Source organism: Marinimicrobium sp. ARAG 43.8 (assembly GCF_050113635.1).
In the GTDB taxonomy this organism is placed as follows: domain Bacteria; phylum Pseudomonadota; class Gammaproteobacteria; order Pseudomonadales; family Cellvibrionaceae; genus Marinimicrobium.
The window spans coordinates 655,842-886,527 of sequence record NZ_JBNJLT010000001.1 but is presented as its reverse complement, the minus strand read 5'-3'; the positions used below and the strand labels follow the sequence as shown (position 1 = coordinate 886,527).

Annotated in this window: 181 protein-coding genes, 1 tRNA gene, 1 other RNA gene and 4 pseudogenes (2 of these 187 only partly in view); 115 read left to right on the top strand and 72 right to left on the bottom strand. The window is 56.1% G+C overall.

Translation table 11 applies throughout. The annotated features are described in order from the left end of the window. The 8 genes from tssH to tssA form a co-directional block, all read right to left on the bottom strand. Window positions 1-501 carry the beginning of a type VI secretion system ATPase TssH gene (gene tssH / locus ACQCLF_RS03735; RefSeq protein ID WP_426984941.1) on the bottom strand. It extends 2,169 nt beyond the left edge of the window, so the window shows 501 of its 2,670 coding nt (coding positions 1-501); it begins with the start codon at window positions 499-501; the stop codon falls past the left edge of the window. A gap of 14 nt (window positions 502-515) precedes the next feature. Further along, a complete protein-coding gene (gene tssG, locus ACQCLF_RS03730; protein ID WP_426984940.1) occupies window positions 516-1,646 on the bottom strand; it encodes a type VI secretion system baseplate subunit TssG in 1,131 nt (376 codons plus the stop codon). Beyond that, complete coding sequence (tssF, locus tag ACQCLF_RS03725; protein WP_426984939.1) at window positions 1,637-3,463, bottom strand: type VI secretion system baseplate subunit TssF; 1,827 nt, start codon at window positions 3,461-3,463, stop codon at window positions 1,637-1,639. Before tssF ends, tssG begins: the two co-directional genes overlap by 10 nt. Beyond that, window positions 3,456-3,953: a type VI secretion system baseplate subunit TssE gene (gene tssE / locus ACQCLF_RS03720; RefSeq protein ID WP_426984938.1), complete on the bottom strand. Its 498-nt coding sequence runs from the start codon at window positions 3,951-3,953 to the stop codon at window positions 3,456-3,458. Before tssE ends, tssF begins: the two co-directional genes overlap by 8 nt. A gap of 7 nt (window positions 3,954-3,960) precedes the next feature. Further along, entirely contained in the window at window positions 3,961-5,475 is a 1,515-nt protein-coding gene (gene tssC, locus ACQCLF_RS03715) for a type VI secretion system contractile sheath large subunit (protein ID WP_426984937.1), read from the bottom strand. A 77-nt stretch (window positions 5,476-5,552) separates the two neighbouring features. Continuing rightward, window positions 5,553-7,043 carry a type VI secretion system contractile sheath large subunit gene (gene tssC / locus ACQCLF_RS03710; protein WP_426984936.1) on the bottom strand — a complete coding sequence of 497 codons (1,491 nt, stop codon included), beginning with the start codon at window positions 7,041-7,043 and terminating at the stop codon, window positions 5,553-5,555. After that, on the bottom strand, window positions 7,033-7,563 hold the full coding sequence (tssB, locus tag ACQCLF_RS03705) for a type VI secretion system contractile sheath small subunit (protein WP_426984935.1): 531 nt from the start codon (window positions 7,561-7,563) through the stop codon (window positions 7,033-7,035). The genes tssC (ACQCLF_RS03710) and tssB overlap by 11 nt, the downstream gene beginning before the upstream one ends. Before the next feature lie 66 nt (window positions 7,564-7,629). Then, window positions 7,630-8,736 carry a type VI secretion system protein TssA gene (gene tssA / locus ACQCLF_RS03700; protein ID WP_426984934.1) on the bottom strand — a complete coding sequence of 369 codons (1,107 nt, stop codon included), beginning with the start codon at window positions 8,734-8,736 and terminating at the stop codon, window positions 7,630-7,632. A gap of 462 nt (window positions 8,737-9,198) precedes the next feature. Here tssA and tagH point away from each other — a divergent pair, with 462 nt between their 5' ends. The 24 genes and pseudogenes from tagH to ACQCLF_RS03580 all read left to right on the top strand — a co-directional run bounded on the left by tagH (window position 9,199) and on the right by ACQCLF_RS03580 (window position 36,363). Next, complete coding sequence (gene tagH / locus ACQCLF_RS03695) at window positions 9,199-10,671, top strand: type VI secretion system-associated FHA domain protein TagH (protein ID WP_426984933.1); 1,473 nt, start codon at window positions 9,199-9,201, stop codon at window positions 10,669-10,671. Window positions 10,672-10,704: 33 nt separating this feature from the next. Next, the gene (gene tssJ, locus ACQCLF_RS03690) at window positions 10,705-11,202 is read left to right on the top strand and encodes a type VI secretion system lipoprotein TssJ (RefSeq protein WP_426984932.1); all 498 of its coding nucleotides are present in this window, start codon (window positions 10,705-10,707) and stop codon (window positions 11,200-11,202) included. A 32-nt stretch (window positions 11,203-11,234) separates the two neighbouring features. Beyond that, window positions 11,235-12,569, top strand: coding sequence for a type VI secretion system baseplate subunit TssK (gene tssK, locus ACQCLF_RS03685; RefSeq protein WP_426984931.1), 1,335 nt, complete (start codon window positions 11,235-11,237; stop codon window positions 12,567-12,569). A gap of 213 nt (window positions 12,570-12,782) precedes the next feature. Next, on the top strand, window positions 12,783-13,484 hold the full coding sequence (gene icmH / locus ACQCLF_RS03680; protein ID WP_426984930.1) for a type IVB secretion system protein IcmH/DotU: 702 nt from the start codon (window positions 12,783-12,785) through the stop codon (window positions 13,482-13,484). 27 nt (window positions 13,485-13,511) lie between these two features. Beyond that, window positions 13,512-17,048 carry a type VI secretion system membrane subunit TssM gene (tssM, locus tag ACQCLF_RS03675; RefSeq protein WP_426984929.1) on the top strand — a complete coding sequence of 1,179 codons (3,537 nt, stop codon included), beginning with the start codon at window positions 13,512-13,514 and terminating at the stop codon, window positions 17,046-17,048. Then, window positions 17,048-17,782, top strand: coding sequence for a type VI secretion system-associated protein TagF (tagF, locus tag ACQCLF_RS03670; RefSeq protein WP_426985230.1), 735 nt, complete (start codon window positions 17,048-17,050; stop codon window positions 17,780-17,782). The genes tssM and tagF overlap by 1 nt, the downstream gene beginning before the upstream one ends. After that, entirely contained in the window at window positions 17,779-18,618 is an 840-nt protein-coding gene (locus ACQCLF_RS03665) for a PP2C family protein-serine/threonine phosphatase (RefSeq protein WP_426984928.1), read from the top strand. The genes tagF and ACQCLF_RS03665 overlap by 4 nt, the downstream gene beginning before the upstream one ends. A 107-nt stretch (window positions 18,619-18,725) precedes the next feature. Further along, a complete protein-coding gene (locus ACQCLF_RS03660; RefSeq protein WP_426984927.1) occupies window positions 18,726-21,155 on the top strand; it encodes a protein kinase domain-containing protein in 2,430 nt (809 codons plus the stop codon). An 11-nt stretch (window positions 21,156-21,166) separates the two neighbouring features. Continuing rightward, on the top strand, window positions 21,167-21,355 hold the full coding sequence (locus tag ACQCLF_RS03655; RefSeq protein ID WP_426984926.1) for a hypothetical protein: 189 nt from the start codon (window positions 21,167-21,169) through the stop codon (window positions 21,353-21,355). 11 nt (window positions 21,356-21,366) lie between these two features. Continuing rightward, a pseudogene (locus ACQCLF_RS03650) lies at window positions 21,367-21,984 on the top strand (MotA/TolQ/ExbB proton channel family protein). A gap of 2 nt (window positions 21,985-21,986) precedes the next feature. Next, the gene (locus tag ACQCLF_RS03645) at window positions 21,987-22,379 is read left to right on the top strand and encodes an ExbD/TolR family protein (RefSeq protein ID WP_426984925.1); all 393 of its coding nucleotides are present in this window, start codon (window positions 21,987-21,989) and stop codon (window positions 22,377-22,379) included. 194 nt (window positions 22,380-22,573) lie between these two features. Then, the gene (locus tag ACQCLF_RS03640) at window positions 22,574-22,990 is read left to right on the top strand and encodes an ExbD/TolR family protein (RefSeq protein WP_426984924.1); all 417 of its coding nucleotides are present in this window, start codon (window positions 22,574-22,576) and stop codon (window positions 22,988-22,990) included. A 2-nt stretch (window positions 22,991-22,992) separates the two neighbouring features. Then, window positions 22,993-23,559, top strand: a complete 567-nt coding sequence (locus ACQCLF_RS03635; protein WP_426985229.1) for an AgmX/PglI C-terminal domain-containing protein — start codon at window positions 22,993-22,995, stop codon at window positions 23,557-23,559. Between the two features lie 362 nt (window positions 23,560-23,921). Next, window positions 23,922-24,404 carry an Hcp family type VI secretion system effector gene (locus ACQCLF_RS03630; RefSeq protein WP_426984923.1) on the top strand — a complete coding sequence of 161 codons (483 nt, stop codon included), beginning with the start codon at window positions 23,922-23,924 and terminating at the stop codon, window positions 24,402-24,404. Window positions 24,405-24,518: 114 nt separating this feature from the next. Further along, window positions 24,519-26,501 carry a type VI secretion system Vgr family protein gene (locus tag ACQCLF_RS03625; protein WP_426984922.1) on the top strand — a complete coding sequence of 661 codons (1,983 nt, stop codon included), beginning with the start codon at window positions 24,519-24,521 and terminating at the stop codon, window positions 26,499-26,501. An 18-nt stretch (window positions 26,502-26,519) separates the two neighbouring features. Next, complete coding sequence (locus ACQCLF_RS03620) at window positions 26,520-27,026, top strand: DUF6484 domain-containing protein (protein ID WP_426984921.1); 507 nt, start codon at window positions 26,520-26,522, stop codon at window positions 27,024-27,026. 64 nt (window positions 27,027-27,090) lie between these two features. Next, window positions 27,091-28,041: a DUF2169 family type VI secretion system accessory protein gene (locus ACQCLF_RS03615; protein WP_426984920.1), complete on the top strand. Its 951-nt coding sequence runs from the start codon at window positions 27,091-27,093 to the stop codon at window positions 28,039-28,041. A gap of 32 nt (window positions 28,042-28,073) precedes the next feature. After that, the gene (locus tag ACQCLF_RS03610; protein ID WP_426984919.1) at window positions 28,074-28,454 is read left to right on the top strand and encodes a DUF4150 domain-containing protein; all 381 of its coding nucleotides are present in this window, start codon (window positions 28,074-28,076) and stop codon (window positions 28,452-28,454) included. Between the two features lie 7 nt (window positions 28,455-28,461). Continuing rightward, on the top strand, window positions 28,462-29,790 hold the full coding sequence (locus ACQCLF_RS03605; protein ID WP_426984918.1) for a TIGR02270 family protein: 1,329 nt from the start codon (window positions 28,462-28,464) through the stop codon (window positions 29,788-29,790). 391 nt (window positions 29,791-30,181) lie between these two features. Continuing rightward, window positions 30,182-32,572, top strand: coding sequence for a DUF1592 domain-containing protein (locus ACQCLF_RS03600; protein WP_426985228.1), 2,391 nt, complete (start codon window positions 30,182-30,184; stop codon window positions 32,570-32,572). Continuing rightward, a complete protein-coding gene (locus ACQCLF_RS03595) occupies window positions 32,544-33,881 on the top strand; it encodes a DUF1552 domain-containing protein (protein ID WP_426984917.1) in 1,338 nt (445 codons plus the stop codon). Before ACQCLF_RS03600 ends, ACQCLF_RS03595 begins: the two co-directional genes overlap by 29 nt. Window positions 33,882-33,902: 21 nt before the next feature. Further along, a complete protein-coding gene (locus tag ACQCLF_RS03590) occupies window positions 33,903-35,261 on the top strand; it encodes an ankyrin repeat domain-containing protein (protein WP_426984916.1) in 1,359 nt (452 codons plus the stop codon). After that, the gene (locus ACQCLF_RS03585) at window positions 35,258-35,704 is read left to right on the top strand and encodes a c-type cytochrome (protein ID WP_426984915.1); all 447 of its coding nucleotides are present in this window, start codon (window positions 35,258-35,260) and stop codon (window positions 35,702-35,704) included. The genes ACQCLF_RS03590 and ACQCLF_RS03585 overlap by 4 nt, the downstream gene beginning before the upstream one ends. A gap of 2 nt (window positions 35,705-35,706) precedes the next feature. Continuing rightward, window positions 35,707-36,363: a cytochrome b/b6 domain-containing protein gene (locus ACQCLF_RS03580; RefSeq protein ID WP_426984914.1), complete on the top strand. Its 657-nt coding sequence runs from the start codon at window positions 35,707-35,709 to the stop codon at window positions 36,361-36,363. A 3-nt stretch (window positions 36,364-36,366) separates the two neighbouring features. Here ACQCLF_RS03580 and ACQCLF_RS03575 read toward each other — a convergent pair whose 3' ends face one another. After that, window positions 36,367-37,506: a DUF3300 domain-containing protein gene (locus tag ACQCLF_RS03575; RefSeq protein ID WP_426984913.1), complete on the bottom strand. Its 1,140-nt coding sequence runs from the start codon at window positions 37,504-37,506 to the stop codon at window positions 36,367-36,369. Between the two features lie 282 nt (window positions 37,507-37,788). Between ACQCLF_RS03575 and glyA the strand changes: the two genes are divergently transcribed. The 11 genes from glyA to ACQCLF_RS03520 all read left to right on the top strand — a co-directional run bounded on the left by glyA (window position 37,789) and on the right by ACQCLF_RS03520 (window position 48,114). Beyond that, on the top strand, window positions 37,789-39,054 hold the full coding sequence (gene glyA / locus ACQCLF_RS03570; protein WP_426984912.1) for a serine hydroxymethyltransferase: 1,266 nt from the start codon (window positions 37,789-37,791) through the stop codon (window positions 39,052-39,054). A gap of 226 nt (window positions 39,055-39,280) precedes the next feature. Then, the gene (gene rpsF / locus ACQCLF_RS03565; RefSeq protein WP_426984911.1) at window positions 39,281-39,727 is read left to right on the top strand and encodes a 30S ribosomal protein S6; all 447 of its coding nucleotides are present in this window, start codon (window positions 39,281-39,283) and stop codon (window positions 39,725-39,727) included. Window positions 39,728-39,730: 3 nt separating this feature from the next. Then, the gene (rpsR, locus tag ACQCLF_RS03560) at window positions 39,731-39,958 is read left to right on the top strand and encodes a 30S ribosomal protein S18 (protein WP_024462248.1); all 228 of its coding nucleotides are present in this window, start codon (window positions 39,731-39,733) and stop codon (window positions 39,956-39,958) included. Between the two features lie 38 nt (window positions 39,959-39,996). Beyond that, on the top strand, window positions 39,997-40,842 hold the full coding sequence (locus tag ACQCLF_RS03555) for a hypothetical protein (protein ID WP_426984910.1): 846 nt from the start codon (window positions 39,997-39,999) through the stop codon (window positions 40,840-40,842). A gap of 46 nt (window positions 40,843-40,888) precedes the next feature. Continuing rightward, window positions 40,889-41,335: a 50S ribosomal protein L9 gene (gene rplI / locus ACQCLF_RS03550; RefSeq protein WP_426984909.1), complete on the top strand. Its 447-nt coding sequence runs from the start codon at window positions 40,889-40,891 to the stop codon at window positions 41,333-41,335. A gap of 126 nt (window positions 41,336-41,461) precedes the next feature. Continuing rightward, window positions 41,462-42,856 (top strand): replicative DNA helicase, encoded by a 1,395-nt coding sequence (dnaB, locus tag ACQCLF_RS03545; RefSeq protein ID WP_426984908.1) that lies wholly within the window; start codon window positions 41,462-41,464, stop codon window positions 42,854-42,856. Window positions 42,857-42,989: 133 nt separating this feature from the next. Then, entirely contained in the window at window positions 42,990-43,844 is an 855-nt protein-coding gene (gene panC, locus ACQCLF_RS03540) for a pantoate--beta-alanine ligase (protein ID WP_426984907.1), read from the top strand. A 27-nt stretch (window positions 43,845-43,871) separates the two neighbouring features. Then, window positions 43,872-44,252, top strand: coding sequence for an aspartate 1-decarboxylase (panD, locus tag ACQCLF_RS03535; RefSeq protein ID WP_426984906.1), 381 nt, complete (start codon window positions 43,872-43,874; stop codon window positions 44,250-44,252). 192 nt (window positions 44,253-44,444) lie between these two features. Continuing rightward, window positions 44,445-46,382, top strand: a complete 1,938-nt coding sequence (gene acs / locus ACQCLF_RS03530) for an acetate--CoA ligase (RefSeq protein WP_426984905.1) — start codon at window positions 44,445-44,447, stop codon at window positions 46,380-46,382. A 93-nt stretch (window positions 46,383-46,475) separates the two neighbouring features. Continuing rightward, window positions 46,476-47,324, top strand: a complete 849-nt coding sequence (locus tag ACQCLF_RS03525) for an SMP-30/gluconolactonase/LRE family protein (protein ID WP_426984904.1) — start codon at window positions 46,476-46,478, stop codon at window positions 47,322-47,324. After that, complete coding sequence (locus ACQCLF_RS03520) at window positions 47,263-48,114, top strand: TatD family hydrolase (RefSeq protein ID WP_426984903.1); 852 nt, start codon at window positions 47,263-47,265, stop codon at window positions 48,112-48,114. The genes ACQCLF_RS03525 and ACQCLF_RS03520 overlap by 62 nt, the downstream gene beginning before the upstream one ends. A 2-nt stretch (window positions 48,115-48,116) precedes the next feature. Here the strand turns inward: ACQCLF_RS03520 and ACQCLF_RS03515 are convergent, their stop codons facing one another. Continuing rightward, complete coding sequence (locus ACQCLF_RS03515) at window positions 48,117-48,953, bottom strand: tRNA threonylcarbamoyladenosine dehydratase (protein WP_426984902.1); 837 nt, start codon at window positions 48,951-48,953, stop codon at window positions 48,117-48,119. 124 nt (window positions 48,954-49,077) lie between these two features. On the opposite strand from ACQCLF_RS03515, the gene ACQCLF_RS03510 reads away from it, so the two are divergent. After that, entirely contained in the window at window positions 49,078-50,061 is a 984-nt protein-coding gene (locus ACQCLF_RS03510) for an amidoligase family protein (RefSeq protein ID WP_426984901.1), read from the top strand. After that, entirely contained in the window at window positions 50,046-50,708 is a 663-nt protein-coding gene (locus ACQCLF_RS03505) for a gamma-glutamyl-gamma-aminobutyrate hydrolase family protein (protein ID WP_426984900.1), read from the top strand. Before ACQCLF_RS03510 ends, ACQCLF_RS03505 begins: the two co-directional genes overlap by 16 nt. Window positions 50,709-50,780: 72 nt before the next feature. On the opposite strand, the gene ACQCLF_RS03500 is transcribed toward ACQCLF_RS03505, so the two are convergent. Both ACQCLF_RS03500 and ACQCLF_RS03495 read right to left on the bottom strand, forming a co-directional pair. Further along, complete coding sequence (locus ACQCLF_RS03500; RefSeq protein WP_426984899.1) at window positions 50,781-51,338, bottom strand: porin family protein; 558 nt, start codon at window positions 51,336-51,338, stop codon at window positions 50,781-50,783. Window positions 51,339-51,603: 265 nt separating this feature from the next. After that, the gene (locus ACQCLF_RS03495) at window positions 51,604-51,867 is read right to left on the bottom strand and encodes an EF-hand domain-containing protein (protein ID WP_426984898.1); all 264 of its coding nucleotides are present in this window, start codon (window positions 51,865-51,867) and stop codon (window positions 51,604-51,606) included. 299 nt (window positions 51,868-52,166) lie between these two features. Between ACQCLF_RS03495 and ACQCLF_RS03490 the strand changes: the two genes are divergently transcribed. The 3 genes from ACQCLF_RS03490 to ACQCLF_RS03480 all read left to right on the top strand — a co-directional run bounded on the left by ACQCLF_RS03490 (window position 52,167) and on the right by ACQCLF_RS03480 (window position 55,583). After that, complete coding sequence (locus tag ACQCLF_RS03490; protein ID WP_426984897.1) at window positions 52,167-53,660, top strand: ATP-binding protein; 1,494 nt, start codon at window positions 52,167-52,169, stop codon at window positions 53,658-53,660. Between the two features lie 245 nt (window positions 53,661-53,905). Beyond that, the gene (locus ACQCLF_RS03485) at window positions 53,906-54,226 is read left to right on the top strand and encodes a hypothetical protein (RefSeq protein ID WP_426984896.1); all 321 of its coding nucleotides are present in this window, start codon (window positions 53,906-53,908) and stop codon (window positions 54,224-54,226) included. Beyond that, a complete protein-coding gene (locus tag ACQCLF_RS03480; protein ID WP_426984895.1) occupies window positions 54,219-55,583 on the top strand; it encodes a sigma 54-interacting transcriptional regulator in 1,365 nt (454 codons plus the stop codon). Before ACQCLF_RS03485 ends, ACQCLF_RS03480 begins: the two co-directional genes overlap by 8 nt. Window positions 55,584-55,709: 126 nt before the next feature. On the opposite strand, the gene ACQCLF_RS03475 is transcribed toward ACQCLF_RS03480, so the two are convergent. Continuing rightward, a complete protein-coding gene (locus tag ACQCLF_RS03475; RefSeq protein WP_426984894.1) occupies window positions 55,710-56,462 on the bottom strand; it encodes a PEP-CTERM sorting domain-containing protein in 753 nt (250 codons plus the stop codon). Window positions 56,463-56,633: 171 nt separating this feature from the next. Next, window positions 56,634-57,035, bottom strand: a complete 402-nt coding sequence (locus ACQCLF_RS03470) for an alpha/beta hydrolase family protein (RefSeq protein WP_426984893.1) — start codon at window positions 57,033-57,035, stop codon at window positions 56,634-56,636. A 47-nt stretch (window positions 57,036-57,082) separates the two neighbouring features. Between ACQCLF_RS03470 and pbpG the strand changes: the two genes are divergently transcribed. Beyond that, on the top strand, window positions 57,083-58,072 hold the full coding sequence (pbpG, locus tag ACQCLF_RS03465; RefSeq protein WP_426984892.1) for a D-alanyl-D-alanine endopeptidase: 990 nt from the start codon (window positions 57,083-57,085) through the stop codon (window positions 58,070-58,072). 7 nt (window positions 58,073-58,079) lie between these two features. Here pbpG and ACQCLF_RS03460 read toward each other — a convergent pair whose 3' ends face one another. From ACQCLF_RS03460 to ACQCLF_RS03450, 3 genes are all read right to left on the bottom strand, one after another. Then, complete coding sequence (locus ACQCLF_RS03460) at window positions 58,080-61,055, bottom strand: TonB-dependent receptor domain-containing protein (RefSeq protein ID WP_426984891.1); 2,976 nt, start codon at window positions 61,053-61,055, stop codon at window positions 58,080-58,082. Window positions 61,056-61,291: 236 nt separating this feature from the next. Next, window positions 61,292-61,450: a YqaE/Pmp3 family membrane protein gene (locus ACQCLF_RS03455; protein WP_426984890.1), complete on the bottom strand. Its 159-nt coding sequence runs from the start codon at window positions 61,448-61,450 to the stop codon at window positions 61,292-61,294. Window positions 61,451-61,516: 66 nt separating this feature from the next. After that, the gene (locus ACQCLF_RS03450; RefSeq protein WP_426984889.1) at window positions 61,517-61,996 is read right to left on the bottom strand and encodes a DUF4112 domain-containing protein; all 480 of its coding nucleotides are present in this window, start codon (window positions 61,994-61,996) and stop codon (window positions 61,517-61,519) included. 349 nt (window positions 61,997-62,345) lie between these two features. Here ACQCLF_RS03450 and ACQCLF_RS03445 point away from each other — a divergent pair, with 349 nt between their 5' ends. The 11 genes from ACQCLF_RS03445 to ACQCLF_RS03395 all read left to right on the top strand — a co-directional run bounded on the left by ACQCLF_RS03445 (window position 62,346) and on the right by ACQCLF_RS03395 (window position 83,009). Beyond that, window positions 62,346-63,116, top strand: coding sequence for an IclR family transcriptional regulator (locus ACQCLF_RS03445; protein WP_426984888.1), 771 nt, complete (start codon window positions 62,346-62,348; stop codon window positions 63,114-63,116). 404 nt (window positions 63,117-63,520) lie between these two features. Further along, entirely contained in the window at window positions 63,521-66,235 is a 2,715-nt protein-coding gene (locus ACQCLF_RS03440; protein WP_426984887.1) for a TonB-dependent receptor, read from the top strand. Between the two features lie 151 nt (window positions 66,236-66,386). After that, on the top strand, window positions 66,387-69,245 hold the full coding sequence (locus ACQCLF_RS03435) for a hypothetical protein (protein ID WP_426984886.1): 2,859 nt from the start codon (window positions 66,387-66,389) through the stop codon (window positions 69,243-69,245). A gap of 191 nt (window positions 69,246-69,436) precedes the next feature. Next, window positions 69,437-71,110: a sodium:solute symporter family protein gene (locus tag ACQCLF_RS03430; RefSeq protein ID WP_426984885.1), complete on the top strand. Its 1,674-nt coding sequence runs from the start codon at window positions 69,437-69,439 to the stop codon at window positions 71,108-71,110. Window positions 71,111-71,195: 85 nt separating this feature from the next. Next, window positions 71,196-73,475: an FAD-dependent oxidoreductase gene (locus ACQCLF_RS03425; RefSeq protein WP_426984884.1), complete on the top strand. Its 2,280-nt coding sequence runs from the start codon at window positions 71,196-71,198 to the stop codon at window positions 73,473-73,475. A gap of 11 nt (window positions 73,476-73,486) precedes the next feature. Beyond that, the gene (gene galE / locus ACQCLF_RS03420) at window positions 73,487-74,518 is read left to right on the top strand and encodes a UDP-glucose 4-epimerase GalE (RefSeq protein ID WP_426984883.1); all 1,032 of its coding nucleotides are present in this window, start codon (window positions 73,487-73,489) and stop codon (window positions 74,516-74,518) included. Next, the gene (locus ACQCLF_RS03415; RefSeq protein WP_426984882.1) at window positions 74,515-75,555 is read left to right on the top strand and encodes a UDP-glucose--hexose-1-phosphate uridylyltransferase; all 1,041 of its coding nucleotides are present in this window, start codon (window positions 74,515-74,517) and stop codon (window positions 75,553-75,555) included. The genes galE and ACQCLF_RS03415 overlap by 4 nt, the downstream gene beginning before the upstream one ends. A gap of 4 nt (window positions 75,556-75,559) precedes the next feature. Then, window positions 75,560-76,747, top strand: a complete 1,188-nt coding sequence (galK, locus tag ACQCLF_RS03410; protein WP_426984881.1) for a galactokinase — start codon at window positions 75,560-75,562, stop codon at window positions 76,745-76,747. A 185-nt stretch (window positions 76,748-76,932) separates the two neighbouring features. Then, window positions 76,933-78,297, top strand: coding sequence for a sialate O-acetylesterase (locus ACQCLF_RS03405; protein WP_426984880.1), 1,365 nt, complete (start codon window positions 76,933-76,935; stop codon window positions 78,295-78,297). A gap of 58 nt (window positions 78,298-78,355) precedes the next feature. Continuing rightward, complete coding sequence (locus tag ACQCLF_RS03400; protein WP_426984879.1) at window positions 78,356-81,046, top strand: beta-L-arabinofuranosidase domain-containing protein; 2,691 nt, start codon at window positions 78,356-78,358, stop codon at window positions 81,044-81,046. Between the two features lie 16 nt (window positions 81,047-81,062). After that, on the top strand, window positions 81,063-83,009 hold the full coding sequence (locus ACQCLF_RS03395) for a glycoside hydrolase family 97 catalytic domain-containing protein (RefSeq protein WP_426985227.1): 1,947 nt from the start codon (window positions 81,063-81,065) through the stop codon (window positions 83,007-83,009). Between the two features lie 73 nt (window positions 83,010-83,082). Here the strand turns inward: ACQCLF_RS03395 and ACQCLF_RS03390 are convergent, their stop codons facing one another. Together ACQCLF_RS03390 and ACQCLF_RS03385 are read right to left on the bottom strand one after the other, a co-directional pair. Continuing rightward, window positions 83,083-86,160, bottom strand: coding sequence for a LamG-like jellyroll fold domain-containing protein (locus tag ACQCLF_RS03390; RefSeq protein ID WP_426984878.1), 3,078 nt, complete (start codon window positions 86,158-86,160; stop codon window positions 83,083-83,085). A 913-nt stretch (window positions 86,161-87,073) separates the two neighbouring features. Beyond that, complete coding sequence (locus ACQCLF_RS03385) at window positions 87,074-87,796, bottom strand: hypothetical protein (protein WP_426984877.1); 723 nt, start codon at window positions 87,794-87,796, stop codon at window positions 87,074-87,076. Between the two features lie 157 nt (window positions 87,797-87,953). Between ACQCLF_RS03385 and ACQCLF_RS03380 the strand changes: the two genes are divergently transcribed. The 7 genes from ACQCLF_RS03380 to ACQCLF_RS03350 all read left to right on the top strand — a co-directional run bounded on the left by ACQCLF_RS03380 (window position 87,954) and on the right by ACQCLF_RS03350 (window position 92,825). Beyond that, the gene (locus ACQCLF_RS03380; protein WP_426984876.1) at window positions 87,954-89,141 is read left to right on the top strand and encodes a hypothetical protein; all 1,188 of its coding nucleotides are present in this window, start codon (window positions 87,954-87,956) and stop codon (window positions 89,139-89,141) included. 49 nt (window positions 89,142-89,190) lie between these two features. After that, window positions 89,191-89,406 carry a helix-turn-helix transcriptional regulator gene (locus ACQCLF_RS03375; RefSeq protein ID WP_027329965.1) on the top strand — a complete coding sequence of 72 codons (216 nt, stop codon included), beginning with the start codon at window positions 89,191-89,193 and terminating at the stop codon, window positions 89,404-89,406. Window positions 89,407-89,585: 179 nt separating this feature from the next. Then, window positions 89,586-90,164 (top strand): AHH domain-containing protein, encoded by a 579-nt coding sequence (locus ACQCLF_RS03370; protein ID WP_426984875.1) that lies wholly within the window; start codon window positions 89,586-89,588, stop codon window positions 90,162-90,164. Then, on the top strand, window positions 90,161-90,742 hold the full coding sequence (locus ACQCLF_RS03365; RefSeq protein WP_426984874.1) for a hypothetical protein: 582 nt from the start codon (window positions 90,161-90,163) through the stop codon (window positions 90,740-90,742). The genes ACQCLF_RS03370 and ACQCLF_RS03365 overlap by 4 nt, the downstream gene beginning before the upstream one ends. 343 nt (window positions 90,743-91,085) lie before the next feature. Then, window positions 91,086-91,784, top strand: a complete 699-nt coding sequence (locus ACQCLF_RS03360; protein WP_426984873.1) for a YagK/YfjJ domain-containing protein — start codon at window positions 91,086-91,088, stop codon at window positions 91,782-91,784. A 101-nt stretch (window positions 91,785-91,885) separates the two neighbouring features. Continuing rightward, on the top strand, window positions 91,886-92,407 hold the full coding sequence (locus tag ACQCLF_RS03355; RefSeq protein ID WP_426984872.1) for a hypothetical protein: 522 nt from the start codon (window positions 91,886-91,888) through the stop codon (window positions 92,405-92,407). A 205-nt stretch (window positions 92,408-92,612) separates the two neighbouring features. Continuing rightward, window positions 92,613-92,825: a hypothetical protein gene (locus tag ACQCLF_RS03350; protein WP_426984871.1), complete on the top strand. Its 213-nt coding sequence runs from the start codon at window positions 92,613-92,615 to the stop codon at window positions 92,823-92,825. Between the two features lie 6 nt (window positions 92,826-92,831). Here ACQCLF_RS03350 and ACQCLF_RS03345 read toward each other — a convergent pair whose 3' ends face one another. Next, the gene (locus ACQCLF_RS03345) at window positions 92,832-94,226 is read right to left on the bottom strand and encodes a heavy metal sensor histidine kinase (protein WP_426984870.1); all 1,395 of its coding nucleotides are present in this window, start codon (window positions 94,224-94,226) and stop codon (window positions 92,832-92,834) included. Then, window positions 94,213-94,905: a heavy metal response regulator transcription factor gene (locus ACQCLF_RS03340; RefSeq protein ID WP_265367044.1), complete on the bottom strand. Its 693-nt coding sequence runs from the start codon at window positions 94,903-94,905 to the stop codon at window positions 94,213-94,215. Before ACQCLF_RS03340 ends, ACQCLF_RS03345 begins: the two co-directional genes overlap by 14 nt. Before the next feature lie 185 nt (window positions 94,906-95,090). Here ACQCLF_RS03340 and ACQCLF_RS03335 point away from each other — a divergent pair, with 185 nt between their 5' ends. The 5 genes from ACQCLF_RS03335 (at window position 95,091) to ACQCLF_RS03315 (ending at window position 99,963) form a co-directional block, all read left to right on the top strand. Then, complete coding sequence (locus ACQCLF_RS03335; protein ID WP_265367045.1) at window positions 95,091-95,381, top strand: hypothetical protein; 291 nt, start codon at window positions 95,091-95,093, stop codon at window positions 95,379-95,381. A gap of 17 nt (window positions 95,382-95,398) precedes the next feature. Further along, entirely contained in the window at window positions 95,399-95,959 is a 561-nt protein-coding gene (locus ACQCLF_RS03330; protein WP_277673025.1) for a c-type cytochrome, read from the top strand. 71 nt (window positions 95,960-96,030) lie between these two features. After that, a complete protein-coding gene (locus ACQCLF_RS03325; protein ID WP_426984869.1) occupies window positions 96,031-97,809 on the top strand; it encodes a copper resistance system multicopper oxidase in 1,779 nt (592 codons plus the stop codon). Window positions 97,810-97,818: 9 nt separating this feature from the next. Beyond that, entirely contained in the window at window positions 97,819-98,568 is a 750-nt protein-coding gene (locus ACQCLF_RS03320) for a copper resistance protein B (RefSeq protein WP_426984868.1), read from the top strand. A gap of 42 nt (window positions 98,569-98,610) precedes the next feature. Next, window positions 98,611-99,963 (top strand): APC family permease, encoded by a 1,353-nt coding sequence (locus ACQCLF_RS03315; protein WP_426984867.1) that lies wholly within the window; start codon window positions 98,611-98,613, stop codon window positions 99,961-99,963. Window positions 99,964-100,226: 263 nt separating this feature from the next. On the opposite strand, the gene ACQCLF_RS03310 is transcribed toward ACQCLF_RS03315, so the two are convergent. From ACQCLF_RS03310 to ACQCLF_RS03300, 3 genes are read right to left on the bottom strand one after another with little or no spacing between them, the layout of a single operon-like run. Continuing rightward, on the bottom strand, window positions 100,227-101,516 hold the full coding sequence (locus tag ACQCLF_RS03310) for an ISL3-like element ISPpu12 family transposase (protein WP_004574636.1): 1,290 nt from the start codon (window positions 101,514-101,516) through the stop codon (window positions 100,227-100,229). A gap of 21 nt (window positions 101,517-101,537) precedes the next feature. After that, on the bottom strand, window positions 101,538-102,050 hold the full coding sequence (gene lspA, locus ACQCLF_RS03305) for a signal peptidase II (protein ID WP_008740521.1): 513 nt from the start codon (window positions 102,048-102,050) through the stop codon (window positions 101,538-101,540). Between the two features lie 3 nt (window positions 102,051-102,053). After that, window positions 102,054-102,950, bottom strand: coding sequence for a cation transporter (locus ACQCLF_RS03300; RefSeq protein ID WP_004574643.1), 897 nt, complete (start codon window positions 102,948-102,950; stop codon window positions 102,054-102,056). Between the two features lie 95 nt (window positions 102,951-103,045). Here ACQCLF_RS03300 and cadR point away from each other — a divergent pair, with 95 nt between their 5' ends. The 11 genes from cadR to ACQCLF_RS03245 all read left to right on the top strand — a co-directional run bounded on the left by cadR (window position 103,046) and on the right by ACQCLF_RS03245 (window position 113,784). Further along, window positions 103,046-103,453, top strand: coding sequence for a Cd(II)/Pb(II)-responsive transcriptional regulator (gene cadR, locus ACQCLF_RS03295; protein ID WP_004364961.1), 408 nt, complete (start codon window positions 103,046-103,048; stop codon window positions 103,451-103,453). A 269-nt stretch (window positions 103,454-103,722) separates the two neighbouring features. Continuing rightward, window positions 103,723-104,043: a P-II family nitrogen regulator gene (locus ACQCLF_RS03290; protein WP_062816624.1), complete on the top strand. Its 321-nt coding sequence runs from the start codon at window positions 103,723-103,725 to the stop codon at window positions 104,041-104,043. Between the two features lie 203 nt (window positions 104,044-104,246). Further along, window positions 104,247-104,609 carry an NADH-quinone oxidoreductase subunit A gene (locus ACQCLF_RS03285; RefSeq protein ID WP_062816625.1) on the top strand — a complete coding sequence of 121 codons (363 nt, stop codon included), beginning with the start codon at window positions 104,247-104,249 and terminating at the stop codon, window positions 104,607-104,609. Continuing rightward, a complete protein-coding gene (locus ACQCLF_RS03280) occupies window positions 104,579-106,732 on the top strand; it encodes a heavy metal-binding domain-containing protein (protein ID WP_426984866.1) in 2,154 nt (717 codons plus the stop codon). The genes ACQCLF_RS03285 and ACQCLF_RS03280 overlap by 31 nt, the downstream gene beginning before the upstream one ends. Further along, window positions 106,729-107,625: a complex I subunit 1/NuoH family protein gene (locus ACQCLF_RS03275; RefSeq protein WP_008930117.1), complete on the top strand. Its 897-nt coding sequence runs from the start codon at window positions 106,729-106,731 to the stop codon at window positions 107,623-107,625. The genes ACQCLF_RS03280 and ACQCLF_RS03275 overlap by 4 nt, the downstream gene beginning before the upstream one ends. Then, a complete protein-coding gene (locus ACQCLF_RS03270) occupies window positions 107,625-108,191 on the top strand; it encodes an NADH-quinone oxidoreductase subunit J family protein (protein WP_008930118.1) in 567 nt (188 codons plus the stop codon). Before ACQCLF_RS03275 ends, ACQCLF_RS03270 begins: the two co-directional genes overlap by 1 nt. Continuing rightward, a complete protein-coding gene (nuoK, locus tag ACQCLF_RS03265) occupies window positions 108,188-108,499 on the top strand; it encodes an NADH-quinone oxidoreductase subunit NuoK (protein WP_008930119.1) in 312 nt (103 codons plus the stop codon). The genes ACQCLF_RS03270 and nuoK overlap by 4 nt, the downstream gene beginning before the upstream one ends. Beyond that, the gene (locus ACQCLF_RS03260; protein ID WP_426984865.1) at window positions 108,496-110,406 is read left to right on the top strand and encodes an NADH-quinone oxidoreductase subunit L; all 1,911 of its coding nucleotides are present in this window, start codon (window positions 108,496-108,498) and stop codon (window positions 110,404-110,406) included. The genes nuoK and ACQCLF_RS03260 overlap by 4 nt, the downstream gene beginning before the upstream one ends. 15 nt (window positions 110,407-110,421) lie before the next feature. After that, window positions 110,422-111,891: a complex I subunit 4 family protein gene (locus ACQCLF_RS03255; RefSeq protein ID WP_062816629.1), complete on the top strand. Its 1,470-nt coding sequence runs from the start codon at window positions 110,422-110,424 to the stop codon at window positions 111,889-111,891. Further along, a complete protein-coding gene (locus ACQCLF_RS03250; RefSeq protein WP_089034387.1) occupies window positions 111,891-113,255 on the top strand; it encodes an NADH-quinone oxidoreductase subunit N in 1,365 nt (454 codons plus the stop codon). Before ACQCLF_RS03255 ends, ACQCLF_RS03250 begins: the two co-directional genes overlap by 1 nt. 70 nt (window positions 113,256-113,325) lie before the next feature. Continuing rightward, entirely contained in the window at window positions 113,326-113,784 is a 459-nt protein-coding gene (locus ACQCLF_RS03245) for an ATPase (RefSeq protein WP_089034386.1), read from the top strand. Between the two features lie 88 nt (window positions 113,785-113,872). On the opposite strand, the gene ACQCLF_RS03240 is transcribed toward ACQCLF_RS03245, so the two are convergent. The 9 genes from ACQCLF_RS03240 to ACQCLF_RS03200 all read right to left on the bottom strand — a co-directional run bounded on the left by ACQCLF_RS03240 (window position 113,873) and on the right by ACQCLF_RS03200 (window position 123,488). Further along, window positions 113,873-115,150, bottom strand: a complete 1,278-nt coding sequence (locus tag ACQCLF_RS03240) for a hypothetical protein (RefSeq protein WP_426984864.1) — start codon at window positions 115,148-115,150, stop codon at window positions 113,873-113,875. A 215-nt stretch (window positions 115,151-115,365) separates the two neighbouring features. After that, on the bottom strand, window positions 115,366-117,048 hold the full coding sequence (locus ACQCLF_RS03235; protein ID WP_008930125.1) for a BCCT family transporter: 1,683 nt from the start codon (window positions 117,046-117,048) through the stop codon (window positions 115,366-115,368). Between the two features lie 63 nt (window positions 117,049-117,111). Then, a complete protein-coding gene (locus ACQCLF_RS03230; protein WP_008930126.1) occupies window positions 117,112-117,393 on the bottom strand; it encodes a DUF5676 family membrane protein in 282 nt (93 codons plus the stop codon). A gap of 702 nt (window positions 117,394-118,095) precedes the next feature. Then, on the bottom strand, window positions 118,096-119,013 hold the full coding sequence (locus tag ACQCLF_RS03225) for a DMT family transporter (RefSeq protein WP_426984863.1): 918 nt from the start codon (window positions 119,011-119,013) through the stop codon (window positions 118,096-118,098). Window positions 119,014-119,442: 429 nt separating this feature from the next. Beyond that, window positions 119,443-119,718 (bottom strand): DUF2933 domain-containing protein, encoded by a 276-nt coding sequence (locus ACQCLF_RS03220; protein ID WP_426984862.1) that lies wholly within the window; start codon window positions 119,716-119,718, stop codon window positions 119,443-119,445. A gap of 49 nt (window positions 119,719-119,767) precedes the next feature. Then, entirely contained in the window at window positions 119,768-122,272 is a 2,505-nt protein-coding gene (locus tag ACQCLF_RS03215; protein WP_426984861.1) for a heavy metal translocating P-type ATPase, read from the bottom strand. Beyond that, window positions 122,262-122,387 carry a hypothetical protein gene (locus tag ACQCLF_RS03210; RefSeq protein ID WP_265367059.1) on the bottom strand — a complete coding sequence of 42 codons (126 nt, stop codon included), beginning with the start codon at window positions 122,385-122,387 and terminating at the stop codon, window positions 122,262-122,264. Before ACQCLF_RS03210 ends, ACQCLF_RS03215 begins: the two co-directional genes overlap by 11 nt. Beyond that, window positions 122,388-122,951 (bottom strand): methyltransferase family protein, encoded by a 564-nt coding sequence (locus ACQCLF_RS03205; RefSeq protein ID WP_426984860.1) that lies wholly within the window; start codon window positions 122,949-122,951, stop codon window positions 122,388-122,390. A 108-nt stretch (window positions 122,952-123,059) separates the two neighbouring features. Then, window positions 123,060-123,488 carry a MerR family transcriptional regulator gene (locus ACQCLF_RS03200; protein ID WP_265367061.1) on the bottom strand — a complete coding sequence of 143 codons (429 nt, stop codon included), beginning with the start codon at window positions 123,486-123,488 and terminating at the stop codon, window positions 123,060-123,062. Between the two features lie 933 nt (window positions 123,489-124,421). On the opposite strand from ACQCLF_RS03200, the gene ACQCLF_RS03195 reads away from it, so the two are divergent. From ACQCLF_RS03195 to ACQCLF_RS03180, 4 genes are read left to right on the top strand one after another with little or no spacing between them, the layout of a single operon-like run. Further along, window positions 124,422-124,964, top strand: coding sequence for a DUF411 domain-containing protein (locus ACQCLF_RS03195; protein ID WP_265367062.1), 543 nt, complete (start codon window positions 124,422-124,424; stop codon window positions 124,962-124,964). 26 nt (window positions 124,965-124,990) lie between these two features. Continuing rightward, window positions 124,991-126,316, top strand: coding sequence for a TolC family protein (locus tag ACQCLF_RS03190; RefSeq protein ID WP_426984859.1), 1,326 nt, complete (start codon window positions 124,991-124,993; stop codon window positions 126,314-126,316). Then, window positions 126,300-127,967, top strand: a complete 1,668-nt coding sequence (locus tag ACQCLF_RS03185) for an efflux RND transporter periplasmic adaptor subunit (RefSeq protein WP_426984858.1) — start codon at window positions 126,300-126,302, stop codon at window positions 127,965-127,967. Before ACQCLF_RS03190 ends, ACQCLF_RS03185 begins: the two co-directional genes overlap by 17 nt. Then, the gene (locus tag ACQCLF_RS03180) at window positions 127,960-131,082 is read left to right on the top strand and encodes an efflux RND transporter permease subunit (RefSeq protein ID WP_426984857.1); all 3,123 of its coding nucleotides are present in this window, start codon (window positions 127,960-127,962) and stop codon (window positions 131,080-131,082) included. Before ACQCLF_RS03185 ends, ACQCLF_RS03180 begins: the two co-directional genes overlap by 8 nt. A gap of 127 nt (window positions 131,083-131,209) precedes the next feature. On the opposite strand, the gene radC is transcribed toward ACQCLF_RS03180, so the two are convergent. The 5 genes from radC to ACQCLF_RS03155 all read right to left on the bottom strand — a co-directional run bounded on the left by radC (window position 131,210) and on the right by ACQCLF_RS03155 (window position 135,242). After that, window positions 131,210-131,719, bottom strand: coding sequence for a RadC family protein (radC, locus tag ACQCLF_RS03175; RefSeq protein ID WP_426984856.1), 510 nt, complete (start codon window positions 131,717-131,719; stop codon window positions 131,210-131,212). 84 nt (window positions 131,720-131,803) lie between these two features. Next, window positions 131,804-132,682 carry a hypothetical protein gene (locus ACQCLF_RS03170; RefSeq protein ID WP_426984855.1) on the bottom strand — a complete coding sequence of 293 codons (879 nt, stop codon included), beginning with the start codon at window positions 132,680-132,682 and terminating at the stop codon, window positions 131,804-131,806. Window positions 132,683-132,793: 111 nt separating this feature from the next. Continuing rightward, window positions 132,794-133,801, bottom strand: a complete 1,008-nt coding sequence (locus tag ACQCLF_RS03165; protein WP_426984854.1) for a YqaJ viral recombinase family protein — start codon at window positions 133,799-133,801, stop codon at window positions 132,794-132,796. A gap of 103 nt (window positions 133,802-133,904) precedes the next feature. Next, window positions 133,905-134,864 (bottom strand): DUF932 domain-containing protein, encoded by a 960-nt coding sequence (locus ACQCLF_RS03160; RefSeq protein WP_426984853.1) that lies wholly within the window; start codon window positions 134,862-134,864, stop codon window positions 133,905-133,907. Window positions 134,865-134,936: 72 nt separating this feature from the next. Further along, window positions 134,937-135,242: a hypothetical protein gene (locus ACQCLF_RS03155; RefSeq protein WP_265367086.1), complete on the bottom strand. Its 306-nt coding sequence runs from the start codon at window positions 135,240-135,242 to the stop codon at window positions 134,937-134,939. A 279-nt stretch (window positions 135,243-135,521) separates the two neighbouring features. Between ACQCLF_RS03155 and ACQCLF_RS03150 the strand changes: the two genes are divergently transcribed. From ACQCLF_RS03150 to ACQCLF_RS03140, 3 genes are all read left to right on the top strand, one after another. Then, a complete protein-coding gene (locus tag ACQCLF_RS03150; protein WP_265367087.1) occupies window positions 135,522-136,427 on the top strand; it encodes a helix-turn-helix transcriptional regulator in 906 nt (301 codons plus the stop codon). Between the two features lies 1 nt (window position 136,428). Beyond that, window positions 136,429-138,507 carry a RecQ family ATP-dependent DNA helicase gene (locus tag ACQCLF_RS03145; RefSeq protein WP_265367088.1) on the top strand — a complete coding sequence of 693 codons (2,079 nt, stop codon included), beginning with the start codon at window positions 136,429-136,431 and terminating at the stop codon, window positions 138,505-138,507. Between the two features lie 122 nt (window positions 138,508-138,629). Next, window positions 138,630-139,847, top strand: a complete 1,218-nt coding sequence (locus ACQCLF_RS03140; protein WP_265367089.1) for a DNA-processing protein DprA — start codon at window positions 138,630-138,632, stop codon at window positions 139,845-139,847. A gap of 316 nt (window positions 139,848-140,163) precedes the next feature. Here ACQCLF_RS03140 and ACQCLF_RS03135 read toward each other — a convergent pair whose 3' ends face one another. The 7 genes from ACQCLF_RS03135 to ACQCLF_RS03105 form a co-directional block, all read right to left on the bottom strand. Next, window positions 140,164-141,906 (bottom strand): hypothetical protein, encoded by a 1,743-nt coding sequence (locus ACQCLF_RS03135; protein WP_265367090.1) that lies wholly within the window; start codon window positions 141,904-141,906, stop codon window positions 140,164-140,166. 226 nt (window positions 141,907-142,132) lie between these two features. Continuing rightward, window positions 142,133-143,374: an integrase domain-containing protein gene (locus ACQCLF_RS03130; RefSeq protein ID WP_426984852.1), complete on the bottom strand. Its 1,242-nt coding sequence runs from the start codon at window positions 143,372-143,374 to the stop codon at window positions 142,133-142,135. A 185-nt stretch (window positions 143,375-143,559) separates the two neighbouring features. Then, window positions 143,560-143,916: a transfer-messenger RNA gene (ssrA, locus tag ACQCLF_RS03125) on the bottom strand. 97 nt (window positions 143,917-144,013) lie between these two features. Next, window positions 144,014-145,168 carry an OmpA family protein gene (locus ACQCLF_RS03120; RefSeq protein ID WP_426984851.1) on the bottom strand — a complete coding sequence of 385 codons (1,155 nt, stop codon included), beginning with the start codon at window positions 145,166-145,168 and terminating at the stop codon, window positions 144,014-144,016. 477 nt (window positions 145,169-145,645) lie between these two features. Further along, window positions 145,646-148,174 (bottom strand): carbohydrate-binding protein, encoded by a 2,529-nt coding sequence (locus ACQCLF_RS03115; protein WP_426984850.1) that lies wholly within the window; start codon window positions 148,172-148,174, stop codon window positions 145,646-145,648. Between the two features lie 131 nt (window positions 148,175-148,305). Beyond that, window positions 148,306-151,041 (bottom strand): TonB-dependent receptor, encoded by a 2,736-nt coding sequence (locus ACQCLF_RS03110; RefSeq protein ID WP_426984849.1) that lies wholly within the window; start codon window positions 151,039-151,041, stop codon window positions 148,306-148,308. Between the two features lie 315 nt (window positions 151,042-151,356). Continuing rightward, window positions 151,357-153,093, bottom strand: coding sequence for a cellulase family glycosylhydrolase (locus ACQCLF_RS03105; RefSeq protein WP_426984848.1), 1,737 nt, complete (start codon window positions 153,091-153,093; stop codon window positions 151,357-151,359). A gap of 312 nt (window positions 153,094-153,405) precedes the next feature. On the opposite strand from ACQCLF_RS03105, the gene ACQCLF_RS03100 reads away from it, so the two are divergent. Then, window positions 153,406-154,578, top strand: coding sequence for a helix-turn-helix domain-containing protein (locus tag ACQCLF_RS03100; RefSeq protein WP_426985226.1), 1,173 nt, complete (start codon window positions 153,406-153,408; stop codon window positions 154,576-154,578). Window positions 154,579-154,596: 18 nt separating this feature from the next. Here ACQCLF_RS03100 and ACQCLF_RS03095 read toward each other — a convergent pair whose 3' ends face one another. Beyond that, entirely contained in the window at window positions 154,597-155,568 is a 972-nt protein-coding gene (locus ACQCLF_RS03095) for an AraC family transcriptional regulator (protein WP_426984847.1), read from the bottom strand. A 472-nt stretch (window positions 155,569-156,040) separates the two neighbouring features. Between ACQCLF_RS03095 and ACQCLF_RS03090 the strand changes: the two genes are divergently transcribed. The 3 genes from ACQCLF_RS03090 (at window position 156,041) to ACQCLF_RS03080 (ending at window position 162,040) form a co-directional block, all read left to right on the top strand. Then, complete coding sequence (locus ACQCLF_RS03090; protein WP_426984846.1) at window positions 156,041-157,225, top strand: efflux RND transporter periplasmic adaptor subunit; 1,185 nt, start codon at window positions 156,041-156,043, stop codon at window positions 157,223-157,225. Between the two features lie 125 nt (window positions 157,226-157,350). After that, window positions 157,351-160,599, top strand: coding sequence for an efflux RND transporter permease subunit (locus ACQCLF_RS03085; protein ID WP_426984845.1), 3,249 nt, complete (start codon window positions 157,351-157,353; stop codon window positions 160,597-160,599). Then, complete coding sequence (locus ACQCLF_RS03080; RefSeq protein ID WP_426984844.1) at window positions 160,592-162,040, top strand: efflux transporter outer membrane subunit; 1,449 nt, start codon at window positions 160,592-160,594, stop codon at window positions 162,038-162,040. The genes ACQCLF_RS03085 and ACQCLF_RS03080 overlap by 8 nt, the downstream gene beginning before the upstream one ends. Window positions 162,041-162,108: 68 nt before the next feature. Here ACQCLF_RS03080 and urtE read toward each other — a convergent pair whose 3' ends face one another. The 9 genes from urtE to ACQCLF_RS03035 form a co-directional block, all read right to left on the bottom strand. Next, complete coding sequence (gene urtE, locus ACQCLF_RS03075; RefSeq protein ID WP_426984843.1) at window positions 162,109-162,804, bottom strand: urea ABC transporter ATP-binding subunit UrtE; 696 nt, start codon at window positions 162,802-162,804, stop codon at window positions 162,109-162,111. A gap of 69 nt (window positions 162,805-162,873) precedes the next feature. Next, window positions 162,874-163,656 (bottom strand): urea ABC transporter ATP-binding protein UrtD, encoded by a 783-nt coding sequence (gene urtD / locus ACQCLF_RS03070; protein ID WP_426985225.1) that lies wholly within the window; start codon window positions 163,654-163,656, stop codon window positions 162,874-162,876. A gap of 38 nt (window positions 163,657-163,694) precedes the next feature. Further along, window positions 163,695-164,840 (bottom strand): urea ABC transporter permease subunit UrtC, encoded by a 1,146-nt coding sequence (gene urtC, locus ACQCLF_RS03065; protein WP_426984842.1) that lies wholly within the window; start codon window positions 164,838-164,840, stop codon window positions 163,695-163,697. 33 nt (window positions 164,841-164,873) lie between these two features. Then, a complete protein-coding gene (gene urtB, locus ACQCLF_RS03060) occupies window positions 164,874-166,520 on the bottom strand; it encodes an urea ABC transporter permease subunit UrtB (RefSeq protein WP_426984841.1) in 1,647 nt (548 codons plus the stop codon). A 93-nt stretch (window positions 166,521-166,613) separates the two neighbouring features. Further along, window positions 166,614-167,924, bottom strand: a complete 1,311-nt coding sequence (urtA, locus tag ACQCLF_RS03055; protein ID WP_426984840.1) for an urea ABC transporter substrate-binding protein — start codon at window positions 167,922-167,924, stop codon at window positions 166,614-166,616. Window positions 167,925-168,041: 117 nt separating this feature from the next. Next, window positions 168,042-168,737 (bottom strand): GntR family transcriptional regulator, encoded by a 696-nt coding sequence (locus ACQCLF_RS03050; RefSeq protein ID WP_426984839.1) that lies wholly within the window; start codon window positions 168,735-168,737, stop codon window positions 168,042-168,044. 277 nt (window positions 168,738-169,014) lie between these two features. Continuing rightward, the gene (gene uca / locus ACQCLF_RS03045) at window positions 169,015-172,653 is read right to left on the bottom strand and encodes an urea carboxylase (RefSeq protein ID WP_426984838.1); all 3,639 of its coding nucleotides are present in this window, start codon (window positions 172,651-172,653) and stop codon (window positions 169,015-169,017) included. A gap of 69 nt (window positions 172,654-172,722) precedes the next feature. Continuing rightward, window positions 172,723-174,507: an allophanate hydrolase gene (gene atzF, locus ACQCLF_RS03040; protein WP_426984837.1), complete on the bottom strand. Its 1,785-nt coding sequence runs from the start codon at window positions 174,505-174,507 to the stop codon at window positions 172,723-172,725. 240 nt (window positions 174,508-174,747) lie between these two features. Beyond that, window positions 174,748-176,601, bottom strand: coding sequence for a bifunctional metallophosphatase/5'-nucleotidase (locus ACQCLF_RS03035; RefSeq protein WP_426984836.1), 1,854 nt, complete (start codon window positions 176,599-176,601; stop codon window positions 174,748-174,750). Between the two features lie 212 nt (window positions 176,602-176,813). On the opposite strand from ACQCLF_RS03035, the gene ACQCLF_RS03030 reads away from it, so the two are divergent. The 5 genes from ACQCLF_RS03030 to glpK are packed head-to-tail and all read left to right on the top strand — an operon-like array spanning window position 176,814 to window position 183,364. Continuing rightward, on the top strand, window positions 176,814-178,178 hold the full coding sequence (locus ACQCLF_RS03030; RefSeq protein ID WP_426984835.1) for a deoxyguanosinetriphosphate triphosphohydrolase: 1,365 nt from the start codon (window positions 176,814-176,816) through the stop codon (window positions 178,176-178,178). Then, window positions 178,179-179,168, top strand: coding sequence for a hypothetical protein (locus tag ACQCLF_RS03025; RefSeq protein ID WP_426984834.1), 990 nt, complete (start codon window positions 178,179-178,181; stop codon window positions 179,166-179,168). Window positions 179,169-179,178: 10 nt separating this feature from the next. Continuing rightward, window positions 179,179-181,032: an SLC13 family permease gene (locus tag ACQCLF_RS03020; RefSeq protein ID WP_426984833.1), complete on the top strand. Its 1,854-nt coding sequence runs from the start codon at window positions 179,179-179,181 to the stop codon at window positions 181,030-181,032. Window positions 181,033-181,065: 33 nt separating this feature from the next. Further along, window positions 181,066-181,893 carry a CLCA_X family protein gene (locus ACQCLF_RS03015; protein ID WP_426984832.1) on the top strand — a complete coding sequence of 276 codons (828 nt, stop codon included), beginning with the start codon at window positions 181,066-181,068 and terminating at the stop codon, window positions 181,891-181,893. Next, complete coding sequence (gene glpK, locus ACQCLF_RS03010) at window positions 181,886-183,364, top strand: glycerol kinase GlpK (RefSeq protein WP_426984831.1); 1,479 nt, start codon at window positions 181,886-181,888, stop codon at window positions 183,362-183,364. The genes ACQCLF_RS03015 and glpK overlap by 8 nt, the downstream gene beginning before the upstream one ends. A 337-nt stretch (window positions 183,365-183,701) precedes the next feature. Here glpK and ACQCLF_RS03005 read toward each other — a convergent pair whose 3' ends face one another. Genes ACQCLF_RS03005 through ACQCLF_RS02995 form a run of 3 tightly spaced genes read right to left on the bottom strand, consistent with a single transcriptional unit; the run spans window position 183,702 to window position 185,211 of the window. Further along, a complete protein-coding gene (locus ACQCLF_RS03005; protein WP_426984830.1) occupies window positions 183,702-183,878 on the bottom strand; it encodes a YrhK family protein in 177 nt (58 codons plus the stop codon). Window positions 183,879-183,891: 13 nt separating this feature from the next. Then, on the bottom strand, window positions 183,892-184,347 hold the full coding sequence (locus ACQCLF_RS03000; RefSeq protein ID WP_426984829.1) for a carboxymuconolactone decarboxylase family protein: 456 nt from the start codon (window positions 184,345-184,347) through the stop codon (window positions 183,892-183,894). Between the two features lie 51 nt (window positions 184,348-184,398). After that, on the bottom strand, window positions 184,399-185,211 hold the full coding sequence (locus ACQCLF_RS02995) for a helix-turn-helix domain-containing protein (protein ID WP_426984828.1): 813 nt from the start codon (window positions 185,209-185,211) through the stop codon (window positions 184,399-184,401). Window positions 185,212-185,460: 249 nt separating this feature from the next. On the opposite strand from ACQCLF_RS02995, the gene ACQCLF_RS02990 reads away from it, so the two are divergent. The 3 genes from ACQCLF_RS02990 (at window position 185,461) to ACQCLF_RS02980 (ending at window position 187,072) form a co-directional block, all read left to right on the top strand. Next, window positions 185,461-185,718 (top strand): winged helix-turn-helix transcriptional regulator, encoded by a 258-nt coding sequence (locus tag ACQCLF_RS02990; protein ID WP_426985224.1) that lies wholly within the window; start codon window positions 185,461-185,463, stop codon window positions 185,716-185,718. A gap of 128 nt (window positions 185,719-185,846) precedes the next feature. Further along, window positions 185,847-186,281, top strand: coding sequence for an FMN-dependent NADH-azoreductase (locus ACQCLF_RS02985; protein ID WP_426984827.1), 435 nt, complete (start codon window positions 185,847-185,849; stop codon window positions 186,279-186,281). A gap of 323 nt (window positions 186,282-186,604) precedes the next feature. Next, window positions 186,605-187,072 carry a hypothetical protein gene (locus tag ACQCLF_RS02980; RefSeq protein WP_426984826.1) on the top strand — a complete coding sequence of 156 codons (468 nt, stop codon included), beginning with the start codon at window positions 186,605-186,607 and terminating at the stop codon, window positions 187,070-187,072. A 49-nt stretch (window positions 187,073-187,121) separates the two neighbouring features. On the opposite strand, the pseudogene ACQCLF_RS02975 reads toward ACQCLF_RS02980, so the two are convergent. Next, a pseudogene (locus ACQCLF_RS02975) lies at window positions 187,122-187,244 on the bottom strand (flagellar protein FlhE); the annotation flags it as partial. Between the two features lie 526 nt (window positions 187,245-187,770). Beyond that, the gene (locus ACQCLF_RS02970) at window positions 187,771-188,394 is read right to left on the bottom strand and encodes a TetR/AcrR family transcriptional regulator (RefSeq protein WP_426984825.1); all 624 of its coding nucleotides are present in this window, start codon (window positions 188,392-188,394) and stop codon (window positions 187,771-187,773) included. A 135-nt stretch (window positions 188,395-188,529) separates the two neighbouring features. On the opposite strand from ACQCLF_RS02970, the gene fabF reads away from it, so the two are divergent. Then, a complete protein-coding gene (fabF, locus tag ACQCLF_RS02965) occupies window positions 188,530-189,798 on the top strand; it encodes a beta-ketoacyl-ACP synthase II (RefSeq protein ID WP_426984824.1) in 1,269 nt (422 codons plus the stop codon). Window positions 189,799-189,809: 11 nt separating this feature from the next. After that, complete coding sequence (locus ACQCLF_RS02960; RefSeq protein WP_426984823.1) at window positions 189,810-190,874, top strand: alkene reductase; 1,065 nt, start codon at window positions 189,810-189,812, stop codon at window positions 190,872-190,874. On the opposite strand, the gene ACQCLF_RS02955 is transcribed toward ACQCLF_RS02960, so the two are convergent. Together ACQCLF_RS02955 and ACQCLF_RS02950 are read right to left on the bottom strand one after the other, a co-directional pair. After that, entirely contained in the window at window positions 190,844-191,362 is a 519-nt protein-coding gene (locus tag ACQCLF_RS02955; protein ID WP_426984822.1) for a DinB family protein, read from the bottom strand. The two genes, ACQCLF_RS02960 and ACQCLF_RS02955, sit on opposite strands and share 31 nt — an antisense overlap. Before the next feature lie 20 nt (window positions 191,363-191,382). Further along, entirely contained in the window at window positions 191,383-191,979 is a 597-nt protein-coding gene (locus ACQCLF_RS02950) for a LysE family translocator (protein WP_426984821.1), read from the bottom strand. A gap of 112 nt (window positions 191,980-192,091) precedes the next feature. On the opposite strand from ACQCLF_RS02950, the gene ACQCLF_RS02945 reads away from it, so the two are divergent. The 7 genes and pseudogenes from ACQCLF_RS02945 to ACQCLF_RS02915 all read left to right on the top strand — a co-directional run bounded on the left by ACQCLF_RS02945 (window position 192,092) and on the right by ACQCLF_RS02915 (window position 197,428). Further along, entirely contained in the window at window positions 192,092-193,492 is a 1,401-nt protein-coding gene (locus ACQCLF_RS02945; protein WP_426984820.1) for a PLP-dependent aminotransferase family protein, read from the top strand. Window positions 193,493-193,978: 486 nt separating this feature from the next. After that, on the top strand, window positions 193,979-194,608 hold the full coding sequence (locus ACQCLF_RS02940) for a hypothetical protein (protein ID WP_426984819.1): 630 nt from the start codon (window positions 193,979-193,981) through the stop codon (window positions 194,606-194,608). After that, window positions 194,520-194,909 (top strand): annotated as a pseudogene (locus ACQCLF_RS02935) (hypothetical protein); the annotation flags it as partial. The gene ACQCLF_RS02940 and the pseudogene ACQCLF_RS02935, both read left to right, overlap by 89 nt. A gap of 89 nt (window positions 194,910-194,998) precedes the next feature. Then, on the top strand, window positions 194,999-195,478 hold the full coding sequence (locus tag ACQCLF_RS02930; protein ID WP_426984818.1) for a LodA/GoxA family CTQ-dependent oxidase: 480 nt from the start codon (window positions 194,999-195,001) through the stop codon (window positions 195,476-195,478). Then, window positions 195,372-196,165: pseudogene (locus tag ACQCLF_RS02925) on the top strand (LodA/GoxA family CTQ-dependent oxidase); the annotation flags it as partial. The gene ACQCLF_RS02930 and the pseudogene ACQCLF_RS02925, both read left to right, overlap by 107 nt. 403 nt (window positions 196,166-196,568) lie before the next feature. Then, complete coding sequence (locus tag ACQCLF_RS02920) at window positions 196,569-197,237, top strand: NAD(P)/FAD-dependent oxidoreductase (RefSeq protein ID WP_426984817.1); 669 nt, start codon at window positions 196,569-196,571, stop codon at window positions 197,235-197,237. Between the two features lie 29 nt (window positions 197,238-197,266). Further along, window positions 197,267-197,428, top strand: coding sequence for a hypothetical protein (locus tag ACQCLF_RS02915; protein ID WP_426984816.1), 162 nt, complete (start codon window positions 197,267-197,269; stop codon window positions 197,426-197,428). A gap of 24 nt (window positions 197,429-197,452) precedes the next feature. Here ACQCLF_RS02915 and map read toward each other — a convergent pair whose 3' ends face one another. Genes map through ACQCLF_RS02900 form a run of 3 tightly spaced genes read right to left on the bottom strand, consistent with a single transcriptional unit; the run spans window position 197,453 to window position 199,820 of the window. Further along, a complete protein-coding gene (gene map, locus ACQCLF_RS02910; protein ID WP_426984815.1) occupies window positions 197,453-198,247 on the bottom strand; it encodes a type I methionyl aminopeptidase in 795 nt (264 codons plus the stop codon). Continuing rightward, window positions 198,244-198,474 carry a DUF3820 family protein gene (locus tag ACQCLF_RS02905; RefSeq protein ID WP_426984814.1) on the bottom strand — a complete coding sequence of 77 codons (231 nt, stop codon included), beginning with the start codon at window positions 198,472-198,474 and terminating at the stop codon, window positions 198,244-198,246. The genes map and ACQCLF_RS02905 overlap by 4 nt, the downstream gene beginning before the upstream one ends. Further along, window positions 198,471-199,820: a sodium-dependent transporter gene (locus ACQCLF_RS02900; protein WP_426984813.1), complete on the bottom strand. Its 1,350-nt coding sequence runs from the start codon at window positions 199,818-199,820 to the stop codon at window positions 198,471-198,473. Before ACQCLF_RS02900 ends, ACQCLF_RS02905 begins: the two co-directional genes overlap by 4 nt. 160 nt (window positions 199,821-199,980) lie before the next feature. Here ACQCLF_RS02900 and lpdA point away from each other — a divergent pair, with 160 nt between their 5' ends. Next, a complete protein-coding gene (gene lpdA, locus ACQCLF_RS02895) occupies window positions 199,981-201,417 on the top strand; it encodes a dihydrolipoyl dehydrogenase (RefSeq protein WP_426984812.1) in 1,437 nt (478 codons plus the stop codon). 57 nt (window positions 201,418-201,474) lie between these two features. Here the strand turns inward: lpdA and ACQCLF_RS02890 are convergent, their stop codons facing one another. The 4 genes from ACQCLF_RS02890 to ACQCLF_RS02875 form a co-directional block, all read right to left on the bottom strand. Beyond that, window positions 201,475-202,413, bottom strand: coding sequence for a glycoside hydrolase family 43 protein (locus ACQCLF_RS02890; protein ID WP_426984811.1), 939 nt, complete (start codon window positions 202,411-202,413; stop codon window positions 201,475-201,477). 111 nt (window positions 202,414-202,524) lie between these two features. Then, on the bottom strand, window positions 202,525-203,733 hold the full coding sequence (manD, locus tag ACQCLF_RS02885) for a D-mannonate dehydratase ManD (RefSeq protein WP_426984810.1): 1,209 nt from the start codon (window positions 203,731-203,733) through the stop codon (window positions 202,525-202,527). Window positions 203,734-203,783: 50 nt separating this feature from the next. Continuing rightward, the gene (locus tag ACQCLF_RS02880; protein ID WP_426984809.1) at window positions 203,784-206,654 is read right to left on the bottom strand and encodes a glycosyl hydrolase 115 family protein; all 2,871 of its coding nucleotides are present in this window, start codon (window positions 206,652-206,654) and stop codon (window positions 203,784-203,786) included. A 460-nt stretch (window positions 206,655-207,114) separates the two neighbouring features. After that, the gene (locus ACQCLF_RS02875; protein ID WP_426984808.1) at window positions 207,115-207,300 is read right to left on the bottom strand and encodes a hypothetical protein; all 186 of its coding nucleotides are present in this window, start codon (window positions 207,298-207,300) and stop codon (window positions 207,115-207,117) included. 1 nt (window position 207,301) lies between these two features. On the opposite strand from ACQCLF_RS02875, the gene ACQCLF_RS02870 reads away from it, so the two are divergent. The 3 genes from ACQCLF_RS02870 (at window position 207,302) to ACQCLF_RS02860 (ending at window position 213,208) form a co-directional block, all read left to right on the top strand. Then, window positions 207,302-210,337: a TonB-dependent receptor gene (locus ACQCLF_RS02870; RefSeq protein ID WP_426984807.1), complete on the top strand. Its 3,036-nt coding sequence runs from the start codon at window positions 207,302-207,304 to the stop codon at window positions 210,335-210,337. A gap of 82 nt (window positions 210,338-210,419) precedes the next feature. After that, window positions 210,420-211,973, top strand: a complete 1,554-nt coding sequence (locus ACQCLF_RS02865; protein WP_426984806.1) for a tryptophan halogenase family protein — start codon at window positions 210,420-210,422, stop codon at window positions 211,971-211,973. Then, window positions 211,973-213,208 (top strand): SGNH/GDSL hydrolase family protein, encoded by a 1,236-nt coding sequence (locus tag ACQCLF_RS02860; RefSeq protein WP_426984805.1) that lies wholly within the window; start codon window positions 211,973-211,975, stop codon window positions 213,206-213,208. Before ACQCLF_RS02865 ends, ACQCLF_RS02860 begins: the two co-directional genes overlap by 1 nt. A 31-nt stretch (window positions 213,209-213,239) precedes the next feature. Here the strand turns inward: ACQCLF_RS02860 and ACQCLF_RS02855 are convergent, their stop codons facing one another. Then, complete coding sequence (locus tag ACQCLF_RS02855) at window positions 213,240-213,977, bottom strand: NUDIX hydrolase (protein WP_426984804.1); 738 nt, start codon at window positions 213,975-213,977, stop codon at window positions 213,240-213,242. Between the two features lie 503 nt (window positions 213,978-214,480). On the opposite strand from ACQCLF_RS02855, the gene ACQCLF_RS02850 reads away from it, so the two are divergent. Both ACQCLF_RS02850 and ACQCLF_RS02845 read left to right on the top strand, forming a co-directional pair. Then, window positions 214,481-217,876 carry a TonB-dependent receptor gene (locus ACQCLF_RS02850; protein WP_426984803.1) on the top strand — a complete coding sequence of 1,132 codons (3,396 nt, stop codon included), beginning with the start codon at window positions 214,481-214,483 and terminating at the stop codon, window positions 217,874-217,876. 150 nt (window positions 217,877-218,026) lie between these two features. After that, the gene (locus ACQCLF_RS02845; RefSeq protein ID WP_426984802.1) at window positions 218,027-219,544 is read left to right on the top strand and encodes a tryptophan halogenase family protein; all 1,518 of its coding nucleotides are present in this window, start codon (window positions 218,027-218,029) and stop codon (window positions 219,542-219,544) included. A 24-nt stretch (window positions 219,545-219,568) separates the two neighbouring features. Here ACQCLF_RS02845 and ACQCLF_RS02840 read toward each other — a convergent pair whose 3' ends face one another. Both ACQCLF_RS02840 and ACQCLF_RS02835 read right to left on the bottom strand, forming a co-directional pair. After that, window positions 219,569-220,570: a cytochrome-c peroxidase gene (locus tag ACQCLF_RS02840; RefSeq protein ID WP_426984801.1), complete on the bottom strand. Its 1,002-nt coding sequence runs from the start codon at window positions 220,568-220,570 to the stop codon at window positions 219,569-219,571. Between the two features lie 152 nt (window positions 220,571-220,722). After that, a tRNA-Leu gene (locus tag ACQCLF_RS02835) sits at window positions 220,723-220,809 on the bottom strand. A gap of 458 nt (window positions 220,810-221,267) precedes the next feature. Here ACQCLF_RS02835 and rnr point away from each other — a divergent pair. The 6 genes from rnr to ACQCLF_RS02805 form a co-directional block, all read left to right on the top strand. Continuing rightward, complete coding sequence (gene rnr / locus ACQCLF_RS02830) at window positions 221,268-223,820, top strand: ribonuclease R (protein WP_426984800.1); 2,553 nt, start codon at window positions 221,268-221,270, stop codon at window positions 223,818-223,820. Between the two features lie 70 nt (window positions 223,821-223,890). Beyond that, window positions 223,891-224,637, top strand: coding sequence for a 23S rRNA (guanosine(2251)-2'-O)-methyltransferase RlmB (gene rlmB, locus ACQCLF_RS02825; RefSeq protein ID WP_426984799.1), 747 nt, complete (start codon window positions 223,891-223,893; stop codon window positions 224,635-224,637). Between the two features lie 222 nt (window positions 224,638-224,859). Beyond that, the gene (locus ACQCLF_RS02820) at window positions 224,860-226,530 is read left to right on the top strand and encodes a ribulokinase (RefSeq protein WP_426984798.1); all 1,671 of its coding nucleotides are present in this window, start codon (window positions 224,860-224,862) and stop codon (window positions 226,528-226,530) included. Further along, the gene (locus ACQCLF_RS02815) at window positions 226,527-227,219 is read left to right on the top strand and encodes an L-ribulose-5-phosphate 4-epimerase (protein ID WP_426984797.1); all 693 of its coding nucleotides are present in this window, start codon (window positions 226,527-226,529) and stop codon (window positions 227,217-227,219) included. The genes ACQCLF_RS02820 and ACQCLF_RS02815 overlap by 4 nt, the downstream gene beginning before the upstream one ends. Window positions 227,220-227,262: 43 nt before the next feature. Next, entirely contained in the window at window positions 227,263-228,765 is a 1,503-nt protein-coding gene (araA, locus tag ACQCLF_RS02810) for an L-arabinose isomerase (RefSeq protein ID WP_426984796.1), read from the top strand. Between the two features lie 14 nt (window positions 228,766-228,779). After that, on the top strand, window positions 228,780-230,686 hold the 5' portion of the coding sequence (locus ACQCLF_RS02805) for a beta-L-arabinofuranosidase domain-containing protein (protein WP_426984795.1). It continues 478 nt past the right edge of the window; only the first 1,907 of its 2,385 coding nucleotides appear in the window; its start codon is at window positions 228,780-228,782; its stop codon lies off the right edge, out of view.

Below are 230,686 nucleotides of genomic sequence, written 5' to 3'. Positions count from 1 at the left end.
TTCGGTGGTGTTCGGCGCTTGTGATTCTGCTGTGCTGCCGACCACGGAGCTGACTAGCTCCCGTACTGACTCGGGCGCGATATTTTCCAGAGTTTGGCAAGATGCGACGGCCGAACGACGTAAATTATCGTCTAGGAGTAAGGCCGCCAACAAATGGGCGCTGGTCACTCTCGTGTGTCCATATTCCACGGAAGCGAGTATCCAGGCGTGTTTGGCCAGCTCCAGAACGTTGGGAGCCAAAGCCGGTGGACGGGTGCTTCCGGTTTTAAAGCGCTCGACCTCTCGGTTGAAAGCGTTAATGAGTACATCCGGTGATAACTCGAAACGCTCCAGTAGTGCTCGGGCATCCGTTTGATCCACTTCCAGAAGTTTTACCCACCAGTGCTCGACTTCCACATTGTAATGTCCGCGAGTCAGGCACAAGCCGGCGGCACTTTCCAGTGCATTGCGGGTGGTATCGTTCAGTTTTCTGACCAATGCTTTCAGGTCCAGCGTTATCATGTAGTGCTCCTTGATCAAGCCGCAGGGCGACTGGGTCCGTGGTTGTGGGAAGAAGGGCTCCGTTCGTCTTGCCGTATGGTTGATACGGGCACCATCAGGGTGGTATTGGCGTCTGCCGGTCGATAGATACTGGCGGGTAAGCGGCTGTTCCACCCCAGCTGAGCCGGCTGCGTGCTACCGAGGCAAAGTTGCTTTGGCATGGCGTCGGTGTCTACATGCAATTTGATGTCGAACTGATGTTCAGGGCCGAGGTACAAGCGGTTGAGTTCGTCAAGTGCTTGCAACGTAGACGTGCCAGGCGAAAAGCGTTGGTACTGTTCACGGTTAAGCGGCCCAATATGAAGGCTGACTTTATTCTGGGCCAGCCAGGACTTTTGGCCGAGTAGCGTGGACACGCCTAACTGGTTGTTTCTGCCGTCTGGTTGGGTTATCGATGGCAATTGGCAAAGCATAGCCGGCAGGACATCACACCAGGTTCCAGAAAATTCCTCGACCTGTGTAGGAACTTTAAAATAGCTGCGTATCAATTGTTTCAGGTTCGCGGCGGTTTTAACCTGCTGACTAATAAGGCCTCCGTAGTAAAGCAGTGCTTCGTTGGGCACAGAGCCTGCATCCTTGACTAGACGTGGTGACAGGCCGATGAGCGACAGTAACCACTCGGTTGGCCGATCCATTGTGTGTGCGTCCCCCCAATGGCGGCGTGCGCGTTCGTACTCCAAAGGCAGGCGGTACTTGTTGGCGGCGCGCCACAGCAAGCTGTTACTGCGGTGGTGGAACAAGTCCAGGAACTGTTGCAGCGCCGGGTCGCGCGATTTTTGCCGGTCAATGAGCTGCTCTGTGTAGTGAAAGGGCAGAGGACCGAGTGCGCCCGTCAACCCAAACATACCGCTTTGCACCTCCCAGCGTTGGTTGCCGGTTTTCAGGTGTGAGATCTCACTGTGGGGAAAGGCCAGCGTGTGCTGTCCTTTCAAGCGTACCGCTTCTTGCTGTGGTGGACGAAAATCCGCGCCGGGTGCCCACTGGCGGCCCGGTGACCGTATCGATGACGGGAGGTCTGTTTCGCTGTGCCGGAACTCGAGTAATCTCAGTGTTTGCAACCAAGTGAAAGATTCCGGTTTCTTTTGCAGGTGATGAATTACAGGCACGCGCGCCCTCCCGCTCGTATCGGGCCGCTGCGATAAATGCCGTCGTGCCCTTTGCGAGTCACGATGACTTGGCTGAATGCGTTGATAGAGCAATACAGCGCAAAAAAATGTTCGAGAACCTGTGAGAACAGGCAAAGGCTTATACCGGATAGCAGCCGGTCATCTACTTCTATACGCACTTCGATACCGCGACACAAGGTCAGCCGTCCGCCGATTTGCAGGGGAGCGTTAACCGGGCGAACGTGAACCTGGGTTATGGCCTCTATCAATGAGCGATGCGCCGATGTTTGTCGGAAGTCGTACAGGCGGAGCATCTCTTGCAGAGAGTCGCGAGCATTGATGTCGGTCAATCCCCTCTGGTTCAGGTACAGGTGGGAAAGCAGCCGCCAACGAGCCGCATTGCCCATGGGTGGGCGTAAAACGTCGGTCGGCTGGGTCAGGCAGCGAATTTGCCTACTGGGAGGGCTGCTGTCGACGCACTGCAGTTGTGGTTCCTGACTGGTGAATGGCAGGCGTGCGGGTTGATCCCGATTGCTGCATGTAGTGTGTATCATCAAGGTTTTTTCAGTTGCCTTACTGGGAGAAAAATCCAGATCAACCAGGCTAAGAAAAACGTCCGTTGCGGCATCGCGTTGGGTGGGTTTTAGTTTGGCATGACGTCGCTGGGAAAACCAGAAAGTTTGATCCTGATGATAGTTCCGATCATGATTGAGTCCGTAGAAGGGCCGGTACTCAGCGGCTTTCCCGTAGGCGTCAACAGCAGTCACTTGATCGATGGAGTATACCTCGTAGCCCTCGGGACGGCGGACATCGGGCAACACCTGGTATTCATACTGGCGATGATCAAGGTCGATTGGGTCCGTTTGCTGCGGGAACAAATTAACTACAGGTGTACACCCCAGAGCAAAATGCTCAGTGTTAATGTGGTGCTCGAGTTCGACATCGGCGTCGCGCAGATAAATGTATAGTTCCAATGATTGAACTGGTACCTTTAGACGACTGGTGGGCAGAGGGCCAATATCGATAAAAAGAAATTTTTCGGGGAAGGCGAAATACTCGGTCAGCAGTCGATACCCCAGAAATGCGTTATCCGGGTAGGGGAGCAATCCTTCGTGCTCTTTGAAGCCCACGGCCTCAATGGCGTCTGAGCCGAGGAACAGGGGGGAACTATGTCCGTCGCTGACGATAACATTCTCGCAATGATTAACCAATAGTTCGTACAAAGGGTGAATGTGCTGGCTTTGCCCTTTCAGATAAAAGCGCAGTTTTTCTGGTAGGCCCGCGGACAGATCGCCGTTTTCGAAGAAGGGTTCCAGTCGCAGGCGTATAACGCTGGCGGCGCCCTGCAACTGATCAGATCCCGGTGTTGCGAAAGGGCGACCCATAAACTGCGCATCCGTCAGTTTTGCAGGTACCATATCGACGTCATAGCAAGTAGTGAAACGGCAACGGGTTCCTTTGAATGTACGTGTGTCGAGTAATGTTGCAGCCGGGATGTGATGGCTGGCATCGACCTGTTCGGGATCGGGATCAAACTGAACGATTGACATTGAAGGCAGAGGCCGCTGGTAGTGAGGAAACAGCGTGCTAAGCATGGCGTCACTGAACTCGGGAAAATCATCATCGAGTCGATGTTGAATGCGCGCGTTCAGATAAGCGACACTTTCCACCAAACGGGAAACATGAGGGTCTTCGATAGTTTCCGAGGAGATTCCCAGCCGGCTGGCGATTTTGGGGTTTTCGCTGGCAAATTCCGCGCCCATCTGACGCAGGTAAGCCAGTTCCTTTTCGTAGTAAGGTAGTAACTCATCAGCCATGGGGTGACTCCTTTACGTTCACGCTGCGGGATACCGGTTCCAGAATCGAGTCGAACACCACAGTTTGTGGTGCCGGGTCTGCCCATAAAACTGCATCGATGCGAAACCGAAGGGTTCTGTCTGTCGCGTCACGGTTGTCAAGATGGGTCACTTTGACACTTTTAAAACGGGGTTCGTAGTCGCGTAATAGGCGTTCCAGATGGCGCACAAACCGCTGTTTTTTAGCCGGGTCCGAAATGTTGACCGTTGCCAGGTCAGGCAGTCCGTAGTTGAGCAGGGAATGCTGAAGCTCAGTGGCTTCATCCGGGGGTGATATCACCCGATACCGGTTATTCAAAAGGCTTTCAAGATCGCGTCGAACACTTTGGCGCAACCCGGCCAAATACTGGTGGCGAGAAGGTTCTGCTTCATGTGTCTGGTCCGGTTCGTGATCAATCAGTCGATCCAGGATTGAGGGACGGAGCTGTTTGGTTTTATGGATGTGGTTCATAGTATGACTAACCGGTTTGCACAAGCTCTGTGACCAGTTCCAGCTCGGATACCATTTGATTTACCTGATAATGAGGAACAAGGTGAATAACGCAGACGTACTGCCCGGGGCGCTCAGGGTGTTCATTAACCGTAACGGCCGCTTTCCTGAGCGGATAGCGAGCCTGCTCTTCCCATTCGAGATCTTCGCGGCCAGTGGTGTACCGGAACAGCCACTGGCGCAAGTAGCTCTCGCACTCCTCGGCGCTGATGAAAGCGCCGATTTTGTCCCGAATCATGACTTTGATGTAGTGAGCGACGCGAGAGGCGCACAAGACATTCTGAAGCATGGCAGAGAGGCGGGCATTCACTTCACCGTTTGTATTGTTTTTGGGGCGCTGGATGGACGCGTTGCTATAGAACGCGGCAAAAGGTGTTTGGTAGCACTGGCACAGCGGAATAAATCCCAGGTCGCTTAGTTCGCGCTCCCGTCGATCGGTAACTATGACATCGGCGATGGGTTTTGGCGCAAGATTGTGACGATCGTCCGAAAAATGATCGACTGGAAGTGTGGTGACTAAACCACCGCCGATCTGATCACGGGGAACGCCGCGGATATGGCCAAACCAGCCGACGTTGGTAAACTCCCGAATGAGTACACCACCAAATGCGTAGGCGGCATTGCCCCAGAGGTATCCGCGGCCGTGTTTGTCTTCCGTTTGTTCGCGAAAAGGAACTCCCTTGTAGCTTCCCATGCTGGTGCGATAAGGGCGGCGCATGAGTATGGCGGGCAGGGTTAATCCAATAAACCGTGAATCGGAACGCTCGCGCAGGTTGCGCCACCGGAGGTATTCTTTCTGCGCAAAAATACGTTCTAGCTGTAAAGGTTGTCCCAACTGCGCGTAGTGATTCACACCAAACATTTCCGGTGCAGCACCGGCTATAAAAGGAGCGAAGGCGGCGGAAGCAATTTGTGCAAGCCCCTCCAACGTCGCAATATCATCATGTGGATAGGACTTTGAAGAGCGATGTCGAATGCGGTAGTCACCGATCAGGACACCGAATGGTTCGCCTCCGGGATGGCCATACTCATTGCTATAAATTTTTTGAAACAGCTGGCTTTGATCAAAATCCATGGCTTTATCGATATCGCGGCCTATTTCCGGCCAGGCGATATCCAGAATTTTAATCTTGATGTTTCGTGCGCCTTCCGCATGCGTTACCAGGTACCTTAGCCCTCGCCAGGCTGATTCCAGAGCCTGAAAACGAGATTGATGAATAATGGCGTTTATCTGTTGGCTAATCAGCCGGTCAATACGTGCAATGGTAAGATGAACCGCTGCTTTTACGTCGTGCTCGGTATTTCTATGGCCCTTGGGTGCAAACGTAGCCAGAAAGTAACTCAATGCCCGACATGGGTTTTCCTCGCACAGAAAATCATCCAGGCTATTCAGGGGCGGACAGTGGGGGCTAAGTGCCTCCGGGCTGATGAGCTCCGCAATGGGCTGGTCGTCCATGCGAGCTTCGATGATTTTACTTGACATATTGACTCAGAGCAGAAAAGTTGCCGACTTCTCCCGTCAATACCAATAGGTGGCCGACGGGAGAATCGGAATGGCAGCTAGCCAGCTTTGGGGATGTTGGCCACTAAGCGCAGGGAGGCCGTCAGCTCTTCCATCTGCAACCAGGGTCGCATCCAAGCGACAGCATTGAATACACCGGGTTGACCGGGGACTTCTTTCACTTCAACATGCGCTTCCGCCAGCGGATAACGAGCTTTCATCTCAGCACTGGCGCCAGGACTACCATTGACGTAGTTGCCAATCCAGCGGTTCAGCCACTCTTCGGCTTCGGAGGCTTCCATGAAGGAGCCTACCTTGTCGCGCGCCATTACTTTCAGGAAATGTGCGATACGAGATGTGGCCATGATATAAGGGAGGCGCGCGGAGATCGCTGCGTTGGCTGTCGCTTCCGGGTCGTCAAACTTTTGTGGTTTCTGTGCAGTTTGCGCTCCGAAGAAGACGGCGTAATCGGTATTCTTATAGTGACACAAGGGCAGAAAGCCCAGCTTGCTCAGTTCCGCCTCCCGTCGGTCAGTAATGCCGATTTCAGTTGGGCATTTCTGATCCATATCACCATCGTCGCTGACAAACGCGTGGCTGGGTAGACCATCTACACGGCCTCCACCTTCTGCCCCGCGAATACTGGTACACCAGCCGTACTCTGCAAATGACTGAGTCAGTACTGTACCCAAGGCATAGGCCGCGTTCATCCAGCAGTAATCATTGTGCTCGGTGGCCAGATGCTTGCCGTCTTGGTCGAGGCTTACTTCTTCGAAGTTGAAAGCTTCAACCGGTTTGGTGGCACCGCCGTAGGGCAGTCGGGCCAGTACACGTGGCATGGTTAGTGTAACAAATCGGGAGTCGTCGCTTTCACGGAAACTCCGCCACTGAGTGTACTCGGCAGAGTCAAAGATTTTCTCCAAGTCACGTGGCTTGGATAGTTCGGTAAAATCGCCAAAACCAAACATTTCCGGTGATGCAGCGGACAGAAAGGGGCAGAAGCCAGCAGCCGCGACATTAGACATCTGACTCAACAGTGAGATATCGTCCGGGTGAGACGAAAATTCGTAGTCACCGACCAAAGCAGTATAAGGTTGTCCGCCAGCTGTGCCGAACTCGCTTTCATAGATTTTCTTGAAGATCTGACTTTGATCGAACTCTACTGCTTTCTCCAAGTCCTTGGTCAGCTCCTTCTTGCTAAGGTTGAGCATGCGAATTTTGAGCTGAGAGCCGGTTTCAGAATTCATCACCAGGTGATTCAGGCCACGCCATGAACCTTCCAGCTTCTGAAACTTTTCGTTATGCATAATTTCGGAAAGCTGAAGGGACATTAACTGGTCAACAGCGGTGATAGCTCTATTGATGGTTACAGTCAGGTTCTTGTCCCATTTGACTGTACCACTCATGGCTTCTTTTGTCAGTGTCTTCAGTAAGTCCTGAGTTTCGTCAGCAGGGGTCTGCTGGGTGGCCGATATGGCTTGCTCAAGAAAACTGATTTCCTGGGCTTCCGCTTCCACCTGATCAAGTACTTGTTCTTCGTTAGTCGCCATCTTTGTCGCCCTCCTTTTGCTCTTCACTAAGACCTAGCTCGCCGGAAAGTGCTGCCAGCGCTTCGGTGTCACTTAGTACGTTTTCCAGAATGTTTTCCAGGTCCTCGGAACGATCAGCTTTGGTGAGTAAGTCGCGCAGCTTGTTGCGAGTGTCCATCAGCTTTCGTAGCGGCTCAACTTGTTGAACGATACGATGTGGTTCGAAATCCTCCATTCGGTTAAAATCGAGGTCCACTTTCATTTCACTGCCATCGGCTCCCAGCGTGTTGGCGACCGGAAAGTTAAGCTTCGGATTGATCTTTCCCATCAGATCATTGAAGTTGTCTCTGTCGATTTGGGAAAACTTTCGATCTTTCAACGATTTTTTTCCTTGGGTGTTGTCGCCGGAATAGTCGCCCATCACACCCATGACAAAGGGCAGCTCCTTCTCGGCAATAGCGCCATTGGTTTCAACGTCGTAAGTGATGTGAACGCGTGGCTTGCGCACGCGCTTGAGTTTATCGTGGATACTTTCGGACATAATCCCTAATCCTCTGTCTGGTGATTACTATCGTTGGCGCGCCCATATGGCGCTTCCGTGCGGAAATCAATCTTCCGCGATTTCCACTCCCGTCAGCTCGCTGTAGTGTGCGCGAGAAGAAGAGTCCGGAATAAGCTCCTGCATCAGTTCGTCGAGTCGCATATTTCCCCACTTGACGGATTTTTCAAGCAGATACGAAACCGGAGAGTGCGGTTCAGTGTTTCGGAAAAATTCCGAAATTTCTCTTAGCTGCCGAAACGCTTCATTTCGGTCAAGCGAGCATTTGGGGTGTGGGGATAAAGTTTCACCTGTGGTGCTTTCGCTATCGAGTTCCGGCTCGCCCACATTCTGGGTGTCACCTGTAGCCGCCAATTTGTCGCGCCCTAGGTGATTTATAGCTCCACGGCATTCCTCGAGAATTTCGATGATGTTGCGTGTCGGTGGCGAATGCTCTAATCCACAATGATTATCCAGGAGTTGACCAAATGCCCGCAGATGAGTCAGCGCCTGGTCGAGGTCGTCGCGTTGATTGACGAAAAAGGCGTCCTCGGATTCGCGTACAGCCTTCTCGATGTCGTTCAGACCATAGCCGAGTTTGTCTTCTTTGGCCTGGCGCGCTTCTTCATCGGCGAGTTTCTGGATATCCAGGGCTTGTTGGTACTGCCAATAGCTAAAAGGGGCGGGATGTTGTCCTTCTGTAAGTGGGACCTTACGAATTGGGGCAATCAGTACGCCCTCTGCGCCTTCGCCGTTCAATCCCGATATTGGAGAGACTCGTGTCTCCAGCCCGTCTTCGTCGGGCATAGGGTAGAGGTTCTCCCAGTACTGATCGATTAACCCGAGGGTTAGAGAGAATGCATCGCGCAATCCTCCGAAACCGTGTTTTCGCACCAGTGCTTCGGTGTACCAACTGGCGACCTCAAGATCTTTAGCTTCTTCCTTTAGTAGGCGAGGCGCCAGTTCAAGTACTTCGCGCCAGTGGTTGTTGGCGTCGTGTGAGTCGTTATCGTGTACGCTCTTTCGCTCTGCCGCACGGGCACTGGAACGTTCGCGTTTGAGGGTCTGATAAATGGATTGCACGGACGTATTGGCGCGAGGGTCGTCACCGCTCGGACGTTCGTCCGATATGGGCAAAAGTAACGATTCTATATCGATAATGGAGGGTGAAGCCATACTCTTTCTTCCTTGATTTATGCCTTGCTTTCTCTGGCATCCAGCCTGGGCGGTGCTATGGCTCTAGCAACAATTGTGGCTCTTGAAAAAATTCCGACGTGCGAAGCTGCGATGAATATAATGGCGATTCCCCTCGCGTTATCAAACATGAAGTTTCCCTTTCAGTGCCGTTTATTGACTTGAAACTTATCACAAGGCATGGACAAAACTAAACGTTTCTTTGAAAAAATCCAAACAGTTTTTTAATTCATAGATAAGAAGTGTGAACCGGCGCAGCTTTTTGCTCTCTATTTTTTCAATAGACTGATGTACAATTTCGCCGCTGCTTAAAGTATGGCACACTAGTAAATAAGCGCACAGCATGGGCCGCATGTTTTCTGTATAGGGTGCGGTTGCTCGATAAAACGGACGTTGTTGAAACGGACATATTTAGATAGGATCAGGATGACTCTGCACCTCAGGATGACCAAAGCCCCGGATGGCACCCATTCCCCGAAAACCTTGCAAACTCTGAGCGAACAGGGCGGCACCCTGGGTCGTGCATCCGACAATACCCTGGTGTTACCAGACTCGGAGAGAATTCTGTCCGGACGACATTGTGAGTTTGTCTTCCGGGCGGGGCAGTACCAATTGGTTGATCTCAGTACTAACGGTACATTTGTCAATCACTCTGCTGAGCCTATCGGTAAGGGGATTGGTGTTCCCGTTAAGCCAGGCGATGTCATTGAAGTGGGTGACTATTGTTTTGTGGTCGAGATGCCGGACAGTTCAGGAATGGAGTCCCCCTTCTCTGATGTGGAAGGGCTCTCAGGTGACAAGCCTGAACCAGGCCTGTCATCTCCCGATCGGGATGAAATGGCTCAGCCATTTGGCGTTGATGTTTATCCCCCTGAGCCGGTGGCCTCCGATGTGCCCCTCGATCCTTTACGCGCTCTAGGCGGTGCCGCCCCCTCGGAGCCTCCGACAACTGGAGCTCTCGATGACCGAGAGCTGTTCGACGATCTGATGCCCTACGGTGATCCAGCTGTATGCAGCGCACCGTCGTTGGTGCCCTCGGCCGGTGAGGAGTTGGAGAATCCAGCTCAGGCGGCTATACAGTGGCCTGAGTCCGTTCCAGAGAGCTTGATTCCGGACGATTGGTTGGACGAACCTTTCGTCTCTGATGTGGAGACGTTATCCGAGAAAAGACAGCAGGCTTCTGTGGGTGAACTGTCCGCGGCGGACAGCCCATCTGAACCCATATCGTCCGGAGCGGCGGCCGTGCCGAAACCTGGTGAGCCGGTTGTTCGAGATAGTGACATGGCCAAATCCAGACCGGCCTCAGAAAAGCAGAATACCCCGGACAGATCCTGCAACGCGTTGTACGACGCTCTCGGCGTGGATGCGGATAGCTTGGATGCAGAAACCCGGCAGGGGTTAGAGCCATTGTTGGGCGCCATGCTTCGGGAAGTGGTTGATGGACTGATGAAAGTACTGCGCTCCCGCGCCAGCATAAAAAACGAATTTCGTATGAACGTCACCACGATGCAGCCAGTGGAGAACAACCCATTGAAGTTTTCGGCGGACGTGGATGAGGCCTTAGAGAACATATTATTGCGTCGTAGCCAGGCATATAAAGAGCCTTTGGCCGCCGTGCGGGAAGGTTTCCAGGAGGTTGCGGAGCACCAGTTGGCGATGATTGCCGGAATGCGCAGCGCGTTCGAGCATATGCTGCGCGACTTCGATCCGAAGCGATTACAGTCTCTGTTTGAGCAACAGCGGAAGCCCAGCACGATAGGGCCTATACAGCGAGCGCGACTATGGCAGCAATACTGTGATTACTATCAGGGGCTTACGGATAATATGGAGCGCTCTTTCCAGCAGGTATTCGGTGATGAATTTGTTCAGGCGTATCAAGATCAGCTGCGCCGATTATCGGCGTTGCGACCCTCTTGACCGAAACAATACCGATGCCAAGGATATAACTCTATGTATGGATTTTTGTGGTTGGCGCGCTTGCTCGTACTGTCTCTGATTATGCTGTGGCTTTCTGGATGTGCCACGGAAGAAAGCCGTGTCGGTGGCGTACTTAAGCTGAAAACCAACGTGACGCTCACCATCCGGGCGGATGAAACCATCAACCCGGATCATCAAGGTGTGGCGTCCCCGGTGTTTCTCCGTCTCTACGAACTCAGTGTGGACCAGGCGTTTGAGCAGGCGGACTTCATTGATTTATATAACCGCGAGAGCACTGCTCTGGGAAATACTTTAGTGCAGAGACGCCAATTGCCACGTGTTTTACCTGGGGACGTTCAGCGCCATCAACTGGTGCTTGATAGTAACACCCGCTACCTAGGGCTGGTGGCTGAGTTCTACCAGTACGAGCGTGCTGTCTACAAAGTGGTGGTGCCGATTACCGCACGTAATGTCTTTCGGGACCGTATTGAGTTGCAAATATCCGAGAGCCAGATTTCAGTAATCAATTAATCGTGAATTAAATAAACAGGGATGACTGATCCATGTCGTTGAGCAGCAAGGTTATCTGGTCTGAGGGAATGTTCTTAAACCCCCAGCACTTCCAGCAGTACGATCGCTACGTCGAGCGCTACATCGACGCCAAATGCAGTGCCCTCGGCCCTCACGCCTGGGGGTTGCAAGCGCTCGAGTTGGATCAACAGCTGTTAAGTCTTGGTAAGTTATCTTTGCTGCAAGGGCAGGGTGTATTTCCGGATGGCACCCCTTTCAATTTTCCTGATGTAGATGATGCGCCGCCGATTTTGGAGTTGCCGGAGGGGGTCCACAACACCGTTGCCTATCTGGCGGTTCCAGTGCGCCGACCTGGCGCCGTGGATGTCTCTCATGGGAATGAAACGCAGGCGCTCGCCAGATACTACTTAACGGAAGTAAGTGCGCGAGATGTTACCGCGGAAGGAGGTGACACTCGACCGGTCGACATCGGGAAATTACGATTGCGAGTGATGCTGGAAACCGATGATCTGAGTGGTTACGCCTGCATTGGGGTTATACGGATTGCGGAGACACGTGACGATCATAACGTTCTATTGGATGATCAGTTTCTACCGACGTGCCTGAGCTGTACCGCAGCACCAAAGTTGGCAGGGTTTCTTCCGGAGCTGTCGGGTCTGCTGCATCATCGCGGTGAGGCGATCGCGGGAAGGCTGGCCGATGCGCGTCGGGGTGGTACAGCGGAAATCGCCGATTATATGATGTTGCAGATGATTAACCGGTTTGAGCCATTGGTCCATCATCTCTCCGAGCTTCGTCATTTGCACCCGCTATCACTGTATCAATGCCTGCTGATGATGGCAGGTGAATTGTCAACGTTTGTTTCCAAAGGTAAGCGACCACCGGTATTCCCCGAGTATCGGCACGACCAGATGTTGAGTACCTTTTCTTCACTAATCAGCACTCTGCGTACTTATCTTTCAATGGTTTACGAACAAACGGCAATAGGTTTAGTGCTGGAAGAGAAAAAATACGGCATCCGTGTTGCCAAAGTTGTCGATCGCTCTTTGTTTGCAACGGCCTCGTTTGTGTTAGCTGTGCGAGCCGATATTGCTGAGGAAACATTGCGGTCACGATTGCCAGCTCAGATAAAAATCGGCCCCGTGGAACGAATTCGTCAGTTGGTCAACGCCGCAATGCCGGGTATCGAGATCAAGGCATTACCTGTGGCGCCTCGTCAGATCCCTTACCGCTCGGGTTATGTGTACTTTGAACTTGAGCAGCGCAATGAGTACTGGAAAGAAATGTCGGCTTCCGGCGGGTTTGCACTGCACGTTGGTGGGGATTTCCCAGGGCTGGAAATGGAGTTCTGGGCCATTCGTCAGTAAGCCCGGACAACCTGATGGACAGGAGATGCATCGATGGATACGCCGGATAAAACTGTATTTCGTCAACCTCGGCCGGGTGGTGATCGCACGCGCGCAAAAGAGCCCGTACCAGAACCTGTGCGAGCGGGGTCAGTTCAACGGCGTACGCCTCTGGAGTCGGAACGACCGCGCCGATGTCCAACGATGCCGGTGGCGTTGGTAGCTGGACGGGGCTTGAACCCGTTGACCAGCGCTGCGGAGACATTGCTGGCCGTATGCACCAGTGTCCGTCATTCCACCCGACACTCGGATGTCGCGGGTTTGTACCGTCAAATTACTCAGGAAATTCGAGCGTTTGAGAGCGCAGCGCGAGAGCGGGGGATGACGCCGGAAATTGTATTGGCGGCACGCTATGTGCTGTGCTCGGTACTGGATGAGGCCGTTCTCAACACGCCCTGGGGCAGCGAGAGCCCTTGGGCTCAGCGTACGCTTCTGAGTGCTTTTCATAATGAGACCTCTGGTGGAGAGAAATTCTTTCAGATTCTCGATCGAATGAATCAGGAGCCCTCCCGCCACCTGGATATGTTGGAACTCATGTATCTGTGCGTGAGCCTGGGGTTCGAAGGGCGATACCGGTTGGCAGATAGAGGGCGTGACCGTCTGGAACAGATACGGGATGATCTATACCGCACTATTCGTCGCTACCGCGGCGAGCACGAGCGCTCCCTTTCTCCAGCCTGGGAGGGGCTGGGGCACACCGGGGCAACTCTGAATCAAGCGATTCCGCTTTGGATGTGGGCGGCAGCGGCAGCATTGTTGATGGTGATTACTTTCTCGGGCTTTCGCTACTGGTTATACACCAGTTCCAGTCACGTACTTGAGCAGCTCGATAGCGTCAATCATTCCATTCTGGAAGCGTCACGGGATACGCAGTAATACACTAATAGGGATATAAATCGGACCATGAGAAAACTGAAAGCCTTCTTTACGCACCCGGTGACGATCTCCCTGCTGGGGCTGATTATTCTCTCCCTCCTTATCTGGTTCAGTGGGCCTTACATAAAATTTGGACGTGGCAATGTGGCGCCGCTTGGTAGCACGACCGCCCGGTTTCTGGCGATCGGTTTGCTGTTGGTACTATGGGGATTGAATAACTTGCGCCTGCAATGGCGAGACCGTCAGCAGAACCAATCTTTGGTCAATGATATCCAGGAGAGTCATCCCTCGTCCGAGAGTTACACCAGTACGCAAGCCAGTGAAGAAGTAGCGCATATTCAGCAGCGGTTCGCAGAGGCTCTTAATACCTTGCGTCAACGTCGTTTCCGCGGTCGAGCGAATAAAAATCGAGCGTTGTACGAGCTGCCCTGGTATATCATAGTGGGGCCGCCCGGCGCGGGGAAAACAACCGCACTGATCAACTCGGGCCTGGAATTTCCGTTGGCCGAGACCTTTGGCAAAGGGGCACTACAGGGTGTTGGCGGCACACGGCATTGTGATTGGTGGTTTACTAATGATGCCGTTCTGGTGGATACCGCCGGTCGGTATACCACTCACGACAGTCATCGGGTGGTGGACAGTTCGGCGTGGGAAGGCTTTCTAAACCTGCTAAAAAAACATAGGCGACGTCGACCTATCAATGGCGTTATTGTTTCCGTTAGTGTTCAAGACCTATTGACTCAAAGCGAAGAGGAACGGGCTGTACAGGCTCGTACTATCCGAAGCCGTATTGACGAACTGATGACGCGACTGGAAGTGCGCTTTCCGGTTTACCTTTTGTTGACCAAGGCGGATCTGATTGCAGGATTCGACGGTTTCTTTGAAGATTTAGGTAAAGAAGAGCGCGATCAGGTATGGGGCGTATCGCTCCCTGCCCCTACAGGGGAAGACGTTGCTCCAGATATTGAGCGGATTGCCGAGGAACTGAAACGTCTGGATGAGCGGCTCTACGATCGTGTTCTTTGGCGAATGCACCAGGAGAGAGATGTGTCCCGTCGCTCTGCGATCGAACAGTTTCCGCAACAGATGGAGCAAGTTAATGCTCTCGTGCTGTCGTTTGTTCAACAGGCGTTCGCCCCTAACCGTTATCGACAGCAGCCGTATTTACGGGGTGCTTACTACTCCAGTGGTACGCAGGATGGCACACCAATTGACCGGCTCATGACCGCCGTCTCCTTGCAGTTTGGTTTCAGTGGTGATGCGGCAGGCCCAGGGTACGGGCGGGGCAAGAGCTTCTTCCTTGGACGGCTATTCAGGGATGTGATCTTCCCTGAATCTGAATTGGTTGGAGTTAATCCGAAATTTGAGTGTTGGCGTCGCTGGGGCCGCCGTTGTGCTTATGGAGCAATGACTGTGGTAGCTCTGGGCTTGGTAACAGTCTGGACGGGAAGCGTTGGTCGTCATGCGTCACAATTGCAGAATGTGGACGCGAAACTGGATCAGTTCGAACAGCTCGATATGGCGGAGGCGCCGGTCAGCGCTGAGGCGACCTTGCCGTTGTTGACGACGCTTGCCCATGCCGGTGCAACTTATGATCATGATAAACATCCCCTGTTGCGCAGTGTGGGATTGTACGATGGACGCATCAATCGTCGTGCCGGCCGAGCTTATCAAAATTACTTGAAAGGGCCATTCAGTCGGGCGTTGATTGAGGAGCTTGAGTCGATGTTGCGGAATACGAATAGTGACCTGCCTCTGTATACGCAATTCCGAGTCTATCAAATGTTCTCGGACGTCGACCGTATGGATTCCGGGCAAGTGTTGAGCTGGTTTCGCGAGTACTGGAGTAACAGTTCATTGAGCGGGGAACAGCGGACGCAGCTGTACAGCCATCTTTCGAACTTGTTGAGGCTGGACGGTCTGGAGGCGCAGCCACTGGATGAGTCTCTGGCTCGCCAGGTGGCCCAGCGACTGGTGCAAGTTCCTGTTGCTAGGCGGGTGTATAGTCGTATTCAGGCTGAACCGAACTATCGTCGGTTGGTGGATTTGCGTTCGCAATACGGAGACCGTCTCAGTACGGTGTTTGATCTGGGCGATGATGCGCGCGCTGCCAGCCAAATACCATGGATGTTTACTCGTGAAGGTTACGATGCGATTAATCTGTCGCCGCGCTCTCCTGTGCTCCGTGAGTTGGTTAATGACCGTTGGATTTTTGCGCGTTTGAATCGTTCGGCGGCATCGGCGACCGATGAGGATCTCAATGATTTAAGCGATCAGGTGAAGGCGCTGTACATGAGCGACTATATCCGAGCCTGGAGCCGTGCAATTGATGCGCTTACGGTCATATCGTTCAGTAGCCTGGGGCAGGGTAGTGCTGTGCTCGCCCAGGCGTCAGACCCACTGTATTCACCGTTATACAGCGTGCTGGAAGTGGCGGCGCGGCAAACACGTCTGACTGACTCAAAGGTGAAAGAAGCCGTTGCAAACGCTGGGCGCAGCCGGCGCACGGACGTTGCCACCGATTTGATTGCGTCGCAAATAGATAGCACGGTGGTTGATAAGCACTTCCAAGAGCTGCACAGGCTGATGGGTGACAGTGGTGGCCCGGCTCCGATTCACACTGTGCTAGATGAAGTGCGCGAGCTCAATGACTTCGTGCAGGAAATTCAAATGGCCCCCGACCCGAATCGTCGGTCTTTCGAAATCGCCAGAGAGCGTTTTTCCTCGGGGGCGGGTAGCCCTATTACCAACGTGCTTAGCTATGGCCGCCGTCTCCCCCAACCGCTGGAACAATGGCTGACCGGTCTTTCCCGCGAAACCTGGAAGGGGGTTTTGTTGGCAGCACGGGTTCATGTCGTGCAGGAGTGGCGAGCTCAGGTTTACCAGCCATACCAGCGTATGGCTTCGGGTCGCTACCCGCTGGTCTCCGGGGTGGATGCGGAAATGTCGGTGTATGATTTCAGTGAATTTTTTAAACCTGACGGAATGCATCAGCAGTTTTTCCAGGAGTATATCGAGCCGTTCGTTCACACAAGGGGGCAATGGTCAAACCGGACGGTTGATGGCTACGGGCTGGGTTTGTCCGGTTCGGCACTTAACCATATTCGCCAAGGACTGGAGGTTACACGCGTGATGTTTCCCGAAGGGACTTCGTCGCCGCACTTGAAGCTGGAGTTCAGGCCGCAGGCGTTGAGCAAGGACAACGCCCGATTTTCGCTGAACCTTGATGGTGAGGAGCTCAGCTATAATCACGGCCCCAAATTCTGGCGATCTGTGGAATGGTCTGGTGACCAAGCGGAGAGTCGTCTTCGAATGATTTTTGAGGGCGTCAATGGTGGAGTGCGTGACCAGGTCTATCAGGGACCCTGGGCGTGGTTGCGAGCACTGGATGAAGCCCGTGTTGAGAGAACACCACAGGCTGATGTATTCCAGGTGACGTTCTCCGCGGGCGACGGTGTCGCTGGCGACCAAGACACAATGGTATACGAAGTGCGTGCGCGCAGTGTCGACAACCTGTTAACGCATAATCCTCTGCGTCAATATAGCTGTCCGGAGGTGCTGTGATGCCATTGCTTTTCAGAACTGGAATTTTTGGAAAGTTACCGGCGCACGGCGACTTTATTCACCGGGACTTGTCCACCCAGTGTATCAATGTCTGGGATGGTTGGTTGCAGGGAGTGATGGGGACTATGCGGGAACAGCTGGGGGATCATTGGCTGGATGTTTATCTAACTAGCCCGGTGTGGCGCTTTGCCTTGTCCCCCGGGGTGATTGATAGCCATTTATGGTTCGGGATATCACTGCCCAGTGTGGATAGAGTGGGACGTTATTTTCCTTTTACGGTGTTGTGTGCAGCTCAGTCGCGCCTGCCAGCGACGGCAGCGTTGGCGAACAATAATGCTTGGTTTGAATCGGTGGAGTCGCTGGCACTGTCCGCGCTGGAGGGCCAGCTCAGGCTGGACGCAATGGCCGGACAAATGTCTGAAATAAGTCCCAATGTGTCTTCCGCCTATCAGCCGGGCAATGAGTCGAGCGCTACCCAACAAATACTGCCCTTGATCGATGAAAAGTCTCCAGTGGCTTCGGTATACCCCTATATGCTGGATGAAGCGTTGCGCTTAACAGCACCGAGCTACAGCTTATGGACAACTCGAGGATCGGACCGGGTAGAGTCCTGCGTCTTGACGTCGAGTGGATTGCCCTCCGTGGCGAGTGTGGTGTCGATGTATACCGGGCAGTGGCGGGCTGGAGAGTGGCATCGTCCCTGCCGAACGCTGACGATGGAGCCGTCACAATGATGCCCACAGAAGAGGCGGTCTCAGTGGACGCTACCTGCAGGCGACCTATTCACTGGCGTTGTGCAGCGATGACTCACACCGGGTGCGTGCGCAAAGTTAATGAGGACGCGCTGTTGTCAACAGCCGATCATTGGGCGGTGGCCGATGGTATGGGTGGCCATCAGGTAGGCGATGTGGCCAGTGGAAAAATTATCGAGGCGTTGAAATCGCTTACAGTTCCCGAAAGTCTGGCAGAGGCGGTGGACTGCGTGGACGATTGTTTACAGGCCATTAACGCTGAACTGCAACATTATGCTCGTGAAGTGCTAGGTGGCGCTACTATGGGCAGTACGTTGGTAGATTTGATCATTCGAGGGCGACTGGGGGTCGGGTTATGGGCGGGAGACTCCCGCCTTTACCGCTATCGCCAACAGCGGCTGGAACTGCTGACAACAGACCACAGCCAGGTGGAAGACATGGTTCGCCAGGGGTTGATTCATCGGGGTCAGGCTCGGAGCCATGAGTGCAGCAATGTTATTACGCGGGCTGTGGGTGTCGAGGCCTCCATAAAACTGGATCTGCGTGTATTTGATGTACAAGTTGGAGACCTGTTTTTACTGTGTAGTGACGGTCTCCACGGTGTAATTTCTGATTCGCAGATAGAACAAACTCTGAGACATAGGGATCCCGAGCGTTGTTCTCAGGTGCTGTTGAACGCGGTTCTCGATGAGGGCGCACCAGACAACGTATCAATGATTATTGTCAGAGGTGAGCTGGGGCCGGTGGCTATGGATGTGCCTTCGACACGGACGAGACTGAGCCGGTGGAAGGCACTAACGGATGATGGACCATCATGATAGATCATAATGACTCAAAAACCCGGGTTATCACCAGCCGGAAGAGCAGTATTGAGGAGAACTCCGAAAGTGCCACAGCCTTTTGCCCAAAGGCACCGAGACCCGCTGTGGATGACGTCACTCGTTTCGAGCCCTCAAGGCGCACCACCCAACGTAACCCAAATGATGAAACTCTCCTTAGCGGGCCACCTAAGGATTTCGGTGTGGGGACTAGATCTGGAGGAAGTGGGCCGTCAACCGATTCGGCGGCGGAAAATTGGCTGAAAAATCGCTTCCTTCTGGAAGATGTGCTCGGTGCTGGCGGTATGGGTGTCGTATACAAAGCGCGAGATCGCCTGAAAGTTGAAGCTCAGGACCGAGATCCCTATGTGGCGATTAAAGTACTCAGTGAAGAGTTTAAATCGCACCCCGAAGCTTTTATTGCTCTACAGAGAGAGTCGAGGAAAACCCAGCGTATAGCGCATCCAAATATTGTAAATGTACACGATTTTGATCGCGACGGAGACAAGGTCTTTATGACCATGGAGTTTCTCGACGGGAAGCCATTGGATAAATTGCTTGCGCAGTACCGTTCCACAGGTTTACCTCGTGAGGAATGCTTTCAAATCCTGGATGGCATATGTTCAGCGCTGGAGTACGCGCATACCGAAAGTATTATTCACTCGGATCTCAAACCCGGGAATATCTTTATTAATAACCGTGGCATACCAAAAGTGTTTGATTTCGGTATTGCTCGAGCGGTCGCCAAGGCTGATCGCCACGATGGGAGTCCGGATGATAAAACCGTGTTCGATGCTGGCAACCTGGGCGCACTGACACCGGCTTACGCCAGCAAGGAAATGCTGGAGGGCCTTCCCCCGGATACGAGAGACGATGTTTATGCGTTAGGGTGTATTGCTTATGAGATTTTCTCCGGTGAACACCCGTTCAACCGTCGGCATGCTGATGAGGCTTGTAGCGAGCATCTTAAGCCCAAGAGAATCCCAGGTTTAAATCGTTACCAATGGCAGGCTATAGAGCGCTGCCTCGCGTTCTCGCGAAATGATCGAACGCCGTCCGTGACAGAATTTCGAAGGTCATTTCGCCAAAAGAAAGTCGCCATTACCAAATACCTTGTCGGTACTGCGATTTTGTTGGCATCAATGGCCGTCACTGCCTACCAGTATCGATCCGAATGGGTTCCCGCGCTGTCTGACCTGGACGAGCGTGCTGAAATGGAAAAGCAGGCCCGTCTGGAAATACGGCGTAATGAATTAATCAGGTTAGTTGAAGATGCACGTTTTACCGATAGCTGGCAGGCGGATCTGTGGGACAGTTATCGAGAGCTGAGAATTTTACTGCTTGGCGGAGATGCCTGGCTCGAGCAGCAGCGAGAGGTTATTTACCGCGCATATCTCAATCGTATCGATCGGCATTTGAAAAACCGAGAGTTTCAGGAAACACAACCGCTGCTGGAAAATGCCAGACGTTATGCGACCCAGGAAGATTCTCTGCAGGCATTGGTCGAAAGCGTTGACAGCCAGTGGGCAGAGGTACGAGCAGAGGACAAAGATCGAGAAGCTTCCCGAAGGGAGCGGCAGGCACTGGCGCTCAAGGAAGCGCAGCGGCGCGAGAAGCAGGAAAAGGTTGCGAGAGAGTTCTCAGTAGCGCTGAACACTGTCAACCGGCAGCTGAACTGTCGCCAGCAGCTCAATATGGACGACTTGGAAGTCGCCATACAAAAGCTTCGAGAGCTTGATACTGAGCGCTTCAGTCAGGAGCGGCCTCGAATTGTTGACGAGCTATCCCAATGTATCGAATCGATCGGTCGTGCCTTCCCGGATCGTGCTCTGGTCTTTAAGCAACGGGCTATGCAAATGTTACCGCGCAGCGCTCGCGTCGCGGGCATAGCCATCGCCCCCAAAGACCCATGCGCGGCAGACCTCGCTGGAGCTGGAGCGAGAGGGCCGCGTGCTGGCTGTCGGGATACGTTGGAAGGAGTTGGTGCGGGTCCGTCGTTGGTCGTTGTGCCTGGCCTGCGTGGACGGGCTCCGTATGCTATCGGCCGGGAAGAAGTTCGGATATCGGATTACAACCGCTTCTGCCGGGTGACTGGTTGCGAACAGTTGACTTTAAACCACGATGAACTACCCGCGACAAACATTACCATTGAACAAGCCCGATCTTACGCTCACTGGTTGAGTGAGCTGAGCGGCTACCGGTACCGCCTGCCGACTATAGAGGAGTGGCTTCATGCAGCCGAAGCGGTAGATGCTCAGGTAGACCCAAACCGTAATTGCCGCTTTGCCTCGCGTGGAATCGAGAGGGGTGGAAGCTTGGGTCGTGCTGGCGTCGGGCGGAAAAATCGTGTGGGGTTGGTCAATTGCTTGGGCAACGCTCAAGAATGGGCGCTTAAAGGAAACAAAATCGTCGCGCTGGGTGGCAGTTATGACACGCCGACGGCTGAATGCTCGTTGGCATATCAGCAAGCTCATGATGGTACAGCTGATGTACAAACGGGGTTTCGGCTGATCCGGGAATTGGCGGATCAGAACTAAAGGATAACAATATGAGCACAGAGACGGCGCTTCGCCAGCTTCACCAGGTGGTATCAGATTATCAGAATCATCGAGTATCCCGGACGACCTATCGCTTTCATCGGCGTCAGTTACTGGATCAGTTGGACGCTTGGGTCAATGGGCGCTCAAGCAGCGCAGAAGAAATTACCAAATCAATTACTGTACGCAAACGTCACTAGTCGAGGAAACTATGGAACTTATTCGCTTTTTTCAGGATGGTGGTCTGTTTATGTGGATCATATTTTTGGTCATGGCGGTCGGGCTTGCCATTGCTGCGGATCGGATGTTCTACCTTAGCCGAACTCAAAAATCGGTTCAGTGTTTGTGGATGAAGCTGGCTCCGATGTTGAAGGCACGGGATTACGACGGGGCATCACAGTCAGTAATAGACCTCAATGATCCGCTGGGTCGGGTTCTAAACTACGGCTTCTCCCGACTCAAGGGAGTGCCTATTCGAGAACAAATGGAGGCCGCTATGGAGGAGGGCGTGATGGAAGTAATGCCCGAAGTTGAACAGCGTACCCACTACCTTGCGACGCTGGCAAATGTGGCTACCTTGTTGGGACTGCTGGGCACGATTCTGGGTCTGATCAGTGCGTTTACAGCTGTTGCAAACGCAAATCCTTAGGAAAAAGCCGATATGCTCTCTGCGAGCATTTCTGTGGCAATGAACACAACTGCGCTGGGGCTGTGCGCTGCGATCCCCCTCCTGCTTTTACATTCGTACCTCGCTAACAAAACCTCTCGAGTGGTCGATAGTATCGAAACTTCGGCAATGAAGTGTCTGAACTTGATGACCAGGGATTGATCATGCGTTATCGACGCAAGCATCAGTCTTTAGAGGCGGCAGAGCTGAATATCACGGCGTTTATGAACCTGATGGTGATTCTGATTCCCTTTTTACTGATTACCGCGATTCTTTCGCGAATGACAGTGCTCGAGCTGAACTTGCCGGGAGCCGACGCTGAGGGAAGTTCTGACGAGGTGGCTGAAGGTTTGCAATTACAGGTGGTGGTGACTCGAAAGGCGATTGTAATCAGGGAGACTCGGCTGGGGCTTATTCGAAAACTTGACAGAAACGACAGTGAAGAGCCCTGGGATGGATTGCGGGGTACCTTACTGGAAATAAAGTCGAAGTTTCCGAGAGAGACGAGTGTAGCTCTGCTACTAGAGCCTGACGCATCGTACGATTTGATGATGTAGATAATGGATCGGATCACCAGTACTCAACAAGTACGCATGGGTGCAGTGGAGCGGGTGGAGTTATTTCCGGATATCTCTTTAGGAAAGGCTCCGGCTGTAGAGGACGCAGCATGAAACCACAAAACCGAAGAATGCGCCGTACTCAACGTCAGCAGAAAATGCGCTAGGTTCCGGGGCTGAATCTGATATCGCTTATGGACATATTTACTATTCTGGTATTTTTCCTGTTGATCAACGCATCGAACGATCCGGATATTCCCGGACAGAAGATGCTGACGCTCCCAGAGCTAAATGGTGGTAATGATCCTGGTAACCATCTTCAGGTCATGATTACTGAGGAGGATATTGTAGTCCAAGGGAGGCGTGTTATGAGTGTGCGGGATACAAAAAGAACGGTCGATGGCATCCTGAACCCATTGCGAGAGGAGTTGCTGTACCGGCAATCGCTGGCAGCTGAACGTAGCGAAGATGTATTGATGGTAGTTGCAGACCAGGCCGTGGCTTACGATACGATACAAAAAGTGGTGGAAACCAGCCGCTCTCTAGCATTCAGAAAAGTGAATTTCGCAGCCAGAGATGCTGGCGAAGTAACCCAAGGAGCGCGTCCTTGACTGTGTCTCCGCCGCTACCCGCTACAGATTACCGGACGCTGGTGACGCAGTGGCAGCCAACGTCATCGAGAGATCGTAGCTTTAAAATCTTTTTGGTCATCTTTCTGATTATTGTGGTGACGGTGATAAATGTCCTATCTTCGGTAGATGTGCCTGAACCGGCCCGTGTGACAAGAGCGGATACTCCCGAGCGGGTAGTGCGTTTTATTGTCGATCAAACCAAACCGCCCCCGACCCGAGAACCTGAGGCAGAGCCTTTACCCAAGCCTGCGCCGATAGTCGTACCACAACCGGTAGTTGAGCGGAAGGAGCGTGAACGCCCCGCGGAGCCTTTGACTGATGCGGAAAAGAGGGCCCGACGCCAAACACCCGGACTTCAAGGGAGATTGGTCGTGGAAATTACCATAGCGTCGACAGGACAGGTGACGGAAGTCGATATGGTATCCAGTGATCTTAATAACCCTATTTTTGAGCAACGTATTGTGTCGAGAATATTGCTGTTTGAATTTGACGCTACAGCTTCAGAAAGTATAACGGTAATTTACCCTATTGAGTTTCTTCCAACATGAGTACCAGTCGCTGGCCTTCATTAGGCTTTCTTTAGAAAAATCTGAAAAAAAACGAATGCGCCAGTATGGATATGATTTGAATGATTTTTGTACGGCTATAAGTTTGAACTAGTTCTCATGGAATTCCTAAGTTTTCTAGAATTAAGTGAACACAGTCTCGATACTGTTAAAAAGTTAAGGATTTTTCCTAACGCGGTTGTTGTCAGTTATTAAATTGACTATCATCCGCGCCAGGTACCAGGGTTGCAAAGTTGTCCTCCGTGTACTTCTCGTTGCGAAAAAAAGGTGACAGGGAATGTTGCTCGGTTCTGGAATTCTTTCAGTTCTGATATCTATAAACAGAAAACGCAAGGAGTCGAAAAATGGCAATTTATCTTGAGTACGAAGGCATCAAAGGAAACGTAACAGCGGATGGTTATAAGGACCACATTGCTGTTCAGTCCCTGAATTTTGGTGTCGGCCGTGGCATTACGATGGAGCCCGGAAACCTTTCCAATCGCGAAGCAACTCGCCCTACCGTCAGTGAAATTACTCTGACAAAAATGGCCGACAACTCGGCGACAGCACTGTTTAAAGAGGCTGTGACCGGTTCTGCGGGTAAAAAAGTTACTGTGAAGTTTGTTCAAACCGGTGCCGATAAGGTCATCGAGTATATGGACTATGTTCTGGAAGACTGTCTGGTCAGCGGATACAGTATTTCCGGTTCCGGTGACGGTGACCCAATGGAAACGATCACGTTGAGTTTTGCGAAAATTATGGTGAACTACAACGATTTCGATAAATCCAACAAATCTTCCAGCCCGCAACGGGTTGGGTACGATTTGACAACAGCCAAACCACTGTAAGGCTGTAAGCCCCGGAGATTGTATCTTCGGGGCGGTGCTCCCGGGAGATTCCCGGCTAAAAGGCAAGGAACGATACCGCCCCGTTTTGTGTGCGGCTTTCAGGTTGCGACGTTTATGCAGCAGCTTACTCAGGAAAATAGACTGGTCACGATCAGCGACTTCTCCCTTGGGGAGGACACCTTTCTTGTCACAAAATTCTCTGGATCAGAGTACGTATCCGGGCTCTATCGTTTTGATGTGACGTTAATCTCCGAAAGCCCGTCAATCAGGCCCTCCGATATTATGGGAAAGGCTGGAAGCGTTACGCTTCAGGACGAACATGGCCGCGTATTCTCCGGGCATGTGTCTTGTTTTCAAGTGGGGGAAGTGGATCGCGATAATGCGCGTACCTATACGATGATCCTGGAGCCATGGCTGGCGTTTTTCCGCTATAACATCAATCACCGAATATTTCAGGATAAGACCACTAAAGATATTGTTTCGGAAGTATTCTCGAATAATGGTCTAAAGGATTTTGAGTTCCGTGCGGCCCCTGGAGCCCGCCGAGAATACTGCGTGCAGCATGGTGAAAGCGATCTCCATTTTATTTTACGAATATTGGAAGAAGATGGAATCTCGTTCTACTTCGAGCATACGGATGGAAAGCACAAGTTGATTTTATTGGATCAGTCCAACGGATACGCTTCTCTGCAGAAAGATGCTTTAGAATACTCTGGGGGTAGCTCCCCGACCGCCAAAATTAGCCAGTGGCAACACTCCTACCGATACCAAACCGGCCAGGTAACGGTAACAGATTTTGATTTTAAGGAGCCCGGAAAATCATTGATGTTGAGCGCGCGAAGCAGTAGTGACTTCGCGCATAGCAACCAGTTCGAGATTTATCAGTACCCGGGTTACTACCATCCCCAAGACCACGACCGCGACCCCCGCATGCGAATGCAGGCACAAGAGCTGGAGTTGAACACGGTAAGTGGAAGTTCCAACTATAGCCAGATGGTCGCCGGGGGAAAGTTTACCCTCGCCAAGCACGAGTCCTCGGAGGAAAAAGGGGACTATGTTCTTCTTGAGGTGCACCATGAAATCGTCGATGAAACGCAGAAAACTGGAGGCGAGCGGGCCCAGAGCTACAACAACCGGTTCTTGTGCGTCCGCTCTGATACAACGATCCGCCCAATGAGAATGCATGGAAGGCCTACAATGAGCGGTCCTCAGACTGCATCAGTAGTTGGTCCCGCAGGGGAGGAGGTTTACATCGACGAGCTTGGCCGGATCAAGGTGCAATTTCACTGGGATCGTGAGGGCGAGCGTAACGAGAGCAGTTCTTGTTTCCTGCGAGTCACCCAATCCTGGGCGGGAAATCAATGGGGAGCTTTTTTTATTCCCCGGATAGGTCAGGAGGTTGTTGTCGATTTCTTAAGTGGAGACCCTGATAGACCACTTGTGACCGGCGCCGTTTATAACGGAAAGAATCGACCTGTGTACAGTTCTAAAACCCAGAGCGGTATTAAAACCCGATCAACAAAAGGGGGTGGCCCGGATAACTATAATGAGTTTCGGTTTGAGGACAAGAAAGGCAGTGAGCAGATCCTTCTGCACGCCGAGAAGAACTATGATGTAGAGGTTGAAAACAATCAGTCGTTGACTATTGAAAATAATCGTCAAAAAACCATTCGCAACGACGAAAGTTCTATTATCGAGAATGATCGAAAGAAGACAGTCAATAACAATCAGAGTGAGAATGTTGGTAAGGACAAAACTATAGAGGTAGGCGAGAACCACAGGGAAGTTATTGGAAAAAGCAAGAATCTTGAGGTGAAGGAAGATCACACTGAAACCATTGGAAACAACATGGTCATTTCGGTGAATAAGGACTTGTCAGAACGTGTGGGTGGCAGTTATCGAGAGAATGTTAAAGAACGTTATGAGCTAAATGCTAAAAGCATTCAGCTGCAAGCCGATGATGAGATCACGTTAAAAACTGGGTCCGCGATGATTCATATGAAAAGCAACGGCGACATTACCATAAAGGGAGAGAGTGTCAATGTTAAAGGCTCTGGTACTGTTGCAATCAAGGGCAACAAAGTAACAAGTAATTGATCGTGTGGAGTAGGGTTTATGGATTATATGACTGATCAGTTTCAGCCAACTGACGTACTTGAAGAAGCTGTTCAGGCGCTAGGTCCCGGAGAGGTTCTTCTGGGGACGATGGTGGATATCACCGACAAGGGCGCTGCCAGTGTCAGAGTAATTTTGGGGAATCAAAGTCTCACTCTGGAGGTGACATCTGTAATACCTTTGTGTCGTGCCTACATTGGTCGACAGGCGGTTATCATGCTGGCAGGTGGAGGTCTCAGAACGCCGGTTTTAATGGGTCTGGTCCATTCGCCACTCGATATGGTACTTGAGAAACCTTTGCCGGAGGTGGAGAAAAAATATCCGCCTGCCGTCGAGGTAGACGGTCAGACCACATTGGTCGAAGGGGATAGGAAAGTAGTATTGCGTTGTGGAGCAGCGAGCATCACTCTAACAGCTGAGGGAAAGATTCTTCTTAGGGGACAGCATTTAGTCAGCCGATCTGATGGTGTGAACCGAGTGCTGGGTGCCGCGGTTCAACTGAACTGATTGGCTTCCCGAGTGATTTCTAATGTTACAGCTCAATAATCGCACACCCTTTCAAGCGGAACTTATGTCTCTGAACGACGATAGTGGGGACGAGGCTCTGTATGTAGTAGTGAAAGCATCGTTTCGGGAGTCTCCTAGTTGGACGCTTGCGGACAACCCGTTGCCAATCTGGAAGGCAGATCAGTATTTCACTGAGCCCGCTACTTCCAGCCTTCGCTACCCTAGTGAACTTCACCTCGGAAAATCCACTACAGATATTATTGTCGAGGGCGACGCCTGTGCTCCCGACGGACGTCGGGTTCTCTGGCATGAGGTAGGTATCCATATTGGCTCTCTTCGGCATCAGTTGAAGGTATGCGGGGATCGGGTTTGGGAGCGAGGGAAGCCCAGTGATCCTGAACCATTTGAGCGCATTCCTTTGCGTTATGAGCGAGCATACGGTGGTGCAGTGGCCGAACAATCGCGCTGGTTGGTGTATGACGACCGGAACCCGGTAGGACGTTTTGCTATAGGGCGTTGTCAGGATGTGTCGGTTGAGGGGCAACTTTTACCCAATATAGAGCACCCTCTGGGAGGAGTTCGGAGTCGCGATGATTACCCGGAGCCGGTCGGTGTTGGTCCGGTGGCACCTCACTGGCACTCACGTGCGCAGTACGCAGGCACTTACGATCAAAACTGGCAGCGTACACGCGCGCCATTTGTGCCGGAGGACTTTTCCAGACGATTTTTTAATGTTGCCTCCCCAGGGCTTGTCTATCCGGGTTGGCTTTCTGGTGAAGAGCCAATGACGTTCTCAGGGTTTTCTCCTGCCGGTGAATGGCGCAGTCGGCTACCGAAAGTGATTCTTTCAGTGAGTGCCAAGTGCAAACGAGGCTCTGAGTCAATGCAGCCTCAACTGGAAACCGTCTTTGTTAGACCTGAAGAGAAGGCGTTGAGTATGACTTGGCGTGCGAGTTTGAGTCGCTCGCATCGCCTGCTGAGCGTCGAAAGCGTGACGGTAGCGCTGTCGCGCTGACATTGCGAGAACACAACGAAGGGGGAAATGCTATGGCGCAAACGACTTTTGCAAATGGAAGAGGCATAGCCCATAAAGGCAGTGGTGGAACGAGTACGGTGTTCCCTGACGTATGCAAAACTCCAGTGGGTTCCGCCGTTGTTCCAATTCCATATCCGAATATTGGGCAATCTGCCGATGCGGCCAAAGGCCCGAAAACGGTCCAGCTTGATGGACAGATGCCTATGGTTAAGGGGGCAGTTTACTCCAAAAGCGCGGGTGATGAGGCGGGTGTTAATAAAGGTGTGATCAGTGGCCAACAGGGGGAGGAGTGTGAGTATATGATGTACTCTTTCGATGTAAAGATCGAAGGTAAAAGTGTTTGCCGAATGGGTGATCCTCTCTACCATAACAAGAAAAATATTATGGGGTAATTCCTAGATGACCGCTGCCGTTACCGCCGTTCCCTCGCCAGTGTCAGGTTATGAGGGTCAGTTTGACGATTATGTGGAAATGGCTTCCTTTTTGTGGTTTTTGCACGAACGGGCACAGTCGCAACCTCATTACTATGCCCGCGACCTGGTAGAGCTGGAAAATCGTTTGGATGGTCAGTTCCGCGCAATGGCGCAGGCACCGGATGAGGCCTGGCGAGCCTGCTCTGAAGCATTAAATTCAAATGACCCCGGGTCGGTTTTCGTGGCGGCGGTTATAGCCTTTCGAAGTCGCTGCGCTTCGCGTATACAGAACGTTGTGGATATCGGAGTAAGCACGTCGACTGGTGTCGATGCGCTGGTCTCCGCATTGGGATGGTTGCCTGATCGTTATGTTCACGATTGGTTGCGACGTTTTCTGAGCAGCAAAGATTTTTTGCATAAGCGATTGGCGCTCGCGGCTTGCCGGACCCGAGCTGAAGATCCTTGCAATTTCCTGACCCGTATCCTGCGCCGTGATGACTGTCGAGCGAATAGCCGGCTGCACGCGGAGGCGCTTAAGTGTGTGGGTGTCTTTAAACGCCATGATCTTTCCCTATTTTTGTTGGAGGCTCACGAGAGCAATAATCACCGTTGCCGGTTCGAAAGTATCCGAGCCACAATATTGTTGGGCGAAAATGTTGCAGCCAAGCGGCTGGCTTCTTTAGCGCTGAATGTTGGCGCTGGCCAAAGACCGGCACTGATGTTAGCGGTTCGGTCGCTATCGCGACTGGATGCCAGACGTTGGATATCTCATGTTGCCCAACAGTCCCACGAGGGGGCAAGGTTAGCGATTCAGGCTGCGGGTGCGTATGGGGACCCGGAAATCATTCCCTGGCTGCTCAGCTGCATGAAGCATCTCAGTTTGGCTCGAGTGGCAGGGGAGGCATTTGCCCAAATTACCGGATTCGATCTCGAAGAACACGAATTGAATCATCGGTTGCCGAGTACAAGTGCCTCGGCAGCCGATGACGACCCGGACTCGGCGATTCCACCACTGGATCATGACGAATACCTGCCTTGGCCTCATACAGAAAAGCTGTCAGCGTTTTGGGAGACGATTAAGCACCGTTTCCCTTCGGGTCAGCGCCATCTGCGGGGTGCCCCATTGAGCATCGAATGTTGCCAGCAGGTGCTGGAGACTGGACCACAACGCGCACGCCTGTCGGCATCGCTGGAATGGGCACTTCAGGACCGTCCACAGTTCTGGGTACCCAAGAGGTGGCAGCGGAGGAGTTCATTGCAATCACACCCTGGAGAGCCGGGAGCATGGCCGACATCACCGAACCGGACTTATTAAGTTAAGCCGTAATCACTCGATTCTGCTCTTATCTGGATCAATTGCCTAATCCAATGGCCATTTTGCGCCCCAGCGCGGCGCACTTTTCGATTAATCATCACTTTTCCTATTGAGGTCTTGTTTAGTTGGGTAGTAAATTTATCCATATAAACTATTGATTATAAATAATTTTATTACATAAATTATAAAAGCTGACTAAATGGTCACAAAATTGGACCACATTTTGCTCTCTCGAAAGCTAAAGGTACTTTTAGCCTGTATTTAGCAGCCCGCCTGAGCGGGCCGAGATAGCCGTGGTTTTAATTTTATGATGCGATTGCCTTTAGCCGTTAAGCCTTATCTCCGGGCGGTATACCAGCGGCCCACTCGACTGTTGATCTGCACCACCGTGATGGTGTGTTGCATTGCAAGTACAAGTAATGGGGCGTTGGCTTCGTCGGTTGGACATCTGGAGGATGCCGAAGCCTTCCTCGACGAACACTGTTCACGCTGCCATAACGATGAGCGAATGTCGGGTAACTGGACATTGTCTGACGTGAGCATGGACGATGTTACTCACGGGATGAACCTCGATGCCTGGGAAGCCGTGCTGCGGGTTACGCAGCGCGGTGAAATGCCACCGCCCAGCCGCCCGCGCCCCGAAGAGCGCGACTTGCAGGGGTTTGTTGGTTGGCTGCAAGGGTCTTTGGATCAGTATGCGCTCAATCACCCCAATCCTGGCCGCGCAACGCTGCGAAGGTTAAATCGCAGTGAGTACAGCAACGCCGTGCGGGATTTGTTGCATCTGGAAATAGAACTGACAGATCAGTTACCACCCGATGACTCGGGTTATGGCTTCGACAATATCGCCGATGTGCTGTCGGTGTCTCCGGCCTTGATGGATCGCTATATGAATGTGGCTGGCAAAGTGAGCCGCCTGGCGGTCGGTTTGGGTTCCAGTCAACCCTATACAACGACGTATCAACTGCCCAAAGACGGTTCTATTTTGAATCAGGGGGTGCCTTCATACGATGAACGCATGAGTGAGTACCTGCCGCTGGATTCCCGTGGCGGTGGCGTTTTCAACTATTTTGCGCCTCTGGACGGTGAGTATGAAATCAGCGGTTACCTGAACGCTAACACCAACAACGAAGTGGATCGCCTGGAAGAAAACCGGGTAAGCCTGAAGGTGCCTCTTACCGCTGGTCCGCATAAGATTGGCATGACGTTCCGCAAAACGCTGGCGCTGGACGAACGCGTGCAGGTATGGCGCAACACGACGGAAGAGGTGCCGCTGCCCACGGAGCCGCCCGAAGCGTTGACACTGGATTTTGTGGTCGACGGGCGCCGCGTCGGCAGCACGGAAGTGCCTTCCTATTATATGTCGCCTCGCTATGCACAGAAGAACTTCCCTCGTGATGTATTGGAAATTAATGTGGCGGGTCCGTACGAAGTTACTGGCCCGGGTGACACCCCAAGCCGGGAGAAGATATTTTCCTGCACACCGCGATTCTGGCCATTTAACGAAACCTATTGTGCCGAGAAAATTATTGCTCGGTTGGCCCGTCAGGCGTTTCGCCGCCCTGTTACAGACACTGATGTTGATCGGCTGATGGCTGTCTACCGACAGGTGGAGGACCGCTCTGGCTATGAGGAAGGCATCGCGGCGGCGGTTCAGGCGATTTTGGTCTCCCCCAGTTTCCTGTTTTTGTTTGAAAGCGATCCAGCGGATGCGGCGCCAGGGTATGTGCATCGCATCAGTGATCTGGAGTATGCCTCGCGGTTGGCGCTGTTCCTGTGGAGCAGCCTGCCGGATGAAGAACTATTGACGCTGGCGGAAAAGGGAAGGCTGCGTGAGCCAAGCATACTGCGCGAACAGGTGGCGCGTATGTTAAAAGATGAACGCTCACTGGCGCTCGAAGAGAATTTTGCCGGCCAGTGGCTGTACTTGCGTAATCTGGAATTTCACCGTCCGGATGTGAAAGCGTTCCCCGAATTTGATGTGCCGCTGCGCCAGGCGATGAAACGCGAAAGTGAAATGTTTTTCACTTCAATTCTGCGCGAAAATGCCAGCATCCTGGATTTTATCAAAAGCGATTACACCTTCGTGAACGAGCGTCTGGCAGAACACTACGGTATCGACGGTGTGCAAGGTCCGGAACTCAGGCGTGTAGCACTGACTGACAACGCAATGCGTGGCGGCCTGCTGGGGCAGGCCAGTATTCTTACCGTTACCTCCTATGCCAACCATACCTCCGTGGTGCGCCGCGGCCACTGGGTGCTGGCCAATATACTGGCGGCCCCACCGCCGGCGGCTCCGCCGGATATTCCCGCGCTTCAGCCCACCTCCTCCACCGGTAAAGCGCTGACCGCGCGCGAACAGATGGCGATGCACAGTGAAGACCCGGCGTGTCATTCCTGCCATTCGCGGATGGACCCGATTGGTCTCTCGTTGGAAAAGTACGATGCCATTGGTCGGCTGCGGGAGCTGGATGCCGGGCACCCCATCGATGTGAGTACGGCGATGCCGGATGGGCGGGAATTTGCTGGGTTACACGGATTGCAGGATGTGCTGATGGATGACCGTCGACAGTTTGCCGGTGCGTTTATCGAACGGCTGATGACCTACGCGCTGGGTCGTGGCCTTGAAGCCAGCGACCAGCCGCATATTCGCCGCGTGCTTCGTCAGGCTGAACGAAACGATTACGCCGTACACGACATTATCCTCGGCATTCTTGCCAGCGAACCTTTTAACTACAGAATGGTGCCAGAACATGAAAGACACACTGCGTCTGTCCCGTAGGACATTATTGCGCGGCCTGGGGGCCGCTATTTCCATCCCGGTGATGGAGTCTCTGGTGCCGTCGGCGCTGGCCAATACCGCGATGGAAAACCGCCCGAAAAAGCTGAGCGTTTTCTATATGCCGAACGGCTTGCGGATGCCCAGCTTTACGCCCGCGACGACGGGTGAACATTATGAGATAACGCCCATTCTTGAGCCGATTGCACGGCACCGGGATACGTTTTCCGTGATCACTGGTCTGGCGCACTACAATGCCAATGCGTTGGGCGATGGACCCGGAAGTCATGGCCGCAGTTGCGGTGCTTACCTCACCGGGGCGCACCCCAAGCGCACCGAAGGTGCTGATATTTACTGCGGTATTTCCATGGATCAGGTTATTGCCAATCATGTGGGAAAGCACACGCAGCTAGCGTCATTGGAATTGGGTATTGAGCCGCAAACTCTGCTCGGCAGTTGTGATGTGGGTTACAGCTGTACGTACACCAATACGCTTTCATGGCGCAGCCCAACTTCGCCCATGCCGGTGGCGGTTAAACCTTCCGATGTGTTCGAGCGACTCTTTGGCGATACGTTAGCGTTGGATGAAGACGCCCGTCAGGCCCGGTTGGCAACCAACGCCAGCATTCTCGACTATGTACTGGACGATGCTCGCCGCTTGTCTCCCCGCTTGGGTATGAACGATCGGCGCAAGCTGGAAGAATATCTGGAATCTATTCGCGCGGTGGAACGTCGTATCGAAAAAGCAGCGGCGCAAACCAACGATGTGGATACCAGCCAGATTGCGTTGCCCGCCGGTATCCCCCAGTCGTTCGAAGAGCACGTCAAGATCATGGTCGACCTTCAGGTCCTGGCCTTACAGAGTGATATGACCCGCGTCAGTACGTTTATGTTGGGCCGTGAACTCAGCAACCGTGCCTACACGGAGATTGGTGTGCCGGACGCGCATCACAGTCTCAGTCATCATGGCGGCAACGAAGAAAAGATCAAGAAACTCATCAAAATCAATCGGCTGCACATGACGCAGTTTGGCTATCTTCTGGATCGCTTGAGCAACACGGCGGACGGTGAGCAGACCTTGCTGGACAGTACGCTGGTATTGGGCGGCGCCAGTCTCGGTGAACCGAATGTTCACGACAATATGGACCTGCCCGCACTGGTCGCCGGTGGTGGCTTGCGCGGTGGCCGCCATATCAAGGAGCCGAAGGATACGCCTATGTGCAACTTGATGTTGTCGTTAATGCATGAAATGGGTGTCCCGGCAGAAAGCTTCGGTGATAGCACCCGTTCGCTCGATGCGCTTTATTCCTGACAGACAGTTGAGGACAAGTTTGTGAAATTAAAATGTCTCGCGGCCTCGGCGTTGTCCATCGCGTCCGCGATGCTGTTCGCGCCGACCGCCTTTTCTGGAGCCATCGCCGAGACGGCGGAGGAAGCGCTGAAACGTGCGATCCCTCAAGGCAACCCGGCACAAGTGGCTGAAGCCTTGGAGACCGGGGTGGAGCTTAATCAGCCGCTGCCCGACGGCTCGTTGATGCTGGCCTGGGCGGTGGAAACACAAAACCCTGATCTGGTGCGTCAGTTGCTGGCGGAAGGCGCTAAACCGGATGTGGGCGATAGTCATTTGAGCAGTTTCAGTCCGTTGATTGTCGCGTGCCAACGGGGAGAGCCATCCATCGTAATGGCTTTGCTCGATGCCGGGGCGAAAGTGGAGAGATCCACGGCCGATGGTGTTTCGCCTCTGGCCCTGTGCGCGGGACATTCCGATGTACAAACGGTTGAACGGCTGCTCGCTAAAGGGGCTTCCGCTGACGCGGTCGACGACACCGGGCAAACACCGTTGATGTGGGCCGCTGCAAACGCTCGGCTTGACAATGCGAAGCATCTGATCCGGGAAGGTGCCGATATTAACCGGGTTACCCATAAGGGCTTTTCGCCGTTGTTTTTTGCCTTGCGCAGTGGCAATCCGGAAATGGCAGAACTGATCCTGGATGCGGGTGGCGATGCCGAGCACAGAGGTCCTGGCGATACCACGGCCATTCAAATGGCGATGTATCAGAAGCAGTTTCGTGTGGCCGATCGCCTGTTGAGTGATGAGACGGATCTTGCGGCCTATGATCGTAATGGCGATCAACTACTGCATGCGGCCATAAAAAATGACCAGCTCTCTTTGGTTGCACATCTATTGGCCAAAGGCGCCAACCCCAATGCTCTGACGGGCGAATCGAAAGTGGTGTGGCGTTACGAAGTTAACTTTACCAGTCGGCCTTACGTTAGTTACGCGCGGTCCCCATTGTTGCTCGCGGCGGAGCATAGTTCGGCGGCGATGATGCGCGCCTTGATTGAGGCGGGCGCCGATGTGGACTTTGTCGCTGAGGACGGCACCAATGTGGTGTTGGCCGCTGCGCAGAACAATCCGGAGGCGCTGGGCTTTGCCTTGACGTTGGTGCCCGACCCGAACGTGACCAATCAGTATGGGCAAACGCCTCTGCACCTGTTGATGGGGTATTCAAATACCTTGACCAATAAACAGACCGGCGAATTGTTCAAACAGTTGGCCAGCCGGGGCGCACGCACGGATATTGAAGACCGTTGGGGACAAACCCCCGCAAACATGGCCAACGACGAACAGTTTCGAGCTCGCGCTGAGTTCGCCGAAATATTTCAGACTCCGAAGAAGGTGGAATTATGATGACGATGTTTTTCAGAGCCGTAGCGTTAGTCGTGTTGTCGAGCGCAGTGACCGCGCAGGCCCAGCAAGCATTGGTTGATGAACGCCAGGACGGTTTCAACGAGATGGGTGCCGCCCTGAAAACCTTGCGGGATGAATACAAAAGCGGCAGTCCCAAGCCGGATGAAATAAAAACGGCATTGGCTACTATCTCGACCTTGTCGGAAAACATCGCCGGCTGGTTCCCGGAGGGAAGCGGCCCCGATGCCGGGCTGAAAACCGATGCACGAGAATACATTTGGAAGAATCGGGAAAAGTTCGACCGAATTACCCAGGAGCTGATTGAAGACAGTAAAGCGTTGGCGGCGCAGGCGGATTCGGGGGATATCGCCGGTGTGGGTAAGCAGCTTCGGGCCCTTCGCAATCATTGCTCCTCGTGCCACGACAGTTATCGGGTGGACTAAGAATGACAGTGGCAGGTTCTGCGGCAAAAAAACAACCGTTGTGGGATGGCGCGATTCGAGCGACGCACTGGTTGATCGTGCTGTTGGTGGCGGCGTGCTGGTGGACGGCAGAAAACGGCGAAATTGTTTACCACACCTATTGCGCCTACGGATTGCTGGGCGTGGTTCTGTTTCGGTTTTATTGGGGCTTTTTTGGTAGCAGCACAGCCCGGTTCAGTCACTTTCTTAAAAAGCCATCAACGGTTTGGCAATATCTGAAAGCATTGCCGCAGCGCGGGACCCCGGCATCGGCGGGTCACAACCCGTTGGGTGGGTATAGCGCCCTGGCGTTACTGCTACTGTTACTGGTGCAGATCGTGCTCGGTTTGTTCGCCATTGATGTAGACGGGTTTGATGGCGGCCCTTTTGCCGACTACCTATCCTTTAGAGCCAGCCGAATGCTCACCGGTTGGCATGAGTTCACCTTCAATTTGTTATTGGTTTTTATCGCGCTGCATATTGTCGCGATTGCTTACTACCTGTTGTGGCGCAAGCAGAACCTGACCGCCGCCATGTTTCATGGACGTGCGAATGTTTCCCCGGCCATGACGCCAGTGGGGTTTGGCCGACTGGCGTTTGGCGTTTTACTCGCGGCTGCGGTCGTGTGGTTAATTGTGTAAACGCTACCGCCGTTGCCTGGCTCGGTCCGTAATGCTGGGCCGGTTGCGGGCCGCTTCCACTCGGTCTCGGGTGCTGCGTTGAAAACTTTGTTGGTTTGACGGTGCGTCTGGCGGGTGCACTTGATGCCGGTGCGCGGGATGCTCGTTGGCTTGGCGAGTGCTGGGAGCGTGTTTAATCGTGGGAGGCGAAGAGGGCGTCACATAGTGGCGGTTACCGTGCCTTTGGCGGTTGTGCGTGGGGTGGTTCGGGCGCTGGCGATAGATCACGGATTGCCGGTGCTTTCCTTGCCGATGCGTCCTTTGTTGGTACCGTGGATTGTGTTTCCAGTGTTGGGCCTCGCGATAGCTCACGACACTGCGGCCCGAGTGGAAAGCCGGGTGACGGTGGCCGAGGTTGACGACCAGTGTGGCGCGGTCATGCCAGCGAAAGCCGCTGAAGTAAAATTGGCGCTGATCGATGTGGGTCCCGAAACTCCAGAAAACACCAGAGTGCCAGTAACCGCGACGGGGGTGGTGCCAGGCTTTGGGCGGGTGTCTCTGCCAGCGCCAGGCGCCGTAGGCGGTTCGAGTGTCGTAGTAGGGAAGGTACACCACCGTTGAAACCCGGGGTTCCACAATAATGGTATTGCTCTCCACAATCACACTTTGATGATCGGTGCTTTGCAAATGGCCTTCATGATAGGCGCGTTGGCGCAAGTCCTGCACCGCGGCCAGTACGGCGGCTTCGTCATCCAGAAACGCCTCCCCCAATTGCTCCAGCCAGTCGAGATCGTCACTCATTCGGGCCAGCAGGTCCGGAAAGGCCACCAGCGCCTTGACGCTGGGGTCCCAGTCTTCGTTATCCACCGCCGCCACGGCCTCTGCGCCCTCCCGTTGCGGGTGGCGCTCGCTCCAGCGATGCGCCTGGACGACCTCAAGCGGATAGGTGCTGGCGATCAGGACATGGGAGAGCACGGAATCCGGATACAGGGCAATGGGCGCGAGCCACTGTTCCAGCTCGGGCGTTTGGTAGATTCGGTCTTCGGCGCGAGTGTCTGTAATCCACAGCAGCGCGAGTGCCGCCAGCACCAGCAAGAATGTGTTTCGGGTGGACGAAGAGTGCGGTTCGCGGAGCCCGCCTTGCCGTTCGCTGTAGACGTTCATATGGCGCCTCGCGGTAGAACTGTGGTGAGCCGTGGTTAAAATTCCGTGTTAGATAACAGGCTATTGATAGAATAAACCGGATGGCCCGCTTTGTTCAAAGTTTGACCGCTCCGAGACATCCCGGTTCAATCCCCCAGAAGGGGGCGCCTCACTATGAATGGACTGCGGGGACGGAATGAGCATTTTTCTTGGAAGCGTGCTGGTTGATTGGTGTACAATTCGCGTCCATTTTTAACCCCCGGCGGGCTGTGCCAGGCCTGTCGCTCATTTCAGGATGCGTCCATGTTCGACAAAACTCAGACGATTGCCGATTTTGACCCCGAGATCTGGGCTTCCATTCAGAGTGAAAGCCGTCGCCAGGAAGAGCATATCGAGCTGATTGCCTCGGAAAACTACACTAGCCCGCTGGTGATGGCCGCTCAGGGCACCAAGCTGACCAACAAATACGCGGAAGGTTATCCCGGCAAGCGCTACTACGGCGGTTGTGAGTACGTGGATGAAAGTGAGTCGCTGGCCATTGAGCGTGCCAAAGAGCTGTTTGGTGCCGATTATGCCAACGTCCAGCCACACTCCGGCTCCCAGGCGAACAACGCGGTGTACGCGGCGCTGTGCAAGCCGGGCGATACCGTGCTGGGGATGAGTCTGGCGCACGGTGGCCATCTGACTCATGGCGCCAAAGTCAACTTTTCCGGTAAGGTGTACAACGCGGTTCAGTACGGTCTGAACCCGGAAACCGGCGAGGTGGATTACGAGGAAGTGGCGCGTCTGGCTCGTGAGCACAAGCCCCGTATGATCGTGGCCGGTTTCTCGGCCTACTCTCAGGTTCTGGACTGGCAAAAATTCCGCGACATCGCGGATGAAGTGGGTGCTTACCTGCTGGTGGATATGGCGCACGTCGCGGGTCTGGTGGCGGCGGGTGTCTATCCGAGTCCGGTCCAGATCGCCGATGTCACCACCTCCACGACCCACAAAACCCTGCGTGGTCCGCGCGGCGGCCTGATCCTGGCCAAGGCCAACGAAGACATCGAAAAGAAACTGAACTCCGCCGTTTTTCCCGGCGGTCAGGGCGGCCCGCTGATGCACGTCATCGCGGCCAAGGCGATCAGTTTCAAAGAGGCGATGACGCCGGAATACAAGACCTATCAGCAACAGGTTGTGAAAAATGCCAAGGCGATGGCGGCCACGTTCATTGAGCGGGGCATCAAGATCGTTTCGGGTGGCACTGAGAACCACCTGATGCTGGTGGACCTGATCGGCAAGGAATACACCGGTAAAGACGCTGATGAGGCGCTGGGTCGGGCCAATATCACCGTGAATAAGAATGCCGTACCGAACGACCCGCGCTCGCCCTTTATTACCTCAGGGCTGCGGGTGGGTACGCCCGCCATCACCACGCGTGGATTTGGTGAGGAGGAGAGCAAGCAACTGGCCAACTGGATGTGCGATATTCTCGATGCGCTGGAAGCTGGCAACGCCGATACCGTTATCGAAGCGGTGAAGGGTAAGGTGCTGAATATCTGTGCCAAATTCCCCGTCTACGGCAACTAAACCCGCAGACCACAGCGGCGGCGGCCATAGCTCGTCGCCGTTGTGAGAGCGCCACCGTTGGCTCTGTGTAAAAAACAGCCAGTTTTTCTTGCAACCCCCCTGCAAACTCCCTAGAATACCCGGCCCTAAACCGGCCCGGGCACTGTTTTGCTGTGCTCAGGTCACTCCTTGCTTCACTTTGGCCGTTTCGACAGCCGGAGGAGGCTGCAACCCGTAAGGAGCAACAATGCGTCATTACGAAATCGTGTTTATGGTCCACCCGGACCAGAGCGAGCAAGTGCCCGGTATGATCGAGCGCTACACCGCTTCCGTTAAAGCCAGCGGTGGCCAGGTTCACCGTCTGGAAGACTGGGGTCGCCGTCAACTGGCTTACTCCATCAACAAAATCCACAAGGCTCACTATGTACTCATGAATGTTGAGTGCACCGATGAAGCCCTGGAAGAGCTGACCACCAACTTCCGTTACAACGATGCCGTTCTGCGGAACATGGTGATTCGTGAAGACGAAGCCATCACCGAAGAGTCTCCCATCCTGAAAGCGGACAAAGACGCCCGCGAGCGGACCACCAAGCAGAACCGTCCCGCCCGCCGTGAAGAGGGTGACAACGAGTCTTCCGAGGACGATCAGTCCGAAGAGAAGGCCGAAGCCGCAACTGAGAAGGAAGGGGAGTAATCCATGGCTCGTTTTTTTCGTCGTCGCAAGTTTTGCCGTTTCACCGCTGAAGGCGTGAAACGCATTGATTACAAAGATCTTGAAACTTTGAAAGCGTACATCACCGAAACCGGAAAGATTGTACCCAGCCGTATTACGGGCACCAAAGCCAAGTACCAGCGCCAACTGTCCTCTGCGATCAAGCGCGCTCGTTACCTGGCATTGATTCCCTACACCGACAGCCACGAGTAAGTCTGGCGACAGTCGGTTGTTGTTGAAGGAGTGCGAACGTGCGGGCGATTGCTGAATTTATATTGCGCGGTCGCTTGCAGGCAACAGTCGTTGCCTTGATTGGTAACTGGGTGCCTTTATTGACTCCAGCCACCGTAGCGTTGGTAACGCTGCGCGCGGGGAGCGGTAATGGCCTGCTGATTCTGTTGTGGGGCGTGTTGCCAGCCCTGCTGTTGCTCGGGATCAGTCAGATAGGCCCGGCCGTGGCCATCGCCGTCGTGGGCGGTATCGTCCTGACCTTTCTGGCGGCCTTGCTGCTTCGAAAGGGGGCTGGATGGGCCGCCAGCTTAATGGCCCTGGTCGGCAGTGCCGCGTTGGTGGCGTTATTGCAAATAGCCGTGGCGCCGGACAGTGTACAGGCGGTGCTGGGATGGCTGACGCAATTCATGGATGAGTTAAGCGACGCTGACAGCCCGGTGCCAGCGCTCAGCCCCACCTTTGTGGTGGGGTTGATGGCCTACAGCATGGCTTATCCCGCCGCCTTTGGCCTGGTGCTGGGGCGGTGGTGGCAGGCGCTGGCGGTGAATCCTGGTGGCTTTGGTGCCGAATTTCAGGCGCTGAAATTGCACCCGGTACAGGCCGTTACCTGCATGGCGGCATCGGTCTACTGCCTGTTACAGGGCGTGGATTACTCCCTGTGGGCGGGCCTGTTTATGTTGCCGCTGGTGTTTCAGGGCGTGGCGATTGTGCACCGTCTGGTGGCCATCAAAAAAGCGGGTGTTCAGTGGCTGGTGATGTTCTACGTCGCACTGGTGCTGCTTGAGCCCGCCACGCAGCTGCTGGCTGTTATCGCATTTCTGGATACATGGCTGAAATTTCGCGAGCGCGCGACACCCAAGGGCTGATGCCCTGCCGCGCTCGCCGGATCAAACAACTTAGAGGGTAAACGAGATGGACGTTATTCTGCTGGAAAAAGTGGGCAAGCTCGGTGGCATTGGCGACCAGGTTGCCGTCAAGGCCGGTTTCGGTCGCAACTTCCTGCTGCCGCAGGGCAAAGCCATTCCGGCCACGCCGGACAATGTGGCCGAGTTCGAAGCGCGTCGTTCTGAACTGGAAGCGGCCGCTGCCGAGAAATTGAGTGGCGCTGAAGGGCGTGCGGCCAAGCTCGCTGAACTGAGCGTGACTATCGCCGCGAATGCGGGTGACGAAGGCAAGCTGTTCGGTTCTGTGGGCACGCGTGATATCGCTGAAGCTATCACCGCAGCGGGTGTTGACGTGGCCAAGTCCGAGGTGAAGCTGCCGGAAGGTGCGCTGCGCGAAGTGGGCGAGTACGAAATTGATGTACAGGTTCACGCCGAAGTCATTCAGTCTGTCAAAGTGAGCGTGGTCGCCGAGTAATTGCGCCGCGTGGTCGGCACCCTGGGTGCTGGCCCATGACAAGACTGTCGAAATCGGGCACTATCGACCCTTCTGGGACACTCGGTAGTGCCCGTTTTTGTTTGCCAACCTACAGCAATGAACCCCATGTCTGATTTGCCATTGGAGACCCCCTCGGAAGATGCCCCGGCTCCGGGGAAAGCGCCACCGCCGCATTCGGTCGAAGCCGAACAGGCCGTGCTGGGTGGCCTGATGCTGGATAACCTGCGGCTCGAAGCGGTCCGCGAGGTCTTGTCCGAGCGGGACTTCTTCCGCGACGATCACCGCCTGATCTTCCGCATGATGTGTGATCTGTCGGAAGACGATAAGCCGCTGGACGTCATTACCCTGTCGGAAGAGCTGCATCGGCACGATGAGCTGGAGCGGGTCGGTGGCTTCGGCTACCTCACCGAGCTGGCGGCCAATACGCCCGGCTCCGCTAACATTCTCGCCTACGCCAATATCGTGCGTGAGCGGTCGACTTTGCGGCAGTTGATTCATGTGGCGCAAGAGATCAGCCGTTCCGGCTACAATCCGCTCGGACTGGATGCGGATGATTTGCTGCAGCTGGCGGAAAAGCGGGTAGCCGAAATCGCGGAAGACCGCCCCAAAGAAGGCGGGCTCACGGCGTTAAATGAGCTACTGAAAAGCACCGTTCAGCGCATTGATGAGCTGTTTCGTTCCGGCAGTGACCTTACCGGCGTCGGCAGCGGCCTGGAGGATCTGGACAAACGCACCTCCGGTTGGCAGCCCGGTGAGCTGATTATTCTGGCGGCGCGTCCCTCCATGGGCAAAACGGCGTTGGCGCTGAACTTTGTGGAAACGTCCCTGTTTACTCAAACGCGGCCCACCCTGGTGTTCAGCATGGAGATGCCCTCCGCCGCTCTGGTGATGCGGATGATGTCTTCCATCGGACGTATCGATCAGGGCAAGATCCGCAACGGCAAGCTCACTGAAGAAGATTGGCCCAAGCTTTCCGCCGCCGTCAGTAAGCTCAAAGACAAGCCCCTGTTCATTGACGATACGCCGGGGCTGTCGCCCACGGAAATGCGGGCGCGAGTGCGCCGTATCGCCCGCGAGCACGGCAATCCCGCCATGATTATGGTGGATTACCTGCAATTGATGCAGTTGTCCGGCCCCAGTGAGGGCCGTACCCAGGAAGTCTCCGAAATTTCCCGGTCGCTTAAAGCCATGGCCAAGGAGTTTGATTGCCCGGTGATCGCCCTGTCCCAGCTCAACCGGGGCGTGGAGCAGCGTCCCAATAAACGGCCAATGAACTCGGACTTGAGGGAATCAGGGTCTATTGAGCAGGATGCGGATGTGATTTTGTTCATCTATCGGGATGAATACTACAATGAGGACAGTCCGGATAAAGGCATCGCGGAGCTGATTGTGGGCAAGCAGCGTAACGGTGAGATTGGCACCTGCCGGGCGGCCTTTATTGGCAAGTACACACGCTTCGAAAACCTGGCGCCAGAGTACATGCAGTCGGACGATTATTGACGTCCAATGCCTTCTTTAAACGCTGGGTGAAGGCGCGTTGAGCAAAGATTGTACATTGTGGGGTGAGCGTGTATTATCCGGCCCCCAACTCCGGGTAAACGAGTAAGAGCGGTGGGCCGCTCGCGGGCCAGTCATGCAGGTTTTTCATCAGATTCAGTCGTTGCGCCGGGCGCTGGAAGACGAACGTCGTAAGGGTAAGCGCATCGGTCTTGTGCCCACCATGGGCAATTTGCACGACGCTCACCTGGCACTCGTGAAGCAGGCGCAGGCCACGTGCGACTGTGTGGTCACCAGCATTTTCGTGAACCCGCTGCAATTTGGATTGAACGAAGACTGGGACAAATACCCTCGCACCCTGGAGGCGGACACCGTCAAGCTTGAAGGCGTGGACTGTGACTACCTGTTTTGCCCTGACGAGACCGAGATTTACCCCAACGGCATGGCCGAACAAACGCGCGTGGTGGTGCCCAGCATGACCGACGTGCTGTGCGGTGCAAGCCGTCCCGGTCACTTTGAAGGGGTGACCACGGTGGTGAGCAAGCTGTTCAACATCGTGCAGCCTGATGAGGCGGTATTCGGCGCCAAAGATTTTCAGCAATTGGCGGTGATTCGCCGCATGGTGGAAGATCTTTGCATGCCGGTCGTGATCCGGGCAGGTGAGGTCGTCCGCGAAGCGGATGGCCTGGCGCTGAGTTCACGCAATAGCTTCATCGGTGACGATGAGCGCCCCGGGGTGTCTCAGTTGTACCGGAGCCTGTGTTGGGTCCGGGACCAGATTTTGGATGGTCGGCGCGATTTTGTGACGCTGGCCGATGCCGCGAAGGAACAGATTCGCGCGGCGGGCTTCAAGCCCGACTATGTCAGTGTGTGCAACAGTCACACGCTCGACCTGGCGGCGCACGATGACGCCGAATTGACCGTGCTCGGCGCCATGTACACGCGTGGTGCCCGCCTGATTGACAATGTATCCCTTGTGCTGGGCGCTTGAGCCAGCACCGAATACCGGGAGAAGCCTATGCTCTCAACTCTGCTCAAAGGCAAACTGCACATGGCTGCCGTAACCCAGGCCGAGCTCTGGTACGACGGCTCCTGTGCCATTGACCGGGATCTGGTGGAACTGGCGGGTCTGCGCGAGTTTGAACAGATCGATATCTACAACGTGAACAACGGTGAGCGTTTTACTACCTACGTGATTCTGGCAGAAGCCGGCTCCGGCACTATCTCCATGAACGGCGCGGCGGCACGTAAGGTACAGGTCGGAGATCGGGTGATTATCGCCAGCTACGGCCAGTACAACGAAAACGAAATGCTCAATCACAAGCCTCGCCTGGTTTATCTCGATGGCAACAATCAGGTAGAGCGCACCGCTAACACCATTCCCACCCAGGTGGCCTGACCGGCCACCTTCCCCTTTTGTGAATACCTGTTTCGCGCCGGGCAGAACCTCGCCGGGCGAGGCTATTTCGCCGCTAATGGACAACGTTGTCTGTGGTCAATGGACGAAACTGCTGGTAAGCTTAGGCCTCAAAGCTATGCGACATCGTCAACAATTAACCGGATAACAGACATCCGCAAGCGAGGCCCTTTCATGTCCGAACAGCATACCTACCCGGTTCCCGCGTCGTTTAAAGCCAATGCCGCTATCGACGCGGAGCGTTACCGCGAAATGTACCAGCACTCTGTTAATGACCCCGACGGATTCTGGGGCGAGCAGGCCGAGGCCTTCCTGACCTGGGACAAAAAGTGGGACACGGTTTGTGAGAGCGATTTGCGCCAGGGTCAGGTCGCCTGGTTCAAAGGTGGTCGGTTGAATGTGAGCGTCAACTGCGTTGATCGACACCTGGATAAACGGGCCGATCAAGTGGCGATTATCTGGGAGGGCGATGACCCCTCTGAAGACCAGCAAATCACCTACCGGGAGCTGCACACCGAAGTCAGCCGCCTCGGCAATCTGTTGCGTGAGCGCGGCGTCAAAAAAGGCGATCGCGTGTGTATCTACATGCCCATGATCCCGGAAGCCGCCTATGCCATGCTGGCGTGCGCCCGTATCGGTGCCATCCACTCTGTGGTGTTTGGCGGTTTCTCGCCGGACGCGCTCAAGGATCGCATTCTCAATGCGAACTGCCGTTTCGTCATCACCGCCGATGAAGGGGTGCGCGGCGGCAAACATATCCCGCTGAAAAAGAACGCCGACAAGGCGCTGGCCAGCTGTCCTGATGTGCATACCTGCCTGGTGGTCAAGCGTACCGGCGGCGATATTGATTGGACCGAAGGCCGTGATATCTGGTACGAGGAGGCGGTGGAAAAACAGGCCGACGATTGCGAACCGGAAATGATGGACGCGGAAGACCCCCTGTTTATTCTGTATACCTCCGGCTCCACCGGCAAACCCAAAGGGGTGCTGCACACCACGGGCGGTTACCTGCTGCAATCGGCCATGACACACAAGTATGTGTTTGATTACCAGGACGGGGACATCTACTGGTGTACCGCTGATGTCGGGTGGGTGACCGGGCACAGCTATATTGTGTACGGCCCACTGGCCAATGGTGCGACCACCTTGATGTTCGAGGGCGTGCCGACCTATCCCGATGCCTCGCGTCACTGGCAGGTCGTGGATAAACACGGTGTGAACAGCTACTACACCGCACCCACCGCCATACGCGCGCTGATGGGGGCCGGTGACAAGTGGGTCGAACAAACCTCCCGCAAGTCTCTCAAGCTGCTCGGCACCGTGGGTGAGCCGATCAACCCCGAAGCCTGGGAGTGGTATTACCGAAAGGTGGGAGGCAGCCGCTGCCCGATTATGGATACCTGGTGGCAAACCGAAACTGGCGCGCACATGCTGACGCCTCTGCCCGGCGCCATGGCATTGAAGCCGGGGTCGGCCACCTTGCCCTTCTTTGGCGTGCAGCCCGTGCTGCTGGATAACGACGGCCATGAAATCGACGGCGCCGGTTCCGGTAACCTGGCCATCAAGGCGTCCTGGCCGAGCCAGATTCGCACCGTATATGGCGACCACCAACGCTGTATCGACACCTACTACAGCACCTATCCGGGTTATTACTTCACGGGGGATGGCGCTCGCCGCGACGAGGACGGTTACTACTGGATTACCGGTCGAGTGGACGATGTGTTGAACGTCTCCGGCCACCGCATGGGGACGGCGGAAGTGGAAAGTGCGCTGGTGCTTCACGCGAAAGTGTCTGAAGCTGCTGTGGTGGGCTATCCCCATGATATCAAGGGGCAGGGGATTTACGCCTATGTCACGTTAATGGAGGGAGAGGAACCCAGTGAGGATCTGCGCAAGGAACTGATTGCGCTGTGCGTTCAGGAAATTGGTGCCATCGCCAAGCCCGACATCATTCAGTGGGCTCCGGGTCTGCCCAAAACCCGTTCCGGTAAAATCATGCGCCGTATTTTGCGTAAAGTCGCCGCCAACGAACTGGACAGCCTGGGCGATACCTCCACGCTGGCAGACCCGTCGGTGGTCGATGAACTGGTAGAGCAGCGCGCCAACCGGTAAATGCGTTCCGGACCTGTGATAGCGGGTCCGGCAATCACGCAACAAAAGATCGCTCGATAAAAGATCGTTCTATAAAAGAGAGGAGAGAGAGTTATGTTAGCAATCCGTTATGTGGTTGGAGCCGTGCTGGCGGTCAGTAGTCTGACGCTGACGTCCGCTCAGGTGTTGGCCGATTCCCCCGAGTTGAAACCGCATTGGCAAACCGATGGGTTGCGCACTCCGGAATCCGTTCTGTATGTGCCCGATGAAAATGGTCCTTATCTGCTGGTGTCCGAAATTGAAGGAGAGGGCAATCAGGCCGACGGGAAAGGCGGTATTGCCAAGCTCTCGCTGGAGGGCGAGATCCTGGATCAGGACTGGTCTCGCGGTATGAACGCACCGAAAGGCATGGGCCTCCGGGGCGATACGCTGTACGTGGCGGACTTGACGGAGGTGTTGATGGTTGATTTGGAGAGCGGGCGTGTTCAGGCACGAATCCCCGTGGACGACTCCGTATTTCTGAACGACATTGCCGTTGCGGATGACGGTACGGTGTATGTGTCCGATACCCGGACCGGTAAAGTGCACCGTATTCACAATAAGGACGCCGAACTCTTTCTCGAGGATCTCAAAGACCCGAACGGCCTCTATACCGAAGGCAATGATCTCTACATCGGAGCGGGCGATACGTTGTTGAAAGCGTCTCCCGAGGGAGAGCTGGAAACGGTGGCCACCGGGTTTGAATCCGGTATCGACGGTGTAGAAAAAATCGCGGACGGTGAATTCCTGGTGACCTGCTGGGTGGGCCTGGTATACCACGTGGATAACGGCGAGGTGACTCGCCTGATGGATACCCGGGAGCCTCGCATGAATACGGCGGATCTGGGGTGGAATCCAGAAGATGGCATCGCCTATATCCCGACGTTCTTTAACGATTCGGTGCGGGCCTATCGCTGGCAGTGAGTTCGATGAGCGTCGCTTTGATGGAAAAGCCGCCTTGATAGACAGCCATTGCCATCTGGATTTCGACGCGTTCCAGCATGATCGTTCCCCAGTGTGGTCCCGCTGTCTTGAGCGGGGCCTGACTCACCTCCTGATTCCCGGCACCGACCCCGAGCAGTGGCTGCGTGCCGCTGCCTTGTGTGAGCAGAATGACGGCTGGGTCTTTGCGGCGGGTGTGCATCCCTGGTGGCAAAGCCAGCAAGACGACAAATGGCTGGCCGCCTGCCGTCACATGCTGCAACACCCGCTGTGTGTCGCCGTGGGAGAATGTGGTCTGGATAAGCGGATTGATACGCCGATGGATCAGCAGCTTGCCTGGCTGGACACTCACCTGGCGTTGGCGCAGGAAGCCCGCAAACCGGTCATTCTGCATTGCGTGAAAGCCCACAACGAATTAATCCGCTGTCTGAAACGCTATCGATTGCCAGAGGGTGGCGTGGTGCACGCGTTTAGCGGCAGTGCCGACCAGGCGCGCACGTACTGGCAAATGGGATTGCGCCTGGGGGTGGGCGGTGTGATTACTTACGAGCGTGCACGCAAAACCCGTGACGCGGTCGCCGTCGTACCGGTGGAGGCTCTGCTGCTTGAAACCGATGCGCCGGACATGCCGCTCGCTGGACGGCAGGGTGAGCGCAATAGTCCAGAATACTTACCGGAAATCGTCGTTACACTGGCGCAGTTGCGCGGCGCACCGGTGGAGGATATTGCCCGGCAGACGAGCGACAATGCCCGGGCACTGTTCAGGCTGTGAGGTTAGCGTTTTGAGGTCGAGGTCGACGCACAATCTTGAAACGCACAGTCCTGAAGGTAGCGTTCCACCGCCTGGCTGGCGGCAGCAAAGCCGAAGCTGCCGGTAACCATCAAGACAGAACCCAGGCCCCCGCCACAATCAAGTTTGACGCCGCTGTCCGGATCGCGGTTACCTTTATCCCCAACGCAAACGCCACCACCGAGCTGCGGAAAATGCATGGGTTCGCGTGAGAAAATGGCATCGACGCGAAATCGCCGGTGACGATCTTTGCGGAAACCGTGATGACGGTAAAGCAGGTTTCGCACTTTGCGCAGCATTGGGTCCTGAATCGTTTGTCCCAAATCAGCGCAGGTAATCTGCGCGGGATCGCGCTTACCGCCTGAGGAGCCCACGGTCACCAGTCGCATTTTTTGACGGCTGCAATAACTCACCATCCGGGCCTTGATGTGCGCGGCGTCAATGGCATCAATCACGACGTGGTGCTGGGACCTGATCAGCTGGTCGATATTATCCTGCGTTAAAAACGTTTCCTGGCTGTGCAGCACCAGTTCCGGGTTAATCGCTTTTAATCGCTCGCTCACGACCTGATTTTTCGAGGCACCGATAAAGCCCTCCAGCGCATGTAGCTGGCGGTTGGTGTTGGTCACGCAAACGCCATCGAGCTCAATCAGTGTGAGCGTGCCGATGCCAGTCCGGGCCAATGCCTCTGCCGTCCAGCTGCCGACGCCGCCCAGGCCGACCACGGCGAAGTGCGCGTTGGCCAGCCATTCTAAAGCCGACTCCCCATACAGGCGACCCAGCGCGCCAAACCGTTGCCGATATCCCGGCGTTACTGCCATTGCGGGTGTACCTCTGTAAAATGCCAAATGGAATCCGTATTGTAAAAGATTCCTGAGCCTGTGCATGCAATGGAATGCCGGCTGTGTCATGCTGGCTAAAAGAGGTTGGTCTTAGGGAGTTGTAATGAATTTGAGATTGCCGACACGCCTGCACACCGCTCAGGGGCCACCACGCCGCGTTGGCGTTGAGCTGGAAATGAATGGGCTGACCATCGACGAGCTGAGTCGTATTGTGGCCGACTCCCTGACGCTGACCGTGACGCCGGAAGGCCGGTACGAACGCAAGCTTTTGGGCGACGCCGCAGGCGAGTGGGGCGTGGAGCTGGATTTTCATCTGCTCAAAAAGCTGGGGCGTGAGAAGCGGGACAAGAACACACTGTCTGGAGAGCTGGGCGACTCGGTGGAAGAGGTGCTTAAGTGGCTGGCAGAGACGCTAGTACCATTGGAGCTGGTGAGTCCGCCGTTGCCGATGGCGCGTCTCACTGAGGTGGAAACGCTGATCCATCATTTGCGCGCGGCGGGTGCGAAAGGCACCTCGGACCGTCTGGTTAATGCCTTTGGAATGCAGTTCAATCCGGAGGTGCCGGACGAATCCACTGACACGATCATCGCCTACTTGAAAGCTTTCGTATGCCTTTATGAATGGCTTTACGTCCGCGCCGATATCAACCTTTCCCGCCAAGTGACCAATTACATCGATCCCTACCCCAAAGCGTATGTTCGTACGCTGCTGCGCGCCGATTACTGGCCCGAGCAGAACCGATTGATCGACGATTACCTCACGCATAATCCCTCTCGCAATCGGGCGCTGGATATGCTGCCGCTCTTTGCGCATCTTGATGAAGCGCGTGTACGACGTACCGTGGACGATCCTTTGATCAAGGCGCGGCCAACACTGCATTATCGTCTTCCGGATTGCGAAATCCACCGCTCGGACTGGAGTCTGTCTCAGGCGTGGAACGACTGGGTGGCCGTGGAGGAACTGGCGGCGGACACACAGCGGCTCAGAGAGTGCTGCAAAGCCTACTATGACTTTCTGGCCGATCCGCTAGACCGTTGGTTTGGCGATTGGAGTAAACAACTGGAGGCGCGATGGCTGGCCCGGTAGTGGCGGTTACCGGCCCTGAGCGCGGCGCGGTGGGGCCACGAACTCTGGTGGCCCTGATATTGAAGTGGTACGGCGCGGAGCCCGTTCAGGTTCGTCCCCGTCATCGGGATTCATTGCCTGAATTCGATGCGGTGGTCGTGACCGGCGGGCACGATGTGCAGCCGGTACTCTACGGGGCCGAGCCGGAAGTAAAGCCAAAATACGACCCTGATCGGGATGAGCTGGAAAAGCGCGTTATTCACAAAGCCCTCGCCGAAGGTCGCCCATTGTTGGGCATTTGCCGGGGCGCACAACTGCTGAACGTCTGTCTCGGCGGTACGCTGGTGCAGGATCTTCGATTGCATCGGCGACACACCTCACACCGGCGAACGTTGTTGCCGTTAAAGGCGTTGCAGGTTGAACAGCGCACCCGTCTGCTGTCCATCATGGGCGAGGAGCATCCGTCGATTAACAGTTTGCACAATCAGGCGATTGACAGGCTCGGACGAGATTTGCGGGTGTCGGGGCGGGACCGGGATGGCATTGTGCAGGCGGTTGAAAAGTTTGGCTCCCCGTTTTTAGTGGGGGTGCAGTGGCATCCGGAGTTTCTGTTGTACAGCGCACCGCATCGGCGTCTGTTCAAGGCGTTGGTGGAGAGTGTGTCCTAGCGCCATAAAAAAGCCGGCCCCCTTGGGGTGGGGCCGGCAACCATGCAAACGCACGTGGAGTGGCGGGGAAAATTAGAAGCGCAGGCGCAGACCGACTTTTACAGTGTCGAGGTCGGTGTCGTCCACACCTGGCCAGTCTTCCACAGCAGTATCGATTTTGTAGCGATCATATTCGATAATCATGCTGAGGTTGGTGGCCAAACGGATGTCGGTACCCACGCCGAAGAACGGGTCGTCGCCGTCAGTGCTTGCACTGCCAAGGTCGCTGTCGACGTCCACGTCCCAGAAGAATTGACCAGCTTTGGCGTAGATGCCCCAGCTGTCAGTCAGGGGAAGGCGACCGATAAGCGCTACGCCGTAACCCTCTGCGTCGGCTTCAACTAAGTCGCCACCGTACTCTCCGAAGAAAGTAGCGCTGGCTTCCAGACCGAGGTAGGGGTTAAAGAAGCCACCGAAGCTGAATTCGTAAAAATCCTGATCGTCGTCGAAATCACCACCGCGAGCTTTAAAGCCGCCGTAGGCGCCTCCGATATACACATGGGAGTCGTCTGAATAGCGGTCCTGAGCCATCGCTACGCCAGAACTCATTGCCATCAAACCAGCGATACCATAAGCAATTGACTGTTTCATAATAGCGTTCCTCTTTGATTGTGTTTCGACAAGCATGTCTCTTTAGAAACCGTCCGGTGAGTCCTTTCGAATTCGTTCCTCCGAAAACACCACGCGGAGGCTGTGAATGAAAACTTTACGGGTTGTTTACCGCTCTGGATCACAGCAAGTCCTTTTGCCTTTGATCAATGTCCAGTTCCTTCCAGATAATCGCAGTCCTTCGCCAGAGGCGGCAAGCGCCATCCTGGGAGCTTGCCAGCCATTTCCCTATCGGAAATTTTCAGCGTTACTGCTGATACTCCGATTGCGACACTTTTCCGTCTCCGTTACGATCCATGGACTTAAAGCGGCTGTCGCTGATTCCGCTGTTTTTGGCTTCTTCCTTGCTGATGCTTCCGTTACCGTCCTGATCGATAACGGAGAAGGCGGAGCCTGTACCTGTACCTTGAGGCTGTGCTCCTTGATTCTCACGAGTGGTGTCCTGAGCGACCACTGAGAGGCTTCCCAGCGAAAGTAACGCACTTGCAGCAATGACAGACAGCGTTTTCATAAATCACCTCATCGTTCCTGGTTGTTGGTGGTTGCCAGCGATTGTCGTGTTGGCGAATGGGATATAGCGAACACTGTGCCAGCTCTTTTAAATTTCTTTAAAATCAGTGAGTTATGGGATTTATGGCCGATTTGGAAGCGGCTTGTTGTTAGCGGAGTGTTGCAAAAGTGCGACAGCGTACTGGTACAAATGTCGCTAACCCGTTTAATATCAGGGGTCTGCAGGCTGTTGCTAAAAAGCAACAACCCGCTTAACTATTGAGAGAAAGTCTCTTTCAGAGGGTGCAAAGGAGTCATTCTGTGGCCAAACCTCGCCGGTTATCGCTATACCAGCAATGGTTATTGATTGCGTTGATCACACTGGTGCCGATTCTTTCCCTGATCGCCTACGCGTCGTGGGCGTTCTACCAGCAAATGCATGTGCAGCGTATGCTTGGGCAGCGGGCCGAGGAGCTCAACAGCCTGCAGACCGAGCTGGATAGCCAGATTCGGGACCTGGAGCGTTTCGCCCGGCAGTATCGTTTGCTGCGTGATGTGTCGTTTTTGGAGCCGTATCGCGAACAGTATCGAGCGGTGCAAGAGGGGCATGTTGCCATTCGGCGTTTTTTGCACCGGGAGTCGTCGCAAAATATCCCGCTTGTTGCCAATCCGCAACAGCGGTTACTTCGTGATCAAATTAATCAACTGCAAACCGTGCTTGGCGCACTGACAGAAACCGAACTGATCGCTGTGGAAGATACCGTGTTCTCTACACACATGGTGTCGCTGAGCCGTGCCCGCAGCGCATTAACGGAAGCCATTGCGAATTATACAAACGCGTTGAGTGCCCGGGGCGAAATTGCGCTGCAAAGTATTTTATGGCGATTGTCGCTGCTCGGCATTATCAGCATCCCCGTGACGTTGACGTTGCTGGGGCTTGGGTTTTGGCAAATGATCAAGCCGATCCGACGTTTGTCGATGGCCATTCGCAATCTGGGACACGGTGATTGGGATACGCCGATTCGTGTGTCCGGCCCGAAAGATTTCCAGGTGCTGGGCGAGCGGCTCGAGTGGATGCGCGGGCAGTTGCTCGCGGCCGACCAACAAAAACAGGTATTCTTGCGACACGTTTCTCACGAGTTAAAAACACCGCTTTCCGCCATTGTTGAGGCCGGCTCCCTGTTACAGGATGAAGTGCCCGGCCCAATTAACCCGCGCCAGCGCTCTGTGTTGCGGATTTTGATGGAAAACTCACAGAGTCTGCAGGAGTTGATCCAACAGCTGTTGAACTACAATGTCATCACACACAATGTGGCCGGATCGCCCCAGTTGGTGAATATGACCGCACTGTGTGAGCGAATCATTGCACGGCTCTCTCAGCCGAATCTGAGACACCAGGTAACGTGGGAATACAGTGGTGAGGTGGACCAGTTACAGGGTGACCCGCAACTGCTGGAAATGGTGGTTTCCAATCTGATGTCCAATGCCTATCACTACTCTCCCGGAGGAGGTGTGGTGCGTATTGCCTGGGGAATGGAGGGCGGTTTCGCCTGGCTATCGGTGACCGATGAGGGGCCGGGGATTGCCGAGGACGACCGTGAGACGATTTTTCTGCCGTTCGCCCAGGGAGCGGTGCGACGCAGCGGTGCTGTGCACGGTAGTGGCGTCGGACTGGCGATCGTCAAAGAATCGGTGGACCGGCTGGGGGGAGAATTGCAATTAACGTCTGAAGTGGGCGTCGGCAGTTGTTTTCTGTTGCGTTACCCGGTGGGTGGTAACAACTACCCGGATGATTCCAACGTGGAGAATGTTTGATGAAACGCATAGCCTTGTGGCTCTCAGCCTCTGTTTTGATCAGCGGCTGCAATTTGTATCAGTCTCAGGGAACAACGCCAGCAACGGCGTCAGGGAATACAACGGGGAATACAGCGGAAAGTGCCTGTGGGCCAACAGCTGGTTCCGGGCAGCCAGAAGGCCGCGGTGGGAGCGGCAGCTTTCCCGACCTGGAGTCTTTACTCGCATTCCGGGAGCAAGTATGTCAGCTGTCCGAACAAGAGCGAATGGCCCTGCGCGATCAGTATCGGCGGGCGGAAACGGATGAGAATGTAATGAGTCAATTGATGCTGGCGACTTGTCGGCCGGATCAGACCCCAGGCTTGCTGGCCAACTCTTTGGTGCTGGCGCGGAACATTGAGGAAACCCCGAGGGGATTCGATGCTCTTCTGCAGTTACTGTCTGCGGAGTCACGTTCTTACGCTTTACTCGAACAGCGCCTGCGCGATACGGAACAGCGCCTGGAAAATACCATCGAGGGTATTCGAGCCATCGAAGCGGAAATGGGCAAAGGCGTGGACACATCAAGGGAGGCGCCCGATGAGTGAGCCAGCAAAAGAGCCGGCGGCGGAGCCACTGATTCTGCTCGTGGATGATGACCCCAGCATTTTGCAATTGTTAAGCATGCGGCTGGGGGCTTCCGGGTATCGGGTATTGACGGCGGAGGACGGTGAACAAGCGTTGAGCCTGCTGGAGCACGAACCGGTCTCGGTGGTGGTGACCGACTTGCGCATGGAGCCTATGAACGGCATGACGCTGTTTGCGCACATTCAGCAGCAGTGGCCGAACCTGCCGGTCATTATGCTCACCGCCCACGGCTCCATACGCGAGGCGGTGGATGCCACTCAACAGGGCTTATTTTCTTTTTTAACCAAACCGGTGGATAACCGCGAGCTTCGGCAGGTGCTGGAGCAGGCCGTGGAGTTAGGGGTGAACGCACCGACGCCCGAGTCAGGCTGGTCCGATGCGATTATCACCCGCAGTGACTTGATGTACCGTCGTTTGGAGCAGGCTCGCCGACTGGCCCGAAGTGACATCAACGTGTTGATCGGTGGTGAGAGCGGTTCGGGCAAGGAGCTGCTGGCGCAGGCGCTGCATAAGGCCAGCGCGCGTGCTGAAGAACCGTTTATCGCGGTGAACTGCGGGGCCATTCCTGCGGATTTGCTGGAGTCCGAACTGTTCGGGCATGTAAAGGGGGCGTTCACTGGTGCGACAAAGGATCGCGAAGGGTTGTTTGTCACCGCCAATGGCGGCACCTTGTTTCTCGATGAGATCGGCGATATGCCGATCAATCTGCAAGTGAAACTCCTGCGAGTGCTTCAGGAACGCAAGGTGCGCCCTCTGGGCTCCAGTTCGGATCGAGATATTGATGTACGCGTAATCTCCGCAACCCACCGCGATTTGGAGCAAGCCATCGCTGAGCAGCAGTTTCGTGAGGATCTCTACTATCGACTGAATGTCTCGCAGCTGGCTTTGCCGTCGCTGCGTGAGCGTAAAGAGGACATTCCGCTGCTGGTCCGGCATTTTCTCAACGAAATTGCCGATCGCACGGGCGACGCTGTTCGTCAGCTTTCTCAGGGGGGGCAACGCTTGCTGTTGCAATATGAATGGCCCGGCAATATACGACAACTGCGCAATGTTGTGGAGCAACTGGTGGCGCTGTCCCCCACACCTGTGCTGGCTGAGGCGCTGGTGGCCGAAGTGATGCCCGAGCAGGAAGCACCCGCTCTGGTGCCGTTAAAGGAAGCGAAAAAACAGTTTGAACGGGATTATGTCGTGCGGTTGCTGCGAATGACGGGAGGCAATATTACCGAGGCGGCCCGGCTTTCTGGGCGAAACCGGTCGGATTTCCATAAAATTATGAAGCGCCACCAGTTGGAGAGCGAGCCTTTTCGTTCAGAGTAGGGTGGGTCGTTCAGAGTAGATAGAGCGGGTCGTTCAGAGTAAGACGGGTTGTAAAAATAATCGACGCTGTGTTTCAGCCACCCTTAATCGCCTTCCCTGGCATCAGGTCGTAAGGTAAAGCCGGTATCAGCGCACGCGTTGACGAGCGCGCATCAGCGCCAGCAGACCCATGGCAAGCAGCAGTAAAGAGCCAGGTTCCGGGACGCTGGCCTTGGTCACGGCAAGCAGGTCCTGTGATTTGTGCGACTTCAGCGTGTAAAAGTCGTAAACACCGCTTTGAACGTTCTGCCCGTCAAGAGCGCCAAGCCATTGTTGTGCCACTGTTTTGGCACCGGAAAAACTGTCGGCATGGAAATCATGACCCCAGAAACCACTGGACCAGCTGAAACCGGTTTGTTTATCCAGATTGAAGTCTTCGGCTCCCTCATTGATGATTTCCCACAAAGCCAGTTGAAAGGCGGCGCTGTTGACGCTGCTGCTTTGGGAATCTTCATAAAAGGTGGAGAACAGGCGGTCAATATAAGTGCCTTTGCTGTTACCCTCGAAACTGCCGAGCCCGCCAAACACTTCATAGCTGGTGCTTTGATGGCGCAAGGTGGTGTCAATTTCGATACAGAAAGCGCTCAAGCCGTCGTCCCATGCGGCAATACCACTGGAGTTATGGCTGGTGGTGAAATCAAACTCACCGGCCTGGACGTTCTGGCTGTTATAGCTGGGCATACCGAAAAAGCTACCCGCTTTGTCGTAGATCTTGCCGCTCGGCGCACCGACCAGATTGTTCTGGTAAGTCAGTTTAATGCTCGCGGCATGCGTTGCGGCCGACAGTACAACAGCGGCGCTGGCGGTCAGGGCCAGTAGTAGAGTGCGGAAGGTGTTCATAGCGGTTCCTTTGCATCCATAAAGGGGGTTAAAGGGGTGAGCCGGGACCGTCGCATCAGCGGCCGGGATCCAGTGCTTGAACCGACCTAAGCAAAAAGCACTCCAATTATAAAATATTCTTTATAAATCAGTGAGATATCGATGTTTTAGGTGTTTTTGGCGTTTAAATCATCAGAAAATGTCAACTTCTTCGACGCTTCCATCACAATGTGGCCAGTGAGGAGGACTTTCCCCGGAGCCACTGCAGGACGGTTGCGAGGCTCGGCGCGAGGCCTGAGATTCCTGCGCGAGAAACTCTGCAGCGGATTCCAGGTCCGACACATTGCTGCTGAACGTGGTGTGGGAGAAGTCGCCATCACTGCCGCCGAGGCCGGTAAAGTCAAAACGCAGAACGGCGATGCCCTGTTCGGCGAGGGAGTGGGCGATTCGGGAGGCGGCCACGACATCCTTGCCGCACGTGAAACAGTGTGCGAATAACGCAAAAGCCTTCGGCTCTGCGCCGTCGGGCAGCTCTAAAGCACCGCTCAATGTGTGGCCCTGGGCGTTGGTAAAGTCGACTTTCCGGCGTGGCATAATAGCGCTCCATGTATCGTTCAATAACCAGAGAGGAAAATCGGTTTATGCGCAATTCGTTGGCGGCGGGAGCACGGTATATTGCCCGATATCCGGCTCGGTATAGCGCCGTGGTATTGCTGGGACTTAGCCTGGCGGCTGGGGTCCAGGGTGAGGCTAACCCGGAGGTTGAGATTAATCCGGACCCGCTGCGATTGCATTTGGCCTCTGTCAGCGCGGCAGTGGCGCCCATCGGAGCGAGCGCGCCGCTGTACCATAAGCGCGGGGATTGGGTAATGCCGATTGCCTCGGTCACCAAATTGATGACGGGCCTGGTGGTGCTGGATTCCGGCGCCGATCTGGATGAATGGCTGATGGTGGAAGAGCGGCACTTTCCCGCCGCGGCCAATGCGTTTTCCCGGCTGCGTCCAGGCTCGGAGGCGCCGCGCAGGGAGTTGTTGCGCATCGCCTTGATGTCGTCCGAGAACTACGCGGCCTACTTATTGGCGAGGCATCACCCGGAGGGCTATGACGCCTTTATCCAGGCGATGAACGACAAAGCGCAGGCACTGGGGATGACGCGTACCCATTTTGTGGATTCTTCCGGTCTCTCGGATGAGAATGTCTCCACGGCCGATGACCTTTTACGGCTGGTGAACGCCGCCTATGCCAGCCCCGCGCTGCAGGAGTTGTCCACCGGCGGACGGCACAGTGTGCGCTTTCGAAAGCCCGGTTATACCTTGCATTATGGCAACACCAACCCGTTGGTTCACAGTAGCCGCTGGGACGTGGCCTTGACCAAAACCGGTTATCTGAACGCTGCGGGGCGCTGTCTGGTCATGGTGACCGAGATGGAAGGTGAGCCCATGGCCGTGGTGCTGCTTAATTCGTTCGGTACCCGTACCCCTCTGGGAGATGCCGGGCGTGTCCGGCGTTGGCTGGAAACCGGGGACAGCGGCCAGGTGGCGGCCGCCGCTCGGCGTTATGAGCAGGAAACGGTTAGCCAGCGTGAAGCCAGTGGAACCCCGCCCTCCACCATGATGGCGGGGGACGGTTAGCGGCGGGTTACCAACTCCAGCCCACGGACAGCTTGGCGGTTCGTGGCGGGCTGGCCAGGTCCCGTTGGGGTACTCCAAAATCGGGGTTGGGATCACCAGGGCTGCCGCTGTATAGATCGAACGACCGCCAGTTGTGGGTATCGAACAGGTTCAGAATATCGAATCGAACGCGAAATTCGGAACCAGAGACCACTCCGTCGGTAGAGAAGTGCTTGCTGAGCGCCAGATCGAACTGGCTGAAATCCCCGTCGTCCGGTTCGATGCGATCCAGAAAACAATCGTCATTCCCGGCCAGGCAGTTGGTGTATTGCTGCGGACTGCTGGAGGCCCAGGTCAGTTTGCCGGACAATAAAATATCCCAGGGTAAGTCCAGCGTACCGGTGGCGACCACGCGGTGGTCCGGGACGCCGACGGCATCCTGCCAGCCGTAATAGGACACATCCGGGTAATCCAGCGCGTAATTCGAGGTGTAGGCCACATTTTCTTGCGCATCGCTGTAGGTATAAGCCACGCTGACTCCCCAGTTGTTGTAGTGGGGGTGCTCGATTTTCAGGTAAACCGAGTTGGTTTTGGTCTCCAGATCATTATTGGCCAGAATGATGTCGCCGTAGCCTTCGGGATTGAAACCCCAGGGCGCTCCCCAGGTGGTACCGGGCGCAAAGAAGGCGCCGCCTTCGCGGCGGTTGCCCAGCAGCCAGTTGAAACCGTCCTTGCCTTCAATGCGCGACAGGGTTAGCTCGGTGGCCCAGTCGCCCCAGGTGCTGCGAATCCCCAGGCTGAACTGATCGGAGTACGGCGTTTTCAGGTCGTTGTGCAACAGGTTTACTTCCCGGCCGGCGCCGGAGACGCTGGTTTGCAGTTCGGCGAGGCCGTCGGGCGTTAAATAAGCCGGGTCCCATGCCACGCAGTTGCTGCCCTCGCACGGGTTGTCCGGATCGCCTTCAAAGTTGATAGTCGTGCTCGCGAAAGTGCCTTTGGTCTGCTCGATTTGGATGTAATCAAACTGGTTGCGATCATAAGACCGTCCGTAACCGCCAAACAATACGTGAGTGCCATCGGTGTCCAGATCATAGGAAAAGCCCAGCCGTGGTGCCCAGGCGTCTTTGAAATAATCCCGGTTATGGCCGTTGCTGATCCACTGGTTAATGTCGTAACCGGCGTTTTGAATGTTGTCCCAGTCGCGCAGCGCGGTCACCAGGTCGTCGGGAGTCACAAAGTTTTTATACGCCGGGGTCTCTTCATAATCCCAGCGTACCCCAAGGTTTAGTGTCAGGCGGTCAGTGATGTACCAGTCATCCTGTATGTAAATACCAACTTGCCGGTTGTCGGATTCGATGCTGCCGAGATTGTCGGTGCCCTCAATGCCCAGACCCCACTCAACCCGGTAAGGCTGCACCAGGTCGAAACGGCCCTCACCGTCGAACTCCACGTTGTAGTAGAACTGTGGGTAATAGGGAATTTGCTGGCTGGATCTGAGCGTGACCTCCTTGTACTTGATGCCGGTTTTGATGACGTGATCGCCAAACCAGCTAATATCACTGAACGTGATATCGTTCTGCAGCGACCATCCTTCCTGGCCTTTGTTCTGGAAGTTGGGGCCTGCACCAAAGGCCAGAATACGATCGCCGCCACCGTTTTCCAGAATGGTTCCATAGCCTGTAGAGAGTGGGCGCGGACGCCAGAAGCTGTCTTCATAGGTAAAGCGCAGCTCGTTTTCCAGACCATCGCCGGTATAGGTGTGCTTAATGTTCACCCGGGTGTCTTCCAGATCCTTGCTTGAACCGTAGGACACCGCTTCCGTCCCGCCAAATCCGGTGGTTTCGGCTTCCTCTCGATATTTGATCGACGCTTCAATCGCGTGGGAGCTGTTGATCATCCAGTCGATTTTTCCGAAAAAGAGGTCTTCCTGGAATTGGGACACTTTGCGGCCCGTCAGGTCGCGGTATTGCGCCGGCAATTGCCCCGAAAGGCTGCCCGCGATGATATCGCGCGGATCTTCGTTGTTCTTGCGTTCGTAGGCGAGGAAGTAATGCAGCTTGTCGCGAATGATGGGCCCGGATAAGGTAAGGCCATACTGCTCCTGGGATGAAGCCACTTTTTCTCCCGCATCATTTTCCAGCGGTGTGGCCGAACGTAAACTCTCATCGGTGAAGTCGTAGAAAATATCGCCCTTGAATTCATTGGTACCGGATTGTGTGATGGCAGTGATGGCTGTACTGCCCACATGCTCGTATTCGGCCTTGTAATTCTGGGTGATGACTTTGTATTCCGCCACGGCCGATTGTGGAAACGGGTTGCCCCGGCTGGAATCCTGACCGGTTACGCCGCCTTTTAGCACGTAATCCTTCTGGCTGACACCATCGAGAAAAACATTGACGCCTCGTTGGTGCTGGGCTCCGCCGCGAATACTGGTGCTGCCGTCGGCGCCCTGGTTTAATTGGACCCCCGGTGCCAACTCGGCAAACGACAGGAAATTGCGGTTGATTTGCGGCAGGCGGTTCATCAGTTCGGGGGTGATGTCGGTGCTGACGCCGCCGCCCTGAAAGCTGTCCACCTGCTCGGAGGTCACCAGGATTTCTTCCGTCGGTTGCACATCCTGCTGCGTCACCGTCATTTCGTTACCGCTGGTGTCATTCGTTGCGGTGTCTTCCGCGTTGACGTTCAGACGAGCATTTTGCCCGACGCGCAATGTCACCTCTTGCCCGCCTGCCTCCTGTCCTGAAAGATGTATGCGGTAGGTGCCGGGGCGCAGACCGACAAACGTGTAGCTGTTATTGGCGCGAATGCGTGTCGTGTAGGTGTAACCCCGTGCGACATCCACGGCCACGACTTCGCTGCCTTCTTCGACGGCTTCTTCATTGAGAATTTTACCGCGCAGGCTGGCGCTTTCAATTTGGGCATTGGCGGGCAGGGTGTGCAAACCGGCCGTAGCGATGAGTACCGAGAGGGTGCTTTTCCTTAACCAGTGGCAATAGCGGTTCATAGCGAATCTCCTAAATAAAGCTATTTAGTGGGTCGCTCGCACGCTGTTTGCAAAGGGGTCGATCTTGTATCGCACACCGGTCATGGGGCTCAAAGGCACTCAAGCCGGTGTGTCGTGTATCCCAACGACTCCATGGTGGCGCGTCGATTGGGGGTGAATCAAGGACTATTGTGCGTTGGCGGGCTTTTTACGCCGAAATTGTGAGACAGTGGGCACTTCCCGCCAACGCTCGGGCTTCATCGCCGCGCAATAATCCACACGGCATGGACAATGCCGGGTATATAGCCAAGTAAGGTCAACAGAATATTGAGCCAGAAGGCGCCTTTGAGACCGACTTGTAAAAACACGCCCAACGGCGGCAGCAAAATAGCCAGAATAATACGGATTAGATCCATAACAACACTCCTTCGATATCGTGGTGGGTTTTAAAAAGCCCGGTTTAACCATTGGCGTTTGACACGTTACATCGTGGTTATCGCCTGCCAGATCGCCCCGATCAGCGTCACCATTAGCCAACCGATGGCAATTACGATGGCGAGTACCGTCACAATCAACACCGTAGCCAGGGCCCGGCTTTGCCAAACGGTGCGTGTCGGTTGGTCCTGATAGCGGCGTAAGAGTTCCACATTGCGCCGATTCGCCCGCCACGCGACGTCAAACAGGTCGCCCAGCAATGGAATGGCACCCACCATGGCATCAATCAAAATATTAAAAACCATGCGAACCAACACCGACAGTGGTGCGCCCATTCTGGAGGCCTGATTAAGAATATAGCACGAAAGCAGCGCACCAACGGTGTCGCCAACCACTGGTACCAACCCGATCAGCGGGTCAACGCCCAGTCGTAAGCGAGTGCCGGGTATCGGGACAGCACTGTCCAGATACCATGCCACCCGATCCAGTTTTTTCAGGGAGGTGGTCTCCGTTTTGCTGTTGTTCATAGGTTCCTTCTCATGTTGAGAGTCGTGTTGTGGCTCGTGTTGGGGCTCACCTTAGTGCAGGGCATCCGTCGCCTGCGCTTAAACGTATAGCATAGGCTGATGCGTTTGACGATGCGAATGATTGCAAATGCCTGACAGTGGTTTGAGACTGCCCCCCAGGGGAGGTAGTTCCCTACCGCAATGGCTGCCGACGGCCCGCAAACTTCCAGGATCAGGTGCTGCACCGTCTGGAAGAGGAGGAAAGAGAGGTTTTCAACTGGCGGGGAAAGTGCTGGGTGAGAGTGCCCGGCGTCTTGACTCTCTTATTATAACTCTCGACAATAAGTGAACTATTGAATGTGGATGTTGCATGGTCGAGCAGAGTTATCTAGAGCGCAAGCTGAAATCCTATGGCACACAGCTCAATATGAGTGTGCTCGATGGTATTGAAACCCTGCAGGCGATCACTTCATTTGATCGCCCGGTTGGGGGGCGTGAACTGGCGCGTTTTCTGGAGCTGGACACCACCCGGGTCAATCGCTTGTTGCGCACCCTCGCGTTCGCGGGCTTCGTGCGCAAAACCGCCGACCGCAAATACACCATTGGCCCCGCCATGCATGTGCTGGCGGCCCAGAGTTTATTTGCCTCACGCATGGTGTCCCATGCGGTTAAGCCCCTGGAGGAGTTGCGGGCCTACGGAATGGTGGTCGCCATGGGGGTGTTGTGGAAAGACAAGGTGACCTACCTCTATCACGCCCTGCCGGAGTTGAGTTCCATTGAGGCGCTGGGGCGGTTGGGGTACTTTCCGGCGACGGCCTCCGGGGTCGGCCTGTCGCTGTTGTCGCAAGTGGATGATGACGAAGTGGTTCACTTGTACGAGAACAAAACCATTCCGGGGTTCCCCGAAGGCATTGCAGCGCTGCAAGACAAGTTGATTGAAATTCGCGAACAGGGCTTTGTGCGCGTACGCACCAGCTACCGTACTCACTTGCCCGAAGGGGCGGTTACCCTGGCCGTCAATATTGGTAACCCGGCGCACAGTGCCATTGCACTGTCCGGTGACATACCGGAAGAGCGCACCGAAGAGCTGGTGGCCGTTCTGCGGGAGAAAGCGCTGGATATCGAAAACCACATTCGCTAAGCGCTAGCCCCCGGCTTCGCCGTCAGCGCCCTGGGGTTCCCGACATTTTCTCTACACTTTCCTAATATCCCCTCTTTACCCCCTACCTCCCCATCCCTTTCTTCCCATCCCGTCGGGTCATAGCTCCCGGCTGATAAGGCGGGATAAATCGGGCCGGGATCCTGTGGGCATCGGCGGTCTCGGCGCCGATTTCCACTTAATAACCAACTGGAATAAAAGCGCTTCTTCTGAGTTTTGTATCTCATAAAGATACTTTTTTCTTGATTTGTATCTATTTTAGCCACAAAATGGGCTCAGGCTGCCGAATCGCTGTGGCTGTTCGGAGTCCAAACGCTTACTATTGAGGGTAAGTGCCATGGACGCCGTTATATCAATAATTACATTCTGTGCAGGAGAGTCTGCTTATGACCAGACAACCATTTCATAAAACCGTCCTGGCCCAACTTATCAGCGCCACACTGCTGGCCGGAGCGTCCGGTGCATCCCTCGCGCAACAAACGGGTCAACCCGATGATGCCAGTGCCGCCGCTCTGGAAGAAGTCGTGGTCCGTGGTATTCGCGGAAGTATGGTAGAAAGCCTGGATCGCAAACGCGAAGCCGACACCTTTGTCGAAGTCGTTGTGGCCGAGGATATTGGCAAACTGCCGGACGATAACCTGGCGGAAACCTTGCAGCGGGTTCCGGGTATTCAGGTAGAGCGCGAAGATGGGGAAGGCGTCAACATCACTATTCGCGGTATCCGCAACAACCGTGTGGAAGTGAACGGGCGGACATTGCTGAGTCCCTACGGTCGCGGCACTAACGCCGGAATTATGAATTACTTCCCCTCCGAAATCGTCGGCTCAGTCAGAACCACCAAGGTATTAACCGCCGATATGACAGACGGTGCGCTTGGGGGAACTGTCGATATCAAAACCCGCAAGCCGCTGGACCGAAAAGGCTTCTGGGGCGGTGCCTCGGCTGAAGGCACCCTCGCGGAGATGAATGACGACCAGGGGGTCAAGCTTTCCGCACAGGTAAGTAATACTTTCGCCGATGACACCATGGGTGTCATGTTTGGTGTGGTGCACGAGGATCGACCCATTACCGAAGACCGCTTCTACAGTAATGGCGACTGGCGCCAGGGCGCGCCTTACTCCAACCCGGAGAACAATGTTCAGGGTATCGTCGATCCGTATTACTATCAGTACGACCTGCGCTACCAGCGCAAAGAGGAAGAGCGGGAAAAATCCGCCGTAAATGGAGCCTTCCAGTGGCAGCCCTCCGATAATCTCGACATCAATGCCGACCTGTTGTACGCCGAGTATGACTATGCCCGCTCGCGTTCATGGGCCGGTATTATTCTCGACAAAACGCTGGAGAACTACGACCCCGACACCATCGTGGTGGACGAGCATGACGCCCGTGTGGCCGGTACGCTCGATACCAAAGTGGAAAGTAACCACGAGCGGTACCAGGGGGCTGACAGCTTCCTCACCGGTGGGCTGAACATGACCTGGGTGGGTGACAGTGGCCTGGAAGTGTTTGCGGAATACGCGTTCGGCAAATCCGAAACCACGCGGGATCAGCAGTTCATCCAGCTTTATACCTACGGTGAGGATGGCGCCGGTGTTCCGGTCAGTTATGACATTCGCGGCACCGACATCGCGTCGGTGGATATTCCGGACTTATCGAATCCGAATGATTTTACCGCGGCCACCTTTTATGACACTCGTGACATCAACGAAGCCGAAGAAGATTCCTTCCGGTTGGATGTGACCTATCCGATGGATGGGGTGATTACCTCGGTCAAAGCCGGTTTGCGATACTCCTCAATTAACGCCACGACCGCACAGTTCGGAAAATACGGCGCACCGCCATACGACAACCTGGAAGTGACCAGTTTGACCCGTGCGGGCCTCGGTAATACGCCGGTGTCGGATGCCGAATGGTTGCAAAATGCGGCGGTGGTGGTGGACACCTCTGATGTGCTTTCGGGCTCCGGGGCTAATGTGCCCAACCAGATTGTGGTGGTGGATACCGACCGTATCAATGGCGGTGGCTTCGGTTTCTCCGATGCGTTTTACGAGGCGCCGATTTCACGCTTCCCGGATATGGATTCAGAGGTAGAGGACACCATTATGTCCTACTACGTGCGTGCCGATTTCGATGCACTGGGCTGGACCGGGAACCTGGGCGTTCGTTACTCGGACACCTCTACCACGGTGGACAACTTCGCTTTGGTCAGCGGCGAGTATGAACCCTATGAAAAAGAGGGCGGTTATCAGGATGTACTGCCAAGCCTGATTATCAAAAGAGACCTGACGGAAGACCTGGTACTGCGACTGGGCGTCAGTAAATCCATCAGCCGACCGAGCACGCGTGTGCTGGGAGCAACCGGCACGGTGAACTTGATTGAGGATGATCCAGAAACGCCGCAGGATGAATCCGAAGGCTCTTCGGCTTCACTGCCCAATCCGGATCTGAAACCGCAGCGCGGCACCAAGTACGACGTGTCGCTGGAGTGGTACTTCGCACGCAACTCGGCCTTGGCCGCCGCCGTGTTCTACAACTCTCTGGATCGTCAGATTCTGGATGTGACCGAGCCCGGTACCATTCCCGGGTACGGCGACCAGGAGTTCAATATTCGCACTCAGGTAAACGGTGCCGGTGGTGAAATCAAAGGGGTAGAGCTGGCGTTCCAGCACGACTTCCGGGACCTGCCCGGCCTTCTGGGCAACACCGGGACCTCCATCAATTACACCTATCTGGAAAATACCACGGATGAAATCGATCCGCGCACTGGTGACCCGATTGGCCTGCAGGGCGTGTCCGAAAACAGCCTGAATATTCAGGTTTACTACGAAGACGACAAGCTCAGCTCACGGCTGCTGTATAACTGGCGCGATGATTATTTTGATCGCCTCGGTTACGAAGGCGCCACGGCGATTCTCAACAAGGGTGAGCCGTCCCTGGATGCGTCCATCAAATACTATCTGACGGATGCCATGTCCATCGAGTTCCAGGCGGTCAACCTGCTGGACTCACCCAAGTCAGAGTATGCGGGCTGGGAGCAATACGTTGCGACCTACGCGGAAACCGGACGCCGTTACTCACTGGGGGTCAGCGTTAAATTTTAAGTCGCCAGAGGGGTTTCGGTGCCGGTTGTGGCCGAAGCCCCGCGACGCGAATTATCGCGCAGTACTCGCAACGCCGTATTTCTATCCCGGCGCCTGGTGCCACTGTCTGATTTCAATGCTGCACCGACGTAAGCCACTATTTTGAGGGTTCATGATGCCTTTACGACATTTGTTACTGAGTGCTCTGGGGGCACTCTCACTCTGCGGATGCCAACTCGGCTCCGGGGCTAGTCCGGAGGGCGCGGACGCGACCGCTCGTGCCACCATCAATCGTGACTCGGTCACGTTATACGCCGACGATGGTCAGGCGCATCAATATTCGCTCGACTTCTATGTACTGTACCGGGAAGACGATCCGGAAATGCAACTGCGTCCGGCCAACCTGGATCATACGCCCTACAATGTGCCCACCTGGCTGGCCGTGGATCGTTCCAAAGCCGACCTGGAAACCGTAGAGCGTGATGCCGCGACTGCCGGTGACGGCTTTGATGCGTCGATTCTGGAAGGTTCTGCTGAGGCACGGACCGCGAACTATTTCGCCAGTGGTCGAGTGATCGCGGTCAAGCCGGATTCCGTGGAGCGCGTGGGCAACACCGTGCACCTGAGCTTTGCGGACCGCGACGAATTCTCCTTGAAAGCAAAGTTGACGCTAGATAGTGCTTATCCCTCATTGTCCTTCACGCTGCAACCGAAAGAAGGCGGCTTTTTCTCCGTCGGTTTTATGGGGGCACCCGCCTTTCCCGCCGAGCGTACTGAAGAAATCTGGCAACCCTTGATCTGGCAGGAGAAGTCCTTCCCGGATCGCTCCTATCTGACGCTCGCTTACCGGGCGCCTCTGCCCACTACACTGGTGCGTGCAAAGGGCGTGAACTATGGTGTCGTGGCCGATCCCAAAGAATTTCCATTCGACCCTTTGCCGGTGGCCGATAACAGCCGATTTGGCGTCGCCTTGCGCAACCCCAACGGCGACGCTCAGCCGATGTTGTTTTCACCGGTATTGGGTGGCTTTGAGTCAGAAATGCAACCGGGTGAGCGCTACTCCTTTACCTCGCACCTGGTCGCGGAAAAGGCGGATTCCATTACGGGCACTTACGAATCGATTGCTCGTCAACTGTACGACTTCCGCGATCATCGGAAAAATGGCATTGCCTCGTTGAACACCACGTTCCAGAACATCGTGGATTATTCTCTGACTGACTATGCGTGGTTTGAAAAGGAACTGAAGGGCTCGGCGTACTCCACGGACGTTCCCGGTGCCGTTAAAAACGTCACCAGCCTGAACGCGCTGGGGCTGGCGCTGGTTACTGATAACCGGGAGATGTTTGAAGACCGTGCCTACCCGACGCTGGAATATATGCTCTCGCGGGAAAAATTCCTCTTTAGTCTGGACCCGGAACAGAAAATCCAGAACCCGTCGCGCAACATGTTCGGCCCGATTGCGCCGATTTCCGAGTTGAGCGCGTTGCACAATATTCTGGGCGGCGCCAATGATTTCTTTATAAAGCTGGCCGAGGATGAATACAACAGTACGCGCATTCGCAACCTGGACGTTAAAGAGAATGGCGATACCTGGTGGAATTCGCTGTGGCTGTATAAAGCCAGCGGGGATGAAACGTATCTGAATCGTGCGGTGGAAGGTGCTGATGCCTATCTGGCCTCGCGCGTTGAAAAGGGGGCCAGCGAACCGGCCGGCTTCTTCTGGACCCAGTTCACTCCGCGCTTTATCGAGCTTTCAGAGTTGTACGAAATTACCGGTGAACAGCGTTACCTGGAGGCGGCGCGCGAAGTCGCCCGGCACTACACCATGTTCACCTGGATGGCACCGAAAATCCCGGATCAGAAAGTTCTCGTGAATAAAGATGGCAAGGCACCGATTTACTGGTATCTGAAGTCCAAGGGCCACGAGCAAATGTACATCGATGAAGAAGCCGTAGACGCCTGGCTGTTGTCGGAAATCGGTCTGACGGCGGAGTCGTCCGGCACCTCATCGGGGCATCGTGCGATCTTTATGGCCAACTACGCCCCCTGGCTATTGCGTATTGGCTATTACGCGGACGACACCTTTTTGCAGGAAGTGGCCAAGGCTGCCATCATCGGGCGCTATGAAAACTTTCCGGGTTATCACATCAACACCGACCGGACCAGCATCTATATGAAAGAGTCATACCCGATGCATCCGTTCAAGGAGTTGAGTGTCAACTCGTTTCACTTCAACCATATTCTTCCGATGGCCTCCATGTTACTGGATTACCTGGTCACGGATGTGTTTGTGCGCACCGACGGTCAAGTGAACTTTCCCTCCGAGTACATCGAGGGTTATGCCTATCTGCAAAACAAGTTCTACGGTCACGCGCCGGGCTCATTCTATGGTGAAGAGGGCGTGAACCTCTGGATGCCGAAAGGGCTGCTGGCTATCGATGATATTGAACTCAATTACATCAGCGGCTTTAAAGACAACGCGCTGTATCTCGCCTTTACCAACCAGTCCGATCAAACCGTCTCGGCGCGGGTGCAACTGAACGAAGCACTGGTGGACACAGCCGATTCGCTCTCGGTGACCCGCTGGCGCGAGAACCGCCTGGTCGGGACCGATTCAGTCAGTGGTGATGCGCTGAAGGTGCAGGTAGCGCCCAACGGCGTCACGGTGGTGAAAGTGGACGGGGCTACAGCGAAAACCGCCTTCCGTCAGAACTTCACTGGCCAGCCCGAGATCGCGCAGAACGACTATCAGGAGCTTGACGTAGGTAACGCTCGAGCCATGTTGATTCACCTGGGAGGTTACGGCGAGCGGGCTTATATCTACTTGAGAGATGACGACAACAAGGTCGCGTCCGCCACCTTGCGTTATACCGACACGCAGGGCCGTGAGCGCTCCGTGACGGATGATGAATTCCCCTATGAGTTCACGGTGGAGCTGCCGTCCGAAGCGTCCGGCTTAACGTTCGAGCTGGAGACGCGCGGTGTGGACGGTCGCGTGCGCCAAAGCGACCCGGTCACGCTGGGGCATTGAGAGCAGGAGCCTTTACGGGGAGCTTCGAGCTCCCCTTTTTTTGCCTCTGTTGAGCCCCTGACAGGGTAATAAAGGACAATATCCGGCTTTACAAATATCTTTAATAGATACATAATTGTTGGGTGGATGCGATGCTTTCCAAGTGCCATTCACTGGTAATTTCACAATAACGAGTGGCGGGAGACGCGAGAGTGAACAGCTTTGATTACGGTGTAGCGCTTTTATTTTCGCTTTTGGTGCTGGCCCTCGGGATGATGTTTTCCAGAAGCGGCAAGAACATGAAGTCCTTTTTCGCAGCGGGGGGTGCCGTACCCTGGTGGGTCAGCGGACTCTCCCTGTTTATGAGTTTCTTTTCGGTGGGCACCTTCGTGGTGTGGGGTTCCATCGCTTACGCCGACGGTTTTGTGTCGGTCATGATTCAGGCCACGATGGCGATATCCGGCCTGGTCATCGCTCTGGTCATTGCGCCCGCCTGGAATAAAACCCGCTCCCTGACGGCGGCGGAATTTATTTCTCGCCGATTGGGCGACAGTGTGCAGCGAAAATTTTCGGCCTTGTTTTTACTGATCAACCTGTTCACTGCGGGCGCGTTTCTGTACCCGGTGGGGAAAATTATTGAAGTGACCACAGGGCTGCCGTTGGAAGTCGCCATTCTGGCGCTGGGCGTTTTCATCATCGCCTACACCGCCGTAGGCGGGCTCTGGGCGGTACTGGTGACGGATGTCCTTCAGTTCACGGTGCTCAGCGCCGCCGTGGTGATCGTCGTGCCGTTGTCCCTCGGGGCGGTCGGTGGCGTTTCCGGGTTTCTGGACAAGGTGCCCGACGGCTTTATGGCGCTGCACAACGACGAATACAACTTGATTTTTCTCGCGGCTTTTACGGTATACAACATCGTGTTTATCGGTGGCAACTGGGCTTACGTGCAACGCTACACCAGCGTATCCAGCCCGCGTGATGCGCGCAAGGTGGGCTGGCTTTTCGGCGGGCTCTATTTATTGGCGCCCGTGGTCTGGATGATCCCGCCGATGGTCTATCGCGTTCTGGACCCCTCTCTTGCGGGCACCCAAGCGGAGGATGCGTATTTATTGATGAGCCAGAAAGTGGTGCCGGCGGGCTTGCTGGGCCTGATTCTCGGCGCCATGATTTTCGCGACCGCCAGCTCGGTGAACACCACCATCAACATTGCGGCGGGCGTTTGGACGCACGATATCTATCGCCATTTCAAGAAGCAGACCAGTGAGCGGGAAGTCATGCTGATGGCCCGCCTCTCCACGCTGGTGTTTGGTTGTATGGCCATTACCGTCGCACTGCTGGTGCAGACCATGGGCGGCATAGTGTCGGTTGTTCTGAGCGTCGCGGCTCTAACCGGGGCGGCGATTTATTTACCGCCGATCTGGGCGATTTTTTCCCGGCGTCAAACGGGGTTCAGCATTTTGACAACGACCATAGGCAGCCTGGCCACCAATCTCTTTCTTAAGTTCGGCTGGCCGTGGCTCGGTGGCGACGCGTTGGCCCGGTCAGCCGAAATGCTGGTGGGCGTATCGGTGCCGGTCGCGTTTCTTCTGGGTTTTGAGGGGTGGTATGCCTGGCGTAAAACCCCGAATCCGACCTGTGAGGCCTACCTGAAATATCGCGCGTCGCAAAGCGAGACGGCCGAAGGCGATGCGACCTCGGCAGACGCCAACCGTTACGCCGTTCGCATACTGCTGGCGGGCGTGGCCATGATTGGTTTGTTGATTGCAGCGCTCGGGATACTGGCGGAATCCGCCAGGCTGGCCACCGTACTGGTTGGCGTAGTGATTTTTATACCAGCGTTGTGGAGCCTTAAGCCGCTGCAGTGGCTCTCCAATAAAAGCAGCGAGTAAAAACGGGCTGTCGCTTGCCCGTCAACGAGCTGGGCAATGCGGCGACGCATTATGGGTTTGATCTGATTTTTTTAGGAATACGATTATGTTGTTACACGATGCTTCGCCCGAAGGGCGCCAAAATACCATCAAGCGCATTGACGCAGACTTGGTGGTGATCGGTGGAGGACTGTCTGGCTGCTGCGCGGCCATCTCGGCGGCGCGGGCGGGAAAAACGGTGTGCCTGATCCAGGATCGGCCCGTGTTGGGGGGCAATGCCTCCAGCGAAGTTCGCCTCTGGAGTCTGGGTGCCACTTCACACATGGGCAATAACAACCGCTGGTCCCGTGAAGGAGGCATCATCGATGAGTTGTTGCTGGAAAACCTGTATCGAAACCCGGAGGGCAATACTGTGATTTTCGATACCGTGTTGCTCGACAAGGTGCGAGCGGAAAGCAATATTACACTGTTGCTGAACACCGCCGTGTACAACACGGTAAAAGACGGCGCGCGCCATATTGCCGCCGTGCAGGCGTTTTGCTCGCAGAACTCAACGACTTACGATGTCCAGGGGCAGTATTTCTGCGATGCATCTGGAGATGGTCTTGTGGCGTTTCAGGCCGGGGCTGCGTTCCGGATCGGTGCCGAGTCCTGCGAGGAGTTCGGTGAAAAACTCGCACCAGAAAAAGCAGACACGGAACTGCTGGGCCATTCCATTTATTTTTACAGTAAAGACGTTGGCCGCCCGGTAAATTTTGAGCCGCCGTCGTTTGCCAGTATTGACAAAGTGACGCTGGATCGCATCAAACGCATTCGTCGGGACGATATCGGGCCGCGCCTCTGGTGGCTGGAATACGGTGGCAACTGCAACACGATTGAAGACACCGAGGAAATCAAGTGGGAACTCTGGAAAGTGGTCTACGGCGTGTGGGACTACATCAAGAACAGCGGCAACTTTGAGGGCGTGGAAAACCTGACGCTGGAGTGGGTCGGCACGATACCGGGCAAGCGCGAGAGCCGCCGCTTCGAAGGTCTCTACATGATGACTCAGCAGGATGTGGTGGAGCAACGGTCCTTTCCCGATGCGATCTCTTATGGCGGCTGGTCGATTGACCACCATCCCGGCGACGGCGTTTACAGCGATAAAGCGCCGTGCCGCCAGTTTCATTCCAAAGGCGTCTACCAGATTCCGTTGCGAAGCATGATCAGCAAGGACATCGATAACCTGTTTTTTGCCGGACGGATTATCAGTGCGAGTCATATCGCGTTCGGTTCCACTCGCGTCATGTGTACCTGTGCTCACGGTGGACAGGCGGTCGGGCAGGCGGTGGCGCTGTGTCTGGAAAACGGATGGCAACCTACGGAACTGCTCGAAACAGAACCTCTGGCGATGCTGCATGGCAGGCTCAATGCCATGGGACATTTTATTCCCCAAGTGCCTTCGGTATCGACCGATAATCTGCTCAGCCGCGCGACGCTGGAAGCGTCCAGTGAGCTGGCGCTGGAACAACTGCCGGTCGACGGTCCGTGGAGATCGCTGGCGGTGTCCGCGGCGCAATGGTTGCCGATGAAACAGGGCGTGAGCTATACAGTGCGCAGCCGCATCCGATCGGCGGCGGCAAATCGCTTAACGGTGCAACTGAGAGCCAGTTCCAAACCGGAGAACTTCACCCCGGATTGTGTCCTGGAAGAAATTGACGTGGCGGTCTCGCCGGGCGAGCAGGATGTGACGGTGACGTTCTCGAAAACGCTGCCCGCCGATCAATACGGCTTCATTGGCTTTATCGGGGATGAAAGCCTGGAGATTGCCTGCTCCGAATCGCGGATAACCGGGTTGGTCTCCGTCTTCAACGGTAAGAATGAGGCGGTGTCGAATAACGGTCGACAAGTGGCAGAGCCGGATAGCGGTATCGACGAATTTGAATTCTGGACGCCCGAGCGTCGTCCCGGTGGCCACAATCTTGCCTTATCGGTATCGCCGCCCATCAGTGATTTTTCCGTACAGAACTTGACAAGCGAGTACACCCGTCCCTATCAGCGCTCCCATGCCTGGGTGGCGGCGCCGGATGACGCCCAGCCAGAAGTCATCGCTCGCTGGGCCGAGGCGCAGACATTGACCCGCGTGACGCTTTACTTCGATACGGACTTTGATCACGCACTGGAATCGTCACTCTACGATCACCCCGAACGAACCATGCCGTTCTGTGTGAGTGATTACGAGGTCTATGCCGACGGCGATCGCTTGCTGAAAGCCGTGAGCAATAACTACCAGAGTCGCAATGAACTGGTGTTGGACGAGCCGGTGACGACGAAGACATTGCGTTTACGATTGAAGCGAAAAAGTGCGCAAGTGCCGGTCTCTCTCTTCGGGCTGAGCGCGAACTGAACAGAGGGCGCATGATGGAAAACACGATTCTGGTGACGGGCGGGGCGGGGTTTATCGGTAGTCACACCTGTATCGCTCTACATGAAGCCGGATTTCGGCCCGTGGTCCTGGACAACTTTTCTAATGCCAGTGTTAGAGTGCTGGATCAATTGGAGCGCATAACCGGACAGCGTTTTCCGCTGGTGCGCGGCGACATCCGGGATGCCGATCTGTTGCGCGACACCTTTCAGCGCTATCGCATTGATGCGGTGTTTCACTTTGCGGCGCTCAAGGCGGTTGGCGAATCTGTGCGGCAACCGCTTGCTTACTATGAAAACAATGTGAGTGGCTCTTTAGCACTGTTGCAGGTTATGCAACAGTGCGGCGTTCGGCGCATGGTCTTCAGCTCGTCTGCCACGGTTTATGGTGAGCCGCAATATGTTCCCATCGATGAGGCGCATCCCATCGGCTCCACCAATCCTTATGGCTGGAGCAAAGTCATGGTGGAGCAGTTACTGCGTGATGTTGCCTCGGCCGATTCGGATTTTCTCGCACTGGCACTGCGGTATTTCAACCCGGTAGGCGCCCATGAAAGTGGCTTGCTGGGGGAAGACCCCCTGGGCACGCCCAATAACCTGGTGCCGTTTATTGCTCAAACGGCCATCGGCCGCCGCGAACACGTACAGGTGTTTGGGTCGGATTACCAGACGACCGATGGCACTGGCGTGCGTGATTATATTCACGTCATGGATCTGGCCGAGGGGCATGTCGCCGCGTTTCGAACTCACTGCGGGGATTTCGGATTCAAGCCCTATAACCTGGGTACCGGGCGCGGCAGTTCCGTGCTCGAAGTCATCACCGCTTTCGAAAAGAGTTGCGGCGCACACATTCCCTGGGAAGCGGCACCCCGCCGACCGGGAGACGTCGCCGTGAACTGGGCCGATCCGGCCCTGGCCGTCAAACGACTTAACTGGCGAGCCCGGCGGGACCTGCAAACCATGACAGACGATGTCTGGCGCTGGCAGTCCGCTTACCCCAACGGCCTGCAGGAGCACACATCATGAGTACGCATCCTGCTGGCGTGCATCGCCGTAAAAATTTACTGACCGGTGACTGGGTACTGGTATCGCCGCATCGCAATAATCGCCCTTGGAAGGGTGCAACTGAGGCGACTCAAACCAAGGAAGTGTCCGCTTACCAGACTGATTGTGCGCTCTGCCCGGGAAATACGCGAGCCAATGGCGAGCATAACCCGCCGTACCGTGAGACCTTTGTCTTTACGAACGATTTTTCAGCACTTTCGGGACCGGACGCGACGCCCGCGTGCGACGGCGACGACGCGCTGTGGGTGAGCGAGGAAGTGTCTGGCGAGTGCCGCGTTGTTATTTTTTCTCCCGACCACAGCCAGTCGTTGCCGCGGATGACCGAAGCGGAGATCGCCAGAGTGGTCAACACCTGGGTATCGGAATTCAAGCGTTTGAAAACGACGTATCGCTGGGTGCAGGTGTTCGAAAACAAAGGTGAAGTGATGGGGTGTTCGCAGCCGCACCCGCACGGTCAGATCTGGGCCCACGATTTTGTTCCCTCGCTGGTAACCCGGGAGGATGAGTGCCAGGTGAATTACCACCAGCGCCATCACTCACCGTTGTTGCTGGACTACGCCATGCGCGAATCGCGCAGTGGGGCGCGTACCGTGGTGGAAAACGATGACTGGATTGCAGTGGTTCCTTACTGGGCGGCCTGGCCGTTCGAAACCCTGTTGCTGCCCAAACACCTGATCGCCCGGCTCGACGATATGCCCGAGCCGTTGCAGCATTCGCTGGCCAGCGCACTCAAGGAATTGACCGTTCGCTACGACAATTTATTCCAGTGCAGCTTTCCCTATTCCATGGGATGGCACGGTGCCCCGAACCATTTGAGCGAAACGGCGCACTGGCAATTGCACGCGCACTTTTTCCCGCCGTTGTTGCGTTCCGCCACCATCAAAAAACACATGGTGGGCTACGAAATGCTGGCAGAGGCGCAGCGCGACCTGACGCCCGAAGCTGCCGCCAGCGCATTGCGCGATGTCGGTGCTGTCCATTACTCAGAAAGGGGGTGAAGCTGTGCAATTGTCCGATGTAATGGGTGCTGCCGACAGGTTTGAGCTGGACGATGCCTTCGATATGCGAGGCGCGTTCCAGCAAGTGTATGGCGTCGCCGCTACCGGTGTGGTTTCCGCACCGGGCCGGGTGAACCTGATCGGTGAACATACCGATTACAACCAGGGTTTTGTCCTGCCCTGCGCACTGGAGTTTCATACCCGTGTCGCCTTTCGTCCCCGCGCGGACAGCCGGGTTCAAGTCACCTCGTTGAACTACGGGCTCGAAACTGTCCGGTTTGATCTCGCGCAGGGGCTGCATCGCGGACCCTGCGACTGGGCCAATTACATTGTCGGTGTTTACGATGTGTTGCTAAAGCGTGGTCATCGTCTAAGTGGGGCCGATCTTCTGATTATGGGTAATGTGCCGCAAGGTGCGGGCCTGTCGTCATCGGCGGCGTTGGAAGTGGCCGTGGGCGGTGCGTTGAACGTCATGAACGAATGCGGACTTTCACCGCAGGAGGTTGCCCGGATCGGACAGCAGACCGAAAACGACTTTCTCGATTGCCAAACCGGCATTATGGACCAGATGGTATCGGCCTGCGCGCGTCAGGGACACGCCCTTTTGTTGGATTGTGAAGACCTGTCGACGCAACAGATTCCCATGGTGGCCGGTTACGAACTGTTGATAATCAACTCCAACGTTAAACGTTCGCTGGTGGGCAGCGAGTACAATCAGCGTCGTCTGGATTGCGAGGCTGCCGCGAAAACGCTGGGTATTACCAGTCTGCGCCACGCATCGGTTGAGCGGTTGCAAGAGGCGCGAGCCGATATGAGCGAGAACGCCTATCGTCGCGCCCTGCATGTCATTACCGAAAACGAACGCACCTGTCAGGCGGCGGAGGCATTGGCCCGGAACGATTTTTCCACGCTTCGGGAACTGATGTACGCCTCCCACGATTCGCTGAGAAATTCTTTCGAAGTCACCGTTCCCGAGACCGATTTCCTGGTGGATTTGATTCGATCCCAATCAGGCGACGCGGGTGCGGCCCGCATGACCGGCGGCGGATTCGGTGGCGCGGTGGTGGCGCTGGTGGAACCCGCTCTGGTGGAAACCGTCAGCCAGGCGCTGCGCGAAGCGTACCCGCGAACGTTCGGATTGCAACCGGATATCTATCGCTGTCGCACCGGGAATGGTATGCGACTGGAATAAATCAGAACCATAAAGTGGCAGGGCTCCTTTCGATGACTTTCATATCGATGACGTTCATAACAATAATTTCCACCGTCTTAAAGCCGTCGTTGCGCTGGGTTGCGATACTGTTACCGTTTCTGATGTACGCTGCCCCGGTGCTCGTTGTAGCCCAACCTGTGACCAAAGCAGGTACGGAGACAGCATTGAGCCTGCCGCCGGTATTTACAGACCATATGGTCTTGCAGCGCGATCAGGACATACCCGTCTGGGGGAAAGGTCAGCCCGGCAGGGACGTTTCGGTCAGTCTGAATAATGAGTCGGCGGTGGACACCACGGTACTGGCGAATGGCCGTTGGCAGGTGATGTTGCCGACGAAAAACGCCGGTGGACCTTATGTACTGACGGTACAAAGCGAGGCTGAGCGAATCGAGTTCAAGGATGTTTTTCTTGGTGATGTCTGGCTGATGGCCGGTCAGTCCAACATGGCATTTCGGTTCCGTCACTCCGCGTTGGCCGAGCAGCAGGTGGCGCTTGCCGCCCTGCCCAATCTTCGGATTCGTTTGCTTGAAGTGCCGAAGGTGGTGTCTGGTGGTAAACGACAGGAGCGCCCGCCTAAACCCTGGCAGGTTGCCAGTGCATCTGCTGTCAGTAACTGGTCGGCGGTCGCCCTGCATTTTGCGCTGGGGTTGCAACCGACACTCAAGGATGAGAGTTCCTCTCCGGTGGCGGTTGGCATGATCAATAGCAGCCAGGGTGCATCCCTGGTGGAAGCCTGGATGACCCCGGAGTCGTTGGAGTTGGCCGGCGGTGAGACACCGCAGGTGTTCACGGATATCCGGCGTTATTATCGCAACCCGTCGGTGCTGCAAAAAACCATGCTGGCGAGCGTTCAGCCCTACGCGGTGAAAGGCGTGGTGTGGTACCAGGGCGAATCGAATGCAGCGCGAGCCGGTGATTATGAAAAGCGGTTGTCAGCCATGATCACAGGTTGGCGGTCACTGTGGCAGACACCCGATCTACCTTTTCTGGTAGTACAGCTACCGATATATCAGCCTCCCAATGACAGCAGCAATACTAAATGGGCCGAGTTGCGCTCTGCGCAGGCAGAGGCAACAAGAAGCACACCTAATGCGTGGCTCTCGGTCACTATTGATACGGGTGACAAAGACGACGTCCACCCGGTGGAGAAGAAAACCGTCGGTGACCGGCTGGTGCAACTGGCGCGAGCAATGGTGTATGGGCACGCGGTGCCTTACCGGGGACCCGAACCCTCCGTTATCAGTTATCGGGGCAGCCGTGCTGAAGTAAGCTTTCGTTACGCTGAGGGTGGGTTAAGTGTCGTTGGTAATGAGCCGCCCGCCGCCCTCTCGGTGCTGGGTTCTGACGACCATTGGCAGCCTGCCGAAGCCAGCGTAAAAGGAAACATCGTGGTCGTTCAACATCCTCAAGGTCAACCGATTTCAGGCGTTCGCCACGCCTGGTCCAACGCGCCGACGGTCAATCTTTATAACGCCCAGGGTTTTCCCGTCGAACCCTTTGAAGACCGTCAGCCGCGTCCGAACCACTGAGCGGCAATTCAAACTGTACCAAACCCGTAAACGCTCCCCGTTTACGTTGGAGACTTCCATGATAAAAAAGCAATGGCTCTTCTTTCCTTTCCATCGTTCCGAGCGCTTGACGGTGGGGCTGTTTACGCTGGTATTTTTGCTATTGGGAGTGGGGGGCTGCGATTCGGAGCCGGGCACCGACACCCAAACGCTGGTGGGAAAGACCTTAACGCTGCAGTGGCAAAACAGTGAACAAGGATGGCAGCTGGATCAGCTGGACATTCACGTCGGTGATCAGCAAGTGTCGTTGGCGGCAACCAGTGCCGAGTACACCCTGTTGTACTCGGCGATCCCACCCGACAGCACACCGATGGAAATATCGGAAAATGGGAAAGTGTTGGAATTTCCCGAACCGATTTACCGGTATAACACGGAAGAGTGGGGCCAGATTATCCAGCCGGTGGCGATGAACCAGGCGGGGGAGGCGTTGACATTTTTTCCGGCCTTTGTCGAACGGCACCCGCAAGATGAGCAGGGTGGAAAGGATAAAAAAGGTGCGCTGGTTTTCAAAGAACATACCGAGCGCGCCGATATTGAAGCGCAGTGGCGGATGGATGAGCAGTACGATTCTGACGTCAGGGTACGGTTGACGGTGACGGCCAGGACCGACGGTTATTTTTCCGTTGCCACGCCAACGCTGGCGACGGTAGCCAAATCGGAATTGGCCTGGGGTGCCATTCCGGGGCATTTTCAGGGCGCCAACATTAACGAAAGCCTGGTGCACGCTCTCGCGTACGGCCAGGGCATTCCCGATCGGCCCGTGCTGGTGCGCGAGCGCACCGCCACCACGCTCGCGCCGATGCTTAGTACGCAATCTGGTGTCACCCTGGCGGTGATTCCCGAGCCGGGCATGGGCCGCGATCCCTGGGAACACGATCACATGACCCAGCATTCGTGGCAATTGGGACTGTCGTTGATGAATCGACAATCGCAGCTCACACCGAAAGTCTGGCATCCCGTACTGGGGGAGAAAGGTTCATTCCTGAAAAAAGGCGAGAGTGTCCAGTTTGAGTTTCGCTACAGTGTCCAAATGGCTGACTGGTTTTCGGTGTATCGCCACGCCGTGGAAGATATATACCGGTTTGACGATTTTCTGGCGTTGAAACGAACCCGGCAGTCCCTTACCGATCGCATTCTGTCCATGCACGATTACTTGCAGGATGATACGCGTTCCAAATGGCGAACCGAAACTGTGGAGGGCGTCACGCTGGGGGCGCAGGCTTACCTGGGTGGCGTGCTTAACTCGGATCGCGACGCCATGAAAAACTCCGACTACGGCGCCATGTGGATGCTGGCCCGTATTATGGATGACCCGGTGCTGAAGGAAACCCGGCTGCCATACGCGAGAAACTTCAAACTGTTGCAGCAGCAATCCGAGCCTGGGTTCTACCACGGCGCGGCCAAAGGTCAGTATTTTCTCTCGAAAAGCAAAACCTTCACCGAAGAGTGGGGCGACTACGTTGAGCCCATTGCCATTACCTATTACACACTCGTGGATATTGGCAATATCTTGCTCTTTGAGCCCGACGATGAGGCGCTAAAACAGCGTTTGCGCGATGGTGCCGAACGGCTGTTGGCCTGGCAAAAGCCTGCGGGAAACTGGGCGGTCGCCTATGATCATACCAGCGAAAAACCGCTGTTCACCGAACTGGAAGACTTGCGTCCGACCTTTTACGGACTGGTGGTAGCGTATCGGATTTTCGGCGATGAGCGTTATCTACGTGCGGCACAGAACGGGGCGGACTGGTACATCCAGAACGCGGTCAATACGGGACATTTTCTGGGTGTGTGTGGGGACAACCGGTTTGTGCCGGACTTCGCTACCGGTCAAAGTGCGCAGGCGTTACTGGACCTCTATGAGCTGACTGACGAGACGCGCTATTTGGACGCCGCCAAGCGCGCGACACAGTTGTATACCCAGTCTATTTATACGCACCCGGTTCCGGACATGACAGGAAAAAACGTTCATGGCGTGGGTCGGGAGGATTGGGAGATCTCCCAGGTGGGGCTCAGCAACGAACATGGCGGGGGCATTGGCTCGGCCAATGACAACGGCCCCATTTTGTTGGCCAGCCACGCCGGACTGTTTGTACGGATGTACCAGCTCACTGGCGAAACATTGTACTTGCACATGGCGCGTGCCGCCGCGCTGGGCCGTGATGCCTTCGTCGACCCGGACACCAGCACCGCGTCGTACTACTGGCAGGCGATGGACGCGGGCCCCGGTGCTTTTCCGCATCACGCCTGGTGGCAGATTGGCTGGATCACCGACTACCTGCTCGCCGAAGCCGAGCTGCGCTCGGGCGGTCAAGTACAGTTTCCCCGTGGCTTTGTGACACCGAAGGTCGGGCCGCACCAAAGTTACGGCTTTGCACCCGGTGACGTCTATGGCACTCAGGCGTCTCTGATGCTTCGGCACGATAGTGTGAACAGCGATAATCCCTACGTGGATTTTTACATGGCGCTGTCCAACGACGGAAAACGCTTGTTTGTGTTTCTTCTGAACAATGACGATGAGCCGCAAACTGCGCAGGTGGAAGTAAATAGCACACCATTGCTAGGCCGTGAAGCGATTCGAACCCAGTTGCTCGATCAGGATGGTGCGCCCTTGTCAGATCCGTCAACGACCCCACCCGCTACGGTCACCATTCCCGCTTATGGACTGCGCACGCTGGAACTGTCAGCGGACGATACCGCACGCGCTAACTGAATTAGGAGAGTCTGTGATGATTGTAAAAAAGAGACAATACTGGACGTGGCTGCTGTGGCTTACTTTTTGTGTGCCGTGTCTGAGCAACGCGGAACATCCTGAAAGCACCGGGGTCTTGCTTGCCAGTCCGAGCGGAACTGTGCAGGGAGAGGTCTTTATCCAGGGTAGCCAGTTGTACTATCAGGTGGAGTTCAATCGTCACCGCGTTATTCAGCCCTCCCCGCTGGGCATTACCGTAGAGGGGCAGTCGCTGGGCCGACATGCGTCGATTGAAAGCGTTGAGACAAAGCAGGTACATCATCAGTATCCAGTGCTCGGTGTTCATTCGGTGGCGCACAACCATTACCGTGAGGCTATGGTGACCCTGCAATCGCCTTCGCAGGCACACTGGTATTTGCAGCTGCGGGCTTATAATGACGGCTTTGCCTACCGCTACGTGATTCCTCAATCAGACGCATCAACCGTTACTGTGAGCGGCGAGCAGTCCAGCTGGACGCTGCCGGAGAACAGCGACGTGTGGTACTTCGAGCGTGACTCTGACTGGAAGCTGAAAACCTACGCGGGTGAATGGTTGAAAACCACCGTGAATGAACTCCCGGCGGTGTCGGCGAACGGGCCCGTGCAGGGGCCACCACTTGTGGTAGAGATTCCGGAGCATCAAGGGTACGCGGTACTGACCGAAGCGGCGCTCTATAACTACAGTGGCATGCGGTTGCGGGCACTCGGCCAGCGTCGGGTCCAGGCGGATTTTACTGAGGGCAAACGCGGGTTTTCCGTGGCCACCGCGGATGGGGCGATGGATGGGGCGATGGATGGGGCGACAGTCACTCCGTGGCGAGTCACGATGTTAGGGGAAAACCTCGACGCACTGGTTAATTCGGATCTGATCACTAACCTCAACCCGGCACCGGATGAGTCACTGTTTGCCGAGACGGATTACATCAAACCGGGGCGTGCCGTCTGGCGCTGGTGGAGCCGGGAAACCGGCACGCCGGAACAGGAGCGGCAGTTTGTCGACTACGCCAGTGAACTGGGGTTCGAGTACAGTCTGGTGGACGATGGCTGGGAGAGTTGGGAGAGCCCTTGGGCATCACTTGAGCAGCTCACTGACTATGCCGACGGGCAGAATGTTAACGTTTTTGTGTGGAAAGACTGGAATCAGGTCAAAGACCCGTCTGGTGACTGGGAGGCGTTGCGGGCGTTTCTGGATGGGGTGCGCAAAGCCGGTGCGGTCGGTGTGAAACTGGACTTTATGAACGCGGAATCTATAGACCGTATTCGTTTTGAAGAAGCCGCCTTGCGATTGGCGGCGGAGCGAAAACTGATGGTGCTGTTTCACGGCATTCAAAAGCCAACGGGCGAATCGCGGACCTATCCCAATGAAATTTCCCGGGAGGGAATTCGTGGTCTGGAGCTGAATCGTATGGATCAGCCCCTCCCAGCCAGTCACAATGCTGCCTTGCCTTTCACACGTTTTCTGGTTGGCCACGGTGACTATACACCGCTGGGCTACAGCCTGCCCGGCAACACCACCTACGCCCATCAATTGGCCACGGTGGTGCTCTTTACCTCGCCTTTTCAAGTAATTGCCGAACATCCCGACATGTTATTGCATAACGATGACGTGGCGGCAGGGCTCGAACTGCTAAAAACCATTCCCGCCGTATGGGATGAGTCGCGAGTGCTGCCTTCCAGTCGTATTGGTGAACTGGCCCTAATGGCACGACGTTCAGGAGACCACTGGTTTTTGACGGCATTGAATGGCACTGATCAGCCGGTACGCATTGACACGCTGGACTTGTCGTTTCTCGGTGAAGGTGCCTACACCGCTGAGGTGGTGTTCAGTCCTGAACCCCGGCGCTTACAAAAAAGCCATGCGTCGGCACTGGATAGTCATAGCGAATATCCGTTGAAACTGCTGCCGCGAGATGGGGCAGTGCTGCGTTTCTCACCAACGCCTTAAAGTGTTCCGATGTTGAAAAACGGGCCGCATTGCGGCCCGTTTTTTTGTGCGTCTGCTTCTTACTAAGCACGGCTTAAGGAATCACGGGGTGATATGTTTCATTCATCCAGTCCACCAGATGGCGGTCACTGCCCGCTTGTCGATACAGGTCGGGGAAGCCCGGCTCGATTTGATCGGTGTCGTTATCCCAGCCTATGACCTGACGGGAGTGTGTAAACTGAATCGCACCCGCACCGCCGTACTCCGCGGGACCGGGCGCGGTGGAGGACAGTGTGTTGGTCCGGGCCAGCGCATTGTTGCGTACCAGAACATCGCGTGCGGACTGCACGGAAATGCCGCCCCAGTTGGCGTCTTCCACAGTGTTGTTACTGATTATGAAATGACTTTGCCATTGAATGTCCAGCGGGTTGTCACCGGCGGAGATATTTTCCCGTCCACAAAAAAGGCTGTAACGATTTTGCGGTGTGTAGCGGTTGGTGAAAATACTGACGGCGGCCGGAGGCATAGTCGTCAGGGACGTAATGGGAATCCACTGGCCGGTGTTCGCGATGACGTTATTATCGAAAATCACGTTGCGAGCCCCGGAGCCATTGTTGCCCCAGGAATTGGAGCACGCCTTTACATCAATCATCAGGGGAAATTTAACGCCTTGGTGGGAGGTGTTGAAAAACGTGTTGTGTGCGATCAACGCGTGAGGGGCAGAAAACTTCGCGCCGTTGCCGCGATTTTCGCCAAAGGTTGAACCGATAATGACATAGTTACTGCTGAACCGGCTGCCGTCCGGATTAAAATGATGCACCATGGTATCGTGCCGATACACGGAGGGGGTATTGGTTGGAACGGGCGTAGAGAATTCCAGCAAAGCACAGGCGCGTGCGGTGGTGCTGCCGTTACTGTAGTTCACCGTGCCATAGGTCGACCAGTCCGGGTGTGTGCTGTCCACCACTTCTTTGCCGACCATCGTGCCGCGCCAAAGAAAGTTCATGTCCCGGTCACGCAGCTCATAGATATCGCCCACTTCGGCCAGATCGACGGGACGAGGGTTTGAGGCATAACAAGCGGACAGCGTGTGGGTGTCTACATACTTGGGGTTGAAACCCGTCAACTCACGAATGACCATTCGATCCTCTGTGCCGCCGATGGCCTCCACGTTTTTAAACAGGTAATGCCCGCGATTGTGAAACAAAAAGATACCGTCCGCCTTGGTGGCCACCACGGCATTGGGGTCGGTTTCATTCGGGTCCAGAGTGGCTTTGAAATTCTTCACTTTCAGATATTGCACACCGCCAAAGGCCGCCAGGGCGTTTCCGGGGCTGGACGTAACGTGAATATTCTGGAGCGTCACGTGTTTTGAATGTTGCAGTGAAAAGGCCCGTTTCCCGCCGTAGTGGGCGACCAGATAATGCAGATCCGGGTCCACGGCGTCGTAAAACTCTGTATCGGCGCTGAGATCAATGACGGCGGACCCATTGGCCTGCACCTGAACGGTGTAGCTGCCGATATTGGCTTCCTCATGCGGGCCGACAATGCTGTCCGTACCGCTCGCGAGCGGGTGAAGGTTGGCAAAAGGCAGCAGCAGTGAAGACCCCGTGCCGGAATACTGGCCCACTGCACTCAAGCTGTAACTCGTGTCCGGGGCGGCCCAGGTTACCATCGCGCCCATTTCGTCGAGGTAATCTCGATAGTCGCGGGCGCTGCCGGCCACGGGTGTCAGCTCCAGCTCGTAATTGCCGAGTTTTTCCACATTGACCTTGGTCTGAAACGGGTACACTTCATTGAAAAAATCCAGCGTGAAATTCCGGATTTCCACTCGCTCGTTGCCGAGACCGGCGCTGTCTTTTTCCAGCCAGAATATATCCCGTCGGGCGGCGTGGATCAATTTGGAGCCGTTACCATCAATGATCAGATCCGTTTGTCCGGCCACATTAATGGTGTTGCCATAGAGGTTGCGATTGTCGCCCACGTAGAACTCACCGTTTTCGGGAAACACTATTTTCACGATCTTGCCATTGTAAGCACTGTTGTTCCTGGCGTCGTTCAACGCGTCTGCGATGACTTGCTGGTTTGCCACGCCGTGGGTCATTACACCGGCTTCGCCACTGGGCGGCGTTTCATCGGCGATGTTGAATGGCATTCCGTTGGCGGGAATCAGGTCATCCAGGTATAGCGTAACGAGATCGACAGCGGCATCGTGCTCGGTGTGACCACTGGCATCCTGTGGTGGCGCCACGTCGAAGGCCCAGGGACCGCGGGTGGAATCCTCAATGTAGTCCGCCAGAAGTTCGTCCCCGCTCAGCGCGGTGGTGTAAACGCGCACCTGATCGAATTGGCCCTGCAGTGTGCGGGTGGGTGTGGACTCAAACGTTTGTCCCACGCGCAGTGTGCGAATCGCGGTGAGGTCAATACCGGACACGGGCACTTCACCGAGTAACTCCGCGTTCAAATAAAAGCGCAGGTACTCATCAGCTTTGATCACCGCGCTGATTTGCATCCATCCCTGGGTAATGTCGTTGTCGCGTTCGATGTGGTTGAACTTAGGAGAGGCCACCGCACTGGTGGTGGAAAAACCGGGAATCCGGTTAAGGCCGCCGCCCTCGGAGTAAAAGCGCACGCGCTCGTTGTTGTATATCTGGAGTCCAATCCACTCGCCAGCGTTGTTTTGCAGCGAGATCAGGTAACCTTTGTCGTTGTCGACCGGGCGTACCCAAATGGACAATGTCATTTCGGTGACCGTGCTCATTTGCGTACTGGTAAAATCAGTTTCCAGTATCTGGTCATCGTTGAGTGCGTCACCCGCCAGGTTGAGTCCGCGTACAGCACCATGTCGGTCGGAGGCGGCGTTGGGGTCATCCAGAATCTCCACCGGGATGGGCGACTGATCATCCTCAAGTGTGAGGCTGCCCCACTGCACGATATTCAGCGTCTGCTGTTGTCCCGACCGGTCGCTGACCTCGGTGGATGAGGTGGCAATGTCATCAAAGCCCCATAGGGCTGCGAGATCTCCGCGATGCTCCTGGGCCTGGGGCGCCAAGGGTATAAGTGACGTGGCAAGTAGGGTGGAAAGCAATGTGGAAGCCAGTATTTTACGGGTCAGGCTTCGTTTCAGTACCCCAAAGGGGGATTGTTGGCGTATACCTGCGGTGATAGTCACAGGGCGTTTCCTCCATCTTTTATGGTTGTGGTGCCCGCTGGCTGCAACGTGGCGGGCTATTCAGGAGAGGCTGGGAAGAAAGATCGCGCCAGCCACTTTGTGACTATAATAGATATAAAGTGAGTGTGCTGTGATTTTTTAGGGCGCTATAGCTTTTTAGTGGGGAACGAGTGCGGGAATTGCTCCTGGAGTAGGGCACGGTGATAATAAGGCCACTGTGGACAAGATGTTTCCAGGTATGTAAGCGCTTACGTCAGGCAAGGATGTGAAGCTCTTATATAGTAGGCACGAATTGATACCGTCGTTTATATTTCAAATTTATCTTACAGCGCGAAAGGATGACCGTTTTGTCAGCGCCAGCGCCTGTGAACGGTATCGCCGCGCTCAGCCTCCACGGGAAGGACAGAAATAAAAAACCCCTGAAATTCTTTAGGAAGATCAGGGGTTTAGGTGTTGCTATTTGGTGGGGCGGGGGGAGTTGAATAAAGAGTCTAACCTTTTGAAATATATGGCTTAAATCTGGGTTCAACAACCCTTTGGAATACTCTTTGGAATACCTGTCACGGCCGTGAACCGGGGGTTCAAGGTAACCAGTAATGGATTGTTCGGGGGTGGCGCTGGTGCTGCTCCCCCAGAATGGGGCAGTGTGCCGGATATGTCGCTGATGTTACCACGTGCGAACCTATCTACAAGGTGAGCAAGACGGACACGCGTTCCGAGCCACGGCCTCTTCAATTCTCAACGAAAGAGGGCTTCAAGCCCAACGTAATTGAGCGTCAACTCTCCCGCTAGGAGTGTAATGGAGTGCGTGCTGCCTATACCAATCAAGCGGAGTATTTGGAGGAGCGCGCACAGGAAATGCAGTGGTGGGCTGATTTCCTTGAGCGTCGAGTAGGTTAGTTGTATAGCCTCTTTAGCTTTTTTTGTGGCGTGCTCTAACGCGGCTTGTCTCCAAAAGTATTGATCTGATGCGGGCCCGTTTTTCTTCGAACAGATCCAGTGCCCTGTCATGCTGTTCCGGAGTTAATTCGGGGTTTTCCGCGTTGTGCGCTACTTGGTATTTACAAAATTCTTTAAGGTGCGATTCTGAGTAGCTCAAGAGCTCGTCCAAACTCTTCAATAAGTCTTTCAAGTCCTTTTCAAGATCGCTCACACGGGGGGCGGGCTTTTGATTTCGCAGACTTTTCTTGAGGCTGTCAACGTCTTTGGTGAGCTCTTCTACCGCAAGCACAGAATCCTCCAGCATGCTCTCAAGAGCGGCCTTGATCGTGATTCCTTTATGTTTAGCAACTTGCTTGGCTATTTTAAGCGTGTGCGGTTTTACCAGAAGCTGAGGGCGTTCCACCCCGTCACGATCATCCCTTTCCGATTGCTGCTTTGCACGCCATGCCGCAAGCATTCGCGTGAAAAAGAGGTGACTTTGCTCGCTGTCGTCTAGTTCACTTAGGTACCGGCGCAGTATCGCTCTATTTGTTTCCCAGTTCTTACCCTCAGAAGGGATCCAAGATGCGCCTGGTTTGGGAGGCTCGCTGAACCAGCCTGGGTATCCCCGAATGTAGTTAATCGCCCACTCGTCAAGCGATCTTGGCTTCCCTTCAAGCCATCGTTCCCACTTCTTTGTGATATGTATTCGCATTAGCATTTACTCCCGTGTCAAGGCCTACGCCTATTATAGTCTCTCTAACGTGTTATGTAACGCCTATATAACGTTAGCAATACGAACTGGTTTACACCCCGGTGTTAAAACCGTATAAAATCAGGTTTGAGCTATGGTGATTGAGGGGTAGTTTTTTATGAGTGCCTGTTTTGTTTTTGGCTGGAAGGACAAGAACTTGAAACTGGAGCATCGCCTAACATTGGCAAGGATGGTAGGGAAGTACGGAATTGAAGGTAGTGTCGCAGGTGGCGTAAGGGATATTTCCCGCCGTCTCAAATTGCCGGTAGAAATGATTTCGTCAGCTATACGAGAGCTAACGGAAGGGCAATATCTTGTTGTAAAGAGGGAGGGGAAAATTGGTCGACCTTCTTACAGCTACTCCCTTGCTCCGGGTGTAAAGAGTGCTTATAAGAAGGGAAAAGCCGCTGGCGAGGCTCCGCATTGTAAGATGATCGAGGCGTTAATTCTTGATATCTCGTCGGGAGGAGCGCGTAAAAGAGAGAACCTGAGCCCAGTAAATGCCTTTGTGTTGGCGTACTTGGTCTACATTTGTGGCCATGGAGGGGTAGTTCCCAGGCTGTCGAAGAAGCGGAGCCTGACAGAGCTGGGGATAAGAGGGGAGCGTCTTGATAGTCAGCTAAAGAAGCTTAAAGCTCTCGGTTATGTGAGAGGGGTACGTCCCGGCGTTTACAGTAAGCAATTCCTAGGGGTGGTACCGAGGACTATTTTCATTGACTTAGAGCGGTGTTTTGAGAGGGTCGGGCTTCCATTCGATTTTGAGGTTCTAAAGCTCACGTTCAAGAGGGAGTATACGGTTGCTGAAGCCGTTTATGATGCCGTAAGCGATCGGGAGCTGGTTGTTTGGGCAGAAGACGGCAGTAAGATAGTTGGGTTTGGGAGGAGGAGGCCCATAAAGCCACCACTTGGTGTCCTTCGCTATTTTTCAGATCAGAACGCCCACGCCGTCCAGGATGCTCTTCAGACAATGCTAGACGTGTGCGCTTGCGAGGAGATTGTCAGGTATAACGGAGACACTACTTTTGACAAAGATCGGTTCGAAAGGTTTGTCGAGCGCTACATCTGTTGGTATTTGCCAAACAGCAGAGTACTGCCCGAGCGCCTGAGAGGCGATGAACGATGGATGATGGACAAGCTTTACAATTACGTTTTAGCAACCGCTCGAGAAATTTCGAGACTTTGCGCTGCTTCGATGATAGGTAAGTCCTTCGGAGACTTGGTTTCCCTGGCAGTTGTAAGGACTGATACATGGTCAAAGACGTTTAGGTGCATTATTACAAGACAAGCTGATCGAAAGGGGGAGTAAATATCTACGTTTCCTCCGCATCTCATGAACGGATCTACAGGAGTCCATCATGAGATTTTTACGCCTCAAAGAAGTCATTGAACTGACCGGTCTGAGCCGGTCCACCATCTACAAATACATCGAAGACGGGCTATTCCCTCGGTCAGTCTCCTTAGGAGGACGGGCCGTTGCCTGGGTAGACCAGGAGGTCCACGACTGGGTATTGGCCCGGATTGAGGAGCGGGACCAGAACAAGCCGGCATTCGCCGACCGGGCAGTTGCCTGAGCCGGCGGCCCCGGGCAAATCGTTGGAACTTAATCAGAAACCAATGTGGGTGCGCCATCGTAGAGAAGGGCGGTGTGACGGTGGTCACATCCGTGAATGTGGCAGGTTATGGCCCGTTGCGTCTATGGCGCGGTTCCGACACACTTCGGATCTCTGGAGACCACAAAAGGGACCTATGCATGCCATTACCTCACGAGCACGTCGTCAATCACGCCATCAGCCAGTTTGCCCGTCTGGAGCAGCCCAGTCTGCTGGACTGGAACCACCTGAAAACCCTCTCCCAGATCCAGCGAGGGTTGGCGGAATATGAAGCCAAGGGCCGGGGCATGACCTTCGAGCAGCTCATGAATGAGAGCCATGACTGCAAGCGCTTGGCCCGCCATATGACGGCCAACGGAGATCCCAGGCCCAGCCAGAAGTGTGACTGTCACGCCATCATTGCCGGTAAGGACCCTAGGTCGGTGCCCTTACGGGCCGTTATGGCCTGGGTGAAGATGAGGATCGACTTTCCGTTGAACGGGGCTTGGCTTCCTCACAACACCGCTGCAAAGCCCCATATGCCCAAACACCTGAGTCAGGCGGTCCCGCATAGCAGAATTCACCGGAATGGCTATTACCGCTGGTTGGGCACCCTTATTGATCACGTCCGTATCAAGGACGACCGTTCATTGGCGGACGCGCTCCGAATGGTTCGCTTTAAGCTCCAGACCTCCAGCTTCCCGCCATACGTCATGCTGCCAGCGAGCCAGCTCAAATGATCTATCGAATTCTCCACGATGAGTCGTACCTAATGCATGTCATTCCGCCAGTGGAGTCTATGACCAAGCTGGGGGAGGAACACGGCACCTTTGCGTTTAACGCTGAACCCAAGGCGTATCAAGGCGTCTGGAAGCCGCTAGAGATTGAGTTCCGTCCCTGCGAGGGTTCGAGAGCGACCGAAGTGCCGGACGTATCGGAAAACTTCGGGCGGCTATTCCTGTCCGAGAGAGCATTCCTGGTCCTGGGCGATCTGTTGGAGCAGAGCGGGGAGTGCCTTCCAGTGACCTTCGGCGGGAGCAAAGGATATATTTTCAACCCCACCTCCACGGCAGAGCAGTATGATGCGATTATTCAATCTGCGACTGCTTACGACGAGCACGGAAACTTGGTGCACTTTGGGTTTGTTGAGGCAAGGCTTGCCGGCGTCCCAATGTTTAAAACTGAGCTGGATCTCTACAAGGGGGTTTTTTGCGGTGAGCCGGTAAGGGATCTCTGCGTCAGCGAGGGGCTGACGGGAATAACTTTCAGCCCGGACGCCTCTAATCCCCTGGGCAGGTCTTACGGCCAAATTCAGTAGGGCGGTCCCGTCCAAGAGGAGGCCGGGTTTGATAGGCTTCTTCAAAACTCTTCGAAATAATCGACAGCGTAAAAACGCCGTGACTTGCCGAGCGCCCGTTCCTTAGGCTCTGTCTACGTCGGGACTTCATGGGTTCAATCATGTAGGGAATAGTAATATATACCCACGCCAGTGTGGATGAACCCATGCACGATAGTAAGCATGGGAAGCGGTAGCAGCGGAATAATGGGCTGCCTCAAAGCAGCCCCCATATAACGTCGATAGCGAGCGAGAGCCTGACGTGGTGTAAAAGTTGATAGAGCCTCCTGACGGTATGTCAATAAACCTACCTATTGGAGTAGCCATGAAACCAACTACACTTGAACACCACGACCAACCTAAAGCCAAGCTGGGCCACTTAACACTCCACGAAGATCATCACTACCGAAACCTCCCGGTTCAGGTAACCAGAGGACCGCTTATTGAGGAGTATCTGGAGCGACTGTACGAGGTGGTGCAGGAATCCCTGATGGACAACAGCCGTGTCTTTGCCGTCCGGGTAGATCTTAGGTTCCCGGTGAGCTACTGGCCTCTCGAAGGAGAAGCGCTTGGCAATGAATACATCAGGCGGTTTTGGGAGGTGTTGAAGTACAGGCTGTCTCGGTATCAGCTCAGAGAGGGCCGTATTCACCCAGCGAAGCTCCACTATGCTTGGGCACGTGAATACAAGGCAGGTGAGACGAAACCACATTTCCATCTGCTGATTCTGTTGAACGGCCATGCCTTCAACACGCTGGGTAATTTCAATTACTCTGGAGAGAATCTGCACAACGTGATAGCTGAGTCCTGGGCGAATGTGTTGATGTTGCCGGAATTCGAGGGGAAGGGGCTGGCGAACTTTCCCGTAGATGGGCAGTACCTTGTTCGGCGGGGCGTTGAGTGGGAGCTTCAGAAGCTCTTCTTGCGGGGCAGCTATCTCACGAAAGCCGCCACCAAGTCCTTTGACGATGGCTGCCACTCATTCCGGACAAGCCAGACTTCAGTCGGCGGATGGATGTGGTGATTGAGCTGCGGGCGCCGACAAGGCGCCCATATGCCGGGATAGGTAGTAATTCTTGATGGGCTCGCCTGTTGATATGTAGCCATATTCACAGGAGTCCAATCATGAACACTGATTATCAACTGGTTGCCACCGGAACACTTACTCCACTTAGTCGCGACGTTCTGGATGGCGCGAGCCAAAGCGAACTGTCTTTCAACCAGTCAAAACGTGCGGACTGGGTCAAGAGGATTCAGCCATCAATGGTGGAGGTCGCGGTCACTACTGGGTTTCCAAGTTACCAAAGCCTTGGGGAAGGGGCCTGGCAACATCAAGTGGTCGAGCGCATCTATCAGGCCGCTATCGCACGAACCAATAGCCGGTTAAAGCACGTGGCCCCCAGACAATACCTGCACCCTGAAAAATCAGCGCGGGTCTGCCTTGTGTGGGATCGGCTGCACGACAACGAGTATGGAAGGCCGGTTTACCGTCAGCGTTGGTACATATCCAAGCGTGATGTTGCCCTGCTGGGTTATCCCGGCCGCCTGGGAGAGGAGTGCTTTGCGGATATCGTTCTGGCGACGTGGCACGCGGGAACGGATGATGCGGAAGCATGGCGCACCCATGAAGTGGAGAGAGCCTGCTAGGGCTTAGATCAACCCCCTCTCCGCAAAACTCACCACTGAGTTCCCCAACTACGAGAGCCTGGGGGAGGGTGCCTAGTGTCACGAGCTGATAGAGCGTATCTACCACGCCGTCGTTGCCCGTACCAAAAAGCGCCTGGAGCATCTCAATCCTCGACGCTTCACCTACCCGCCGAAGTCGGCCAGCGTCAACTTGGCCCGGGAGCGCTTGCACCGCAACGACAGTGGTAAGCCGGTTTACGCGCAGCGCTGGTATCAGGAGAAAGACCACGCCGCGTTGTTCGGTTATCCAGTGCGTCTGGGCGAAGAGTCCTTCTCGGACATCATCATTGCCACTTGGCATGCTGGAACCTTTGATGTGGAAGCTTGGCGTAAACGTTGGGCATGTGGCGGCGCTCATCTACAACATGAGAAGACATAGTTCGTTTCAGTCTTCGAGAAAGGTGAGCGTGAAAGTGGTCATGTTCCGCGCCGATGTTGCTTCAGCGCGACCGCCATGAGCCTCGACGATGGATTTGACAATAGCGAGCCCAAGTCCTGCGCCCTCGCTTTGACGAGCTCTCGACGGGTCGACGCGATAAAAGCGGTCGAAAATGTTGGGTAAATGTTCGGCGGGAATCTCCGAACCCGGATTTTGGACGCTTAGCGAGACCTCTTGGTCTCCGGTTCTGGCCAGTTGTACGAGTACCGTCTCCCCCGAGGGTGTGAGGCGGATGGCGTTGGAGAGCAGGTTGGAAATCGCTCGTCGCAGCATGGCCCGGTCACCATGAATGGGGGGTGCCTGGCCTTCCAATATCAGGCGGATTTGCTTCTCTTCCGCCAGTGCCTCGAAAAAATCGAACAGCGCATTCACCTCCCTCGCTAAATCCAGCGGTGTCTGTACAGGCTTGAGGAGACCGTGATCACTCTTGGCCAGCCACAGCATGTCATTGACCATCTTGGCCAGGCGCTCCTGCTCCTCCAGATTGGAATACAGCAGTTCACGGTATTCTTCCCTATCTCTGGCCTTTCCCAGGCCGACTTGGGTCTGGGTAATGAGGTTGGTGAGCGGCGTACGCAACTCGTGTGCGATGTCGGCCGAGAAGTGCGACAGGCGAGTAAAGCTGTCTTCCAGCCGACCGATCATGTGATTGAACGAGGTGACCAGGCCCTGTAGCTCCGATGGCACCGAGGCTGGGTCGAGGCGCACGTGAAGCCGATCGGCCTGGATATCGCCGATTCTGTCAGACAAATCGCGCAGGGGCGCGTGGGCCTGATGAATGCCATACCAGGCGGCCAGAAGGGTAATGGCGCCGGCGAGGCTCATGATAAGCCACAAAGTGCGGTGAAAGCTCTGGAGAAAATCCAGGTGGAAGCCCATATCAATGGCCGTAGTGATCGAGTAACTCCGGCCTCCGACCTCATTCTGAGAGATCACACCCCGGAAGGTCTTATCGCCTTCCTGCCAGGTTTGCACGTTGCCTGCATTAATTTCGGACGTTGGGGAGAGGGGGTCGGTTGCTTGCGACAGGTCGGCACCCGGCATGCTGTAGACAGCATCGCCCTGCGCATCCCGAACTTCGAAAAAGACTCCGTGATGTCCGGATATGGCGTTAGCCAAGGCATCAGTTTGTTGTGCGGAGCCGTTGCCACCGCTCTGCAAGGCTTCGACAACCGCTTCGGTCATTACGGCCAGTTCACCGGCATCCTGTTCGGCGAAGTGACGCTCGACGGCACTGAGCACCAGGTTCCCGATCAGGAAAAGACTGAGCCCAATGGCCAGCCCCACAAACACCATGACCCGAGCGGCCAGCGACAGTGGTTGCCGATTAGTGATCTTCATCGTCGGTTTCCACGTCAAGTTTGTAGCCCATGCCACGCACGGTGTGAATCAGTTTGGGCTCGAAATCATCGTCAATTTTGGCCCTCAATCGACGAATGGCCACATCAATCACATTGGTGTCGGAATCGAAGTTCATATCCCATACCTGGGAAGCAATTAGCGAACGAGGCAACACCTCGCCACGCCGACGGACCATAAGCTCCAGAAGGCAAAACTCCTTGTGGCTGAGGTTGATTTTCTTCCCGGCGCGGGTAACGCGGTGTTTTGGCAGGTCAAGAGACAGGTCGGCAATCTCCAGTTGTTCCGACAGGGTAGGCGCGGATCGCCGGCGCAGTAATGTGCGTATTCGGGCCAGAAGTTCGGTAAAGGCAAAAGGTTTCACCAGGTAATCGTCGGCGCCCAGCTCCAGGCCCTTTACGCGGTCGTCCACAGCGTCACGTGCCGTTAGAAACAGCACCGGAGTCTGGCGGCCGGCTTCGCGCAATGACTGCACGATGCGCCACCCGTCCACATCTGGCAGCATGACGTCCAGAACTATCAGCTCAAAAGACTCCGTCATCGCCAGGTGATGGCCGTCGAGACCGTTGCGTGCCAGCTCGACCATAAAGCCGGCTTCGGTTAAGCCTTGGCGCAGATAGTCACCTGTCTTTACTTCGTCCTCTACCACCAGCAGTCGCATGAAGCACCTCTTCTGATCCGTATCGCACGAGTGTAGCTGACTGTGTCCAACGACAAGGTTACACGAACATTACAAAAATGTAATGTTCGAGTCATCTGGCAGACAGGGCCAGTTTGTTAGAGTGAGTGTTGGTTGTTGAAAACAGCAATGGCTGTTCACTTTCGTTCCAATTGAGGAGTTACCCCATGACACACAAAACTTTACGTTGGTTGGCCGCCCTGCCAGCGCTTATTTTGGTCCTAGCCGTGCAGGCGCATGAGCCGTCGGAGCATATGGAGGAGGCCGAAAAGCCGAAATGCTCAGAAATGAAAGACATGGACCACGCCGAGATGGACATGGATGACCCGGTCATGCAGGCCATGATGAAGAAGTGCAAGCAGCACATGGATAAGAAGGATGCCGACTCAAAGGAGTCCGAGCACAAGCACTCCGAGTCCGATGACGACGCAGCGCGTAATTCCCAACACGACCACTAAAGCATAAAGGAGAGCACATGGCGGCCCCTAGGTTTCTGTCTTGCATCAAATGCCTAATCGCTGCGCTCGTCATTGCCATAGCGGCGGCTGTAGCGTTCATCTACTCGGGTTTGTATCCCGTCGGCGCGGACGATCACCATACGCCACTGACTTATTGGGCGCTGGAAACACTGCGCGAACGCTCGGTTGACCGGGCGTCGAGCGGGATTGAAGTGCCCGCGGATCTGGACACGTCCGAGCGCCTGCTGGCCGGGGGCGCTGATTACAATGACATGTGTGCCGGCTGCCATCTCAAACCGGGCAAGGATGAGAGTGATTTCACCTTGGGCCTCAATCCCGCGCCACCGGATCTGACGCAACCGCATCAAGGGGAAGAGGATCTTGAGTCGCGGGCCCAACATAGGTTTTGGGTCATAAAACACGGCATCAAAGCCTCCGGCATGCCGGGCTGGGGTCCGAACCATGATGACGAGCGAATCTGGAGCATGGTGGCTTTCTTGAGACGCCTTCCCGAGCTGTCCCACGAGCAGTATCAAGTCTTGACTGCTCGGGGTTCCGCTGAAGCTCCTCATCATTAGCTTGGGCTACCGCCTGGTGGGCCCTGGAGTCAGATCCATTTTGCGAGAGTTTACAAGAGTCAGGAGGTTGCATGATGGGAAAACCGATAGAGGCGAGCCGTCGACGCTTTATCAAATCAGCGATCGGGGCGGCATCGGCCCTTGCCATGGCGAGGATGGCACCGACCTGGGCGTCTCCTCTGGGGCGAAGCTATGGCGATGCCGTCAATGCGGACCCAGCGGTCGACCTGCATATTCGCCGCGAGGATATGGACATTGGTGGGAAGATCGGTCGACCAATCACCATCAACGGAAGCATGCCCGGGCCGCTGATCAGGCTCAAAGAAGGACAGAGAGCTCGCCTGAACGTCACCAACTCGCTTGCTGATGACACCTCAATTCATTGGCACGGCATCATTCTGCCCGAGAACATGGATGGTGTGCCCGGCGTGAGCTTTCCCGGTATCAAACCAGGAGAAACCTTTCAGTACGAATACGACGTTAAACAAAATGGAACCTACTGGTATCACAGCCACTCGGGACTGCAGGAGCAGTTGGGGCACCTGGGGCCACTGGTGATTGATCCGGCCGACGGCGATATAGGCGCGGACCGGGAGCATGTGATCATCCTGAGCGACTGGACTTTTGAAGACCCTCACGAGGTATTCCGCAACCTGACCGTCGCGGAGGGCTACTACAATTACCAGCAGCGAACCTTGGGGGACACTTTTGCCGATATCCGCCGTCAAGGGCTGGCGAAAACCTGGGAACAGCGGTCCATGTGGAACACAATGCGCATGAGCTCCCGGGATTTGCTGGATGTGACCGGATCCACCTATACCTATCTGATGAATGGCCGTGATAATGCAACAAACTGGACAGCGCTGTACAAGCCCGGCGAAAAGGTCCGGTTGAGAATCATCAATGGATCGGCCATGTCGTTTTTTGATTTTCGCATTCCGGGCCTTGAGATGGTGGTGGTCTCCGCCGACGGTCAACCGATCAAGCCAGTCACAGTCGATGAATTCCGTATCGGCGTGGCGGAAACCTACGATGTCATCGTGACGCCGAAAAGCGAACGGCCCTATACGCTGTTCGCGGAGAGTATGGATCGCAGCGGTTATGTCCGGGGCACGCTCGCAACGGACGTGGGTCAGGAAGCGCCGGTGCCCGATTTACGGCCGGTGCCCGAACGGGGTATGGCGGCGATGGGGATGAGCCACGATATGGATGGCATGGATATGGCGTCCTCCAAGGGCGATGAATCCGGTATGGGTGGGCAGCATGAGATGCACGGTGACCATGACGGGGGTGTGGCGGCATCTCAACAACGGCCTTCGGCCCCGGATCTTGGCATCGAGCACGCACCGGGTGGCCATGGTCCCGCCGCAGCGATGATTGCTCGCAATCCGGTCAGCCGGCTAAACGAGCCTGGCGTTGGCCTTGAGGATGTGGATCATCGCGTTCTGGTCTATGGCGATCTGATCGGCGCTCATCCCTGGCCAGACGAAAGGGAGCCGGAACGGGACATTGAGCTTCACCTCACCGGCAACATGGAGAAATACATGTGGTCCTTTGATGGGGTGAAGTTTACCGAAGTCGATGGTCCCGTAGAGTTCAACCATGGAGAGCGTCTGCGTCTGATCATGGTGAATGACACCATGATGGATCACCCCATCCATTTGCATGGCATGTGGATGGAGCTTGAAAACGGCCAATACCCCCGTCCTCGAAAACACACTATCAGCCTTAAACCCAGTGAGGTGGTCTCGTTGCAAATCAGCGCTGATGCGCCCGGCAGCTGGGCTTTTCACTGCCATCTGCTGTATCACATGAAGGCAGGCATGTTCCGCGTCGTCAACGTCAGCTAAGGAGGAATTATGAGAAAATTGGAGATCGTTGTGTCTCTGGTGCTGGCTGGAGTGAGCGGCCCGGTGTGGGCGGGCCACGCCGAAGACGACTGGCCCGAGCCCGTTAAATCCTATCGAACCGGCCAGATTCTGTTTGACCGACTGGAAGTCACCCGGACCGATAACGACGAAGACGTGCTCGTCTGGGATATGCTGGCCTGGTACGGTAGCGACAGAAATCGAATCTATTTCAAGAGCGAAGGCGAAAACCAGAAGGATGATGGCGAGCCCACTGAGCTGGAGAGCGCGGAGGTGCTGGCCAGTCGTCTGATTGCCCCGTTCTGGGAGCTACAAGGGGGTATTGGTACCCGGGGGTCGTTGGCGTCGGGGGCGGAGCGCGAGAACTACCTGGTGTTCAGCCTGTTCGGTGTGGCCCCCTATCGGTTTGAGATGGATAACTCCATTACGGTGAATGAGGATGGCGACATCGCCGCGACCATTGAGGCCGAATACGACCTGCGCCTGACCCAGGTGTCCTACCTGCAGCCGCGTTTGGAAGTTGCCGCCGCATTGACCGATGCTGAAGCGTACGATCGCCCCACCGGATTGAATGATATTCGTGTGGGATTACGCTATCGGTACGAACTGTCCAGAGAATTTGCTCCCTACATTGGTGCCTATTGGAGCCGCCCTCTGGGGGACAAGGCTGACCAGATACGTGCCGGAGGCGGAGACGACTCCGAAACCGGCCTCGTCATTGGCGCCCGCATTTGGTTCTGATTTCATAGAGTAGATAAACCAACTTAACAGCCCGGAGGCTTTATGGCTAAGGACGATGACAGAACAACGCGTTATCAGGAAGGAAGTTTGACATTATCGGGTACGGTCATGCTGGGTACCGGTGTCATGATTGGCGCCGGTATCTTTGCGCTTACCGGGCAGATGGCGCAGATGACCGGCGTCCTTTTCCCGTTGGCGTTCCTGGCCGCCGCCGTCATCGTCAGCTTCAGCGCCTATTCGTACATCAAGATTTCCAATGCCTACCCGTCCGCCGGTGGCATTGGCATGTATTTGCACAAGGCCTATGGCAATCGCTTGCCAACAGCGTTCAATGCTCTGCTGATGTATTTTTCCATGGTGATCGCTCAGAGCTTTCTTGCCCGCACTTTTGGTTCCTACACCATGCAGCTCTTCGGTGGAGATGAGAGCGGTATGATGGTGCCTATTTTGGGCGTATCACTTATTCTTGCAGCCTTTCTGATTAACCTTTCCAGTAATAGGCTGATCCAGGGCGTAGCTTCTTTTATCGGTGTTTTGAAAATTGGTGGCATCGTCATTTTCGGGCTGGTGGGAATCTGGGTTGCGGACAGGCTTTCCGTGGACTTCTCAAGCCCCGGAGAGGCGGGAACCGTAGGCAACTTCCTGGGGGCTACGGCTCTGGGGATATTGGCGTTTAAAGGCTTTACGACCATTACCAATAGCGGCTCTGAGGTGAAAAATCCTAAGCGTAATGTCGGTCGTGCCATTGTGATTTCTATCGCTGCTTGCGTCGTGATCTACACACTCGTTGGTTTCGCTGTTGCGAGCAACCTTTCATTGGCCGAAATCATCGAGACGCGGGATTATTCCCTGGCCGCTGCCGCGCGCCCAGCACTGGGAAACTATGGGGTCTGGTTCACGGTGGCCATAGCAATGATGGCTACTGCGGGCGGCATTCTAGCCAGCATTTTTGCGGTCTCACGAATGCTGGCCATGCTGACTGAAATGAAGCTGGTCCCACACAATCATTTTGGTATGCCTGGGAGTATCCAGAAGCACACTCTGGTCTATACTGTCGTTTTGGGCTTGTTTCTGACCGCATTTTTTGATCTGTCTCGGATTGCCGCTCTGGGAATTGTGTTCTACTTGATAATGGATATCGCCATTCACTGGGGCGTGCTTCGCTACTTGCGTGAGGACATCAAGGCCAAAGCGTGGGTACCCGTTACAGCCATTGCTCTCGATTTACTGGCGCTCGGAGGTTTTGTCTGGGTCAAACTGAATACGGATCCGTTCGTGATCGGCGTGGCCGTAGTGGCGATGGTCCTAATTGCGGTTGGCGAGCAGGTATTTCTTAAAAAAACGTCGGGGGTAGAGCCGCCGACTGGAGAGCACACTCATTCTCATCACCACTGAATTAACCAATTGAAATGGAGCTTTGAATATGATTGAAGGTAACATGTTAGGAAACACCATGGGCGCGGGCCACTGATTATGGATGCTGGTTGTTGCCATTATTGTTGTGATACCGACGTGGCGTATTTGCCAGCGTGTTGGGTATCCGGGAATTTTGGGCGTTTTGATATTGATTCCACTCGTTAATCTTGCCTTTCTCTATTTTGGGTATACGGATTTAATGGTTGATGGGGCACCTTCACCCCATCAATCTGATACCACCCTCAGATGGTTGATAGATCGACTCCGTAGTTGAGTTCCTCTGCGAAGTCCGGCAGTCCGTAACCGATGGTTTTCTTGTAGAAAGGAGAGACCTTCGCAGTCGGTGCCTTCTTCTTGTGCTTCGTGGTGTAGAGCATTCGTGCCCGCATCACCTCGAAGGAGTAACCGCGCCCTTCACGGTTCTTGTCCTTGGCCAGTCGGTTGATGGACTCCGTGTAAGCGTTGGTGACGGGCATGTCCGTCTCGAAGTAGGTCATGGTCTCTTCGCGCCAGTTTCCCACTGCCCTGACCAGATCGCTCCAGACTTCCTTTTGGCCCTTCGGGATGGTGGCTATCCACTCGTCCAGGGCGGCTTCTGCCTGGAGCCGTGTGGTGGCGTCCCAGATGCCGTAGAAGCGCTCCTTGTGCTCGTAGGCGGCCAGCAGTTGCGGGAACGCGCCTGTCCAGGTCTCCATGATGAGGCGCTCCCGGTCTGAGACTTCGTGAGCGCGTTTCAGCAGGATTTTCCGGTCTCCCTTGAGAGTCCGGCTCTGGGACGGTTTCAGCTCCTTTCTGAGGCCCTTGCGCACTCTCTCTAGGGCATCGTTGGCCATGCGCACCACATGGAACTTATCGACCACGATACGGGCCTGGGGCAGCACAGCCTTGACCGCTGCCCGGTAGGGGTTCCACATGTCCATGCTGACGATCTCGACCTTCTGCCGGTCTTTCAGCTTCATCAGGTAGTTGGTCACCACGTCCTGGCGGCGGGTGGCCAGCAGGTCGAGCAGGGTTCGCTCCTCAATGTTGGTCAGAATGCAGCGGTAGCGCTTGTTCAGGTATAGCTCGTCAATGCCCAGGATGCGGGGCGTCTCGAAGCGGTGCCAGCGCCCCAGGAACTCGGCGCGGGCGTTGAAGATGTCGCGCACCGTCTTCTCGTCCAGGCCGGTCTGTGCCGCCACAAAGGTGTAGGGGTGGTTGAAGGATTCCTTCTCCACGTACTCATGCAGCCGCAGTGTCATACGGAATCCGTCCACCATCTCCGGTAGCTGGGGCCTGAATGTTGTCTTGCAGGCCCGGCAGGTGTATCGGCGGCGGACCACCCAGAGAGTGACCCGCTTGCCGTGGATGGGCAGATCACGATAGGGAACGTCACGCTTGCCGAACCGTACGAACTCACCCTGCACGCCGCATTCCTCGCAGGCGATGGGATCGGGCACGTCCACCTGGAAGTGCATTTCGTCGTCGGTTGATTTGCAGCCCAGTACTTGGTATTGCGGCAGGTGAAGGATGTTGTCGGGAAGTTCGGTCATGGTGTTGTATAGGCGTAGGTGTCAGTCAGATCCATCCGGCTCGGCATTGGTGTTTGCTTTTTTACCCAACAAGCTGCTGGAAACGAAAAGTAAGGCACCGAGGACAATTGCAATATCAGCCAGGTTGAAGGCCGGCCAATGCCAGTCTCGCCAATAGAAATCAAAGGAATCCACAACATAGCCGCGAAAGACCCGGTCAATCAGGTTGCCCATGGCGCCACCGAGGATAAGACTGTAAGCGATGGCTTCTCCTTTATGACGATTTTCAAGGATCAGCTTGATCAGAAAAATCGAGACCACTACCGCGATTCCGATAAATAAGTAGCGCTGCCAGCCTCCACCATTCGCAAAAAGACTGAATGCGGCACCGGTGTTCCATAGGTGCACCCAGTTAAAGAACGGGGTCACCGAAACATACTCGCCATAGGCCATTGATTGCTGCACCAGCCACTTTACAGCCTGATCAGACGCTGCCAGCAGGCCCGATATGGACAATAGGGCATACGGCGAGAGCTTTTTGCCAATAATGAGCATTATTTAACCCTTCAACGCCAAAATGCGTCTGGCACCGTTAAGTACAATGCCCCCCGCGATGGTGCCGATAATCAGATCCGGATAATTGGAACCGGTCCACGCGACCAGGGCGCCGGCGGTGATGACCCCCAGGTTGATCACCACGTCGTTGGCCGAGAATATCCAGCTTGCCTTCATGTGCGCCCCGCCTTCCCGATGTTTGGATATGAGCAGCAGACAACTGGTATTGGCAATCAATGCGACGAATGCGATAGCCATCATCACCAGCGATTCAGGCTCACTACCGAATACAAAGCGTCTCACCACCTCTACGAGCACGCCCACAGCCAAGATCAGTTGCAGTACACCAGCAAGATGCGCGGCACGTACCTGCATTTTCACGCTATGTCCAACCGCATAAAGGGCAAGCCCGTACACCGCCGCATCGGCAAAATTGTCCAGGGATTCTCCAATCAGGCCGGTGGACTGGGCGATCAGACCGGCAGTCATTTCCACCACGAACAGAAGTGCATTGATGCCGAGCAACCAGCGCAGGGTCCCGGATTCTTGCTTAGCAGAAGCTGCCGAAAACTCGGCGGCCTTGATGGTCTCCGGATTTGCAGCGACGGTTTCCTGAAGCGAGGCGCCTAGCCCCAAGGTCTTCAGTTTCGAGGTGACGGGCTCGACCTCGCCGTCATGCACGACCTTCAGCCGGCGGTTCGACAAGTCGAAGGACAGCGCCCGAATCTCCTCAAAGCCGTTCAGGGCTAGGCGAATCATTCGTTCTTCTGATGGACAGTCCATCTTCGGCACGGCATAAACACTGACCCATCTCCCTGGCGCCTCGGAGGAGGCCTGTATATCGGTATCCGCTGCGGACGTTGCATCACCGCCACAGGCGCCACCACAGGATTTGCTCATGATACGACTCCACTTGAACAATGTTGTGGTACCATTTAAAACTATAAAGCTACTATAAGGTCAATAGAGTAAAGAATCCGTTGGGGAGGAGGCTGATGCGCATTGGTCAGTTGGCGCAGTTGGTAGGGGTCGAAACACAGACGATCCGCTTCTATGAACAGCAGGGCTTGTTGCCGCCGCCTGATCGGCAGGACAACGGTTACCGTGTCTATACCGAGAAGCATGGTGAGGGGCTGGCCTTCATCCGTCGCTGCAGAATCCTGGGCCTGTCACTGGCTGAGATTCACGAACTACAGAGCTATCAGGACGACCCTCATCAGCCTTGTACCGCCGTCAACGCCTTGCTCGATGATCACATCTCTCATGTGCGGTCGCAGATAACCGCTCTGCAAGCGCTTGAGAAACAACTCGTTTCACTGAGAGCGAGTTGCAACGATGACCGGGAAGTTGAGGCGTGTGGGGTTCTTGCTGGAATTAGCGAAGGAAACATGCACCAGCAGTAGGTGAAGCATCAACCAGATAATCCGATGAGATGCCGGTCTGTCTCACTCTCATGCAAAGGTAAGATCAATCATTTAATCCGCTTACCCTCTATTTTCTGGCGTTTGCGGATTGGCCATGTAACAAACGTGGCGACTGAGTTTTGAAGAGGCGTAGAAAATAGAAGTGTGTACCGTTTTTGACTGCAGTTTAGCTTCGAATGTTTAACTACTGGAAGAAGGGATGATCTGAGTTGCTCGTCGCTCAATTTCCTTAATGTAGTGGAGTTATGATGAATACGAAATTTTGCAAAGTAACGGCAATATTTTCCTCGTTAGAACTTGAAAAAGTCGAGGGCGCGCTGAAAGCAATTGGCGTGTCCGGCTTGACGGTTTCCAAGGTACGCGGTTTCGGCGAGTACCGGAACTACTATGCAGAGGACACTATGGCTGACTGGGTTCGCGCCGAGATATTCGAGGAAGCGGGTCGGGCGGAAAAAATAGTGAAAACCATTGCCCGGACGGTCCACAAGGGGCTCGACAGCGACGGGTTTGTGGCCGTTCTCCCGGTAGAAGATCTGTTGCATATTCGCGACTTCAAGGACGTGCCGTAGTCGAATCTACTTGTTAAAACTCAGTAGAAGGCGGAGGTTCTGACCGCGTGAGTAGAGGGATAGTTTGCGCTTCCGGCAAGGGTGTCTAGACTTGAAACTGATCTTCGTCGAACCATTCGTTGAACGGGGTTCCATATTTTTTGTGCAATAGAGAGTTAGATCTCACGAACCTGTGCCAGAGTAAACTTGAGAAGTTAGACGTTATGAGCGCTACACAACAATACTCATTGCTGCTGGGGTTAGCCCTGGGTGTCCTGGGTACGGTGTTGAGCCTTTATGGCTTGGCTCGTAGTTTGGGGGCGACACGGCAGGAGCCGGGAAAGGATGTGCCGGCGAGTGCGGGGGTGCTGTCACGCGATCCGGTCTGGGGACGTTATCATGCGCGCTATTACGGTTATGCGTTGCTGTTCTTGGCGTTCGATATGGAGATGGCCTACATGTACCCTTGGGCGGTTGTGTTCAAGGAGGTAGGGCTGGTTGCTTTACTTGATATGGGCGTGTTTCTTGCGATTCTCTTTCTCGGGCTGCTTTACGGATGGAGCCAGGGCGCTCTGAGGCGGCAGTGATGTCTGAGGCCGCAACGACACTTGCCGGCGCACGCAAAGGGCGTCCATCTATCCTGCGAAGGTGGGTTGGGCAGGCTCTGGCGCGCAATTTGAGCTGCCTGGTAGTCCCTGGGCCGGAAGTGGCCCTGGCGCATGGGCTGGACCTGGCGGCCGCAGACATGCGCATCGCCGCCACGCCGCGCGATGCCACTGTGCTTCTGATTGTCGGTGAGCTATCTCAGAAGTTGGATGAGGCCACAGCAGTGCTCTATGCCCAGATGCCTAGGCCGCGAGCTATTCTAGTGCTCGGTGGGTCAGCACCTTCGTCTTTACCTCAAGCTGACGTTTCTGCGGATCTCTCACAAACCGAACTGATGGAGGCGGCCACTCGGCTGCAGCGGTTGCTGGCCGAAGGCGCCTTCGCCGCCTCGCCCGACGATTTTGACTCATCAATCCTGCAAACCAAAACCGAATACGTCTGCCCCATGCACCCAGAAGTGGTGGAAGACGAACCAGGTAGCTGTCCCAAATGCGGCATGGACTTGGTGGCGCGCGAAGCCGGCGGCGACTCTGATGCCGGGGAACACGACGAGAACCGCGGCCACGAGCACCACGAACATCATCATGATCATAAGCATGAGAGCGAGGGACACGATCATCACCATGCTCACCACAATGATCATGGACAGAGTCATGAGCGCCATCACGGCCATCACCAGAATCATAAACACGCTCATGACCACGAACAGCATCAGGGCGACGACGATCACGAGCATGCTCATTGCCATGAGCATGAGGATCATCAGGGCCAGGATCACGGCCACCAACAGGAACCGGCTCAAGAACAATCCGGCACTGAATATATCTGTCCCATGCATCCAGAAGTAGTCAGAAGCGAGCCGGGCAGGTGCCCCAAATGCGGCATGGATCTAGAACCGCATAAGCCCGGAGAAGACGAGAGCGTGAAGGAAGATGTGTCGGAGCACGATCACGAGCACCACCATGACCATTCCGGGCACGACCATGACGGGCATGATCATTCTGACCACGACCACGACCACGACCACGACCACGACCACGACCACGACCACGACCACGACCACGACCACGACCACGACCACGACAGTTCCGGATTCATGTCCATGGTCGAGGTTACCAAAGACCTGCCCCGCAGTGCCGATGGTTTGGCAATGGACTGGCTTGAGGTGCCCTTCGGCCCCTGCTTTCCCGGTTTGCCGGGCGGATTGAAGCTAACCTTGACGCTCGACGGCGATGGGGTGACCGAGGGCCAAGCAACATCTCTGGTAGCTATGAACACGTCATCTGAAGAGGTGGCGGTCGAAACCTTCATCGAGCGCCTGGCGGCGGCTATGCCGTTGGCACCGGTAAGTTATCGCCTCTTGGCCTGTCGCGCTATCGAGCAGGCGGCCGGTCTGGAGCCAGATCCGGCCGTCGAGCGGGGCCGGGCGGCCGCTCTTGAGCGCGAGCGCATCGCCAGCCACCTGGGCTGGCTGGCTCAGTTGGGGCGCCAGCTCAGCTTTGTCTGGTTAACGCGTCGTGCGGCGGCTTTGCAATTGGAAACCCAGCGCGCCGACCGGGAGCAGCTTGTCGCCCTGCGACCGGCGCTGCAGTCGCTCATTGCACGGCTCGAGCATACGCCCCTCCTCAAAGCGCGCTTGAAAGGCATCGGAGCTTTGCCCCACGGCTCCCAGGATCTACGAGGCACGGTGGCCCGCGCCTCCGGCCGAACCGAAGACGCCCGCCAGGCGGATGCAATGTATCGCGAGCTGGGTTTCGAAATGCGCGCTGAGAGCGCCGGGGACGCCTGGGCGCGTCTCCGGCAGCGGCATGTTGAGATCATGACCAGTCTCGACCTCGTGGAGGTGGCCGGAGACCCTGAGCTCCCCAAGCTGCGCGCCATCGACAACCCTTCCGGAACGGGAGAGGCGACCGTGGAAACGCCGCGTGGCCGCGCCACATTGCGACTAACGCAGGAGCGAGGGCAGGTGGTATCGGTCGAGCTGGATAGCGCCTGCAGCCAACATATCGGCTTGGTCGCCGATTTGGTCGAGGGCCAGGAGCTGGGCGATGCCCTGGTGGCGGTCGGGTCACTGGATCTCTCGCCCTGGGAGGTGACCTCATGACTGTCGCCTTAGTGTTGCTCACCTTGCTGGTTGGCGCTTGGTTACTGGCTGTGATTGAGGCCTGGCTAACGACCGGCCGCCTGCGACCGGTTGCGCCGCTGCTGGCGGGCCTGTCGCACCTGGGCCGGGAGTCCATCCTGGCGCGCAAACCCGACCGGTTGTTTTTCGAGACCGCGCCAGTGTTGTTGCTGGTGGTAGCGGTGCTCGGTGCTGCCGTGCTTCCGCTGGCGCCGGATCTGGTCATCGCTGATCTGGCCACCGGCGCCTTGTTTCTTAACGCGGTGCTTGCCTATGTGTTGGTATCGCTGATTATGGCGGGTTGGGGCCCGAATGGCGCCTACGCGATGGTCGGTGGCTGGCGCTTTCTCGGCCAGCTTATCGCCTACTCCATGCTTATCGTCATGCCCATTACGGCGACCGCCATGCGCGCTGAGTCCCTGCTAAACAGTGCCATCGTCGAGTCTCAGGCCGGTTTATGGAACATAGTTTACCAACCGCTGGGCTTTGTGTTGTTTTTCATCGCCGCTATCGCGTTGGCGTTCCGCTCACCCTTCGACCTGCCTACCGCACCCGGTGAGTTGGCCGGCGGGGTCGACGCCGAATACACCGGCGTGCGCCTGGCAGTGTTGCGGCTGGCACGGTTGGTGATGGTAATCACCCTGTCTGCCGCGACCACGGTGTTTTTTCTCGGTGGCTGGCAGGGGCCGCTTTTGCCGCCCTGGGCCTGGAGCCTGATCAAGACTCTGGCGGTAGCCGTATCGATGTTGTTGGTCGGCTTTTATTTACCTCGTATTCGCGAGGCGGATCTGCTGGGCTGGTGCTGGAAGCTCGGGATCCCTCTGGCATTGCTCAATATCTTGATAGTCGGATTGCTCATCCTGGTGGTGCCTTAATGGTTGTTCAGGCTTTTTTTGTCGGCGTATTCGGGCTGGCAGCGATTGGTTTCGGTGTGGCGGTGTTCCGTACTGCGTCTATGGTGCGTTCTGCATTGGCGCTGCTGTTTTCGCAGGCCGCCGTGGGCTGCATGTTTCTGGCCATGCAGGCCGAATTCCTGGGCGTGCTGCAGATTATGATGATGGCCACCGAAATGAGCATCATGGCCATCTTCATGGTGATGTTCATGATGGACCCCGGTGGGCTTGGCGGGATGGATATGAGCCACCAGAAGCGCTTTTCGATTGGCGCCGGAGCCATTGCCGCCGCCACCGCCATCTCGGTAGCGCTGTTCTCTGATTGGGGACCGATAGTCGCCGAGGCGCCGGATGCCGCAATGCAAACGCGGGAACTCGGTTTTGAAATGTTGGGTCGCTCTATGCTGGTTTTCGAGACCGCCGCCATCACCATCCTGACCGCAATGATCGCGGCTACGGCAGTAGCGATTCCGGTGCGCCAGCCCGGCGTCGACACAGGAAAGCTCGACAAGGGAAACGGTGATAAAGAACAGGAGGCTTCAAAATGACTCCGGTACTGATCCTGGCACTTCTGACCGGCGCCATTCTCTTTGGTGTCGGTATCTATGGCGCGCTCTCGCAGACTAATCTGGTCATGATAATGATGGGCGTGGAGCTGATTCTGGCGGGCGCGCTGGTGAACCTGGTGGCCTTTTGGCGCTTTCTGCATCCGGAGGTCTACGCCGGACAGATGTTTGTGCTGGTGGTGATGACGGTTATGGCAGTGGAGATGGCCGTCGGTTTCGGCGTCGCAATTGCACGCTTCCGGGCCAAGGGCTCGGTCGAGATGGAAGAGGCAGGAGACCTGAAAGGATGAGTGACCTGGTCTTTCCCATAGTGTTCCCTTTGCTTGCGGCCGCTGCCATTCTGCTGCTGCGCCGGGGAGCGGCTATTTTGGCGTTGGCCGGGGTCGCACTCAGCCTGGCGGCAAGCCTTAGGCTTTTAGGGGCGACCGCCAGTGGTGACTCCGCACCCCTGGTGCTGCCAGGCTTGCCGGATCTGCCCTTGCGGTTGACCGCCGAGCCGCTAACCGCGCTGTTCAGTGTGTTGGTGGCCGCCGTGGCGACTTGCGTACTGATTTATTCGGTGGGCTATATGAAGCGGGAGTCCGGTTTACCCCGATTTTTTGCCCTCATGTCCCTGTTTGTTGCCGCCATGCAGGCCCTGGTGCTGGCCGGCGACTGGATTCTGGTGCTCGTCGCCTGGGAGCTGATCGGGTTGTGCAGTTACCTGCTGATCGGCTTCTGGTTTCAGCGACCCGAAGCGGCGAACGCCGCGAGCCGTGCCTTTCTCTACACCCGCAGCGCCGACCTTGGTCTGTACATCGCTATATTTATCCTCATCGGGGCGGCAGGCACCAGCCAGATCGCCGCCACCCTGAATGTCGACGGAGGCACCGCCGTGGCGGCCGGGCTTTTGTTGCTGCTGGCCGCCATGGGCAAGTCCGCCCAGGTCCCCTTGCAGGATTGGCTTATGCGCGCCATGGCGGGGCCAACACCGGTGTCGGCGTTGTTGCATTCGGCGACATTGGTGGCAGCTGGCGCCATTTTACTGATCCGCGTAGCGCCGCTGCTGGCGCCGAACGTTTTGCTCGCTATTGGGCTGGTGGGCGGTATTACTACCGTGGCGGCAGGGCTGATTGCGCTGGCCGAACGCGACCTCAAACGCCTGCTGGCAGCCTCAACCGCCAGTCAGTATGGTCTGATGCTGATTGCGGTCGGCGCCGGTGTGCCGCTGGCGGCGTTGCTGCATCTGCTCGCCCATGCCGCCATCAAGAGCGGCCTGTTTTTAGCGACTGGTGAATTTCAGCATGCGCGCGGCGGCACGGCTTTGAGGTGCTTGCGGGGTGTAGGGCGCGATCGGCGCTGGACTTTCCTCGGCTTCGCATTGGCAGCGATGGCCCTGGTGGGTGCTCCACCGCTGAGCGGCTTCTTCTCAAAGGACGCGGTGATCGCCGCCGCGCTGTCCGCACCAAGTACCGCCTGGCTCGCTCCGCTGGCACTGGCGGGCACACTGCTGACTGGCGCCTACCTGGCTCGCGCGCTTCGGATGCTATGGCTCGAGCGCGAGGAGGGCGAGAGCGAAAGCCGTCCGGTCGCCGGTGCCCGCTGGATGGGGGTGGGAGTATGGGCCCTGGTAATCCCAGCCGTCTTCCTGGGTCTGACCTTCGGTCCCATTGAAGCCTTGTTGGGTTTACCCGGCCCTGAAGCCCATGGCACTACCGCCATGCTGTTCGGACTTCTCGCGGCAGTGGTCGGCCTGGCGCTGGGCTGGCTGGTACCGGCACCGCGCCTGCTTGGCCCTTTCCACCCCTGGGCACAATCGGGGCTGGTCATCGCCGGAGGGCTCACCTTCTGGATCGGCCGACCAGCCATGGCCATTGCCTACGGCTGCCAGCGCCTGGAGCGTGGCCTATACGCGACCGTCCTGAGTGTCGGCCGTGGAGGCCTCTTCATTGCTCGAGGTTGCGGGCGCGTGGAACGAGGTTTGTATGCGGCGGTGTTGGGTACTGGCCGTGCCAGCTTGGCCGTGGCGCATTTGGTTCGGGTAGGAGATGAGCGCCGAATCGACGGCCTGATCTTCTCCCTGGTGGCCGGCGTGCGAGGCTGGGGAGACCGTGCCCGCTCCCTGCAAAGCGGTTGGATTCACCACAGTCTGGCTATCAGCGCCGTGGTTACCGCCGTAACACTGATCATACTGCTTTCGGCTTCATTGAGTTTCTAGAGGACAGCCATACTCATGCTACCAGTTGTATCACTTACTCTGTTTTTGCCGCTCGCCGGTGCCGTCCTGATTCTGGCCCTTCCGAGGCCAACGGCGCGAACCGTACACAGCATTGGTATTGGCACCGCCGGTTTAACTCTGGTCGGCGCGCTGGCCATGTGGCTGGAGGGAGTGAGTGGCGCGGGCTTTTCCCAAGTCGAAGAGCTCGAATGGATTCCGGCCATCGGTGCCGCCTACCGGGTCGGGGTGGATGGTATCAGCCTGCCCTTAGTGCTGCTGAGTGCCATGCTGTTTTTGGTGGCGTTCATCTATGCTTCGTCGCTGCGCGAGCGCCCGCGCGCCTACGTGGCTTTGGTTCTACTTCTGGAAACTGCGGCTATCGGCACCTTTACCGCCCTCGACGGAATTCTGTTCTATGTGTTCTTCGAAGTCTCCCTAGTGTCGATGTATTTCATGATTGCCGGCTGGGGGCATGAGGACCGGCAGCGGGCGGCTCTGATGTTCTTTATCTACACGCTTCTGGGCAGCCTGCCGTTATTGCTCGCCATCCTGGGGCTTTACCTCGGCAGTCCCGATCCCAGCTTCGACATGCGCGCCTGGATCGCTAATCCACCGCTTGAAGGGGCCGCGGCCATGTGGGCGTTGGTCGCCATGCTGGTTACTTTCGCGGTCAAGATCCCCGCCGTACCGCTGCACACTTGGTTACCTGCCGCCCACGTTCAGGCGCCGACTATCGGCAGTGTCATCCTGGCCGGCATCATGCTGAAATTTGGAACCTATGGGCTGGTTCGCTTCGCTCTACAAATGACTCCGGAGGCGTTCCGCGAAGCCGGCGTCGTTGTTTTGGTTTTCGGTGTCATCGGCGCGCTCTATGGCGCCTTCGCCGCTCTGGCGCAGACCGATCTCAAGCGCCTGGTGGCCTATACCTCGATCAACCACATGGGCTATGTGATCATCGGCGTCGCCGTGGCCGCACTGACCCTAGACCCCTCAGTGCGTGCCACCGCCCTCGATGGCGCCGTCCTGCAGATGTTCAGTCACGGCCTGGTGACCGGTGCATTGTTCTTCCTGGTGGGCATGATTCAGGAGCGTGCGCATACTCGGGAAATGGGTGAATTCGGTGGCCTACTTAAAACGGTTCCGCTGCTGGGCTGGTCATTTATGCTGGCAGCCTTCGCGTCCCTTGGTCTGCCTGGTCTGGCGCACTTTCCGGCCGAGTTCCAGATATTTCTCAGCACTCTGGGCACTGTGCCCGCCGCTGTTGTCGCGATACTGGGCATCGCGATCATTGCCGGCACTTTTCTCAAGGCAATCCGCGAAACCTTCCTTGGCGAGCCCCAGCAACGCTGGCATAGCATGCCCGACCTGAGCGTGCGGGAACTGCTCGCCGTGGCGCCACTGCTGGTGCTTACCCTAGTTACCGGGGTGGCGCCGTCCTGGGTGCTGGACATCATTCATCGGACGACCTCGGCGTTGGTGCTGTAATGGGTCATGACCTTGCGTTATTAATTCCCGAAATAGCCGTTCTGTTAACGGCGGTCGGTGCACTGATTGCGGAAATGCTGCGCTGGCCGCGCGTTGCCTTGGCGGTTGCCATCGTGGGCCTGTTCATCGCCACGGGCTTGACCTTGAGTATGCTGGGCACCGACGCCGCCGTGTTCGGGGGCAGCTTCCGAATCGACACGCTCAGTATTTGGGCCAAACTTATCCTGTTGCCCGCCACCGTGCTTTCCCTGTTGCTGGCGCGCGTGGATGTGCGAGGCACCGTTCGTGAGGGCACGGTCTACAGTTTGCTGTGCTTTGCCACTTTTGGTGCACTCGTTCTGGCCGGAAGCGGCGATATGATGTTTCTAGTGCTGGGCGTCTTGTTGACCAGCCTGGCCAGCTTCGCGCTGGTGGCCTACCCGGACGATGACCCGGCCACCGAAGCCGCCATGAAATACTTTGTATTCGGCTCGGTTACCGGCGCGGTGATGGTCTTTGGCTTGAGTTACTGGTTCGGCGCCGCTGGCTCCACGCTGCTCTCTGATCTCGCGCGCGCCGACGCCATGCCGCTAGCCGCCATCCTCGGCCTGGTGACGGCGATTGTCGGCCTCGGCTATAAGGCGTCATTGGTTCCGTTTCATTTCTGGGTGCCAGACGCTTATCAAGGCGGGCCCTTATCGATAGCCGCCTACCTGTCTGTGGTGCCCAAAGTCGGCGCTCTGTTCGCGCTAACCCAAGTGCTTCGAGACCTGCCCATGGAGAGCGGTTGGCCCGCAGCTATTGCGGGGCTGGCGGTACTGAGTATGACGTACGGCTACCTCGCCGCATTGGCGCAGGATAATGTCGTTCGGCTGTTGGCTTACTCATCAATTGCGCAGTCCGGTTACTTCCTGCTGGGCATTTTGGCCGTGGGCTCAAGCGCGCTTGCCTTGCCATCGATCATTCTATTCGCCGCCGCCTACGCGGCCATGAACCTAGGTGCCTTCGCCATTGTTGCCATGGTCGGACGCACCTTGACCGATTTCAATGGCCTGGGGCGCAACAGGCCATTAATGGGGATCGCAATGGTGCTATTTCTGCTGTCGTTGGTCGGCATTCCGCCACTTGCTGGTTTCGTGGGCAAGTTCCTGATTTTTGCGGCTGTCATAGATGCCCAATTCACGTGGCTGGCGGTGGTGGGGATTGTCAATAGTGTGCTTTCGCTGGCGGTGTATTTGCGCATTATTGTACCCATGTACCGGCAAGGGGAGGCGGCTCCGAATGCCCCCGAATATTGGCTGAGCATGGTGGCGATAACCGCGCTTTCAGGCACGGTCATCATCGGGTTGGCTGCGCAGTTCTTCCTTGTGATTCCGATGACGTAATGGCATTCCTAGTACCATGGTCGCTGACGTTTTAAGCGACGTATTTTTAAATTCAGACAAGAGGTTTAGCATGAAAGTTGAAACTATTTTTGACCTGATTGAATGGAGCCGAAAGTTGCACGGGAGCCTGGCAAAGTGCCTGTCTCATTGCGCTCCGCTTCATCAAAATGAACGCGCTTCTCTGCTGCTTGAGTATCTGGCCTCGCACGAAGCGGAAATAGAGAAAATAGTGGCAGGGTTTGAACAGCAGGCTGATCCCAGCGCAGCTCGCACTTATGTGTACGATTACATGCCGCACACTCCTATTACCACCCACCTGGATTGCGACGATCACTACGCCAAAATGGATGCCACTTCAGTAGAGATGGAAGTGGTCGATTTCCACGAACAAATCATCAGTCTTTACCGAACGCTTATCGAAAAGGCAGAAATACCCGAGGTCACAGAACTGGTGCAGTCATTGCTGGATATGGAAGAGCATGAAACCAAGCGCTTGGTACGGCAGATAGGGCGCATGGATGACATGTAAGTAAAATAGGGCTATCCGTTTTTGCTGGAGTCAGCGCGCGGAGGCCGCTGCCGGCCCGGTACTTCTTGGCGGGCGGAAATGTCTCCCGCTAGGTTTGCTTGAGGAGAACTGGTGCAAAGCCACCACCTGGGGTGCGAAAATTGGTGGTCTGGCCCCGATACAAGCGCGCCGCCGCCAACAGCAGCTCGCCGCGATAGGTATATAGACGTACGTCGACCTTGAGCATTTCCCTCTCGTCATCGACCATCACCAGGCGTTCTGAAGGTGGCACATAGGTCTGCGCGATGTAGTCGCTTTCTAGAATTCGGGCAAAGGCGCTTTTTGTGAGTTTGCTGCCTTTGTAAACTCCTTTGCTGCCATGACCCGCTACAGGTTTGAAAAACAATTGCTGTCGCTGCCGCCAGAGTTCTTCGCCATTGGCGGCATCGACTAACTGGGTGCGCGGAATACTTTGGCGAAGCAATTCGGCGTTCTCAGCGCTCAGGCCCCACTCCCTCAAGGTCGTTTGATCTGACAGAACAGCCAAATTGCGTTTGTTCGCGAACAGTGCGTGAATGTGGGGGTTGGGGGTTATAACAGCGCCTCCCTCCGACCAGGCCGCGCGTAAGGTGGCGTGATCGGGGGCTTCGAGTCCGAAGTCCACCAACCGATTGTACACCAGATCGATTCGTTTGCCGTTGCCGTACAGCACTCCGTTATTAAGCTGAAAATCTTTGGGGGACAGAATGTGGGTCTCGATTCCGCCCCTCTGCAGCAACCTCTGAGCGAGCCTGAATTCCGGATAGAGGTACTGTTCCTCTGGCTGATCATCGACGATCGCGATTGTCTCCAGGCGTCTGCTGCCGCGCTGGGCGCGCCATTCGCTTTCGAACTGACGGATCACCTCGCGGTCAAAGTCCTCGGTCCAGAGTTCATTGGTCGCACCGCCACAGCATCGTTTTTGGGCACGGACAAGAATCGCATTGAGAAACGCACCTCCGGCATTGGTGTTAATCTCGATTAGACGTGGTCCATCGTCGCCAAGATGGAAGTCATAGCCCATAAAGGCACCAGCGGGACCGGGGTCGAGCCGTGCTGTCGATGGTGCCCAGGACAACACCTTCTCTCGATAGTCGGAGAGCGCAGCGGCCGCTTCCAATGCGCGAACCAAGGCCTGCATCTTGGCCAGATCTTGGTCGGGAACAAAGACAGCAACGTTGGAGAAAAGTTGATGCCAGGCCTCGCTGGACAAAATATCCTCGGCGTCTTCACCCAGTAGATGGGCGATATCCTGAGCTACCGCTGGCCGATCGAGAGTGACGCAGGAACAACTTTGGTTGAGTCTTTTTGCCTCTGCCTGCTGTGAAGTTTCATTAGTTGGGTGCACAGGTCATACCAAATGATCGTAGGTTTACGAAAGTTCTCGGGATTGTAGCAAAATGCGCTGTACTTGGGCCATGGAACCCGCTTGATGAAGCGGTGGATTTGGTAACGAGTGGTTTTTCAGTCCGCACTTTCTCAAATGGGCATTTCATCGTCCGGTACCGTAAGCCCAGGAAAGGGCGTCGGCCAGGGTAACTTGGCCCCTTGTTGGTTCACCAGCTACGTCTCTTCTATCGGGGTCGATTGTCCCGTCCGGCTCAATCCCGGACATTGCTCGGGGGCGCTTGGATGGAGTTCCTCTTCTTCTTGACGCTCCGCTTCCCGCTCAGACTCTCTCAGCAGCCATTGCTCCATGCGGGCATGCATCATTGCGTTTTTCTCTTCGCGGCGCCTAATGTCTGTCGCAAGGTCTTTATGAAGAGAGAAAGCCATTAGGACCATCAGCAACATAAAAGGAAATGCGGCGACAATGGAAAGAGTGCGGAGCCCGTTCAGCCCGCCGCTCAGCAAGAGCACGGAGGCCATTAACAGCTGCAAGCAGCCCCAGAGCACTCGAACAAAGCGTGTTGGCGTTAGTACACCCTTGGAGGTGAACATGCCCAGTACGAAGGTGGCTGAGTCCGCAGAGGTGACCACAAACATCGAGACCAGTATGACCGCCAGAACAGCGGCGACCCCACCCCAAGGCAGTTGATCTAAAAGTACGTAAAGACCGGATGGAACTTCTTCTGCCACGGCATCGGCGATACCGACGCCTTCAAACAGTTCGAAATGGATGGCGGAACCACCAAAGGTTGAGAACCACAGCATGCTCAAGGCGACGGGAATGACCATTACCCCCATGACGAACTCCCGAATGGTTCTTCCCCTTGATATTCGGGCGATAAAACTCCCCACGAAGGGCGCCCAGCTTAACCCCCATGCCCAGTAAAACATGGTCCACTGCTCCACCCACTTTTCGTCGGAGTGGGGGGCGGTTACCAGGCTCATTTCGATGAGGTTTCCGAGATACTCGCCAAGCGTTTGGGTGAGCTCACCAAAAATAAAGGCCGTGGGGCCCGTGACCAGGACGAAGAGCAGGAGGCCGCTCGCGATTACAAGGTTGGCGTTACTGAGATGGCGTATGCCCTTGTCGAGTGGCGTCATGGCCGATATGGTAAAAAGCGTTGCAAGCCCTCCCAGGATCATAAACTGCGATGTGGTCGAGTAATCCATTACACCCAGCCGGGAGAGGCCGCTATTGACCTGCAGCGCGCCAAGCCCCAGAGTCGTTGCAACCCCGAACAAGGTGGATACTACCGCCAGAATATCGATGGCTTTTCCCCAACCGCGGTCTACTCGCTCTCCCAACAGGGGGCGGAATGTTTCGCTGATCAAACCATAGCTATTGTGGCGAAAACGGACATAAGCGATAGCCAGACCCACAAGGGTAAAGTTGGCCCATTGGTGAAAACCCCAGTGAAAAAACGAGTAACGCATGCCCAGCTGCGCCGCCTCTACGCTGCGCGGCTCGGCAAGGCCCAGGGGCGGAACGTTCAAGTGCATGATGGGTTCCGCCACGCCCCAGAACACCAGTCCAACGCCCATGCCCCCCGAGAAAATCATGGCCAGCCAGCTGGTGAAGGAGAACTCCGGCAACTCGTTCTCCTGGCCCAGGCGGAGGTTTCCGAACCTGGAGAACGCCAGGAAAAAGATAAATAGTACAAAGCCGGTGGTTGCCATCAAGTACATCCAACCAACATTTTTGGCGGTTGCATCGAGGACTTTCTGGGCGATTGCTTCAACGGTTTCCGGCTGAAGGGCAGAGGTGACGACAAAGGCGGTAATAATGAGTAGTGAGGTGTAGAAAACCACCCCGACATCACCGAGGTGTCTCTTCAGGAAAGTTGTTAATCGGTTCATAAATAGCTCACCAGACAGTTCTCACGTTTCTACCCGTTTCGACGTAGGATCCATTAAAAATAATCATTGTCTCTCTTTTGAGAACCAGCGATACAAAGACACAAACAGAGCCGCGATGTACCAACCGTACAAATAGGCTTCAACTAATCCAATTAAAAATCCCGACCACGTAAGCCATTCGAAGCCGGGCAATAAAGGCGCCCAAGCTTCGTACATACGCATCTGCGCCGGGGCGAGCAGGCCAAAGCCTACGCACAGCAGATAGCTGATTACTAACAGAACTGACAGGGTGTTGCCTAGCGGGACGGTACGTAAACGGGTATTCACTACAGTAGAATCGTTCATAGCTAATTTCCTCTTCTCGTTACAGAAATTCTGAATTCTTTGCCTTAAACAAGCTTGTGTCGGCGATTTTGTCTGCTCAGTTTTTGACCGGCGTAAGCGCTTGTGCCGGCGCAAAGAGCCAGTGCTCTTATGCAGCTAAACCGCACGACTGGATCGAATTGCCATGCAGCCAAGCATATGTCTGTGCGACAGCCACATTATCAGTGGCGGGAGAATAATCCACTGCAGAAGTGGAGCTAGCCCCACGCCTAACAGCGGTATGACCGGCATTGAGTCTGCGTATGTCCACCGCTCTAGCGGGCCAGTCGCCAGCCATTCCATGACGATGGTCACGAGAAGTGCCGCAACCAGAAGGGTGATAGCAGGCTTTCGTTTTCCCTCGAGGAGCCATCGACGGTGTCCAAAGACTATTGAGGAAAACCAGAAGCTGGCCAGTAGAATCAGCACATCGCCGCCGGTAGCCTGGATACACAGCCAAACCACAGAGCCGTGAGACGAATTCGCCATACCCATGAACCAGGGTACTTGAAGCATCTCCCATAAAAAGTGCGTCAAAAAACCAAATCCCGCCAGGGGGAGTTCCGGCAAGACTACCGATAATCGGCTGGTGGGTGCTCCTTGGCGCATTCGTTCTATCACATTTTACTCCTGTTACGGGGTTTTCCACTCCATCTGTATAGTAAGGAGGAAGGACTCTAGCGACTAAGGCGGTGTTGCACTCTCGTCGGCGGCTGCCACAGCACCTCTCCCTTGCATCATGGCTATACCGACAATGACAACAATTATTCCAAGAATTTGGACGGGTTGGAGTCGCTCTTCAAAGAATATAAATCCAATTAGCAACCCAAGTGCCGGGGTTAGAAAGCTGAAGACGTTCAATCGGTTTAAGGGTGCGCGGGCCAGCAGGGCGAACCATAAATACATCATGGCGGCTGTCGCCAGAGCGGATAGAATGAGAAGGGAACCGGTGAACCGAAATGTCCACCGAATCTCCCACTGTTCGCCGCCCACCGCGGATGCAAGCAAGAGTATTCCGCCGCCTATTAATAACTGAACGGCCATGGGGGCGGCAATTGATCCGCCGGCACGCTTTTTTAATAGAATGTTGCCGATGGCTATTCCGATGGCGCCCATAAGAACCCAGATAATTCCCCATAGATAACCGGCATTGTTATTGTCGAATCCGGACCAAGAAAGCAAGGTGACGCCCAAAAAACCTGTGACAAGTCCGGCTATGCCCTTGCTCTTCAACGTTTCTCCGAGCCAAGCGGCGGCGATCGCTGCGGCAATCAGGGGCTGAGTACTTGCCAGGACAGTTGCCAGTCCCGGTGATAGGTGTCCTGCTGCTAGAAACATTCCGCCAAATCCCATCGCTGTATAGGACAATCCGATTAAGCTCAACAGCCCCAAGTCTCGGGGGCTAAAAGGGTAAGGCGCGCGCCGCCGCAGAACCAAGTGAACCGCGAAGAGCAGCCCTCCCGCAAGAAAAGCGCGCAAGGCAGCAAACAGCAAGGGGGGCGCGTCCGGCAGCCCGGTCACGATGAGCGGAAAACAGATGGCCCAGAGCAGTGCAACTACCAGCATCCATACAACGTTCTCGGCATTTGATTGAGTCTTCATAACGAATTAGGCGAGGTTTGTGTAAGGAGTATTCTTCGGTCATCCAGGGCACTTTTTAGATTTTTCCCTATCGTCGAGTATGCGGAGGCACTCGGTGGCAACTCCAGGGTTCATGCTGAGCGTTGACTTTAACGTTCTGGTCCACGAACAGGTAATACCCCTCTTTGAGTCGCGTCCACCAATCTTGCTTTATTGGAACGTCGTACTTGACGAGAATGTCTTCTACGCATTGGAGGCACAGCCTTGATGCATCATAGGAAAAATCGAGCTTACAAGAACTTCCATGAAAAACGACGTTATCTAGGCCGTATAGCTCGTCAATCTCTGCAACGGCGGCGTTCAGTTTTTCGGTAATGATTGGTTTACGAAGACCCAGCTGACGCTTCACCAAGTTGACTCCTGAAACGCCTAGTCGATGCTCTTTATGCTTCATTTTCTGTCAGCCTCCTTTCTTCCTTCTTCCAGCCCTCGGCGATAAGCCTCTTCCGCGTCTTGGTGCTGGTGTTCGCCGTTCCCGGTCTTCCCGTGACCGTGCCCCTTATGCATAAAAATGTGCATCAGCGGGCACAGCAGGATAATCAGAAAGGGAAGGTACGGAAAAACATGGGCGCCGTGCTCCACTAAGAGGAAGTAAAGCGCTGCGACAATCAGTACAATCGTCGTCAATCCGTGAAGGCTGTTCCAGTAGCCGGGTTTGTTAGCCATTAGGATTCTCCTGTGCCGAGGTGGCGGTCTCTATCGGTGTGAAATCGGGTCATTTATCGACACTCAGCTTCACTCGCTTAAGCAGAATTGAATTGCCGATGACTGATAACGAGCTCACGGTCATGGCGATTACGCCGATCATGGGGTGCAGTAACCCGACGGCGGCGATGGGTATAGCGGCCACATTGTAGGCACTCGCCCAAATCAGGTTCTGAACAATTTTTCCAAAGGTGGCTCGGGAGAGATGCATGGCTTCCACTACGCCGGTCAGTTCACCGCGAACCAGAGTCACATCGGCCGCCTCAATGGCCACATCGGCGCCGGCACCTATGGCGATACCCACGTTGGCCTGTTTCAACGCTGGCGCATCATTGATGCCGTCGCCTACCATGGCGACATGGTTGCCATGCTTCTTTTGCAGCTCACGGATCGCATCCACCTTTCCTTCCGGGAGCACTCCGGCTTGTACTTCGTCGATGCCCACTTCCTCAGCAACAGCGCGCGCTGCGCGTTCGTTATCGCCGGTGATCATTACCACATGCAGGCCCAACTCATGCATGCCGCGTATAGCGGCTACTGATTCCTCTTTGATGGTGTCGGCCACGGCAACAATGCCACACGCTTTCCCATCGACAGCGACCAGTACGGCGGTGCGGCCGCGCCCTTCCAGGCTGTCCAGATCCTCGTCCAACGCCTCTAGACCGCTTACTCCTTCTTCGTTCAGCAATTTGCGGTTGCCAATCAGAACCAACGCACCATCGACTTTGCCGGATACGCCGCGTGCGCCAGTGGAACGAAATTCTTTGACCTCCCCCGGGCTCACCTGACGCTCGCGGGCGCCTTCGACAATGGCGCGGGCAATGGGGTGCTCAGAGGCATTTTCCACCGTCGCGGCCCACTGCAGCAGTTGTTGTTCTGTGACATCGTTGGCCGTAACCACTTCAGTCAGTTTGGGCTCGCCCCGTGTGATAGTGCCGGTTTTATCAAGCACCATCACCTTGACGTCTTTGAAGGTTTGAATAGCCTCGCCGGAGCGAATCAGAATGCCTCGCTCGGCCCCAATACCCGAGCCCACCATCAGCGCGGTAGGCGTTGCCAAGCCCAAAGCGCAGGGGCAGGCGATAACCAGAACCGCAATGGCGGCGAGAATAGCCAGTACTGGGGTGGTCGCCGTTTGATCAACCCAGGGCAGAAAATCCGCGCCCCATGCAAGTATGGGGCGCAGGCTGTCGGCGGCAACAAACCACACCGCAAAGCTTGCCAGGGCAATCAGAATGACGATGGGCACAAAACGCCCCGTCATGCGGTCGGCGAATTCCTGAATGGGCACTCGCGAGCCTTGGGCCTGTTCTACCAGTTTGATCACCTGGGACAAAAAGGTATCGCCGCCCACCTTGGTGGCCTTGACCCGTAAACGTCCCTCTTTATTGATGGTCGCGCCAATGACGGTATCGCCCGGAGATTTATACACTGGAACCGACTCGCCGGTGGCAATCGATTCATCCAGATGGCTCTCGCCTTCTACCACTTCGCCATCCGTCGGCACCTTGTCACCGGGGCGGATCACCATGATGTCGCCCGGTTGCAGTTCCTTGACGGGAACTTCCTGCTCCTGGCCATCGCGTTCGACCCGTGCGGTCTTGGCGCCCAAGGTTAATAATTTTCGGATCGCCTGAGATGCACGGCCCTTGGCTTTGGCCTCAAGATAGCGCCCCAATAGGTGAAAGGTCATGATGGTGGCGGCCATTTCAATGAATGACGTCATGGTGACGAAAAAGCCTGCCAGGCCGATCAGGTAGGGCGGAACGCTGCCCATGGAAATCAGTACATCCATGTTGAAGGTGCGGTTGGTGAGCGAGCGCCAGGTGGACTTGTGAGTGGCTGCGCCGCCATATAGAAAAACCACCGGAAACGCCAACAGGGCCACAATCAAAAGATAATCGGGGATCGGTTTCCAGAACATGTGCGGGATCATCAACACCATGATCAGTGTTGTCGGTATCCCGGCGATCCAAAGGCGTTTCAAAGCCTGATTCAAGTAGGCGTCTTCGATATCGGCATCCTTTTCCGCTTCATCTTCCGCTGCTTCGGAGGAGGCTTGAGCGACATCGTAGCCGGCTTTTTCAACCGCCTGTTTAAGCTGTTCAACACTGGGTCCAGCGTCGGTCATTACGACGTGAACCTTGTGGCTGGCGATATTGGTTTTGATACTCTCAATGCCCTCTAGCCGCTGGAGCGATTCACGCACAATGCCCGCGCAGTGGTCGGAGCCCATGCCCGGCACGATAAGCTGGGCCTTCTTTCCCGCCCCCGAAGTGTTGGCGGCGGCGACGTCGTAGCCGGCGTTTTCCACAGCTTTGCGGAGATCGTCCAGGTCCACCGTCGAGGGGTCGTAGGTGACTTCTACGCGGTGGCTAGCGATATTGGTTGTAATGTCGCCGACGCTGTCAAGACGCTGTAGCGAGGTCTTTACAATACCCGCACAGTGGTCCGACCCCATGCCCGGCACAGTCAGCTTAGCCACGGCGCTCGAATGTTTTGAGTCAATGTTCATTCTTTTCCCCTGTTTTTTCAGATTGCGAACGCTTTCTTCGTAGGTTCCAGCCCACCAGCGCAAAAACCACCAGAAGAACAATGCCACTAATAATGGTTGTGAATTCTAAGCTCATTCAAAACTCCTGCTGCTGCAACTTATTGAGGCGGGGAATGAACATCGGGACGTGCTGTCGATAAGCCCGATATTCATCACCAAACTGTTCCAGCATCTGCCGCTCTTCTTTCAGAGCCAGTAGCGTGTAGGCTAGGACAATTACTGGGAAGGCGATCAGCGAGACAATCGTCGGCCAGTGCACAACCCCTTCACCGAACACGATGAGAAAGAGGCCAGTGTATTGGGGGTGGCGAACAATCGCGTAAATGCCATCGGTCATTAGAGTCTCACGGCGCCGTGCTTGATGTATCCGGCGCCAGCCCTCCGCGACCAGAGTTGCTCCTACGAATACCAGGCTATAGCCGAGCAGCATGGCTATGACGTGCGCGGTAGGAGTGCCGAACAATTGCGCCCAGAGGTTGCCGCCTTCGTTCCATGCCAGATCGAGGCCGAAGAATCGAGTTAGAAAGTAGATCGTTAAAGGAAACCCGTACATTTCAGCGTAAAAGGCGATAATAAAGGCCTGCAGCACGCCAGCGCGCGTCCATTCTTTCCAGCTGGCCGGAGCTAGATATCGGTACATCAGCCATGAGACAACAACCGTGACGATAATTGCCAGACCTCAGGTTCCTACATGCATGCGCTTGTGCCTCTGTTTGTGTCAATAAGCTTTAGATATTCAATGATTGTGTCACACTGAACGTTTATCCTCCCCGCTCTCACTGAACTCCTCGATCAGATGACAGATCATGTTGCCTGTTGGCGCCCGGTCCGGTTTTGTTTCCCAATCCCTGACTGCGGAGTACATACGTTGCCGTAGTCGCTGACTATCTTGGAAGCCTTTCTCGTTCTCCTCCAGACGCTTCTGTATAAGCCCCCTAGCGAGAGGACAGGGGGATTCACCTTGATCAGCGGTTTCCAGGATTTCGGCGATATCGCTCACCGAAAAGCCGAGTTGTCTGGCGCTGAGGATAAACCTCATTCGACGCTTTTCCTTGGCACAGTACTCCTTGTAGCCATTGGACGGGTTCTTCGTTGGTTTCAGAAATCCAATACGGGTGTAGTAGCGAACAGTATCTACACTTACCCCAGTCTCATTAGCCAGTTGGTTAACACGCATAGGGTCACATCCCTTTCGTCAGCAATGTAAACAGGGTAACCTTGGGTGTTAGCTCTCATATTGATCCACGTCAAGGTCCTGCGTTAAAGACATAGGTTCAACTATCAATATCGGTATGGTAGACCTGTGTCCTGGTCACAGGTCAACTTAAAACTAGAGTCTGAAGGTTAGCCCATTTCCAGGACGTGACGAATAGATTACAAATTTGTAATCTTGACGTCATCTTTCTGTTGGTTTCTTCTTCTTATCATGGTAGCTGAAAGATCTTACGCTTGGGCGACCGCCTTTTTGAGCAGGGGTGACGCGATAGACCGGTAGGGTAGAACTATTGCACCGACGCACAGGAAATATAGATCGTTCGGGTAATAGAGACATTATAGATTATAGAGATTGTCGCCGATTCGGCACAGACAAAGGCGTGACTGGGTGAACCGGATAACAGTTGTTGTAGTTCTACTAACAATGCCGTTCTTGTGGGAGGCCTCTGCCATGGGTATGCCCCGCTATTGCACTATGGATGATGGAGCGAACGAGCTATCCACGAACTTAAAAGGTGTTGCCGAACACACTGATCACCAAGCAATGGGCCCTGTCGAGAGCGTGCAGTCTGCAGAGGGGGCGTGCTGCGATACCGATAAATCGGGGGTTGGCTGTGCGGTGGTGGGATGTGCCTTGTCAATTCAGATGTTGACTTCTTCCGTGACTACCCCGGAGTCATTGGGGACTCGTTCTGAGGCTTCAGGTTTGCGCTACCTTGCCCTTCCTCTGGCACCGATTTTCCCTTTTCTAAGACCTCCAATCGCCTGATTTCACTCAATTAATCCGTGCTGACCAAGTACTAAAGGTAATGTGCCGTCCCAAAGGGAGGCGAAGCGGCGCTGCCTTTTAATTGAAACCTGAACACGAAGTGGCGATTTGTCATGGGAGGCAAATATGCATTCATCACGCCTTAAAATTCTGATGCTGGGGTTGCTCACGCTGCCCTTGCTAGTTGCTTGTGGGAAAGTGGAGGAGAGATTCGTTAATCCTGATCGGGCCATTGGTGGCGCTGAGGTGCTCACCGTCTACAAAAGTCGAAGTTGCGGCTGCTGCAAAAAGTGGATTGACCATATAGATGTCGAGGGCTTTGAAACAGATGTCCAACACCCATCAAGCCTGAAACTCATAAAAGATCGGTATCGGATCGCACCCAATCTCCGCTCCTGTCATACCTCCGTATCGTCACAAGGCTACGTCTTCGAAGGGCATATCCCGGCGCGCTACATCCAACAGTTTCTGGCCAACCCTCCGTCTGATGCTGTGGGTCTGACTGTACCCGCCATGCCCCTTGGCAGTCCGGGGATGGAGGCTGAAGATCGGTTTAGGGCTTATCAGGTCCTGCTGATGAAAAAAGATGGCAACACCGAAGTGTTTGTCAGTGTAGAGAACCCCGCCCAGCAATATCAGCCGGGTGATCAACAGGAAGTTCAGTTATGAGAGTACTAGTCATAATGCTATCCGTTATGTCACTTGGTTTGGGCAGTGCTACAGCCCTTGCTCAGCCGGTTTCGGAATCGCTGACCCTGGAAGAAGCGGTAGCCCTCGCCGTCGAAGCAGATCCTTGGCTTGCTGGCAGCAAGCACACCCAGCAGGCGCTCAATGATGAGGCGACTGCCGCAGCGAGCTTGCCGGATCCCCGCGTGAGTCTGATGGCGGGCAATTTCCCCGTAGATAGCTTCGACATCAACCAGGAGGCTATGACTCAGTTGTCGGTGGGTGTCACGCAAATGTTCCCACGTGGTGACAGTCTGGCGCTTGCCAAACGGCAAAAACAGCAGCTTGCTGGACAGCACCCTCTGCTGAGGATAGATCGCCGCGCCAAGGTGGAAGCAACGGCCAGTCAGTTATGGCTAGAGGCCTACAGGGCACAGGAAAGTATTCGATTGATCGAGCGGAATCGGGGGTTGTTCGAGCAACTGGTGGAATCTGCCGAGGCCCATTATTCGTCGGGGTTGGGTCAGGTCCGTCAGCAGGATGTCATTCGCGCGCAGTTGGAGCTAACCCGTCTGGATGATCGCTTGACAACGCTAAAGCAGCAGAAAGAGGCCGCACAGCGCCGCCTGTCTGAATGGATCGGGGCTGCTGCAAGAGTCCCCTTAGCGCCGATACTGCCGACGCCATCACTCGCCAGGCCGCTTACTATACCGACTATCGAGGCCGCTGACGAACACGCACGCTACCAGTTGATCCGCCATCACCCAGCTCTGATGGCGCTGGAGCAGCGCATTGACGCGACCCAAACCGGCGTCGATTTGGCAGAACAGAAATACAAACCCGAGTGGGGCCTGACCGCCCAATACGGCTCTCGCGCCCGCGATCCCATGGGGCGCGAGCGGTCTGATCTGTTCTCAATTGGCGTGACGTTCGATCTTCCCATTTTCACAGGCAACCGCCAGGACAGGGAGGTCAGCGCCGCCGTGAATCGAGCCGAAGCCATCAAAACCGAAAGGCACTTGCTTCGTCGCCAACTGATGGCAGAACTGGAAACGGCGAGCGTTCAGCTGACGCGGCTCGATGAGCGCTTGGCGCTGTACACCGAGCAGCTGCTACCGCAAATGGCCGACCAGGCAGAGGCTTCGTTGGCGGCCTATGGCAACGATAGCGGAGACTTCGCCGAGGCCGTCCGGGCGCGCATTGCCGAACTGAATGCCAAAGTCGAAGCACTTGTGATCGCGGTGGAGCGTCAGAAAATAATGGCCCAAATCAATTACCTGCTCGCCGAGCCCTCGTCGGACGATGCAGGGCAATCGAACCGTTTTAGGAAGGTCAACAATGAATACATTAACTAAAGTACTGCTTGGTACAACCGTGGGTGCGTTGCTCGGTGTATCGGGATTCTGGTTGTTGAGTGACGTCAACGAAAATGGGACTACAGCCACTGAGGGCGAACGGCAACCGCTGTACTGGGTGGCACCCATGGATGCCGAATATCGGCGCGACAAACCCGGCAAATCGCCCATGGGCATGGACCTTGTTCCGGTTTATGAGGAGGGCAGTGGTAAGGATGAGCCTGGGACCGTCAAAATTTCCCCCGTGGTGGTCAATAATCTCGGGGTGCGTACCGCTAGGGTTGACTCCGGCAGACTTCAGCCGGAGGTTAGAACCGTCGGGTATGTGCAATACAGTGAGAATCGCTTGGTGCATGTCAACCCGCGAGTTGAGGGCTGGATTGAGAAGCTCTACGTTGAAGCGGTTGGCGATCCGGTCAAAAAAGGCGAACCTTTGTACACGCTCTATTCGCCCACGCTGGTCAACGCCCAAGAAGAGCTGCTAATGGCGCTAAAGCGCGACAATTCAGTGGCTGTAGGTGCCGCGGTAGACCAGCTGTTGGCGTTGAATTTACCTCAGAATGAAATCGACCGGGTGCGTGAAACCCGAAGGATTAATCAACACATCACTTTCGTGGCCCCTCAGTCCGGTGTATTGGAGAATCTCTCGGTGCGTGAAGGCATGTTCATCAAACCCGGCACTAATATGATGAGCGTAGGTCAGTTGGAGCACATCTGGGTGATCGGAGAGGTGTTTGAGCGCCAGGCGAATCTGGTCAGTGAGGGCGATCCTGTGCGTATGCGCTTGGACTATCTACCCGGTCGCGAGTGGTTGGGGCAGGTAGATTACCTCTATCCGTCACTCAATGCCGAAACCCGTACAGCCCAGGTCCGGGTGCACTTCCACAACCCCGACGGGTTCTTGAAACCAGGCATGTTCGCGCAGATGGTCATTGAAACCGAGGCGGGAGCGGAAACCCTGTTGATTCCACGTGAAGCCTTGATTCGTACCGGCAGTCAAGCACGCGTGGTATTGGCACTAGGAGAGGGCAGGTTTAGATCCGTAGTCGTTGAAGTGGGGCGCGTCGGAGAGCGGCAAGTGGAAATTCTGGCTGGCTTAAATGAAGGGGAGCGTCTCGTCACCTCCGCACAATTCCTGATCGACTCGGAGTCCAGCAAAACCGCAGATTTAGAACGCATGACGCCACGTCCCGACCAGAGCGAACAAGCCTCTGTTGAAGAAGACATTGAACCCTCGTCGACTTGGGTTTCCGCTCGTGTTCTCAGCCTGATGCCCGATCACCGTATGGCCACTCTCGAGCACGAGCCGATACCAGATTGGGATTGGCCCGCCATGACCATGGATTTCATGGTCGAGGAAGGCGTCAGCATGGAGGATCTCGAGCCGGGGATGCGCCTGCATGTACAGATCGTCAAGGATAGCGGCGGTGACTACCGCTTGAGCCAAGTTCACATCCCCGGTGAAGGATCTTCAGGCGATACCGAATCTTCTGAAATGGACCACAGCCAGCATAAAGGGGGAGGCCAGGGCTCGATGCCGGAACCGAGCGAGAAGGGCCACGATGAGATGTCTATGCCGGACCACGACAGCATGAGCCAGGACGCCATGGAGCACGATCATCACGACAACGAGGAGCATCGTCATGATTGAGTCCATCATTCGTTGGTCCATCAGCAATCGATTTTTCGTGCTGCTGGGCACCTTGATGCTGGTGGGTGTGGGCCTCTATTCCGTGAAGAATACCCCCGTAGACGCGATCCCGGATCTATCCGACGTACAGGTCATCATTAAGACCAACTACCCCGGGCAGGCGCCGCAGGTGGTGGAGGACCAAGTCACCTATCCACTGACCACGGCCATGCTATCGGTGCCGGGCGCGGAAACCGTGCGGGGCTATTCTTTTTTTGGCGATTCCTATGTCTATGTCATTTTTGATGATGATACTGACGCCTACTGGGCCCGTTCGAGGGTGCTGGAGTATCTGTCCCAAGTGGCTCCCACACTGCCACCAAGCGCCCGGCCACAACTTGGGCCGGACGCAACCGGGGTTGGCTGGGTCTACCTCTACGCGTTGGTGGATCGCAGTGGCAAGCATGACTTGAGCCAGCTGCGCAGCCTGCAGGATTGGTTCCTGAAATACGAGCTGCAAACGGTGAGCGGCGTTTCTGAGGTATCGGCCCTTGGCGGCATGGTCAAGCAGTACCAGGTGAAGGTTAATCCGGAAAAGCTACGTGCTTTTGATATCCCGCTGTCGCATATTAAGAACGCCATTCAACGTGGCAACCAGGAGGTCGGTGCCTCAGTGGTGGAAATGGCGGAAGCAGAGTATATGGTGCGCGCCACGGGTTACGTCCAAGGCGTGGAGGATCTGGGTAACATTCCCTTGGGTGTGAACGCTAACGGCGCGCCGCTGCTACTAAAAAACGTGGCTGAGATCCAGGTGGGTCCACAGATGCGCCGTGGCATAGCTGAGCTCAATGGTGAAGGTGAAACTGTGGGCGGTATCGTGGTGATGCGCTCGGGAGAAAATGCTCAAAAAACCATTGACGGCGTCAAAGCAAAGCTGGAAAAGCTCAAAAGCGGTTTGCCCGAAGGGGTAGAGATTGTCACCGTTTATGATCGTTCCGGATTAATCTCCCGGGCCGTTGACAGTTTATGGAAAAGTCTGCTCGAAGAACTTGCCATTGTGGCGCTGATCTGTGTCATTTTCCTCTTTCATGTCAGGTCATCACTGGTTGCTGTCATCAGCCTTCCGTTGGGCATTTTGACGGCTTTTATCGTGATGCATCTTCAGGGTCTGAACGCCAACATTATGTCGCTGGGCGGTATCGCGATTGCAATAGGCGCGATGATTGACGGTGCCATCGTTATGATCGAGAACATGCACAAGCACATGGAGCGGACGCCTTTGACGCCGGAAAACCGTTGGCAAGTAGTGGCGAAATCGGCTTCGGAGGTGGGCCCCGCATTGTTTTTCAGTCTGCTGATTATCACCGTAAGCTTTATTCCGGTGTTTACCCTGGAGGCCCAGGAGGGACGGATGTTCAGTCCGCTGGCATTTACTAAAACCTATGCCATGGCGGCCAGTGCGGCGCTCGCTGTTACAGTGGTTCCGGTTTTGATGGGGTATTTCATTCGAGGAAAGGTGGTCGCCGAAAGCAAGAACCCGGTAAACAGGCTACTGATTGCTGGCTATATGCCATTGCTCAAAGGCGTCTTGCGGTTCCCCAAAACCACGCTTGCAATGGCTGTTGTGATACTTTTGATTGGGATCTGGCCAGTCAATCAAATCGGCAGTGAGTTTATTCCTGACTTAGATGAGGGCGACCTGATGTATATGCCCACCACTTATCCGGGGCTGTCCATCGGAAAAGCCAGGGAGTTACTGCAACAAACCGATAAGTTGATTGCTACGGTGCCGGAAGTCAAAACCGTGTTCGGCAAGATCGGTCGTGCCGACACGGCGACTGACCCAGCGCCACTGACTATGATTGAAACCTTCATACAGCTCAAACCCAAAGACCAGTGGCGCGAGGGCATGACCACAGAGAAACTTAAAAAGGAGATGGATGCTCTAATACGATTCCCCGGCCTGACCAACGCCTGGGTGATGCCCATCAAAACCCGAATTGACATGCTGGCGACCGGCATCAAAACGCCGGTAGGTATTAAAGTGGCGGGCGAGGACTTGAAAGAAATCCAGGCCATTGGCCAGCAGTTGGAACAAGTCCTTAAAGATGTGCCCGGAACCGCCTCGGTTTACTCTGAGCGGGTGGCCGGTGGTCGCTATATCAAGGTGGATATTCAGCGGGAACAGGCGGCACGCTATGGCCTGAATATTGCCGATGTGCAGCAGGTGGTGGCTACCGCCATTGGGGGAATGAATGTGTCGCAGACGATTGAGGGGCTTGAACGCTATCCGATCAATTTGCGTTACCCGCAGCATTACCGGGACTCGCCGGAACAATTGGCATTGCTGCCCATTGTTACGCCCGCCGGAGAGCGTATTGCACTTGGCGATGTGGCAAAGGTATATGTAGAGGAAGGCCCCCCGGCAATCAAGAGTGAAAATGCACGGCTCAACGGCTGGACTTTTGTGGATATCGAAGGCGTGGATGTAGGCACTTACGTTGAGCAGGCCATGGTGACCGTTCAGGAACAACTGGATTTGCCGGCGGGCTATTCGGTAACCTGGTCCGGCCAGTATGAATATATGCAGCGGGCCAAGGAGAAGATGACCTATGTAATACCGCTGACTTTGGCTATTATCATCATACTGCTGTACATGAACTTCAGGAGCTTCGCTGAAGTAGCCATAATTCTAGGAACCTTGCCGCTTGCTGTAATCGGGTCCATCTGGTTAATGTTCCTTTTGAATTTCAATTTCTCTGTGGCTGTGGCGGTCGGGTTTATCGCTCTCGCGGGTGTCGCGGTAGAAATTGGCGTCATTATGCTGACCTATCTCAATCAGTCGTACAGTCAATTCGTAAGTGATTGCAAAGAGAAAGGAGCGCCATTCCGTCGAGAGGAACTAATTCAAGCCGTGACACACGGAGCTGGGCTACGTGTCAGACCAGTGATGATGACGGGGGTTTCCACTATTGCTGGCTTGCTGCCCATTATGTTTAGCTCTGGTACAGGTGCAGAAGTTGTTAGCCGAATTGCGGCTCCAATGGTGGGCGGTATGTTGAGCGCGATGGTTCTGACTCTGCTGGTGTTGCCGGTTGTGTATTACCTTTGGAGAGGGCATGCGTTAAAGGGTTAGTATTGCTAAATTGATTCCTGATGGAGTGGATATTTTCTCAGGCTTGAGTATAAGTTTGGGGAAGACTGCAAAAAAAGGAGTTGAACACCACTGGTACGCTCGGCATTGACCGAGCGTACCAGTGGTGTCATATCAACCCCCGCTCCGCAAAACTCACCACCTCATCACTCCCAATCACCATATGGTCAACCACTCGAACATCCACCAGCTGAAGGGCTTCTTTCAGCCGCTCAGTCAGCCGACGGTCCGCAGTGCTGGGCTCGGGGTTGCCGCTTGGGTGGTTGTGAACCAGTAGCACGGCAGCGGCGTTGTGGCTCAGCGCCGTCTTGACCACTTCACGGGGATGGACGGAGGCGCCGTCGATAGTGCCGTAGAACAGCTTCGCGACATCCAGCACGCCGTGGCGGTTGTCCATCAGAACCATGCCGAACACTTCGCGGTCTTCTTTACCAAAGGCCACCCGCAGGTAGCTGCGGGCCAGGTCGGGGCTGACCAGGTAGTTGCTGCGCAGGAAACGCTCCTGCAGGATCACCTCAGCCCAGTCCAGTACCAGTGCTTCAGACAGGCCATGGTGGTCGCCGCCTTTGTTGGCGGGTGGGTAGAAAGGCAGGGTATCCGGGGTTGTTGTATCGTTCATCAGAATGTCCTCGCATAGGGAGGCCCCCGGCAGCGAATGAACGCCGCCGGTGTGAGAGTGGGCCGGTCAGGGGAGAGAGAAGGGTTATTGCGCTTTGGCACGCTGTTCGAGCTTGTCGGCCAAGGAGAGGGGCTGCGCGGTGTTAGCCGGTGGCTTCGTGGTGGCGTCGGGATAGAACTCCTCCATAATCACCGGGGTTTCGTCCTCGTCGTCCTCGAAGGCGGAGTTAGCCAGGGCCGACCGTGCCGCTTGATCCAAGGCGTCCTGGTCGTAGCCAGACTCTTGCCGCTGTTCAGCGGTCCTGCGCGCTTGGCTAATCGCCTCTTCCAGGGTCAAGCCTTCACGGATACCGAGATCCACATAGAAGATGGGCGTCCGATGGCTTTGGGTAGTGCTTTTACCGCGTAGCCGAAGCTCCAGTGGCAGGCAGGCCAGTAGCCCACCCGAGACGGCCTGGAAGTATCTCAGCCGAGCCATCAGGGTGCGGATGCTATTAAACCCGGTGGTGCGGAAGATAAACGTGCCCAGAGGGTCGTAATCACCCACCATCACATTCAGCCGCCCGTAGGGTTTGCACTTGCCACCAGCGAACTGGCAGTGTGCGGGAGCCGGGCAGGGCAGTTGCTCCATGCCTTCATCATTGCGGCGCCGGCACTGCTCACCGTCGCCGGCACAGACTGGCCGACCGGTGCTTCGGTCAAACAGCGTGTACTCGGCCCGGAAGTTCAGGTCGGGATCACTAAAGGGAAGGGTGACCGGAATCGTGCGCAGCTTGCCCGTCTCGGTCTGGTCCCGCAGTTCAGCGTCCAGTGGATGGAGCAACCATCCCTCTGGACTCTGCACCTGGGTGGTTAAGGTGAATTGGTCGTCTTTCTCCGGCAGGCGCCTGCCGTCCTTCTCGGTGACACGACCGATACTGATCCGGCCAATGACCGGCGGGGTGATCGCTAGGCCTTTAATCATGGCGGTATCCTCATAGCGTTAAACAAGGGTGAGCCGCAGATCGGCTCACCCAAGGGAGTGGATAAAGAAGAAGTTGGAAGGGGGCGTAAAGCTGAGCGCAATTACGCCCGCTCAGTCAGCTGAGCGAACCAGAAAGCGCCGGCTACCGGGGCGTGTGGTGTGGTACTCGTTCATCAGCTCCGGCAGGTCCCTCATCAGGGCATCGGTATTCAAGGCTTTGCTGTCCTTGCTCCGCTTCCAGGAAATTGAGCCCCGCGCAAAGGTGGCACGGGTCGCCTCACCCATGGCCTGTTGCAGGGTTTGTTTGAGCAGCTCCTCCTGCTGGGTCAGGCTCTTGAGCTTATGGCGGGCCGTCACCAACTGATCGAACACGTTGCACAGTTGCGGGTCACCGGTGAAATCCACCGTCTCGCCATCGTCCTGGGGATACAGGTACCGCAAGGCGGCTCCAGCGGACTCCGACCCGTCCGCAGGGGGCGGGGTGTCGGTTTCCACGTAGTCCCAGAATTTGCGCTCCAGCTCAATCAACCGAGCAATCAGCGCATCGTCCCGCTCAATGCGGTGCACCTGAATCTCCTGGCCACAGAGCAGCACACAGACATCGGCGGCGGCTTTGCCGGTCACCGCCAGCTGGTGCTGAACCTGACACTGCACGTACTCCGGTACACCATCGCGCCACAGCCGCGCCCCAAACTCCCCGGCAGTTTTGCATTCGAGTATCTGAACATCGGATGCGCCCACCACCGAGTAGTCCAGGTTGGCCAGCATCCAGGCTTTGTCTTGGTCGGGGTGCTGCAAGACGGCGTTCACCCGACGCACCTTGTTGCCCGTGCGCTTGGTGTAGTGGGTGGCCACAATCGGTTCGAGAATATGGCCCCAGTACATGGGGGAGCCATCATCATCGGGATCGACCGAGGGGAGCTGATCCTCCCGGCCGGTTTTGATCATCCACAGCTCAAGCTGGGATTGGTAAGGGTTCAGGCCCACGGCGGCGGCCGCATCACTGGCGCCAATGCCGGTCTGGCGAACTTTGAGCCAATCGTTCCGGCTCAAGTCTTTGGTGGAGACCAGCCGCAGGGCGGGCCGTTGCTTGGGTGAGGTAATACGGGGTGCTTTCATTTTTGAGTCTCCCAGACGCACAAAAGCCCCAGCCACGCGTGTCGGTGGCTGGGGCTTCTATGAGGTTGACGGTAAGTAAAGAAGGAAGAGTGGAGCCGTGGGCTCAGGCGACCATCAGCAGGGCCTCGTCCAGGGCCCGCCCTTTGAGCGCCGCGCCCTGGCCGAACCAGGCGGAGTCCAGCCGGTTGTCCTGGCTGCGTGCCCGGCGCTCGTGGTCCACAAACTGAGTGACGGCATTGAGCAGGCCATAGGCGGTGCCTTTGGAAGAGGCGAGGTCCGCCCCCAGGCCTTGGCCGTCATACAGCGCCTGTACGCGCGCCATATTGCGCTCGGTGCCCTTGCTGATGGAGGCCTTGTCCGGATCACCCAAGACCCGCAGCAGGAAGTGGCGCACCTCGCTGTCTTTAACAGAGCGGTTGCTCAAGTGCTTCATCCGGTACATGAACTCATCCCACGCGGAGACGGTAATGCCCAGCGACCGCTTGACCGCCTCGGCATCAAACACCGAGCGGTGGGGCACCTTCACCGCGCCTGAGCCGCTGCCCAGCGCCACGGCCAGGGTGTTGTTGCACACCACCCGCACACTGGTGAACTGGGCGGTAGTGGCCATAGTCCCGTCACAGGCGGTGGCCAGCAGCACATAGCCCTTGGTGGTGTCCTTGCCCTTGAGCGTGGTGGACTGCCCGGTGCTGGCCAGGGCCCAGAGCTTGCGCCCGCCCTTGAGCACGCCCGCTGTCTCCAGCTCGAAGCCTGAGCGTTCGGTCAGATCCCGGTAGAACTCCAGAATCTCCCGAGGCTGGACCACCTTGTAGCGGTTACCCACCACCGACAGCGGGTCATGGGTGTCCGAGCGATACAGCACCTTGTGATCGTCAAAGGGCTTGATCTCGCCAAGGTACTCACGCTGCCCGGCGATAAAGCGCACCGGGGACTCCTGGATCTCCCAGTCCATGCCGGCCTGAATGACCCAGTCATCAATGGGGAGGCCGGAATCCAATTGACGACCCAGGCCGTGCCAGGGGGTCTGGCCAACATAGGCCATGTTTTCAACGAGGTGTGCCATAGTGATTCTCCTACGGAATAAAGGGCTCAGACCGATAGCGGTCTGAGCAAATTTTGATCAGTGGGGGGGGAGCTAAAACCGGTGCTCGCAGCCCAGGCAGCGGTAGGCCTGGAACACCTCCTCATCCAGCTTGTCTCCAAGCTTAACGCCGACGGCGCAGCCCGAGAGCCCGCCCACAATGGCGCCAAGCACCGCGCCCGAGGCGGCACCCGCTGGTCCCGCGATAGCTCCGACGGTGTAGCCCAGTCGGGCGCCGCTAGTAGCACTAATGGCCCCGCTGATGGCGCCAGCGGTTGTGCCAACGGTGCCACCGACCTTGCGGCCATAGCGGCTGGGTATAATGCGGTGGGAATCACAACGAGGGCATGCGGTGTGCATAGCCGTATCTCCTATATCAACCAGGGTTTACCGGCGTGCTGGGGCCGGGGTCATGGGGGTGATATAGGTTTGAAACTGTCTGGGATTCGGTTGCCGAGCTGGAGAGGGGGGGCGATTAATTACGAACTAATATGTGACTAACAAATAAATCGCGATAGGCGTGTCATCATCATTATGATAAGGTTATTATTATAATGATTTTGTGAACGGGTTTCTGGGTGGACCATGTACTTCCCGTAATAACCACAAGCAGTCGCCAACTCGAACGAGCCGGCCCAGATGCCGAACCACAAGCTTGCAGATTTAACACAGCCACAACGTGATCGGCTCGCATTCGTAGAATTGCGTTTGCGCTTTGTCGGGGAGATGCGCCGCCAAGATTCGGTCGCGCGGTTTGGTATTCAGTCTGCCGCAGCATCTAGAGACCTCGCGCTTTACAGAGACTTGGCTCCTAACAACATTAAGTACGACTCCAAGGGCAAGTCCTATATCTTGGGTGCGGGCTTCCGGCCCGTGTTTGACTTCCCCCCCGAGCGGGTGCTGTCGTGGCTGACTCAAGGCTTTGGAGATGGAGAGCCCGTGCGGCTGAAAGCGTGGGTTGCCAGTGAGAGCCCGTCACGAGCCACACCAATAGACTTGGATGTGCTCGCGAGTGTAACTCGGGCTATCTATCAAGAGTGTCCACTTGGCATCGAGCACCACTCGATTTCTAGTGGCCGCTCTGAGCGTGAGATCGTCCCTTTCGCGTTGATCGATAACGGCTTTTGTTGGCTCGTCCGTGCATTCGACCGGAGGACTAATGAATTTCGGGATTTCGCTCTCAGCAGAATTAGACAACCCGTGGTGCTCAAAGGACAGATAGTGGCGCCACACGAGGCCAGCAATCAGGATATTCAGTGGGCCCGGACCGTTGAATTGGAGTTGGTTCCACATCCTGACCAGCCTAGGCCGGAGATCACCGAAATGGACTTTGGTATGCGGGGAGGCGTGCTACGGATCAAGCTGAGGGCTGCCACAGCCGGTTACATCCTTCGCCAATTGAACGTCGACTGCTCACCCGACCACAGTCTGCGTTCTAAGGAATTCAGGCTGTGGCTAAAAGATTACCAGCCGCTGTGCGGTGTTCAGAATGCTTTGGTGGCGCCCGGCTATCGCTCGCCCGACCAGATCAAAGGAGAGTATTGACGTGGCTTACAACCCAAAACGCGCCCTGGAACTTCTCCGGATCGGATCCGGGAGCGCTGACGCCACATTCCGTGAGGATCAAGAAGATGCCATTCGTCACATTGTCGAAGGCAGAGGCCGCTTGCTCGTAGTGCAGAAAACCGGGTGGGGTAAGAGCTTTGTTTACTTCATTGCGACCAAGTTGCTGCGAGAAGCGGGTGCCGGTCCTGCGCTGCTTATCTCGCCGCTACTGGCACTGATGCGAAATCAAATTACTGCGGCGGAGCGGATGGGAGTTCGCGCGGGCACCATTAATTCCGACAACAGGGACGAGTGGACCTCAGTTGAGGGAGAGCTAGCTAACGGCGAAATCGATATTTTATTGATCTCACCCGAGCGGCTCGCAAGTGAGCGCTTTCGTACTCAGATGCTGGCAGGTATAGCTGCGCAAATTTCTCTGCTGGTCATTGACGAAGCGCACTGCATTTCCGATTGGGGGCATGACTTCCGCCCTCACTATCGACTGCTGGAGCGTATTGTCAAGACTTTACCCTCCAATCTTCGGCTCTTGGCTACTACGGCGACCGCGAACAACAGGGTGATGGACGATCTCACTGCGGTTCTTGGCCCGAACCTTGACGTGTCCCGTGGCGACCTCAATCGCAGCTCTCTTTCGTTGCAGGCCATCCACTTACCCAGCCAGGCCGAGCGACTCGCCTGGCTGGCAGAGCAACTCGTAACGCTGCAGGGTCACGGCATCATCTATACATTGACGGTGAGAGACGCCAATCAAGTGGCTGAATGGCTAAAAGCCCAAGGTTTTAACGTGGCGGCCTACACCGGCGAAACGGGTGACCGTAGAGAGCAACTGGAGCAGGCGCTGCTCAATAACCGAGTAAAAGCGCTGGTTGCGACAACGGCTTTGGGGATGGGTTACGATAAGCCCGATTTGGCGTTTGTGATCCACTACCAAATGCCAGGTTCGGTGGTCGCCTACTATCAGCAGGTTGGTCGCGCGGGACGTGCGTTGGACGCCGCCTATGGCGTGCTGCTCAGTGGCGAGGAAGAGCGCGGCATTATGGACTGGTTTATCCGCAGTGCCTTCCCGACCCGGCAGGAAGTTGCCGATGTTCTTGAGGCGCTTGAAGACGAGCCGAATGGCCTGTCCGTCCCTGAGCTGCTGAGTCGAGTCAACCTCAGCAAGAAGCGAGTCGAGAAGACGATTGCACTTCTCTCACTCGAAGCTCCAGCGCCCATCGCCAAACAAGGCAGTAAATGGCAGCTCACAGCCGCAGTGCTGGGTGAAGGCTTCTGGGATAGAACGGAACGATTGACCGCGTTACGGCTAGCCGAGCACCAGCAAATGGAGGAATATGTTAGACTGCCGTTTGGTGATCACATGGAATTCCTGATCGACGCGCTTGACGGCGACCCGCACAGCGTCACGAAACCAGCCTTACCACCTCTGCCCGCCGTTGTGGATGCTGAGCTGGTCAGAGCTGCCGTCGCATTTCTTCGCCGAACCACCTTGCCTATAGAGCCGCGCAAAAAATGGCCCGATGGTGGGATGCCTTTGTACGATGTTAGGGGCCACATTGCTCCCGCATTCCGAGCTGAACCGGGTAAAGCGTTATGCGTTTGGGGTGATGCCGGCTGGGGGCGCATTGTTCGAGATAACCGGTACCGAGATGGTTACTTTTCGGATCAGCTGGTTCAGGCATGCGCTGAAATGATTGCTCAGTGGCGGCCGCATCCAGTTCCGGAATGGGTCACTGCTATCCCGTCTCTAAAACACCCCGAGATTGTTCCGAATTTCGCAGAAAGACTGGCAGGCTCGCTAGGGCTTCCTTTCCATGAAGTGCTAGTGAAAACGGAAGACAGACCAGAGCAGAAGACCATGGCAAATGCCACTCAGCAAGCACGCAACCTCGACGGTTCGCTCAGATTAGTGGAACTGCCCATTCCTAGTGGGCCCGTTCTCCTCGTGGATGACATTGTCAATTCCCGATGGACCCTCACGGTGGCGGCATGGCTTCTGCGACTGGGGGGGAGTGGTGAGGTGTTCCCAGTGGCCCTTTCACAAACGGGGCATAACGAATAATGCGATCCCTCTCACCTAACACTCAGGCTATCCTTTTACTGACGGCGCCGCTCATTGTTGGACGTGGGGCTCGGTCCCCTGATCTGTTGTCGCCAGGGGAATACAAACGGCTTGCGCAACATTTGCGCGATATTAAGCGCCAGCCAGCAGATCTTGTTTCCCCAGCTGCTCTTGAGGTCATGCGTGAATGCCAACCAGTAATTGACGAGGGGCGCCTGCAGCGATTACTGAAGCGTGGGTTTCTACTGAGTCAGGTGATCGAGCACTGGCAGTCACGTGCAATTTGGGTGGTTAGTCGTGCGGATCCCGAGTACCCACGCCGCTTGAAGGCCCGTCTCAGAGAGGACGCGCCAGCGGTGCTTTACGGTTGTGGCGATATTAGTATATTAGAAACTGGTGGGCTTGCCGTCGTGGGTTCGCGCCGGGTGAGCGATGACTTGGTTGATTACACCATGTCTGTCGGAAGCCTGGCTGCCAGCGCAGGTCGGACCGTCATCTCGGGGGGGGCTAGGGGCGTTGATCAAGCCGCCATGCGAGGTGCTTCGGAATCAGGTGGAAAGGTGATTGGCGTTCTTGCTGAAAACCTTGAAAAGACCGTCATGAATCGTGAGGAAAGAAATCGTTTGCGTGGCGGCAATTTGGTACTCGTTTCTGCTTACGATCCAAGTGCTGGATTTAATGTTGGCCACGCTATGCAGAGAAACAAGCTGATTTACGCATTAGCAGACACCTCACTAGTGGTCAGTTCTGATCTCAAAAAAGGTGGTACTTGGGCGGGCGCCGAAGAGCAGCTCGATAAACTAAAATTCGTGCCGGTCTTCGTTCGATCAACGGGTGAGTCATCTGCCGCTCTGGATGCTCTGCGCGAGAAAGGCGCACTTCCTTGGCCGAACCCACAAGACGTGGCTTCGTTAGATGACGTGTTCAATGTGGCGATGCCTACGACGTTTCCACAGGCCGATTTGCCGTTGTTTTCGAGCGAGGAGGCGCCGTCAGTCGACACTCAGTCATCACCACCTGTTAACGTTGCCGCAGCTGGGCAACTAGCCGCAGTGGTGGAATGCTTGCCATCCATAACGCTAGGTTCAGCTGCACAGGTAGACGTTTCCACGGAAACTCCACAGCCGGAGTTGACCCCAGCCGAAGCGCTCTTTGCAGTCGTGCGTGAAGCCATTCAGCAACTCGCGAGTGAGCCGGTGAAGGACACCGAGGTGGCCGCTGCGTTGGACGTCTCAAACGCGCAGGCCAAGGAATGGCTAACTCGTCTGGTCAAAGAAGGTGTGCTGGAAAAGAAAAAGAAGCCGGTTAGCTATATAGTCAAGCAGAAACGCCTGCTCTAGTAGCTGGGAGAGAATATGAGTACAAGCCGAAGTACGACGGCTTCGATGATATAAGAGAGCCACGTGCTTAGCCGAAATGTCCAGCCAGGCCTAGTACGCAGCTGATTTCGGGGCATGCACTTCCTCACTGTTACTCTCCAAGCGCACCGGCGATGTTTCTTGGTTGGGAATACCAGGAAGCCCTTAATGTTTCCAAATGTTTCCGCCATTGATATCGTTGTGGTGGATTTGGCAGAAAGGGCGGAAACGTCAAAGTCCTAAGAGATGACTACTTACGGCGGCCACCAAGGACTGTGTCCCCATGTGGGACCTAGTGTCATAGAAGGCTACTAGATATGCATATGTCGTCTACGTTGACATTACATGTGGCGTTCATAAAGAGGTCATACTGCTCCTTTGTTGTTTCTCCAAATGCTCCAGACTCGATATACCTTGCCGCGATGTTGTCGGGTCGGTGAATCGGCATTCTTTCCCCGATAGACCTTACCTTTTCATCGTTATTCGTTAACTGGATGATACTGCCGTTCTCCAGAATGTTCCTAAACGTGTTCCAATCATAAAAGTGTATTTCGTCGTGAGTGTATAAATTGAGGAATGGCTGGTTGTGTAGTACGATGAAATGGCTGTTTTCTGGAGTTGCAGAAAAGGCAGGTGTTCGCTTCAGTCTATCTCTAATGCTTTGGTGCATCATGTTGTCCCGTAATACTTTTAGCTGTCTATAGCCTTTCCTGCAGTCATCACCATCATTGGCGAAGAATTTTATTTGCTCCGAGAGATAGGTGGGTGTCCAGGTCAATTTATATTTGATTTGAATGAAAAAAAATAGAGATTTTTCGGTGTCATGGAGTATTACGTCAACATCATAGCCAGTTATTGCGGCTTTCGGGCCCGGTGGGGCGAGCCCCTCATAAGCGGTATAGCCGTAGCGTTGGAGCCCTTTTAGGTGATTCAAAATGTGGTTTTCGAAGGCTTTCGATATGCCGTTAATGAATGTGTCTTCAGGGGAGTAGTATTTTGGATGTAGATATCCCATTAACTTCCTGATGCCGTACCTGAATTGTAAAGTCCCTCTGTGATAATGATCGCCTTTCAAGGATATGAAGTTGCTTGCGAGTCCAAATTGAGGCGGCTGCTGATCCAGCATTCCGTCAATGAATTCAATTGTTTCATCTGGTATAAGTCTTTGCCTATGAATCCAGGATTTTTCGATACGGTCAGAGTGGCGAGACCTTGCTTCGATCAGCACCGCAAGTCCAATGAGATCTCTAATTAATTTGTACTTTGGTTGCCTCCTGAGCTCACTCGTGAGGCAGCTTTGCGATATAGAGAATGCTTTATCTAATACACGATCTACAGCCTCCACGAAAAGCAGTGGCGGAATCCGTGTGTTCATGAATGGTTCAAATCGGCTTATTAACCATGCCATGTCTGCCAGCTGTGAGTGGTACTCTAGTAGTTCGGACGCCCAGTAGGTAGTAATGAACGTAGAAAAAGTGCTGTTTCTATATAAAAGTATACTATTCGAACTTGCCTTGATCCGGTAGAACCGACTCTTTAGAAGCCAGTACACTTCGCTTAAGTGGTAAAGCGCCCATAGATGTGGGCTTTCTGAAATCGGGAGATCGTAACCTGGGGGAAGTCCTAGGGACTCACTGATGCGGCTGGTGTGATAGCTACTTTTGGCCGCATAGTGCGCTAAGAGGAAGGCTTCGGTGAATTCTATATCGCCACCTTCCTTGGAAGTTATAGGGGTTGTTGCTAGGACGTAGTGCTGAGCGAGGGCGTTTATGCACCTGTCTAGGTTGTGTGGGCTGGGCTCTAAGTCCGTAAGTTTTAATTGTAAAAGTTCTTTTTGGGCTCCTTTTCTGAGCTTTACCAATAATTGAGTGAAGATATTTATTAGATCTTCTTCAGAAACAAATCTGCGTAGCATGGGAATTTTGAAAAGTAGTCGGCCTTTTAGGCTCGGCTTCTTGTAGAGCTGTTCGAGTATTACTCCATTTTTTATCGGATTGTCGATAAACCCCAGTAGGTATTCGCAGTTGTTTTCATAAAGCATAGGCGAACTTATTCATTTTCAGTTTTCACAATAAATTATTCGAATACATCGCGGTAATCTAGCGAGGATACAGAGCTGCGCCGCAGCATTTCGAATAGGCAGAAATCGGGCAATCTCTTCTATGATGGCTTGAGAAAAGGTTTTACCCAAGAGAGACGGTGACATGACGCGATCCAGAATCACTTGCGTTGTGCGGCCCGAGCTTTGGCTCTTGAGAATAGCTCTGTTATCCATTTGCCACCCTTAGAGAAGGGCTTTGACTAGCTGATAGAGAGCCTATCGAAGCCTTTTCGATCTGCTGACTCCAAACCTCCATGAGTTCTCTTCGGGATTCCAGGTAGTCTGTCCGGTTGTAGTCGCCACGCACGCTGCTATCGACGTGTGCCAAGCACACCTCAATCAGCTCCGGGTCCTGCCTCATCTCATTCAGCACGGTACTGGCCAGTGCTCGTAAGCCGTGGCTGACAAGCTTGCCCCCATAGCCCATGCGCTTAAGCGCCATATTGGCGGTTTGGCTATTGGTGTGGGTTCGTGGGTTGCGGTCAGATGGAAACAGGTGCTCCCGGTGCCCACTAATTGGTTTTAATGCTTCCAGCAGCGCCAGGCTTTGCTCCGTTAGTGGCACTATGTGCTCTTTTCTCTTTTTCATCCGCTCGGCAGGTATTGTCCATAACCGCTTCTCGAAGTCGATTTCTTCCCAGCGGGCGCCAGCCGCTTCCGAGGGGCGTGTCATGGTGTGTAGCTGCCATTCGATCAGCAGGCGAGTGACTCGCTTGATGCTGGCGTTGGCGATGGTTTGCACCAGCTCCGGCAATTCTTCCGGCTTGATGGTGGGCATATTCTTCTTCTTGGGTTTTAGGAAGGCCTCCCTTATGCCGCTGAGCGGGTTGGTTGGTAGGTACCCACTATTTGTGGCGTGAGTCATGATTTCGTTTAGCCGCTGACATAGGCGCTTGACGGTTTCGAGGCTGCCTTTGGCTTCAATAGGGCGTAGGACATCAATCACCTGTGGAGCGCTAACGTCGGTAATCGGTATGTGGGCCAGCTTGGGGAAAATGTGGATCTCCAGTGACTTCCAGGAGTCGGCTGCATGGTCGGCGGTTACACGGGACTTCTTCAGCTCAATCCACTCTTCGGCGACCTTGCGCAAGGTGTTGCTGGTCTCCAGCTTCCTTTGCAGTGCTTCTTTGTCTCGGTGCGCTTTGGGGTCGATACCCTGGGCAACGAGTGCGCGGCTCTCTTTGGTTTTTTCGCGAGCTTGAGCGAGGCTGATCTCGGGGTAACTACCCAGCCCCATGTTGACTCGTTTCTTGGAGATGGGGTGTCGGTAGTTGAAGTTCCACAGGCGTGAGCCGTTGGTACGCACGCGCAGTTGAAGGCCACCCCCATCGGACAGGACGTAGTCTTTGTCTCGAGGCTTGGCGGCGGCGACCTGCTTGGCCTTCAGGGTGGTGGTGTAGGTGCTCATTGGGTATTCCAGACTGCCATTTGGTATTCCAAAATATAGCATTGGGCGCCATGGAATACCACTTGGAATACCTGGGGTGTCGGTTGTTGCTGGATCTTATCGGACGTTAATGGACTGAAAAACCACGTAACTTCTTGATTTTAGGCACAAAAAAAGACGTCCTAGGACGTCTTTAGATGTGGTGATGGTGGAGGCGGGGGGAGTTGAACCCCCGTCCGCCGGTACTCCGCTCGCGGCTCTACATGCTTAGCGTCCGTCTATTGATTTAACCATTTGCAGCCCAACGGCCAGGACGCAAACAGCGAGCCTGTTAAAGTTTTAGCGGTTCCACCACAGGCATGCTTCACCGCGATCCAGTTCTATATGACAGTCAATAACGCGGTACTGGCACCTTGCTATTGACCGCTAGCGGGGTTTAAGCCGCTAGAGCGTAGTTGTCGTCGTTGGCAACTAGTAATGTGCAGCTTTGGATTTACGTGATTGGCTGCCATCACGACATGCACCTTGAGTTTTGTTACCGGCGTCGAATCCAAATCGCCCCCTTTGAAACTGTCAAACCGCTATAACCGGTTTGATGACGCAGGGCCGAGCATTGTAGGCCGCCCGTGGTGAAATCACAAGCGGCCTCGCGAGCTCCGGTTACTCGTCGCGCGTTTCTTTACGGGTCACATCTGCGCTGATTTCAGCGACGACGCGGCGGTTGCGTTCGCGGCCGTCCTCGGTGCTATTGTCCGCGACGGGACGCTCTTCGCCGTGACCGACGGCACGTACACGACTCTCGGGCAGACCGAAGCGGGTGACCAGGATTTCACGAACGGCGTTGGCACGACGCTGTGACAGGTCCTGATTGTAGGCGGCGGCACCGGTGCTGTCGGTGTGCCCCTCTACGGTAACGCGAGTCTGATCGAACTGTTTCATGAAGTCGGCTACCTGGCGAACTTCAGGAATGAACTCCTCGCGGACTTCGGCACTGTTGGTGGCGAACTGTACACGCATTTCAATGGAGACGTTCTCGGTCAGCTCTACCGGACAACCGGTGTCATCCACGCGGTATTCCTGAGCGGTGTTGGGGCACTGGTCGCGATGATCCGGCACACCGTCATTGTCGCTGTCCAGGGCGCAGCCGTTGCTGTCGACGCTGATGCCGCGCGGCGTGTTGGGGCAGCGGTCACGGTTGTCGGGGACGTTGTCGCCATCGCTGTCTGCCGGGGCTTGTGGCGCCGGACGCTCAGCGGGCTTGTTGTCGCTGAAACCAAACAGGAAGCTGATGCCGGTGGTGATGGCGAAGTCGGTGTCTTCCGCGTCCAGGTTGTTGAATACGCGCATGTCGGTGCGCCACTGCCAGCGCTCGGCGAGGCGATATTTTACCCCGAGCCCCGCATTAATCAGCGTATCGTTGATGGAGGATCTCGGTGCGTAGGCCACACTTTCGAGTTCCTGATCCCCAATCCCGAACGCCAGGTAGGGGCGAGCGCGATCACCCGCGTCGCCCAGGTGATACAGGGCGTCGAGTCGGTACTGTTCGCCATCCACGTCAGGGGCTCCACCATTCCATTCGGTGTCGAATCGGGTGGCCATTAGTTCCAGCGCCCAGCGTTCGTTGAGATTCATGCCCAGGCCGAGGTTGTAATGGGTGGAGTCCTCAATCTGCTCGTCGAACAGGGTCCGACCGATACCGCCAAACAGTTCGAACTTGGGCTGGGAGTACTCCTGCGCCTGTGCGATTGGAACGGTGGCGAGAGGGGTGATTGCTAGTGCCAAACTGGCCAGTGAAATTCCAGATATACGTGCCATAGAAAAAGCTCCTGTTGTCTCCGTGGCGGGTTGGTAATAAGTATAGACGTTGTTGTAGATACGTTCCTGCTTCTCTAAAAGTTCTGTTGCTCTAAAAATTCGTTAGTCTCATTAAGGCGGCTGGCGACTATCGAGTTTAGGGTCGCCAGAATTGCCTTATCTGGTGGAACAGAAAGTTTAAAAAACCTAAAGTTCCGTCCGTTTTGTAGGAAAACTGTAGCATCGCCAAGGTGTTCACTGGTTGGGATTGATCGTCATCACAGTTTTATAAATTCGAAGGCTGAAAAGCGTCAAACGTGTCGAGCATTTTTACGTTTCGTTTGATGCTAATGACGCTCAGAATTAAGCAGGATGTGCAGGCTAATACACAAAGGTGCGCAGACTAAACAAATTGAAGGGAAAAGTGTAGAAAAAAGGCGGCCAAAGCCGCCTGAAAGCATTGTCTGCAAACGCTTTTTCGAGGAGGTGATGCGCCCGTTAAGGCTCGCTGATCTCCAGCCAGTTGAAATTCCAACCGCCCGCCAGCGCGTTGACACGCAGTGTGTGTTCTCCTGCGGGCAGATCAATTGTTCCGGTAACGGTCAGCCAGTTTTGCCAGCCTCCGGTGTTCGGGATGGCAACGGTGTCCAGTGGCTCGTCCTCCAGCAGCAGCTCAAAACCGTCGGAGCCGGCTTCGCTGGCGACCCGGTAGCGGATGGTGTATTGGCCCGCCGCGGGCACTGACACCCGATAGTCCAGCCAGTCTCCGGCGTCGATATAGCCGATGTTTTGCCCGCCGCCGGTGTCCGATGTGGTTTCCAGCTGGATGCCACTCATGTCGGTGTAAAACTCCGCTCGCAGGCGTCCGAGTGCCGGCACAGCGACATCCTCGGTGGCAACAGCCTCGCTGGGGTAACTGACGGCATAGTCCGCCAGGGCGCTGACCCGGTAGTGGCGTTTTTGGGTGGCGTGGCCGGTGTCGGTGAATGTGGTGCCCTGAACCTCCCCAATGGCACTGCCAACGGAGAGTTCCACGGCGCTGCGATAGATGCGATAGCCGGTGATCCGGTCATCATCGGGCGCGGTCCAGCTCAATTGCTGCCCGCCATTGGTGGTGAGGCTCAGTCCTTCTGGCGTGGGCGGCAAATCGAACAGCGTGGGGCTCTCCTCGGCGTTGAGCCAGGTCTTCAGAGGAGTGTGTACATCGTATTCCAGCGTCCCGAACGACTCGAACAGGGCTTCGATGTCTTCAAGGGGCGCGGTGTGGAAATTCAGTTGTGGGAGCACCGCGCCGGTAATGTCCGTGCCGTCCTCGGGCATTTCCTGCGCCAGGTAGATTTCGGCCCAGGCGCTGTCGCTGCCGTTGTCGCTGAACAATCCATCAAAGTGATAGGTCTCGCCACCGGTCAGGGTCACCGCCTGGTACAGCCCTCCGTTGGTATCGCTACTGCCCGTCAGGCGCAGGGCGGCGCCGTCGCCGTTTGTGGGGCGGGTATCGGCGTTGAAGTCCACTGAGATGTCGGCATCAGCTGTCCATAGGGTCCAGCCTTCGTCACTGCCAAAGTCTCCATTTACCAGCAGGTTGGTGTCGGAGCCGGCCAGGCGCAAGGCCAGGGAGTCCAGGCTGACATCCAGGGTTCCGCCGCAGCAGGCCCCTGCTTTGATAACCAGGTAATAGGTCTGTCCCCCCTCACCGGGCACGGTAAATTCCGGTGTGGCCGTACCACAGGCAGCGTCAAAGTCGCTGTCCCAACCGGCGCAGGCCCAGGTGTCGGCCTTGGTCAGCAGTCCCAGCCCCGGCTGGTTGGTGACCATGCCCCACGTGCCGGCGCCCTGTCCACCGGTGTTGCTCAGTACCTTATAGGACCAGTTGGTGGCGGCCCAATGGTATTGAGCGTAGGTATCGTAGGTGGCGCGCGTGATTTGTGCACCCTGCTCCAGGCCAAGTCCGGTCCAGGGCTGGAATTCGCCAATGAGAAAAGGCGTGTTCAATTCGCTCAGCCGGGTGTCCCACTCGCACACGCCACTGGTGCCGTCGGGGCCGCAGGTCAGCCAGTCGCGATGGACGTCGTAGCCGATTTCGCCCCAGCCGAAAATGCCTGGGTAGAAGTGCATTTCAAAAGCGACGTTGACCATATCGTGATCGGCGGGGTGGCCGTAGGCATCGATACCGGCGCTGTGGCCCGGAAGAATGATGATGTGGTTCGGGTCTACATCGCGCACCTTGTGATACAGGGTGGTAATGGTGTCCGCCAGGGTTTCGGGGGTGGTTCCCCAGGGCTCGTTCAGCAGGCCGTAGGCGGCGACCGTTTCATTATCCCGGTAGCGCTCGGCGATGTGTTCCCAGAGCCAGATGGTGCGGTCCTGGTAGTAACTGGCGGGTTCGCCATTGCCGCCGTCCCAGTACCAGTTGCGGTTCGCGCAGCCCGAATGGTGCTCCCAGCCCTGGCTGCCCGCCGCGCCGTGCAGGTCGAGAATGACGTACATACCGCGCGCCTCGGCCTCGGCGATGGCCTGATCCAGATAGTGCCAGGCATCGTCACGCAGGGTGTAAGGGTTGTGTTCGTCTTCAATCAGATTCCATAGAAAGGGCAGACGCACCACGTTCATGCCAAATTCTGCCAGTTGGTCCCAGTCGCGTTCTGTGATCCACTGGTCGCGGAACAGCGTCATCAGGCGCTCGCGCTCTTCGACGCCAAACCGCTCATCGAAAATGCCTTCCAGCGTACACTGGTCGTCCACGGCCTCAGTGCTCTGGCCCATCATCCAGAACTCTTGTAGCAACCAGTTGCCCAGGTTGGTGCCGCGCAGAGTGACGGTGTCGCCATCGGCGTTGACCCAGCGCGTGCCATCTGTGCTCAGCATCGAGAGTTCGTCGGGAGTGCCGGAGGGGTCACTGGATGATGAAGAATTGGAGGGTGGACGGTCGTTACTGGAGGAGCCGCAGCCGAACAGCAGGGCGGAACTCAGCAACACTGTGCCGAGGCAGGCGGCGGCTTTGCCGAAAGCCGGAACGTTAAGTGTCATGGTCTGACCTCATCTATTATGGTTATGGTGGCAATGAAAAAAGCCCCGCGAGCACGCGGGGCCAAGCGGGGTAAGAGAGCTCCATGGGTTCAAGGCTTCCGTGCCTTGGGCTTCAAATTCATTCCTAGGGTTTAAAAGTTATAGTTGGCGCGTACACCGTAGAAGCGCGGCATGGAAACCGGTCCGCGCACCAGGCCGTCGCCGCTGCCGCCCCAGTAGAATTCCGTTTCGTCGGTGGCGTTGTTGACGAAGCCTTCGACGCTCCACGCCTCGCTGGCCGCGGTGTACTTCACGCCCAGATTGACGTTGGTGATGGCTTCGCGCTTGTCGGTGAAGGCCTCCGGGGTTTCGGTGGCGAACAGGCCGACGTGTTTCTCGGTGTTGAAGATAGAGAAGTACGCCGAATCTTTCCAGCTGACGTTGACCCAGGGCACCAATGTGGCACCGGAGTCGAAGTCGTAGGTGTGGCTGTAGTTCAGGTTCAGTGAGTAGCGCGGGGAGGCCGGCAGCTCATTACCTTTGAGGTTGACGGTGAGGGCTTCGTTGGCTGGATCAATGGATTGATCGTGCGGGATTTCAAACAGGTCGGTGGTAGCGAAGCCCCACTGCTGGATGAAGTCGCTGGTAATCTCGGTATCCAGGAAACTCACGTAGCCGTTCAGTCGGTCATTCGCGGTAATGGCCCAGTCGAATTCCAACTCTACCCCGAGAATTTCAGCGGTGCCGATATTGTCGGTCTGGAAGACGGTGAATTCGTTAGAATCCACCTCGCCGGTTTCCTCCCCGGTTTGCGGGTCGCGTGCGAAAGAGTAAGTCACGAACAAGGGTTTGGAGGTGGCTACCTGCATATCTTCGTAATCGCTGAAAAACGCGGTGGCGGAGAGACGCAGGCGGTTGTCGAACAAGTCGGACTTGATGCCCATCTCGTACGTCACCACTTCTTCCGGTTCATAAGTGTTTTCGTGGCGCGTCTTCACGATGCGGTCGCCGTTCTCGTCCAGCGGGTATTCGGTGGTTTCCGGGTCCTGTTCGTACTGCACCACCACATCGCCGATACCGCCGGACTTGGTGCCGTTGGCCACGTAGGCGAAGAGCATGGTGTCGTCGGACAGGTCGTAGTCCAGACCGAGGCGGTAGTTGTGGTAATCCCACTCGCCCTTGATTTCGTTGTTGGTGGTGGGGGTATAGATGCCCGGATTCCAGAAGTAGTCCTCGGGCAGTTGCAGGAATGTCTCGCGGTCATACGCCGGGAAGCACACACCGCCGTTGGCTTCCGGGTTCAACCGGTTCGGGTTGCTGTCGTTACAGGCCATGTTGCGACCGCCTTTGTCCTCCTTGGTATCCTTGGTGTAGCGATAGCCGAGGGTCAGGTGCAGGCGGTCGGTCAGGTCGTAGGTGCCCTGGGCGAACACCGCTTCGGACGCCAGTGTCCGGTCCGGCTGGTTCCAGTAGTCGGCGCTGGCCATGCTGTTCATCCAGCCGCCCTGCATGTCGTTGTTTTCTTCGAACAGGAACACCCCGGTAATCCAGTCCAGGCGCTGATTGCCTGTGGACTGCAGTTGCAGCTCGTGGGACTGGGACACGAAGGTCGCGTCGCGGAAGAAAATGGACATGTCCCAGTCGGTCACGCCGCGATCCTGGTCAGACATTTGAGTGCGGGTCTGCTTGGCCCAGCCAGCGTTGTACACCAGCGCCACCGAATCGGAAAAATCCCAGCGCAGGTTCGAGCGTACATTCTGGATTTCCAGATCCTGCATACCCGGTACGCTGACATTGACGGTGTAGGCGTCGGCGCCGGGGCCGTAGACGGATGCACAGCCCTGAAGCCCGCGCACCGGTGTGGCGGAGATGTTGCCGTCGGCATCCAGGTAGTTACCGTCGTCGTCTTTCAGGATGCGCTTGCCGGCCAGATCGCAGTTGATGGTGTCGGTGGAGCCTGCGCTGGTGTCCTTGAACAGCTCGTAGGAGAGCATCCAGGAGAAATCGGCGCTGGGTTCCCACAGGCCGGTCAGCCGCACGGCGTATTGGTCGGAGTTGTTGTAGAAGTCACTGGCGTCCGCCTTGACCACTTGTTGCACGCCATCGGCGCCGCCGTCCCACCAGCGGGCGCGCTGGACCAGGTTCTTCTCGTTCTCAGGCCCCTCGTACAGCGGGGCGTTCTGCACGTGCTCGGGCAGGTAGCGGGTGTCCCACTGGTTGGGATCGTAGTAGCCGTTCAGGTAGGAGTCGCGGGTTTCCTGCATGAAGGCACCGCGAAGCGCAAAGGTGTCAGTCACGGGGATATTGATCATGCCCTTGACCTTTTGGTGGTTCCAGCGACCCACTTCCAGGCCGACCGAAGCGTCGAACTCGGTGGGGTCCGGCCGCTTGGAAATAATATTGATGTTACCGACGGTGGAGTTGCGACCAAACAGCGTCCCTTGCGGGCCGCGCTGGGCTTCCACGCGCTCCACGTCGAACATCAGAGCCATGGCGCCCTGCGGACGCGGTGAATAAATACCGTCCAGATGCAGGCCAACCGCAGGATCGCCCAGTTCGGTGATGTTAGTTGAGCGAACGCCACGCATGGAGATCACCGGGGCGGACTGGGAGGAATCGATCGAGATGTCCATATTGGGCACCAACTTGTCGATATCCTTGATGTTGGCCAGCCCCTGCTGTTCCAGTACGGCTTCGTTCATGACCGTAATGGCGATGGGGGTGTCCATCAGGTTAGTGGTGCGTTTGGTGGCGGTCACCACAATTTCCTCCAGGGCGACCCGGTTCTCCGTTGGGGGTGTTGTTTCTTGCGCCAGTGCTGGCATGGCCAAGCCGATATTGGCCAGCGCAATGGTCAAGGCAAGGGGAGAGCGTGTCAGTGCTGTCATATCGTAAACCTCTTGTTGTTTATTGTTATCGTGCATCGCGTGCCCGTGATTCGAGCGGCGTGATACCGATGGCGTGGGACGGATCGAGAGTGTCGGTCCTCGTTGCCGGGCCCAATCTTTAAACGAGTGGGCCGGGGCGTCGTCCGGGTGCAGGCAAACGAACGTTGTATCGGGGTATCCGCTGGCGTTCGGATAAGTTCGGCTTACCCGAACGCCCATAAAACCCTTTTAAAACAATGGCTTATAAATTTTTTTGCCGCCGTCGGGCGCGGCGCTTACACCGTGCCCGACGCTCGGTTTTTTATCGGAAAGCCGCTATTGGGCCACCAGCCGCCAGAAATTCAGGTTCCAACCGCCGCCGGACACGTACAGGCTGAGGTCCTGTTCGCCCGAGTTCAGGTAGACGGTAGGACCGGAAACGGTCTGCCAGTTCTGCCAGCCCCCTGTAGCAGGAATGTGGGTGGAGCTGAATGGGGTGCCGTTATGAATGCTGGCACTGACCTGACCGCCGTTCGGGGAGGCAATGCGATACTCAAAGCGGTAGTTGCCCGCTTGCGGCACATTGACGCGATAGACCATCCAGTCACCGGTATCCAGGTAGGCGGCGTTGAAATCCCCGCCTTGCGGATCCGTGGTGACCTCCATGGCGGCGCCGGAATGCCAGCGGAAGTGTTCGCCCTCAATCGTTCCGCTCCCGGCTGTGGGCTGATAGTCCATCCAGTAGGCAATATCGCCGTGGGTCGACAGGGACTGAGTGGCGAACTGGCCGAACCAGGCTTCTATCTGGGGTAATGAGGCGGTGTCGATGTTGATCGGGTTAAATCCGGAGGTATTGGTGATCAGCCCCCAGGGCCAGCCGTTATTGGGGTCGCCATTGTGGGCGGTCGGGGAGGCCGTTTTATAGGACCACGCGGTAGCCGCCCAACCCAAGCCGTTGTAAATATCGTAGGTTTTTCGCGTGATTTCGCCGCCGTTGGCATCCAACTCCGTCCAGGGCTGGAATTCGCCGATCAGGAAAGGCACCTGCCGGCCGTTGATGGTGGCGTCCCAGTCACAGGTGCCGCCGCCGCTGTCGCTATTGCAGAACAGCCAGTCCAGGTGGACCTGGGTGGGATCGTCGTTGTCGCGCCAGCCAAAAATGCCCGGGTAGAAATGCATTTCGTAGGCGACGTCGTTGCCCGGCGGGTTAAAGAAGTCGATACCGGTCGCGTTGTGCCCGTGCATAATAATGATGTGCTCAGGGTCTTTGGCGCGCACGGTGTGGTACAGGCTGGTCAGGTTGTTAGCCAGAGTTTGCCCATCAGTGCCCCAGGGCTCGTTCAGCAGACCGTAAGCGGCGACGTTACTGTTGCCCGCGTATCGGGAGGCGATCATGTCCCACAGCCAGGCGGTGCGGTCCTGATAGTGGGAGGCGGGCTGACCGTTGCCGCCGTCCCAGTACCAGTTGCGCCCCTCGCAGCCGGAGTGGTGTTCCCAGCCCTGGCTGCCCGCGGCGCCGTGCAGGTCCAGAATCGTATAAATCCCGCGCTCGGCGGCTTCGGCAATGGCGCGATCAAGATACTCCCAAGCGTCCGGCCGCAGCGTGTACGGGTTGTTTTCGTCTTCAATGAGGTTGTGGGGGAAGGGCAACCGCACCGCGTTGAAGCCCAGGTCGGCGATACGGTCCCAGTCCCGGTCGGTCATCCAGCTGTCGCGGAAGATGTCCATCAGGCGTTCGCGTTCGGCGTAGCCGAAGCGGCTGTCCAGAGCGGCTTCCAAAGTGCATTGATCATTGATGGGGCCCTGGCTGGTACTCATGGCCTGCCCCATCATCCAGAATTCCAGTTGCAGCCAGTTGCCCAGGTTCAGGCCGCGCAGACGAATGGGTTCACCGTTGACCACCCAGTCTTTTCCCTGTTGCCGAATCATAGGCAGGGTGGCGGCGGCGTTCACGATGGCAGTGGGTTCCGGGTCTGTTTGAGCGGGCGCCGAGAGGCTGATAACGGCCAGCGCGGCAATCGTGAATTGAGAGATCAGGCGGAGTCCGCCCGCTGTTGCTATGGAGTACCGCATAGTAATTGCCTCGGGTTGTCGATTATTATGAGCACCGGAGGGGTGTCCGGCGGTGTATCACCGAGATGGCGTGATGACATTCCCAGTGTGGTGGGTCGTTCAAACGCTGTCGTTCGGTTAAGGGAGACGATGCGAGCCGAACGCGTTCGGCTGTGCCGGGAGACTCAAACCCAAGAACAATAAAAGATCCGGCGACATCGGCGTTGGGTGCTTTAATAGGAGCCGCTCATGCCCGCCAGCCGGAGGCATGAGCCCTGATCTCATACATCCTGTGATGCGATGGACCTTTTGTGTGATGGACTTTCTTGTGTGATGGATAAGGTACAGTTTAATTTTCACGATCTCGTTTTGATGATGACCGCTCTGCAGTGCCTGTTGTTTTCGGCCCTGCTGGTGGCGACGAATGCCCGTCATATTAAAAGCACGTACTTTTTGGCCGCCTTTTTACTGGCGCACGCCTTTATCCCGCTGCACGAGATGATTCTCTGGGGTGCACAGTTCAAATGGACCGTGCGCATTGAAGCCCCCTGGCTGTATTTTCTGGGTGGTTTTGCCTACTACCTTGACGGTGCTTTGCTGTACCTGTGTGTGAAATCCCTGGTGTTTCGTGACTTTTCACTGAGATGGCGCGATACCCTGCACTTGATACCGTTTGCCCTGTTCGCGGTGTTTATGTGGATCGTGTTCTATCGCCTGCCGATGGAGCAGCGCGAAGTGCTGATCAACGATGAAATTCTGGTGTACGGTGCGCAGTACGTCACGGCGGATTTTCTGAGCAAATGGTTGCGGGCGGGCTACGCGGTAGCCTGTCTGGTTCTGATTGTGCGCTACAAGCGACTGCTCAAATCCACCCACTCGAACATTGCCAAGGTGGACACCAACTGGGTCACCACGCTGGTGGTCGGTTTTCTGGTGGTGATGTTGATGGAGGTGGTGCTCAGTGTGGCGAAACTGGTCAGTCTGCGCCACCCGTTTGACCTGAAGGTGTTCGAATACATTGGGCTGACTGGCTATTACACGATGTTTTTGCTGGTGAATCTACTGGTGTTTACGGGGATTCGTTACTTCGCCAGCTTTGTCGCCGTCCCGCAGAAGGAAACAGCGAAAAAGCCGTTGACCGATGAACTCCTTAACCCTGAAGTGGCCCGCGAAGTGGATAACACCATGCGGCGCGACAAACTGTTTATGGAACCGGACGTGACGCTGGACCACCTGGCGACGCAGCTATCCATTCCGGGTCGGGATTTGTCGATGCTGATTAATCGGCACTTTGGAGTGAATTTTTACGAGTTTATCAATCGCTATCGGGTGGAAGAAGCAAAGCAGTTGTTGGCGAGGGACGCCGACAAAACCATCACGGATATTTATCTTGAGGTGGGTTTCAACAGTAAATCAGTCTTTAATACGTTCTTTAAAAAGAACGCTGGGGTCACCCCTTCCCAGTACCGAAAAGAGCGAGCCGTGCCGCCTGAGGCCCGTTCCTGAAAACACGCCTGGGCGCTTTCACACCCTGGCCGCCTCCCGGAATTCATTGCTGCTGCGCAGTTTGGTTACATCGGAGCGCGGCGGCGCACCAAACAACCGGCTGTACTCCCGGCTGAAGTGCGAGGGGCTTTCGTAGCCGACCCGGAAACTGGCGGTGGCGGCTTCGAGACCCTCGGACAGCATCAGGCGACGCGCTTCGTGCAAGCGCAGTTTCTTTTGAAATTGCAGTGGCGACATGCGCGTGACCTGCTTGAAACTGTGAAACAGCGACGACTCGCTCATGTTGGCCATTTCAGCCAGCTCCGGCACCCGTAACGGTTCGGTAAAGCGATCTTTCAGCGCGGCAATGACCTTGGAAATACGGTGCGCCTTGGTGCCATCCACTGCAAACTTGCGCATTTTTACGCCGATCTCGCTGACCAGTGCTCGGTAGACCACCTCACGCTTGGCCATCGGTGCGAGGATGCGAGCATCGCGCGGATCGTCCAGCAGCATGGTCAGTTTGAGTATTGCCTCGGCCAACCCTCTTTCGGCCTGAATGCAGCACAGACCACAGGAGCTGTCCTCGCAGCCCAAATCCTCCGTTTCCTCTGGCATCTCGTCCAGTTCCAGTAACAGGTCGGTGACTTCTTGTGGGTTCACGGAAATTTTGACACCCAGGTAAGGCTTTTCCTCGGAAGCCTCGGTGATTTTTCCGGTTACCGGCAGCGAGACGGATGAGGCCAGGCAGCTCAGCGGCCCATAATGAATTTCCCGATCCCCGAGCCACACGGTTTTGCCGCCTTGGGCGATCAGACAAAGGGCCGGCTCATACACCGATGATGCCATGCTGGTCGCCGTGGAGTTAGCGCGAAACAAATCCAGGTCCGGCACTGAGGTGGAAGTGATACCTTCTTCCGGAGCCCACTTCTGAATCTGGCGGGCCAGAGAATCGGCCAAGCCGCGGCGGTAATCATCGAGCGCGTTGGGAATGGGTTGATGGGCAGTCACAAGTCCGTCCTCTATGTATGTCGCGTGCAGAATGTCGCGTGCAGAACATTGTCAGGGCCTTGGCAGGCACCGGATATTGAGTATACGCCCGGTTGGCTGGGGTTCTACGAGAAGTGTTTAATCCGTGCAGGATTGGGCAAGCACTCAATAGAAACAGGCAATTTCGAATGAATTATGCTCGGATTTTAGCCTTTTTTCCAGAAAGCAATTTGTGCACACAGAGTTCTTTTTGCAGAATTAGGCAATGACCGCGCAGAAATCTGATAACGCCTTTCTGGGCCGAACCACTACAGTAGGGCCCTATACCGGTGGTTGCCTTCAAGCGATTCTCCAACTTTTCCACTCCAATAAAAACGATGACCATTCGCTTGACCTCAACTTATGTTGAGGAATTAACGTGCCGCCGATGCTTTCGTAGCACCACTGGACACTGACTTTTTGTTTGTAACATGACCAATTCGGAGTGAACACGATGGATACCATCAACGAAAAGAGGCCCGCAATCCGTGCGGGTTCGGTTTGGACTCTGGCACTGATTCTGACCGGTATGCTGGGCCTCGCTGGCTGCGGGGCGCAGAGTGAGGATCAGGTGTCCGCCGCACCGCCGGCACCGGAGGTGGATGTGGCAACGGTGTTGGTGGAACCCGTGACTCTGTGGGAAACCTTTACCGGGCGCGTTGAGTCTCCGGAAACCGTGCAGCTGCGGCCGAGAGTGAGCGGCTACATTGACGAAGTGGCGTTCGAGGAAGGCGAACGGGTGGAGGCCGGAGACTTGTTATTCCGCATTGATCCCCGCCCCTACGAGGCCAGAGCCCGTGCCGCCAGGGCGTCGCTTGCCCAGGCCCGCAGTCAGCAAACGCTGGCGAAAGGCGAAGCGGAGCGTGCCGGGAAACTGCTGGAAAGCCGCGCGATTTCCCACGAGGAATACGATCAGCGTCAGGCGGCCTTGCTCGGCGCCGAGGCGCGGGTTGAAGAAGCGGAAGCGGCACTGGTCAGTGCCGAACTGGATCTGGAATACACGCGCATTACCGCTCCGGTGGCGGGCCGCACCGGTCGGGCCATGGTGACCAAAGGCAATCTGGCTAACGCCGATCAAACGCTGTTGACCACGGTGGTGTCGGTAGACCCTTTGCATGTCTACTTTGACAGCAACGCCGCCGATGCGCTGGGTGCGCAGGCGTTATCGAACAGCACGCATTCTTCACTAGTGCGCATTGGCTTGACGGGAGAAACCGGCTTTCCTCATCAGGGTACGCTGGACTTTATTGACAATCGCCTCAATGCCGACACCGGAACCTTGCGTTATCGCGCGGTGCTGGCTAACCCGGAAGGCACGTTCAAGCCGGGACACTTTGCCCGGGTGGAAATGCCCGTGGCCAGCCTGAGTAAGGCGGTGTTGGTGAATCGTAAAGCGGTGCTCGCGGACCAGGACCGGCGCTTTGTGTACGTGGTTGCCGAGAATGACGTGGTGGCCCGTCGCGAAGTGCGCACCGGTCGGGAAGTGGACGACCTGGTGGTGGTGCGCGACGGGTTAAACGCGGGCGATCGCGTGATCATCAACGGCATGCAAAAAGTCTTTGCACCGGGCATGCCGGTGAAAGCCAATTCGGTGGCGATGAGTGAATCGTTCGGTTCCGGTGGTATCGCGACGCGATAATGAATACCGGGCGCTAAACACTCGAAGCGTTTTCTCCCCACACACGTTTTATCCCCACACATGTTTTATCCAGGGAAACACAAAACAGCGGCGGGCTTTTGCCCGCCTCTCAGGAGCCTATTGCCATGAACTTTTCCCGTTTTTTTGTGGACCGGCCCATTTTCGCCGCGGTGCTGTCCATTATTATTCTGGCGGTCGGGGCGATTTCCATACCCAACCTGCCCGTCAGTGAGTACCCGGATGTGGTGCCCCCGTCCGTGCAAGTGCGCACGGTCTACCCCGGTGCCAACCCCAAGGAAATTGCCGAGACCGTAGCGACGCCACTGGAAGAGGCCATTAACGGGGTTGAAGACATGATGTACTTCAAATCCGTCGCTGGCTCCGATGGTGTGCTGCAAATGACCATCACGTTTCGTCCAGGCACGAATGCCGAAGATGCCACCGTGCGGGTGCAGAATCGCGTCAGCCAGGCGTTGGCCCGGTTGCCCGAACCGGTGCGTCGCCAGGGCGTGACCACCCAGAAACAGTCACCCACCTTTTTGATGGTAGTGCATCTGGTGTCGCCGGATGAGCGCTACGATACGCTGTATCTGCGCAACTACGCGCGTCTGCACGTGCGCGATCAGCTCGCTCGCATTATGGGTGTGGGTGAGGCGCAAATCTTCGGTGGCGGTGATTACGCCATGCGCGCCTGGCTCGACCCGGACAAGATCGCGGCTCGCGGATTAACCGCCAGTGATGTGGTGAATGCCATGCGCGAGCAAAATGTTCAGGTCTCCGCCGGGCAGATTGGTGCCGAGCCAATTGAGAACAGCGACTTTCTGACCCTGATCAACGCCAAAGGCCGACTGACCAGTGAAGAAGAGTTTGGCGATATCGTGCTCAGCACGGGTAACGATGGCGAGATTCTGAGGCTGCGCGATGTGGCTCGCCTGGAACTCGGTGCGGGTGACTACACGCTGCGCTCCAAGCTCGATGGCAAAGAGGCGGTGGGCATTGGCATTTTCCAGGCCCCGGGTGCCAATGCACTGGAAATTCGGGAGCAAGTCATCAACACCATGGATGAACTCTCTACGCGGTTCCCGGAGGGATTGGAATACCAAAGCGTGTACGACACCACCATTTTTGTCAGCGACTCTATTAAGTCGGTGATTCAAACGCTGCTGGAAGCGGTATTGCTGGTCGTTCTGGTGGTGACGCTGTTCCTGCAAACCTGGCGCGCCTCCGTGATTCCTTTGCTCGCCGTGCCGGTTTCGGTAGTCGGTACCTTTGCGGTGTTGTATCTGCTGGGCTATTCCATCAATACACTGACGTTGTTCGGCCTGGTGCTTGCTATCGGTATTGTCGTGGACGATGCCATCGTGGTGGTGGAGAACGTCGAGCGCAATATTGAAGAAGGGCTCACGCCATTGGCCGCCGCGCACCAGGCCATGAAGGAAGTGTCCGGACCGATTGTGGCGATTGGTCTGGTGTTGTGCGCCGTGTTTATTCCCATGGCCTTTTTATCGGGTGTGACCGGGCAGTTTTATCGTCAGTTTGCGGTGACTATTGCGATTTCCACCGTGATCTCCACCATTAACTCCCTGACCTTGTCACCGGCCCTGGCCGCCATGCTGCTCAAGCCGCACGGTGCGCCCAAGGATCGCTTGACCCGCGTTATTGATCGACTGTTCGGCTGGATTTTTAGGCCCTTCAATCGCTTCTTCAATACCAGCTCGGAAAAATATCAGGGCGCGGTGTCGCACAGTTTGCGTCGGCGTGGTGCCGTGTTTGTGGTGTACCTGATTTTATTGGGTGCGACCGCGTCGATGTTCAAACTGGTGCCGCCCGGTTTTATTCCCGTGCAGGACAAAATGTACCTGATCGCCGGGGTGAAACTGCCGGAAGGCGCCTCGCTGGAACGCACCGATGAATTGTTGAGCAAGGTCGCAGACATCGGGATGGCAATGGACGATGTTACCCACGCCATTGCATTTCCCGGTCTGAACGCGTTGCAGTTTACCAATACCTCCAATACCGGTCTGGTATTTCTCACTCTCAAGCCGTTCTCGGAGCGCGAACGCACCGCAGAAGACATTAACGCCGAACTGTCGGCGAAAATCTCGACGCTGAAAGACGGTATTGCGTTTTCGTTTATGCCGCCACCGATTCAGGGGCTGGGCAACGGTTCCGGTTACCAGATGTTTATCGAGGATCGCGACGGCCTCGGTTATGGCCCACTTCAGGAAGCCGTCGTGGCGTTCCAGGGTGCGGTAATGCAAACGCCGGGGTTGTCTTATCCGATTACCAGCTATCAGGCCAATGTGCCGCAGCTGGATGCGGAGGTGGATCGTCTTAAAGCCAAGGCGCAGGGCGTTTCCATTACCGACCTGTTCGATACGCTGCAAACCTATCTGGGTTCCACTTACGTCAACGACTTCAACCAGTTCGGACGCACCTGGCAAGTGATTGCACAGGCCGACTCATCCTACCGGGACAGCGTGGAAGACATTGCCCGGTTGCGCACCCGCAACGCTCAGGGAGAAATGGTGCCCATTGGCTCGATGGTGAATATCAGCCAGAGCTTCGGTCCGGACCCGGTGCTGCGTTACAACGGCTACCCCGCCGCTGACCTGGCCGGTGAAGCCGATCCACGTGTACTCTCGTCCACGCAGGCCATGAATGCGCTGGCTGGCATTGGTGATCAGGTGTTGCCCGAAGGCATCGGTTTTGAATGGACGGATCTGAGTTTCCAGCAGGCGACCCAGGGTAATGCCGCGCTGATTGTCTTCCCGCTGGCGGTACTGTTGGTGTTTCTGGTACTGGCGGCACTGTACGAAAGCTGGACTTTGCCGCTGGCCGTCATTCTTATCGTGCCGATGTGTCTGTTGTCCGCGCTGGCGGGGGTTTGGCTTGTCGGTGGTGACACCAATATTTTTGTGCAAGTCGGGTTGGTGGTGTTGATTGGGCTGGCCTGTAAAAACGCCATTCTGATTGTGGAGTTCGCCCGCGAGCTGGAATACGAAGGCCTCGGGACTCTGGAAGCAGCGTTGGAAGCCTGCCGCCTGCGTTTGCGCCCGATCATCATGACGTCCATCACTTTTACCGCCGCCGTTGTGCCGCTGGTGCTGGGCAGTGGCGCCGGGTTTGAAGTTCGCCAGGCATTGGGTGTCGCGGTAGTGGCCGGCATGATCGGTGTGACCTTGTTCGGTTTGTTCATGACGCCGGTGTTTTACGTGGGCCTGCGAAAACTCGGTGGGCCACTTAAGGGTGGACATTCGTCCACGATGACCGGTGAGGCCCACGGGCATGAGGGTCACAGGCTTGAGGATCACGCCAGTGAAACTCGTCGTCTTTCGGGAGAAAATCACTCAGGAGAAAACCATCATGCGTAATGTCGTTCTGCTTTGCACGGCGCTATCGTTGCTTATCGTGTTGTGTGCCTGCAGCGTGGGGCCGGATTATCAGCCGCCTCACATTCATGCGCCGGAGCGCTTTAACGAGGCCGCCGAAAGCGACGTGATCAATGACGAGGCGCTGGACGACCAGGCCCGTGATGAAGACGTGCAACGCTTCTGGAACGGTTTTAATGATCCAGTGCTGGCGGGCTTGATTCACGAGACCCTAATGGTTAATCAGAGTTTGCAGGCGGCGTTGGCCCGACTGGATCAAGCCAGTGCCTTACTCGGAGCGGCCCGCTCCGATCAATGGCCGTCATTGACGGTTAACGGTTCAGCAGCGGAACAATATCTGGCCGAGGTGGAGCGGGTCGATCCGAACCGCGAACGGGTAACCCGGTATCAAGTCGGGGCCGCCATCGGCTGGGAGCTGGATCTGTTCGGACGGTTGCGGCGCGGTCACGAAATGCGTCTGGCCGAACTGGAAGCGGCAGGTGCCGATCTGTCCGCGTTGCGGGTGGCGATTGTCGGACGGCTGGCCAGTGATTATTTTGAATTGCGCGGCTTGCAGGAACAGTTGCAAGTGGCGCGGGAGAATGTTGCCAACCAGCGAGAGTCCCTGGCGATTGTCGACGCTCGACTGAGCGCGGGCCGTGGTACCGACTTCGATAGCGAACGAGCCCAGGCGCGACTCGATGCGATTCGCGCTACGCTTCCGGAGCTGGAAGCGGGCATTCGCGAACGGATGTACCGCATCGCCGTATTGATTGGTCGTGATCCGGCCTTAATGGTGGCGCAATTGAGTTCTCCGTCACCACTGCCCGACACCTTGCCGACCATTCCGGTGGGAAGCCCTGGAGAGGCGCTGCGTCGCCGGCCCGATATTCGCGCGGCGGAGCGCCGCCTCGCCGCCGCGACCGCCCGAGTAGGCGTGGCCACCGCCGACTTGTTTCCGAGTTTCAGCCTGGACGCATTGATTGGCTCGGTAGCGGCGGACGGTGCCGACCTGTTTAGTGCTCCGGCGGAATCCCGGGCGGTAGCGTTGGGTGTGAACTGGACCTTTCTGGATTTCGGCGGTGTGCGCCGTCGCATCGACGCAGCGGATGCGGCCAGTCGCGCCGCATTGGCGGATTATCGGCAGACCGTCCTGGAAGCATTGGCGGAAACCGAAACGCAACTGGCGTACTACCAGCGTTCACAGGTACGCAGCGAACGTTTGGCCAGCGCCACCGCGTCCGCACAGCGGGCGGCTGAGTTGGCCCGCGCCCGCTACGAACAGGGTTACATCGGTTACTTTGAAGTGCTCGCAGCCGAGCAGGAACTGATTGATACCCGCGATGATTTGATTGACAGCCGGACGCAGGAAACCCTGGCCATGGTCAATATCTACCGCACGCTGGCGGGCGCTCCCCAGGCGCCAGAACTGGCAGCCCGCTGAGGCGGGCATGACAGGTTTACCCCGTGGCCAGCGGACGGCCTTTTTTACGCTCCTGCTTTTTTCGTTCGCTAGACACTCAGGTATTGTTGCACCAGTTCATCGTTGAGATCGGCGATGGCACCGGAAGCCTGCGTGTGTCCTTTCTCCATAATAAAAAAGTCGTCCGCCACCCGTCGGGCAAACGGTAGCTTTTGCTCCACCAGTAACACCGTCAAGCCCAGCTCCCGATTCAGTTTACCAATCACATTCCCGATATCGCGCACTATGTTGGGCTGAATGCCTTCGGTTGGTTCATCGAGTAGCAGGACGCTCGGGTCGAGCACCAGTGCGCGACCAATGGCCAGCTGTTGCTGTTGTCCGCCGGAAAGATCGCCGCCGCGTCGGTGGCGCATGTCCTGCAGTACCGGGAACAGCTCGTAGATGTGGTCGGGAATTTTACTCAGCCGGTCGCTGCGGGCGCCGAGTGAAATTTTCAGGTTTTCCTCCACCGTCAGTTGCGGGAAAATTTCCCGCCCCTGCGGCACATAACCAATACCGGCGCGCGCTCGCGCTTCCGGAGACAGCTTGCTCAAGTCTTTGCCATTGAGCCAAATGTGGCCCTCGCTGATGGGCAGCAATCCGGTAATGCATTTAAGCAGCGTGGTTTTCCCCACGCCGTTGCGCCCGAGCAAACAGCCACAGGTGCCCTCGCGCACTTCCAGGGACAAGTCCCAAAGAATATGGCTTTGCCCATAGAACTGGTTGACGTTTTCAATGGTTAGCACGGGTATCTCCGTTGTTTCGTCGTCATAATGTGGTCAGAACTTTGTTGTCGTATGGCCGCCACATGGCGCCTATTCGCCGAGGTAAACCTCGACCACTTTAGGATCGCTCTGCACCTGATCCATCGTGCCTTCGGCCAGCACCGAGCCCTGGTGCAGTACGGTCACCTTGCGGGCAATCGAGCGGACAAAAGCCATATCGTGCTCCACCACAATGACCGAATGTGCCCCCGCGAGCGAGGTGAGAAGTTCCGCCGTGCGCTCGGTTTCCTCTCCGGTCATTCCGGCCACGGGCTCGTCGACCAGCAACACCTGCGGGCTTTGCATCAGCAGCATGCCGATCTCCAGCCATTGCTTCTGGCCGTGAGATAGCAGGCCCGCCGGTCGGCGGATCTCCGACAGCAGGCCGATTTGTCGCACCACTGAATCAATCCGGTCTTGCTGCTCTCCCGTTAGGGACTGAGTGAGTGTCCACCACACCCGCTTGTCTGCGGCGGTGGCCAGCTCCAGATTCTCGTACACGCTCAGGGCTTCAAAAATGGTGGGTTTTTGAAACTTGCGACCGATCCCGCCGCGAGCAATCTGGTGTTCGGACAGCTCCAGCAGATTGATGCGCTGCCCGAAATACACGCTGCCTTCGTCCGGGCGGGTTTTGCCGGTGATCACATCCATCATCGTGGTTTTGCCCGCGCCGTTGGGGCCGATAATGCAGCGCAACTCGCCTTTATCGATATAGAGATTCAGGTTGTTCAGCGCTTTGAACCCATCGAAGCTGACAGTGACATCCTCGACATACAGAATCGGCCCGTGCGAGGTGTCCAACGGTCGCCCGAAGTTGGGATCGCGTTTGGGAATAGCGCGCTGGCTGAACTGATAGGCTTGCTTGATCACACTCACAGGGCCTCCTCGGATGCGTTCTCTTTGGGTGTGGTATCGGACTCGCTCTTAGAACGCGGTTTCCGCTTGAGCCGATCAAACAGACCCACCAGCCCTTTGGGTAAAATCAGGGTGACGATCACAAACAGCGCGCCGAGCACAAACAGCCAGCTTTCCGGTGACCAGGTGGTGAACAGCGTTTTGGCGTAGTTGACCGAGAAGGCACCGACAATGGCACCGTACAAGGTGCCGCGCCCACCTGTTGCCACCCATACCACCAGCTCAATGGAATTCAGTGGTGAGAATTCACCGGGATTGATGATGCCCACCTGGGGAACGTAGAGGGCGCCGGCAATACCGGCAAGCATCGCGGAGAAAACGAACAACCACAGCTTGTAGGATTCCACTTTGTAACCGCAAAAGCGCGTGCGGCTTTCCGCATCGCGAATGGAAACAATCACCCGTCCCATGCGTGAAGTCACGATATAACGACACACCAGGTAACCGAGAATCAGCATCACGGCGGAGGCCACAAACAAAGCGTTGCGCGTACCTTTGGCGGTGATGGAAAACCCGAGAATGTCTTTGAAGTCGGTCAGCCCGTTATTGCCCCCAAAACCCATTTCATTGCGGAAAAAGGCAAGCATCAATGCGTAAGTCAGCGCCTGGGTAATAATGGCGAAGTACACACCGGTGACGCGGGAACGGAAAGCCAGCCAGCCGAAGACCAGGGCCAGTAATCCCGGCACGACCAGGATCATCAGTGCGGTGAACCAGAACATATCGAAACCGAGCCAGTACCAGGGCAGACTGTCCCAGTTCAGAAACACCATGAAGTCCGGCAGTTCGGGATGACCGTATTGCCCGCGGTCGCCGATTTGCCGCATCAGGTACAGGCCCATGGCGTAGCCGCCGAGCGCAAAGAACGCGCCGTGGCCCAGCGATAGAATACCAGCATAACCCCAGATCAAATCCACGGACAATGCCAATAAAGCAAAGCACAGGAACTTGCCAATCAGCGTGACCGCATAGGTGGAAATGTAGAGCGGTGAATCGCTGGGCACCAGCATGTTGCACACCGGCACGATGATCGCGAGCAGGGCGACAAACCCCAGTACGATCATTCCGCCCCGGTCACTGAGTAATAAACGTTTGGTTAGCATAAGCGTCTCTCGAAAACTCGTTGTCGGAGCGGACTATTCCGCGGCCCGGCCTTTTTGCGGAAACAGGCCCTTGGGACGTTTTTGAATGAACAGAATCAACATGACCAACACCAAAACTTTGGCCAGCACGGCACCGGCCCAGGGCTCCATAAATTTGTTCAAAACGCCCAGGCCCATAGCACCGACCAGGGTTCCCCACAGGTTGCCCACGCCGCCAAATACCACCACCATAAAGGAGTCGATGATATAGGCTTGGCCGAGGTTCGGGCCGACGTTGGTGAGCTGCGATAACGCGACACCGGCGACACCGGCGACACCGGAACCCAGCCCAAACGTCAGCGCATCGACCCAGTTGGCGCGCACGCCAACGGCGCGCGCCATGGCCCGGTTCTGTGACACGGCGCGGACCTTCAGGCCCAGTGAGGTTTTCTTGAGAATGACCAGCAGTGCGAAGAACACCATTAGCCCGAAGATCAATATAAATAAGCGGTTATAGGTAAGGGAGAGCGCCGGGTTAATAACCAGAGAACCACTCATCCACTCCGGCAACTCCACGCTGCGGTTCAGTGGTGAGAAAATCGTGCGCGCGGCCTGCTGAAGAATCAGGCTCAGGCCAAAGGTGGCCAGCAGCGTTTCCAGTGGACGTCCGTAGAGAAACCGGATAACACCGCGCTCAATGGCAACTCCCACCAGGCCGGACACCAGAAAGGCTGCGGGTACCGCCATCGCCAGGCTCCAGCCAATATGGTTGGGAAACCATTGCTGGATCACCCAGGTGGTGTAAGCGCCGATCATCATCAGTTCGCCGTGGGCCATATTAATCACGCCCATCACACCGAAGGTAATGGCCAGCCCGATGGCGGCCAGCAACAGAACGGAACCGAGGCTGAGTCCGAAAAATACGCTTTCGGTGAATTTATAAAACTTGAGTTTACTTTGGATGGCGTCCAGTGCTTCCGCTGCGGAGGCCTGGACCCTGGGGGATTCGTCATACTCGCGCAGGCGGCGCAGCTCATTGCGGGTTTCGTCTTCCAGGGAGCCGCGCAATGTTTGAATGGCGGAGAGTCGAACGCGCTCGTTGTCGTTCTTGAGATCATACAGTGCCATTGCGGTATTGATGGCGTTATTAACCAGAAGGCTGTTTTCCACATCGTTACGTGCTTGTAGCAGCGCGATGCTGTCTTCGTTAACCCCTTCCTTAATCATTCTCTGAACCGCTTCAAACCGAATCTGTGGGGTTTCCGAGTCGAGGTTAAGCCGGGCGAGAATGTTGCGTAACTGGCTGCGCATCCGGGTCGTGACTGGTATGCGTTTGGTGTCCAGGTCGGCAGCCAGCATTTCGCCCGTTACGGCATCTTCATAGCGGTCGTTCGGGTATTGAATCAGGATGCGTTGTTCGTTGTTGTCGTCGGAATAGAGGTCGCCATTGAGCAATGCGGAAAGAATGTCGGCTACTCGGGGATGCGACACATTGCTCAGCGCTTCGATCGCGTCGCCGCGCTTCATCAGGCTGGCTTCGGCGACGGCGCGGGTCTGTTCCGCGAGTTCCGCCGTGGCGTCGGCGTTATTCTGTGCAAACGCTGAACTTGCCACACACAGCAGCACCAGAATGAGCTGCTTCAGCGACGTTTGAACCAGCGACGCTTGAATAAGGGGGCTGGATGGACCGTAGGTCTTCATATCAACATGCTCTTTTTACCGGGTTCGGTTTGCGCCGGAGTGGGCGCATCGCCCGGCTGCGGCCGGGCGATGGTTCTTCCTGTTGGCCGGGGATTACTCCTGCATGGCAGAGGAGCCCAGGCATTTCTTGGTTTTGGTGTTGTAGTTGCCGCACTCAATGGGCGCCGTCCAGTCGGCGGTGAGGTCTTTGCTGCCTTCGAGGAAGTCGGACCAGGCATCGCCGGACACGAGATCTTCGGTTTGCCAGACGGTCAGGAACTGGCCGTTGTCCTGAATTTCACCGATGAGGACCGGTTTTTTGATGTGGTGATTGGGCAGCATTTCGCTGGTGCCACCGGTGAGGTTCGGCACTTTCACGCCGACCATGGCATCAATCACGGCGTCGGTATCGGTGGTGCCGGCTTTCTCGACCGCTTTGACCCACATATTGAAGCCGATGTAGTGCGCTTCCATCGGGTCGTTGGTGACTCGTTTTTCGTTGCCGATAAAGTCATGCCACTTCTTGATGAACGCTTCGTTTTCGTCAGTGTCGACGCTCATAAAGTAGTTCCAGGCGGCGAGGTGGCCGACCAGCGGCTTGGTGTCGATACCGGAAAGTTCCTCTTCGCCCACGGAGAAAGCGACCACGGGAATATCCTCGGCGGAAACCCCCTGGTTACCCAGCTCGCGGTAGAAAGGAACGTTGGCGTCACCGTTAATGGTGGAGACCACAGCGGTAGGTTTACCCTGGCTGCCGAAGCGCTTGATATCGGACACGATGTTCTGCCAGTCGGAATGACCGAACGGCGTGTAGTTGATCATGATGTCTTCATCCGCCACACCGTGGTCTTTCAGGTAGGACGCCAGGATTTTGTTGGTGGTGCGCGGGTACACGTAGTCAGTGCCTGCCAGCACCCAGCGTTCGATACCGACTTCATTCATCAGGTAATCAACGGCCGGAATGGCTTGCTGGTTCGGGGCCGCACCGGTGTAGAACACATTACGGGATGACTCTTCGCCTTCGTACTGCACCGGATAGAACAGAATACCGTTCAGCTCTTCGATAACCGGCAGCACGGACTTTCGGGAAACCGAGGTCCAGGCACCAAAGATGGCATCCACATCTTCCTGTTCGATCAGCTCGCGGGTTTTCTCCGCAAACAACGGCCAGTCAGAGGCCGGATCGGTCACTACGGCTTCCAGTTTCTTGCCAAGCAGGCCGCCTTTCTTGTTCTGTTCCTCGATCAACATCAACATGGTGTCTTTCAGGGTGGTTTCCGAAATGGCCATGGTGCCGGAGAGGGAGTGCAGAACCCCTACCTTGATCGTATCCTCTTCCTGGGCTTGAGCGGTCAGTCCGGTGAGCGCCATACTGCAGGCGATCCCCAGCGTGCTTAGCGTTTTCATCATGCGTGTTAGCTTCATGGGTCAATCTCCGTTGAGGTCGTGGTGAACAATGTGTACTGCGTTTTAGTAACGAACATCCTGTCGGGCCGCGTATGGGCTTCGTCCTGAATCCTATCGAACCCGCTCTCGCGTGTTTTACAGCGTGGAGCGCGAACGCTGTGCCTGCCGTGCTTCGTGCAGCATGTGCAGGGTGATTTTTCGAACTTCCGCCTGACTTTCCTCAATGTGGGTTTTCAACAGGCGCTGCGCTTCGTCGGCGCGGCGTTTGATAATGGTGCGCAGGATCTTGGCGTGTTCCTGGTAAGTGGCTTCGATGCGGGGCCGCTGCGTGAAATCAATACGTCGAATGATGCGCAGCCGCTCGGTCACATTCTGGTGCACGCGCACCATTTCCTCGTTGCCACTGGCTTCTACCAGATGCGTGTGAAAGCGCTCATCCATCTGGCGAACCGCGGGACCGTCTTCGAGCCGATCGGCAACGGGCACCAGCCAGAAGTTTTTGAGTGCTTCCAGATCCGGTGTCGCTTCCATTTCACACAAGGTGCGCACGGCCGCCAATTCAAGAACAATGCGCAGCTCGTACAATTGGTCAAACTTTTCAAAGTCTAAGGGTTTTACCTGCCAGCCCGAGCGAAACAGAACATCGACGAACCCGTCGCGCTGCAACAACGTCAAGGCTTCACGCACTGGTGTGCGGCTGGCGGTCATGCGTTGTGCGATTTCGTTTTCCGTGAACCGGTCGCCGGGCAGCAGCACGAAATCAAAGATGTCCTGCTTCAGTGCGTTGTAAATGCGTTCGGTCAAGCTCAAGCGTTCGACTTTCTGACTCACGGGATGCCGCCTTGAATATCATCATGTATGCAAGATGGTATTCAGCAGAAAGCGTGCCAAGCCGTGCGTTTTTGCGGTAAAGATTGAAGTTGGCGGTGAGAGCGCTGTGAAATCAGGGGGTTAGCGTTTGAGTGAATAGGCCGGCGTGGGGCTTCGGTTTATATCGTGCACTTAAATGAAGCGTGCAATACGTTATTTGCCTCATGTTTGTTCCCGAAAAAAAACGCCCTTCGTTCATGAAGTACCGAAGGGCGGTAATACGGGGAAGAATCCTGTTTTATTCCTCCAGCACCAGCAGAATATCGCCAGCGTTGACCGGTTTTCCTGGCGCGCAGTGCACGGCACTGACCCTGGCTTTGCGGTCGGCGAGGATAGAAAATTCCATTTTCATGGCTTCCACAATCAGAAGGGGCTGTTCAGGCTCCACTTCCTGTCCGGGTTCCACCAGCAGCTTCCAGATGTTGCCGCTGATGTCGGCGGTGACCGGATGGCCGTCCACCTCCTTGGGATCGACCGCCGGGCCTGCATTGAGGGCGGCCTCCACCTGCTCGGCCTCGTCGGCCTGCCACAGCGCCACTTCCTCGGTAAACGCGGCCTGTTGTTTCTCGCGGAAAGCGGCAATGCTGTCGGCATTATCGGCCAGAAATTTTTCGTGCTCGGCAATATCGAAATAGGTCTCTTCAATATCGATGTCCAGTCGGCCTTCGCGGAAGGATTCGCGCATTTCCGTCAGCTTCTCTTCGCTAACTGGGTAGTAGCGGACCTGATCAAAAAAGCGCAGGAACCACGGTTGGCCGTTGACGAATACCGGGCTTTTCACAAACTTGTTCCAGATGGGCAGTGTGCGTCCCACCAACTGGTAACCACCGGGTGAGTCCATTCCATAGATACACATATAAACGCCACCGATACCCACGGTGCCCTCGGCGGTATAGGTCCGCGCGGGGTTGTATTTGGAGGTGAGCAGGCGGTGGCGCGGGTCCACGGGCACAGCGCAGGGCGCGCTGAGATACACATCGCCCAACCCGAGAATCAGGTAGCTGGCATTGAACAGAACGTCGCGCACCTGATCAATGGAATCGAGCCCGTTGATGCGCCGCATAAACTCGGTGTTGCTCGGCAGCCAGGGCGCGGTATCGCGCACCGACTGACGGTACTTGGCCACCGCCTCAAGAGTGGCGGAATCTTCAAACGCCATGGGCAGATGCACGATCCGGCTGGGCACGCGCATCTGGTCCACGGGGGGCAGCTTCGCTTCAAGGGCAAGCAGTTGTTTCACCAGATCCGACTGATGCAGCACGCGGCTGTCGTAATTGACTTGCAGCGAACGAACACCGGGCGACAGTTCGATGATGCCGTCAATCGGACTGGCTTTGAGCGCTTCCATCATGGCGTGAACGCGCAGCCGGAAACGCAGGTCCATAACGAGTGGGCCGTACTCCATCAGAATGTATTTGTCCCCGGCCTGACGGTACACCACTGCCGGGCGGCCTTCCGCTTCGGGCAGCGCGGCGAGAATACAGGGCGACAAATCGTGTTCGCGGGTGGGAAGGCTGAACTCACCGATCACTGCCGGAGCGCTTAGCTCAGCAATCGCTTTATCCTGCGCTCTCTCTTGCGCCAGTGCTTCCTCGAAACTCATCTGAACGAAACGCAGTTTGTCGCCGGGCTTGACCTGCCCGACCTTCCATAACTCCGCCTTTACGATGGTGACCGGACAGACAAAGCCGCCGAGGCTGGGGCCGTCTTTGGTGAGAATCACCGGCATATCACCGGTGAAGTTAATGGAGCCTACCGCGTATTCGGTGTCGTGAATATTGGAGGGGTGCAAGCCGGCTTCACCGCCGTCGCTGCGGGTCCATTTGGGTTTCGGGCCATTCAGGCGAATACCCAGGCGGTTGGAGTTGTAGTGCACTTCCCAGGCGGTATTGAAGAACATTTCGATGGAGTCTTCTTCAAAAAAATCTGGGGCGCCGTGCGGGCCGTACATCACACCGATTTGCCATTCGCGCGGACCTTCGCTGGTCTCGGTCGCGTAGTCGGGAATCAATGCCGGAGGGCAAGGCTGCGGTTCGTAGGAGGGTGCTGGTGTGGTACACGCTGGCAGCGACGCATCGCTCACGCGCAACATATCGGCGGCGCGTAACACCCGTCCGGCGTGACCGCCAAACTGACCCAGCGCAAAGGTGGATCGACTGCCCAGGTATTCCGGTACATCAAAACCGCCGCGCACTGCCAGGTAGGTTCGACAGCCGTTGGTGGCCTTGCCCACTTCCAGTACCTGTCCGGCGCGGACCGTGATCGGTGCCCAAAAATCCAGGGGCGCGCCATCGAGTGTGGCGGCAGTGCGACCGCCACTGAGTGCGATCACCGCATCGGAATGAAATTTTAGCGTCGGGCCGACAATGGTGAATTCCAGGCCTGCCGCACTGTCATGGTTGCCGACCATGCGATTGGCCAGCCGGAAGGCGTAGTCATCCATGGGGCCGGATGGCGGCACGCCAATGCCCCAGTAGCCAACCCGGCCGGGATAATCCTGAATGCTGGTGTAGGTGCCCGGCTGCATGACCTCCACCACCGGAGGGCGGTAGACAAAGTCCGCGAGCTTGTTGGTGGCCACCTCGCCGCTGCCAAAAAAATCCGAGGCGACGATCTGGCGGAGATAGTCCAGATTGGTGGCGATACCGGCCATGCGCGTTTCACCCAGCGCCCGAATCATGTTGGCAATGGCATCGGAGCGGTCTTTGCCTTCGACAATAATTTTGGCAATCATGGGATCGTAATGCGGGGAAACGTCGGTACCGGTGGAGACCCAGGTATCGATTCGCGCGTTGTTGGGGAAATGCACGTCGGTCAATGTGCCCGGCGAGGGCTGGAAATCGCGCACGGCGTCTTCGGCGTACACGCGCACTTCGATAGCGGCCCCCTTGGGCGTGATTGTCTGATTGAGGTCCGGTGCTTCATCGGCGGCGGTCAGAATCATCCATTCCACCAAATCCACACCGGTGCAGGCTTCGGTAATGGGGTGCTCCACTTGCAAACGGGTATTGACTTCCAGAAAGTAAAAGTCGTCCCGCGCTGGATCGTAAATATATTCTACGGTGCCTGCCGAGCGATAGTTCACCGCTTCTCCGAGGCTGACCGATGCCGCCAGCAGTCGCTCGCGGGTGTCGGTGGGCAAGTTGGGCGCCGGGGTTTCCTCGACAACTTTCTGGTTGCGCCGTTGCAGCGAACAATCGCGCTCGCCCAGCGCCAGCACTTTGCCGTTGCCGTCACCGAAAATCTGCACTTCAACATGGCGGGCGTTGTCGACAAAGCGTTCCAGAAAAACACCGCTGTCGCTGAAGAAATTCTGGCCCATGCGTTTAACGCTGTCGTAGGCTTCGATCAGCGCCGCCTCGTCGTTGCACCGGGTCAAACCGATACCGCCACCGCCGGCGGTGCTTTTGAGCATAATCGGGTAACCGATCTTCGCGGCTGCCGCCGTGGCTTCTTCCACTGAACTCAGCAAGCCAGTGCCAGGCGTCAGGGGCACACCGGCTTTTTCCGCAATTTCTCGCGAGGTATGCTTGAGACCAAATTCGCGAATTTGTTGTGGCGTCGGGCCGCAAAACGCGATGCCCGCCGCTTCGCATTGTTCGCAGAACTCGGCGTTTTCCGAAAGAAAACCGTAACCGGGAATAATGGCCTGGGCGCCGGTTTCGCGGGCAGCGGCGAGAATCTTGTCCACTTTTAAATAACTGTCCGCGGCGCTTTCGCCGCCCAGGGCAATGGCGATATCGGCAGCGTCCACGTGTGCGCTGTTACGGTCCGCGTCGGAATAGACCGCCACGGACTTGATGCCCATCGCCTTTAAGGTTCTGGCAATGCGCACCGCAATCTCCCCGCGGTTGGCAATCAAAACTGTGTGCAACATGGTGTGTCTCCGGCGTTTATTCAACGTGTATTCGGTTCGGTTCATTCAATCCAGTACGGGTGATGGGTTTTATCCATCACGGGTGTGTTCTTTCATGTAGGCGCGCCAGCCGCCGTACTCGGTAATGTCCCGTGCGCCGTCGATGGCAAAGCCTTCGCAAATGAATCCTTTAACGTCGCGGCCGTCCTTCAGGCGTAAGGTGCCAATGCCCAGCGGCGCTGGGATCAGGGCGACAAAAGAACCGAACTGGTCCAGCGGCACATCCCATAGCTCCACAATGATTGCTTTCCCCTGATGGCTGCGCACGAGACCGGGTTTCGGTGGCGTCGTGTTGGGCAGGGCGTAGAGGCGGTAGTCCGGTGCGGTGGTGGTCTGTTCGACAAAACGTGCACAGCGCTCGGTCAGTTGGGTGTTCAATGGCATGCCGCTCAAGTGGGCGCCGACCACGGCCAAACGCACGTGACCGTCCGGCATCTCGTTGGCGACGGGAGTGTCCGCCAGAGCCAGATCGGTGGCGCCGCGTTTCCAGGGCGCGGTGCGCTGCCAGCGCCGACCAAAGTCGGCCAGGGCATCGTCCTGCCAGGCCGGGGCGATCAGGGTGATACCGAACGGCAAGCCGTCGGCGCGCAGGCCAGCCGGAAGCGCCAGTGCGCTGCAATCGGCGAGGTTGACGAAGTTGGTCCAGGTGCCGAGCTGACTGTTAACGGTTACCGGATCGGCCTGCACTTGATCAATGGTGGGCAGGCGCGGGGCGGTGGGAACCAGCAGCGCGTCGACGGCGCTCATGCGTTGTTGAATGTTTCGGGTCAGGTACGCACGTTGGTATTCGGCGCAGTAGGCATCGGTGGCGGAGAAGGCGTGTGCGTTTTCGACAATGCCCCGTACCACGGGATTCATCTCTTCCGCGTGGTGGTCCATGAACTCCGCAATGGCGGCGTGGCGTTCGGCCACCCAGGAACCGCCGTACAATAATTCGGCCAGCTTCTGCATCGGGGTAAAATCCAGCGGTACCAGCTCAACGCCCTGTGCCTTTAGCGTATCGAGCGTGTTATGCCAGGCCGCTTCGGCGTCGTGATCGCCGAACCAGTTGGGGGACTCGGGAATACCCAGGCGGGGTTTGTCCGACCAGTAGCGTGCCGGGTGCGGTGCAGCGCGGGAATATCCGTCTGCGGAATCAGCATCTTCCAGTACCTGCGCGACGGCGTGGGCGTCCTCGACCGTCAGCGCGAACACCGAGACGCAATCGAGCGTTTTACACGCGGGCACGACGCCGCGAATACTGAAGCGTCCCTTGGTGGGTTTTAATCCCACGATATTGTTGAAACCCGCCGGTACTCGTCCGGAACCGGCGGTGTCCGTACCGAGGCTGAACGGCACCACGCCACGGGCTACGGCGACCGCCGAACCCGAACTGGAGCCACCGGACACGTAAGCGGGATCAAACGTGTTGGGAACCGCACCGTAGGGCGAGCGCGTGCCGACCAGTCCAGTGGCGAATTGATCAAGATTGGTTTTGGCGATGACGATGGCGCCCGCGGCTTTGAGTCGGGCGACGGTGGTGGCATCGTCCTGCGGGGTATACGCATAAGCGGGGCAAGCGGCGGTGGTCGGCACGCCCGCGCAATCGATATTGTCCTTAACGACAAAGGGCACGCCATACAGCGGCTGTTCCTCGGGAGAGGTCAGGGCTTGCAACTGCGCGTCGATCTCGTCCGCACTGAAAATGTGAATCCAGGCGGGGTCCTGGGGGTCGAGTTGGTCGCGCAAGGCGTGCAGAGCCGTCGCGGGGTCAAAGGCCCTGTCGCGGTAGGCAGTTTGCCAGTCGCTTAGAGTCCAGCCGAATTGTGGCGTCATCAGTGTTCCTCAAAAAATACCATCTTGTATGCAAGACGGTATTCAGCAGGAAGTGTGCCAGCGTTTTAACGGTGACCGCTGAAGCGGCTAAACCGCTTGGAAAACAGGGAGTTAATGCGGGTTTATGGGTGGGCGGGAGTGCGGCGGGTGGCGGAGAGGATGCGCCTCCGTTGGGCAGCATCGCTCGGGTGTGAACGATGCTGGTGCAATCAACAACGGCGGTGAGTGGTGCGCTGGCGGTTACTCGAAAGCGCGGGTACTGAATTGGGACGCCGCGGGCGCGGGCAGGGCTTGCCCTTGAGCGTTAGCGTCGCGCAGCCTGTCGATCAGCGGTTGGGCATAGTGCATGCCGGACGTTTCCAGCACGCGGGCACTGGCAGCAAGCTGTCGATAACCGTCGCCACCGCTGGCCAGATAATTTGCGGTGACCAGCGTGTATCGTTGCTCGTTATCGATGGCCTGCCAGTGTCCATCGTCGTTTTGTATATGCACCTGTGTGACCCGTTGTCCGGCGTCCGCCTGACGGTTCACCTGAAAACGCAAACCGGACGCGTAAGGATAGGCACCGCTGGAGCCGGTGGCATTCAGTGCGTAATCTACCGCCTCATTTAACACGGAGTGAAGTTCGGCCCCGCTTAACGACACGGTTAACAGTCGGTTTTCGAAGGGCAGAATGCGCTGCACATCGGCCCGGCTGACCCTGCCTTTGTACAGATGGCCGCGTACACTGCCCGCGTTAATCAACGCCATATCCGCCGTCGGAAAAGCCCGGTGAATGGACTCGACCACGAGCGTGGCGAGCGGACTGCCAAACGGCAACGTATCGGGGCCGTTGCAGTCAGCCTCGCCGGGAAGTCGGCTCTGACACAGGGTGTTGGACACCGCCCCGAGCCGGTCCTGTCGCAACGCATCCACGGCGGCGCTAAAAGGTGCGAGCGCTTTGAGGGAAGCCTCATTCGGTGTTACCCAGCGCAGAGCGCGAGTGTGGCTCAGGGGCTCGCGAAGCGCGGCCTGATCGCTGTCGGGCAGAGGCCGCCACTCATTATCGGTGTGGCGATAGAGAAGAGTCGGGTCAGTGGGAATCAGCGGTTGTCCGTCACAGTGGGTCACGCGCCCGCTGCGATCAAACTGAACATCAAGCCGCCCCATCACCCGGGCATACTCGCCCGCTTGTACCACGCAGACGAGATCCCCATCCCGGTTGTGTGCCTGAGTGGGGTAGGGGCCTTCCGGCACGAAGCCAGTGGGCGGGAAGTCGTCAGCGTCGCCCAGCAGAGTGTGGGAATCGCCCCCGACAATGATATCCACACCGCTTAATTGTTGCGCCAGGCGCAGGTCGTTGCGGTACTGATAATGTGTCAGCAGCACAATGTGGTGCACGCCGCGAGCTTGCAGCGCATTAATCGTTTCCTGCGCGGTGGTGGTTTCGTCGAGAAAGCGAGTGTCCGGGTCCGGACTGGAGGACGCTTTGGTTTTTCCGGCGAGGGTGAGGCCGATCACGGCAATGGTATGGCCGTTGCGCTCGAACAGCGCGTAGGGTGGGATCGGTGGATGGTTCAGGGGCGAGGCCGGCCCAGGGCGCAGGTTCGCGGAAACAATGCGGGTTGCACAATCGTCGCGGCGCAACGCGTTTAGAAAACGCGCCAGGCCAGCATCGCCTTTGTCGAACTCGTGGTTACCGGGTACAAAGGCATCAAAACAGATGGCGTTCATCAATGCCGCGTCGGCTTCACCCTGAAACGCATTGAAATAAGGCGTGCCGGTAATGGCGTCACCGGCGTGCAGTTTAAGCACCGCTCCGGCTGCCCGGGCTTCTTGACGGAACAGCGACGCTAACCGTGCAAAGCCGCCCACGTGCAGTTGAATGGCGGCGGGCGGCTCGCCGGCGTCGGTTCGGGCTGCCAGCAGGGGCGCGTCGGTCAGGGCGTCCAGCGGGTAGATCAACGACTCGCCTTCGAGGTGCGAGTGATGGTCGTTGATGTGCAGCAGCGTCAGGTGCAGCGGCTCGCGCTGCTCCGGACTCTGGCAAGCCGCCAGCCATAGGACAATGCCAACGCCGCTGAGCAGCCAGGTGGTGCGATACAGGTGCTTCATGGGTGGTCTATCCTCTTGCGGTCGTGCGGCTAAAGGTTCAAATCCTAGGGTGGGTTCGTTAAGCAAAGATGACGCCACTATTTTGGACGCTACTATCTTGGACGCTGCTATCCTGAACGCCACAGTCCCGCAAGGCGTGTGGGCCGGTGTTTGTGCGGCGATGGAGAACTGGGGTACATTTGGCCGGTTGAGGCGATGATCAAGGTGGGATTATGACCATGAACTGGGAACAGTTACTGTGCGCGGACCGGCTGGGCCGTCGCCCGGCCAAAAGTGAGGAAGGGCGTTCGCCGTTCTATTCGGATCACGACAAGATCGTGTTCTCCGGCGCGTTTCGTCGGCTGGCACGCAAAACGCAGGTGCATCCGCTGGCCTCCAACGACCATGTACACAACCGCCTGACGCACAGCCTGGAGGTGGCCTGTGTCGGGCGCACGCTGGGCATGCGCGTGGGCAATGCGCTCCAGGAGCACGGTGAATTGCCCGAGCCGTTATTGCCCACCGATATCGGCGATATCGTGCAGTCCAGTTGTCTCGCTCACGACATTGGCAACCCGCCGTTCGGTCACACCGGTGAAGACGCCATTCGCAACTGGTTCCAGAAAGAAGGCGCGGCGTATCTGGAAGGGCTCGATGAGGTCGAGCGCGATGATGTCCGGCTGTTTGAAGGCAACGCCCAGAGTCTGCGTGTGTTGACCACGCTGGAATACTACCAGTATGAAGAAGGCATGCGCCTGACGTACGCGACCCTCGCGGCCGCCATTAAATACCCCTGGACCGCCACCCCCAGCGTTCGCAACCAGCGCCCGAAAAACACCAAGTACGGAGTGTTCCAAGCTGAGTTGGATTACTTTCACGAGATTGCCGAGCGCACCGGCCTGTTGCCGCAGGGCGATGACTGGTACTGCCGTCACCCTCTGGTGTACTTGATGGAGGCCGCCGATGACTTTTGCTACGGTATCCTCGACCTGGAAGACGGGCTGGAAATGGGCATCCTCGGGTGGGCGGAAATTTACGATATTCTGCGCCCCATCATTCCGTCGGAGCAGGTGGCGGAACTCGAACGCGCGCTGAAGCGCGTAGACGATGGCCGCAAGCCGGCGGTAGTGCGCGGCAAAGTGATCGGCGCTTTAATTGATTCCGGCGCCGAGGCTTTTATGCGGCATCGCCAGGACTTTCTGGCCGGACGGGTAACCGGCGATTTGATTTCCCTGTGCGACGCCCCGGTGCGCTCGGCGGTGCAGGCCGCCAAAGACCTCGCGCGGGACCGGATTTTCAACCACGCCAAACGGGTGGAACTGGAGATCGGGGCCTATAACACCATTGGCACGTTGCTCAGTACCTTGTGCGGGGCGGTGGATGCGCTGCTCAGCGACCCGAGCCGGGTCACCTATAAAGATGATCGGGTACTGGCACTCATCGGCAGGAACAATTTTCACCCCTCCGTTTTTCAAAAGACCGGTCACTATAAATACCAGGCGTTGATGGCAGTGATCGACTACATCAGCGGCATGACCGATAACTACGCGACCAACCTCGCCAAGCAGTTCAATGGCATGGGTGAGGTGCGTTACTGAATGCGCCGTCCCGGCCACAGGTTCAATCGCTGGTATAAGCGCGATGTGGTATTGCTGCTTTATTTGCCGGTCACGCCGCTGTTTTTTATCGGCGGACCGGACTGGTTATCGTCGCCTTTGGTGAATGCATTGTGGAATCAGGGGCACTGGTTATTTTTCGCCGGTGTTCTGTTCTGGTGGCAGGCGCGTTGGCCTTTATCCCATCCCCGGCAATGGTTGCTGGCCACGCTGGTTGTCTTGCTGGTGAGTGCGGTGATCGAAAGTATTCAATCCGTGGTGGGTCGTCAGGCGGGCTGGGCCGATGTGATCAATAATGTGATCGGCACCTGGCTGGGCCTTTTCTGGGGGCAGCGAGCCGGTGCGCCCGGCGTGCGGAATCGAAGAATCGCACAGTGCATTTGGGTCGGTCGTCTATTGGCGCTGGCATTGATGCTGTGGCAATCCGCCTCGGTGTGGCACACGGGGCTGGCGCAATGGCAGCAGTACCGGCAGTTCCCCGTGATCGGAAATTTTGAGCAGGCGTCGGATGCGATGTTCTGGCGCGGGCGTGTCGAGCGCATTCGAACGCCTGTGGACGAAGGCCGTTACAGTCTGGCTGTGACGGTGGGCGGCGACAAGGCGAGCCGATACAGTGGTGTCCACCTGACCTATTTGATGGGCGACTGGCGCGGTTACGACACGCTGCGTTTTTCCATCTTCAATCCGGCAGAGCCATTGGCGATAACGCTGCGTATTAATGACATTGAACATGATCGGACCGACCATGCGTACGATGACCGTTTCAACGAACGTGTGCAACTGGTACACGGGTGGAACCGGATTCGCGTCAACCTTCGCGATGTGCAGCGCGCACCGCAGAACCGCCGTATGAATATGGGCCAGATCCGGCGTCTGCTACTCTTTACAACAGAACAAAAAGCGTCGCAACGACTCTATCTGGATAACGTACGGCTCGAAGCGTCCATGCGGGCCGCCCAACCTTCTTCATGAGCGCACGACTATGACAGTGGAACAAGTCACCATACTGCTGATTCTCGGTGCCAGTATCGTACTGTTCGTCTGGGGACGATGGCGGCACGATATGGTGGCCATGGCGGCGTTGCTGGCCTGTGTGTTTACCGGCCTGCTGCCGGGTGCGGAGGCGTTCGAAGGGTTTGGTCACGGCGCGGTCATTACCGTCGCCTGCGTGCTGGTGCTGAGCCGGGGCCTGCAAACCACAGGTGCCATCGATGTGGTGGCGCAGAAACTGTTGCCCCGGAATGTCGCGCTGCCGCTGGGTATTGCGTTGATGACGGGGTTGGGGGCTGTGCTCTCGGCGTTTATGAACAACGTGGGGGCGCTGGCACTGCTGATGCCACTGGCGATGCAACTGGCCCGCCAGCAAGGCAAACCACCGGGCGTTATATTGATGCCCCTGGCGTTTGGCACCATTCTCGGCGGCATGACCACCCTGATCGGTACGCCGCCGAACCTGATCGTGGCCGGGTTTCGCGCCGACGTGGCCGATACCCCGTTCCGCATGTTCGATTATTCTCCGGTGGGCGTCGTCGTCGCGCTGGTCGGGGTGGTATTTATTGCGCTGGTCGGTTGGCGGTTGGTACCCCGCCGGGAAGCGGCGGGCGCCGAAAGTTTTGAAACCGCTCATTACCTGACCGAAGTGCGCGTGACCGAGGAAAACGACGCGGTGGGCAAACCGCTGCGCGAGCTCGAAGAACGGCTGAACGAAGACGAAGCACAGATTGTCGGCCTGGTGCGGAACCAGGTTCGTGTTCAGGCGCCGAGTCCGGGGCGGGTGCTTCGCGCCGGGGATATCCTGATTCTGGAAGCGGAGCCCGAGGCTCTCTCATCCGTACTCTCCGGGCTTGGCCTGGCGCTGGAAGAGCGCGTCGAAGCGAAAGAGGAAGCTGAGGAAGAAGCCAGCCAGTCCCACAACACTCGCCACGCGGTCGATTCCCATACCGACAAAACGGAGGAATCAGAGCACCGCCCGGACGACAGCGATGTCGCCATTCAGGAATGGGTGGCGCTGCCCGATTCCGATGTGTTGGGGCGCACGGCCCGCGACATGCGATTGCGCAGCCGCTTCGGCATCAGCGTGCTGGCGGTATCGCGGCAGGGAGAACGTTCGGTCAAGCGGCTGCGTTCGATTCGCGTGCGCGCCGGAGATGTATTATTGCTGCAGGGCACCAGTGAAGCCATCAGCGCGTTCGGCAAGGCGTTCGGTTGCATTCCCCTGGCCGAACGTTCCATTGGTGTCCCCGACAAAGGCAAGGCGCTGCTGGCGGTGGGCATTATGGCCGCCGCGATTCTGGCCGCCGCTGTTGGGTTGGTGCCAGCGGCGGTGTCGTTTGCGGCGGGCATGCTCGCCTATATGGTGACCGGCATTCTTCCGCTGCGTTCGATCTATCAATCCATTGATTGGCCGGTTATTGTGTTGCTGGGAGCGATGATTCCTGTGGCGGGCGTGATGGCGACGACTGGCGCGGCGGATTACCTGGCGCGCTGGCTGCTGGAAAACATCGCGCAGGGGAATGCGGTAGCCGCGGTAGTCATCGTTATGGTTATTACCATGACGTTGTCGGACTTTATGAATAATGCAGCGACGGCGGCGGTCATGTGCCAGATCGCACTCAGCAGCGCGGCGGTACTCTCAGTGAACCCCGATACATTACTGATGGCTGTTGCCATCGGTGCCTCCTGCTCCTTTTTGACGCCCATCGGCCACCAGAACAATACGCTCATTCTCGGTCCGGGCGGTTTTCGGTTTGGTGACTACTGGCGCCTTGGCCTGCCGATGGAAGTGATTGTGGTGCTGGTGGGCACCCCGGTATTGTTGTGGGTATGGCCTCTGTAAGAGCGGCCTCTGTAAAACTGTTCAGGAGAGTTGATGTCTTCCCGATCCTCACTGTTGAACCGCCGCTTTCACCGCAGCGCGCCCGCTTCCCGGGCGGGCGGTCACTCCTTTCTGGATATTCGTCGGCGCTTCCACTTCCGGGCCATTACCCTCGGACGCTGGGTGACCGACGAGGAAAAAGCGCGCGCCGCCAGTTTGTTCTACGATGCGCTCTGTGACCTGATGACCATTCTGGGCGGACCGGAAGCACTGGTCTCCCTGCGCGGCTCTCTGGCCCTGCAATACGGCACCGGTGGACGCCGGGGTGTGGCGGCCCATTACGAACCTGCCACTCACACCTTTGCGCTGGCGAAAAACGCCGGGCCAGGCAGCATTGCCCACGAATGGTTTCATGCGTTCGATCATTACATCGGTGGTCACGCGTTTTCCGACGCGCCCGGTCAATTTGGTTCCAAAGCCTGGGTGGCCGATGCCACTCCCGTGGTGCACCCGTTGAATGACTTGCTGTGCGCCTGCTACCGCAGCGTACTGGTGAGTGAGTCCGGGAAGGGCCCGAGCCTTCTGTTCGAACGCTCGGCGGCACGGGACCGCGAACTGGGCACGCTTTACTATGCCCTGCCGGAAGAAATGTGTGCCCGAGCGTTTGAATCTTTTGTGCAGGACTCACCGGTTAAAAACAGCTTTTTGGTGAGCGGCACAAAGGAGTCCGAGGAAGCGACGCTCGGGTTGTATCCGCACGGCGAGCAGCGCGAACGTATCAACCGCGCGTTCGGTGATTATTTTTCGCAGTTGGGGAAAGCATTGCGTCGTACCGCATCCGCTCAACAAACCCGAATCGATAACAGGAGCACTCATGTCTGATCTGATTTTGGCCATCGACCAGGGAACCACCAGCAGCCGTGCCATCGTCTTCGACGTCAACGGTCGTGAAGTGGCCAAGGCACAGCAGGAGTTTTCCCAGCACTTCCCCGACGACGGCTGGGTGGAGCACAACCCGGAAGAAATCTGGAAAGTCACTACCGAAGTCTGTCGCAAAGCACTGGCGGCCGTACCCGATGGGAAAAAAGTTCACGGCATCGGCATCACCAACCAGCGCGAAACCACTGTCGTGTGGGACAAGGACACCGGCATCCCCACCTATCCGGCCATAGTCTGGCAAGACCGCCGCACCGCCAAACACTGCCGCGAGTGGCGCGACGAAGGCGTGGAAGACGATATTCGGGCGCGCACCGGGCTGTTGCTCGATCCCTACTTTTCCGCCACCAAAATCGCCTGGATTCTGGATAACGTTGAAGGCGCGCGCGCCAAAGCCGAGCAGGGCCAACTGCTGTTCGGCACCATGGATACCTGGCTTATCTGGAAATTTACCCAGGGCCGGGTCCATGCCACTGATGCCACCAACGCCTCGCGCACCCTCCTGCTCAATATCAACGACCAGTGCTGGGACCCGGTACTACTGGAACGCTTCAACATTCCCAAAGCCATGCTCCCGGACGTGAAAGACTGCGCGGCGGACTTCGGCACCGCGACCGAAGGCCTCGGCGGAGAAGAGCTGCCCATCGCCGGCGTGGCGGGCGACCAGCAGGCCGCCGTGATCGGACAAGCCTGCTTCGAACCGGGCATGGTCAAAAGCACCTACGGCACCGGCTGTTTTGCCTTGATGAACATCGGCGACACTCCACGTCTTTCCCAACATCGCCTCCTGACCACCGTGGCGTACCGCCTCAGTGGCAAAGCTGTGTACGCCCTGGAGGGTGCCATCTTCGTCGCCGGGGCGGCCGTCCAATGGCTGCGCGACAAACTCGGCATTATTCAGGAAGCGGCTGAAACCGAGGAGCTGGCCGCCAGCCTCACCTCCAACCGCGGCGTGTACCTGGTGCCGGCTTTCACCGGCCTTGGCGCGCCGCATTGGGAACCCGAAGCGCGCGCCCTCATCTGCGGCCTCACCCGCGACAGCGGCCGCGCGGAACTGGCCCGCGCCGCGCTCGAAGCCGTCTGCTACCAGACCCTCGACCTGCTCAGCGCCATGGAAGACGACGCGGGCGAACGGCTGGAAACCTTCCGCGTCGACGGCGGCATGGTCGCCAATAACTGGCTGCTGCAAGCACTGGCTGACATCGTCGACGTACCCGCCGAACGCCCCGACATCATCGAAACCACCGCCCTCGGTGCCGCCCGCCTTGCGGCACTACAGTTGGGGCTCTTCGATAGCCTGGAAGAGCTGGCCGAACGCTGGACCCTGGACCGCCGTTGCGAACCGGCGTTGGGGAAAGAAGAGCGGGAGAAAATGTTGAAAGGGTGGCACGCGGCGGTTGAGCGGACACGGTTGTGAGTGAGGTGGAAGGCGAATTCGAGGGGCTAATGCCCCTCGACCAGATCGGCAACGGAGTTTTCCATAGGTCACAATGTGATGCACAAGTTCGAAGTGGACGATGTTATGGCACAAGCGGAAAAAGCTGGTGCCAATATTGTAAAACCCGGCAGTTCTAGCTCCCTTGGGGGCAGGGGCTTCCGTTTCTCCGTGTTATCTACCAATATTGAACGTTAGGAGACTAAAATTGAACAATTTAAGAAAATCGTCGATGCAAATATAAACCAGGGATGGATTTTTCATTCCGCGACTTCTGATTATGCAGGAATTGATGGAATGATTTTACTGTTTAGAAAGGCTAAGGCGTTGTCCGCATAACATCGACAAACATAAGCGCGGATCCGAACATAAAAAGCCAGACACCTACCGTGGCGTAATTTGCAAAGGTGGGCAGGAACAGTGTGCTGCCGAAGAAGAACGAGAGGCTGGACACCAGGCCCAGCCCGTTTTTCCGAAAACGTTGCGCCAGTTTCATTTTCACCATCCAATCACGATGAGATGTCGGGCTGGAAATGGAAGCTGACGGCAATCCGGTTCCAGCTGTTTATCTGTAGTATGACGGTAGTGAGCTCGATCAGCCCGCTTTCGCCAAACGCATCCACGGCGGCCTGAAAGGTTGCGTCATCAATTTCTTTCTGGCTGATCAATGTAAGTGCTTCGGCCCAGGCCAATGCGGCGCGTTCCTGCTCGGTGAAACAGGACAGCTCTCTCCAGGCGGGCAGTACGTCCAGTCTGGCTTGTCGCTCGCCGTCGGCTCGGGCTTCATCGGCGTGCATTTTCTGGCAAAAGCCACACTGGTTGAGTTGTGAGCAACGCAGTCGGATCAAGTGTACCAGCTCGGCGGGTAATGCGGCGTTCTCGGGAACGTCTCCTAACGCGGTCAAGTGTTTTACCAAACGGGGGCATTGTTTGTAGAGCGACGGTTGTGAAATTCTGGGTTGCATGGGGATCTCCTGATAACGGGTGTCTGCGCTTATGATAGGCACAGGCCTCTTTTATTCATTGGAGATTTGCGACAGTTTGCGCAGGCGATACTGCCGTGGGGTTTCGAAGGTGTGTTGCCGAAAGGCGTTGGTGAAATGAGCCTGGTCAAAGTAGCCACAATCAAGTGCGATCTCGCTGAGGCCGGCGGCGCTGGTGATTAGCTGGCGCCGCGCTTGCTTTATTTGGGCAAAGTTGTGGACCTGATTGGGCGTAAAGCCCAGATGTCGACGGAAATGTCGCTCCAGTGTGCGGCGGGTCAATCCAATCCGGTCGGCGAGTTGTTGCGGTGGAAGCAGGGTTTTTGATGACTCGGTTAGCACCGCCGATAATGGGTAAGCCGGTTGATGCGCTTCCGGGATTAGCCCGGCGAGCCAATGCTCAACCGCTCCGATTTGTTGCACGCTGGTGAGCTTGGGCAGGTGGTCCATTAAACGCTGTAGGTGGTCCCTTTGGGGCAAAGCCAGGTCCAGCAAGTCGATGTCGGCGTTCTGCACCTCGTTGACAGCGTCACCCAGCAATGCCGTGGCGCCACCGGGCCGGAAGCGGATGCCGATGTAACGCTTCGACAGGTCCCAGCGGTGAGTGAGAACTTGAGTATTGTGGAAGTAGCGAGCGTTGACGTGGTGGTCGTGTATCTCAAATGTGAGGCTGGTGCCCGCATCGGGGTACAGTTTTTCTTCAAGGTCCAGTAGATGAGGATTACTGCGGTTTGTCGCCCATAAACACTGAACCCACTCACAGAGGGGGGGTAACGGCGAGGTCAACGCGACGTCGATATAGGAAAAGCTGGCCGCAGGTATCACATCAAGCTGTTGGTAACGCATGTACCTCCCCTTTACGAGAAAGTCAGGGTGTGCGGATAGTAAACTGATTTTAGCACTTTATTGCCACTAAAAGCGTGTCATAAGAGCGCTGGCAGAGTTGACTCGCTCACTGTCTGGCGAGGATAAGCCAGCAGCAGGTATCGTAAACGGTGATGCAGCGGTATGATGATACGCAAGCGCATATTCTGCAGAAACCCGAGAAAGCTGAGGAAAGCCTCTTGAGAACCCTGTCCTCTTCCCCTTCATCCGCTGGTCGCGACCCACTCGCGGAGCACCAGCGGATACTCCGAGCTGCAAGCGGTATTGTCCAGGATTTCTCCCCAGACATTGACACTTCAGCTCAAGCAACTGGAAGCCGATGGATTGATTGAACGTCAGGTTTTTGCGGAAACACCCGTGCGGGTGGAGTATCGGTTGTCGACGTTTGGTCACACCTTGTCGGACGTCATGGACAGTCTTGAAGCCTGGGGACAACGCTATTTGGAGTACCGTAAAACCCACCTCTGAGTCACTCACAACCTTGTGAGTGACTCACAGTTTTGGTTCTGGATACCCGCCTCGATCTTCGCTGACAATAGTGCAACACACAGCACTGAATTGCGGAGGTTTACCCTTGAAACAGCTCCTTGTTATTAATGCCAGTGGCATTGGCCGAAAGCGAAACCCTGCTGAACGAAATCGAAAGCGCCGATGCCATTGTGTTCGGTATACCCATGTACAACTTTGGCATGCCGGCGCAACTCAAGGCATACTTCGATCAAATTATTCGGGTCAACCGTTCGTTTGCCTTTGATGCCAGCGCCGAAACGCCATACCAGCCCCTGCTGGCCGACAAGCCGGTTACCGTGATGGTGTCGGTGGGGGATGGCAGCCTTTTACCGGGCGGGGCGTTGGAGTCACTGAACTTTCTGGAGCCGCACCTGCTTACGATGTTGGGCTTTATTGGCCTGCACAGCGTGGAATTTATTCGCGTGGGGTATGAGGAATATCAGGATGAACGACTGGCTCAGGCGCTGCAGCTGGCCGAGCGCGCGATTGATCGATTGAATGTGGGGCTGGAAACCGCGTAACGGGCTCATAGGACATGTGTTGAGGCGATCATGTCTGTTGGTGATCGTTAGGCAAGTCATTTCCGCTATGAGGTCAATTATTGCCGGTCCAACATTCTTATGTTTCTTTATACGTCAATTTCAGAGCGTACTTTGGTGGATGTCCATCCGAAGGGAAGGGCCAGCTTTTGTCTGGCTCGGATATTTTAATGGCTTTTGAATTTCTGGCCTGTTAATTGCCTATGTTTAATTGCGGCGTGCCTTACAAATCACCGTTGTCACTGTAAGTATATAGGTTGTGTTACAGCTTAATCAAAAGTCATAGGAATATAAGGAGTTTTTTCATGTTTACCTCTGGTGTCGGATATTATGAGAACTCTGCTGCTTTTGCCTATCGAAACTCGACGGAAATCGGTTCCTCCGGAGGTGACGGAGCCCCCCTATTTATGACAAAAAAGCTGATGGCCGAGAAGGCTGAAGGTATGGCGTCTATTCTTGAAAAAGTTGAGTCAGATAAAAATTTTGCCAAGGAAATGGTGACGTTATATCGGAACACTCCAGACCGAGCCATGTTTAATTTGGAGGAAGCGTTATCTTCTCCCGAGGGATTGAGTTTCATTCAAGACAGGACGGCTCAGTTCAATGAAGACGCTAGAAAGGTTTCTATGCGGCGCGAAGAACTATATAGTGAAATGCGGGCGAAAAATTTTAATGATGCAGAGATTTTCAAAGCGTTACTGGAGTTTAATAATTCATTGCCTGCTGAGTATAAGCAAATAGCAGGTATTGTTAAGGTTGACACAAAAATATGACAGGAGTGACGCGAACGATAACTTTTGCGACACTCCTGTTAATTAAGGTTTATTGGTAGTTGACAATAACTTGGTTAGATTGCCCGTAAGCAACGGGGAATAGTGAACCGCTTCCTGATACTAAAAAAGCATAAACGAAGTTGTTGTTTGCGTTTAAGCCATTGAAGTTAGATAGTGATCCTGATTAATGCGAGGATACGTCTACACACGCTGTAGTATCAATATATCAGAGGTACACGGAAAGTCCCGAGGGGGTATAAGACAAACTCCATGAATAATTAACTGACGTTATGGTTGACCCGGCAGGAACTGAACCCAGTACTGGAATTGAAGTGCTGTAAAGCACTCCACGCTGATTAATATTATCCCCAACTCTGCTATTCACCCATGCTCCACTGCTTAACAATACTGGATCTTCAGCATGACCCATCGAAACTATTTCTTCACCCATGGCTACCTGAGAGTAATATGGAATTAGAAAAATACACCCCAGGAAAAGGTTTTAAAAAGTTTTAAACATAATGCTTCCTCCATTTAGCAATTATTCAAAAAACCATGAAAAATGGCGTGCTAGGTATTTATGCAGGAGAGACGGAACCAAATAAATAAGCCTGCATCATTTTAGAGATAGTTCACAAAGTGGTTCTGGTCAAGGTTAGTTAGAGAGAGGGTGCTCCACGGGCTCCCCGTGAACCATCTTAAGCCAACTGAGCCTGCGGCAGCTCCAGAATCGACAGAATCTGCCCCTGAGCGGCCGCCAGGATACGCTCCTGTTCGTCTTCCCGTGAAATGCTTTTGGCGATAGCGACGGCGCCGACCATGGCGGCAAGGATGGAGCGGGATTTGTCTGCCACGACAGTCGGTTCGGGTTTGAAGGGCAGCTTTTTCAGGCGGCTCAGCGCGGTGATGCGTCGTTCCAGCATGGTTTTCATCCGTTCGTAGGATTGCTCGTACAGCTGGCGAATGTCGTCTTTATCGCTGCCGATTTCATTGAACAGCACGGATTCGGGGCCGGGCTCAGTGCGGTCTTTGAGGGCGCCGAGGTTGAGGTAATCAGTCACCAGCGCCGTCAGGTGTTTGATCGAGAAGGGTTCTTTCGCCAGCCGGGGACGGTGGGAGCGCTGCAGGGCGTCGCTCAGGTAGGTTTTAAACAGCGCCTGTTTGGACTCGAAATGCGCATAGAACGCCCCGTGCGTCATGCGCGCGACTTTCATGATCTGGCCAATCGACACTTTGTCGAATCCATAGCGGGCGAACAGCTCTCCCGCGGATTTCAGAATCCGGTCCTTGGAGAGCGATTTGTGGGCTTTGGAATAAGGCATGAAGCGCTCCGCGGTCATCATATTATCTTGATCATATATTAACTTGGCGTAGTGTGTCTTGCGTGCCCGGCGGCTCTGTGCGGGGTATCGCCTGTGGTTTGTGTCAATGCACCTCTGAAGTCAGTGGAGAAACACATGAATTCGCCGATTGTGGTTACCGGTATGGGATTAGTCAGTCCGCTGGGATGTGGCGTGGATGCCGTCTGGCGGCGTCTGGTGGAGTCCGGATCGGGTATTCGGCCTATTGAACATTTCGCGACCGGGGATTTCCCGGTGCGCGTGGCCGGCATGGTGCCAAACCGTGAACGGGACGCGGAAGCGGGCCTGGACGAAACGGCCGTTATCAGCGCCAAAGAGCGCAAGAAAGTGGACCGTTTCACCGTTTATGCCCTGGCGGCGGCACAGGAAGCGCTGGCCCAGGCGGGCTGGGCGCCGGAGTTTGACGAGGATCAGGCCGCCACCGCCACGCTGATCGGCAGTGGTATCGGCGGGTTTCCTACCATTACCCAGGCTCAGAACACCCTGAATGAGCGGGGCTACAAACGCCTGTCACCCTTTACCGTGCCAGCGTTTCTCGCCAACCTCGCGGCGGGGAACGTCTCCATTCGGCACGGTTTCAAAGGGCCTCTGGGCTGCCCGGTGACGGCGTGCGCTGCCGGTTTGCAGGCGATTGGCGACGGTATGCGCCTGATTCGCAGCGGCGAAGCTGAGGTCGCGCTGGTGGGCGGGGCGGAAGCCTGTGTGGACCCGTTGTCACTGGCCAGCTTTCACGCTATGAAAGCGCTCTCCACCCGCAATGACGCGCCGATGGAGGCCTCACGCCCCTTTGACCAGGACCGCGACGGTTTTGTGATGGGCGAGGGTGCTGGACTGCTGGTGATTGAAACCCTGGACCATGCCCGCGCTCGCGGCGCCACGCCGCTGGCGGTGATCAGTGGCTACGGCACCAGCGCGGATGCTCATCACCTGACGGCGGGGCCGGAAGACGGCTCTGGTGCAGCGGCGGCCATCACGCGAGCACTCAGAATGGCGGCGCTGGAGGCAGACAGCATCGATCATATTAACGCCCACGCCACATCCACCCCGGTGGGGGATCGCGCCGAAATTGCGTCTTTACGTCGCGTGTTCGGCGAGCGGCTGCCCCAGGTCCCGGTGTCCGCGACCAAGTCGGCCACCGGTCATTTGCTGGGCGCTGCGGGCGGGATCGAATCCATTTTTTCCATCATGGCCCTGCGTGAGGGCTGTGTGCCTCCCACGCTGAACCTGCATACCCCGGATGAGACGATGACGGATCTGGACCTTGTGCCGCAGCGCTCACGCCGGCAAACTCTTCACCATGTATTGTGCAACGGCTTCGGTTTTGGCGGCGTCAATGCGTCGCTGATTGTCAGTAAAGTGGTTTAGAGGAGGCGGAGATGCCCACGTTGTTTGATCCGATCACTATTGGCGACCTTGAGCTTGCCAACCGCATGGTGATGGCGCCCTTAACCCGTTGCCGTGCCAGCGAAGGGCGCGTCCCCAATGACCTGATGGTCGAGTACTATGCCCAGCGAGCCACGGCCGGCATGATTCTGACCGAAGCGACGTCAGTCACGCCCATGGGGGTGGGTTATCCCGATACGCCAGGCATTTGGTCCGATGCACAGGTGGAAGGTTGGAAAAAGGTGACTCGCACCGTTCATGAAAAAGGTGGCAAGATTTTGTTACAGCTGTGGCATGTGGGCCGCATTTCCGATCCGATGTACCTTGACGGCGCATTGCCGGTCGCGCCCAGTGCGATTAAACCCGCGGGCACCGTCAGCCTGGTGCGGCCCAAAAAAGAATACGTGACACCGAGAGCGCTGGAGTTGGAAGAAATCGCGACAGTGGTGGAAGTGTTCCGTAAAGGCGCAGAGAATGCGCGCAAAGCCGGTTTTGATGGTGTTGAAATTCACGGCGCCAACGGCTACCTGCTCGATCAGTTTCTGCAAACCCGCAGTAATCAGCGTACCGACCGGTATGGCGGTTCTGTTGAAAATCGCGCGCGCCTGATGTTGGAGGTGACCGACGCGGTGTTAAGTGTGTGGGAGCCAGGTCGGGTAGGCATGCATCTCGCGCCCCGCGGTGATGGTCACGATATGGGCGATGAGAATCCGGTGGCCACGTTTGGCTATGTAGCCGAGCAGCTTGGTCAGCGCAAGCTCGCCTTTATCGCGACGCGTGAGCACGCCGGTGAAGACAGTCTGGGGCCTGCGCTCAAAGCGAAATTTGGTGGTGTTTATATCGCTAATGAAGGGTTCGATAAAACCCTGGCCACTGAGTGGCTGGCCGAAGGCAAGGCCGATGCGGTGGCCTTTGGGCGGTTGTTTATTGCCAACCCGGATTTGCCCCGTCGTTTTGCCGAAAATGTCCCTTTGAATGAGCCCCGACCGGATACCTTTTACGCATCTGGCCCGGAGGGCTATATCGATTACCCGTTCATGGAAGCGGTCAATGCGTGAGGTAACCACATCAGATCGGTAACCCCCATATCTTTCCCGGCCTGATTGAGCAACGTGGTGACCTGGCCGCGATGGTGCGTCTGGTGATTGAAAAAATGCATGACCACCAGCGCCATCGGATACTGCTTGGGCTCGGGATTGACCAGGCTGGTATAAGACAGCGTTGAGTTCAGCGTTTCATCGGTCAGGTCTGCCACCCAGTCGTCAATAGCGGCATCGGTTTCGCGCCGGGCGTCCCATAGTTCGGCGAAGTCACCGAATAGCTCATCATCCAGTCCTTTGGCCTTGAACGGCACGCCAGTAAAACGCCCGAGCCAGATGCGGTCGGCAAGCAAAATATGATTCAAGGTGCCGTGTACGGAGTGGAAGAAAGCCTTCCGGTCCGCCTTGCGTTCGGCGTCTCCCAGCGTCAGGCAGGTTTGGTAGAGGCGCTCGTTCATCCATCGGTTATAAGCGGCCATGGTGCGTGCGTAATCGACAGTCATCATGTGTTTCCCCTCTATCAGAGTCAGGCGATGATTGGATACAGCGATGCCACCAATAATAGCGCCATAAGACGGTTGAACCATAGTAGCCGCTCGCCGGTTTGCAGCCAGGTTTTCATCACCATGCCGCCCGCCGTCCACGCGACCATGATGGGCACGCCGATCAGTAAGAATACCAGTGACGCCCAGGCAGTGGTAACCGCCAGGTGGTGTGGGTCCGTGTGGGTTGCCACCAGGGCGAGACAGATCAGCCAGGCTTTGGGGTTGACCCATTGAAACAGCGTAGCCTGCCAGAAACGCATGGGGTGCGAAGCGTTGGTGTCTGACTCTGGTGCTGTGCGGGTCGACAGCAACAGCCAGGCCATATAACCGAGAAAGGCGGCGCTCAGCACCCGTAATATGATCACTGCCGAGGGGTACAGCGCCAATACCTGCCCCAAGCCAAACGCGGCTGCGAGCAACAGGGCCTGGCACCCGAACGCAATACCCACCAGATGAGGGACGGAGCGGCGCAGTCCGAAGTTTACTCCAGAGGCCATTAGCATCAGGTTATTGGGACCGGGTGTGCCCACCATCACGACGACAAAACCGGCGAGAGATAACAGCTGCTCGGTAGACATAGCATTGCTCCTTGAATAACGTCCATTGTGGACGCACACTACCGAGCAGTACAGATTCAGAAAATTGGTAATAGACCAGTACAGTTTGTAGTTCATCTATTGGGGGCCGCCGATGCTTTACCGGGAACTGGCCGCGCGTTTGCAGCGGCTGATTGATGAACAGGTGTATCCGCCGGGTACTGCGTTGCCGGGTGTTCGCCGGTTGAGCCAGCAACACGAGGTCAGTGTGTCAACGGCCGTGAGCGCCTGCCGGGAGCTGGAGCAGAACGGTGTGCTCGAGGCGCGTCCACGCTCGGGTTATTTTGTGTTACCGCCGACCTGTTTGAGTCAAACACCGCGAGTGCGTCATGCCAGTCGTCGACCCCGGCCCGTGACCGGGCAGCAGCGGGTCTTGCAGTTGGTGCAGTCGGCCAATGATAGGGATATCGTTAATCTGGGTGCGGCAATTCCTGATCCCGCTTTTATGCCAGCTGCGGCGGTGGAAAAGGCGGTGCGATTGGTGTGGCGGGAGCAGCGCCGACGCTGTATCGGTTATGAGTTTCCCCCCGGGGCGCCGGAGTTGCGCGCGCAAATTGCGCGGCATCTGGCAGCGCTGCAATGTGAGGTGGGTCCGGACCAGGTGTTGGTGACCAACAGTTGCCAGGAGTCCGTGGCGATCGCTCTCAAGCTGGTCACCCGGCCGGGCGACACGGTGCTGCTTGAATCACCGATTTACTACGGCGTGTTGCAGGTGGTGGAGTCGCTGGGTTTGAAGGCGCTGGAAATTCCCAGCGACCCCGAGCAGGGTATTTCGCTTGAAGCGTTGGGGCTGGCGCTTGAACGATGGTCGGTGGCCGCCTGTGTTCTGGTGCCGAACTTTTCCAATCCGTTGGGGGTGTGCCTGTCGGATGAGTGCAAGCAAGCGCTGCTCAAACTGCTGACAAGACATCGGGTGCCTTTGGTGGAAGATGACATTTACGGGGATTTGCCGTTCTCCGGGGTGCGTCCTCGACCAATCAAAAGCTGGGACACCGAGGGTCTGGTGTACTACTGCTCGTCCTCATCGAAAACCCTGACCGCCGGGTTGCGTGTGGGATGGCTGGTGCCGGGCAAACACCGTGCCCGCGCGGAGTACTTGCAGTTTATCAATACGGTCTGCGTGAACACGTCGGGGCAGTTGGCGCTGGCGCAGCTGTTGAAAAGCAAACAATACGCTCGCGTGGTGCAGTCGTCGGCGTTGGAATACCGGCAGTTGCTGGCGCGTCTCAGTGACCGCGTCCAGCAATGGTTTCCCGAGGGCACGCGCGTCAGCAGGCCGACCGGTGGCTTCGTGTTATGGGTAGAATTGCCCTCTTCGGTGGACACCGCCGACAGGCTCGATAACGCATTGGCAGCGGGGGTTAACTTTGCGCCGGGTAAATTGTTTTCGGTATCCGGCAAGTTTAAAAACTGCCTGCGCCTTAATGGAGCGGTGTTGTGGGACGGACGGGTGGAGCGCGGCCTGAAAACCCTGGGGCAGGTGCTGTCCGATTGAAAAAATATTCACCGTTGAAAAAAACGGCGAGTGGCGATCACTCCTGTTTTGATCGCTTATTGCTTTTCCCAAAATTTGGACTAGGCTGAAAAGGTTGTAACGGACACAGACATCCTCAATCGCAGAAATGGGATTGAGTGACAGCCGGATTGGATGTCGGAGTAGCAGGCTGGATGCTGGTGCCAGGCACCAAGGATGGGCTGTGTAGTGGTCATCATTATATGAAGGAGCAGGCACCGTGACTTTCCCACCTTTTCAACGCGTCGCTGTCGAACGCGAGCCCCCAGAGGCGGTCTTTGGGCAGCGATAAGCGCCATTGCCCTGGCATTGTCCCTGTCGTTATCCCTGGCCGTTCTTCCCTCTCGGGCTGCCGATGGCAACTGCCAAGCCGACCCCGGCTGGTTTCCCCACTCGCAAACCCCTGAGCCGAACCACGCGGCGTTTGAGAGCACGAGTAACTGCGTTTTCCATCAGTGGTCCTGGCAAATGTTCCTGTGGTTGACCCAGGATGTTGATGGCAAGCCCCGTTTCCTTACCCTGCAGTCGCCCTATGAAATGCTGGGCATGACCTCCCGAGGGTTAATGCCGAGGATGGAGAAGAGCGATGCGGCGGAGTCTTTCGATGAATATTTGCAGGTCGGCACCGATGGCATCATGGTGGATCAGAACGGGAAGGCGGTCTACTACTTCCAGTACATCGACACCACGTTTGCGAACTTCATGAAGAAGGAGAATCTGACTGACCCCGCAGTGGTGCGAAAATTCGATCCTGATACCCCTTTTCCTGTCGGCGCTGTTGAATTAAAAGTCTCCTGGAAAGTGATGCAGCCGGGCGATTATCGCTCCGATATGTTTGTGATGAATGGCGAAGTGAACCGCCTGGTCAACCGCGATGGAAAGATCGTGATTGACCCGACGCAAACCGACACCGTGCAATTGGGGCTGGTTGGCTTTCATATCGCCGGTGTGGTGAAGGGACATCCCGAAATGATATGGGCCACCTTTGAACACAAAGAAAACGCCCCGAATGTGCCCGCTGATGCCGGTCCGGATACTGTTGTCTCCAACCAGGACTGGACCTTTTTGCCGGGCCGGAACCCGGTATCGAAACTGTAACGTCAATATGGCCAATACCAATAAACTGACGCTCAACGAAGCGCGGCAAACGCTAAGCCCCGTCACTCAGGTGTGTCGGCAGTTTGAGTTTGGCAACGATCCCAATAGTCAGAGTTCGGGGGTACAAACCAACGATAATATCGCTCGGGTTGGGATCAGCCCCGAGTTTTACCTAGCCCCCGAAACGGCCGCCGGAAAACTGGTGGACAAAAGCTCTGGCCTGTTTGGCGGCTTACCCATCAAAGCGGGCACGGAAGACACGCCGATTCAGGAGGAGGATTTGCGGGATACGCGGCAGAACCCCGTTCGGCAAGCCGCACGGTTTCGGATTTTTGCCTATACCCAACCACAAATACCTATCCGGCCAGTGATGGTGGCCGTGAAATCCATGTGGGTGACCGCCTGGATGGAAAGGTCATCAAGGACATTATCTGGCAGGTGCACCTGGCGAATAAAAAAGCCAATAACTACCGCATTACCAGTGCCAATGGCGAAGAGGAGGGCGTGGCCGCTTACGAGAACAATCAGACACCGCCGCTGCGCAACCCGGACATTCCCGGTGGCGCCGATGCGACGAATCGCCTGCGGGAGCTGATCATCGATGCAGGACCGCGTGCGCTGTCGGTAGCGGCGGGCCAGTACGGACCTGTTGAGTTTACCGCGAGTACGCCGGCCAGCTACGTCTCCGACAGTGGGCGTATCGAAACGGTGAGCGATTATCCGTTCAGTTTTCCTGACGACCATTTCACGATGTACAACCCCCGTGGCGCGATTGATTCACTGGGGGAGATGCGCATTGAAAAAGGCACCGGGCGTTTACTCATCATCGGAGGCTACGGGAAAAGCCAGCGGCATTATTCGCAATGGTAAACCCCCGGCGCTGGGCGATGCCATTGATAACAACGGCTGGTTCGATGATACCTCCGATGGCCCGGTGACGGCGGCGATCGTGTTTGATGACGGTTCCGTCGTGCCGGCGGTACACGGCTGGGTGGTCTGCACAGATCCAGGTTACGCGCCGCAAACCCGAAATATTGTTTCCTGCTGGGATGATATCTACGGAACATGGGTCGAGCAGTTGGCACTGGCACCAGCGCTCTACCACAACAAGCAGTATGACCCTTCGTTCAAGGCGTCGTTCGACGAGCACGTGATGCCCATTTTCCACGGTGCATTATTGCAGCGCTGGAATACCAATCTGCCCAGCGGCGGTGTCAATGGTCATAATTTTGTGGCGTCGATCAAACCCGGCGATAACCCCAAAGAGAAAATTCCCAATCTGACCAGTCTGATTCGAGATCCCAATAATCCGGGCGAGGACAAAAAAGGCGTAAAAATGCCCCTGGCTCTGGGCGATGCCATGCGCAGTTTCCTGAGCCTGACGCCGACGCAATATTTTTTATTGATGCAGTGGTATGACGGAAAATATGTGACCGAGGCGCCGGCGATGGGCGAGGGCGAGCAACTGGACCAGGTGGCGCTGGAAAACTGTCTGGGCAACCGTTTCTGAAGGAAGGCTATGTACCACTCAGGTCCAGTCCGGTTGAGCCGGGGGATTTATGCAAATTCATGTCGTTGCCCTGGCACACCGACTACAACAGTTGTGCCACACACACGCCGGACCCTAACCCGCCGGGCAACAACACGCTGTACTGGTCCTGGCCGGCACAACGGCCGGTGACGGTGTATCCGGCAAACCAATGCACGTTTGACGGGAAACAGTGGCGCTTGGGCGGGCAGGTGTTCAGCGTCCGTGGTAATGAAGGCCACGGGACCGAAAGTGGTTACCCGCAACAGGAAGGCCGCTACCAGTGCTACTTCGATTTCGTGGAGAACTGGCAAAAAGTCGGCTTCATTATCCAGGGCACGCAAATTCCCGCCGAACAGGGCGGGCATACGGCAGCGACAAGTTCCTGGAAGTGTCGAGCCTGTTCGACACCGAGGGGCAAACCGTGGAGCCTTGGCCGACGGCAGAGGTGCCCGGGTACAAGGCGCCGACGGACTGCGGGCCTGCCTGATGCTCAATGTGGCCATTATCGGCGCCGGACCGGCAGGCGTGGCCACGGCGTTGTCGATATTGCAGTGCGCGACGAATGATGTGGTCGTGACTTTGTACTATCGGCGACCGGGGCAACGTTGGACGGTCGGTGAAACACTGCCACCGGTAGCTTACGGCGAACTGAATCGTTTGGGCGCGGCCTCGGTGCTACGCCCGGATGTGCATCTGCCGTGTGCGGGCAGTTTGTCGGTGTGGTCCACTGAAGAGGTGGTGGCCAATGATTTTCTCCTAGACCCTCACGGGACGGGTTATCACCTGAACCGTGAGCAATTCGAGGCGGGTTTGCGTCAATTGGTTTTAGAGCGAGGCGCTCGCCTCTGCCCCGAGCACACGCTACGGCAGGTGCACGCTAACGCAAAGGGTTACCAGCTGACCTTTCATACGGCCAAAGGCGACGTCGCCACAGAGGCAGATTTTGTGGTGGATGCGAGTGGCCAGAATGCGGGGTTCGCACGACGTTTGCCACTTCCGCCATTCTCAGCGGCTGTGTGGGAGAGCGTTGGCTGGCGGTGGGCGATGCGGCGAGCAGCTACGACTCCATTACGTCGGCGGGGGTTACCAAATCGCTGATTCAAGGTCGGCTGGCAGGTGAGGCGTTAATGGACTGGAACCACGGGGACGCTTGCGCCCTTGAGGATTATCAGGCGAGAGTGTTTGAACAGTTTAATCACTGCATCGGCTTGCGTGCCAGTTTGTATCGGCAGGCAAGCCGCTTTTCCCGTCATGGTTTCTGGCAGCGCCGCCAACGGATTGCCGCGTAACCGTGTGCAATCCCACGCTCGCGGTTACACTGTCAACTTATCGTTTTCTTCCTCGCGCAGCGTGAGTATCTCGTAGCCATCGGCCGTCACTGCAATGGTGTGCTCCCATTGCGCCGAGAGCTTTTTGTCGGCGGTCACCACCGTCCAGCCGTCGCGTTTGGTTTTGGTCTTGGCCTTGCCCTGATTGATCATCGGCTCAATGGTAAACGTCATGCCTTCCTGCAGCACGACGCCTTTCCCGGGAACCCCAAAATGCAGCACCTGTGGGTTTTCGTGCATCTCCCGGCCAATGCCGTGGCCGCAGTATTCACGCACCACGGAGTAACCGTTTTGTCGGGCATACTGTTCAATGGCGTGGCCGATATCACCCAGTGTCGCGCCGGGGCGAACCTGGCGTATGCCCTGCCACATGGCCTCGTAGGTTTTATTCACCAAGCGCTGCGCCAGCGGTGAGACCTGGCCAATGAGGTACATCTTGCTGGAGTCGGCGATGAACCCGTTTTTCTCCAGCGTGATATCCAGGTTGATAATGTCCCCGGACGCCAGTTTCTGGGTATCCGAAGGCATGCCGTGGCACACGACCTGGTTGGGCGAGGTGTTGAGCACAAAGGGGTAATCGTACTGTCCTTTGCTGGCGGGACGGGCGTGGAGGGTGTTGACGATGTAGTCTTCCACCAGTGTATTGATATCCATCGTGCTCATGCCTGCCCGGATTTCGCCGTCCAGAAACGCGAACACGGAAGCCAGCAGGCGACCGGATTCCCGCATCAGCGCGAGTTCCTCCGGCGTTTTCAGAGGAATGCGGTTCGCCGCGTTCATACGCGCCCCCCTTGCAATGTGTGTAACATCTCTTCCAATCCGTTCACCTTGATTTCGTACATAAGAGCCAGTTGCCGACCCAGCTTGCTGTTGGGAAACCCCTGCCCGTGGAACCATACCAGGTAGGGTTCCGGAAGTTCCAGCAATTTGCGGCCCTGGTATTTTCCGAAGGGCATGGTTTGGTTGATAGTGTCCAGGAGTTCCTGGGGATCGAGATCGATATTCATCGCAGGCTCTGAGTGAAGGCCAGAAGAATCAGCACCGGGCAAATAAAGCGCACATAGAAGGGCCAGATTTTCCAGAACAGGCTGTGTTCGATATCGCGGTGGCCCGCCCTGAGTTCATTGAGCAACTGGTTGCGCTTCATAATCCAGCCGACGAAAAGGCACAGGGCAATGCCGAGTAACGGCTGGCTGTACTCGGTGGTCAGAGAGACCACCCGATCAAACAGCCGTTCCATATTGAGCACAATGATTGTGCTGACGGTGAAAATGATGCCCCCCATCAGCCAGGCTGCTCCGACGCGTTTGAGCGCGGTCCGTTCGGTGACCACGGAAACCGGGGCTTCGAGCATGGAGATCGATGAGGTTAGCGCCGCGATGCTCATTAGCGCAAAAAAGGCGATACTGAGCCACACGCCGACGTTTCCCATGGTGGCGAACAGGCTCGGCAGAACCTGGAAGATCAAGCCAGGGCCGGCGAGCAGTTCACCGTTGTCGCCGTAGATGGCAATACCCTGGGCCTGGGCCACGTACATGGCGGGCAAAATCAGCAGACCTGCCGTGAAGGCGATACCGGTGTCGAGCAAGGTGACGCCCGCGCCCATACGCGGCAGGCTGTCGTCTTTGCGCAAATAAGAGCCATAAATCAGCATGGTGCCCACGCCGAGAGACAGTGAAAAGAACGCTTGCCCCAGGGCGCTCAATAACAGGCTGGGCCGGGTGAGCTGCGTGAAATCAGGGATCAGATAGTTCTTCAGGCCTTCGATGGCTCCGGGCTGGGTGAGAACGTACACAATCAATCCCGCCAGGATAACAATCAATAGCGGCATTAAGCGGGTGGACCAGCTTTCAATGCCGGCTTCGACGCCACGGGCAATAATGGCAACGGTCAGTACGATAAAGAGGGCGCACATTAGCAAATGGCGCAGCAGGGAGTCGCTGCTCAGCCAGGTTTCGGCGGTGTGCCAGCCAATCAGTTGTGAAACGGATTGGCCGAATTCGGACAACATCCACCCGGCGACAATGGCATAAAAGCTGAGAATCAGTCCGGCTACCAGAACGCCGTAGTAGCCTACCGCCCGACCGAGGCGTTTGGTGGAACGGGTTTGCCCCAGCTCGTCCAGAGCGGTGACGATGTTGGCGCGTGCGTGGCGTCCGATAACCAGTTCGGACATGAGTGCGGGATACGCGAGCAGGAAGGCCAGCACCAGGTAGGCGAGCAGAAAGGCACCACCGCCATTGCTGGCCGCCTGGGTCGGGAAGCCCCAGATGTTGCCCAGACCGACCGCCGAGCCGGTGGCGGCCATCAGGAAGCCGATTTTGGAGGAGAATTGTCCGCGGTTATCGCTCATTCACGGCCTTATCGCTGCCATTTTACGGGGTTACTCGTCGGGTTTGCGCCAGTTTATTGGCTTTTGGTGGCTGAGTCATTAGTATCGAGGATTCATTTCCGGTAATTCCTTTCAGGCGCCCTCCAGAGAGTGGGAGCCTGCCGATCAGGAGGTAGTGTACGTGGCAGATGTTCAGGAAACCAAAGTGCAGGAAACCGAAGTATTGGTACTGGGTGGTGGCGTGGGTGGATATTCAGCCGCGTTTCGGGCAGCGGATCTGGGGATGGCGGTGACGCTCGTGGAGCGTTACCCCTCGCTGGGTGGCGTCTGTCTGAACGTGGGTTGTATTCCTTCCAAGGCGCTGCTGCATGTTGCGCAGGTAATCAATGAAGGCACTCACGGCGAAGAAATTGGCGTGAGCTTTGGCAAGCCGAAGATTGACCTCGACGGCATTCGCCAGTTCAAAGAAGGCGTGGTGGGCAAGCTGACCCAAGGTGTGGCTGGTATGGCCAAACAGCGTAAGGTCACGGTGTTGCAGGGTGTGGGTGAATTTGTAAACGACCACAAACTGGCGGTGACCCACGAGGGTAAAACGACGGAAGTGGAATTCAAGCAAGCGATTATTGCCGCGGGTTCACAAGCGGTGAAGCTGCCGTTTATTCCTCACGACGATCCGCGGGTCTGGGATTCCACCGATGCATTGGAGCTGTATGAGATTCCGAAAAAGCTGCTGGTGATCGGCGGTGGCATCATTGGCCTGGAAATGGCGACGGTGTACAAAGCCCTGGGCAGTGAAGTCAGTGTGGTGGAATTTGCCGATCAGCTGATCCCCGCCGCCGACAAGGACTTGATGCAAGTCTACAGCAAATACAACAAAGACCGTTTCAACGTGATGCTCTCTACCAAAGTAACGGAGGTGAAAGCCAACAAAAGCGCTTTGAAAGTCACTTTTGAAGGCAAGAATGCGCCGGAGAAACCAGAAAACTACGATGCGATTCTGGTGGCGGTGGGGCGTGCGCCCAATGGTAAAAAAATCGGCGCCGACAAGGCGGGCATCGAGGTGGACGAGCGCGGCTTCATCAGCACCAACCACAACCTGCAAACCCGTGTGCCGCATATCTACGCTATCGGCGATATTATTGGCCAACCCATGCTGGCTCACAAAGCCAGTCACGAAGGCCACGCGGCAGCGGAAATTATCGCTGGCCACAAACACGTTGAGCCGCGCTGCATTCCCTCCATCGCCTACACAGATCCGGAAGTGGCCTGGGTGGGAATGACGGAGAAAGAGGCCAAAGAAAATGAGGTCGAGTACCGCACGGCGGTGTTCCCCTGGTCCGCCAGCGGACGAGCGCTGGGCGCGGGTCGCAGCGAGGGCAAAACCAAGCTGATCTATCGCAAGGAGAACGATCAGCTGTTGGGGGCGGGTATCGTGGGGCTCAATGCGGGCGAGTTGCTGGGTGAACTCAGTCTGGCGCTGGAATTCGGCGCCTCGGCGGAAGACCTGGCGCTGACGGTACACGCGCATCCGACGTTGCACGAAACCATCGGTCTGGCCGGGGAGCTGGCGGCAGGAACGATCACCGACCTTCCCAATCCATTGGCGAAAAAGAAATAGGTTTTTGCCGAAATGGAGGGTACGTGCTTGCACGTATCCTCCATTGCGCTTTCTGCATTATTCGGCGAAGGCGTTTACGGTTTGAATAGACCCGTCTTCGTTGTGAATCAGTTCGGCCATCTTGATATTGCGCAGGTGCGTTTCACCACCCGATATTTCACAGTCGTGATAGAAGAGGTAATACTTCCCGTCTTTCTCGACCACTGAATGGTGATTGGTCCAGCCCAGTACCGGCTCCAGCATAATGCCGCGATACGTGAACGGGCCGTAGGGATTATCACCCGTGGCGTAGCAGATATTGTGGGTATCGCCCGTACTGTACGAAAAATAGTAGGTACCGTTGTACTTATGTACCCACGGCGCTTCAAAGAAGCGGCGTTCATTGTCACCGGTTGTTAATGGCTGTCCATTTTCATCCAATATCACAACATCCCGAGGTGCCTCGGAAAACTCCAGCATGTCGTCTCTTAGTTTGGCTATTTTTCCGCACAACGCTGGTTCGTCGTCTGACGGATACTGGTCTTGATCGGAGTATTCACCGGTCGTCCAGCGTTGCAATTGACCGCCCCAGATACCCCCCCAGTATAAATAGTAGTCATCGCCGTCTTTATAAACGGCAGGATCAATGCTGGAGCTGCCTTTGATGGGTTCCGGCTGAGGGATGAAGGGGCCGTAAGGTTTATCACCGATCGCTACGCCCAATTTGAACACACCTGAGGCGGTTTTGGCTGGGAAATAAAAATAGTATTTCCCGTCTTTCTCGGTGCAGTCCGGAGCCCACATTTGTCGCTCGGCCCAAGGCACATCACCCACTGACAGGGCCAAGCCGTGATCGGTGACCTCACCAAACGGCTCGTCCATAGAGAACACATGGTAGTCCTGCATCTGGAAGTGAGACCCATCGTCGTTAAAAGGCACACCGCCCTCAATATCGTGCGAAGGGTAAATGTAGATTTTTCCCTCAAAGACATGGGCCGAAGGGTCAGCGGTGTACATATGTGACACCAGTGGGGCGGAAGCGAATGTCGTCTTTGACTTCAAGGTGCTGTCGGTCACAATCAAATCTCTCTGTTGAGGTCTAACATCGGGAAGGTCGGGTGGCTGGTGTTACCAGTGCCACAACGTGCCGTCTTCCAGTCGGTTTACGGGGAGGCTGGCCCGCTTGTAGGGGTACTTCTCCGCCTCTTCTTCATTGATATCCACGCCGTGCCCCGGTATTTCTCCGGGCGTGAAGTATCCGTCTTCAAAGGTATAGGCGCGGGTGAACACAGACTCCATCAAGTCGCTGTGCGCCATATGCTCCTGGATGCCGAAGTTGGGCACCCAGTAGTCGAAGTGCAGGGCGGCACCCATGCACACTGGAGACAAGTCGGTCGCTCCGTGGCTGCCGGTGCGCACCCCCCACAGGCTGGCAAAGTCGGCGATGCGACGCATATGGGTAATCCCTCCGGCGTGAACCACGCTGGTGCGGATGTAGTCGATCAACTGGTTTTGAATCAACTCGCGGCAATCGTGAATGCTGTTGAACACTTCGCCGACCGCCAGCGGCGTGGTGGTGTGCTGGCGGATCAAGCGAAACATATCCTGGTTTTCCGCGGCCACCGCGTCCTCCATCCAGAACAAATGGTAGGGTTCCAGCGCCTGCCCCAGCCTCGCGGCTTCGATGGGCGTCAGCCGGTGGTGAACATCGTGCAGTAAGTGCAGGTCTGGCCCGAATTCCTTACGTACGGCCTCAAATACCTGGGGAACGAAATTGAGGTATTTGTGCGTGGACCAACTCTCTTCGGCTGGCAAATCCGTGTCGGCCGGCTCATAGGCCTTGCCGCCTTTGGGGACCCCGTACACTTTGTCGATGCCGGGAATACCGCACTGCACACGAATGGCTTGATACCCCTGGGCGCGGGCTTGTTCCACCGCAGACAGCGTGGCATCGAGGTCTTCACCGTTGGCGTGGGTGTAGGTCATGATGCGATCACGGCTGCGCCCGCCCAGCAGCTGGTACAAAGGCATGTTGGCCGCTTTGGCTTTAATGTCCCACAGTGCAACGTCGATGCCGGCAAGCGCGGTCATGCCTACAGGGCCACGGCGCCAGTAAGGGCCACGGTAGATAAACTGCCAGATGTCTTCGATGCGTTGTGCATCCCGCCCAATCAGTGAGGGCAGCACATAGTCTTCCAGGTAGGAGACGACGGATTTTTCACGGCCATTCAGCGTGGCGTCGCCAATACCGTACAGGCCGTCTTCCGTGATGAGCTTCACCGTCACGAAGTTGCGTCCCGGACAAGTCAGAATGACCTTGGCGTCGGTAATTTTCATAGTGTTCCTGCTTCTTGTTTCATAAGGCGTTGCTTCATAAACGCTTCGCATCATAACGTCTCGGATTCCGGGGGACCGAGGTAGCTCGGCTGTAATCCGCCCGTGTCAATGATCAGCTTTTGCAAGGTCACCGCCGGGTCCACGCGGTATATGCGCAGCCGATGTGGCCCCGGCTGCGCCACGTTAAACGTGGTGACTGAGCGGCGTACCCCGTCGCTGACGGCGGTTTCCCAGGCCTGCTGGCTGCTGTCTTCCAGGATATCCACCACCTGCGGTGGGTGGTCGTCCAGGGCGATGGCGTAACGCAGCCCGCGTCCCTGTGCAATATTCAAGCTGGGGGCAAACAGCCCGTGCACCTGAATCTCTCCGGCGGAAAACAGGTAAATGTCATATTCAACATAAGGCCCTTTGGCTGGTTCTGCAAACGTTTTATCCGAAACGGGGAAAGTACTGATGGATGATTGAGTCCGTCCGTGCAGCGGGATCGTCGCCCACGCAATGCCATCGCGTGCCTGTTGGCGCTGAAAATGGGCGGCTTCGATGCTGATGTATCCGTCGGCTTCCACGAACCCCTTCATTTCAGCCGCTACTTCGCGGGTGGGCCGGAAGGCCTCGATTTGCACGCGTGTGCCGCCCCAGCCTGTGCCCTGCACAAATACCTCTCCGGTATGGGTGCCAGCGGGTATTTTGTCCCAGTCGATGCTCACTTGCAGGTCAGTGCTTTCGCTAACGGCGCCGGACGTCTCGCTCACCCGAATCCAGTCCTGACTGGGGGTGGCGGTAAAGTCGAAAGGCTGGGTACCGCGATTGTAAACGGTGATGCGACGTTCTGACTGCCCGTAGGGGCTGAAAGCGGGCAACGCATAAGTGCCCGGTGTCGGCCAGGCTCGTGCGGTTCCTTCCACCGCAACGCCCATATCCGGCTGATCATGAGGCTGATAATCGTAAATCAACGGCGCGGTGTTGGCCGGTGGGTTATTCCAGTGGGTGTAGCCAATGCGGGTCTGGGACATCATACGGTCCCACTTGCCGTCGCTGATGTCCTGATGATAGTGCGCTTCCAGTTCCGCATCGTGCTCAAAGCGTGCGCGGGCGCTGGCGCCGTACTCATTAGCCGTGCTTCGTCCCTGAGTGGCGTAGAGATGGTTGCGCGCCTGGTCAATATACAGGCGAGTGAGGTTGGCACTGGCACGGACCAGGTGCCGGACCAGTTGGTCAAAAGCATCCTGGCGTTCTTCTGGCAGTTGGGTGTAAATCGAATTGGCACGCTCGACCATGTCGGAGAGCTCTGCCTCAATACGTTCAGCTTCGCGGTAGTGCAGCACACTATAGGTGTCCGCACTTTGCTGTTCGGGGCGACGGCGACCATTGTGGCGGCTGTAGTCGGAGACCAGCTGCGCAATGGCTTCAGCGTGCTCGCTGCCGAATTCACGGGCAGCCCAGCGCACACCAAATTCCTCGATACGCTCGCGGTTCCAATATTCGGGGTCCCAGGCCATACGCAGGAAAAATTCGGTGGGGAATTCCATCGGCTTGATATCGCCCACGTTCACGATCCAGATCCGGTTGGCTTCGTAGCGATACGCCAGGTTCATTTGCTCCCACACCTTGGCAATGGGCGTGACGTTAATCCAGCGATAGGAGCGTGGGCCGCCTACGTAGTCGAAATGGTAGTAAACCCCGGCACCACCCGAGCGGTCGCGCTCCTCGGGTGTGGGCAGGCGGCGGATGTTGCCCCAATTGTCGTCAGCCCAGAGCAGGGTAACATCGTCGGGGACGCGCATGCCGCTCTCATAGAAGTCTTGTACTTCTTTGTAAAGCGCCCAGACTTGCGGGATTTCCTCCAGCGGTTTTTCGAACACGTTACTCAGGATTTCGCGCTGATCGTGCACGATTTTCTCCAGCAGGCCGATGTTCTGTCCCTCGCTCATGGGCGTGTCGGCCTGGCCGCGCATGCCCAGGGTGTAGATGCTCTCGTAGGGCTGGTTCCGCCTGGCGCCGTCCACCCAAAAGTTGTAGAGGTTTTCTGGGTTGGTGGAATACTCCCAGGGGCCTTCGCCATAGCGATTCCACTCTTTGTCGGCCCGCATCATGGGCTCGTGGTGGGAGGTGCTCATCACAATGCCGTACTCGTCCGCCAGAATCATGTTCTGGGGGTCGTCGTCGGCGAAGGCGTTGTTCCACATGGCGGGCCACAGAAAGTTGCCTTTCAGGCGGAGAATTAATTCGAAGACGTGTTCGTAGAATTCGTGGTTGTAGTCGCCGTAATGCTTTTGCACCCAACCGGTGAGGGCGGGCGCCTCGTCGTTGATGAAGATGCCACGGTATTTGACCTTGGGCTGATCCTGAATCATCAGGTCGCCGTCAATGAAGAGCGCGTCGTGCCGCTGAGCGGGCACATCGGCGAACCAGTGCCAGGGTGACACACCAATCTGTTCGGACACATCGTATACGCCATAAATGGCGCCGCGCTTGTTCGCACCGGCGATCACCAGTGCACGCTCCAGCCCCGGGAGCGGTTGTTCCACCACTTCCATATGGTAGGCGTCCCACTGGCCTCCAATGGCAGACGGGTCGAGTTTGCCGCTCTCTACCAGTTGGTCGAGCAGCGTGCTCTGGCCCAGTACACCGATAATCACGCCCTGCTGGCCGAGGCCGCTCGCGGTGTGCACTATCTGAGGCTGTTGGCCGGCGACGCGCTGGATATCGGCGCGCAGATCCCGTACCGCGCGGATCACGCCCGGGTCGTCCTGCGGGTCCACGTAAAGGTTGGACAGATGGTCTGTGCTCACCAGCTTGAGCGAGCCCTCGGTGGTCGTGTGACGGACGTAGGAGGGCCCTTCCAGAGCCAGTGCTCCGGTCACGGTGAAAGCGAGCAGGCCGCCCAATAAAGTGCGGGTCAGGAAACGGGTTGTCAGCATAATGACATCATCACTTGAACGTAGGGTTTGAGGGCCCGAATCTCTTCTAGTCAAAAAAACAATAAGATTAAATGAGTCCGGGATGGATTACAAGGGCGAAAATAGAGTCACGGGTGAAGTCGAAAACGGTAGAGGCATCAACGAGCCATGGTGATTTGCGTCCGCGTCGGTATTTTGTTTCGAAGCTTTCGGTGAATGTCGGCCAATGGATGATCGGCGGAATTTCGCAAACTGTAAATCTTGAACGAAAAGTTCTTTCAGTCATATTTTTAGCGATCTGTCCCGATTGTCGGCCATCTTGCTTTTATCTGACTCTAAAAACATTAAAATTTCCTAGTTTATGGTAATACAATAATATTGAGCACATGTATACAAGTATGTTGACATTAGCAAATAGTCCATGCAACTATTTATTGGTCGCAGTATTTAGCCCCGGAAATGCCCGGGAGGTCACGAATAATCACGTCACCAGATTGCCTGCCGGACGTTCCGAAAAGGCTTGAGTGGCAAACAGCGAAGAGGAGAGGCCGTCGGTAACGATGGCCCTAAAAATAATGAAAGAGATCCCGTCGTATTCCCGTAGAAACTCAGTAACCACCGGTCGCGCCACGCCATCTTTCCGGCGCTCCCTGCTGGCTGCAGCCATAATGACTTGTGCTTCGCCGGCATGGGCGCAAAGCGTTGGCGAAGAGCCGTCACAAAATAACAGCAACATGGGGCTTGAAGAAATTACGGTCACTGGCCAGCGGCAATCGCTGGAGAGCGCCATTGAGCTCAAGCGTGCTTCAGATACGATTGCCGATTCCATCGTCCTGGACGAGGCTGGCAAAGTGCCCAGTACTTCACTGTTGGAAATCCTGGAGCGCTCGCCGGGCGTTACCATGAACCGGGTTCGCGCTGGCAGCGAAGGCTCCCCGGATGGCTTTGCGTTCGAAGGCTCGGGCATCCAGGTGCGCGGCTTGAACAAAACCAAGACATTGATCAATGGGCGGGAAGTGTTCTCGGCCAATGGCGGATCCGGCCTGAGCTGGGCGGATGTCGGCCCTGAGCTGCTCAAGGCGGTTACGGTCTACAAGGCGAGCCGCGCCGATCTGATTGAGGGGGGTGTTTCCGGTACCGTCAACCTGGAGACACACATGCCGTTCGATTTCGATGGCTTCAAGGCCAATGCGGCGATTTCCGGGAGTTATGGCGATTACTCCGAAGATTTCACGCCTGCGGGTTCGGCCATGGTCTCGAATCGCTTTGATACGGGCATCGGCGAAGTTGGTGTTCTGCTTGATGTCGCTTATTCAAAGATCTCATCGCACGACAGTAATATCATCGTTCCTCCCTATTATGCGTCCGACTACAATGGTGAGCGGGTCTATGTGCCCGGCGGTGTGCGTTATACGCAGGATCAGTTCGAGCGCGTTCGGAAAGGGTATTACGGTGCCCTCCAGTGGCGGCCAGATGATAAGCTGGAGTTCTTCCACACCACCTTTATCTCGGAGCGGGAGAGCGACCGTGACAGCCAGATCCTGGCATTGGCCGATGATGTGGCAGTGACCTATGCTGCTTATGACGGTGCCGAATTCGATGATCGGGGTGTATTTATCAGGGGTGGCATTTCCAATAATAATTTCGCCGGTCTTAATGTGACGTCAAACTCCAGCTTCACCCCCGGGTTTGGCCGGACGGCCGATCACAGTACCGGCTTCAAATACGAGGACGACGGCTGGGACCTGAGCGCCAGCTACCAGTATGTTAAGGCCGAGTCGAGTTCGGGTAAGTACAGCCTTGGCAGCGCCGTTCTTTCGGCAATCCCCCGGACCAACATGGACATGTCCGGTGATCGTCCGAGAGCCAGCTTCACAACCCCACTTGTGGAAGATCCGGCGCAGACGGGGTTGTCCCGCATCAACTGGCTGAATATGTCGAATGAGGGCGAATCGCATGCGATTCAAGTCGATGCGAACTTCGATATCAGTGAAGGTTTCTTCAAAAAGCTCGCGGTGGGCGCGCGCGCGGCGAACCGTGAAGAAACCGATAGTTTTGTCGGTACCTGGTGGTCGGCCACTGGGCGCGGCTGGACACCCCCTGTGCCGCGGCCCTACGTATCCACGGCTCCAGAAGGCGACTTCTACCTTGAAGAGTTCTCGGATTTCTTCAAGGGCGAGGTCCCGCCTCTTGGCAGTGTTTGGATCGGGACTGACCAGGTGAATGCAGCCGATCAGTTCGAGCGTGTTGTGAACACCTACGCTGCTTGTGCTCCAGACCTCTACTACCAGTGTAACAACCCGGAAGAGAGCCTTTACCTTTACGGCAATCCACCGAACCCCAACTTCGACCAGTTGCCGTCCTTCTACACGACGAAACACAATACGCGCTCGGCCCATGCCATGCTGGGTTTTGCGAACGACAGCGAGTCCTGGTTCTTGAACTTCAGCGGTAATATCGGTGTACGCTGGGTTGACTACGACATCGAAAGCGCGGGCAACTTCACCTACAACGGCGGTGCGAACTACTATGCCAGCCTGGAGGACGCCGAGGCGTCAATTGAGGCCATGGGGGGTATCGAGAACGTGCAGGCCTGGCAGGAAGACAATGATGGTCTGCCTCCGCTTACCCAGGAAAGTGTTGGCTATGAAACAGGACGTGAAGGCAGTTTCTCCAAGGATTACTTCCTGCCATCGTTCAATATCAAGTTCGAGCCGGCCGAGAACTGGGTTATGCGTTACGCCCTGACCCGAACGCTGACGCCGCCGCGCTACCCCGACATCCGGGCTCAGGGCACCGCGAGTGTCCAGACCACGGAAAACCCCTTTAACAACGACTTGGCAGCGCTTTACCCGGACGATGATGTGTCCATTCCCGAGATTTTCGCCGGCTATAACAATGAGACGGGCAACCCGTATCTGGAACCGGAAATTTCGTTGAATCACGACCTCTCGTTCGAGTGGTATCCGCGTCAAGGCTCGTCGGTGCACTTGTCGTTGTTCCACAAGACCATCGACAATTACGTGACGTTCAATAATTTTTCGGCCCCTGCGAATGACTTCTTCTCCGAAGGGTCTTACCCGCAAACAAGGCCGATTAATGGTGGCAGCAGCACCTTTCTTGATGGAATGGTCGCCAGCCGGACCAACTTCAATGCCGAGGAAGAGACGATCATTCAAGGTTTTGAACTCGGTGGGAGAACGTATTTTGATGCGCTTCCGGGCTGGCTGAGCGGGTTCGGTATCGATGCAAACGTCACTTACATCGATAACGACTCCCCCGATGCGTTTGCCCTGGATATCAATGGAGACGAACTCAGTGTGCCAGTCATTGGATTGTCGGAGTGGGCCTACTCAACGACCCTGCTCTACGACTGGGAAAAATTCAGTGCGCGTTTGTCCTGGAACTGGCGTGACCGCTATCTGACGACCACCAACGATTCCGGCACGACCAACGTGTACGCCGATCCATTTGGCGGGCAGGATATTCAGTTTGGGCTGCCGGTCTATGCGGCGGCGTCCGGTCGGCTTGACGGCAGTATTGCTTACCAGTTGACCGACTCGGTCAATATCAAGCTGAATGTGCAAAACATTACTGACGAGGACCAGAGGACCGAGATGGAAATCCTGGAGGGACGCTTTGTTGATCGCGCCGTCTTTGTGACGGACCGCCGCATCAGCTTACATTTGGGAGTTGAGTTCTAACGAGGCCATTGACTTCACAGGAGGTCATAAGGGACGCTCTTGAACAGACTTGACTAATCAGGAATGACTAAGAGGGGCCAAGATGAGCAAGAGCGTCCTGATCGTTGGGGGTGGAACCGCAGGCTGGATCAGCGCCGCTTACATGGCGAGGATGCTGGCGGCGGATACCCCGGGCGGGGTTTCGATCACGCTGGTTGAATCCGATGAGATTGGTACCGTCGGCGTCGGCGAGGGTACCTTTCCCATTATTCGAAAAACCCTGAGTCGGATTGGGTTGGATGAAAGTGAATTAATCCGCGATGCGGACGCCACTTTCAAACAGGGCATCCGGTTCAATAACTGGAAACGAAATCCGGCGGAGACGCCGGATGACACCTATTTCCATCCCTTCCAGGTCAGTTCTCAGCACACGGATATGGATCTTTTGCCTTACTGGCTGCTGGGCGTCGCCGGCGATGTGCCCTGGGCGGAGGCCTGTACGGTGCAAGAGCGTGCCGTGGAAGCGAAGCTGGCTCCGAAACTGATTACCCACCCCAATTACAGTGCGCCACTGAACTACGCCTACCACTTCGATTCAGGCAAGCTGGCCCAGGTTGTGCGTCGCCGCGCAATGGACATGGGCGTAAAGCGTCTGATCGACACAATCGATGATGTGACGCTTGATGAAAACGGGGCTATCGCCTCCGTTCAAGGGCGTGCTCATGGCGAGCTCAAGGCCGACCTGTATATTGATTGCAGCGGATTCCGGGCGCGATTGATCGGTGAGGCCCTGGGGTCGGAGTTTACCTCGTACAAAGATCAGCTTTTTTGTGACCGTGCCGTGGCTATGCGGGTGCCCTATGAGCGGCCGGGTGCGCCGATTCCTTCCTGCACTTATGCCACTGCGCAAAGCGCCGGCTGGGTTTGGGATATCGGATTACATGCCCGTCGCGGTATCGGCTATGTGTATTCGTCCAACCACTGCAGTGATGAAGATGCGCTGGAAACGTTAAAGCGGTACATAGGGCCTGCGGCGAATGACCTGAAACATCGACAACTGTCGTTCGAGGCTGGGTTCCGAAAAATCCAGTGGCACAAAAACTGTGTCGGGATTGGCTTGTCGGTCGGGTTTGTCGAACCATTGGAGGCGACCGGCATCAGCTTTGCCGAAGTGGCGGCGCTTATGCTCTGTAACCTTTTCCCCTGGTCAGGTGATTACGAGCGTTCGGCCAGGCAGTTCAATACGGCGATGACAAAGCGCTTCGAGCATGTCATTGACTTTATCAAACTTCACTACTATTTGAGTCAAAGGACGGATACGGCCTTCTGGCGGGACAACCGTGAAGCGTCCTCAGCGTCCGATTACCTGAAGGGCAAGCTCGAGCAGTGGCGGCACCGGCCGCCGTCGTTTCTCGATATTGATGCCAGTCATGACATCTTTGATGAAAACAGCTGGCAATACATTCTTTACGGCATGGGATTTAAAACGGACATCACCGCCCGTGCCGGGGCTTTGCGCTTTTACGATGGTGCAAAGGAGGAATTTGAAAGCATTCGTCAGCAAAGCCGCAACGCCCTGAGCGCCGTCCCAACACATCGCGATTTGGTAGACGAGGTCGTAGCGAAGGGTTTCCGCAAATCATCGGGAGGACAGTGATGCGTTTATCGTACCGCCTGTGCCTGGCCATTGTAACGCTTGCCCTGCTCGGCGCAGGTTGCTTGGCCAGCCACACAGAACAAACTATCGCCACGGATACGGCCGTCCCACAAACACATTGGGTGGGGAGTTGGTCAACGGCGCCCCAACTGACAGAGCCCAGGAACAATCCGCCCGCGCCCGGGCTGGAAGGCAATACGCTGCGTCAGGTGTTTCGGGTGTCCATCGGTGGGAACGAGCTGCGGATGCGCTTTTCCAATGAGTTCAGCGAGTCGCCGGTTACCCTAAAGCGTGTGTCTCTTGCCGCATCGGTCGGGCTTGACGCAATAGATGTCGCTTCGAGCCAGCCTCTGACGTTTGACGGCAGTGACTCCGTCACCATAGCGCCGGGCAGCGCCGTTTACAGTGATGCTGTGGTGTTTTCGGTTGAAGCGCTGTCCGAATTGGCGGTGACCATCACCTTTGGCCAGGTGCCCGAGGGCATTACCGGCCATCCTGGTTCGAGAACAACGTCTTATATTGTTGCGGGTGGGGATGTTAAGGTCCCGTCCATGAAACAAGCGGCAGCGACGGACCACTGGTACATTATCTCGGGTCTGGAGGTTCAGGCGCCGAAAGAGACCGCTGCGGTGGCGATTATGGGCGACTCCATTACCGATGGTCGCGGCTCGGGGACCAATCAGCAAAATCGCTGGCCGGATGAACTGGCGAACCGTTTACAGCAAAACCGGGCCACGCAGAACGTTGGCGTGCTCAATCAGGGCATTGGCGGGAACTGTCTTACCCGGCCTTGCCTGGGGCCGGCAGGTAAGGACCGTTTTGAGCGTGATGTGCTCAATCAGAAAGGCGTGAAGTGGTTGATCATTCTCGAGGGCATCAATGATATTGGTGGCCAGGGCACCGCTGAAAAAGCAGAGGAGGTTATTGCCGAGTACCAGGATATGATCCGCCGGGCACAAGCGGCGGGCATCAAGGTTTATGGGGCCACCCTGACGCCGATAAAAGGGTCAGGCTACGAGAGCCGCGGCAGTCTTGAGGCGGTCAATACAATTAATCACTGGATTCGTCACGGCGGCGAGTTCGATGCGGTGATTGATTTTGCCGCCGCGGTCAGCGACCCCGAGAACCCCAATCAGCTGAAGCCCGACTACGACAGCGGCGATGGTTTGCATCTGAGCGAGAGGGGTTATCGTGCCATGGCCGAAGCCATTGACTTGTCGCTATTTACGCAATAAGTCGTCTCTTGCTGAAGCCTGACAGTGCTGGTCAGAATTCGAACGAGAAGCCCTTTTCGGTCAAGCGCTGATAGGCGGCTGAGTCAAACCGATACAGGTTGGCCGCGCGGTGGGGTACGCCTTTTTGTTTTTCGTTGCAGGACGCGAGCAGGTTCATCTTCATCATCTTGCGGCGGAAGTTGGGCTTGTCCAGCTTCACATCCAGAATGGCTTCGTACAACTCCTGCAGCTGCAGGAGCGTGAACTTCTCCGGCAGCAGGTTGAAACCGATGGGCTCGTGACAGACCTTGTGGCGCAGGAAGCCCAGGCCGTGTTCCACAATTTCCGAGTGGTCGTAAATCAGATCGGGCAGGTCATTGGCGTCGAACCAGGTGGCATCGGACGTATTCCGACCGGCCACCAGCGTGTAGTCTTCGGCGCTGACCAGCGCATAGTAAGCAATGGTGACCACCCGCTCGTTGGGGAAGCGATCCACTCGCCCGAAGGTTTTCAATTGCTCGAGGTACAAGTCGTGTACCCCGGTCAGTTCATTGAGCAGTCGGGCAGCCGCGTCGCGCAGGTTTTCATCGTGCTTGATAAAACCACCGGGCAACGCCCATTTCCCCTTGCCGGGGCCAATGTTGTGCTTTACCAGCATGATCTTGAGCTGACCGTGATCCAGGCCGAAGACCAGGTTATCAATCGACAGGCCGGGAAGAACGTTATCCGGCTCATTCAGCGGTTCAACGCGGCTGTGTGGACGCTGTGTGGAAGAGTTGGTTGTGGCCACGGCACCATCCCGATTATCAATGAAAAAGTAGGCGTTCTGCGCTGAACTGTCCGTTAATCCTCTCTATTAAGGACAAGGCAGCGGAGGCGGGATTATATCGGGGCATGCCCTAAAGGTCGAGTCTTTACCTTTATTTGTATGATTAATCTTTTCAGGAGGTTCATAAGATGACGAGCATCGCTCGCCATAGTTCATGAAATAAACGTCCAAGAGCCCTTTGAGAGGCGAGTGAACACAGACGACATTTTTGCTAATTTACTATTTGACTATTAGTGGCGCATCATGCACTATCTCAATAGTGGTCTGAATGACTATTACAATAAACGGACAGCTCCCGACAGTGCGTCCTCGCAGCACGGTAGATGACCAGTAATGGCGTTTGGATGCTTTTGAGTGACTCGATAGCGACGTCATCACCGAATTCAGGTTAGTTCGCGGGCCGTCGTTCGCGACGACGACAGCCACTCGAGACTGTGTCAATAATAACAATGGGGTAAAGCGCTATGGTTTATCGCGAAAACAGCAAGAGAGCTATGACCTTCCGCAAGTCAATGCTTGCCATGTGTGTCATGGCCGCCAGTTCACCGTCATTGGCTCAATCCGAGTCTGAAGACGCTACCGCTCTGGAAGAAATTGTGGTCAGCGGCGTTCGCCAGAATCTGGAGAATGCGCAGGATATCAAACGCAACGCCGACACCTTCGTGGATGCAATTTCCGCCGAAGATATCGGGTCTCTGCCCGACCGCAGCGTCCTTGAAGCCATGCAGCGGATGCCCGGGGTCTCCATTGAGCGTTTTCAGGCACCGGATGATCCGGATCACTTTGGTGTGGAGGGCAGTGGTGCTGTCATTCGCGGTATGAGCGCTACGCGCAGCGAGTTCAATGGTCGGGACTCGTTCACCGCCAACTCCGGGCGCGGCCTCAACTTTCAGGACGTCCCTCCGGAATTGATGGCGGGTGTTGATCTGTACAAGAACCAGTCCGCCGATATGATCGAGGGCGGCATTGGGGGCACGGTCAGTTTGCGCACCCGCAAGCCGTTCGACCAGGACGGGCAAATGATCGCGTTTAATGCGGATGTGTCCTACGGGGATATGGCCGAAGAAGCCTCTCCCACATACTCCCTCCTTTATAGTAACCGTTGGTTGACGGAGAACCTCGGAGAATTCGGCTTTTTGATCAGTGGCTCCTACTCCGAATTGATTGGTGAATCCCACGGTATTCAAAGTGACGCCTACGTCCGGTACGACGCCGATATTCTGGGCGCGCCATCGGATATTACCCACAGTTATGGCGGGGTTGATAACCAGGTCTGGATGACCAACGGTTCCAACTTCTTTACTAAACAGGATGAGCGGGTACGGAAAGGTTTCGCTTCGGCGTTTCAGTGGGCCAGCCCCGACGAGACCCTGGAGGCAACGGCGGAGTTCATTCGCTCAGATGCGCGGTTGAGCTGGAAAGAAAATGCCATCAAATATCAGGGCGGTTACGGTGACGAGGCGGACGATGGCACCGTGACCGAGAACCGGCGTGCGCGCCCGTACCCCGGTACCGAGTTCGTCTTTGATGACATGGGCATCTTCCAGTCCGGCTACATTACCGATGGCGGTGGCTGGCGCGGTGGCGAAGGGCGTGTGCCGCGCGGCTGGGGAGGCGACGGCTCGGCCCCGGACCAATATGTGGGTGAAAACGACTACTTTGGGCAGAAGTTCCAGGCCGATACTCGTTACAAAGACACCCGTACCATCGTGGACGATCTGAGTTTTAATGTGAAGTGGACCCCCCGTGATGCCTGGGAGTTTGAAGGCGACTTGCAATTTGTGGACGCCACCACCGACGACGATGACTTGCAAATCGCCAGTGGTTTCTATGCTCTGCAAAACTTCGACGCGTCCGGCAGCACGCCGCGCCTGACGATCATTGAGCCCTGGGACGGTCGCCGCGATTCGTTCCCTGAGTGGTACGCTTCGGATTTCCCCGGCTTTTCCAATGACCCGGACGGCGATGCCAATTATTTCCAGGATCTGGATTCCTATTGGTTGCGGTCCGCAATGGATCACTACGAGCGCTCCGAAGGCGAGCTGCGCGCCACGCGTTTTGATATGACGCACTTCTTTGATAACAGTCCGCTGTTGCGCTCGGTGAAGGCGGGTGTGCGTTACGCGGAGCGGCAGCAAATTGTGCGCGCAACCTCGTATAACTGGGGCACTCTGGGTGCTGAGTGGGGCAGCGGTGGCGGTGCGCAATGGTTGTCAGAAAACCCGGACCTGATAGATGGTTTCGAGTACGTCGACTGGTCTGATTTCCAGCGAGGTGATGTGGTTAACATCCCTGGTGACGGCTTCATCTTCCCGAGCGAACAGCTGGTTAAGGATGTGATCGACGGCTATCGCCAGCTCCCACAAAGTAACCCGGACGATGAGGGCATTTGGGAGCCTTATGCCACGCGTGAAGATGTGATCCCGGGCACCTATTTCTCACCCGATGAGGTCTATGACACCACGGAAACCAACAAGGCGGCTTACGTGCGGCTGGATTTTGGTTCTGATGCCTCTGCGATTCGTTTCAACGGTAATATCGGTGTACGGTACGTCGAGCTGACACGTGAAGCCATTGGTTCGGTTCAATTTCCCGACTTGATTGGGCGAACCTATCCGGATGGCGCGCCGACGGATCTGTCCAACAGCGGCGCGATTCGCAAGTGGGCCGAGGAGCAAGTGGGGCCGTTCGATCCCGGTTTGTTCGAGAGCGAACAGGCCTGGCTGGACGAGGTTAATCAGTTGACCGCTTACTCCCGCGACGCCAACAACTGGCTGACCGACGAGGAAAAGAACTTCGGAAATGATACCTTCGAGGCTCTGGAAAATTCGGCCGACTGGGATGGCTTCCTGCCCAGCTTTAACCTGAAGGTGGAGCTGACCGATGACTTGATCAGCCGCTTCGCCGTGTCCAAAGCGATTGCATTGCCGGATATGTCTGAAGTGCGCAATCAGGCGGTGCTTGGCACTCGTCCCATCAATGTCACCCGCCAAACCGCTGGCGACGACGCCCCGGTGGAGCCGGGGCCTGAGGATGATGCCATCAATATCATCAGCGTTGGCGATGTGGTGTGGACTGGCAGTGGTGGCAACCCCGGGCTGCAACCGATGGAGTCCATCCAGTGGGACGCCTCTCTGGAATGGTATTTTGCGCCTGTCGGTTCAGTAACGGCCAGCCTCTTCTATAAAGATCTGAAAAACTTCTTTATCGAAGGGGCCTTGCCCCGCACCTTCACCAACCCACATACCGGGGTGACTCAGTCCGTGGAGTTCACCACCACACGCAATGGTGAAAAAGGGTCGTTGCAAGGGGTCGAGCTGGCCTATCAGCAGTTCTACGACATGCTGCCCGAGCCGTGGAATGGTTTCGGTATTCAGGCCAACTATACGTTCATCGAATCCGAAGGGATTCCGAATTTCTCCAGCAATACCGATCCCGTCACTGATCCGGAAGGGGATGACCCTCAGGAAACGCCCCAGGTCGGTCTGGAGCCTGTGGATTTGAGTATGCTGGAAGGTTTGCCACTGCGCGGACAGTCCAAGCACACGGCCAACTTCGTTGTCATGTATGAAAAAGGCGACTGGGCGGCACGTCTTGCCTATAACTGGCGTTCCAAGTATCTGGTGACCACGCGGGATGTGATCAGTGGCCAGCCGATCTGGAACGACGATGCCGGTTTCCTTGACGGCTCGGTGTTCTATAACGTGAACGACTCCATCACCATCGGTCTGCAGGCGACCAACTTGGCGAACACCCAGACCAAGACGCTGATGATGCTCGATGGCGAGGGTCGTGAAACGGGGCGGTCCTGGTTTGTAAACGACCGTCGTTTGGCATTGATTGTCAAAGCCTCTTTTTAGAGGCTATGCTTAAACCGGCTTTTGCTGAAAAACCGGTTCTTGCCTGAGAGACGTAAAGGCCTGGAAGGGGAGCAGGGGAAGTGTTTTGAAGCTTCCTTCTGCTCCTCTTTTGTTATCTCTCACCCGTTTTTCGGAAAGTGCGATTGAAACATGACTGATAACCTGATTCGCCGCATCGTCATTGTGGGCGGTGGCACGGCCGGCTGGATGGCGGCAGCGGCCTTGTCCAAGGTACTTAAAAACCGATACGCCGACATTCGGCTGATCGAGTCCGATGCCATAGGGACTGTCGGTGTCGGCGAAGCCACCATTCCGCAGATCCAGTTATTCAACCAGCTGCTCGAACTTGATGAAGATGAGTTCGTCCGGCGTACCCAGGCCACCTTCAAGCTGGGTATCCAGTTTGTTGACTGGGGGCAGAAAGGCGAGCGCTACCTGCACGCTTTTGGTGGCGTGGGCCGGGACATGCAGGGCATACCATTCCACCACTATTGGTTGAAGCTGTTCCGGGAGGGGGCGGTTCCAAACATTGATGCCTACACCCTCAATTGTATCGCGGCCGAACAGGGCCGCTTTATGCGCTCGGTGGATGCTGGCAACTCACCGCTGTCGAACATCGCCTACGCCTTTCACTTTGATGCGGCACTTTATGCCATGTATTTGCGGGATTTTTCCATTGCGCGGGGCGTGTCGCGCCGCGAAGGAAAAGTGGCCCAGGTTCACCTGAGCCCCGACAATGGATTTATTCGCTCTGTGCAAATGGATGATGGCGAAGAAATTGAGGGCGACCTGTTTATTGATTGTTCCGGTTTTCGCGGCCTGCTGATTGAGCAGGCACTCCACACCGGCTACGAGGACTGGAGTCACTGGCTGCCCTGTGATCGGGCGGTCGCCGTGCCCTGCGCCAAAGTGGCCGACCCTTTACCTTACACACGCTCTACCGCGCATACGGCCGGGTGGCAGTGGCGTATTCCACTTCAGCATCGCACGGGCAATGGCCACGTCTATTGCAGCCAGTATATGAGCGATGACGAAGCCGCTCATATATTGTTGCGGCACCTCGACGGAGAACCGCTGGCCGAGCCCCGGCTACTCAGGTTTACCACCGGTAAGCGCAAGCGCTTCTGGAACCGCAACTGTGTGGCGCTCGGCCTGGCCAGTGGTTTTATGGAACCGTTGGAGTCCACCAGTATACATTTGGTGCAGTCGGGCATTGCCCGCCTGATGAGCCTCTTTCCCGATTGCCACTTCGATCAGGAAGATATCGATGAATACAACCGCCAGGCGGATGTCGAGTTTGAACGCATCCGGGATTTCCTGATCGCGCACTATCACATTACGCGCCGGGATGACGCTCCGTTTTGGAACGCGTGTCGATACATGTCGGTTCCCGAGTCACTGCAGCGGAAAATGTCGCTGTATCAGAAAAATGGTCGGATCTTTCGCGAGCAGGAAGAGCTGTTTAACGAAACCAGTTGGCTGGAAGTGATGCACGGGCAGGGGTTGCAGGCGCGCGGCTATCACCCGGTGGTCGATACCATGCCGCGGGAGGAGATCGTTCGGCGCCTGGACAGCATTCGCCAGGTGATCAAGGCCTCGGTCGAGTATATGCCGACGCACGCTGAGTTTATTGCCCGGTATTGTGCGGCGACTCCGGCAACTCCCTGAAGTAAGCCGGAGCCACGGCCACACTTAACGAAAAGGTTCTGGTCTGGGGGTCTCGTCGCTGGAGGCGGGTAAAAGGGGCAGGCTGATCTCTGGCCGCTCTCCGGTCAGCGTTTTCAGGAACGCGACCATCGCATCCAGTTCCTCTGGCTGGTATTGTCGGCCGAGCTGCAAACGCCCCATGATGTCCACGGCCTCATGCAGGGTTTCCGCTTCACCATCGTGAAAATAGGGGTAGGTCAATTCCACATTGCGCAAGGTGGGCACCTTGAAACTGAACCGGTCCGCGTCTTTTCCGGTAACGGCGGCGCGGCCCTGTGCAGGGGATGTGCTGGTATAGGGCTCAAGAACTCCCATTTTCTGGAACGAGGTGCCGCCCAGCGCTGGGCCGTGGTGGCAGGCCACGCAGCCATGGTTCTTGAACAACTCATAGCCCTGTAATTCCTGGGCGATGATGGCATCGTCATCGCCTCGCAGCCAGAGGTCGAAGCGAGAGTTGGGCGTTACCAGGGTTTCCTCGAAACGGGCAATGGCTTCGGTAATGCGTTCCAGGTTGATGGTCCTATCCCCGTAAATGTCGTTGAACTGCTGTACATAGCCCGGGATGGACTCAATAACGCTGACCGCGAGGGTGTGCGGCATGGCCATCTCAACATCGGCCTGGATCGGGCCGGCCGCCTGTTCCTGCAAGTCCGCTGCGCGTCCGTCCCAGAACTGCGCAATAAACAGGCTCGAATTGAACACCGTGGGAGAATTGACCGGCCCCGGACGCCAGCGGTGTCCTACAGAAGTCTTAAGGTTGTCGGTGCCCCCTAGGGACAGGTTGTGGCAGGTGTTGCAGGAGATAACCCCGGACATGGACAGTCGCGGATCGAAAAACAACTGCTTGCCCAGCTCTACTTTTTCGGGCTCGGTGACCTCCGCTGGCTGAATGGGAGAAACGGGCTCGGGGCGCAGGCTGTTGGCCACGGCAGGCATGGAGGTGATGGCGGCCAGGACGACCATGCGGGCGATGGGCTTAAACGACATGGTGATTTCCCCAATGGAATATGGATATCACCACAATAGCGCGGGGCCGGGAAATCGCTTTGATCCGTATCAATCAGGTGCAAAAAAAACCGTCCGTGGATCGTGCGGCCAATAAAAAAGGCCGAACCTTATGGTTCAGCCTTTTTTAGATATGGTGCCCAGGAGAGGACTTGAACCTCCACGACCGTAAGGTCACTAGCACCTGAAGCTAGCGTGTCTACCAATTTCACCACCTGGGCATATAGCGGTCAGCTGTTTAATGCTGAGTTTTTAGCGCGTACTGTGCCGAATTCCCGACACGCTCCGCGTGGTCGCTTCCGGTTTCCTGCCTAACGCGACACTTGTGCATCCTGCACATCGTCTACCAATTTCACCACCTGGGCGGGGTATTGGTCAGCCCTTGTTGGCTGAGGTCGCGTACTTTAATGTTCGATTATGGGGTTGTCAACGGTTGGCAGGGCGCTTTTTTGAAAAAAAGTGCGCCGCAGGGAACTCCTGCATGGGTTTATGAGCCCAACTGGCCTATAATGTCGGCAATCCGACAATCAACAGCCTTAAAAAAGGCTCTTTCCGGCGCCAAAGCCCGGCGTTGATACCCGCCGAGCTTCCTTCACACCCTATACTCCGACGTAGGTTTTCATTGGGGCGCCCTGCTGGCCCAGACAGGCCATTCATTTTTGGTACAAGGACACTTGTTTTGAGTAAAGAACCACACAATTCGCGGGACCCTCACGCTGACCGAGAGGCCCAGAAGTACGACAACCCGGTGCCCAGCCGGGAGTATATTTTGCAGCAGCTGGAGGAGGCCTCTGGCCCTGTGACACACCCCGAAGTCTGCGAGATGCTGGATATTCGGGATGAAGAAGGCGTGGAGGCAATCCGCCGACGCCTGATCGCTATGGCGCGAGATGGCCAACTGGTGAGCAACCGGCGCGGTGCCTTCGCCCATCCGGACAAGATCGACGTGATTCGTGGCCGGGTCCAGGGCCATCGCGATGGCTACGGCTTTGTGATTCCCGCTAAGGGCGGCAACGACCTCTATCTGCACAACCGCCAGATGAAACGCGTCTTCGATGGCGATGAGGTGCTGGTGCAGGTGACTGGTTCCTACCGAGGGAAAGACGAAGCCGCGATTGTCGAGGTACTGGCCCGCAACACGGAAAAACTGGCCGGGCGTTTCTTCCGGGAAGACGGAGTGCAGTTCGTCGCGCCGGAAAACGCGCGTATCACCCAGGATATTTTGGTGCCCCCCGGCGCCGAGGCCGACGCGCAGCCGGGGCAGATCGTCGTGGTGCACATTACCCAGCAGCCCGGTAAGAAAAAGCCCGCGACCGGCAAGGTCGTGCAGGTGCTGGGGGATCATATGGCGCCCGGTATGGAAATTGACCTGGCGATTGAGTCCCACGGTATTCCCAACGAGTGGCCCGCCGAGGTAACCCAGGAAGCCGAAGCGTTATCCGATCAGGTGAGTGAGACCGACAAGCAACACCGTGTAGACCTGCGGAAGCTGCCCTTCGTCACGATCGACGGCGCCGACGCCCGGGATTTTGATGATGCCGTGTTGTGTGAGCCACGTGAAAAAGGTGGCTGGCGCTTGTATGTGGCGATTGCCGACGTCTCTCATTATGTTGGTGTGGGCAGCTCCCTGGATAAAGAAGGTCGCAAACGGGGCAATTCAGTGTACTTCCCGGACCACGTCGTCCCCATGTTGCCCGAGGCGCTGTCCAACGGGCTGTGCTCGCTGAACCCGAAAGTGGATCGGCTCTGCATGGTCTGCGAAATGGATCTGGACGCCAACGGCGGCGTCGATGATTTCCGTTTCTACGAAGGGGTGATGCATTCCCACGCCCGTCTGACCTATGACCAAGTGTGGGATATTCTCCAGGCGGACGGCGATGACAGTCATCCCTTGCGCAAGGAGTTTGTCTCAGTACTGCCGCAGCTGAGCAACCTTTATCAATTGTACAAGGTCCTGCGTCGCGCCCGGGATGAGCGCGGAGCCATCGACTTCGAAACCATTGAAACGCAGATTGTCTTTAATGCGGACCGTAAGATTGACCGCATCGTGCCAGTGCAGCGCAACGACGCTCACAAACTGATTGAAGAGTGCATGCTGTGCGCCAACGTGTGCACCGCGCGTTTCCTGGAAGAGCACCACATTACCGCCCTGTACCGGGTCCATGAAGGTCCTACCCAGGAAAAGCTGGCCAACCTGCGCGAATTCCTGGGCGAGCTTGGGTTGAGCCTGGGCGGAGGGGATGACCCCACATCGGCGGATTTCCAGGCCCTGATGGCGCAAGTGCAGAGCCGTGCCGACAGCCACTTGATTCAGATGGTCATGCTGCGCACGCTGCGTCAGGCGGTGTATCAGGTGGAGAACGAAGGGCACTTTGGCCTGGGTTTTGATGCCTATACCCACTTTACCTCTCCCATCCGCCGTTACCCCGACCTGATCGTGCATCGCGCTATCCGGTCCGTCATTCGCAGTGACCGCGCATCGCGCCGTGTACGGCGGGTCGACGGTGCCAGCCCGCTGTCGCTGAAAACTATCTACCCCTACGATACCGGGGATATGGTAGTGCTGGGCGAGCATTGCTCGATGACCGAGCGCCGAGCGGATGAAGCCACCCGGGATGTGGTCAGCTGGCTCAAGTGTGAGTTCCTTCAGGATCACGTCGGAGAAGTGTTCGATGGCGTGGTCGCCTCGGTGGTCGGTTTTGGCCTGTTCGTTGAACTGAAAGAGCTGTTCGTGGAGGGGCTGGTACACGTTACCGCTCTGCCTCATGATTACTACCGCTTTGACCCTGCGCAGCACCGCCTGGTGGGCGATCGGACCCGCAAGGTATTCAGCCTGGGTGATGAACTTAAAGTGCGTGTGGTCCAGGTGGATCTGGACAGCCGAAAAATCGACTTTGAACTGGAAGCCGTTACGGCGGCCCGACGTGGCAATAAAAAGGCGTCTGGCGCGACATCGGCCAAAGGTTCAGGCTCGTCAAAAGGCGCCGGGTCCGGAAAGCGCTCGGCTGCCGGAAAAAAAGCGGGTGCGCCCCGCAAAAAGACATCGACGAAACCCTCTCACTCCAAACAGGGTCGCCATGGTCAATCACAAAGTCAGAAAACTGCGCGTGCGTCGCAAGCTGGAACAGTTCGATCGGCGCAAAAAACTTCAGCGCCTGAGAGCCAGTCTCTATTTGCGGCGGCGACAGCTGGTATCAAAAAAGCGCTGGCTAAGTTTAAAAAGAAGAGATAGACACTGCTTCCAGGAATTGAGCCGAAACGGGTTCTATGACGAAAAAACGGCGCCACGACAGGATTAATGGGTGAGTAAGCACGATATTGTTTATGGTCTGCACTCGGTGCAGGCGTTATTGAAAAGCAGCCCGCAACGGGTGCTGGAGTTGTACACCTTGCAAGGCCGGGCGGACCAGCGGTTGCAAAAGGTGCTCGCACAGGCGCAGACTCAGGGGCTGGCGGTCCAACCCATGGGGCGCGGTAAACTGGATGCGCTGGCCAACGGTGAGAATCATCAGGGGGTCGTTGCCGTCTGTCGCCCTGGTCAGGTTCACGATGAAGCTTTCCTGCTCAAACACCTTGAGCAACTGTCGCACCCGCCGTTGCTATTGGTGCTGGACGGTGTGACCGATCCACACAACCTCGGCGCCTGTCTGCGCACAGCGGAAGCCGCGGGTGTGGATGCCGTCATCGCACCGAAAGACAAATCGGCCGGGTTGACGCCCGTGGCCCGGAAAGTGGCTTGCGGGGCCGCCGAAGTGTTGCCCTTTGTGACCGTAACCAACCTGGCTCGTACCTTGAAAAAATTGCAGGACAACGGCGTCTGGCTGGTGGGCGCGGCGGGTGAAGCAGAAGCCACCGTGTTTGAGAGCGAACTGAAAGGGCCTCTGGCCCTGGTCATGGGCGCCGAAGGGGACGGTTTGCGTCGCCTGACCCGCGAAACCTGTGACTTTCTGGTCAACATTCCCATGGCTGGCACCGTCAGCAGTCTGAACGTCTCGGTGGCTACGGGTGTCTGTCTGTTTGAAGCCGTTCGCCAGCGGACGGCGGGCTGATGATCGGCACCCTGCGGGGTGCCGCCTGTGTCACTGTTAATACCTTTTGAGCCCTTCTCCCTCTGTTCTCAATCCTTCCCCGATGTTGGTGTTTTTCCGCGCAGTGATTGACGTTTAAACCGATAGAAACACATTGACAACAACTGACTCTCGAATATTATAATACAATAATAAAGTGTCATGATATTTGTACACTATACCGAATAAAGGCGAGTTTTTTGTATGACATCCTATGCCCTGGGCCTGGATTACGGCTCTGACTCTGTTCGTGCTTTACTGGTGGATACCGCTGATGGCCGTGAGATTGCCTCGAACGTGGTGGAATACCCGCGCTGGTCAAAGGGATTGTATTGCGACCCTTCGAAAGACCGCTTCCGCCAGCATCCACTGGATTATCTGGAAAGTCTTGAACAGGTCGTCACCGGCTTATGGGAACAGGCTCCGGCAGGTGCTGCGGGGCAGGTCGTCGGAGTGAGTTTTGATACCACTGGCTCCACACCCGTGGCGGTGGATGAGCAGGGCACCGCTCTGGCGCTCAAACCGGAATTTGCGGACAACCCGAACGCCATGTTCGTGCTCTGGAAAGACCACACGGCGATTCGCGAAGCCCGCGAAATTACTGAAGCCGCTGAGGCGGCGCCCATCAATTACCTGAAGTACGAGGGAGGTATTTATTCCTCGGAATGGTTCTGGGCCAAGGCGATGCACGTCATGCGCGAAGACGCCAGTGTGCAACAGGCGGCGCATATGTGGGTGGAGCACTGCGACTGGATGCCGGCGGTGCTGACCGGCACGACACATCCGGATCAGTTCCGTGCGGGCCGCTGTGCCGCCGGTCACAAAGTCATGTGGCACAAAAGCTGGAATGGCTACCCGCCCAATGAATTTTTTGCCGGTCTCGATCCCGTTCTGGATGGTTTGCGCGATCGCCTGCCCAGCGAAACCTTTACGGCCGCCGAAACCGTGGGTCCTCTCACCGACGAGTGGGCACAAAAACTGGGCTTGAGAGCCGGTGTGCCAGTGGGCTTCGGGGCGTTTGACTGCCACATGGGCGCCGTAGCGGCCAATGTTAAACCCGGTGTGCTGACCAAAGTGATGGGTACCTCTACCTGCGATATCACCGTCTCGAGTTACGACGCCATTGGTGACAAGTGCATTCGCGGAATTTGTGGCCAAGTGGATGGCTCGGTGATTCCCGGCATGGTAGGGCTGGAGGCAGGGCAGTCCGCCTTCGGTGATTTGTACGCCTGGTTTCGCGACCTGTTGAATTGGCCGGTCAAGCATTTGCTGGCCGCGACTGAGTCGTTGGATGACGCCACTCGCCAATCTCTGGTTGAGAACATTGAGCAGCGAACGTTGATCGAACTGAGCCGCGCTGCGCAAGCGATTCCTCCGGGCGAAACCGGCATCACGGCGTTGGATTGGGTTAACGGCCGACGCACACCGGATGCCGACCAGTCGCTCACCATGGCCATCAGCGGTTTGAAGATGGGCAGTCAGGCGCCGCAAATCTTTCGTTCTCTGGTGGAGGCCACCGCATTTGGTGCCCGCGCCATTATTGAACGATTTAAATCCGAAGGCGTCGCCGTTGACTCGGTGGTGGTGATTGGCGGTATTTCCAAAAAGTCCGACTTTGTGATGCAGGTGTGTGCCGACGTCTGGAATTGTCCCATTGATGTACTGGACAGTGAGCAGAGCTGTGCGCTCGGCGCGGCCATCTTCGCCGCCACTCTTGGCGGTGCCTACCCGGATGTCGCCAGCGCCCAAAAAGTGATGGCGTCACCCGTTTGTAAAACCTACCAACCCAACCCGGAACACGCCCGGTGCTACGACGCGCTGTACCGCGACTACCAGGCACTGGGTGCATTTGTGGAAACCGGAGGCCGCGCATGAGTTACCGCGAACTGAAAGAACAGGTGTATGAAGCGAACATGCAGCTCCACCATCGCAACCTGGTGGTCTACACCTGGGGCAATGTGTCTCAGGTGGATCGTGAGCGTGGCGTGGTGGCGATCAAGCCCAGCGGTGTAGCCTACGAAAACATGACCGTCGACGATATCGTCGTCGTGGATCTCGATAACACTGTTGTCGAGGGCAACTTGCGCCCCTCCTCGGACACCCGAACGCACACTCACCTGTACCGCCACTTTGAAAATATCGGTGGTGTTACTCACACGCATTCGACGTACGCTACGGCCTGGGCGCAGGCGCAACAATCGATTCCCTGTTATGGCACCACTCATGCGGATTACGCCTATGGGGACATTCCTTGTACCGCCGTGATGAGTGATGAACAAATTCAGAGGGACTACGAAGAAGAAACCGGTGTACAGATTACCGATTGTTTTCGGGAACGCAGCCCGGTGGAAACGCCCATGGTGATTATTGCCGGGCACGCTCCGTTTACCTGGGGAAAGGATGCCGCCCAGTCGGTCTATCACGCTGTGATTCTGGAAGAAATCGCGAAGATGGCCTACCTCACCAAAACGTTACAACCCCAGACGCCGCCGTTGAAGCAGGGCATCGTTGATAAACACTATCAGCGCAAGCACGGCAAAAATGCCTATTACGGCCAGAACTGACAGATAACCTTTCGGCAATACCTTTTGATTCAGGATTACAGTTATGAAGATTTACGGCGATAAAGAGATCTGGTTTGTAACAGGCTCGCAACACCTTTATGGCCCCAAGGTGCTCGAACAAGTGGCCGCGAACAGCAATGAAATCGCGGAAGGTCTGACCGGGTCCGACGCCATCTCGGCAAATATTGTGGCGCAGCCAACGGTCAAGACGCCCGATGAGATTCTGGATGTGTGTTTGCGGGCCAACAATGATGCCAACTGTGTAGGGCTAGTGTTGTGGATGCACACATTCTCTCCCGCAAAAATGTGGATCTCCGGCCTCAAAGTGCTGAGCAAGCCATATATGCACCTGCATACCCAGTTTAATGCAGCGTTGCCCTGGGCCGATATCGACATGGATTACATGAACCTGCATCAAAGCGCACACGGTGACCGCGAGTTCGGTTATATCGGCACACGCCTGCGGCAGGACCGTCGCGTCGTGGTGGGTCACTGGAAAGAAGCGCGCGTTCAGCAGGAAATCGACGACTGGTTGCGCGTGGCCATGGGTTGGAATGAATCCCAGGGCCTGAAAGTCGCCCGCTTTGGCGACAACATGCGGCAAGTAGCGGTGACGGAAGGTGACAAGGTGTCCGCGCAGATTCACTTCGGTTACGAAGTGCACGCTTTTGGCCTGGGCGATTTGGCTGAAGTGGTGAACGCTGTGAGTGATGAGGACGCCAACGCGCTGGTTGACGAGTACCTGAAAACCTATCAGGTGGATGACAATGTTCTGAAAGACGAACACCAGATGGGCATGATCAAAAACGAGGCCCGTCTGGAAATCGGTATGGAACGGTTTCTCGAAAAGGGCGGCTTCAAAGCCTTCACCAACAACTTTGAAAACCTGACCGGCCTGACTGGCCTGCCGGGCATGGCGACCCAGCGACTGATGGCCAAAGGGTATGGTTACGGTGGTGAAGGCGACTGGAAAACCGCGGCCATGACCCGCATTGTGAAAGTGATCAGCCAGGGGAAAGAGGGTGGAACCTCTTTCATGGAAGACTACACCTATAATTTTGGCGCTCGTGACCAAGTGTTGGGCGCACATATGCTGGAGATCTGCCCGACCATTGCGGCTGAAAAACCACGCCTGGAAGTGGCGCTGCACACCATTGGTATTCGTAAGGATATTGCCCGGCTGAAATTTACAGGCAAGCCTGGGCCGGCGATGAACATCACCACCGTGGATCTCGGCACCCGATTTCGGATTGTGATCAATGAGCTTGATACCGTTGCGCCCCCGGCGGACCTGCCCAAGCTTCCGGTAGCCTCTGCCCTGTGGGAGCCGCGGCCGAACCTGGGCGTCGCCGGTGCCGCCTGGATTCACGCCGGTGGTGCACACCACAGTGTGTACAGCCAGGGAGTGACCACAGAGCAAATCATTGACTTTGCAGAAATGGCCGGTGTTGAAGCGGTCGTGATTGATCAGGATACCAAAGTGCGCCAATTCAAAGATGAGCTTCGCCAGAATGCCGCTTACTATCATTTGAAACAGGGCGTCTGAGGCGCATTGAGATCATGAAAACAACACTACCTTTTGCGTTGCTCCTGCTCCTGATGAGCGGGTGCGCGACCGATAGTCGACAATCGGAGGCTGTGTCCGCTGCGGTAGAAACGTTTCCGATCAATGATGTGCGCCTCCTGGACGGCAGTCCTTTCAAGCGTGCGGAACAAACGAACCTGCAGTACATCTACGCGATGAACCCGGATCGTTTGCTGGCACCCTATCTCCGTGAAGCGGGGCTGGAACCGAAGTCCCCCAGCTACGGAAACTGGGAGAACTCGGGGCTGGACGGGCATATTGGCGGCCACTACCTCACGTCTCTGTCATTGGCCTATGCCTCGACCGGTGACGGCGAGGCACTGCAGCGTTTGCATTACATGCTGGACGAGCTGGAAAAAGCGCAAAGGGCGAATGGCAATGGATACCTGGGCGGTGTTCCCGAGAGTCTGGAGATGTGGCAGGAAATCGCACGAGGTGACATTGATGCCGACTTGTTTGGTCTAAACGACCGGTGGGTCCCCTGGTATAACCTTCACAAAATATTTGCCGGGCTGCGCGATGCCTATGTGCTTACGGGCAGCGAGCAGGCCCTGCGAATGCTGGTGAGCTTGTCGGATTGGGCTGTGGAGTTGGTGTCCGATCTGTCCGATGAGCAAATTCAGGCCATGCTGCGTACCGAGCATGGTGGCATGAATGAAGTGTTTGCGGATGTAGCGGCCATCACCGGTGATGATCGTTATTTAGTGCTCGCCCGGCAATTTTCTCATCGCCAAATACTCTCCCCATTGTTGCAGCACCAGGATCGCTTGAACGGGCTGCACGCCAATACGCAAATCCCCAAAGTGATTGGCTACAAACGTGTGGCGGAGCTGTCCGGCAACCAGGACTGGACGGAAGCCGCTGACTATTTCTGGCACACGGTCGTCAATGAACGCACCGTAGCCATTGGTGGCAATAGCGTGCGTGAGCACTTCCATCCCTCCGATGATTTTAGCGATATGGTCAGTGATCGCGAAGGGCCGGAAACCTGCAACACCTATAATATGTTGAAGCTGTCGCATATGCTTTATGCCGATGCGGCAGAACTTGAATACGTAGATTACTACGAGCGAGCATTGTATAACCATATTCTTTCGAGTCAGCACCCTGATCACGGCGGACTGGTTTATTTTACGTCCATGCGACCGGCCCATTACCGGATGTACTCGCAGCCCGAGCAAGCCATGTGGTGTTGTGTGGGGTCGGGCATTGAGAACCATTTCAAGTATGGTGAAATGGTATACGCTCATCGAGGTAATGACCTGTTTGTTAATCTGTTTATTCCTTCCCGTTTAACGTGGCAGGAGCAGGGGCTGACGCTGGTTCAGGAAACCGGTTTTCCGGACTCGGAAACCACGCGCTTTATGTTGGAGCAGGGAAATGGCGATTTTGCGTTGCATATACGCTACCCGTCATGGGTGCCTGAAGGCGCACTGCGGGCGACGGTTAATGGAACGGCGGTGGACGTGGCGGCCGGTCCCGGGGAGTACGTGGTTATTGACCGAAACTGGCGGCAGGGTGATACCGTTACGGTGACGCTGCCGATGACGACAAAACTGGAGCAGCTGCCAGACGGGTCAGAGTACTACGCCGTTGTTCACGGACCGATTGTGTTGGCGTCCCGGTCCGAGGTGTTTGAGAATGAGCGTCTGAATTTCCTGAGTGATGACAGCCGCATGGGGCATGTCGCCCACGGTGCGCTTTGTCCTCCTGATGCCATGCCCGTGATGGTTTCTGAGCCTGACGAATTCCTACAACACCTGCAACCTGTGGACGGAAAACCCCTGACCTTCAGAGCGGATGGAGGACTGGCCGCTCCGAATCAGAGCCAAGTGGAGCTGATCCCGTTCTTCCGCCTGCACGACAGTCGCTACACCGTGTA

Excerpts from the sequence above, each read along its gene's own strand:
- tssF (WP_426984939.1), bottom strand. The coding sequence starts at position 3,463 with ATGGCTGATGAGTTACTACCTTACTACGAAAAGGAACTGGCTTACCTG.
- tssE (WP_426984938.1), bottom strand. The coding sequence starts at position 3,953 with ATGAACCACATCCATAAAACCAAACAGCTCCGTCCCTCAATCCTGGAT.
- tssC (WP_426984937.1), bottom strand. The coding sequence starts at position 5,475 with ATGTCAAGTAAAATCATCGAAGCTCGCATGGACGACCAGCCCATTGCG.
- tssC (WP_426984936.1), bottom strand. The coding sequence starts at position 7,043 with ATGGCGACTAACGAAGAACAAGTACTTGATCAGGTGGAAGCGGAAGCC.
- tssB (WP_426984935.1), bottom strand. The coding sequence starts at position 7,563 with ATGTCCGAAAGTATCCACGATAAACTCAAGCGCGTGCGCAAGCCACGC.
- tssA (WP_426984934.1), bottom strand. The coding sequence starts at position 8,736 with ATGGCTTCACCCTCCATTATCGATATAGAATCGTTACTTTTGCCCATA.
- tagH (WP_426984933.1), top strand. The coding sequence starts at position 9,199 with ATGACCAAAGCCCCGGATGGCACCCATTCCCCGAAAACCTTGCAAACT.
- tssJ (WP_426984932.1), top strand. The coding sequence starts at position 10,705 with ATGTATGGATTTTTGTGGTTGGCGCGCTTGCTCGTACTGTCTCTGATT.
- tssK (WP_426984931.1), top strand. The coding sequence starts at position 11,235 with ATGTCGTTGAGCAGCAAGGTTATCTGGTCTGAGGGAATGTTCTTAAAC.
- tssM (WP_426984929.1), top strand. The coding sequence starts at position 13,512 with ATGAGAAAACTGAAAGCCTTCTTTACGCACCCGGTGACGATCTCCCTG.
- tagF (WP_426985230.1), top strand. The coding sequence starts at position 17,048 with ATGCCATTGCTTTTCAGAACTGGAATTTTTGGAAAGTTACCGGCGCAC.
- ACQCLF_RS03665 (WP_426984928.1), top strand. The coding sequence starts at position 17,779 with ATGATGCCCACAGAAGAGGCGGTCTCAGTGGACGCTACCTGCAGGCGA.
- ACQCLF_RS03655 (WP_426984926.1), top strand. The coding sequence starts at position 21,167 with ATGAGCACAGAGACGGCGCTTCGCCAGCTTCACCAGGTGGTATCAGAT.
- ACQCLF_RS03645 (WP_426984925.1), top strand. The coding sequence starts at position 21,987 with ATGCGTTATCGACGCAAGCATCAGTCTTTAGAGGCGGCAGAGCTGAAT.
- ACQCLF_RS03640 (WP_426984924.1), top strand. The coding sequence starts at position 22,574 with ATGGACATATTTACTATTCTGGTATTTTTCCTGTTGATCAACGCATCG.
- ACQCLF_RS03630 (WP_426984923.1), top strand. The coding sequence starts at position 23,922 with ATGGCAATTTATCTTGAGTACGAAGGCATCAAAGGAAACGTAACAGCG.
- ACQCLF_RS03625 (WP_426984922.1), top strand. The coding sequence starts at position 24,519 with ATGCAGCAGCTTACTCAGGAAAATAGACTGGTCACGATCAGCGACTTC.
- ACQCLF_RS03620 (WP_426984921.1), top strand. The coding sequence starts at position 26,520 with ATGGATTATATGACTGATCAGTTTCAGCCAACTGACGTACTTGAAGAA.
- ACQCLF_RS03615 (WP_426984920.1), top strand. The coding sequence starts at position 27,091 with ATGTCTCTGAACGACGATAGTGGGGACGAGGCTCTGTATGTAGTAGTG.
- ACQCLF_RS03610 (WP_426984919.1), top strand. The coding sequence starts at position 28,074 with ATGGCGCAAACGACTTTTGCAAATGGAAGAGGCATAGCCCATAAAGGC.
- ACQCLF_RS03605 (WP_426984918.1), top strand. The coding sequence starts at position 28,462 with ATGACCGCTGCCGTTACCGCCGTTCCCTCGCCAGTGTCAGGTTATGAG.
- ACQCLF_RS03600 (WP_426985228.1), top strand. The coding sequence starts at position 30,182 with ATGGTGTGTTGCATTGCAAGTACAAGTAATGGGGCGTTGGCTTCGTCG.
- ACQCLF_RS03595 (WP_426984917.1), top strand. The coding sequence starts at position 32,544 with ATGAAAGACACACTGCGTCTGTCCCGTAGGACATTATTGCGCGGCCTG.
- ACQCLF_RS03585 (WP_426984915.1), top strand. The coding sequence starts at position 35,258 with ATGATGACGATGTTTTTCAGAGCCGTAGCGTTAGTCGTGTTGTCGAGC.
- ACQCLF_RS03580 (WP_426984914.1), top strand. The coding sequence starts at position 35,707 with ATGACAGTGGCAGGTTCTGCGGCAAAAAAACAACCGTTGTGGGATGGC.
- ACQCLF_RS03575 (WP_426984913.1), bottom strand. The coding sequence starts at position 37,506 with ATGAACGTCTACAGCGAACGGCAAGGCGGGCTCCGCGAACCGCACTCT.
- glyA (WP_426984912.1), top strand. The coding sequence starts at position 37,789 with ATGTTCGACAAAACTCAGACGATTGCCGATTTTGACCCCGAGATCTGG.
- rpsF (WP_426984911.1), top strand. The coding sequence starts at position 39,281 with ATGCGTCATTACGAAATCGTGTTTATGGTCCACCCGGACCAGAGCGAG.
- rpsR (WP_024462248.1), top strand. The coding sequence starts at position 39,731 with ATGGCTCGTTTTTTTCGTCGTCGCAAGTTTTGCCGTTTCACCGCTGAA.
- rplI (WP_426984909.1), top strand. The coding sequence starts at position 40,889 with ATGGACGTTATTCTGCTGGAAAAAGTGGGCAAGCTCGGTGGCATTGGC.
- dnaB (WP_426984908.1), top strand. The coding sequence starts at position 41,462 with ATGTCTGATTTGCCATTGGAGACCCCCTCGGAAGATGCCCCGGCTCCG.
- panC (WP_426984907.1), top strand. The coding sequence starts at position 42,990 with ATGCAGGTTTTTCATCAGATTCAGTCGTTGCGCCGGGCGCTGGAAGAC.
- panD (WP_426984906.1), top strand. The coding sequence starts at position 43,872 with ATGCTCTCAACTCTGCTCAAAGGCAAACTGCACATGGCTGCCGTAACC.
- acs (WP_426984905.1), top strand. The coding sequence starts at position 44,445 with ATGTCCGAACAGCATACCTACCCGGTTCCCGCGTCGTTTAAAGCCAAT.
- ACQCLF_RS03525 (WP_426984904.1), top strand. The coding sequence starts at position 46,476 with ATGTTAGCAATCCGTTATGTGGTTGGAGCCGTGCTGGCGGTCAGTAGT.
- ACQCLF_RS03520 (WP_426984903.1), top strand. The coding sequence starts at position 47,263 with ATGGCATCGCCTATATCCCGACGTTCTTTAACGATTCGGTGCGGGCCT.
- ACQCLF_RS03515 (WP_426984902.1), bottom strand. The coding sequence starts at position 48,953 with ATGGCAGTAACGCCGGGATATCGGCAACGGTTTGGCGCGCTGGGTCGC.
- ACQCLF_RS03510 (WP_426984901.1), top strand. The coding sequence starts at position 49,078 with ATGAATTTGAGATTGCCGACACGCCTGCACACCGCTCAGGGGCCACCA.
- ACQCLF_RS03505 (WP_426984900.1), top strand. The coding sequence starts at position 50,046 with ATGGCTGGCCCGGTAGTGGCGGTTACCGGCCCTGAGCGCGGCGCGGTG.
- ACQCLF_RS03500 (WP_426984899.1), bottom strand. The coding sequence starts at position 51,338 with ATGAAACAGTCAATTGCTTATGGTATCGCTGGTTTGATGGCAATGAGT.
- ACQCLF_RS03495 (WP_426984898.1), bottom strand. The coding sequence starts at position 51,867 with ATGAAAACGCTGTCTGTCATTGCTGCAAGTGCGTTACTTTCGCTGGGA.
- ACQCLF_RS03485 (WP_426984896.1), top strand. The coding sequence starts at position 53,906 with ATGGCCCTGCGCGATCAGTATCGGCGGGCGGAAACGGATGAGAATGTA.
- ACQCLF_RS03480 (WP_426984895.1), top strand. The coding sequence starts at position 54,219 with ATGAGTGAGCCAGCAAAAGAGCCGGCGGCGGAGCCACTGATTCTGCTC.
- ACQCLF_RS03475 (WP_426984894.1), bottom strand. The coding sequence starts at position 56,462 with ATGAACACCTTCCGCACTCTACTACTGGCCCTGACCGCCAGCGCCGCT.
- ACQCLF_RS03470 (WP_426984893.1), bottom strand. The coding sequence starts at position 57,035 with ATGCCACGCCGGAAAGTCGACTTTACCAACGCCCAGGGCCACACATTG.
- pbpG (WP_426984892.1), top strand. The coding sequence starts at position 57,083 with ATGCGCAATTCGTTGGCGGCGGGAGCACGGTATATTGCCCGATATCCG.
- ACQCLF_RS03460 (WP_426984891.1), bottom strand. The coding sequence starts at position 61,055 with ATGAACCGCTATTGCCACTGGTTAAGGAAAAGCACCCTCTCGGTACTC.
- ACQCLF_RS03455 (WP_426984890.1), bottom strand. The coding sequence starts at position 61,450 with ATGGATCTAATCCGTATTATTCTGGCTATTTTGCTGCCGCCGTTGGGC.
- ACQCLF_RS03450 (WP_426984889.1), bottom strand. The coding sequence starts at position 61,996 with ATGAACAACAGCAAAACGGAGACCACCTCCCTGAAAAAACTGGATCGG.
- ACQCLF_RS03445 (WP_426984888.1), top strand. The coding sequence starts at position 62,346 with ATGGTCGAGCAGAGTTATCTAGAGCGCAAGCTGAAATCCTATGGCACA.
- ACQCLF_RS03440 (WP_426984887.1), top strand. The coding sequence starts at position 63,521 with ATGACCAGACAACCATTTCATAAAACCGTCCTGGCCCAACTTATCAGC.
- ACQCLF_RS03435 (WP_426984886.1), top strand. The coding sequence starts at position 66,387 with ATGATGCCTTTACGACATTTGTTACTGAGTGCTCTGGGGGCACTCTCA.
- ACQCLF_RS03425 (WP_426984884.1), top strand. The coding sequence starts at position 71,196 with ATGTTGTTACACGATGCTTCGCCCGAAGGGCGCCAAAATACCATCAAG.
- galE (WP_426984883.1), top strand. The coding sequence starts at position 73,487 with ATGATGGAAAACACGATTCTGGTGACGGGCGGGGCGGGGTTTATCGGT.
- ACQCLF_RS03415 (WP_426984882.1), top strand. The coding sequence starts at position 74,515 with ATGAGTACGCATCCTGCTGGCGTGCATCGCCGTAAAAATTTACTGACC.
- ACQCLF_RS03400 (WP_426984879.1), top strand. The coding sequence starts at position 78,356 with ATGATAAAAAAGCAATGGCTCTTCTTTCCTTTCCATCGTTCCGAGCGC.
- ACQCLF_RS03395 (WP_426985227.1), top strand. The coding sequence starts at position 81,063 with ATGATTGTAAAAAAGAGACAATACTGGACGTGGCTGCTGTGGCTTACT.
- ACQCLF_RS03385 (WP_426984877.1), bottom strand. The coding sequence starts at position 87,796 with ATGCGAATACATATCACAAAGAAGTGGGAACGATGGCTTGAAGGGAAG.
- ACQCLF_RS03380 (WP_426984876.1), top strand. The coding sequence starts at position 87,954 with ATGAGTGCCTGTTTTGTTTTTGGCTGGAAGGACAAGAACTTGAAACTG.
- ACQCLF_RS03375 (WP_027329965.1), top strand. The coding sequence starts at position 89,191 with ATGAGATTTTTACGCCTCAAAGAAGTCATTGAACTGACCGGTCTGAGC.
- ACQCLF_RS03370 (WP_426984875.1), top strand. The coding sequence starts at position 89,586 with ATGCCATTACCTCACGAGCACGTCGTCAATCACGCCATCAGCCAGTTT.
- ACQCLF_RS03365 (WP_426984874.1), top strand. The coding sequence starts at position 90,161 with ATGATCTATCGAATTCTCCACGATGAGTCGTACCTAATGCATGTCATT.
- ACQCLF_RS03360 (WP_426984873.1), top strand. The coding sequence starts at position 91,086 with ATGAAACCAACTACACTTGAACACCACGACCAACCTAAAGCCAAGCTG.
- ACQCLF_RS03355 (WP_426984872.1), top strand. The coding sequence starts at position 91,886 with ATGAACACTGATTATCAACTGGTTGCCACCGGAACACTTACTCCACTT.
- ACQCLF_RS03345 (WP_426984870.1), bottom strand. The coding sequence starts at position 94,226 with ATGAAGATCACTAATCGGCAACCACTGTCGCTGGCCGCTCGGGTCATG.
- ACQCLF_RS03340 (WP_265367044.1), bottom strand. The coding sequence starts at position 94,905 with ATGCGACTGCTGGTGGTAGAGGACGAAGTAAAGACAGGTGACTATCTG.
- ACQCLF_RS03335 (WP_265367045.1), top strand. The coding sequence starts at position 95,091 with ATGACACACAAAACTTTACGTTGGTTGGCCGCCCTGCCAGCGCTTATT.
- ACQCLF_RS03330 (WP_277673025.1), top strand. The coding sequence starts at position 95,399 with ATGGCGGCCCCTAGGTTTCTGTCTTGCATCAAATGCCTAATCGCTGCG.
- ACQCLF_RS03325 (WP_426984869.1), top strand. The coding sequence starts at position 96,031 with ATGATGGGAAAACCGATAGAGGCGAGCCGTCGACGCTTTATCAAATCA.
- ACQCLF_RS03320 (WP_426984868.1), top strand. The coding sequence starts at position 97,819 with ATGAGAAAATTGGAGATCGTTGTGTCTCTGGTGCTGGCTGGAGTGAGC.
- ACQCLF_RS03315 (WP_426984867.1), top strand. The coding sequence starts at position 98,611 with ATGGCTAAGGACGATGACAGAACAACGCGTTATCAGGAAGGAAGTTTG.
- ACQCLF_RS03310 (WP_004574636.1), bottom strand. The coding sequence starts at position 101,516 with ATGACCGAACTTCCCGACAACATCCTTCACCTGCCGCAATACCAAGTA.
- lspA (WP_008740521.1), bottom strand. The coding sequence starts at position 102,050 with ATGCTCATTATTGGCAAAAAGCTCTCGCCGTATGCCCTATTGTCCATA.
- ACQCLF_RS03300 (WP_004574643.1), bottom strand. The coding sequence starts at position 102,950 with ATGAGCAAATCCTGTGGTGGCGCCTGTGGCGGTGATGCAACGTCCGCA.
- cadR (WP_004364961.1), top strand. The coding sequence starts at position 103,046 with ATGCGCATTGGTCAGTTGGCGCAGTTGGTAGGGGTCGAAACACAGACG.
- ACQCLF_RS03290 (WP_062816624.1), top strand. The coding sequence starts at position 103,723 with ATGAATACGAAATTTTGCAAAGTAACGGCAATATTTTCCTCGTTAGAA.
- ACQCLF_RS03285 (WP_062816625.1), top strand. The coding sequence starts at position 104,247 with ATGAGCGCTACACAACAATACTCATTGCTGCTGGGGTTAGCCCTGGGT.
- ACQCLF_RS03280 (WP_426984866.1), top strand. The coding sequence starts at position 104,579 with ATGGAGCCAGGGCGCTCTGAGGCGGCAGTGATGTCTGAGGCCGCAACG.
- ACQCLF_RS03275 (WP_008930117.1), top strand. The coding sequence starts at position 106,729 with ATGACTGTCGCCTTAGTGTTGCTCACCTTGCTGGTTGGCGCTTGGTTA.
- ACQCLF_RS03270 (WP_008930118.1), top strand. The coding sequence starts at position 107,625 with ATGGTTGTTCAGGCTTTTTTTGTCGGCGTATTCGGGCTGGCAGCGATT.
- nuoK (WP_008930119.1), top strand. The coding sequence starts at position 108,188 with ATGACTCCGGTACTGATCCTGGCACTTCTGACCGGCGCCATTCTCTTT.
- ACQCLF_RS03260 (WP_426984865.1), top strand. The coding sequence starts at position 108,496 with ATGAGTGACCTGGTCTTTCCCATAGTGTTCCCTTTGCTTGCGGCCGCT.
- ACQCLF_RS03255 (WP_062816629.1), top strand. The coding sequence starts at position 110,422 with ATGCTACCAGTTGTATCACTTACTCTGTTTTTGCCGCTCGCCGGTGCC.
- ACQCLF_RS03250 (WP_089034387.1), top strand. The coding sequence starts at position 111,891 with ATGGGTCATGACCTTGCGTTATTAATTCCCGAAATAGCCGTTCTGTTA.
- ACQCLF_RS03245 (WP_089034386.1), top strand. The coding sequence starts at position 113,326 with ATGAAAGTTGAAACTATTTTTGACCTGATTGAATGGAGCCGAAAGTTG.
- ACQCLF_RS03235 (WP_008930125.1), bottom strand. The coding sequence starts at position 117,048 with ATGAACCGATTAACAACTTTCCTGAAGAGACACCTCGGTGATGTCGGG.
- ACQCLF_RS03230 (WP_008930126.1), bottom strand. The coding sequence starts at position 117,393 with ATGAACGATTCTACTGTAGTGAATACCCGTTTACGTACCGTCCCGCTA.
- ACQCLF_RS03225 (WP_426984863.1), bottom strand. The coding sequence starts at position 119,013 with ATGAAGACTCAATCAAATGCCGAGAACGTTGTATGGATGCTGGTAGTT.
- ACQCLF_RS03220 (WP_426984862.1), bottom strand. The coding sequence starts at position 119,718 with ATGGCTAACAAACCCGGCTACTGGAACAGCCTTCACGGATTGACGACG.
- ACQCLF_RS03215 (WP_426984861.1), bottom strand. The coding sequence starts at position 122,272 with ATGAACATTGACTCAAAACATTCGAGCGCCGTGGCTAAGCTGACTGTG.
- ACQCLF_RS03210 (WP_265367059.1), bottom strand. The coding sequence starts at position 122,387 with ATGAGCTTAGAATTCACAACCATTATTAGTGGCATTGTTCTTCTGGTG.
- ACQCLF_RS03205 (WP_426984860.1), bottom strand. The coding sequence starts at position 122,951 with ATGTACCGATATCTAGCTCCGGCCAGCTGGAAAGAATGGACGCGCGCT.
- ACQCLF_RS03200 (WP_265367061.1), bottom strand. The coding sequence starts at position 123,488 with ATGCGTGTTAACCAACTGGCTAATGAGACTGGGGTAAGTGTAGATACT.
- ACQCLF_RS03195 (WP_265367062.1), top strand. The coding sequence starts at position 124,422 with ATGCATTCATCACGCCTTAAAATTCTGATGCTGGGGTTGCTCACGCTG.
- ACQCLF_RS03190 (WP_426984859.1), top strand. The coding sequence starts at position 124,991 with ATGTCACTTGGTTTGGGCAGTGCTACAGCCCTTGCTCAGCCGGTTTCG.
- ACQCLF_RS03185 (WP_426984858.1), top strand. The coding sequence starts at position 126,300 with ATGAATACATTAACTAAAGTACTGCTTGGTACAACCGTGGGTGCGTTG.
- ACQCLF_RS03180 (WP_426984857.1), top strand. The coding sequence starts at position 127,960 with ATGATTGAGTCCATCATTCGTTGGTCCATCAGCAATCGATTTTTCGTG.
- radC (WP_426984856.1), bottom strand. The coding sequence starts at position 131,719 with ATGAACGATACAACAACCCCGGATACCCTGCCTTTCTACCCACCCGCC.
- ACQCLF_RS03170 (WP_426984855.1), bottom strand. The coding sequence starts at position 132,682 with ATGATTAAAGGCCTAGCGATCACCCCGCCGGTCATTGGCCGGATCAGT.
- ACQCLF_RS03165 (WP_426984854.1), bottom strand. The coding sequence starts at position 133,801 with ATGAAAGCACCCCGTATTACCTCACCCAAGCAACGGCCCGCCCTGCGG.
- ACQCLF_RS03160 (WP_426984853.1), bottom strand. The coding sequence starts at position 134,864 with ATGGCACACCTCGTTGAAAACATGGCCTATGTTGGCCAGACCCCCTGG.
- ACQCLF_RS03155 (WP_265367086.1), bottom strand. The coding sequence starts at position 135,242 with ATGCACACCGCATGCCCTCGTTGTGATTCCCACCGCATTATACCCAGC.
- ACQCLF_RS03150 (WP_265367087.1), top strand. The coding sequence starts at position 135,522 with ATGCCGAACCACAAGCTTGCAGATTTAACACAGCCACAACGTGATCGG.
- ACQCLF_RS03135 (WP_265367090.1), bottom strand. The coding sequence starts at position 141,906 with ATGCTTTATGAAAACAACTGCGAATACCTACTGGGGTTTATCGACAAT.
- ACQCLF_RS03130 (WP_426984852.1), bottom strand. The coding sequence starts at position 143,374 with ATGAGCACCTACACCACCACCCTGAAGGCCAAGCAGGTCGCCGCCGCC.
- ACQCLF_RS03120 (WP_426984851.1), bottom strand. The coding sequence starts at position 145,168 with ATGGCACGTATATCTGGAATTTCACTGGCCAGTTTGGCACTAGCAATC.
- ACQCLF_RS03115 (WP_426984850.1), bottom strand. The coding sequence starts at position 148,174 with ATGACACTTAACGTTCCGGCTTTCGGCAAAGCCGCCGCCTGCCTCGGC.
- ACQCLF_RS03110 (WP_426984849.1), bottom strand. The coding sequence starts at position 151,041 with ATGACAGCACTGACACGCTCTCCCCTTGCCTTGACCATTGCGCTGGCC.
- ACQCLF_RS03105 (WP_426984848.1), bottom strand. The coding sequence starts at position 153,093 with ATGCGGTACTCCATAGCAACAGCGGGCGGACTCCGCCTGATCTCTCAA.
- ACQCLF_RS03100 (WP_426985226.1), top strand. The coding sequence starts at position 153,406 with ATGGATAAGGTACAGTTTAATTTTCACGATCTCGTTTTGATGATGACC.
- ACQCLF_RS03090 (WP_426984846.1), top strand. The coding sequence starts at position 156,041 with ATGGATACCATCAACGAAAAGAGGCCCGCAATCCGTGCGGGTTCGGTT.
- ACQCLF_RS03085 (WP_426984845.1), top strand. The coding sequence starts at position 157,351 with ATGAACTTTTCCCGTTTTTTTGTGGACCGGCCCATTTTCGCCGCGGTG.
- ACQCLF_RS03080 (WP_426984844.1), top strand. The coding sequence starts at position 160,592 with ATGCGTAATGTCGTTCTGCTTTGCACGGCGCTATCGTTGCTTATCGTG.
- urtC (WP_426984842.1), bottom strand. The coding sequence starts at position 164,840 with ATGCTAACCAAACGTTTATTACTCAGTGACCGGGGCGGAATGATCGTA.
- urtB (WP_426984841.1), bottom strand. The coding sequence starts at position 166,520 with ATGAAGACCTACGGTCCATCCAGCCCCCTTATTCAAGCGTCGCTGGTT.
- urtA (WP_426984840.1), bottom strand. The coding sequence starts at position 167,924 with ATGAAGCTAACACGCATGATGAAAACGCTAAGCACGCTGGGGATCGCC.
- uca (WP_426984838.1), bottom strand. The coding sequence starts at position 172,653 with ATGTTGCACACAGTTTTGATTGCCAACCGCGGGGAGATTGCGGTGCGC.
- atzF (WP_426984837.1), bottom strand. The coding sequence starts at position 174,507 with ATGACGCCACAATTCGGCTGGACTCTAAGCGACTGGCAAACTGCCTAC.
- ACQCLF_RS03035 (WP_426984836.1), bottom strand. The coding sequence starts at position 176,601 with ATGAAGCACCTGTATCGCACCACCTGGCTGCTCAGCGGCGTTGGCATT.
- ACQCLF_RS03030 (WP_426984835.1), top strand. The coding sequence starts at position 176,814 with ATGACCATGAACTGGGAACAGTTACTGTGCGCGGACCGGCTGGGCCGT.
- ACQCLF_RS03025 (WP_426984834.1), top strand. The coding sequence starts at position 178,179 with ATGCGCCGTCCCGGCCACAGGTTCAATCGCTGGTATAAGCGCGATGTG.
- ACQCLF_RS03020 (WP_426984833.1), top strand. The coding sequence starts at position 179,179 with ATGACAGTGGAACAAGTCACCATACTGCTGATTCTCGGTGCCAGTATC.
- ACQCLF_RS03015 (WP_426984832.1), top strand. The coding sequence starts at position 181,066 with ATGTCTTCCCGATCCTCACTGTTGAACCGCCGCTTTCACCGCAGCGCG.
- glpK (WP_426984831.1), top strand. The coding sequence starts at position 181,886 with ATGTCTGATCTGATTTTGGCCATCGACCAGGGAACCACCAGCAGCCGT.
- ACQCLF_RS03005 (WP_426984830.1), bottom strand. The coding sequence starts at position 183,878 with ATGAAACTGGCGCAACGTTTTCGGAAAAACGGGCTGGGCCTGGTGTCC.
- ACQCLF_RS03000 (WP_426984829.1), bottom strand. The coding sequence starts at position 184,347 with ATGCAACCCAGAATTTCACAACCGTCGCTCTACAAACAATGCCCCCGT.
- ACQCLF_RS02995 (WP_426984828.1), bottom strand. The coding sequence starts at position 185,211 with ATGCGTTACCAACAGCTTGATGTGATACCTGCGGCCAGCTTTTCCTAT.
- ACQCLF_RS02985 (WP_426984827.1), top strand. The coding sequence starts at position 185,847 with ATGCCAGTGGCATTGGCCGAAAGCGAAACCCTGCTGAACGAAATCGAA.
- ACQCLF_RS02980 (WP_426984826.1), top strand. The coding sequence starts at position 186,605 with ATGTTTACCTCTGGTGTCGGATATTATGAGAACTCTGCTGCTTTTGCC.
- ACQCLF_RS02970 (WP_426984825.1), bottom strand. The coding sequence starts at position 188,394 with ATGCCTTATTCCAAAGCCCACAAATCGCTCTCCAAGGACCGGATTCTG.
- fabF (WP_426984824.1), top strand. The coding sequence starts at position 188,530 with ATGAATTCGCCGATTGTGGTTACCGGTATGGGATTAGTCAGTCCGCTG.
- ACQCLF_RS02960 (WP_426984823.1), top strand. The coding sequence starts at position 189,810 with ATGCCCACGTTGTTTGATCCGATCACTATTGGCGACCTTGAGCTTGCC.
- ACQCLF_RS02955 (WP_426984822.1), bottom strand. The coding sequence starts at position 191,362 with ATGATGACTGTCGATTACGCACGCACCATGGCCGCTTATAACCGATGG.
- ACQCLF_RS02950 (WP_426984821.1), bottom strand. The coding sequence starts at position 191,979 with ATGTCTACCGAGCAGCTGTTATCTCTCGCCGGTTTTGTCGTCGTGATG.
- ACQCLF_RS02945 (WP_426984820.1), top strand. The coding sequence starts at position 192,092 with ATGCTTTACCGGGAACTGGCCGCGCGTTTGCAGCGGCTGATTGATGAA.
- ACQCLF_RS02940 (WP_426984819.1), top strand. The coding sequence starts at position 193,979 with ATGTTCCTGTGGTTGACCCAGGATGTTGATGGCAAGCCCCGTTTCCTT.
- ACQCLF_RS02915 (WP_426984816.1), top strand. The coding sequence starts at position 197,267 with ATGGACTGGAACCACGGGGACGCTTGCGCCCTTGAGGATTATCAGGCG.
- map (WP_426984815.1), bottom strand. The coding sequence starts at position 198,247 with ATGAACGCGGCGAACCGCATTCCTCTGAAAACGCCGGAGGAACTCGCG.
- ACQCLF_RS02905 (WP_426984814.1), bottom strand. The coding sequence starts at position 198,474 with ATGAATATCGATCTCGATCCCCAGGAACTCCTGGACACTATCAACCAA.
- ACQCLF_RS02900 (WP_426984813.1), bottom strand. The coding sequence starts at position 199,820 with ATGAGCGATAACCGCGGACAATTCTCCTCCAAAATCGGCTTCCTGATG.
- ACQCLF_RS02890 (WP_426984811.1), bottom strand. The coding sequence starts at position 202,413 with ATGTACACCGCTGACCCTTCGGCCCATGTCTTTGAGGGAAAAATCTAC.
- manD (WP_426984810.1), bottom strand. The coding sequence starts at position 203,733 with ATGAAAATTACCGACGCCAAGGTCATTCTGACTTGTCCGGGACGCAAC.
- ACQCLF_RS02880 (WP_426984809.1), bottom strand. The coding sequence starts at position 206,654 with ATGCTGACAACCCGTTTCCTGACCCGCACTTTATTGGGCGGCCTGCTC.
- ACQCLF_RS02875 (WP_426984808.1), bottom strand. The coding sequence starts at position 207,300 with ATGGCTGCAGCCAGCAGGGAGCGCCGGAAAGATGGCGTGGCGCGACCG.
- ACQCLF_RS02870 (WP_426984807.1), top strand. The coding sequence starts at position 207,302 with ATGACTTGTGCTTCGCCGGCATGGGCGCAAAGCGTTGGCGAAGAGCCG.
- ACQCLF_RS02865 (WP_426984806.1), top strand. The coding sequence starts at position 210,420 with ATGAGCAAGAGCGTCCTGATCGTTGGGGGTGGAACCGCAGGCTGGATC.
- ACQCLF_RS02860 (WP_426984805.1), top strand. The coding sequence starts at position 211,973 with ATGCGTTTATCGTACCGCCTGTGCCTGGCCATTGTAACGCTTGCCCTG.
- ACQCLF_RS02850 (WP_426984803.1), top strand. The coding sequence starts at position 214,481 with ATGGTTTATCGCGAAAACAGCAAGAGAGCTATGACCTTCCGCAAGTCA.
- ACQCLF_RS02845 (WP_426984802.1), top strand. The coding sequence starts at position 218,027 with ATGACTGATAACCTGATTCGCCGCATCGTCATTGTGGGCGGTGGCACG.
- ACQCLF_RS02840 (WP_426984801.1), bottom strand. The coding sequence starts at position 220,570 with ATGTCGTTTAAGCCCATCGCCCGCATGGTCGTCCTGGCCGCCATCACC.
- ACQCLF_RS02820 (WP_426984798.1), top strand. The coding sequence starts at position 224,860 with ATGACATCCTATGCCCTGGGCCTGGATTACGGCTCTGACTCTGTTCGT.
- ACQCLF_RS02815 (WP_426984797.1), top strand. The coding sequence starts at position 226,527 with ATGAGTTACCGCGAACTGAAAGAACAGGTGTATGAAGCGAACATGCAG.
- araA (WP_426984796.1), top strand. The coding sequence starts at position 227,263 with ATGAAGATTTACGGCGATAAAGAGATCTGGTTTGTAACAGGCTCGCAA.